Source organism: Streptomyces sp. NPDC002776, from assembly GCF_053592195.1.
This window is the reverse complement of sequence record NZ_JBSFVG010000012.1, coordinates 56,645-244,926: the sequence shown is the minus strand read 5'-3', so window position 1 is coordinate 244,926 and position 188,282 is coordinate 56,645. Positions and strand designations below refer to the sequence as shown.

154 protein-coding genes and 5 pseudogenes (1 of these 159 cut by a window edge) are annotated in these 188,282 nt (G+C 69.8%); 86 read left to right on the top strand and 73 right to left on the bottom strand.

All coding sequences use genetic code 11. The annotated features are described in order from the left end of the window. Window positions 1-96: 96 nt before the first annotated feature. Window positions 97-315, top strand: coding sequence for a hypothetical protein (locus ACWD11_RS24540; RefSeq protein ID WP_451285521.1), 219 nt, complete (start codon window positions 97-99; stop codon window positions 313-315). A 143-nt stretch (window positions 316-458) separates the two neighbouring features. Here ACWD11_RS24540 and ACWD11_RS24535 read toward each other — a convergent pair whose 3' ends face one another. Continuing rightward, window positions 459-722 carry a sigma factor-like helix-turn-helix DNA-binding protein gene (locus ACWD11_RS24535; RefSeq protein WP_451285519.1) on the bottom strand — a complete coding sequence of 88 codons (264 nt, stop codon included), beginning with the start codon at window positions 720-722 and terminating at the stop codon, window positions 459-461. 175 nt (window positions 723-897) lie between these two features. On the opposite strand from ACWD11_RS24535, the gene ACWD11_RS24530 reads away from it, so the two are divergent. Continuing rightward, a complete protein-coding gene (locus ACWD11_RS24530) occupies window positions 898-1,035 on the top strand; it encodes a hypothetical protein (RefSeq protein WP_451285517.1) in 138 nt (45 codons plus the stop codon). A 32-nt stretch (window positions 1,036-1,067) separates the two neighbouring features. Here ACWD11_RS24530 and ACWD11_RS24525 read toward each other — a convergent pair whose 3' ends face one another. The 3 genes from ACWD11_RS24525 to ACWD11_RS24515 form a co-directional block, all read right to left on the bottom strand. Continuing rightward, complete coding sequence (locus tag ACWD11_RS24525) at window positions 1,068-1,814, bottom strand: alpha/beta fold hydrolase (protein ID WP_451285515.1); 747 nt, start codon at window positions 1,812-1,814, stop codon at window positions 1,068-1,070. 255 nt (window positions 1,815-2,069) lie between these two features. Beyond that, window positions 2,070-9,611, bottom strand: coding sequence for an amino acid adenylation domain-containing protein (locus ACWD11_RS24520; protein WP_451285513.1), 7,542 nt, complete (start codon window positions 9,609-9,611; stop codon window positions 2,070-2,072). Then, window positions 9,508-13,794, bottom strand: coding sequence for a beta-ketoacyl synthase N-terminal-like domain-containing protein (locus ACWD11_RS24515; RefSeq protein ID WP_451285511.1), 4,287 nt, complete (start codon window positions 13,792-13,794; stop codon window positions 9,508-9,510). Before ACWD11_RS24515 ends, ACWD11_RS24520 begins: the two co-directional genes overlap by 104 nt. Before the next feature lie 118 nt (window positions 13,795-13,912). Here ACWD11_RS24515 and ACWD11_RS24510 point away from each other — a divergent pair, with 118 nt between their 5' ends. From ACWD11_RS24510 to ACWD11_RS24500, 3 genes are all read left to right on the top strand, one after another. Continuing rightward, window positions 13,913-14,881 (top strand): LysR family transcriptional regulator, encoded by a 969-nt coding sequence (locus tag ACWD11_RS24510; RefSeq protein WP_389417392.1) that lies wholly within the window; start codon window positions 13,913-13,915, stop codon window positions 14,879-14,881. Next, a complete protein-coding gene (locus ACWD11_RS24505; RefSeq protein ID WP_389417393.1) occupies window positions 14,878-15,753 on the top strand; it encodes a serine hydrolase in 876 nt (291 codons plus the stop codon). Before ACWD11_RS24510 ends, ACWD11_RS24505 begins: the two co-directional genes overlap by 4 nt. A gap of 630 nt (window positions 15,754-16,383) precedes the next feature. Continuing rightward, a complete protein-coding gene (locus tag ACWD11_RS24500) occupies window positions 16,384-17,286 on the top strand; it encodes an N-acetylmuramoyl-L-alanine amidase (RefSeq protein ID WP_451285509.1) in 903 nt (300 codons plus the stop codon). Between the two features lie 73 nt (window positions 17,287-17,359). Here ACWD11_RS24500 and ACWD11_RS24495 read toward each other — a convergent pair whose 3' ends face one another. Further along, window positions 17,360-18,235 (bottom strand): SGNH/GDSL hydrolase family protein, encoded by an 876-nt coding sequence (locus ACWD11_RS24495; RefSeq protein WP_451285507.1) that lies wholly within the window; start codon window positions 18,233-18,235, stop codon window positions 17,360-17,362. Between the two features lie 178 nt (window positions 18,236-18,413). On the opposite strand from ACWD11_RS24495, the gene ACWD11_RS24490 reads away from it, so the two are divergent. Beyond that, the gene (locus ACWD11_RS24490; RefSeq protein ID WP_451285505.1) at window positions 18,414-19,676 is read left to right on the top strand and encodes a PucR family transcriptional regulator; all 1,263 of its coding nucleotides are present in this window, start codon (window positions 18,414-18,416) and stop codon (window positions 19,674-19,676) included. A gap of 23 nt (window positions 19,677-19,699) precedes the next feature. On the opposite strand, the gene ACWD11_RS24485 is transcribed toward ACWD11_RS24490, so the two are convergent. Both ACWD11_RS24485 and ACWD11_RS24480 read right to left on the bottom strand, forming a co-directional pair. Beyond that, window positions 19,700-20,377 carry a response regulator gene (locus ACWD11_RS24485; protein WP_451285503.1) on the bottom strand — a complete coding sequence of 226 codons (678 nt, stop codon included), beginning with the start codon at window positions 20,375-20,377 and terminating at the stop codon, window positions 19,700-19,702. After that, on the bottom strand, window positions 20,374-21,603 hold the full coding sequence (locus ACWD11_RS24480) for a sensor histidine kinase (protein ID WP_451285501.1): 1,230 nt from the start codon (window positions 21,601-21,603) through the stop codon (window positions 20,374-20,376). Before ACWD11_RS24480 ends, ACWD11_RS24485 begins: the two co-directional genes overlap by 4 nt. 291 nt (window positions 21,604-21,894) lie before the next feature. Here ACWD11_RS24480 and ACWD11_RS24475 point away from each other — a divergent pair, with 291 nt between their 5' ends. The 4 genes from ACWD11_RS24475 (at window position 21,895) to ACWD11_RS24460 (ending at window position 26,664) form a co-directional block, all read left to right on the top strand. Then, entirely contained in the window at window positions 21,895-24,057 is a 2,163-nt protein-coding gene (locus tag ACWD11_RS24475) for an MMPL family transporter (RefSeq protein WP_451285499.1), read from the top strand. Window positions 24,058-24,206: 149 nt separating this feature from the next. Next, window positions 24,207-24,491: a hypothetical protein gene (locus ACWD11_RS24470; protein ID WP_451285497.1), complete on the top strand. Its 285-nt coding sequence runs from the start codon at window positions 24,207-24,209 to the stop codon at window positions 24,489-24,491. Window positions 24,492-24,520: 29 nt separating this feature from the next. After that, entirely contained in the window at window positions 24,521-25,102 is a 582-nt protein-coding gene (locus ACWD11_RS24465; protein WP_389417402.1) for an RNA polymerase sigma factor, read from the top strand. A 5-nt stretch (window positions 25,103-25,107) separates the two neighbouring features. Beyond that, window positions 25,108-26,664 (top strand): IclR family transcriptional regulator domain-containing protein, encoded by a 1,557-nt coding sequence (locus tag ACWD11_RS24460; protein WP_451285495.1) that lies wholly within the window; start codon window positions 25,108-25,110, stop codon window positions 26,662-26,664. A 178-nt stretch (window positions 26,665-26,842) separates the two neighbouring features. On the opposite strand, the pseudogene ACWD11_RS24455 reads toward ACWD11_RS24460, so the two are convergent. The 5 genes and pseudogenes from ACWD11_RS24455 to ACWD11_RS24435 all read right to left on the bottom strand — a co-directional run. Continuing rightward, a pseudogene (locus ACWD11_RS24455) lies at window positions 26,843-27,091 on the bottom strand (sugar ABC transporter ATP-binding protein); the annotation flags it as partial. Window positions 27,092-27,113: 22 nt separating this feature from the next. Then, window positions 27,114-27,584 (bottom strand): DoxX family membrane protein, encoded by a 471-nt coding sequence (locus ACWD11_RS24450; RefSeq protein WP_389417405.1) that lies wholly within the window; start codon window positions 27,582-27,584, stop codon window positions 27,114-27,116. Window positions 27,585-27,716: 132 nt separating this feature from the next. After that, the gene (locus ACWD11_RS24445) at window positions 27,717-28,373 is read right to left on the bottom strand and encodes a lytic polysaccharide monooxygenase (protein WP_389417406.1); all 657 of its coding nucleotides are present in this window, start codon (window positions 28,371-28,373) and stop codon (window positions 27,717-27,719) included. Window positions 28,374-28,453: 80 nt separating this feature from the next. After that, window positions 28,454-28,903 (bottom strand): DoxX family protein, encoded by a 450-nt coding sequence (locus ACWD11_RS24440; protein WP_389417407.1) that lies wholly within the window; start codon window positions 28,901-28,903, stop codon window positions 28,454-28,456. A gap of 76 nt (window positions 28,904-28,979) precedes the next feature. Next, a complete protein-coding gene (locus ACWD11_RS24435; RefSeq protein ID WP_451285492.1) occupies window positions 28,980-31,307 on the bottom strand; it encodes a family 49 glycosyl hydrolase in 2,328 nt (775 codons plus the stop codon). A 575-nt stretch (window positions 31,308-31,882) separates the two neighbouring features. Between ACWD11_RS24435 and ACWD11_RS24430 the strand changes: the two genes are divergently transcribed. The 6 genes from ACWD11_RS24430 (at window position 31,883) to ACWD11_RS24405 (ending at window position 38,681) form a co-directional block, all read left to right on the top strand. Then, the gene (locus ACWD11_RS24430; protein ID WP_389417409.1) at window positions 31,883-33,064 is read left to right on the top strand and encodes an ROK family transcriptional regulator; all 1,182 of its coding nucleotides are present in this window, start codon (window positions 31,883-31,885) and stop codon (window positions 33,062-33,064) included. 53 nt (window positions 33,065-33,117) lie between these two features. Next, complete coding sequence (locus ACWD11_RS24425; RefSeq protein WP_389417410.1) at window positions 33,118-34,854, top strand: alpha-glucosidase; 1,737 nt, start codon at window positions 33,118-33,120, stop codon at window positions 34,852-34,854. 43 nt (window positions 34,855-34,897) lie between these two features. After that, the gene (locus tag ACWD11_RS24420; protein ID WP_389417411.1) at window positions 34,898-36,211 is read left to right on the top strand and encodes an extracellular solute-binding protein; all 1,314 of its coding nucleotides are present in this window, start codon (window positions 34,898-34,900) and stop codon (window positions 36,209-36,211) included. A 77-nt stretch (window positions 36,212-36,288) separates the two neighbouring features. Next, window positions 36,289-37,182 (top strand): carbohydrate ABC transporter permease, encoded by an 894-nt coding sequence (locus tag ACWD11_RS24415; RefSeq protein ID WP_389417412.1) that lies wholly within the window; start codon window positions 36,289-36,291, stop codon window positions 37,180-37,182. Window positions 37,183-37,184: 2 nt separating this feature from the next. After that, on the top strand, window positions 37,185-38,108 hold the full coding sequence (locus ACWD11_RS24410; protein WP_389417413.1) for a carbohydrate ABC transporter permease: 924 nt from the start codon (window positions 37,185-37,187) through the stop codon (window positions 38,106-38,108). Window positions 38,109-38,267: 159 nt separating this feature from the next. Further along, a complete protein-coding gene (locus tag ACWD11_RS24405) occupies window positions 38,268-38,681 on the top strand; it encodes an ATP-binding protein (RefSeq protein ID WP_451285489.1) in 414 nt (137 codons plus the stop codon). A gap of 17 nt (window positions 38,682-38,698) precedes the next feature. On the opposite strand, the gene ACWD11_RS24400 is transcribed toward ACWD11_RS24405, so the two are convergent. The 3 genes from ACWD11_RS24400 to ACWD11_RS24390 form a co-directional block, all read right to left on the bottom strand. After that, on the bottom strand, window positions 38,699-39,520 hold the full coding sequence (locus ACWD11_RS24400) for a sulfite exporter TauE/SafE family protein (protein WP_451285487.1): 822 nt from the start codon (window positions 39,518-39,520) through the stop codon (window positions 38,699-38,701). Window positions 39,521-39,651: 131 nt separating this feature from the next. After that, window positions 39,652-40,641 (bottom strand): thioredoxin-disulfide reductase, encoded by a 990-nt coding sequence (trxB, locus tag ACWD11_RS24395; RefSeq protein ID WP_389417482.1) that lies wholly within the window; start codon window positions 40,639-40,641, stop codon window positions 39,652-39,654. 59 nt (window positions 40,642-40,700) lie between these two features. Beyond that, window positions 40,701-41,120, bottom strand: coding sequence for an arsenate reductase ArsC (locus tag ACWD11_RS24390; RefSeq protein WP_389417416.1), 420 nt, complete (start codon window positions 41,118-41,120; stop codon window positions 40,701-40,703). A gap of 131 nt (window positions 41,121-41,251) precedes the next feature. On the opposite strand from ACWD11_RS24390, the gene ACWD11_RS24385 reads away from it, so the two are divergent. Genes ACWD11_RS24385 through ACWD11_RS24375 form a run of 3 tightly spaced genes read left to right on the top strand, consistent with a single transcriptional unit; the run spans window position 41,252 to window position 43,452 of the window. Beyond that, window positions 41,252-41,566 (top strand): ArsR/SmtB family transcription factor, encoded by a 315-nt coding sequence (locus ACWD11_RS24385; protein ID WP_451285485.1) that lies wholly within the window; start codon window positions 41,252-41,254, stop codon window positions 41,564-41,566. A 36-nt stretch (window positions 41,567-41,602) separates the two neighbouring features. After that, entirely contained in the window at window positions 41,603-42,394 is a 792-nt protein-coding gene (locus ACWD11_RS24380) for an aquaporin (protein ID WP_451285483.1), read from the top strand. Next, window positions 42,391-43,452, top strand: coding sequence for an ArsO family NAD(P)H-dependent flavin-containing monooxygenase (locus ACWD11_RS24375; protein WP_451285482.1), 1,062 nt, complete (start codon window positions 42,391-42,393; stop codon window positions 43,450-43,452). Before ACWD11_RS24380 ends, ACWD11_RS24375 begins: the two co-directional genes overlap by 4 nt. 36 nt (window positions 43,453-43,488) lie before the next feature. Here ACWD11_RS24375 and ACWD11_RS24370 read toward each other — a convergent pair whose 3' ends face one another. Continuing rightward, window positions 43,489-43,854 (bottom strand): ArsR/SmtB family transcription factor, encoded by a 366-nt coding sequence (locus tag ACWD11_RS24370; RefSeq protein WP_389417420.1) that lies wholly within the window; start codon window positions 43,852-43,854, stop codon window positions 43,489-43,491. A gap of 192 nt (window positions 43,855-44,046) precedes the next feature. On the opposite strand from ACWD11_RS24370, the gene ACWD11_RS24365 reads away from it, so the two are divergent. The 3 genes from ACWD11_RS24365 to ACWD11_RS24355 all read left to right on the top strand — a co-directional run bounded on the left by ACWD11_RS24365 (window position 44,047) and on the right by ACWD11_RS24355 (window position 47,202). Then, on the top strand, window positions 44,047-45,429 hold the full coding sequence (locus tag ACWD11_RS24365; protein ID WP_451285479.1) for an FAD-dependent oxidoreductase: 1,383 nt from the start codon (window positions 44,047-44,049) through the stop codon (window positions 45,427-45,429). 68 nt (window positions 45,430-45,497) lie between these two features. Further along, window positions 45,498-45,941 carry an ArsI/CadI family heavy metal resistance metalloenzyme gene (locus tag ACWD11_RS24360; protein ID WP_451285477.1) on the top strand — a complete coding sequence of 148 codons (444 nt, stop codon included), beginning with the start codon at window positions 45,498-45,500 and terminating at the stop codon, window positions 45,939-45,941. A gap of 7 nt (window positions 45,942-45,948) precedes the next feature. Then, entirely contained in the window at window positions 45,949-47,202 is a 1,254-nt protein-coding gene (locus ACWD11_RS24355; RefSeq protein ID WP_451285476.1) for an MFS transporter, read from the top strand. A gap of 52 nt (window positions 47,203-47,254) precedes the next feature. Here the strand turns inward: ACWD11_RS24355 and ACWD11_RS24350 are convergent, their stop codons facing one another. Both ACWD11_RS24350 and ACWD11_RS24345 read right to left on the bottom strand, forming a co-directional pair. Further along, a complete protein-coding gene (locus ACWD11_RS24350; protein ID WP_451285474.1) occupies window positions 47,255-48,049 on the bottom strand; it encodes an SDR family oxidoreductase in 795 nt (264 codons plus the stop codon). Continuing rightward, on the bottom strand, window positions 48,046-49,053 hold the full coding sequence (locus tag ACWD11_RS24345) for an NADP-dependent oxidoreductase (RefSeq protein ID WP_451285472.1): 1,008 nt from the start codon (window positions 49,051-49,053) through the stop codon (window positions 48,046-48,048). The genes ACWD11_RS24350 and ACWD11_RS24345 overlap by 4 nt, the downstream gene beginning before the upstream one ends. A gap of 193 nt (window positions 49,054-49,246) precedes the next feature. Here ACWD11_RS24345 and ACWD11_RS24340 point away from each other — a divergent pair, with 193 nt between their 5' ends. Next, window positions 49,247-49,585, top strand: coding sequence for a hypothetical protein (locus tag ACWD11_RS24340; RefSeq protein WP_451285470.1), 339 nt, complete (start codon window positions 49,247-49,249; stop codon window positions 49,583-49,585). Window positions 49,586-49,609: 24 nt separating this feature from the next. On the opposite strand, the gene ACWD11_RS24335 is transcribed toward ACWD11_RS24340, so the two are convergent. Beyond that, the gene (locus ACWD11_RS24335; protein ID WP_451285468.1) at window positions 49,610-51,499 is read right to left on the bottom strand and encodes an ATP-binding cassette domain-containing protein; all 1,890 of its coding nucleotides are present in this window, start codon (window positions 51,497-51,499) and stop codon (window positions 49,610-49,612) included. A 447-nt stretch (window positions 51,500-51,946) separates the two neighbouring features. On the opposite strand from ACWD11_RS24335, the gene ACWD11_RS24330 reads away from it, so the two are divergent. The 3 genes from ACWD11_RS24330 to ACWD11_RS24320 all read left to right on the top strand — a co-directional run bounded on the left by ACWD11_RS24330 (window position 51,947) and on the right by ACWD11_RS24320 (window position 58,783). Next, on the top strand, window positions 51,947-52,339 hold the full coding sequence (locus tag ACWD11_RS24330) for a CU044_2847 family protein (RefSeq protein ID WP_451285466.1): 393 nt from the start codon (window positions 51,947-51,949) through the stop codon (window positions 52,337-52,339). A gap of 16 nt (window positions 52,340-52,355) precedes the next feature. After that, the gene (locus ACWD11_RS24325) at window positions 52,356-56,774 is read left to right on the top strand and encodes an nSTAND1 domain-containing NTPase (RefSeq protein WP_451285464.1); all 4,419 of its coding nucleotides are present in this window, start codon (window positions 52,356-52,358) and stop codon (window positions 56,772-56,774) included. Window positions 56,775-57,361: 587 nt separating this feature from the next. After that, complete coding sequence (locus ACWD11_RS24320) at window positions 57,362-58,783, top strand: non-reducing end alpha-L-arabinofuranosidase family hydrolase (RefSeq protein ID WP_389417429.1); 1,422 nt, start codon at window positions 57,362-57,364, stop codon at window positions 58,781-58,783. 70 nt (window positions 58,784-58,853) lie between these two features. Here the strand turns inward: ACWD11_RS24320 and ACWD11_RS24315 are convergent, their stop codons facing one another. Continuing rightward, the gene (locus ACWD11_RS24315; protein WP_451285462.1) at window positions 58,854-59,486 is read right to left on the bottom strand and encodes a TetR/AcrR family transcriptional regulator; all 633 of its coding nucleotides are present in this window, start codon (window positions 59,484-59,486) and stop codon (window positions 58,854-58,856) included. Window positions 59,487-59,620: 134 nt separating this feature from the next. On the opposite strand from ACWD11_RS24315, the gene ACWD11_RS24310 reads away from it, so the two are divergent. From ACWD11_RS24310 to ACWD11_RS24255, 12 genes are all read left to right on the top strand, one after another. Further along, window positions 59,621-60,766 carry a VOC family protein gene (locus ACWD11_RS24310; RefSeq protein ID WP_451285460.1) on the top strand — a complete coding sequence of 382 codons (1,146 nt, stop codon included), beginning with the start codon at window positions 59,621-59,623 and terminating at the stop codon, window positions 60,764-60,766. Window positions 60,767-60,796: 30 nt separating this feature from the next. After that, window positions 60,797-61,735 carry a fumarylacetoacetate hydrolase family protein gene (locus ACWD11_RS24305; RefSeq protein ID WP_451285458.1) on the top strand — a complete coding sequence of 313 codons (939 nt, stop codon included), beginning with the start codon at window positions 60,797-60,799 and terminating at the stop codon, window positions 61,733-61,735. 9 nt (window positions 61,736-61,744) lie between these two features. After that, window positions 61,745-63,322 carry a bifunctional 3-(3-hydroxy-phenyl)propionate/3-hydroxycinnamic acid hydroxylase MhpA gene (gene mhpA, locus ACWD11_RS24300; RefSeq protein ID WP_451285457.1) on the top strand — a complete coding sequence of 526 codons (1,578 nt, stop codon included), beginning with the start codon at window positions 61,745-61,747 and terminating at the stop codon, window positions 63,320-63,322. Continuing rightward, complete coding sequence (locus tag ACWD11_RS24295) at window positions 63,319-63,681, top strand: hypothetical protein (RefSeq protein ID WP_451285536.1); 363 nt, start codon at window positions 63,319-63,321, stop codon at window positions 63,679-63,681. Before mhpA ends, ACWD11_RS24295 begins: the two co-directional genes overlap by 4 nt. Continuing rightward, the gene (locus ACWD11_RS24290) at window positions 63,678-64,043 is read left to right on the top strand and encodes a DUF6415 family natural product biosynthesis protein (RefSeq protein ID WP_451285455.1); all 366 of its coding nucleotides are present in this window, start codon (window positions 63,678-63,680) and stop codon (window positions 64,041-64,043) included. Before ACWD11_RS24295 ends, ACWD11_RS24290 begins: the two co-directional genes overlap by 4 nt. Window positions 64,044-64,111: 68 nt before the next feature. Next, window positions 64,112-65,074 (top strand): PDR/VanB family oxidoreductase, encoded by a 963-nt coding sequence (locus ACWD11_RS24285; RefSeq protein ID WP_451285453.1) that lies wholly within the window; start codon window positions 64,112-64,114, stop codon window positions 65,072-65,074. 138 nt (window positions 65,075-65,212) lie between these two features. After that, entirely contained in the window at window positions 65,213-66,418 is a 1,206-nt protein-coding gene (locus ACWD11_RS24280) for a cytochrome P450 (RefSeq protein WP_451285451.1), read from the top strand. 55 nt (window positions 66,419-66,473) lie between these two features. After that, on the top strand, window positions 66,474-67,559 hold the full coding sequence (locus ACWD11_RS24275) for an S-(hydroxymethyl)mycothiol dehydrogenase (protein ID WP_451285449.1): 1,086 nt from the start codon (window positions 66,474-66,476) through the stop codon (window positions 67,557-67,559). After that, on the top strand, window positions 67,559-68,191 hold the full coding sequence (locus ACWD11_RS24270) for an MBL fold metallo-hydrolase (protein ID WP_451285447.1): 633 nt from the start codon (window positions 67,559-67,561) through the stop codon (window positions 68,189-68,191). Before ACWD11_RS24275 ends, ACWD11_RS24270 begins: the two co-directional genes overlap by 1 nt. A 143-nt stretch (window positions 68,192-68,334) precedes the next feature. Continuing rightward, on the top strand, window positions 68,335-69,204 hold the full coding sequence (locus tag ACWD11_RS24265) for an AraC family transcriptional regulator (RefSeq protein ID WP_389417438.1): 870 nt from the start codon (window positions 68,335-68,337) through the stop codon (window positions 69,202-69,204). Window positions 69,205-69,295: 91 nt separating this feature from the next. Continuing rightward, complete coding sequence (locus ACWD11_RS24260; protein ID WP_451285445.1) at window positions 69,296-69,883, top strand: hypothetical protein; 588 nt, start codon at window positions 69,296-69,298, stop codon at window positions 69,881-69,883. A 739-nt stretch (window positions 69,884-70,622) separates the two neighbouring features. Next, on the top strand, window positions 70,623-71,606 hold the full coding sequence (locus ACWD11_RS24255; protein ID WP_451285443.1) for an ArsR/SmtB family transcription factor: 984 nt from the start codon (window positions 70,623-70,625) through the stop codon (window positions 71,604-71,606). Between the two features lie 78 nt (window positions 71,607-71,684). Here ACWD11_RS24255 and ACWD11_RS24250 read toward each other — a convergent pair whose 3' ends face one another. The 3 genes from ACWD11_RS24250 to ACWD11_RS24240 form a co-directional block, all read right to left on the bottom strand. Continuing rightward, complete coding sequence (locus tag ACWD11_RS24250) at window positions 71,685-72,098, bottom strand: VOC family protein (protein WP_451285441.1); 414 nt, start codon at window positions 72,096-72,098, stop codon at window positions 71,685-71,687. Window positions 72,099-72,146: 48 nt separating this feature from the next. Continuing rightward, window positions 72,147-72,722: an N-acetyltransferase family protein gene (locus ACWD11_RS24245; protein ID WP_451285439.1), complete on the bottom strand. Its 576-nt coding sequence runs from the start codon at window positions 72,720-72,722 to the stop codon at window positions 72,147-72,149. Between the two features lie 340 nt (window positions 72,723-73,062). Continuing rightward, on the bottom strand, window positions 73,063-74,283 hold the full coding sequence (locus tag ACWD11_RS24240) for a metallophosphoesterase (protein WP_451285437.1): 1,221 nt from the start codon (window positions 74,281-74,283) through the stop codon (window positions 73,063-73,065). Between the two features lie 538 nt (window positions 74,284-74,821). Here ACWD11_RS24240 and ACWD11_RS24235 point away from each other — a divergent pair. Continuing rightward, window positions 74,822-75,175, top strand: a complete 354-nt coding sequence (locus ACWD11_RS24235; RefSeq protein ID WP_451285435.1) for an STAS domain-containing protein — start codon at window positions 74,822-74,824, stop codon at window positions 75,173-75,175. Window positions 75,176-75,454: 279 nt separating this feature from the next. After that, window positions 75,455-75,646: a hypothetical protein gene (locus tag ACWD11_RS24230; RefSeq protein WP_451285433.1), complete on the top strand. Its 192-nt coding sequence runs from the start codon at window positions 75,455-75,457 to the stop codon at window positions 75,644-75,646. Between the two features lie 479 nt (window positions 75,647-76,125). On the opposite strand, the pseudogene ACWD11_RS24225 reads toward ACWD11_RS24230, so the two are convergent. Beyond that, window positions 76,126-76,645 (bottom strand): annotated as a pseudogene (locus tag ACWD11_RS24225) (GNAT family N-acetyltransferase). 264 nt (window positions 76,646-76,909) lie between these two features. Beyond that, window positions 76,910-77,080 carry a hydrophobic protein gene (locus tag ACWD11_RS24220; RefSeq protein WP_389417445.1) on the bottom strand — a complete coding sequence of 57 codons (171 nt, stop codon included), beginning with the start codon at window positions 77,078-77,080 and terminating at the stop codon, window positions 76,910-76,912. A 304-nt stretch (window positions 77,081-77,384) separates the two neighbouring features. Between ACWD11_RS24220 and ACWD11_RS24215 the strand changes: the two genes are divergently transcribed. Beyond that, entirely contained in the window at window positions 77,385-78,521 is a 1,137-nt protein-coding gene (locus ACWD11_RS24215; protein WP_451285431.1) for a phospholipase D-like domain-containing protein, read from the top strand. Between the two features lie 154 nt (window positions 78,522-78,675). Then, complete coding sequence (locus ACWD11_RS24210) at window positions 78,676-79,227, top strand: dihydrofolate reductase family protein (RefSeq protein WP_451285429.1); 552 nt, start codon at window positions 78,676-78,678, stop codon at window positions 79,225-79,227. Between the two features lie 7 nt (window positions 79,228-79,234). Here ACWD11_RS24210 and ACWD11_RS24205 read toward each other — a convergent pair whose 3' ends face one another. Then, window positions 79,235-79,861: a LysE family translocator gene (locus ACWD11_RS24205; protein WP_451285427.1), complete on the bottom strand. Its 627-nt coding sequence runs from the start codon at window positions 79,859-79,861 to the stop codon at window positions 79,235-79,237. A 93-nt stretch (window positions 79,862-79,954) separates the two neighbouring features. On the opposite strand from ACWD11_RS24205, the pseudogene ACWD11_RS24200 reads away from it, so the two are divergent. Then, window positions 79,955-80,422, top strand: a pseudogene (locus ACWD11_RS24200) (CGNR zinc finger domain-containing protein). Window positions 80,423-80,433: 11 nt separating this feature from the next. Here ACWD11_RS24200 and ACWD11_RS24195 read toward each other — a convergent pair. Then, window positions 80,434-80,808, bottom strand: a complete 375-nt coding sequence (locus tag ACWD11_RS24195; protein WP_389417486.1) for an ATP-binding protein — start codon at window positions 80,806-80,808, stop codon at window positions 80,434-80,436. A gap of 405 nt (window positions 80,809-81,213) precedes the next feature. Here ACWD11_RS24195 and ACWD11_RS24190 point away from each other — a divergent pair, with 405 nt between their 5' ends. The 4 genes from ACWD11_RS24190 to ACWD11_RS24175 all read left to right on the top strand — a co-directional run bounded on the left by ACWD11_RS24190 (window position 81,214) and on the right by ACWD11_RS24175 (window position 89,763). After that, window positions 81,214-81,516, top strand: a complete 303-nt coding sequence (locus ACWD11_RS24190; RefSeq protein WP_389417449.1) for an STAS domain-containing protein — start codon at window positions 81,214-81,216, stop codon at window positions 81,514-81,516. After that, complete coding sequence (locus ACWD11_RS24185) at window positions 81,513-82,445, top strand: anti-sigma factor RsbA family regulatory protein (RefSeq protein ID WP_389417450.1); 933 nt, start codon at window positions 81,513-81,515, stop codon at window positions 82,443-82,445. The genes ACWD11_RS24190 and ACWD11_RS24185 overlap by 4 nt, the downstream gene beginning before the upstream one ends. A 483-nt stretch (window positions 82,446-82,928) precedes the next feature. Further along, on the top strand, window positions 82,929-87,200 hold the full coding sequence (locus tag ACWD11_RS24180; protein ID WP_451285425.1) for a HAMP domain-containing protein: 4,272 nt from the start codon (window positions 82,929-82,931) through the stop codon (window positions 87,198-87,200). A gap of 181 nt (window positions 87,201-87,381) precedes the next feature. Next, entirely contained in the window at window positions 87,382-89,763 is a 2,382-nt protein-coding gene (locus tag ACWD11_RS24175; protein WP_451285533.1) for a SpoIIE family protein phosphatase, read from the top strand. A gap of 7 nt (window positions 89,764-89,770) precedes the next feature. On the opposite strand, the gene ACWD11_RS24170 is transcribed toward ACWD11_RS24175, so the two are convergent. Both ACWD11_RS24170 and ACWD11_RS24165 read right to left on the bottom strand, forming a co-directional pair. Next, a complete protein-coding gene (locus ACWD11_RS24170) occupies window positions 89,771-90,250 on the bottom strand; it encodes an ATP-binding protein (RefSeq protein WP_451285423.1) in 480 nt (159 codons plus the stop codon). A 292-nt stretch (window positions 90,251-90,542) separates the two neighbouring features. Beyond that, window positions 90,543-91,865: an ROK family protein gene (locus ACWD11_RS24165; RefSeq protein ID WP_451124803.1), complete on the bottom strand. Its 1,323-nt coding sequence runs from the start codon at window positions 91,863-91,865 to the stop codon at window positions 90,543-90,545. 195 nt (window positions 91,866-92,060) lie between these two features. On the opposite strand from ACWD11_RS24165, the gene ACWD11_RS24160 reads away from it, so the two are divergent. From ACWD11_RS24160 to ACWD11_RS24145, 4 genes are read left to right on the top strand one after another with little or no spacing between them, the layout of a single operon-like run. Continuing rightward, entirely contained in the window at window positions 92,061-93,377 is a 1,317-nt protein-coding gene (locus tag ACWD11_RS24160; protein ID WP_389417454.1) for an ABC transporter substrate-binding protein, read from the top strand. A gap of 14 nt (window positions 93,378-93,391) precedes the next feature. After that, window positions 93,392-94,384: a carbohydrate ABC transporter permease gene (locus ACWD11_RS24155; RefSeq protein WP_451285421.1), complete on the top strand. Its 993-nt coding sequence runs from the start codon at window positions 93,392-93,394 to the stop codon at window positions 94,382-94,384. 28 nt (window positions 94,385-94,412) lie between these two features. Next, on the top strand, window positions 94,413-95,252 hold the full coding sequence (locus ACWD11_RS24150) for a carbohydrate ABC transporter permease (RefSeq protein WP_389417488.1): 840 nt from the start codon (window positions 94,413-94,415) through the stop codon (window positions 95,250-95,252). 60 nt (window positions 95,253-95,312) lie between these two features. Then, window positions 95,313-96,668, top strand: coding sequence for a GH1 family beta-glucosidase (locus ACWD11_RS24145; protein WP_451285419.1), 1,356 nt, complete (start codon window positions 95,313-95,315; stop codon window positions 96,666-96,668). 230 nt (window positions 96,669-96,898) lie between these two features. Here ACWD11_RS24145 and ACWD11_RS24140 read toward each other — a convergent pair whose 3' ends face one another. The 4 genes from ACWD11_RS24140 to ACWD11_RS24125 all read right to left on the bottom strand — a co-directional run bounded on the left by ACWD11_RS24140 (window position 96,899) and on the right by ACWD11_RS24125 (window position 100,474). Further along, complete coding sequence (locus ACWD11_RS24140) at window positions 96,899-97,408, bottom strand: DinB family protein (RefSeq protein ID WP_451285417.1); 510 nt, start codon at window positions 97,406-97,408, stop codon at window positions 96,899-96,901. Next, entirely contained in the window at window positions 97,405-97,806 is a 402-nt protein-coding gene (locus ACWD11_RS24135) for a VOC family protein (protein ID WP_389417458.1), read from the bottom strand. Before ACWD11_RS24135 ends, ACWD11_RS24140 begins: the two co-directional genes overlap by 4 nt. 168 nt (window positions 97,807-97,974) lie before the next feature. Then, window positions 97,975-99,240 carry a CHAP domain-containing protein gene (locus ACWD11_RS24130; protein ID WP_451285415.1) on the bottom strand — a complete coding sequence of 422 codons (1,266 nt, stop codon included), beginning with the start codon at window positions 99,238-99,240 and terminating at the stop codon, window positions 97,975-97,977. Window positions 99,241-99,478: 238 nt separating this feature from the next. After that, the gene (locus ACWD11_RS24125; protein WP_389417460.1) at window positions 99,479-100,474 is read right to left on the bottom strand and encodes a LuxR C-terminal-related transcriptional regulator; all 996 of its coding nucleotides are present in this window, start codon (window positions 100,472-100,474) and stop codon (window positions 99,479-99,481) included. Between the two features lie 157 nt (window positions 100,475-100,631). Here ACWD11_RS24125 and ACWD11_RS24120 point away from each other — a divergent pair, with 157 nt between their 5' ends. Both ACWD11_RS24120 and ACWD11_RS24115 read left to right on the top strand, forming a co-directional pair. Next, window positions 100,632-100,940, top strand: coding sequence for a hypothetical protein (locus tag ACWD11_RS24120; RefSeq protein ID WP_451285413.1), 309 nt, complete (start codon window positions 100,632-100,634; stop codon window positions 100,938-100,940). A 216-nt stretch (window positions 100,941-101,156) separates the two neighbouring features. Then, complete coding sequence (locus ACWD11_RS24115) at window positions 101,157-101,354, top strand: hypothetical protein (protein ID WP_451285411.1); 198 nt, start codon at window positions 101,157-101,159, stop codon at window positions 101,352-101,354. Window positions 101,355-101,394: 40 nt separating this feature from the next. Here ACWD11_RS24115 and ACWD11_RS24110 read toward each other — a convergent pair whose 3' ends face one another. Then, on the bottom strand, window positions 101,395-101,970 hold the full coding sequence (locus tag ACWD11_RS24110) for a TetR/AcrR family transcriptional regulator (RefSeq protein WP_451285409.1): 576 nt from the start codon (window positions 101,968-101,970) through the stop codon (window positions 101,395-101,397). Between the two features lie 192 nt (window positions 101,971-102,162). Here ACWD11_RS24110 and ACWD11_RS24105 point away from each other — a divergent pair, with 192 nt between their 5' ends. Next, on the top strand, window positions 102,163-102,429 hold the full coding sequence (locus tag ACWD11_RS24105; protein WP_389420350.1) for a hypothetical protein: 267 nt from the start codon (window positions 102,163-102,165) through the stop codon (window positions 102,427-102,429). Window positions 102,430-102,527: 98 nt separating this feature from the next. Here ACWD11_RS24105 and ACWD11_RS24100 read toward each other — a convergent pair. The 8 genes and pseudogenes from ACWD11_RS24100 to ACWD11_RS24065 form a co-directional block, all read right to left on the bottom strand. Continuing rightward, window positions 102,528-104,248, bottom strand: a pseudogene (locus ACWD11_RS24100) (discoidin domain-containing protein). 232 nt (window positions 104,249-104,480) lie between these two features. Then, complete coding sequence (locus ACWD11_RS24095; RefSeq protein WP_451285407.1) at window positions 104,481-107,057, bottom strand: pullulanase X25 domain-containing protein; 2,577 nt, start codon at window positions 107,055-107,057, stop codon at window positions 104,481-104,483. Between the two features lie 237 nt (window positions 107,058-107,294). After that, on the bottom strand, window positions 107,295-110,654 hold the full coding sequence (gene pulA, locus ACWD11_RS24090) for a pullulanase-type alpha-1,6-glucosidase (protein ID WP_451285405.1): 3,360 nt from the start codon (window positions 110,652-110,654) through the stop codon (window positions 107,295-107,297). Window positions 110,655-110,771: 117 nt separating this feature from the next. Beyond that, window positions 110,772-112,466 (bottom strand): glycoside hydrolase family 13 protein, encoded by a 1,695-nt coding sequence (locus tag ACWD11_RS24085; RefSeq protein ID WP_451285403.1) that lies wholly within the window; start codon window positions 112,464-112,466, stop codon window positions 110,772-110,774. Between the two features lie 83 nt (window positions 112,467-112,549). Beyond that, window positions 112,550-113,443, bottom strand: a complete 894-nt coding sequence (locus ACWD11_RS24080) for a sugar ABC transporter permease (RefSeq protein ID WP_451285401.1) — start codon at window positions 113,441-113,443, stop codon at window positions 112,550-112,552. Further along, window positions 113,440-114,441: a carbohydrate ABC transporter permease gene (locus tag ACWD11_RS24075; protein ID WP_451285399.1), complete on the bottom strand. Its 1,002-nt coding sequence runs from the start codon at window positions 114,439-114,441 to the stop codon at window positions 113,440-113,442. Before ACWD11_RS24075 ends, ACWD11_RS24080 begins: the two co-directional genes overlap by 4 nt. Window positions 114,442-114,527: 86 nt before the next feature. Continuing rightward, window positions 114,528-115,799, bottom strand: a complete 1,272-nt coding sequence (locus tag ACWD11_RS24070; protein ID WP_451285397.1) for an extracellular solute-binding protein — start codon at window positions 115,797-115,799, stop codon at window positions 114,528-114,530. A gap of 326 nt (window positions 115,800-116,125) precedes the next feature. Further along, on the bottom strand, window positions 116,126-117,196 hold the full coding sequence (locus ACWD11_RS24065; RefSeq protein ID WP_451285395.1) for a LacI family DNA-binding transcriptional regulator: 1,071 nt from the start codon (window positions 117,194-117,196) through the stop codon (window positions 116,126-116,128). Between the two features lie 548 nt (window positions 117,197-117,744). On the opposite strand from ACWD11_RS24065, the gene ACWD11_RS24060 reads away from it, so the two are divergent. From ACWD11_RS24060 to ACWD11_RS24035, 6 genes are all read left to right on the top strand, one after another. Beyond that, window positions 117,745-119,940: a discoidin domain-containing protein gene (locus ACWD11_RS24060; protein WP_389420358.1), complete on the top strand. Its 2,196-nt coding sequence runs from the start codon at window positions 117,745-117,747 to the stop codon at window positions 119,938-119,940. A 284-nt stretch (window positions 119,941-120,224) separates the two neighbouring features. Continuing rightward, window positions 120,225-122,393, top strand: coding sequence for a discoidin domain-containing protein (locus ACWD11_RS24055; protein ID WP_451285393.1), 2,169 nt, complete (start codon window positions 120,225-120,227; stop codon window positions 122,391-122,393). Between the two features lie 86 nt (window positions 122,394-122,479). Then, a complete protein-coding gene (locus ACWD11_RS24050) occupies window positions 122,480-123,556 on the top strand; it encodes a DUF1996 domain-containing protein (RefSeq protein WP_451285391.1) in 1,077 nt (358 codons plus the stop codon). A gap of 178 nt (window positions 123,557-123,734) precedes the next feature. Further along, the gene (locus ACWD11_RS24045) at window positions 123,735-126,167 is read left to right on the top strand and encodes a beta-glucosidase (RefSeq protein ID WP_451285389.1); all 2,433 of its coding nucleotides are present in this window, start codon (window positions 123,735-123,737) and stop codon (window positions 126,165-126,167) included. Between the two features lie 61 nt (window positions 126,168-126,228). Next, window positions 126,229-126,495 (top strand): DUF6199 family natural product biosynthesis protein, encoded by a 267-nt coding sequence (locus ACWD11_RS24040; RefSeq protein ID WP_389420362.1) that lies wholly within the window; start codon window positions 126,229-126,231, stop codon window positions 126,493-126,495. A gap of 48 nt (window positions 126,496-126,543) precedes the next feature. Then, the gene (locus ACWD11_RS24035; RefSeq protein WP_451285387.1) at window positions 126,544-126,981 is read left to right on the top strand and encodes a VOC family protein; all 438 of its coding nucleotides are present in this window, start codon (window positions 126,544-126,546) and stop codon (window positions 126,979-126,981) included. A gap of 28 nt (window positions 126,982-127,009) precedes the next feature. Here ACWD11_RS24035 and ACWD11_RS24030 read toward each other — a convergent pair whose 3' ends face one another. Continuing rightward, window positions 127,010-128,230: a PP2C family protein-serine/threonine phosphatase gene (locus ACWD11_RS24030; protein ID WP_451285385.1), complete on the bottom strand. Its 1,221-nt coding sequence runs from the start codon at window positions 128,228-128,230 to the stop codon at window positions 127,010-127,012. Window positions 128,231-128,377: 147 nt separating this feature from the next. Then, on the bottom strand, window positions 128,378-130,027 hold the full coding sequence (ctaD, locus tag ACWD11_RS24025; RefSeq protein WP_451285531.1) for an aa3-type cytochrome oxidase subunit I: 1,650 nt from the start codon (window positions 130,025-130,027) through the stop codon (window positions 128,378-128,380). Between the two features lie 638 nt (window positions 130,028-130,665). Here ctaD and ACWD11_RS24020 point away from each other — a divergent pair. From ACWD11_RS24020 to ACWD11_RS24010, 3 genes are all read left to right on the top strand, one after another. Next, window positions 130,666-130,869 (top strand): cold-shock protein, encoded by a 204-nt coding sequence (locus tag ACWD11_RS24020; protein ID WP_014145516.1) that lies wholly within the window; start codon window positions 130,666-130,668, stop codon window positions 130,867-130,869. Between the two features lie 309 nt (window positions 130,870-131,178). Further along, on the top strand, window positions 131,179-132,675 hold the full coding sequence (locus ACWD11_RS24015) for a DEAD/DEAH box helicase (protein WP_389420365.1): 1,497 nt from the start codon (window positions 131,179-131,181) through the stop codon (window positions 132,673-132,675). Window positions 132,676-132,852: 177 nt separating this feature from the next. Then, on the top strand, window positions 132,853-133,167 hold the full coding sequence (locus ACWD11_RS24010; protein ID WP_451285383.1) for an SCO5918 family protein: 315 nt from the start codon (window positions 132,853-132,855) through the stop codon (window positions 133,165-133,167). 108 nt (window positions 133,168-133,275) lie between these two features. Here the strand turns inward: ACWD11_RS24010 and ACWD11_RS24005 are convergent, their stop codons facing one another. Further along, on the bottom strand, window positions 133,276-133,635 hold the full coding sequence (locus ACWD11_RS24005; protein WP_389420367.1) for a hypothetical protein: 360 nt from the start codon (window positions 133,633-133,635) through the stop codon (window positions 133,276-133,278). A 199-nt stretch (window positions 133,636-133,834) separates the two neighbouring features. Here ACWD11_RS24005 and ACWD11_RS24000 point away from each other — a divergent pair, with 199 nt between their 5' ends. Together ACWD11_RS24000 and ACWD11_RS23995 are read left to right on the top strand one after the other, a co-directional pair. Then, complete coding sequence (locus ACWD11_RS24000) at window positions 133,835-135,520, top strand: ribonuclease J (RefSeq protein ID WP_451285381.1); 1,686 nt, start codon at window positions 133,835-133,837, stop codon at window positions 135,518-135,520. 195 nt (window positions 135,521-135,715) lie between these two features. Beyond that, a complete protein-coding gene (locus ACWD11_RS23995; protein WP_451285380.1) occupies window positions 135,716-136,462 on the top strand; it encodes an SAM-dependent methyltransferase in 747 nt (248 codons plus the stop codon). A gap of 63 nt (window positions 136,463-136,525) precedes the next feature. Here ACWD11_RS23995 and ACWD11_RS23990 read toward each other — a convergent pair whose 3' ends face one another. From ACWD11_RS23990 to ACWD11_RS23970, 5 genes are all read right to left on the bottom strand, one after another. Further along, the gene (locus ACWD11_RS23990) at window positions 136,526-136,684 is read right to left on the bottom strand and encodes a hypothetical protein (RefSeq protein WP_389420369.1); all 159 of its coding nucleotides are present in this window, start codon (window positions 136,682-136,684) and stop codon (window positions 136,526-136,528) included. Between the two features lie 448 nt (window positions 136,685-137,132). Then, window positions 137,133-138,590: a carboxylesterase/lipase family protein gene (locus ACWD11_RS23985; RefSeq protein ID WP_389420370.1), complete on the bottom strand. Its 1,458-nt coding sequence runs from the start codon at window positions 138,588-138,590 to the stop codon at window positions 137,133-137,135. A gap of 21 nt (window positions 138,591-138,611) precedes the next feature. After that, entirely contained in the window at window positions 138,612-139,706 is a 1,095-nt protein-coding gene (gene surE / locus ACWD11_RS23980) for a 5'/3'-nucleotidase SurE (RefSeq protein ID WP_389420371.1), read from the bottom strand. 102 nt (window positions 139,707-139,808) lie between these two features. After that, window positions 139,809-141,596, bottom strand: a complete 1,788-nt coding sequence (locus ACWD11_RS23975; RefSeq protein ID WP_451285377.1) for a glycoside hydrolase family 3 protein — start codon at window positions 141,594-141,596, stop codon at window positions 139,809-139,811. A 54-nt stretch (window positions 141,597-141,650) separates the two neighbouring features. Continuing rightward, window positions 141,651-142,922, bottom strand: coding sequence for an MFS transporter (locus ACWD11_RS23970; RefSeq protein WP_451285375.1), 1,272 nt, complete (start codon window positions 142,920-142,922; stop codon window positions 141,651-141,653). Between the two features lie 284 nt (window positions 142,923-143,206). Here ACWD11_RS23970 and ACWD11_RS23965 point away from each other — a divergent pair, with 284 nt between their 5' ends. Continuing rightward, window positions 143,207-143,914: a TetR/AcrR family transcriptional regulator gene (locus ACWD11_RS23965; protein WP_451285373.1), complete on the top strand. Its 708-nt coding sequence runs from the start codon at window positions 143,207-143,209 to the stop codon at window positions 143,912-143,914. 235 nt (window positions 143,915-144,149) lie between these two features. On the opposite strand, the gene ACWD11_RS23960 is transcribed toward ACWD11_RS23965, so the two are convergent. The 9 genes from ACWD11_RS23960 to ACWD11_RS23920 all read right to left on the bottom strand — a co-directional run bounded on the left by ACWD11_RS23960 (window position 144,150) and on the right by ACWD11_RS23920 (window position 151,730). After that, window positions 144,150-144,416 carry a DUF4235 domain-containing protein gene (locus ACWD11_RS23960; protein ID WP_389420375.1) on the bottom strand — a complete coding sequence of 89 codons (267 nt, stop codon included), beginning with the start codon at window positions 144,414-144,416 and terminating at the stop codon, window positions 144,150-144,152. A 25-nt stretch (window positions 144,417-144,441) separates the two neighbouring features. Next, on the bottom strand, window positions 144,442-144,870 hold the full coding sequence (locus ACWD11_RS23955) for a DUF3618 domain-containing protein (protein ID WP_389420376.1): 429 nt from the start codon (window positions 144,868-144,870) through the stop codon (window positions 144,442-144,444). Continuing rightward, a complete protein-coding gene (locus ACWD11_RS23950; protein WP_389420377.1) occupies window positions 144,867-145,295 on the bottom strand; it encodes a phage holin family protein in 429 nt (142 codons plus the stop codon). Before ACWD11_RS23950 ends, ACWD11_RS23955 begins: the two co-directional genes overlap by 4 nt. Further along, window positions 145,288-145,728, bottom strand: a complete 441-nt coding sequence (locus ACWD11_RS23945) for an ATP-binding protein (RefSeq protein ID WP_451285371.1) — start codon at window positions 145,726-145,728, stop codon at window positions 145,288-145,290. Before ACWD11_RS23945 ends, ACWD11_RS23950 begins: the two co-directional genes overlap by 8 nt. A gap of 112 nt (window positions 145,729-145,840) precedes the next feature. Next, window positions 145,841-147,325, bottom strand: a complete 1,485-nt coding sequence (locus tag ACWD11_RS23940; protein WP_451285369.1) for a glycoside hydrolase family 32 protein — start codon at window positions 147,323-147,325, stop codon at window positions 145,841-145,843. A gap of 40 nt (window positions 147,326-147,365) precedes the next feature. Continuing rightward, window positions 147,366-148,238: a carbohydrate ABC transporter permease gene (locus ACWD11_RS23935; protein ID WP_389420380.1), complete on the bottom strand. Its 873-nt coding sequence runs from the start codon at window positions 148,236-148,238 to the stop codon at window positions 147,366-147,368. Window position 148,239: 1 nt separating this feature from the next. Further along, on the bottom strand, window positions 148,240-149,175 hold the full coding sequence (locus ACWD11_RS23930; protein WP_451285367.1) for a carbohydrate ABC transporter permease: 936 nt from the start codon (window positions 149,173-149,175) through the stop codon (window positions 148,240-148,242). A 74-nt stretch (window positions 149,176-149,249) separates the two neighbouring features. Further along, a complete protein-coding gene (locus ACWD11_RS23925) occupies window positions 149,250-150,554 on the bottom strand; it encodes an ABC transporter substrate-binding protein (RefSeq protein WP_451285365.1) in 1,305 nt (434 codons plus the stop codon). A 141-nt stretch (window positions 150,555-150,695) separates the two neighbouring features. Next, window positions 150,696-151,730 (bottom strand): LacI family DNA-binding transcriptional regulator, encoded by a 1,035-nt coding sequence (locus ACWD11_RS23920; protein WP_451285363.1) that lies wholly within the window; start codon window positions 151,728-151,730, stop codon window positions 150,696-150,698. Between the two features lie 263 nt (window positions 151,731-151,993). Between ACWD11_RS23920 and ACWD11_RS23915 the strand changes: the two genes are divergently transcribed. Beyond that, the gene (locus tag ACWD11_RS23915; protein WP_451285361.1) at window positions 151,994-154,927 is read left to right on the top strand and encodes a GH32 C-terminal domain-containing protein; all 2,934 of its coding nucleotides are present in this window, start codon (window positions 151,994-151,996) and stop codon (window positions 154,925-154,927) included. A 372-nt stretch (window positions 154,928-155,299) separates the two neighbouring features. Then, window positions 155,300-157,981, top strand: a complete 2,682-nt coding sequence (locus tag ACWD11_RS23910) for a GH32 C-terminal domain-containing protein (protein WP_451285359.1) — start codon at window positions 155,300-155,302, stop codon at window positions 157,979-157,981. A gap of 71 nt (window positions 157,982-158,052) precedes the next feature. Here ACWD11_RS23910 and ACWD11_RS23905 read toward each other — a convergent pair whose 3' ends face one another. After that, window positions 158,053-158,367 carry a hypothetical protein gene (locus ACWD11_RS23905; protein WP_451285357.1) on the bottom strand — a complete coding sequence of 105 codons (315 nt, stop codon included), beginning with the start codon at window positions 158,365-158,367 and terminating at the stop codon, window positions 158,053-158,055. 433 nt (window positions 158,368-158,800) lie between these two features. Between ACWD11_RS23905 and ACWD11_RS23900 the strand changes: the two genes are divergently transcribed. Beyond that, window positions 158,801-159,262, top strand: a complete 462-nt coding sequence (locus tag ACWD11_RS23900) for an ATP-binding protein (protein WP_451285355.1) — start codon at window positions 158,801-158,803, stop codon at window positions 159,260-159,262. An 88-nt stretch (window positions 159,263-159,350) separates the two neighbouring features. Here the strand turns inward: ACWD11_RS23900 and ACWD11_RS23895 are convergent, their stop codons facing one another. Together ACWD11_RS23895 and pdxR are read right to left on the bottom strand one after the other, a co-directional pair. Beyond that, entirely contained in the window at window positions 159,351-159,842 is a 492-nt protein-coding gene (locus ACWD11_RS23895; protein ID WP_451285529.1) for a nucleotidyltransferase domain-containing protein, read from the bottom strand. A 71-nt stretch (window positions 159,843-159,913) separates the two neighbouring features. Further along, entirely contained in the window at window positions 159,914-161,356 is a 1,443-nt protein-coding gene (pdxR, locus tag ACWD11_RS23890; protein WP_451285353.1) for a MocR-like pyridoxine biosynthesis transcription factor PdxR, read from the bottom strand. Window positions 161,357-161,453: 97 nt separating this feature from the next. Between pdxR and ACWD11_RS23885 the strand changes: the two genes are divergently transcribed. Both ACWD11_RS23885 and ACWD11_RS23880 read left to right on the top strand, forming a co-directional pair. After that, entirely contained in the window at window positions 161,454-162,047 is a 594-nt protein-coding gene (locus tag ACWD11_RS23885; RefSeq protein ID WP_451285351.1) for a TIGR03086 family metal-binding protein, read from the top strand. Beyond that, on the top strand, window positions 162,041-162,520 hold the full coding sequence (locus tag ACWD11_RS23880) for a hypothetical protein (RefSeq protein ID WP_451285349.1): 480 nt from the start codon (window positions 162,041-162,043) through the stop codon (window positions 162,518-162,520). The genes ACWD11_RS23885 and ACWD11_RS23880 overlap by 7 nt, the downstream gene beginning before the upstream one ends. Before the next feature lie 85 nt (window positions 162,521-162,605). Here ACWD11_RS23880 and ACWD11_RS23875 read toward each other — a convergent pair whose 3' ends face one another. The 3 genes from ACWD11_RS23875 to ACWD11_RS23865 form a co-directional block, all read right to left on the bottom strand. Next, window positions 162,606-163,445 (bottom strand): aldo/keto reductase, encoded by an 840-nt coding sequence (locus ACWD11_RS23875; protein ID WP_451285347.1) that lies wholly within the window; start codon window positions 163,443-163,445, stop codon window positions 162,606-162,608. A 188-nt stretch (window positions 163,446-163,633) separates the two neighbouring features. Beyond that, the gene (thrS, locus tag ACWD11_RS23870) at window positions 163,634-164,860 is read right to left on the bottom strand and encodes a threonine--tRNA ligase (protein WP_451285345.1); all 1,227 of its coding nucleotides are present in this window, start codon (window positions 164,858-164,860) and stop codon (window positions 163,634-163,636) included. 205 nt (window positions 164,861-165,065) lie between these two features. After that, a complete protein-coding gene (locus ACWD11_RS23865) occupies window positions 165,066-165,794 on the bottom strand; it encodes a hypothetical protein (protein WP_451285343.1) in 729 nt (242 codons plus the stop codon). Between the two features lie 77 nt (window positions 165,795-165,871). On the opposite strand from ACWD11_RS23865, the gene ACWD11_RS23860 reads away from it, so the two are divergent. The 6 genes from ACWD11_RS23860 (at window position 165,872) to ACWD11_RS23835 (ending at window position 170,364) form a co-directional block, all read left to right on the top strand. Further along, complete coding sequence (locus tag ACWD11_RS23860; protein WP_389420393.1) at window positions 165,872-166,444, top strand: ArsR/SmtB family transcription factor; 573 nt, start codon at window positions 165,872-165,874, stop codon at window positions 166,442-166,444. A gap of 263 nt (window positions 166,445-166,707) precedes the next feature. Next, window positions 166,708-167,907 carry a hypothetical protein gene (locus tag ACWD11_RS23855; protein ID WP_389420394.1) on the top strand — a complete coding sequence of 400 codons (1,200 nt, stop codon included), beginning with the start codon at window positions 166,708-166,710 and terminating at the stop codon, window positions 167,905-167,907. A 12-nt stretch (window positions 167,908-167,919) separates the two neighbouring features. After that, the gene (locus tag ACWD11_RS23850) at window positions 167,920-168,507 is read left to right on the top strand and encodes a hemerythrin domain-containing protein (RefSeq protein ID WP_389420395.1); all 588 of its coding nucleotides are present in this window, start codon (window positions 167,920-167,922) and stop codon (window positions 168,505-168,507) included. Between the two features lie 82 nt (window positions 168,508-168,589). After that, window positions 168,590-168,841, top strand: a complete 252-nt coding sequence (locus tag ACWD11_RS23845) for a hypothetical protein (protein ID WP_389420396.1) — start codon at window positions 168,590-168,592, stop codon at window positions 168,839-168,841. A 284-nt stretch (window positions 168,842-169,125) separates the two neighbouring features. After that, window positions 169,126-169,542, top strand: coding sequence for a CBS domain-containing protein (locus tag ACWD11_RS23840; protein ID WP_451285340.1), 417 nt, complete (start codon window positions 169,126-169,128; stop codon window positions 169,540-169,542). 312 nt (window positions 169,543-169,854) lie between these two features. Beyond that, a complete protein-coding gene (locus ACWD11_RS23835) occupies window positions 169,855-170,364 on the top strand; it encodes a DUF6098 family protein (protein ID WP_389420398.1) in 510 nt (169 codons plus the stop codon). Here ACWD11_RS23835 and ACWD11_RS23830 read toward each other — a convergent pair. Beyond that, on the bottom strand, window positions 170,317-170,913 hold the full coding sequence (locus ACWD11_RS23830; RefSeq protein WP_451285338.1) for a hypothetical protein: 597 nt from the start codon (window positions 170,911-170,913) through the stop codon (window positions 170,317-170,319). The two genes, ACWD11_RS23835 and ACWD11_RS23830, sit on opposite strands and share 48 nt — an antisense overlap. 135 nt (window positions 170,914-171,048) lie before the next feature. Here ACWD11_RS23830 and ACWD11_RS23825 point away from each other — a divergent pair, with 135 nt between their 5' ends. Both ACWD11_RS23825 and ACWD11_RS23820 read left to right on the top strand, forming a co-directional pair. Beyond that, window positions 171,049-171,513: a hypothetical protein gene (locus tag ACWD11_RS23825; protein ID WP_451285336.1), complete on the top strand. Its 465-nt coding sequence runs from the start codon at window positions 171,049-171,051 to the stop codon at window positions 171,511-171,513. Continuing rightward, complete coding sequence (locus ACWD11_RS23820; RefSeq protein WP_451285335.1) at window positions 171,510-172,697, top strand: zinc-dependent alcohol dehydrogenase; 1,188 nt, start codon at window positions 171,510-171,512, stop codon at window positions 172,695-172,697. The genes ACWD11_RS23825 and ACWD11_RS23820 overlap by 4 nt, the downstream gene beginning before the upstream one ends. A gap of 60 nt (window positions 172,698-172,757) precedes the next feature. On the opposite strand, the gene ACWD11_RS23815 is transcribed toward ACWD11_RS23820, so the two are convergent. Then, a complete protein-coding gene (locus ACWD11_RS23815) occupies window positions 172,758-173,102 on the bottom strand; it encodes an alpha-amylase (protein ID WP_451285333.1) in 345 nt (114 codons plus the stop codon). Window positions 173,103-173,427: 325 nt separating this feature from the next. Beyond that, a pseudogene (locus ACWD11_RS23810) lies at window positions 173,428-173,671 on the bottom strand (hypothetical protein); the annotation flags it as partial. Between the two features lie 295 nt (window positions 173,672-173,966). Here ACWD11_RS23810 and ACWD11_RS23805 point away from each other — a divergent pair. Beyond that, window positions 173,967-176,741 (top strand): glycosyl hydrolase, encoded by a 2,775-nt coding sequence (locus ACWD11_RS23805; RefSeq protein ID WP_451285331.1) that lies wholly within the window; start codon window positions 173,967-173,969, stop codon window positions 176,739-176,741. 90 nt (window positions 176,742-176,831) lie between these two features. On the opposite strand, the gene ACWD11_RS23800 is transcribed toward ACWD11_RS23805, so the two are convergent. Continuing rightward, window positions 176,832-177,857: a LacI family DNA-binding transcriptional regulator gene (locus ACWD11_RS23800; protein ID WP_451285329.1), complete on the bottom strand. Its 1,026-nt coding sequence runs from the start codon at window positions 177,855-177,857 to the stop codon at window positions 176,832-176,834. Window positions 177,858-178,224: 367 nt separating this feature from the next. After that, window positions 178,225-179,562, bottom strand: a complete 1,338-nt coding sequence (locus ACWD11_RS23795; protein ID WP_451285328.1) for a DUF5685 family protein — start codon at window positions 179,560-179,562, stop codon at window positions 178,225-178,227. Between the two features lie 305 nt (window positions 179,563-179,867). On the opposite strand from ACWD11_RS23795, the gene ACWD11_RS23790 reads away from it, so the two are divergent. Beyond that, window positions 179,868-180,578: a helix-turn-helix domain-containing protein gene (locus tag ACWD11_RS23790; protein WP_451285326.1), complete on the top strand. Its 711-nt coding sequence runs from the start codon at window positions 179,868-179,870 to the stop codon at window positions 180,576-180,578. Here the strand turns inward: ACWD11_RS23790 and ACWD11_RS23785 are convergent. After that, a complete protein-coding gene (locus tag ACWD11_RS23785) occupies window positions 180,560-181,135 on the bottom strand; it encodes a dihydrofolate reductase family protein (RefSeq protein ID WP_451285324.1) in 576 nt (191 codons plus the stop codon). The two genes, ACWD11_RS23790 and ACWD11_RS23785, sit on opposite strands and share 19 nt — an antisense overlap. A 36-nt stretch (window positions 181,136-181,171) precedes the next feature. Continuing rightward, window positions 181,172-181,966, bottom strand: coding sequence for a hypothetical protein (locus ACWD11_RS23780; RefSeq protein ID WP_451285322.1), 795 nt, complete (start codon window positions 181,964-181,966; stop codon window positions 181,172-181,174). 985 nt (window positions 181,967-182,951) lie between these two features. On the opposite strand from ACWD11_RS23780, the gene ACWD11_RS23775 reads away from it, so the two are divergent. From ACWD11_RS23775 to ACWD11_RS23765, 3 genes are all read left to right on the top strand, one after another. Beyond that, on the top strand, window positions 182,952-183,290 hold the full coding sequence (locus ACWD11_RS23775; RefSeq protein WP_389420410.1) for a MerR family transcriptional regulator: 339 nt from the start codon (window positions 182,952-182,954) through the stop codon (window positions 183,288-183,290). Between the two features lie 431 nt (window positions 183,291-183,721). Beyond that, entirely contained in the window at window positions 183,722-184,339 is a 618-nt protein-coding gene (locus ACWD11_RS23770; protein ID WP_451285320.1) for an RNA polymerase sigma factor, read from the top strand. After that, window positions 184,332-185,306 (top strand): CU044_5270 family protein, encoded by a 975-nt coding sequence (locus ACWD11_RS23765; protein ID WP_451285318.1) that lies wholly within the window; start codon window positions 184,332-184,334, stop codon window positions 185,304-185,306. Before ACWD11_RS23770 ends, ACWD11_RS23765 begins: the two co-directional genes overlap by 8 nt. Window positions 185,307-185,349: 43 nt before the next feature. Here ACWD11_RS23765 and ACWD11_RS23760 read toward each other — a convergent pair whose 3' ends face one another. Beyond that, entirely contained in the window at window positions 185,350-185,712 is a 363-nt protein-coding gene (locus ACWD11_RS23760) for a MerR family transcriptional regulator (protein WP_451285316.1), read from the bottom strand. Between the two features lie 70 nt (window positions 185,713-185,782). Between ACWD11_RS23760 and ACWD11_RS23755 the strand changes: the two genes are divergently transcribed. Both ACWD11_RS23755 and ACWD11_RS23750 read left to right on the top strand, forming a co-directional pair. Beyond that, complete coding sequence (locus tag ACWD11_RS23755; RefSeq protein WP_451285314.1) at window positions 185,783-186,646, top strand: NAD(P)-dependent oxidoreductase; 864 nt, start codon at window positions 185,783-185,785, stop codon at window positions 186,644-186,646. A gap of 228 nt (window positions 186,647-186,874) precedes the next feature. Beyond that, window positions 186,875-188,282, top strand: partial view of an MFS transporter gene (locus ACWD11_RS23750; RefSeq protein WP_451285312.1) — the 5' portion only. 68 nt of this gene lie beyond the right edge of the window; the window shows 1,408 of its 1,476 coding nt (coding positions 1-1,408); it begins with the start codon at window positions 186,875-186,877; its stop codon lies off the right edge, out of view.

The window sequence follows — 188,282 nt, the reverse complement described above, 5'->3', positions numbered from 1 at the left end:
GGGCTCACAGCCCAAACATCAAGCGGCGTCGGCGGACAGCCCCTGTACCGATTTTCACGCCTGCGGGGCGTCACCGCAGGTGAACGGTCGACTCCCATGACGTTCGGCGCCGACGCGGGCTCCGCCGTCGACTTCCTCTTCGCCATGGGCCCCACCCGCTACAACCTGCGCGAAGTGAACCCCGAGACCGTCTCCCGTATCCGTGCCGAAGTGCATGACGCGCTCGCGGAGTTCGAGACGTCCGACGGGGTCCGCATCCCCGGGTCCGTCTGGATCGTCACGGCTTCCAGGGGGCATGCCCAAGAGCGGGTATGAAGTCGCTGACCCGCACCGGCAAGGGCGCATTGAGCTGGAGGCCGGAGCGTTTCCGGTGACGGTGGATGCCTCCTACGACGACCTGCCCGAAGCCCTGCTCGACCTGGCCCGAAGCCGCTGGTCCTTTTCGGCTGAGCACCGCGTCAGTTCGCCCGGTGACCTCGTGCGACGAGTGCCTTCTTGAGGGCTCGCAGGGCGTAGTAGGAGCGCGACTTGGCGGTGTCCGGCGGGATGTGGAGGTGGGCGGCGACCTGGGCGACGCTGCGTTCGAGGTGGTACAGGAGGCGGATGATCTCCCGATGCTGCTCGGTGAGATCGTCGAGGGCGTCGGTGACCAGGTGGGAGGTGAGCAGACGCTCGACGTCGTCATCGGGGGCGGTCGCGTTGTGCAGGGTGTCGGGGGCCACGGTCTCGGGGGGCGGAGGCCGTCTGGGCCGCCGGGTACGTGAGTCATGCGGGTGTCCGGGCCGTGCGGGAGCTCCGCGGTCCGCCTCGTGGGGTGGCGTCCTCATCCGTGATCGGTGTGTGTTCCGTAGCGGACTCACACTGCGGGGCGGGGCTTGGACAAACCTTGCCGCCACCTTGCCGCAGCCCGCATTCCCCTTGTTGAAGCCCGGCCTGGTGCGGCGGATCGTCGAACTCGCCACCGGGCGCCCGCGTTACGCGCCCAGGGCACCGGACCGGGCACGGCTGCTGGACACGGTCGGCCGCCTCACTTGAGCGCCCCGACCGCGGCATCCCAACGACGCCGCTCAGCCCAGCGAGTCCCAGAACGTGGTCAGCTCCCAGGCGCTGTGCTCGGGATCCTGCAGCATCCACCAGTGCCCGAGATCCGGCAGTCCGACATGGCGCGCGCCGAGGAGTTCGGCGGTCTGCTCGGACAACTCGGCGATCTCGACGTGGTCCTGCTCCGGGATCAGCACCAGGCCCGGGCTCTCCGGTGTGCCGGTCGTCGTCCCCCAGTCGGCGAACACGTTCGGGGTGGCCGACCGGTAGAGCGAGAGGATCGCGTCACACATCGTCCGGTCCAGCCGACCGTTCATGGCCAGGGCGTGCTCCGCGGGCACACCCCAGCCGCGCAACGCCGTCGCCGTGCTCTCGGGGTGGTCCGCCGGAGTGGTCAGCGCATGTTCCATGAACGCCTCGCCCGCTGCCGGCGTCTGCCAGATCCGGGCCAAGTCGTGCCAGACGTACGAGGGGTGGTAGACGCAGGCCACGTCCATCACCCAACTGCGCAGCGGAACCGCCCCGTTTGTGGCGGCCCTGGCGGTCAGCAGCGCACCCCAGTCGTGACCGACGAGGTCGATCGGGCCGTCCAGCTCCTTCAGAGCGTTGGCCAGCCAGTCGGCGTAGCACTCCTTCGTCGGGGTGGCCCCCTCCGGCAGCGGGGCGCCGAAGCCGGGCAGGGACAGCGTGACGCTGTCCCTGCCGAGCAGGGGACGCAGTTCGTCCCACACCTCAGCGGTCTCGGGAACGCCATGAACCAGGACGACGGGCATGGATGGGCTCCACTTCGTTGAACGACACCCGATGCACGCGTCCTGCGCCGCACCGGTGGATACATCACTGACTACGTGCGGAGTGCGAGGTTATGTCGATCCGTTCTATGGGGGTATAGCCGGGCGCGCGGCAGTAACCTCGGCCGCCACCTACCGTACGAAGAGTTGTCCCGCGGGTGTCGACGAACTGCTCGATCCGCTCACCGCAGCCGAGCGGAGCGGACGCTTCGGTGACATGCTGACTCCGTCGCACCGTCACCCCCGCAGCCGACCGACCCCCTCCGCCAGCGGTTCCACCACCTGGCCGAGCAGATGCAGCGGCCCGGCCGTCACTCCGGCCTCCTCCACGGCCCGCCAGTAGGCCAGGGCCGTAGGAGCGTCGACCAGGCCCCGTACCAGGGGTACGTCCACGCCGGAGGCGTGCAGCAGGGACTCCGCTCGGCAGGATGCCAACGTGCCCGCGATCCCGTACGCGGCCGTGGCCTCGGCACCCGCGACCGCCTCGGGAAGCCCCGCCGCCAAGGTGCGCCGGGTGTCACCGACCGTCAACAGCCCCCCGCCGACCACAAGTACATCCGCCCGATCCCGCATCCTCGCCAGGGCGCGGTCCGTGGCGAAGCAGTGCGGGAAACTGTCGTCCACGACGACGGCACCGGGCCGCAGCCGGTCCACGTCGATGAGGTCCCGGTGCCCGCTGACCGCCGCGACGACCAGCCCGGCCCCGTACACGGCGTCGGGCAGGTCCGGGTCGGAGACGTGGACGGCGACCTCATCGGCCAGCCCGCGTTCCCGCAGCGTGCGGGCCAGTGCCCCAAGACGTGGACCGCTGCCGGGCACGTCACACAACATGAGCCGGGCGGGCGGCCGTTCGGCCAGGGTGAGCAGCAACTCCAGCGACGAAGCGCCGATCGAGCCGAGCCCCACCACGGCCACCTCCAGGTCGGACAGGTCGCCGCCGGTCGCGGCCAGCGCCGCGTGCACCGTGCTGACCACGGAGACGACGGTGGTCGCGTGCCCGGTGGTGACGGACGCCGCCGCGGCCCGGTCGGCGCGCAGTACGTCGAAGCCGTAGCCGGTGAGGGAGGGGATCATGCCGGCCAGCGAGACGCACCGGGCGCCGAGCTCTGTAGCCGTTCGCACGGCCCCCACGGTGTGCGCGACCAGCGTGCGATCGCCGGCGAGCTCGTCGGCGAAGAGCGGCAGCGCCACGAAGCCGGACCGGCCCAGCGGCGTGGAGGTCGTCTCCAGCAGCCGCGGCTCGCCGCCCGGGAACAGCAGGCGGCGGATGTCCTCTCGGGTCGAAGGGGTCTCCGGCAGACCCGCCAGCCGGGCCAGATGGGCGGGAGCGGGGAGATAGCCGACGAGCGCGGCGTCCAGGTCCTGGCCTTGGGGGCGCGCGACCCGCCGTACGGGTCGGGGCTCGGAGGCCGGCACCGTACGGACGAGCCGGTCGCGCAGTTCGTCGGCGAACTCGGCGAGCGCGTCCGTATCGAAGGCCGCCGCCGCGCCCCGCACGGTGATCTTCAGCCGGTCCCCGTCGGGCCGCACCGCGAGGAACACGTCCGTCCCGGCCGCGGGCGGAGTGAAGCCGCTGTCCTCCTCCTCGTCCCAGGACACGGCCAGCACCTCCCCGCCCTGCGGGCCGAGCGCGCCGAAGTCCAGGAAGGTGAAGAAGAACTGCGACGTCAGCGGCAGCCCGCTGGTGTCACGCGGTACGACGTCCTCGTGGACGCGGGCGGCGACCGTCTCCTCCACCACCCGGCGCACCCGGGACGCGACATCGTCGCCCCGGGGCGCTGTCACGCCCGGCCCGAAGGGGCGGACGGCGACAGCGGTGGCGAACGGCCCGAAGACACGGTGGATGTCGGGCAGGGGGTGGTCCCGCCCGGACACGGCCACGCCGATGACCAGGTCCTCCTGGCCGGTGCGGGCGGCGAGCGCCGCGTGGTAGGCGGTGAGCAGCGGCGCGTACAAGGTGGCGCCCGTGTCGGCGGCGAGCTTGCGGAGCGCGCCCGTGACGGTGGCGTCCAGGTCGAAGCCGTGGGAGTGGAACCCCGGTGACGGAGGCATGGAGGCCGCCGCCGGAGCGGCGCGCAGGACCGGCTTCGCGTACGGCGCGGACAGTGCCGCCCGCCGTTGCCGCGCTCCCTCCTCCTCCGCCTGCGGACCCCCGGCCCGCTCGGCGAGACGCTGCGCGAACGCGCGGAAGCTGCCGTGCAGTTCGGGCAGCGCGGGTGCCGCACCCCGGCTGAGGGCGTCGTACACCACGGTCAACTCCCCGAGCAGCAGGGCCGCGCTGTAGCCGTCGCCGATCAAATGGTGGGCGTGCACGACGAGTACGTGGTCGTGCGGCGTCAGGGTGAGGACCCGCAGGCGCAGCAACGGCCAGGCCCACGGCTCGAAGCGGCGGCGCCGCTCGTCCGCCACCCGTTCCGCCAGCTCCGCCGTCCCGGACACGGTCGTGAAGTCGACGGGCAGCCGCAGCGACGCGGGCAGTTGCTGCTGAATCGGCGGCCGTACCCCGGCCGGGAAGACCGTGCGCAGCATCGGATGCCGGGCCACCAGGGTGTCCACGGACCGCTGGAACACTTCCCGGTCGAGAGGGCCGGTCAGCCGCACCCGGGCCAGCCAGGAGCCCCCGGTACCGGGGGCGAGCGCCTCGGCGAGCAGAAAGCCGCGCTGACTGGGGGTGACCGGGAAGGCTGCCGGTACGACGAGGTCTGCCGGGAGGGACGGCTCTCCGGGACCGCCGTCGGCGCCAGCCGGTTCCGCCTCGGCCGCCGCCATGTCCTCGGCCGCCGCTTTGTCCATGGCCGCGGCCAGCGCGGCCAGGGTGCGGTTGCGGTACACGGCGGTGGGCCTGGGCAGCGGACCGCCGCCGTGCCGGGCGAGCCGGTCGAACACCTGCAACGCCAGCAGCGAATCGCCGCCCAGCTCGAAGAAGTCGTCGTCCGGTCCGACCCGTTCGACGCCGAGCAGCTCGCACCAGATGCGTGCCAGCCGTTCCTCGGTGTCACCGGTGGGGGACCGGGGCGCCTCCGCCTGCGGCGCCTCGCCCCGGGCGGGCAGCAGGGCCCGCCGGTCGACCTTGCCGGTTCCGGTCAGCGGCAGGGCGTCCAGGAGGGTGATGCGGGCCGGCACCATGTACGGCGGCAGCGTCTGCGCCAGATGACGCCGCAGCGTTACCGCGTCCGCGTCCCCACCACCCTCCGCGTCCCCACCACCCTCCGCGTCCGCCCCGCCCTCCGCGTCCCGGAACACGACGAACGCGGACAGCCGCCCCTCACCGGCCAGTACGACCGCCTGTGCCACGTCCGCACGGGCGCGCAGCGCGGCCTCCACCTCGCCCGGCTCGACCCGGTGGCCCCGTATCTTCACCTGGTCGTCGAGGCGGCCGACGAACCGCAGCACACCGTCGGGCAGCACCTCCACACGGTCACCGCTGCGGTACCAGCGACGCCCGTCCCGTTCGGTGAACGCCGCTCGGGTCAGGGCGGGGTCGCCGAGGTAACCGGCGGACAGTCCGACGCCACCGATCAGGAGCTCACCGGTGCCGCCCGGACCGCGCGGCTCACCGTCGGGTCCGATGACGAGCAGTTCGGTCCCGGACAGGGCACGGCCGATGGGCAGGGCCCTGACCTCCTCGCCCGGGCGCTCGGTGACGATGTGATAGGTGGCGTTGATGGTGGTCTCGGTGGGCCCGTAGAGGTTGACGATCGTCTGCCCGGGGCCGAACAGGTCGTACCAGCGACGCACCCAGTCCGCCCACAGCACCTCACCGCCGACGTGGACCAGGCGCAGCGCGGACAGATCCGGCAGCGGTCGGCCGCGCCGGACCAGTCCCTCCGCGGCGGTCAGCAGCCGTTCCCACAGCGACGGCACCGAACTCCACACGGTGATCCGGGCCCGCGCCACGTGGTGCAGCAGCAGTTCCGGGTCCCGTACGAGGTCGCGGTCGGTGGTCACCACGGTGGCACCGGTGAGCAGCGGCGCGAGCAACTGGCGTACGGAGGCGTCGAAGCAGGGCGAGGAGGTGTTGGCGAGCCGGTCGCCGGGGCCGTACGCGAAAGTGATCGTGGCCCAGTGGAGGTAGTTCTCCATGGCGCGAAAGGTGATGGGCACCGCCTTGGGGCGGCCGGTGGAGCCGGAGGTGAAGATGACGTACGCCGCCGCGTCGGCGTCGGCTGTCTCGCCGGGCCCGTCCGCTTCCTGCCCGTCGTCCGGCCCGGTGACGGGCACGGTCGTCAGCGTGGTGAGCGCCCGCGCCGCGGCCTCGGTGCTCTCGTCGTGCACGACGACGCGCACTCCGCACCGGCCCGTCTGGTCGGCCAGCCGGGCCGCCGGGTGCTCGGCGTCCAGCGGCACCCAACCGGCGCCCGACCGGAGAATGCCGACGACGGCGACCACGGTGGTGGGGCCGGGCGTGGTGAGCATCCCCACCAGGTCACCTGGCCGTACGCCGTTCTCCCGCAGCCGCCGGGCGAGGGCACCGGTGGCCGCGTCGAGCTCCCGGTACGTCAGGGCGCGTCGGCCGTCGTCCACGGCGACCGCGTCGGGTGCGGCCCGGAACTGCTCCAGCAACCGGCCGACCAAGGCCGACCGACTCACGCCCTCCGGTCCGGCGGATGTGCGTGCCAGCGCCTGCGACACCGGCCCGATCGCCGCGCAGCCGCGCAACTCCTCTTCGAAGGCGGTGGCGAGGTGGGCGATCGTCGCCTGCGTGAAGAGGCGTTCGGGGAAGTTCCAGGACAGGCGCAGCGCGGGCCCGTCCTCCCAGCAGAGCAGGTTCAGCCGGGTCGCGGCCGAGCCGGTGCCGGCCGCCGTGGGCCGGACCTGGACCGGGCAGTCCGGGTCCAGGGGAGCAGGGAAGCGGGCGAAGCTGAAGCTGGCGGGGCTCACCGTTCGCGGTCCCGAGGGGTCGCCGGGCAGCAGGCGGGCGAGGTCGAGGCTGCTGACGGTGGCGTGCCGCTCGCTGTCCAGCCAGGCCAGTCGCACGCGTTCGGCGACGTGGCGGAGCGGCTCGTCCGGGTCGGTCTCCAGCAGCAGCGGCAGGGTGTCGGCGAGGGGGCCGACCAGTCGGTCGAGGCCGGGCAGCCGGGCGTCGCGGCCCGCGCGGGCGACGTTCACCGCGATGTCGTGCTGTCCGCTCCAGCGCGCCAGGCAGCGGGCGTAGGCGGCGAGCAGGAGGTGGAAGAGGGAGACGTTCCAGCGGGCGGCCCGTTCGCGCAGGACGGCGACGAGGGCCTCGTCCAGGAAGCGGTGCTCGGTGACGAGCGGGCCGGGGCCCTCATCGGGGTCGGGGCGGCCGTCGTAGGGCAGGGGCATGGGGGAGCGGCCCCTGAGGCGGGCCGTCCAGTACGTGGTGTCCTCGGCGCGGGCGGAGGGCGTGCCGCCGGTGGCGAGGGCGGCGAAGTCCGCGGTGGGCGGCAGCGGGGTGGGGGCGCGGCCCAGGGTGAGGCCGGTGTAGAGCGTCCAGAGTTCCGTGCCGAGGACGTTGAGGCTGTAGCCGTCGGCGGCGACGTGATGCGCGCACAGCACCAGATGGGCCACTTGGGCGTCTTCGGTCAGCAGCAACGCCCGCAGTGGAGGTTCGCCGGTGAGGTCCAGCGGCCGATTGGCCAGCTCCGTCTCCAGCGCTTCGAGGCCGCCTTCGGGGCACGGCCGCGTCTCGAACCACACGGCCGGGTCGGCACCCGTCGTCACCGTCTGGTGCGGTACGGGGGAGGGGTGGGCGTCGTCCTGTCCGAGCCGGATGCGCAGCATGCCGTGCCGCTCGGCGAGCGCGGCGAGGGCGCGGCGCAGCAGGCCGGGGTCGAGGGGGCCGTGGATGGTCTGGCGCACCCAGCCCCGTGCCGGGGTTCCCGGATACAGGACGCTGCTGGTGTGCAGGGCCAGTTGGACGGGGGTGAGGGGGAACGGCGTGCCTTCCGGGACGCCGCTCGTCGGGAGGGTGGTTGCGTTCGTGTCGGAGGCGGCGGTGTCCAGGTGGGCACAGAGTTCCCGCACCGTGCGGTACTCGAAGAACAGCGTCGTCGGCAGCTCCCTGCCCAGCGTGCGTTCCAGTCGCCGGACCAGGTCGACCGCGGTGAGCGAGTCCAGGCCGAGGGAGAGGAAGGGCGTGTCTTCGTCGACCGCCTCGGCCGGCAGGTGCAGGGATTCGGCGAGCAGGGTGCGCACGAGGGCGCGGGTGCCGGATCCGGATACGGCGGAAGCAGGCGCGGGCACCGGGGTTGGTATCCGGTGCCGAGGACGCCGTACCGCTGGCGCGTGACCGCGGATGTCGGCGAGTACGAGCTGCGCGGTGTCGGCGGCGCATGCGGCACGCAGTGCATGCAGCGCTTCGGCCGGTGCGAGGGGTGTGCCCCCGGCGTGCAGAGGCATGCGCTCCGCCGCGGTGGCGGCCAGCCCCGTGCGGGCCACGGCGCCGAGGTTCACAGCCAGCCAGCGGTGCCCGGCGGCACGCTCGGCCGCGGCGAAGGCGTCGAGGTAGGCGTTGGCGGCGGCGTAGTCGCCCAGCGCGCCCGCGGCACCGGGGAGGACGGACGCCACCGAGGAGAAGGCCACGCACAGGGCCGAGCGGTGCCCGTGGCGGTGGAGGGTGCGGGCCAGCAGGCGGGTGCCGATGGTCTTGGCGGCCAGTGAACGGCCGGTGTCGGCTTGGGTGGTGCCCCGCAAGGAGCCTGGAACGGCCACCCCGGCCAAATGGAACACGACGTCCAGCGGCGGGAGTTCGGCGAGAAGCGCGTCGAGCCGTCGTTCGTCGGTGACGTCGGCCTGCCGGTAGCGGGCGTCGGCGCCGAGTTCGCCGAGTTCGGTGAGCAGCGCGGCCGGTGGCCGTGGGGAACGGCCGGTGAGGACGAGAGTGGGGCGGCCCCGCCCGGCGAGGTCCCGGGCGAGCGCGGCACCGAGGCCGCCCGCGCCGCCGGTGATCAGGTAGGTGCCGTCCACGGGCAGCCGGTCCTCGCAGTCCGCCACGGTGTCACCGGGCCGAGGCTCGATCCCCCGCAGCAGCCGCGCACCGCCGCGCCAGGCGGCCACGGCCACCTTCTCGCCCGGTGCCCCCAACTCGGCGACCACGCCGGCGAGTTGCTGCGTGGCCGTGTCCCGGGACGACAGGTCGGCGCAGACCAGCTCCGCGTCCTCGGTCTCCTCCGGGAAGGCGAGCGCGAGCCCGGTGAGCAGGGCCTGACCCGGACGCGGCGTCGCCTCACCGTCCGCGCCGGTGCGGTGGGCGTCCTCGGTGAGGAGCAACAGGCGCTTGGCACCGGCCCGGTCGAAGAGCCGCAGGGTGTTCCGGAAGGCGGCCGCGGTGTCCACGCCCGAGTCGTCGTCCGCCCGCCCCGCGAGGTGGACGACGGTGTGCGCGGACGCCGTACCCGCCTCGGCCACCGGTACCCCGCACTCGGCCAGCCGCGCGGACAGCTCCCGCACCGCATCGCCGTCGGGCCCCGCGACCAGGGTGACCGGCACCGGTCCCGGCGGCTCGGAGAGGGCAGTGGGCGTCCAGGCGACCCGGTGCAGCAGCCGGGCGGCGGCGTCAGGTCCGGGCCAGTAGGACCGCCGCTGGAAGGGGTAGGTGGGCAGCGGCACCCGGCGTCCCGTCGGGGCGAGCGCGGCGTGGTCGACGGCGACACCACGCGTCCACAGCCGGGCGACGGTACGCAGCAGGGCACCCCTGTCCCACCCGTCCCCCTCACGCGCGGCGGGGAGGGCGGAGAGCGTGACCGGCGCCGGGCTGGACCCGTCGGCGGCCAGACGTACGGCGCTCGGCAGATCGGTGCCGGGCCCGACCTCCACGTACGTGTCCGCGGGCGGCGTCGTACAGCGCCCGCGCGGCTGGTTCCATCATCGGTGAGTGGAAAGCGCGCGTGACGCTGAGCCGTTGCACGGAGACGCCCCGCCCGGTCAGCTCGGCGACCGCGTCCTCGACCGCGCGCACGGTCCCGGACAGCACCAGCCGGCCGGGGGCGGTGCGGGCGGCGACGCTCAGCGCGCCGTCCGACGCGGCGACCAGGGCGTGAACGGCGTCGTCCGCCCCGCGTACGGCGGCCATCGCGCCCTGCTCGGTCAGCTCGGCGAGGAGCCGGCCGCGTTCGGCGGCGAAGCGGACGGTGTCGGACAGCGGCAGCAGGCCCGCCGCGCAAGCCGCGGCCAGTTCCCCGACGCTGTGACCGGTGACGGCGTCCGGTACGACGCCCCAGGCGCCCAACTGCCGGGTGAGCGCCACGGCGTAGGCGATCAGGACGGGCTGGGTGATCTCGGTGCGCGCCAGGTCGGCAGGGTCGACGCCGGGGTCGGTGCACCAGTCGGTGAGGGTGCGGCCGGACAGCGGGCCGAGGTGTGCGGAGGCCTCGTCGAGGGTGTCCCGGAACACGCCCGCGGTGGCGTACAGGCCCGCCGCCATGCCAGGACGCTGGGTGCCTTGACCGGGGAAGAGGAAGGCGAGGCGGGGGCGCGCCTGGACGGTGCCGGTGGACGGTTGTCGCGTGGTGTCACTCGCCGAGGCCAGGGCGGTCAGCTGTGCGCGTACGTCACCGTCGCAGACGAGCGCGAGCCGGTGCGGGGCGTCGTCGCGGGCGGTGCCCGCGGTCAGGCACAGGTCGGGCTCGGTGATGTCCGGGCGGGCGGCCAGGTGGTCGGACAGTTCCCGGACCAGGGCGCGCAGGGCGGGTGGGGTGGTCGCGGAGAGCGCGAGGAGGTGGGGCCTGTCCGCCTCCGTCTCAGGGGTACGGCTGAGGGGTGGCGGCGCCTGCTCCAGTACGGCGTGGGCGTTGGTGCCGCCGAAGCCGAAGGCGTTGACCCCTGCCATGAGCGGGCCCCCTGAAGGCGGCGCGGGCCAGGGGACGAGCCTGCCGGGCACCTGGAACCCGGACCCGGCGACCGGCGCGGCGGGCGGGTCGGCGTGCAGTGAGGGCGGTACCTGGCCGTGCTGCAGCGCCAGTACGACCTTCACCAGGCCCGGCAGCGCGGCGGCGTTGAGCAGGTGTCCGATGTTGGTCTTGGCCGAGCCCAGCAGACGCTGGTGCCCGTCGGGCAGAGGGGGGAAGGCGTGGGCGAGCGACATCAGCTCCACCGGGTCGCCGAGGGCCGTGCCGGTGCCGTGTGCCTCGACGTACGTCACGTCGGCCGGGTCGACGGCCGCGGTGGTGTGGGCGGCGGTGATGACCTCGCGCTGGCGGGCGGGGTTGGGTGCCAGCAGGCTCAGCGAGGTGCCGTCGTTGTTGACGGCGGTGCCGCGGACCAGGGCGAGAATCTCGTCGCCCGCCTGCTGTGCGTCCTTCGTCCGCCGTAGAACCAACACCGCGCCGCCCTCGCCGGGCACGAAGCCGTCCGCGGCGGCTCCGAAGGCGCGGCTGCGGCCGGTCGGGGACAGGGCCTGCGCGGCGTGCAGCATGCGGTGCGCGGTCGGCGTGAGGTGCAGGTTGACGCCGCCGACGAGGGCGATGTCGCACTCGCCGTCCGCGAGGCTGCGGCGGGCCAGGTGCAGGGCGACGAGGGCGGACGAACAGGCCGTGTCCACGGCCAGGGCCGGACCGTCCAGGTCGAAGCTCTGCGCGATGCGCGCGGCGAGGAGGTTGGGCAGGTTGCCGGTCAGCGCCGCGGACGGCAGGTCGGTGCCGTGTGCCCGCTCCAGGAGTTCCCGGTAGCTGCTGTCGCCGGTCGTGGCGAACACGCCGATGCGATGAGCGCGGCGGCGCGGACCGGCGTAACCGGCCCGCTCCAGGGCCTCGTGCGCCAGTTCCAGCAGCAGCCGGGCCTGTGGGTCCAGGGCCCGGACCTCTTCGTCGCCGATCCCGAAGCGAGCGGTGTCGAAGTCCGCCGGGTTCTTCAGGAACGCTCCCCACCGGGCTTCGGGCATCTGCTCGCCCTCCCACCGGTGCGGCGGTACCGGGGTGACGAGGTCCCGCCCTTCGGCGAGCAGGTGCCAGTACTCGTCGGGGGTGGTGGCGCCGGGGAAACGGCAGGCGAGACCGACGACGGCGAGGGTGCCGCCCGTACCGGTGTTGCGTACTTTCGGGGATGTCGGCGCGGGGCGCGCCTGCGACTTCGCCTCGGGCTCGTCGAGCAGGTGGTCGACGATGTCGGCCACCGTGTCCGCCCCGGCGCGCAGCGCCGACACCTCCAGGCGGCGGCCGAAGGCGTCCTCCAGCGCGGCCAGTACCTCCATCGCCTTCAGCGAGGTCCCGCCGAGCGCCCGGAAGGACACATGGGTGCCGATCCGCTCGACGGGCAGCCCCAGCACCGCGGCCCACACCTCGCGCACCGTCCGCTCGGCCGCGGCCTGCGCCCGGGGCGCATCGCGCTCGCCGGGGTCGCGGGCCACACCACCGGGCGTGCGGAGCACGACGTGGGGGAAGCGGCCCGCCTCGAACCGCTTCCGCAGCGCATGGCGGCGCAGCTTGCCGCTGGTGGTGCGGGGGAAGCGGCCGGGCGGCAGGGCGACGACCCGCACGTCGTCGTGGAAGAGAGCCTCGCCCACGCGGTCGGCGACCCGTCGCAGCACCTCGTCGGCCGAGCGCGGGGGACGGGCCCAGGCGACGCACACCAGCACCCGCTCATGGCCGGTGACGGGGTCGGTGGACCCCACCACCGCGGCGGTGCCGGGCGGCAGCCCGGGCGTCGTGGCGGCGACCTCCTCCAGGTCGGCGGCATGGTACGTCAGCCCGTTGAGGAAGAGCACGTCCTTGTGCCGGCCGCTGACGAACAGGCGCCCGTCCCGCAGAAAACCCAGGTCTCCCGTGCGCAGCCAGCCCTCGGTGCCGAAGGCGGCGGCGGTGGCGTCGGGCAGCCCCAGGTAGCCGCGGGCGAGTTGGGGTCCGCGCACCTCGATGTGGCCCACGCGCCGCTCACCGAGCACCTGTCCGGCGTCACCGACGATCCGCACGGAGCAGCCGGGCACGGGACGGCCGAGGTCCATGAGTTCGACGGCGCCGTCGGCCGCGTCGGGGGAGGCGTCCACCACCCGGCCGCGGCTGAGCGCGTCCCGCTCCACCGCCAGCGGCACGGCCACCTCGCCCGACGGCGGGAACGTCACGGCCAAGGTCGCCTCGGCGAGCCCGTACACGGGCTGAAGGGCGTGCGCCGCCAGTCCCGCGAGCCGCGTGCGGCGGGCGAAGTCACGCCAGACGGTGGCGGAGATCGGCTCGGCCCCGACCACCACGCGCCGGACGCTGCGCAGGTCGAACCGTGCCATGTCCGCCTCCGTCGTCCGCCGGACGGTCAGCGCGAGCGCGAAGTTGGCGGCCGACAGATGGGTCGCCCGGTGGGCGGTGGCCTTCTCGAACCAGAGTCCCGGCCGCCGGGCGAACGCCGACGGCCCGATCTTGACCTGCCGGGCACGGGCGGCGAGCGGCGCGAGGTGCGTGCCGATCAGCCCCATGTCGTGGAAGTACGGCATCCAGCTCACCACCACGTCGGCGGCGCCCAGTTCGGATACGGCAATGATCTGGCGCAGGTTGGCCGTCACCGCCGCATGGGTGAGTTCGATGCCCTTGGGCTGCCCGGTACTGCCCGAGGAGAACTGCACGAACGCCAGATCACCCGGCGCACCCGGCCGGACGGCGTCCCCGAGCTCCCCGTCCGGCAGCCGGTCCACCCGCAGTACGGCGGCCTCGGCGGGCAGGTGCCGCGCCGCTTCCTCCCCGGCCGCGTCCACGAACAGGTGCGGTCGGCCCAGGTGTTCCCACACGGGCGCCACCCGGCGGGTGTCCGCGGCGAGCGGCACGGGGACCAGACCGGCGCCGACGAGACCCCAGAACATCATTTGGAAGTCCTCGCTGCGCTCGGCGACCAGCGGCACACAGGTGCCGGGCGCGACACCGGCCGCCCGCAGCCCTGCGGCCACCCGCAAGGCGTCGGCCAGCAGTTGGCGGTAGGTCACGGCCAACTCGCCCCCGTCGCCGCGCACATGCAAGGTCACCTGCTCGGGGGCCTGGCGGGCGGCGTCCAGCAGGACGTTCCACAGGGTGTCGTTGCTCATGTCGTCTGCTCACACCAAGTCGAAGCCCTGCGGCAGGGCGGGACGGAGACGGCTCCGCCGTTCATGTTCGAAACCGATATGGATCAAGATCTATCCGCTGTGTATATCATCACGGCTCGTGGATCTGATACGGCACCTGGAGTGCTTCGTGGCTGTGGCCGAGGAGTCGCACTTCGGCCGTGCCGCGTCCCGGCTGGGCATGGCGCAGCCGCCGCTGTCCCAGCGCATCCAGCGCCTCGAACGCGAGCTGGGCGTACGGCTCTTCGACCGCACCAGCCGCCACGTCTCCCTCACCAGGGCGGGCACGCTGCTCCTTCAGGACGCCCGTGACCTGCTCGTCCGAGCGGAAGCGCTCCGTGGGGCGGCTCGCCGTATCAGCCAGGGGGAGAGCGGGCTGCTGCGCGCCGCGCTGCCGTCCGACATCGCCGGCGAGACGGTCGCCGCCGCCCTCGTGGACCTGCACAAACACCACCCTGGCGTACAGCTGCACCTGCACGAACTCACCACCTCCGCTCAACTCGCCGGACTTGCCGCCCAAGAACTCGACGTCGGACTCATCCACCACCCCTGCGATGTCACCGGCCTCGAACTCGGTCCGGTGCTGCGCCGCGAGCTGGGCGTGCTGCTGCCGCGGCACCTGTCCGCCGCCGCGCTCACCGAAGTGCCGCTCGCCGCCCTGCAGGGCCATGTGCTGGCCCTCTTCCCCCACGCCGACGCCCCCGCCCTGTACGACGACGTCCTGACCACCTGTGCCCGCAACGGCTACACCCCGTCCGCCGTCCGGCACGGGCGGGGATCCGGCTTCGTCCGAGGGCTGATCCTCTCGGCCGACGCCGTCGCGTTCGCGCCCCGTGACACCGCCCGGCCCGACGGCGGCGGATCGGACCCGGCAGTCGTCTGGCGCCCCCTGGCCGGGGCACCCCTCGCGGTGCGCTCCTCGGTGGCCTGGCCCCGAGGCCGGGGTGACACGGCGGTCCAGGCGTTCGCCGAGGCAGTCAGCGAGGCCCTGCGGTCGACCGCCGAAGCCGGACCGGACATTCCCGACCGTCCCCTGCACCTGCGCCCGGTAGCGGAGTACCTGTTGTGACGTCCTCTCTCGTACGCCGCATCCACGCCGCCTTCGGCGAAGCGGGTGTCACCGGCAGCCTGCACGCCGTGGACGTCGACTCCGGCGCGCAGGTCGACGCTGGTGCCGATCTGCCGGTCGTCACCGCCAGTGTCCACAAGCTGTGCCTGCTGGTGGCTCTGTACCGGCAGGCCGCCGACGGAGTGGTGGACCTGACCGAGCAGATCGAGTGCCCGGTCGGCGAGCGTACGGCCGGTCCCACCGGCCTGGCCGCCCTGCTCGACCCCGTACGCCTCTCGCTGCGGGACGCGGCCCAGTTGATGATGACCGTCAGCGACAACGCGGCGGCCGACCTGTTGATGGACCGCGTCGGCATCGACGCCGTCAACCGGACCACGGCCCGCCTCGGCCTGGACCGCACCCACGCGAGCCACGACTTCGGGGGCATGCTCGCCCTGCTCCGCGAGGACATCGGCCCGGGCGGGGCCGCCGCCCTGCTCGCACCGCACGCTCTGACCCGGCTGCGCGTCCTGGACCCGGCCGCCACCAACCACAGCACCCCGCGCGACATGACCCGGCTGCTCACCGCCGTATGGACCGACGCGGCCGCCCCGGCGGAGCACTGTGCGGCGATGCGCCGCGTCATGGGCCTTCAGGTATGGCCGCATCGGCTTGCCTCCGGCTTCCCCTTCGACGACGTGCGAGTGGCGGGCAAGACCGGGAGCCTGCCCACGGTGCGCAACGAGGTCGGTGTCGTCGAGTACCCCGACGGCGGCCGGTACGCCGTCGCCGTCTTCACCCGCTCCGCCTCCACGGCCGCCAACCTGCCGGGCGCGGACGCGGTCATCGGCACGGTGGCCCGCATGGCGGTGGACGCCCTGCGCGCCCGCTGAGGGGTCCGGTGCGGGGCGGGCGTGGCCAGTGCCGTACCGGCTGTGGACGGACCGTTCCCTTCCGGCCCATGAGCAACAGGCCCGTACCTGCGCGGCGTCATGACCTTGAGAGGGGGGCCGGGTGCCCCACGGGCAGACAGCACCCCCCTCCCGCCGTGCTGTCTCGGGTGCTGGCCGTGCTCGCAGCCTGGCGGTTGATGGATCACCGCCCCTGGGCCGACGCGGGGTTGGCCTCCCTGCGTACGAGCGGGCGGCACGTACTGCTGGGCATGGCTTGTTGGGCCGTCCCCGCCGGCCTCGGGTTCGGGCTGTGCCTGGGACTGGGGTGGGGGAGGGCGCGGCCTTCGACGTCGCCGGGACCACCGCCCTTGGAATGTTCGCGTTCGGGTGCGTGCCCTTCACGCTGGGCTGGATGGCCGTGACCCGTATCTATCGCGATCGCATCGATTTCTAGGGTGCCGTCCGCTCAGGAACCAGCGTGCCGTCCTGCGTGAACCGTCCCGGCTCGGTCGTCGTTGTACCGGGTGCCCTCACACGCCGAGGCGCGACGCCAACTGCGCTGGCGCAGACCCTGTGTGACGACCCGTCGAAAGGCTTCCGATCATGGCTAGACCCCTTTTCTCTGCCAAGATGCTCGCCGCGCTGAAGGCCGAGGGTCTTACCGTGCACGAGCACGCGGGCTGGAGGACCCACAATCGCGAGGCGGCGACGGGCAAGACGTTCGGCCCGGTGATCGGGGTGCTGATCCACCACACAGGCGGCCACAACGACAAGGAGCTCTGCTTCAGGGGCCGACCTGATCTTCCGGGTCCGCTCTGTCATGCCTGGCTGGGCAAGACCGCCGGGCTGTGGCTGATCGGACACGGCCGGACGAACCACGCCGGTGCCGTCGATCTCGACGTCCTCAATGCGCTACGCGCCGAAGCTCCCCTCCCGCACGACAACCAGGCCAACGCCGACGGCAACGACGTGTTGTACGGGCTGGAGATCGAGAATCGTGGCAAGGGCAACGATCCGTACCCGGACGCCCAGTATCGCCGGGCCGTGCTGTGGGCCGCCGCGATCTGCCGGGCCCATGGCTGGAGTGAGAAGTCGGTGGCGGGACACAAGGAGGTCCAGCCCGGCAAGATCGACCCGAGCTTCGACATGGACGACTTCCGTGCCGACGTGAAGAAGCAGCTGACCCGGAAGCCGGGCGGGGGCGGGGCCGCCACGCCGGGCGACGGCTCTGCGGCCAAGCCGCGAGTCGACCTGTCGCGCCTCATCAAGGCCGCGAAGACCGACCCGGGTGCCGGGCAGGGCCACATCACCTATATGACGGGGACGAATCTCACCGAGGCGGCCCTGGTCCAGCTGGGCTTCCTTGCCAAGGCGTTCGCAGGCGACGGGTCGTTCGGCTCCAGCACGGTCGCCGCGTACGCCAAGTGGCAGCGGAGCCTCGGCTACACCGGCGACGACGCCAATGGCATTCCCGGCAAGGTCTCCCTTGCGGAACTCGGTGACAGGACAGGCCTGTTCGCGGTCACGGCCTGAGCGGTCGAGGAGGGGAGGGAAGGCAGCAACTGCGCCTCCCCTCCCGCGGCCACCGCGGGACCGCCGCGTGTGCTCAGCCCGTGCGAGTGGTGGTGGAGAGGACCGCGGAGGCGAGGGCGTGACCGATGGCCCTGGAGCCGTTCGCGTTGGGGTGGAGCGGGGTGGCCACGTGGGTTGGGATGAGGCCTTCCATGTACCGGTCGGCAGGTGCCGCGCACGTGTCGTGGCCGATGCCGAGGGAGTAGGTGTCCACGTAGGCAGCACCGTTCTGCCGGGCCGTCGTCCGCAGTGCGGCGCTGAGGTGGTCGACGGCGCCCTGGATGTAGGTGGCGTCGACGTCCCAGATGGGCTGGGTGGGGTAGCAGCCGCCGGGACGGATGTAGTTGCCGTAGCCGATGACGAACACCTCGGCGTGCGGGGCGCGTTGCCGGACCTGGTGGAGCGTGGTGGCGAACTTCGGCGCCCAGGCGTCGATGCGTGCCTTCACGGTGTCGACGCCGTCTTCGGTGTTCTTGGCGGCGCAGCTGGTGCCGAGGGGCTTGGGCAGCAGGTTGACGCATCCCAGGGCGGTGGCGACCAGTCCGGTGTCGTTGCCGCCGATGGTGATGCTGACGACGTCCGTCTCGGCGGTCAGGGCGTCGAACTGGGGCTTGGTTCCCGCATGTTGGGAGGTGGTGAAGTGGTCGGCGGTCGCGCCGGAGCAGCTGACGTCGGTGAGTTTGGCACCCATCGCCTTGGCGGCGATGTGCGGGTAGTCGGCCAGGGAACGCAGACACAGCAGGTTCGAGGGGTCGATCGGCGGCACCAGGGGTGCGGCGGCGAACGAGTCGCCCAGGGCCACGTACTCAAGGGTTTCGGTGGTCTCGGCAACGGCCGGTGTGACAAGGGTCGTTGCCAGGGCTGTTGCGGCCACGGTGGCTGCCAGCGCCGTTCGCAGGCTGAGGTTCACGTGCGGCTCCTTCGGCTCACGGGGGGTGCGCGCGGACGCGCCGGGGTGCCAGGGGTCGAGGGCGGACGGCGGGCGCACAGCCCTGTTTACCGGCCGGTAGGTTTGTGGTGCGATACATCATGTCGGTTGCCGCTCCCCGTGCTTCCGGTCAGGAGAACAGCGTTCCGAGGGGTGGTTTGTGTCCGCGTACAACGTCGGCACGATTGGCGACAGCGGTGAGAGCGTGCAGCAGTACCTGCTCAGATCCGTGTACCGGCTGCAGGCAGCGGTCCTGGAGCGGCTGACCACGGAACTGCCCGTCTACCGGAAGCTGCCCGCCGAGCAGCTCAACGGTGATGTCGCGCGCATGATCCGTCGCGGCATCACCGACTTCGCGCGGATCCTGGAAAGCGGCTCGATGCCGGGCCCCGAGCAACTCGCGCTGCTGACCGGCTCGGCCACACGCCGGGCGGAGGAAGGGCTGCCGGCCGAGGCGATCGTCTCCGCCTACTTCCTCGGAGCCCGCCTCTGCTCGGACGACGTCACCGCGGCGGCCCGCCCCGAAGACCTTCCGGCCGTCACCGCCATGCACAGCCTGCTGCTGGAGTACCTCCAGCACGTCACCACCGCCGTCACGGCCGGCTACCTGCACCAGATGTCGACGACCGTCGGCGAACGGCACAGCGCCCGCCAACTGCTGCTGACCGCCCTGCGCGAAGGCCGCGTCGACGAGGGAGCGGCGAGAGAAGCGGGCCTCACCCTTCCCCCCGGCTACCTCGTCCTCGCCCTGGCCATCGGTCCGCATGCCGACGAGCACACACCCGGCGTCGACACGAACGCCGCGGCGCAGCGCAAGCTCCGGCGCCTGCGCACGGAACTCGCCCTCCACAGCCGCGGCACCGCCCTCACCTCACTGACCACCGCCGGCGGCCTCGTACTCCTGCCCAGCGACACCGACCCCTCGGAACTCGGCCCGGCCCACTGGGACGACACCACGCAGCTCCTCACCCGCCTGCGGCGAGCCGCCGGTGCCACCGTGCTCGCCGCGGCTGTCCCGGCCCTGCCCGGCGATGTCGCCCGCGTGTGGCCCATCGCCACCGAACTGGCCCACATCGCCACCGCCTCGGCACGCCCACCGGGCCTGTACCGGCTGGAAGACCTCGCGCTGGAGTACCAGCTCTCCCGGCCCGGCCCCGCCCGTGCCCATGTCGCCCAACTGCTCGAGCCGCTGGACGCTCACGCCGACCTCCTGGTCACGCTGACGGCCTTCCTCCGCCACGACCTGGACCGGCGCGCCACCGCCAGAGCCCTCAACATCCACCCCAACACCGTGCTCTACCGGCTCCGCAAAATCGCCGGACTCACCGGCCTGGACGCCTCGCGCCCCACCGATCTGCCCACCATCCATGCCGCCCTCACCTGCCGTACCGTGCAGGCCCCGCCGGTCCGGAGAAGCGACTGAGGGCACCCCCCGAGCAACCGCGGTCAGTGACCGACGTCGTGGTCACCGGCTTCGATCAGTCCGCTCTCGTAGGCGAAGATCACGATCTGGATGCGGTCCCGCAGACCGAGCTTGGCGAGGACGCTCGACACGTGGGACTTGACGGTCGCGGCACCGATGAAGAGCTGCTCGGCGATCTCCGAGTTGCTCGCGCCGCGGGCGACGGCGATGACGACCTCGCGCTCGCGGTCGGTGAGCCGCGCCACCCGGCCCGACACGGCGGAGTTGACGACCCGGCGCTCGGCGAACTGGTCGATGAGCCGCCGCGTGATGGAGGGCGCCAGGAGAGCCCCGCCCTCGGCCACGGTGCGTACGGCGACGGCGAGTTGCTCCGGGGGAATGTCCTTGAGGACGAAGGCGCTGGCTCCGACGCGCAGCGCCTCGTAGACGTACTCGTCCGGCTCGAACGTGGTCAGGATCAGCACGCGCACCGGCCAGTCGGCCTCTTGCAGGATCCGCGAGGTCGCTTCGAGACCGTCCATCTCGGGCATGCGGATGTCCATGAGGACCACGTCCGGGCGTTCCCGGCGTGCCGCCTCGATCGCCTCCAGCCCGGTCCCCGCCTCGGCCACGACCTCGATGTCGTCGTTGATCCGCAGGATCATGGCGAAGCCGCGGCGGACCAGCGCCTGGTCGTCGGCGACGACGACGCGGATGGTCACGCGGGCCCCCCGAGGACGGGCTGGACGGGCAGATGGGCGGTCAGGCGGAAACCGCCGCCGGGCCGTGGCCCCGCGTCGAGCGTGCCGCCGAGCAGCAGGGCCCGTTCCCGCATGCCGACGATGCCGTGGCCGCCCATGCCCGTGGTGCGGGCGGTGCCGGACACGGACTGCAGGGCGGCGCCCTGGCCGTCGTCCAGGACTTCGATACTGATGCCGGGGCCGCACTGGTCGTGTCCGAGGCGGACTTCGGTGCGGGTGTGCGGTCCGCTGTGCTTGAGCACGTTGGTCAGGGCCTCCTGGACGATGCGGTACACCGACAGCTCCACGCGGGCCGGGAGGGGAGCGCGGATGTCGTCGGTGAGGGAGACGTCGAGCCCGGCCTCACGAACCTGCGCGACGAGCCGGGGCAGATCGGTCAGTCCGGGCTGGGGGCCGAGTCCGTCGCGCTCGGCCTTGGGGCGCAGCACTCCCAGGAGATGCCGCAGCTCGTCCAGTGCCTGGCGTCCGGCTTCCTCGACCGCCGTCATCGCCTCCAGGGCGCCCTGCGGGTCTTCGGCGGCCACCATCCGGGCGGCGCCCGCCTGCACGGTCATCATGCTCACCCGGTGGGCGACCACGTCGTGCAGTTCCCGGGCGATGTGGGTGCGCTCCTCGGCGGCGATGCGCTGTGCCTCGGCGGCCTGCTCCTGACGGAGCTGGGCAGCCCGCTCGGAGCGCAGCCGCAGACGGCGGCCCATGTACCAGGCCCCGAGCATGACCAGGCAGCCGAAGCCGATCTCGCCCGCGGGCAGGGAGAGGAGCAGGCCGTCGAGGGTGACCGCGCCGACCGCAGCCACGACGCCGAGGGGCCCCCACCGCCGGTCCTGGGTGTGCCGTCCCGCGCTGTACAGGGCGACGATCACGATTCCGCCCACGTTGGCGTAACTGCTGCCCAGCGTCGGGGCCCACGCCGCGAGCGCCACGCTCAGTACGGCGAGCGGCTTGTGCCGACGCCAGTAGAGCGCGGCACCGGCTGCCGCGAAGAGCAGGAGGACCGCTGGAGGAAGGTCAACGACCGGGCGGACGACGAGGGAGTCTCCCGGCCCCTCCTCCAGGGAGGTCACCGCCACGAACATGGCGAGGGCGAGGGTGGCGTCCGCGATCCGCGGCCACCGGACAAAGGGGCCACGGAACTTGGACGGTACGCTGCGCACCGGCGTCCCGGCAGGCTGTGCCGTGCGGTTCATCCTCGCTCCATCACCGGGCTGTCGTGCCGCGCCGACCTCGATGGTCACGGCGCCTGAAGCGCCATCGTATTTCCACGCCCACGACGTCGGCACCCGTCGGCAGGCGGATCCGGCTGTCCGCCTCCAGGGGGAGGCGCGCGCCGGACTTCCCCGTCCGGGGCCGGAGCGGCGAACCCCTCCGGCGGCCGGGGACAGCGACGGCTGCGGCGCCCACGATGGGAGCCCTCACGCCGTATGCCGTCGCTGTGCGAAGACGTCGGCGGCAGCCCTTTGACAGGAGTCCACGGAACCATGAACCGATTTACTCGACGCATCGGCAGGGCGAGCGCCCGCCGACCGTGGGCCACCATCGCCGCGTGGGGAGTCGCCCTTTTCCTCCTGCTGCCCTTGGCCGCTACGGCCGGCGGGTCCTTCGTCGATGACCTGGTCGCTCCTGGCAGCCAGAGCGAAGAGGCGATGGAACTGCTCGAAGAGCGCTTCCCGGAAGCGTCCAGAGGCAGCGCCCTGGCCGTGTTCGCCGTACCGGAGGGGCAACGGCTCGATCGTCACCGGTCTGCCGTCGACTCGGCGGTCGCGCGGATGGCCGAGGTGGCGCATGTCGCCGCGGTGACCAGCCCCTTCCCGGCGGGCACGATGTCGCCCGACGGGCGGATCGGTTTCGCGGAGATCACCTTCGACGTGCCCACCATGAAGGTCGCTCCCGCGCAGATCGACGCGCTGAGCACTGCGATCGACCCCCTGGGCAAGGACGGTGTCGTGGCCGAACTGGGCGGCGACGCCGTCTTCATCAACGCCGAGACACCGACGTCGGGTGCGGAGGCGGCCGGCCTGCTGGCCGCACTGGTCATCCTGGTGGTGGCGTTCGGTACGCTCGTGGCCGCGCTGGTGCCCATAGCGCTGGCCCTGGTGGCCGTCGCCGCGGGGCTGGGCAGCATCACCCTGCTGGCCAACGCCATGGACGTCTCCACCGCCGCCCCGACCATCGGCGCCATGATCGGCCTGGGCGTCGGAATCGACTACGCCCTGTTCATCGTGGCCCGCTACCGCGAGAACCACGCAGCCGGCCAGCACAACTCCACCGCCCTGTCCCACGCCATGGGCTCGGCGGGCGCGGCCGTGCTCTTCGCCGGTGGCACCGTCGTCGTGGCGATGGGTGCCCTCGCGCTGACCGGCCTGGGCTTCTTGACCTCGATCGGCCTGAGCGCCTCGCTGGTCGTCCTTTTCGCCGTCGCGACCGCGCTCACCCTGCTGCCCGCCCTGCTGACCTTGCTGGGCGACCGCATCCACAAACGGCGGCTCCTGGGCCGCAACCGCCCGGCGCGCAAGCCGGAGGACAGCGCATGGTGGCGTTTCGCCCACCGGGTGTCCGGCCGGCCATGGCCCTACCTGATCGTCGCCGCCACCGCGCTACTCGCGCTGGCGGCCCCCGCGCTGCGGATGGAGACGGGCTTCCCCGACGCGGGAAACGATGCGACCAGCACCACCCATCGCCGCGCCTACGACCTGCTCACCGAAGGCTTCGGCCCCGGCGTCAACGCCCCGCTCCTGGTCGTCGCCGACCTGCGCAACCCCGGCGCCGACGCCGAGGACATCCCCGCGCTGTCCGAGCGCATCGCCGCCGACCCGGGCATCGCCACCGTCGGTGAGCCCCGGACGTCCGCGGCCGGTGACACGGTGGTGCTGCCCCTGCAGCCCACCACCGCCCCAGCGGACGCCGAGACGTCGGCGACGCTCGACCGCATCCGCGACCTCGTCCCCGACAACGTCGCCGTGTCCGGCATGACCGCCATGACCGACGACCTCACCCGACAACTCGCCGACACCCTGCCGGTGTTCGTCGGCGCGATCCTGCTCAGTTCGTTCCTGCTGCTGATGCTGGTGTTCCGCTCCATCGCGATACCGGTGAAGGCCGCCGTGGTGAACCTGCTGTCCATCGGCGGCGCCTACGGCGTCGTGGTCGCCGTCTTCCAATGGGGGTGGCTCGGAGGCCTGTTCAACCTCGAGGGAACCTTCCCGATCGTGTCACCCCTGCCGACGATCTTCTTCGCGGTGCTGTTCGGACTGTCCATGGACTACGAGGTGTTCCTGCTGTCCAGGGTCCGCGAGGAGTACGAGGTCACAGGGGACAACACCGAGTCGGTGGCGCGCGGCATCGCCGCCACGGGCCGTGTGATCACCTCCGCCGCGCTGATCATGACGGTGGTGTTCCTCAGCTTCGTCGCCAACCCCTCCCCGCTGGTCAAGATGATGGGTCTGGGCCTGGCGACGGCGATCGTGCTCGACGCGACGATCGTACGGATGGTGCTGGTTCCCGCTGTCATGGCGCTGATGGCCAACGCCACGTGGTGGCTGCCCCGCTGGCTGGACCGCATCCTGCCCCGCGTCAGCGTGGAGGAAGCCGACGTGCCGCGGAGCCCTGAGCCGGTCCTCGCCCCCACCCCCGGGCGGGTGTGACGATCCGCCCACGACACCTCGCTCCCATGTTCTAGCGATCCCCCTCACAGGTGAACTGGCGTTGCTGCGGGGGAGATTGAGGGGCCCGAGTGCGTCTGGTGGGTGAGACGCGGACCGCGTACCTGCCCGATGGATGGAGAGCCACCTATATGACGCCGTTCTTGGAGTGGACCGGGTACGTCCCGGCCGCCGTGAGCGCGGTGCACGCGCTGGGCGCACTGGTGCGCGTGTGGCGAAAAAAGTCTGCCGGCCGTGAGGCCGCACAGTCCGACGCCGGGTTAGCGGCGGGGGGCAGCCAGGAGAGCCGGGTGGAGAGTGTTCCGGTCGCGACCGTGGCGGCTCCGTGCGGTGGGGTGGTCGTCGTGCGTGTCGAGCTCACCGTCCGTGTCGGCGGCGGGGAGACGGCGGCCGAGTCGGAGCGCGGAGCGTGGTAGGCGACCCGCTGTCGGGGAAGGCCGTCGCGGTGAGCGCGACGGTCGGCCAGCGCCTGGTGGAGGCGTACCCGGCGTTCGTGCAGACACAGCCTGCCGTGCTGCAACGCTCGTACCGGACACTGTCGTTGGCCACCTGCCAGGACATCGTGCAGGAAGCCGTCCTGGCCGTGGCACGCAAGGCCGCGGCGGGAGAGCTCGCGCCGGAGACGAACGTGACCGCATACCTGCGGACGACGGCCCGCAACCTCGCCGTCGACATGCTGCGCGAGCGACAGCGGACCAACGGAGGGACAGTGCTGCTCGGCAGCACGGAAGCCCTGGACACCGTGGTGCCGCGGCAGCGGGAGGTGGGCGACGAGGATCAGCGGGTGCTGCACGAGTTGGTCATCCCGGCGATCTCCACCATGCCTCCCGGCCTGCGCAAGCGGGTGGTCGATCTGCAGAGCCGCGGCATGAGCGACACGGAGATCGCGGCCGCGCTCGGGATACCGGCGGCCCGCCTGCACAACCTGCGCAACAAGGCAGTCACGCAGCTGAGGCATGCCCTGGCTGGGCACATTCGGGACGGGCAGCGGAAAAAGCGGCAGCACGGAAAGCAGGGGAACAGGTGACGGATGTGGGCAGGGACGACGACCGCGGCGGCGGGGCGGGGCACCCGGAGCAGATGGTCCCGGCCGGCCTCGCGCACATGCTGGCCCAGCTCGCCGGACCCCACGACTTCTGGGACAGGCCCGGCGGGGACTTCGGGCCGTTGACGGACGTCTACGCGCTCAGCGCCGACGCGGCGCAGCGGGTGAACTCCTTCTACCGGCTGGGTTCGAAAGCCCTGCGGCGAGGTGAGCTCGGCCCGGCCGCCGACTGCCTGGGCGTGGCTGCCGAGTGGGGGCACCCCGGGGCCCTGTTCAAGCTGGCGGCCCTGGCCTGCCGTAGCGGCGGTTCGCACGAGGACGTGCGGTTCCTGGTGGCGGAGGCGGCCCGGCACGGACACGGCGACGCCCGCCGCCTGCTGAGCCCAGCAGACCAGCCGTCACCCACCGCTGCCGAGGACATGGCCGTGGTGGAGGACCCGGAGTGCTGCGAGGAGGTCCGCTCGGCACTCGGGACGACCCCCACCGGCGGTGGCACCGGCCAAGAGGCGCAGCGGCTACGGCACGACGGCGTCGCCCCGGCGCGCCCGTATGTGAGCACGGGCCCTACGGGGCCGCCAGCATCCGACTCCACGCCAGGGCTGTGGGCGCCGCCCCGGACGTTATGGACCCCGCCTGTCGCACGCCCGGCCCCCGAACACCAGCCACGCGAATGGGAATCCGCGCTGCGCGTACTGGATGTGCTGCACCTCGTCCACGACTCGCAGGGCTCCGTCACGGTCGCCGAGGCCGCCCGCGCGGCGAGCGTGACCGCGGCGGCGGCCGAGGAGCTGATGGCCTGGCTCAGTGACAACAGCCTGACCGCCCTCCAGCCTGACGGCACCTACACGGCCGGCCCGCTGATGCAGGCGACCGCACGCGGCGAGGACGTGCTCCAGCAGGTCCTGGACCGGCTGCGGGAGGACACCGGAGCCGCGATCTACGTCAGCGCCTACACCGACGGCAACCTCACCGTCACCCATGCCTCCTACACCGCCGACGCCCCGAAGGTCGACGAGTACGTGCCCTTCAAGGAATGCGCCCACGCCAGCGCGGTCGGCAAGAGCATCCTGTCCCAACTGACACCCGAAGCCAGAGAGGACCACCTCTCACGCTGGCGACCGGTCTCGCTGACCGCCAGGACCATCACCGACCCTCAGGCCCTCTACCGCACACTCGACAAGCACGGTCCCGCGGGATCCCATTTCGACGTGATGGAGTACTGCGACACCGACGTATGCGCCGCCATCCCGCTGCCACTTCCCGGTCAGGCCCGCTGCGTGGCGCTGTCGCTTCCTCTTGCCGAGCGCCACCGCCTCACCACCGCCGCCCGCATCCTGAGCCACCGCTCCACCGGTCTTCTCCTCGCCGTCATCACGGCGGCCGTCCCCCTCGACCCGACCCCACCGACACACCGGCCGCCCCAGCCCGCCGCCCGACCCGACGACCCGCCCCGCACCTCCGGCCTGGGCGCCGGCCTCTTCCTGCCACCCCGGCTCCATGACCGGCTCGTCACCCCGGCCCGGTTGTTCATCGGGCGCCCTTGAAGCCCGCCTTGCGCGTCGAAGAGCATCAGCGCCCGCAGGTCGACGAGGAGGGGGATGCGGTCCCCGGTCCGGCAGCCCGCTGCCTGGGGGGCGCGCAGGACGAGTTCGCCGACTCCGTAGTGGTCGGGCAGCGGGGGTGGCGGCGGGGTCGGTGGGGGAGGGCGCCGCGGAGCGTTTCCATGGCGCCGTCGATGGGCGCGTAGAGGGTGCCGTGCACGAGGTTGATGCGCGGTGTGCCCACGAAGGAGGCGACGAAGGCGTTGGCGGGCAGGTCGTACAGCTCGTCCGGGGCGCCGATCTGCTGCAGGACGCCGTCGCGCAGGACGGCGACGCGGTCGCCCAGTGCCATGGCTTCGGCCTGGTCGTGGGTGACGTAGACGGTGGTCGCGCCGGTGTGACGCACCACGGAGAGGATCTCGGTGGGCAGCCGCACGCCCGCAGGCCGGGCTTCAGCGAGTGAGTTCGTCGGACGTGACAGCCAGACAGGCGGCCACCAGGACCAGGTTCTTGAGGACGTACTGGCCTTCGAGCGTGGGCACGCCGTGGTGCCACATCTGCCCGGACAGCAGTGCCAGGGAGCTGAAGGCACCGGCCATGTGCGCGAAGAACACGGCTAAGGCGACCCGCAGCAGCAGGCCGGTGACCAGGGCGAGTCCGATCAGCGTCTCCGCGGTTCCCAGCAGCGGCAGGGACACGTGGGAGGGCAGCAGTCCGCCGGTGAGCTCGCTCATGGCGGCGACCGCGATCTCCTCGGCGGGGCTCGCGGCGGGGAAGAACTTGAGCACCCCGAACCAGCAGTAGACGATGCCGACGCTGATGCGCAGCACGGTGATGCTGCGCGCCCGGTAGTACTCGGCCGCGCGCTGTGCGGTTGTCCGGCGGGCTGAGGAGGTGTGCTCAGGGGCGTGAGAGTCAAGCATGGGGCCTCCGGGAGGCGCCCGGCCCGGCGTCGGCGGCCGGCCGGTGACGGGGGAGTGGGGGAAGACCCCGCGAGGTGCGCGCCTCGCGGGGCCGGCTTGCCGGGGTGCTGGTTCAACCGCGTCCGGCGGATGTCAGGTGAAGTTGACGTCGCTGCACAGGAAGTACTTCTGGTCCATGTGCGACGCCTTCCAGACGGTCACCACGACGTGCCGTCCGCTGTAGCCCGACGTCGAGACGTCGGTGACGTAGTGCGGCTGGTAGGAGTAGCGGCCGGTCCTCTTCACCAGTTCCAGGTCGTTCCACCCGATGAGCTGGTACTCGGGGTTGAAGCCCTGCTTGGTGACGTAGACCTCGAGCCAGTCGGCGCCGTGTCGTGCCTCGTCGTAGATGTCGACGGTGAAGTCGGAGCCGATGGTGGTCGTCTTCCAGGGGCCGGGGCGGTCGAGCGGCCGGTAGTTGGTCTCGCCCTGCCCGCCGGCGCTGCAGATCTGCCCGTCGGGGATGACCTGCTTGTAGTTGTCGCCGGTGTTGTTGGCGTAGACGGCCTTCCACGCGGCGATGGCGTTGGGGTTCTCGTGGTAGGTGCGGTAGCACATGGGGTCCTGTGCCTCGTTCGGCTCGGTGTATCCCCAGCGCTGCAGGCAGCCGTAGTTGCGGGTCTCAGGGGTGATCACCGTGCCGTGTGCGGCGGCCGACGGTGCGAGCGGAAGCAGGCACAGCAGGCTGGTGGTCACCACTGAGGCGCCGAGCGCGGTGCGGCGCGTGGGTGTTGCGGGTGTGCGGTTCATGGTGCTCTTCCTCCGGTTGTTCGGGGGTCGCGAGCGGAGGACTCCCACCCGCGAATTACGTGCACATGACAGCCAGGGGTTCAGGTTCCTTGCGTGTCCGCCACCTCCTTCCTGGGGGCGGGTCGCGTGCTCGCGCGCGGGGCGAGCAGCGCCGTCACCGGCCAGCGGCCGGGGCCGAGGGCGGCGATGAGGAGGAAGGCCCAGCAGAACAGAGCCGCCTGCTCGCCGCCGTTCTCCAGAGGGAACAGGCCGTCGGGCTGGTGGTGGACGAAATAGGCGTAGGCCATGGAGCCCGAGCACAGGGCCGCGGCGGTCCGGGTGAACAGTCCGGCGAGCACCAGGCCCCCGCCGACGAGCTGGATCACCGCCGCCCACCATCCCGGCCACTGGCCCGGCCCGGGCGTCGAGCCTGCGTGGGGTCCGCCCAGGACGTCGAACAACGTCGCGGCCCCGTGGCAGGCGAACAGCAGCCCGGCGACCATGCGGAACAGGCCCAGGACGGTGGCTTCGTGGCGTGCGGGAAGTTCCACGATGATGCTCCTTCCAGGGATACCGGTGTGAGGAGGGCCGTCGGCGGTGCGGGTGCGCCGACGGCCACCGGTCGTGTCAGCCGGCCGGAGTCCACTTCTGGCTGGCCCAGCCGCCGCAGTCCCACAGGTGCAGACGGGCGCCGTCGGCGGTGCTCTGGCCCTGGATGTCCAGGCAGCGTCCGGACTTAAGGTTCTTCAGGCTGCCGTCGGTCTGGAAGGCCCACTTCTGGCTGTCCCAGGTGCCGCAGTCCCACAGGTGCGCCTTGGCGCCGTTGGCGGTGGCTCCGCCCTCGACGTCCAGGCACTTGCCGCCGGACTTCAGTTGCTGACCGTCCAGGGCCCAGGTCATCGACGGCGTGCTGGCGCACGTCCATTGCTGTACGGCGGTGCCGTTGGCCGTGCCGCCGCCGGCCCGGTCGAGGCACTTGGAGGTCGCCCCGTTGACGATCTTGCCGCCGGTGACCGGGTCGGGATCGGGGTTGTTGCCGCCCGGTCCCCAGGCGTTCCAGTTGTCCCAGGTCTCGGCATCGAAGCCGATCCGGCCGAGCTTGTCGGCGGCCCAGTTGGTGCCGGACTTCTGGATGGCGGTGCCGCCGACGGTGTAGTTCTCCAGCTTCAGCCCGCGGCTGTCACGCGTCTCGTTGCCGAGGGTGACCTTCTGTCCGGCGGAGTTGGTGTACCGCTTGAGGAGGCTGACCTGGGAGGAGGCGTCGAGCTGGTTCCAGGCGTCGATCTTGAGGTTCTTGACGTGGATGTTCTCGGCGCTGGACAGGGCGAAGACGCGGATCGCGCAGTTGGTCATCCCTTCGACGGTGATGTTCTCGAAGGTCATGTTCCTCACCCATGAGCCCGGGTCGGCCTTGGTGGTCGAGCCCATGTCCTCCCAGTGGGAGGAGGAGTTGAGGATGCAGGTGTTGTACTTGACGTCCTTCCAGTACATGCGGTTGTGGATGACGTGGGTGTTGCTGACCCGGACGTTGTCGATGGTGCGCGGGGTCCAGCCCCACTGGATGACGGGTCCGTTCTCGTTCTTCCAGACGACGGTGTTATCGATGCTGACGTCGCTGTGGTACATCTTCAGCACGTCGTCGTTGGCGTTGAAGAACGTGTTCTTCATGGTGCTGCCGCGGTAGAGCTCGATGCCGTCGGTCTGCCAGTACCAGGAGCCGACCTGCTTGTAGTTGTCGACCCGCATGCTGAAGGTCTGCTCGTCGCCGTAGACCACGAACGAGTGGTACGGCGGCTCGTTGATGGTCACGCCTTGCAGGTCCAGGTGCTGCTGGCGGCCCTGCGCGGAGGCGAACTGCAGCATCTTCACGCAGCTGGAGTGGCAGTTGGAGGCGCCGGAGAGGTGGTCGTAGTTGTTGTTGGTGTCCGCCTCGTAGACGTACTGCTCACCGGAGAGCACGCCCTGGCCGGTCACCCTGTACAGCCCCTGGCTGTCGTCGGGGAACCGGATGGCGCCCTTCACGTACGCGCCGGGGGCCAGGTAGACCCACTTGACCTGCTTGGGCAGCAGCGCGTGGTACTTGGAGGTCATGTAGTAGGTGCCGGGCCGGAAGTACACGATCTCCTCGCTGATCGTGTTCAGGTTGGTGACCTGGCCCTGCTGCGGGTAGTGGATGCTGCCGGAGGCCGACGTCGGCACCAGCCGGTCCTTCTCGGCCCCGGTCGGGGCCGGCTCGGCGAAGATCATCATGGAGTTGCGGGGCTCGGTGTGGATGGCCCGGTTGCCGCCGCCGCCCTGCGTGGTCAGCTTGCCGGCGTCGTTCGCGGGGCCGGACATGTCGTTGTACGCCGTGTACAGCTGCGGGTCGAACTCCACGGAGAACCGGTAACCGGCCGAGTTGTAGGGCACCTTGACGCGGACGGTGTCGGCGTCCACCAGTTCCTTGGCGAAGTTCAGGCTGCTGGGCTTGATCTTCACCTGGTCGGCGGAGGAGATCGTCTGGCCGGTGCGCAGGGAGACGTCGACCCACGCATCGGCCGTGTACTGGAAGGACGACCAGCTCATGGTGAGGTTCGCGGCCGAGGAGAACTCCGCCCCGTCCTCCTTCGTATAGCCGATCTTGCCCTTGCCGCTGCGCGGGATGCTCATGTAGGCGAAGGAGTCGTACTTCGTCGTCGGGGCCGCTGCGGTGGCGACCTGGACGTCGTAGAACTGCGACCGCCGTACCTTGTCGTTCGCCACCGGGCTGGTGGTGTTGTACTCGTGATTGTCGTGCCACCACGTCTTGAGCTGCGGGCTGTCGGCCGTGGTGACGGCCGCGGCCTCGGCGGCGGATGCCGCCTGGACCGGGAGCGGTCGCGCGCTCGCCGTGCCGACGGGCACGACGGCGCCGGCCAGGGCGAGAGCGAGGCCGGCGGCGAGCGCCGCCAGCCGGCTCAGTCTTGCTGCGGGCATGACGAGTCCTCATTCCGTTGCTGGGGAAAGCAGCGCCCGCGGGCGCTGGACCTGCCCCGCGCCTGCGCCCGTCCGACGGGCAGGGAGCAGGGCTGAAGACAGGTACAAGAAGGTCAGGAGCACCGGCGTCCGGCTGCTTGCGGTACTGCCGGCCGGTTCGGTCACGGGTGACCGGGCCACGCGTCGGCTGGAGCAGCTGCGCGGCTTGTCGCGAGGGGACCTCCCTTCGAGCCGGTGCGGGATGCGTGCGTGCAGCCGTCCATCGCCGTTCTGCGGTCGCGGCATAACGTCGCGTCATTTCTTCGCGGTGTCAATGAAATGAACAAGATCTCGTCCACGGTTCGGCCGAGTGGCACCCTAGGAATGGAGGCGAGCGGGACAAAAGCCCCGCTAATCCCCTCAAGAGGTCGGGGTCACGGTTACGTAACGCGAAGTTTTCTTCCTTGACGCACGAAATAGAGAGGGTCAGACTCCTGTCATCCGCAGTCGGCCGCAGTCATCGCAGTCCGACCAGCGGTTCGGCACCGGACCGACCGACTTCCTTCCAGCCGATCACTGCTTCGGAGGCATGTGTGATGACCCCGTCCAAGATCCGTTTCTCGGAGCTTGTCGGTGAGCAGACCCGCGCGGAGATCTTCGCGACCGTGCTCACCGCGGGGCCCATCTCCCGGACCCAGCTCGCCCAGCGGCTCGGGCTGGTGCCGTCCAGCGTGACGCGTATGCTTCCGCCGCTGCTGGAGCACGACTACCTCCGCGAGCTCGACACCGCCCCCCAGGGGCGGGGCCGACCGCAGAAGATGCTCCAGGTCAACCCGGACAAGCACATCGTGGTCGGCGTCAAGATAGGTCCGGCCCAGGTCTCCGGAGTGGTCACCGACATGGCCGCGGGCGTCCTGGCGCGCGCTGAGCAGCCGATCGCCGACTGCACCCCGGAAACCGCCCTGTCCGCCGTCGCCGACCTGACCCGGCGACTCCTGGCGGAGGCCCCCGAGGCCGCTGACAGGGTGCTGGGACTGGGGGTCGGGGTCAGTGGTCACGTCGACTCCAGTGCCGGAGTCTGCCGTTACTCCGCCCTGCTGGACTGGAACAAGGTCGATGTGGCCGGGCCGCTGCGTGCGGCCACAGGACTTCCCGTCGTGGTGAACAACGACGTCAACACCCTTGTGGTGGCCGAGCGTTGGTTCGGTCAGGGCCGGGACGTCGACTCCTTCGCCGTCGTCACCGTCGGTCCGGGCATCGGCTGCGGACTGCTCCTCGACGGCGCTCTGTTCTCCGGCGCCACCGGACTGGCCGGGGAGCTCGGCCACCTGCCGCTGGACCCGACGGGCCCCATGTGCAGCTGCGGCCGCCGCGGCTGCCTGGAAGCCCTCGCCGGCGACCGCGCCGTCCTGCGCCACCTCCAGGACGCCGGAGTCTCCTGTGCGGGGATCACCGAGGCGATGGAGCTGGCCCGCTCGGGCACCGGCTCGGCGCAGACCGTGGCCCGGTCCGCCTTCACCGAGGCCGGAACCGCCCTCGGCAGGGGACTGGCGGGCATGTGCAATCTGCTGAACCTCCAGAAAATCATCATCGCCGGTGAGGGCGCGGTGGCCCACGACCTCTTCGGAGCCGCCATGTCCCAGGCCCTGCAAGCCCACGCCTTCTCCACGGCCGCCCACGACTGCGACATCCACGTCGACCCCGTGCACCACGACCTCTGGGCCCGGGGCGCCGCCTGCCTCGTGATCCAGGACGCGGTCGGCGCGGCGCTGTCCTGACCCGATTCAGCTCCACGACAACCAGTACCCGAGACACATGACGAGGTTTTGACGTGCCCGAAAACGTGGCCGGTCCCGCCGACTCCTGGTGGAGCAACGCGGTGGTCTACCAGATCTATCCCCGCAGCTTCGCCGACTCCGACGCGGACGGCATCGGGGACCTCCAAGGCGTCATCGAGCGCCTGGACTACCTGTCGCAGCTCGGTGTCGACGTGCTGTGGCTCTCCCCGGTGTACCCCTCGCCGCATGACGACAACGGCTACGACATCAGCGACTACCAGGGCATCGACCCGCTGTTCGGCACGCTCGCCGACTTCGAGCGACTGCTGGCCGGCGTCCATGAGCGCGGCATGAAGCTGGTCATGGACCTGGTCGTCAACCACACCAGTGACGAGCACTCCTGGTTCACCGCCTCCCGTGACGGCGGCCCGGGCGGTGACAAGCGCGACTGGTACATCTGGCGCCCGGCACGCGAGGGCATGGAGCCCGGCACGCCCGGCGCGGAGCCCAACAACTGGGGCTCGTTCTTCTCCGGCCCGGCATGGACGTACGACAAGGCGAGCGGGGAGTACTACCTGCACCTGTTCTCCCGCAAGCAACCCGACCTCAACTGGGACAACCCCGAGGTCCGTCAGGCGGTGTACGCCATGATGCGCTGGTGGCTGGAGCGGGGCGTCGACGGCTTCCGCATGGACGTCATCAACCTCATCTCCAAGGCGGACGGCCTGCCCGACGGGCCGGTGCACGAGGGCAGCCGCCACGGAGACGGCAGCGCCCACTACATCTGCGGCCCCCGCGTCCACGAGTACATCGCCGAGATGCACCGTGAGGTCTTCGACGGCCATCCGCGTCCGCTGCTGACCGTCGGCGAGATGCCCGGCGTGACGGTCGAGGAAGCACGGCTGTTCACCGACCCCGCCCGCCGCGAACTCGACATGGTCTTCCAGTTCGAGCACGTCGGGCTCGATCAGGGTCCCGGCGGCAAGTTCGACGTCCGTGCGCTGAAGCTCACCGACCTCAAGGCCAGCCTGGGCCGCTGGCAGGCCGGGCTCGGGGAGACCGGCTGGAACAGCCTGTACTTCTGCAACCACGACCAGCCCCGGGTGGTCTCCCGGTTCGGTGACGACAGCCCGGCCTACCGCGACCGGTCGGCCAAGCTGCTGGCCACCGTGCTGCACCTGCACCGCGGCACCCCGTTCGTCTACCAGGGCGAAGAGCTCGCGATGGCCAACGCCCCGTTCGCCTCCATCGACGACTTCCGCGACATCGAATCGCTCAACCACCACCGCGACCAGCTCGCTCTCGGCGCCGACGAGACACACATCCTCGAAGGGCTGCGACACCGCAGCCGCGACAACGCCCGCACCCCGATGCAGTGGGACGCCACCGCGCACGGCGGCTTCACCACCGGCACCCCGTGGATCGCCGTCAACCCCGACCACGTCGACATCAACGCCGAGGCACAACTCGCCGATCCCGACTCGGTCTTCCACTACTACCGGCGCCTGATCGCTCTGCGCCACACCGAACCCGCCATCACCCACGGCGACTTCCACCTGCTCCACCCCGAGCACGAGCAGCTCTACGCCTTCACCCGACACGACGCCGCCTCCGGCACCGAGCTGCTGGTGATCGCCAACTTCGGGGCCGGCGACCTCACCGTCGGCCTGCCCCACGGCTGGGAGGACAGCGACACGCTCATCGCCAACCTTCCGGCCGCCTCACCTCTCACGAGCACCTACACCCTGCGCCCGTGGGAAGCCCGCGTCCACCGCCGCCGCACCGCCTGACACGCCCGCCCTTGCCGCAACGACGCACACCAAGGAACCAGCCATGAACAACCCGCGCACCCGCACCGCCCGCGGAAGAACCCTTCTCCTGGCGGCCTCCACCCTCGCCCTGCTGGCCCCGCTGACCGCCTGCGGCGGCTCCGACACCGGCGCGGGCGACGGCAAGACACTGCGGCTGTGGCACTACGAGCAGCAGGACGGCGCCCTGAGCAAGGCCTGGGACGCTGCCATCGCCGAGTTCAAGAGGACCCACCCGGACGTCAAGGTCGTCTTCGAGCGCAAGACGTTCGAGCAGATCCAGCAGAACGCCGGGATGATCCTCAACTCCGACAAGGCGCCCGACGTCATGGAGTACAACAAGGGCAACGCCACCACCGGCCTGCTCGCCAAGCAAGGCCTGCTCAGCGACCTCACCCCTCTCGTGAAGGAACACGGCTGGGACACGGCGATCAGCGAGCGGGCCTCCGTCACCGCCCGCTACGACGCCAAGGGCGAGATGGGCGGCGACAAGTGGTACGGCGTGCCGAACTACGGCGAGTTCGTCCTCACCTACTACAACGACGACCTGTTCAAGAAGCACGGCATAACCAAGCCCACCGACTTCAAGAGCTTCGAGGCCGCGCTGGCCAAGTTCAAGGCCGCCGGCGTCACACCGCTCGCGAACGCCGGCAACGACCACCCCGCCGGCCACTGGCTCTACCTGCTGGCCGTGTCCAAGGCCACGGACGCCTGGGTGGACGACTACCAGCTCTACAAGGGCAAGGTCGATTTCCACGGCCCCGAGATGACGTACGCGGTGAACAAGTACCAGGAGTGGCTGAAGAAGGGCTACTTCGAGAAGAAGGACGTCGGCCTCAAGGGCAGTGACATGACCGAGCAGTTCGTCTCCCAGAAGCGGCCCATCATGGTCGGCGGGAACTGGTGGTTCGGCGGACTCAGCACCGACATCAAGGACTTCTCCTGGTCCACCGCCCCCTACCCGGGCAGCGAGAAGACGCTCGGCTCCGGCGGCAACCACTGGGTCATCCCCACGAAGGCGAAGAACAAGCAGCTCGCCGAGGACTTCATCGCCATCACCATGTCCGACGAGGTCCAGAAGCTGATCGGTGAGGAAGGCAGCGTCCCCCTCACCGCCAAGGCCGACATCATCGGCAACGCCAAGGCGAAGGAGCTGATCACCGCCTTCGACACCTACGAGACGAACAACGGCCTGGCCTTCTACCCGGACTGGCCCGTGACCGGTTACTACGACACGTGGCTGGCAGCCACCCAGAACCTGATGAACGGCGGCAAGCCCGACACGGTCCTCGACGAGCTCGCGGCCCCCTACGACACGTACGTCGCCGGCCGGTCCTAGCACCCCCTGGTGCTGCGTCGTTCAGGGGACGGCGCCCCGGTAGTCCGGGACGCCGTCCCGCCCACCTAGGAGCAACCGTGAAAACCACACGTCACCCGCGGTCCACGGGCTACGCCGTCTTCCTCGCACCGGGCCTGCTGCTCAGTGTGCTCTTCCTCGTCGTCCCGCTGGTGATGACCTTCTACTACAGCTTCACCACCTGGCAGGGCATCGGCACCCCCGCCTTCACCGGCCTCGACAACTACACCCGCCTCTTCCAGGACGCCGACTTCTGGGCCTCGTTCCGCAACATCGCCTTCGTCATCGTCGGCATCGCGATCGTGCCCACCGTACTGGGCCTGTTCCTGGCCGCCCTGCTCTTCGACTACATCGGCAAGAAGCACGGCGACGGAATCGTCAGCGTCTTCCGCTCGGGCCTCTACCTGCCGCAGGTCATCCCCGTCGCCGTCACCGGCCTGATGTGGGGCTGGATCCTCGCCCCCGAAGGCGCCGTCAACAGCATCCTCGACACCATCGGGCTCTCCTCGCTCGCCCAGAACTGGCTCGGCGACCCCGACCTCGCCCTGTGGATCGTCCTCGGCGTCCTGGTCTGGATGCAGCTCGGCTACCCGCTCGTGCTGTTCATGTCCGGCCTGCAGCGCATCGACCCCGAACTCTACGAAGCCGCCGCACTCGACGGGGCGAGCTGGTGGCAGCGCTTCACCCGCATCACCGTCCCCATCCTGCGGCCCGAGGTCTACGTCGTCCTGGTCACCACCACCATCGCCGGCCTGAAGGTCTTCGCCCAGATCTTCGTCCTCACCGGCGGCGGTCCCGGCAACTCCACCCTCGTCCCCGCCTACTTCGCCTACCAGAACTTCTTCGAACGCGCCGACGTCGGCTACGGATCCGCGATCTCCAGCACCATCACCCTGCTCGTGCTGGTCATCGCCGGAACGATGCTCGCCCGCCAGGCCCGCGAGGACGGATGACCATGAAGACCGACACGATTCCTCCCACTGCGCCGGACGCCGGGCAGGCCGCTCTTCTGCGCCCCGCCCGCCGGACAGGACATCGCGGAAAGCCCACGGCCGCCGGACGGGGAGCGGGTTCCTACGCCGTCGTCGCCGCCGTCACCGTCTTCGTCCTCGCCTTCCTCGCCCCCTTCCTGATCATCCTGGTCAATTCCTTCAAGACCAGCGCCGACTACCGCGCCAACGGTTCTCTGTCCTGGCCCGAGCAGTGGAACTGGAGCATCATCGGCGACGTCTGGGAGCGCGTCGACTTCACCCAGAAACTCGTCAACAGCATCCAGATCAGCCTCGGCGTCGTCGTCATCGCCGTCGTCCTGGCCCTCCTCAACGCCTACGCCATCGGGATCGGCCGCATCCGGTGGCGCACCGCCTTCCTGGTGTTCTTCCTCGGCGTCAACGTCCTGCCGCAAGAGGGCCTGGTCTACCCGATCTACTACCTGTTCAAGGAACTGGGCCTCTACGACGGCAAGCTCGGCTACACCATCCTGGTCGGCATCACCTACAGCGCGTTCGGCACCTACCTGCTCTCCTCCGTCTTCAGCACCTTCCCCCGCGAGCTCATCGAGGCCGCCTCGCTCGACGGCGCGGGCCGCCTGACGATCCTGTGGCGCATCGTGCTGCCGATGAGCTGGCCCACCTTGTCGGTGATGTGTGTGTTCTTCTTCGTCTGGAGCTGGAACGAGTTCCTCTACCCACTCGTCCTGCTCATCTCCAACGACCAACAGACCGTTCCGCTCGGCCTGTCCGTCATGCAGGGCCAGTACACCAGTGACCCCACCGCCATGAGCGCCGCCGCCCTCCTCGGCGTCATCCCGATGATCGTCTTCTTCCTCATCTTCCAGCGCTCCCTCACCCGCGGCCTCACCGCAGGCGCCGTGAAGTAGCCCCGCGGGGACATCAGCCACCCCGGATCCGGAAACCCCAACCGCCCCGCACCGGATCCGGGGTACCACCACCCCCTCGAAGCCGTCCGCAGCAGCACAGGAAGGAGCCCAGCCCACCACCCGAAGAACCCGAAAAATGCCCACCTCGATGAGGCCCCCATGAAGACCACCACCAACCAGAGCATGCGCCGGCAGCAAAGCTATGTCCCGCACGCGACCAGCCTCCCGCTGGACCACACCCCCCAAGCAGCACACCGGGCCCGCCGCCACACCTCCACGACCCTGCGCGGATGGGGGCTCTCCCTGGCATTGGTCGACGACGCGGTCCTGGTCGTCTCCGAACTCGTGACGAACGCCTACCTGCACTCCCGCCCCGGGACCGTCGGCCTGCAACTACTGCTTGAAGGACGGCAGTTGCGCATCTCCGTCCACGACGGATCCCCAGCACCCATCGACGTCACCGCCCCCTGTCACACCTCCGGATGCGACCATGGCCGTGGCCTGGGCATCATCCGCACACTGGCCCACACGGTTGGCTGCAGCACTACGCGCACCGGCAAGACGGGGCTCTGATGGTGGTATCCGGCCGCTCAGGTGTGACGGGCGACTTTGACCGCTGAGACGAGCAGGATCACGGCCAGCGCAGGGATGAGCACCAGGTCCGGGAAGACGCCGAGCAGCAGTCCGCCCAGTACGGCTCCGGTGACCGAGCCCGCCGCCATGACCGCTGTGAAGCGGAGGTTGGCGCCGAGGACAGCGAAGCTGCCGTCCCGGCTGTAGCGAGCGAAGGCCACCAGCATGGTCGGCAGGGAGACCAGCAGGGAGGGACTTCCGGCGGTCTTGATGTCCTCGCCGAACAGCAGCACGATCGTCGGGATCAGCAGCTCGCCACCCGCCACGCCCATGATCGCGGCGACGACGCCGATCCCGAACCCGGCCGCGACTCCGGCAGGGATCCGGGCCCCCAGCGGCAGTGCGAGGGCGTCCACGGTGGTGGTGTGAGTGACCACGAGCGCGACGGCCATGAGGACCATCAGGGCGGCCAGCACTCTGTAAAGGGTGGCGGAGCGCATCCGGACGGCCCAGGACGCGCCCGCCCAGGCACCGAGGAGGCTGCCGGCCAGCAGGTTGACCGCGACGGGCCAGCGAGTCGCGATCTCGGCGGCCGGGACCGCGGCCAGCCGCGCAGGCAGCGCGACCAGGACCACGACCAGGCTCATCGCCTTGTTCAGGATGACCGCCGAGAGCGCGGCGAACCCGAACAGACCGATCAGCAGAGGCAGGCGGAACTCCGCGCCGCCCAGCCCGATCATCCCGCCCAGGACCCCGATGGCAGCCCCCGCCCCGAACAGGACAGGTGTCGAGTGCGTCGGCCGAGGGAGGCAAAGGGACTGGGGCTGGTCGGTGGTCATGACCGGCATCCTGCCCAGAGGCCCCTCAGGTTGCCACGATCCGTCGCCACCTTTGGAACAAGGCACCGGGCGCCTGCCGAGGATTCGTCCGGCCCTCCTGAACGCGCTGTCTGCCGGGGCGGGGTCGGTGCTCAGGCGGCGACGTTCTCGAGGTCGCGTTCCCGCGCTGGCTCGGCTGTGGAGGCTTCCGTGTTGTCCGCACGGGCGGCGAGGAAGCGCTCGGCGTCCAGGGCGGCCTGGCAGCCGCCGGCGGCAGCGGTGATCGCCTGGCGGTAGGTGTGATCGACGACGTCGCCCGCGGCGAAGACGCCGGAGAGGTTCGTACGCGTCGACGGCGCGTGGACCTTCACGTACCCTTGCCCGTCCAGGTCCAGCTGCCCCTTGAACAGTTCGGTCCGCGGGTCGTGGCCGATCGCGATGAACAGGCCTGTCACGTCGAGGTCTCGAGTCGTGCCGCTGAAGACATCGCGCAGCACGACGCCGGCGAGCTTGCCGTCCTCCTCCTTGATCTCCGCGATCTCGCTGTCGAAGGTGAAGGAGATCTTGTCGTCGGAGAAGGCGCGATGCTGCATGACCTGTGAGGCCCGCAAGGTGGAGCGGCGGTGCACGACGGTCACGGAGCGGGCGAAGCGGGTGAGGAAGGTGGCCTCCTCCATGGCGGTGTCACCGCCGCCGACCACGACGATGTCGCGATCGCGGAAGAAGAAGCCGTCGCAGGTGGCGCACCAGGACACCCCCCGACCGGACAGCTCGTCCTCCCGGGGCAGGCCGAGCTTGCGGTACCCGGACCCGGTGGCGACGATGACGGCCTTCGCCCGGTGCACGGTGCCGGCGCTGTCGGTCACGGTCTTGATGTCGCCGCCGAGGTCGACCTCGATGATGTCGTCGTCGACCATCTCGGCGCCGAAGCGCACCGCCTGGGCCCGCATGTTCTCCATGAGGACCGGGCCGTCGATGCCGTCGGGGAAGCCGGGGAAGTTCTCCACCTCGGTGGTCGTCGTCAGCGCGCCGCCGACGAAGATGGCGCCCCCGAAGACGAGCGGCCTGAGTTCGGCACGGGCGGTGTAGAGGGCGGCGGTGTATCCGGCGGGGCCGGAGCCGATGACGATGACCTCGCGTATGCCGTCGCTGTCGGTGCTGTGGGTTCCGTCGGCTTTCTCGGCTGCCTCGGCCACTGGGGTCACGCCTCCTGCTTCGCGTCGATCTCGGCGATCAGGGCCTCGATGCGCGTCTTGATCTCGTCCCGGATGGGGCGGACGGCCTCCACACCCTTGCCCGCCGGGTCCTCCAGTGCCCAGTCGAGGTACGTCTTGCCGGGGAAGATCGGGCAGGCGTCCCCGCAGCCCATGGTGATGACGTAGTCGGACGCCTGGACGGCCTCGGTGGTCAGGATCTTCGGCTGGGCCGCGGAGATGTCGACGCCGACCTCCTTCATGGCCTCGACGGCGGCCGGGTTGACCTGGTCACCGGGGACGGAGCCGGCGGAGCGGACCTCGATCCGGTCGCCCGCGAGGTGGGTCAGGAATCCGGCGGCCATCTGGGAGCGCCCGGCATTGTGGACGCAGACGAACAACACGGAGGCGAGCGGGCTGGAGGACATGGGTTCTTCCTTCGTGAGCGGGTCGAGGGGGGATGTCGGCGGCCTGCACGACCTCGTCGGGTGTGGGGATGCGGGGCCCAGGATTCAGCTCGGGCTGGTATCAGCTCGGAGTGATGTGACAGTATCAGTCCATGATGACGTCAGTCGACACTGATCTGATGCGGGTTCTCGCGGACCCGCTCCGCCTCCAGATCGTCACCCTGCTCGCCGAGGAGACACTCTGCAGCACCCACCTGATCGAGGAGACGGGAGCCAAGCAGACCAACCTCTCCAACCATCTCAAGGTGCTGCGCGAGGCCGGGGTCGTGGAGACCGAGCCCTGCGGCCGGTTCACCTACTACCGGCTCAAGCCCGACGTCATCGCCGCCCTCGCGGGTCAGTTCGCCGACCTGGCGGAGACCGCGCGCGCCACCGCCGAGAACAACATCAAGCGGTCCTGCCCCTGATCACCGTCCTTACGGCGACTGCATGAAGGAGTCCTGTTGACCGCCACCGAGGCCGCCGAGCACGACAGAGCCGGGGAGGCCGCCATACCCTCTCCCGCTTCCCGGCATGAGCCCCAGCCCGCGCCGGGTGCCACCCCACCCCGTACCCCACTGCCTTCCAGGGCCGCGGCCGAACTGCTCGGCACCGCTCTCCTGGTCGCCGTCGTGGTCGGCTCCGGCATTCAGGCGACCGAGCTGACGCAGGACGTCGGGCTGCAGTTGCTGGCCAACTCGATCGCCACCGTCTTCGGTCTCGGCATCCTGATCCTGCTGCTCGGCCCGGTGTCGGGCGCGCACTTCAACCCCGTCGTCACGCTGGCCGAGTGGTGGACGGCCCGACGGGGCGGCGACGGTGTCACGGCTCGCGAGGCCGCGGTGTACGTCCCCGCACAGGTCGTCGGCGCGATCGCGGGCGCGATCCTGGCGGACGCGATGTTCGGCAAGCCCTTGGTGGAGTGGTCGACGCACGACCGCTCGGCCGGCCATCTGCTGCTGGGTGAGGTGGTGGCCACCGCCGGTCTGATCCTGCTGATCTTCGGCCTGGCCCGCACGCATCAGCTGCGGTTCGCGCCGGTGGCCGTGGCCTCGTACATCGGCGCCGCGTACTGGTTCACGTCCTCGACCTCCTTCGCCAACCCGGCGGTGACGATCGGCCGTACCTTCAGCGACACCTTCGCGGGCATCGCGCCGGGCTCGCTGCTGGGCTTCATCGGAGCTCAACTCGTGGGCGGGGCCGTCGGTCTGGCGCTGGTGGCGCTCATCTTCGTGCAGGGCCGGTCCGCTGAATGACCTTTGATGCGCAGGTGGTGGTGATCGGCGGCGGCCAGTCCGGCCTCGCCGCCGGATACCACCTGCGCCGCCTCGGCATCGACTTCGTCATCCTCGACGCCCAGGCGGCGTCGGGGGGTGCCTGGCAGCACACATGGGACTCGCTCCACCTCTTCTCGCCTGCCGCCTTCTCCTCTCTTCCGGGACGGCTCATGCCGCCGCAAGTCGGGGAGGAATACCCGCATGCCGAGCATGTGGTGACGTATCTGCGCGACTACGAGAAGCGTTACGAACTCCCGATCGTGCGACCGGTGCGGGCGCTCGGTGTCCACCGGGACGGAGACCTTCTTCGCGTGGAGACCGACTCCGTCACCTGGCGCGCCCGCGCCGTGATCAGCGCGACCGGCACGTGGTGGCGCCCTTTCCTCCCCGCCGTACCAGGGCGTGGCGTGTTCGAGGGGCGCCAGGTGCACACGGTCGAGTACCGCGGTCCGCGTGACTTCGCCGGGCAGCGCGTCGTGGTGGTCGGCGGCGGCAACTCCGGCGCTCAGATCGCCGCCGACCTGGCCTACGACACCGAGCTGACCTGGGCCACCCAGCGACCGCCCCGCTATCTGGCCGACGACATCGACGGCCGTGCCCTGTTCGACGCGGCCACCGCCCGCCGCCGCGCCCTCGACGAGGGGCGCCCGGACACCGGCGGCGTGGCGTCGCTGGGCGACATCGTCGGCGTACCCCCTGTGCGCGAGGCGCGGGATCGAGGGCTGCTCAAGGCGAGCCCGATGTTCGCCAGGCTGGTTCCCGGCGGCGTCGAGTGGGCCGACGGCACCCGAGCCGAGGCCGACGCGATCATCTGGTGCACGGGCTTCCGGCCCGCACTGTCCCACCTGGCCCCACTGCACCTTCGGGGCCGCCGCGGTCACATCGCCACGGAGGGCACCCGCGCGGTGGACGAGCCGCGCCTGCACCTGCTCGGCTACGGCGACTGGACCGGACCTGCCTCCGCGACCCTGATCGGCCTCGGCCGCACTGCCCGCGAGGCCGCGCGTCAGATCGCACACCGTCTTCGCCCTGCGTAGGCGGTCGAACCCGCAGGGCAGGGCGGCTCGGTGCGCTCAGGTGCGCAGGTCGAGCATGGCGGACATCGCGGCGACCACGGGCGGGGCGACCTGGTAGTAGACCCAGGTCCCGCGCCGCTCGCTCGTGAGGAGGCCGGCTTCGCGCAGCTTCTTCAGGTGGTGGGAGACGGTCGGCTGGGAGACGCCGACGTCGGAGATGTCGCAGACGCACGCCTCGCCGCCCGCGGACGAGGCGACCTTGGAGAACAGGCGCAGCCGCACCGGGTCGGACAGTGCCTTGAACATCGCGGCCATCTTCTCCGCGTCTGCCTGCGACAGTTCCCCGGCGGTGATCGGCGGGCAGCACGGCACCGCCGTCCCGGTGTCCAGGACGGGAAGCTCGACAACCTCTGACTTCGACATGCGTCTATGTTGACACTCGTCGATGCGAGTGGCAAGCTCCAGGCAACGACAGACATCGACAGACATCGAAACAGGGAGTCGGCGTAGGTCTGCGACGCCTCCTGCCGGGCCATGACCCACCGCCGGCGCACGTAATCCCCTTACTCCTTCGCCCGCTGATCCCGCCCCACCCACTCAGGGAGATCGACCACCATGAGCGAGCAGCACCTCCCCGTCGTCGTCATCGGAGCCGGTCCCACCGGCCTGGCCGCGGCCGCCCACCTTGTCGAGCGCGGCATCGAGCCCCTGGTCCTGGAAGCCGGACCGGCCGCCGCGGCCGCGGTCCGCGAGTGGCGCCACGTGCGTCTGTTCTCCACCTGGGGCGAGCTCACCGACCCGGCCGCCGAGAAGCTGCTCGCCCCCACGGGCTGGAGCAAGCCGGACGCCAGCGACTACCCGACCGGAGGCGACTGGACCGAGCGCTACCTGCAGCCCCTGGCCGACGTCCTCGGCCGGCGCGTCCGCTACGGCACCCGCGTCACCGGCGTCTCCCGCACCGGACGCGACCGCATCGTCGACGCCGACCGCGAGAGCCAGCCCTTCGTCGTGCACGTCACCACCGCCGACGGCCACGAGGAACGCTTCTTCGCGCGCGCCGTCATCGACGCCTCCGGCACCTGGAACACTCCCAGTCCGGCCGGGGCCAGCGGCCTGCCCGCCCTCGGCGAGAAGGGGGCCGCGGACCGCATCACCTACCGCGTGCCCGACCTCGAGGACCCTGCCGTACGCGCCCGTTACGCAGGCAAGCGCACCGCCGTCATCGGCTCTGGTGCCTCCGCCTTCACCGCGCTCGCCACCCTCGCCGATGTCGCTCAGGAGGAGCCCGGCACCCACGCGGTGTGGGTGCTGCGCCGAGGCATCGGCGGGGACACCTTCGGCGGCGGAGAGAGCGACCAGCTGCCCGCCCGCGGCGCCCTGGGCCTGGCCGCGAAGGCAGCCGTCGACAACGGCTACGCCGACGCCGTCACCGGTTTCCGCACCGAAGCCTTCGACCGCGCGGAGGACGGACGGCTGATCCTGGTGGGGGAGGACGGCCGACGCCTCGACCCCGTCGACGAAGTCATCGTGCTCACCGGCCTGCGCCCCGACCTGTCCTTCCTCTCGGAGATCCGCCTCGGCCTGGACGAGCGCCTCCAGGCACCCGTCGCGCTGGCCCCGCTGATCGATCCCAACCAGCACTCATGCGGCACCGTCTACCCGCACGGCCACGCGGAACTGTCCCACCCCGAGCCCGGCATCTACCTCGTCGGCATGAAGTCCTACGGCCGCGCTCCCACCTTCCTCGCCCTGACCGGCTACGAGCAGGTTCGCTCCGTCACCGCCGCCATCGCAGGCGACCTGGAGTCCGCCGACCGAGTCGAACTCACCCTTCCCGAAACGGGCGTGTGCGGCGGCGCGGGCATCTTCGACGACCCGGCCGCCGAACAGAGCGACGGCGGCGGCTGCTGCGCCCCGGCACCGCAACTCGTACCGCTCGGCATCGGCGCCCCGGTCACAGCCGCGGCCGGCGACACGCCCTCGGCCGGCGGCTGCTGAACCTGAACCCCGGGCGCCCCAGCCCGACTTGGCCGGGGCGCCTCCACTCCCACGGCAGGAGGACCGTCATGTCCCGAGTGCAGCTCGCCCTTCGCGTCCCCGATCTCGAGGCCGCGATCGCGTTCTACAGCAAGCTGTTCGGCACCGAACCCGCCAAAGTACGCGACGGCTACGCGAACTTCGCCATCGCCGAGCCCCCGCTGAAGCTCGTCCTGATCCAGGGCACGATGGGGGAGGACACGCGCATGGATCACCTCGGCGTCGAAGTCGACTCCTCCGAAGCCGTCCACGCGGCGGCCACCCGCCTCGCGGAGCAGGGCCTGGCGACGGACGTGGAGAACGACACCGCCTGCTGCTACGCCCTGCAGGACAAGGTGTGGGTGCACGGGCCCGGCCAGGAACCGTGGGAGGTCTACGTCGTCAAGGCCGACGCCGACACCCTGGCCAAGCAGAAGGACAGCACCTGCTGCGCCACCGCGGCCCAGCCGGCCGCGGCCGGTAGCCGCTGCTGACCGCGCCATGGCCGACGTGCACCCCGGCAAGGCCGCGACCGGTACGGGGGACCGGTCGCGGCCTCGCGCCGCCCTGCCCGCCCTGTGCGCCACCCAGATCACCAGCTGGGGCATCGTCTACTACGCCTTCCCGGTGCTCAATCCGCAGATCAACGCGGCCACCGGCTGGCCGGTCGGGGCGACCACGGGAGCCTTCTCCACCGCCCTGCTCGTCTCCGCGTTCACCGGTATACGGGTCGGCCGGATCATCGACCGCAGCGGCCCACGCGCCGTGATGACCGCGGGTTCGGTCCTCGCCGTCCTCAGCATCCTCATGGTGGCGGCCGCGCCGAACCTGGCCGTCTTCACCGCGGGCTGGCTGCTCGCCGGGATGTCGATGGCAGCCACCTTCTACCAACCCGCCTTCGCCGCCCTGACCCGGTGGTGGGCCCCCGACCCCATCCGCGCACTCACCCTCGTCACACTGGCCGGCGGCCTTGCCTCCACCGTCTTCGCGCCCCTCACCGCGGCGCTCGCCGACCACATGTCCTGGCGGGCGACGTACGCCGTCCTGGCCGTCATCCTCGCCGCTGTGACCATCCCGGCCCACTTGCTCGCACTGAACGCGCCCTGGCCCCCCGCGCCGCAAGCGTCCGCCCACATCACCGGCGGCGCGGACGCGGTGGCCCGCAGCAGGCCGTTCTGGCTGCTGGCGGCCGCACTGACCCTCTCCGCGTTCAGTATTTCCGCCGTTGTCGTCGCCCTGGTCCCGCTCCTGCTCGAACGCGGCTTCACCACCAGCGAGGCCGCCTGGGCCCTGGGCCTCGGAGGCGCCGGCCAGACCCTCGGCCGCACCCTGTACGGGGCCCTGGCGCGCCGTACCCGTCCCACCGCTCGCACGGTCACGCTCATCGGCCTGGGCGGTCTCACCACAGCTGCCCTGGCACTCGTCCCGGGCCCCTACGCCCTGCTGGCCGCGTTGTCGGTCGCGGCCGGCATGGTCCGCGGCAACATCACCCTCCTCCAGGCCACCGCGATCACCGATTGCTGGGGAGCCGCCCACTACGGCCGTCTGTCCGGGCTCCTCGCGGCACCCGCGACCGCGGCTTCCGCCCTCGCTCCGTTCGCCGGGGCCGCCCTGTCCGCACCGCTGGGGGGATATCCCCAACTCTTCGGACTGCTGGCCGGCCTTTCCCTGCTGGCCTCACTCATCGGTCTCGGCACGGCCGTGCGGCGTGAGCGCGACCCCAGCTTGCGCGGTGCGCCCACGCGGGCTCCGTAGGACGACGACCGGGACGCACCCTGGCCTGCGTTCCGAGAAGGCGCCAACTCCCTCAGGCGGCCGCAGGCTTCCCTGGACCGGGGACGCTGCGGAAGCGGAAGGGTTCCGGTTCGCGGTCCGGCTGGATGAACCAGCACTCGCCCGTTCCGTCGCCGGTGACGATCCGCAGCACCGTGTCCGCCACGACCTCCGCCGGAATGACGGGCAGGCCTTGCGCGCTCAACATGTCGCGCAGCCGGTCGATGATCCGCGATTCGGCGAACCCCGGGCAGACCGCGTTGAAGCGCACGTTGTCCGGTGCGAGAGCGGGCCCCAGCGAGCGGGCGAGTCCGACGACCGCGTGCTTGTTCGCCGCGTACAGCGGGTCCAGTGGTACGGCCGTCAGTCCCGCGAGGGAGGCGGTCGCCACGATCGCGCCTCCGCCGCGGGCCCGCAGCGCCGGGAGCACCGCATGGGTGCCGTAGACCACGCCGTCGAGGTTGGCGCCCATCGCCCGGCGGTAGCGCGCGGGGTCGAAGTCGTCGCCGACGCCGCATCCGGTCGCCACGCCCGCGTTGAGCAGCGCGATGTCGACACCGCCGTACCGCTCCTGGGCGAACTCCACGAGCGCACGGTTGGCGTCGAGGTCGGAGACGTCACAGGCGCGGAAGGCCCCGCCGACCAGGTCGGCCACCTCCTGCCCGGCCCCGGCGTCCAGGTCCGCGACGACCACCCGCGCCCCGGCCTTGCCCAGCGCGAGCGCCATGGCACGGCCGAGGCCACTGGCACCGCCGGTGACGATCGCCACCTTGCCCGCGAGCGCGGCGCTGTCCGGCTTCCCCTCCCGGGGGCTGTGGGAGGCGGTCACGCCAGCTCCAGCACGAGCTTGCCGACGTTCTCGCCGCGGAAGAGCATCTGCAGTGTCTGAGGAAAGTCGTCGACGGTGCCCCGGACCACGTGTTCCTTGACCTTGACCCGGCCGTCCGCGATCCAGGCGGAGATGTCCTGCGCGGCCTTGGCGTACTGCTTGGCGTAGTCGAAGACGACGAAACCCTCCATGCGGGCCCGACGCACCAGCAGCGTCAGGTAGTTGGAGGGGCCCTGGACGGGGGTGGCGTTGTTGTACTGGCTGATCGCGCCGCAGACCACGACACGCGCGTGCATCGCCAGCCGGGTCAGGGCGGCATCCAGGATGTCCCCTCCGACGTTGTCGAAGTAGACGTCGATGCCGTCGGGGGCTTCCCGGCGCAGTGCCTTGCGCACATCCTCGGCGCGGTAGTCGATCGCCGCGTCGAAGCCCAGTTCGCCGGTGAGCAGTCGGCACTTCTCCGGTCCTCCGGCGATGCCGACGACCCGACAGCCCTTGGCCTTCGCGATCTGTCCCACCATGGTGCCGACCGCGCCTGCCGCCCCGGAGACCACGACGGTCTCGCCGTCCTTGAGCGCTCCGACGTCGAGGAGCCCGAAGTAGGCGGTCATGCCGGGCATCCCGAGCGCACCGAGGTAGGTGGAGGGCGGCGCGAGGGACGTGTCGATCTTCAGGGCGCCCTTGCCGTCGGAGACCACGTACTCCTGCACGCCGAACGTGCCGACCACGTGATCACCCGGCTGGTAGTCCGGGTGGTTCGAGGCGGTGACCTCGACGACCGACCCGGCGCGCATCACTTCACCGATGCCGACCGGGGGGAGGTAAGAGGGACGGTCGTCCAGCCAGCCGCGCATGGCCGGATCGAGGGATATGACGCGTGTCCGGCCCGCGAACTGGCCCGGACCGGGTTCCTGGACGGGCTCGGAACTGTGCTCCCAGTCCTCGGGTTTCACGTCACCGAGGGGACGGGCTGCCAGGCGGATCTGGCGGTTGGTCGCAGACATCACGGCTCCTGTCGTTCGCGGTCTAGGGTGAGGGTACCGACCGGTAGGTATGCAGGAGATGTGACTTACGTCACTGGTGATCTCCGGGTCCGCCGGGGGTACCTCGGTGAGGTACCCCCGGGTCTCTGATCAGTAGGGTCATAGCCCTCTGAAGGCTCTGATCTTGTTGTCCGCTGTGTTCGTCGTTTTCGTCATGCCAACCACCCTGGTCTGGCTGCTGGGACGGCGAGCGAAGATGCCCAACTGGATGCTGAGCGTGCTCCTGCTGGCCGGGTGGTTGACAGTGCTCGCCGGCTGGTTCCTCTCGCAGCGTGCGCAGCCGAGCCTGTTTCCCGAAACGTCGCCCTGCTACGGCATCCGCGTCACCCCTGTCTCCCAGTACGTCCCGCCCGACTCCTTCTGCCGCCACGCGGACGGAGAATTGCGGACGGTCAACGGGCCGGACTCCAAGTTCGTGTTCTGGACCGCTGCCGGCGCCACCTTGGCGATGCCGATCGCCGCCGTCCTTGCGCGGCGCCGCCAACAAGCCTGAACGCGCGCCCCGGACGCGGACAGGTCAGCGGTCCTGGGACAGTTCCAGCAGCTCGGCGAACGTTCCGCCGCCGTGGACGAGGTCGTCGTAGCTGCCCTGTTCCGTGATGCGGCCGTGTTCCATCACGATGATGTGGTCCGCGATCTTGGTGTTCTCCAGGCGGTGGGTGACCACGATGGTGATGCGGTCGGCGGCGATGGCCTTGATCTGTTCGAAGATGCCGTGTTCCCCGCGCGGGTCCATCTGTGAGGTGGGCTCGTCGAGGATCAGCAGCTCGGGCTTGCGGTACAGGGCCCGGGAACAGGCGACGCGCTGCCACAGGCCGCCGGAGAGTTCCGATCCGCCGAAGACATCGCGGGCCAGCAGCGTGTCCAGGCCCGCGGGCAGGTCGTCGATGGCCTCACGCAGGCCGACGGCGTCGACGGCCTCCCACACCGGTCCGTCGTCGTGGGTGCGGGGCTGGCCGAGGGTGATGTTCTCCCTGACGCGCAGGGGCCACTGCGCGAAGATCTGCGGCACCAGGCCGGTGTTCGCCCATACCGTGGCGGGGGCGACGGTGGCGAGGTCCGTGCCGTTCCACGTCACCCTGCCCTTGTCCGGGAGGTAGATCCCGGTGAGCAGCCGGGTGAGGGTCGACTTGCCGGAACCGTTCGCTCCGACGATCGCGAGGATCTCGCCGCGCCGCAGCGTCAGGGACACGCTGGCCACCGCGGGCTTGTCCTTGCCCGGGTACTGGTAGACGACTTCGTGGAGGGCGATTTCCTCGACCGGGGCGGCCACGGACTCGGGACCCCGCCTGGGTGCGCGCGCCGTGGCATCGTCGAGGAAGGACTGCATGTCACCGAGGTAGAGGCTGGTGTGGAAGACGGCGGCGCCGTTGATGACGACCTGGGACAGGGCGGCCAGCGTGGTCTGTACCGCCACGACAGCGGTGGCGGCGACCGCGAGGTCGATACGTCCGCTCACGGCGAGCCAGGCCAGCGCTCCCCAGACGGTGACGAGGAAGAAGCCGCCGGCCAGCGAGGACAGCAGGGAGATCCGCAAGGTGCGCGGCGCGGCGGCGAGGGTACGGCGGTCGCAGCGGTCGGACAGGGCGCGGTACCAGTAGATCAAGTAGTCCGTCATCGAGTTGGCGCGGACCTCGTCGCCGTACCTCGATGTGGTGGCCCACCAGCGCATCATGCCGCGGACGTTGCGGTCGGCCACATTGGCGTAGTGGGTCTCGTAGTCCACCCGGGCGGTGAGCACGGCACCGACGCCGGCCGGGAGCACGGCGAGCAACAGCAGCGGCAGCATCAGCACGTTCAGCACCGACAGAACGCTGCCGGCGGTGATCATGCGGATCAGTGCCGACATGAAGTACTGGGCGTCGCTGACCATCACCAGCGTGCGGATCGTCCCCATTTCGGCGGCCTCCTGCCGATCCGAGAAGCCGTCCACGGCATACGCGGCGGCCTCGACCCGGCACACCGCCTCGACCAGGGCGCTGTCCGTCTCCGTGGCCAGCCGGGGAGTGATCCGCCGCTCGGCGTACATGGCCACCGAGCCGACGGCCCGGCCGAGCGCGGCCGCCAGGGCCACCACCAGGAGTGCGGGCAGGGCACTACGCAGCCGGTCGGCGACGGCGTCGTCGGAGAGGATCGGCTGCATGGCCTCGGCGGTCGCGGTCAGCAGGACGGCTGCCGAGACGCCGGTCAGCACCTGGCAGCCCAACAGCAGCTGCACTGCCCGCCGGTCGGTCCGCCATGACAGCCGGGCGATCCTGCGCAGCACCTTGGGGATCTGCGCGCACATCCGCCGGAACGACACCTCGGCCAGCGGGTTGACGGAGTACTGCCCGCTGTAGGTGATCTCCGCCGGCGGAGGAAACGGTGGTGCGGTGTCCTGCTGCTTGTGGGTCTCGGCCGAGCTCAACGTGATTCCCCCTTCGTCGCGGCTGGTTCACGAGGCTCAACGACTCCGCCAGGTCTTCGAACGTCTGTGATTCGGACGGACCGTGAAGCTTTGGTTGGGTGAGCTGTCGACTGCCATCGGGACGTCAGCGGAGTCTGCCTCTGGATGTCGGTCGGTGGTTCTGTTATGAGCTGTGTCAGTAGGCAGGCCTGAGACGGGGCCTTCGTGGGAGTGAGGCGACCGCCGGGGTGGCGGCGAGCTGCTTGGCTTCGGTGCTGCTGAGCTCGGCGGCGTGACCGTTCGACGCCGACGTGTGGGTGCGCTTGACCGGCCCGCCGTAGCCCGCGGTCAGTTCTTGCCCTGCGTCGCGGACACGCCGAACCTGGCCGTCTCCTCGCGACAAGCTCCCGGGAACCGCCTCGGCCGCTCTCGCTACGATCTCCAACTCCCGAGCATTGGAGTACAGCCATGAACGAACGCCATGTCCACACGGTGGAAGTGCCTCTGGGCAACGGCGTCGGCGACGCCGGCGACCAAACCGTCCGCGTCCAGATCCGCGAGGTGGACGAGGCGCTCGTCCGCGTGGGGCGGGGCGGCCGCACCGTGGCACGGGCCGAGCGGACGCTCGGGCAGATGCTGGACACCGTACGCCCCGTTGCGGAGAGCTTCGTGGGCCGGTTCTCCGGGATGGCGCAGACCCCGGACGAGATCACCCTGGAGTTCGGGGTGTCCTTGTCCGCCGAGGCGGATGTCGTCATCGCCAGCACCGCGACGGCAGCCAACTTCTCCGTCACCCTGACCTGGAACAGGGGCGACAGGCCGGGCACGGACGCCGATACTGTGGGGCAGCAGCGCAGTTGATACGGGTGGGGGCCCAGTGACACACGGACCGCGAGGCAGGGACGGGGACGACCGGCGGGCGACCCCGGTGCGCACGGCTGGCCGGCCCGACCCCGCGTACGGCCCCGAGGCAGCCCTCGCCGCCGCCGTCATCCGCGTCAAGGGCCGGGACGGGGCCGTCGCCGGTGCGGGCTTCCTGGTCGCCGACGATCTCGTGCTCACCTGCGCCCACGTGGTCTCCGACGCCCTCGACCGGCCCCGGGAGGAGGCGGTCGAGCCCGGGGCCGAGGTCGCCGTCGACCTGCCGCTGGCCAGGGATGCCGGGGGCGCCCACGACGGTGGTGACCGTACGGCCGAAGTGCGGCGCTGGATACCCGTCGCGCCCGACCGGACCGGTGACATGGCCCTCCTGCGGCTGCGGGAGCCGATACCCGGTGCCCGGCCGCTGCCCCTGGCCGATCCCCCGGAGGGCGTGTGGCACCACCACGCCCGGGCCGTGGGGTTCACCGACGACCACCCCGGGGGCATCTGGCACAGCGGTACGTTCCGGGGGCCGACCCGTGAGGGGTGGGTCCAGCTCTCGCGCGGCGACGGCGAGGGCGTGTACGTCAAGCGGGGCTTCAGCGGCAGTCCCGTCTGGAACGACGAACTTGGCGCGGCCGTCGGCCTGATGGTGGCCGCCGAGCCCGGACGCGAGGCCCAGCAGGCGTTCGCCCTGCGGACCCGGACGCTGCTGGACGCGCTGCCCGAACTCGGCCCCCTCGTCACCCCGCCCACCCCGTTCCGCGGTCTCGCCACCTTTCAGGAGGCCGACGCCGACGTCTTCTTCGGGCGGGACGACGACATCGAGAACGTGCTCGATGCGTTGCGAGGCCGCTGGCCAACCGTCACCCTGTGCGGGCCCTCCGGCTGCGGCAAGTCCTCGCTGGCGCTGGCCGGGGTGGTGCCGAGGATGCGAGAGGCGGGGTACGCCGTCCTGGTCGTCAACGCCGGGCACATCTCGTCCCTGCGCCACGCCCTGGCCACCAGGCTGTACGAACTCCACGAGGCGGAGAGAGGGAAAGGGGGGGACGGCCCCGCCCCGGCCCGGAGCGCCGACCATGTGGCGGCCCTGTTGGAGGAGTGGACTCTCCCCGACGTCCTCCACCGCGTCCTCGGGAGCGCCGGCAGCCGAGTCCTCGTGGTCGTGGACCAGGCCGAGGCCCTCCTCGACCGTTCCGAGGCCGATCTGGCGGACGCCGCCGGCCTGCTCTTCCGGGAGGCCCAGCCGGAGGGCGTCCGCGTTCTGCTCACCCTCCGCGCCGACTTCGTGGACGCGGCACTCAACCGTCCCGTCCTGGGACCGGCGTTGAGGGACGGGTTCACCGTCGCGCTCACCCCGATGTCGGAGGAGCAGCTCGCGAAGGTGATCGGCGAGCCGGTCAGACGGATGCCGACCGTGGCGTACGACCCCGGGCTGGAGGAACTCATCCGGAAGGACGCCGGGGGCGCGCCCGGCATCCTGCCCCTGCTCGGGTTCGTCCTCACCCAGCTGTGGGACCGGCAGTCCGGAGGCCGGCTGCGCCTGACGACGTACGAAGAGATCGGCGGAGTGTCCGGCGCCCTGGCGCGCCATGCGGAACAAGCATGGCGGGAGTGCGTACGCCCGGCGGACGAGGCCGACGCGCTGCGGCTGCTCACCGGGCTCGTCCGGGTACTGCCCGGCAGCGAGGCCCCACTGCGCCGCATGATCACCCGCGAGGAGGCGGGTGAGGCACGATGGCGGATCGCCCGCGCTCTGGCCCAGCGGCGGTTGCTGGTGCTGCACGGAAAGGAGGGCGAGCCGCAGACGGCCGAGCTCGCCCACGAAGCCCTCACCAGCGCCTGGCCGACGCTCGCCGGCCAAGTGCGCACCGACAGCGACCTGTTGGCGGCCCGTGCGGAGCTGCGCCATGACCTCGACCGCTGGGAGACGGCGGGGCGCTCCCCGGATCTGTTGCCCGGCCCGATCCATCTGGCTTCACTGACCCGCCGGCTACAGGCCCGGGAAGCTGAACTTTCCGCCGAGGAACGCACGTTCATCGACCTCGCCACAAGACGACAACGTCGCCGCCGGACCCGGATGCGGGTCGCCTGGGGTGCCGCCGCGCTCGTCCTAGCGCTCATCGCCGGGCTCGGCACCTTCCTCGTCCAGCAGTCACGGGTCAGCGCGGAGCGGGAGGCGGAGGGGCGGTCGCGATCGCTGGCGACCCTCTCGGACGAACTGGCGCAGCGGGACCCGGGGGGTGCCGCTCTGGTTGCCATGGCAGCCCACGACCTCTTCCCCACCGAGGAGGCCCGCAACGCGCTGCTGCGCCGCTACGACCACTTTGTGCAGGACCGGTGGGCCCTGACCCCGGGTGAGGCACGGGTGGACCAGGTGGCGGCGAGCACGGACGGCCGGGTGGTCCTCGTGACGACCAGGCTCAGAGGGTCGGGGAACGCCAAGGGGGGCGTGGTGCTCTTTGTCCGGGGTGCGGGCGAGCGCATCGTGCGCGCCCGGCTCCCCTTGGCCGAGGGCGCCTTCTTCCCGATGGTCAGCCGGGACGGCCGCAGGATCGCCTACCTGTCGACGAAGGACGGTGGCACCTTGTTCTGGCACGACGTGGACCGCGCGGGCACGGATGAGGCGGCGGTGCTGGGCCCGGAAGCCAGCGTCCGCGGCGCGGAGTTCGGGTACGAGGGGACAACGTTCCCCGGGTACCTCGGCCTTGCGGACCTCTCCCCGGACGCCCGCGAGGTGGTGACGTCGGCGAACGGGCGCGTGAAGCTTCGAGAGCTGGCGACAGGCCGGGTCCGGCAGTTGCCCGGCCGGACGCCCTCGGTGGACGGGGTGTGGTTCGGGCCGGACGGGAACACACTCGTGGCTCAGCAGCAGGCCGGCACCGGGCAGAGCACGGCACAAGAGCCGTCCCTCGTGGCGATCGACACCAGGACCGGACGGTCGCGGAAACTGGCGGACGGCATCCCTTCGACGTCTCCCCGTCTTGCCCTGTCCGGCAACGGCGCGGTACTGGTCGTCTGCCGGGAGTCGCGGCTGGGGAAGGGTGTCACGTACGAAGCCTTCCGGGTCGCGGACGGACGGGCACTGACGCGGTACCGGCCGGGCGAGTTCAGCAGCTCGTGCAAGCACATCGCGATCGACGCGACCGGGGAACACTTCGCGGTGAGCAAACTGCAGACCGCGTGGGCTCTGGTCGGGACACGCCCCGGAGCCGAAGTGCGGGAGATCGAAGGACCCAGCACTGGGCTGGAGGACGACGACCTGTCCCTCGTAGGCGATCCGGAGAACCCCGTCCTGATCATCTGGGACGAGTTCTCGGTGATCGGGCGGCCCCTGATCACGGACCCGCTCAACGCCGATGGCCCGCCGGCGCTGCTCGGCGGCACGGCATGGGGCGAGGAGAAGGACATGCTGGTCCGGATGGGCGACCAGGCCGACACCCTGGGCATCGTACGCATGGAAGCGGACGGGTCGACGACCCTCCAGAAGACGGTCAAGCGACCACCGAGGGAAGACCCGTCGATGTTCGTCACTATCGCACCCGGCATAGAGGTGAACCAGGCCGCAACGCTGGCAGCCGACCTCATCGGCTGGAACAAGGTCCGCATCTGGGAACTCCCCTCCTTGCGGACCGTCACCGACATCACCGTCCGCATGCCGCCTCCCGACGGCGGCCCCGATGCGCCGAAGGAAGGCGTGGCGCTGCATCTCGGCCCCGGGGACGAGTTGTTGACCGTCTCCGGCTCGACCATCGAGCACTGGAACGCCCGGGACGGCCGACGCCTGTCGAAACCTCTCGACGTCCGGAACCTGGGACTCACTGAGACTGACCCACCGGACTTCACCGCCTCCTTCCACCCGGAGCCGGGACACGTACAGCTCTCGGTGCGCGGTGACCGGTTCCTCCGCGCGTTCTCTCTGCGCACAGGCCGGGAGAACGAAAGACGGCGCATCGAGCTGGGGCCGGAGGCGGACTCCGCCGTTCTCGACCGGACCGGGCGCTTCGCCACCGTGCAGACCAAGGGGTCCATGATGGAACTGTGGTCGGTCGGGCGGACGGGAAAGCCCTCGCAGCGGGTGCTCGGCCCGATGGGGTCACTGAACCCCTGGGAGTACCGGCAGGGCTTCCGGGACGACAGCTCGGTGTACTTCCTGGCCAACGGGAACTCCATACGGTTCCAGGACGCGGCGGACCCCGAGGACCGCGGCGAGTCCTACGTGTTCGCGGAGGAGCAGGAGTTCCTGGCGGTCTCCCGCGACGGCAGGACCCTGCTCCGCACCGTCGACGAGAACACCGTGGGCATCCTCCACCTCGACCCGGCGCTCTGGAAGAAGGAGCTGTGCGACATCCTCGGCCGTGACCTCTCCGAGAACGAACGCCGGGGCCTACCCATCTGGCTGCCGGACCGGATCTGCCCGCCGGGCGGCCGCTGAGACCGACCGGAAAATGGATCTCCGAACGCATGACACCTCACTGGAAGCGAGTTCTCCCTCGCGAAGCTGTGTCGGTCACGACGTGTGACTGATGGTGGCGGCCATCTGCCTGGCGAGATCCTCGAGGGCCATGAAGAGCCCGTCCGCCAACTGCGCTCCTCGGTCACCGCACCAACCCCTGCCGCACATGGAGCAAGACTCTGCACCGCGATGGCCAAAACGCCGAGGGCGAGGTGCCATCTAACTTTCGAACACCATTCGGAAAATCAGTGCACTGGATGCCGGGTAGGCCGGGGCAACTGCGGGCCGACTTCCGCGTGATGAGCACTTGGTGCGCGCTGCCCGTCGCGCAGGTGAGCTGGGCCGTTTGTGGGCTGACTGTCTCGCAATGTTTCGACTGTATCGGCGACTCTTGCGAGAGGTATTGACGCGGTTCACCCGCTCCTCAATTATTCAGTTGCTCGATACCCCGACAATTGTTCGCCATTCCGAACATCTCAGTTCGCCGCGCGTATGTCATGCACCGGACATCACGCCACCGACAGTCCGGACGACCGGAACCGCCTACTCAAGATTGGGAAGTCCCTATGCGCAGAGGAAGTTTCAGCGCCAGGCACCCAGGTGGGGTGCTCGCTGCCGCGGTTGCGGTCCTCGCCGCGCTGGCGGCGATGCTCGTCGCCACCCCGGCGCAGGCGGCCAGCAGCGGCCCCCTACGCGGTGTCGGCTCGAACCGGTGCCTCGACGTGCAGGGCGCCGGCCAGGCCAACGGCACGTCCCTGCAGATCTACGACTGCTGGAACGGGTCCAACCAGCAGTGGACGTCGACGGACAGCAACCAGCTCACCGTGTACGGCACCATGTGCCTGGACGTTCCGGGGCATGCCACCACGCCCGGTACCCGGGTGCAGATCTGGACCTGTTCCGGCGGCGCGAACCAGCAGTGGCGGCTCAATGCCGACGGCACGGTCGTCGGAGTCCAGTCCGGGTTGTGCCTGGAAGCGGCGGGCGCCGGGACGGCCAACGGCACGGCGGTGCAGATCGGGACGTGCAACGGCGGCAGCAACCAGAAGTGGACCGGCCTGACCGGCACGCCGCCGGACGGCACCTGCGCTCTTCCGTCGACCTACCGGTGGACGTCGACGGGTGTGCTGGCGCAGCCCGCGCACGGGTGGGCCGCGGTCAAGGACTTCACCACCGTGACGCACAACGGCAAGCACCTGGTCTACGCGTCCAACTTCTCGGGATCGTCGTACGGCTCGATGATGTTCAGCCCCTTCACCAACTGGTCGGACATGGCATCAGCCGGTCAGACCGGGATGAGCCAGGCCGCGGTGGCGCCCACGCTGTTCTACTTCGCACCGAAGAACATCTGGGTGCTGGCCTACCAATGGGGTGCGTGGCCCTTCATCTACCGCACGTCGAGCGACCCCACCAACCCCAACGGCTGGTCCGCGCCGCAGCCGCTGTTCACCGGGAGCATCTCCGGCTCCGACACCGGCCCGATCGACCAGACCTTGATCGCCGACGGCCAGAACATGTACCTGTTCTTCGCCGGTGACAACGGCAAGATCTACCGCGCGAGCATGCCCATCGGGAACTTCCCGGGCAGCTTCGGCTCGTCGTACACGACGATCATGAGCGACACGAAGGCCAACCTGTTCGAGGGCGTCCAGGTCTACAAGGTGCAGGGCCAGAACCAGTACCTGATGATCGTCGAGGCGATGGGCGCGAACGGACGCTACTTCCGTTCCTTCACGGCCTCCAGCCTGAGCGGCACCTGGACCCCGCAGGCCGCGAGCGAGAGCAACCCCTTCGCGGGCAAGGCCAACAGCGGCGCCACCTGGACCAACGACATCAGCCACGGTGACCTGGTCCGCAACAACCCCGACCAGACCATGACCATCGACCCCTGCAATCTGCAGTTCCTCTACCAGGGCATGTCCCCGACGGCGGGCGGCGACTACAACCGGCTGCCGTGGCGGCCGGGTGTCCTCACCCTGCGGCGCTGACCTTCCCGCTGCTCCGAGGAACCCCGGCCGTGCGGCGGCCGGGGTTCCTTTCGTCTGCGGCGGCGGCCGGTCAGGCGGGCCCGGGAAGGGGGCGCCGGGCGACCTCGTAGGCGTCGTCCGGGGGGACGCCGAGCATGCGCAGGACCATCTCGGCCAGGTTCACCGCGGCCTCGTCGCCGTCCAGGTCGGGGCGGGTGAAGCGCAGTTCCACCAGGGACAGCAGGGTTCCGCCCAGTGCGGACAGGGCGACCGCCGGGTCGGCGATGGTGAAGCGGCCGGAAGCCGTGCCGACGTCGATGTCCCGCCGTGCGCGTCGGGCCAGGCCGTTGTCCGAGTGGATGTGACCGAGGCCGCGGCGGCGCAGGACCTGCATCAGCTCGGGGTGGGAGTCGGCCATGCGGGTGCTGAGCCGGAAGCCCGCCGCGACGAGTTCCGCCGGGTCGTCGATGCCCCTCAGGCGCTCGTCGAAGCTCTGGCCGAACTCCTCCAGGGCGTCCACCACGGCCGCCTCGAACAGCTCGGTCTTCGATGCGAAGTGGTTGTAGAAGGAGCCGAAGCCGACGTCGGCGCGCTCGGCGATGGCCTGGATGCTGGCGCCGGTGTCCCCGGTCTCGGCGAGGATCTGCCGGGCGGCCCGAAGGAGCGCGCCACGGGTCTCGGCGCGGCGCCGCTCGAACCGGTTGGGCGGGGCTGACGTAGACATGCGCACAGTCTAGCCGCGGCGGCGATGCGGACAGCAGTTCTGATGAATCCATCATTTCCTGACGGTAACGCCTTGACGACGCAACTGTCAGAGTTGATGATTTCATCACTACGGCGATGTCGCTCGGAGGCACCATGTCTGAACCCCGCGTCCAGGGGGCCGATGTCAAAACGGCCCACCAGGACCTGCACAGCGAACAAGGAGCCCAGCGCGGCGAGCATTCCGGCCGCTCCCGGAACCCCGTGATCAAGGTGGCGGACCTGGCCTGGCTGGAGTTCGAGAAGCCGGACCTGGAGCGGGCCGAGGTGTTCGCCCGGGACTTCGGCTTCCAGGTCGCCGCCCGCACCGACAGCGACCTGTGGCTGCGCGGCACCTTCGCCGGCTCGCCGTGCATGGTGATCCGACGCGGGCGCACGTCCCGTTTCATCGGCCCGGCGTTCCGCGCGGCGGAGCGTGCCGACCTGGAGCGGCTTGTGCGAGCCACCGGATCCGCTGTCCGGGAGGCGGACGTGCCCGGCGGCGGCAAGGCGGTCGACCTGCTCGATCCGTCCGGTTTCCCGGTCCGGGTGGTGCACTGCGGCGAGCCGCTTCCGGCGCTGCCCGAGCAGCGGCCGCTGCGGCTCAACTTCGGCACGGATCACCGCCGTACGAACGCCCCGCAGCGCCCGCCCCGTGAGCCGTCCCGGATCCAGCGGCTGGGCCATGTCGTCCTGGAGACCCGGGTGTTCGGCCGGGCCCTGAACTGGTATCTGGACACGCTGGGGATGATCGTGTCCGACTTCCTTTTCCTGGACGGGCAGCGCGACCGCGGCCCGACGATGGCGTTCATCCGCTGCGACCTCGGTGGCGTGCCGGCCGACCATCACACGCTGGCGATGCACCTGGGGCCGGGGACCGGCTACGTCCACTCCGCCTACCAGGTCACCGACCTGGACTCGATCGCCGCCGGTGGCGAATACCTCAAGGAGCGCGGCTACCGGCGCAGTTGGGGCATCGGCCGGCACATCCAGGGCAGCCAGCTCTTCGACTACTGGCGTGACCCCGACCGCTTCATGCTGGAGCACTTCGCCGACGGCGACCTGTTCTGCAGCGACGTCGAGCCCGGCTGGGCGCCCATGTCGACCAGCGGCCTGGCCCAGTGGGGTCCGCCGGCCACCCGGGACTTCCTCGGCGCGAGCCCTTCCCCGCGGCGGGTCCGCGACGTCGTCCAGGCCCTGCGCGGCGACAACGAAATGGACCCGGCGCGCCTGCTGGGCCTGCTCAAAGCCACCAAGTCCTGAACCCTCAACCCCCTCACGGAAGGCACTGACATGAGCACCAACGTCCTGCGCACGACCGCCGGATGGTGGGTCGTCCGCGACGACCGGGCCCTCCGCGTCGCCACCGCGGCCGCCACCACCGCCGAGCTGATCGCCGACCGTCAGGCCGTACGAGAGGCGGCACGCTCGGCCGACACGGGCACCCCCGTCGCCGACCTCGTCGCCCTCTCGCCGGTCACCACCCCCTGCCGCGTGGTCGCTCAGATGGTCAACTACCGCAGTCACGCCCGCGATTCGGGCTTCACGGGCGACATCCCGCCCACCTTCTTCCGTAAGGCGTCCGGCTCGGTCAGCGGCCCCGGCGACGCCGTCGTCCGGCCCTCCCACGTGCGGCTCCTCGACTACGAGATCGAACTCGGGCTCGTCATGGGCGCCACCCTGCCGATCGGTACCACGGTCGAGGAGCGGGACCTGCCCTCGTGCGTCGCCGGACTCGTCGTCACCAACGACGTCAGCGCCCGCGACGTCCAGCTGACCAAGACGCAGTTCTACGAGAGCAAGTCCTACCCCACCTTCACACCGACCGGCCCCTACCTCGCCCTGCTGGAGCCGGAGGACTTCGCCCATCTGCTGGACCTGAGGCTGCGGTTGTCGGTCAACGGCGAGCTGCGCCAGGACCGCACCCTCGCCGACATGATCGTCCGCCCGGCCCAGGCCCTGACCCTGCTGGCCCGCTTCCAGACTCTGGACCCCGGCGACCTGCTGCTGACCGGCACCCCTGGCGGCACGGCTCTCAAGGCCCCGCCGAAGCCGGTCGAGAAGATCGGCGCGCTGCTGCCGCCCGCCATGAAATGGAAGGCGTTCTTCAAATCCCAGGCGAAGAACCCGCATTACCTGCACACCGGTGACGTGATCACCGCGACCATCGCGACCCCGGACGGCCGCATCGACCTCGGCGAGCAGAACACCCCTGTCACGGACGCGAAGTAGGGACCCGAGGTGAGCCGCACCCCACCGCACGTGCCCGTGGTCATCGTCGGTGCCGGACCCGTGGGCGTGACCGCCGCCCTCCTCCTCGCCCGGCGCGGAATCCGCACCGTCCTCCTGGAACGCCACCGGGACGTCTACCCGCTCCCGCGCGCCGTCGCCGCCGACGACGAAGTCCGCAGGATCCTCCAAGCGGCGGGCGTGGGGGAGGAGTTCGCCGCGATCGCCCGCCCCGCGAACGGCCTGCGGCTGCTGGACGCCCGGCACCGGGTGATGGCCGAGTTCCGCCGCACCGGGCACGGCCGTCACGGCTACCCGCAGACGAGCATGTTCGACCAGCCCGAGCTGGAGCGACTGCTGCGCGAGGCCCTCGCCCGGAACCCGGAGTGCGAACTGCGCGGCGGCGCGGAGGTCACCTGCGTCACCCCGGACGCTGCCGGCCCCGTCCGCGTCACCTACCGCGACGCCGACGGAGAACACCAGTTGTGGGCCGAGGCGGTCCTGGGCTGTGACGGAGCGAACAGCCTCACCCGCGACGCCATCGGGGCCGTATGGGAGGACCTGCGTTTCGAGGAACGCTGGACCGTCGTCGACGTCCGCACGAACGCCGACGTCCGCTGCTGGGAGGGCGTCGACCAGGTCTGCGACCCGCACCGCCCGGCAACCTTCATGCGCGTCGGAGAGGACCGTTACCGCTGGGAATTCCGCCTGACGGACCGCGACGAGCCGGTCCGCGAGCTGGTCGCCCCCTGGCTGCCACCCTCCTACGACGGAGACTTCGAGATCGTCCGCGAGACCCAGTACACCTTCAAGGCACGCATAGCCGACCGCTGGCGCAGCGGACGCGTCTTCCTCCTCGGTGACGCCGCCCACCTCTCCCCGCCGTTCATCGGACAAGGTCTGTGCTCGGGCCTGCGCGACGCCTACAACCTCACCTGGAAGCTCGCCCACGTCGTGCGCCGGGGCGGCGAGGAGCAGCTGCTGGACACCTACGAGAGCGAACGCAAACCGCACGCCCGTCACGTGATACGCCTCGCGGTCGCCATGGGCTGGACCATGACCGGCGGCCAGGACGGCGCCGCCCCACTGCGCCGCAGACTCCTGGCCGCGGCCTGCCGCATACCCGGCTTGACGGAGCTGGCCGGCCCCGACCTCAGCCCGCCCCTGACCGCCGGACCCCTCGTCCGACGCGGTCTCCGCAGGGGCCTGGCGGGTACCCATTGCCCGCAACCGTGGATCACCGCCGCCGGACGGCGTACCCGCCTCGATGAGCTGCTCGGCGACTCCTTCACCATCCTGACCGCCACCCGACCCTGGCCCGCACTGAACGCCCTCGCCCATGCGCTCGGCATCCGGGCGATCCCCGTGCCCGACCTCGCCGACGACGGCACGCTCACAGCCTGGCTGCGCGGTGGCCGGGCGGAGGCCGTCCTGCTGCGCCCCGACCGCGTCGTCATGGACGTCGTCCCGGCCGGCGACCGCGACTTCACCGACACTGCCACCTGGGCGGCCCTGCTGCACACCACCCGCAGCCCTCTCCCACCCCGACACACCGTCGAGCAAAGCCTGCTGAGGAGCACCACACGATGACCAGGCCGGCCCCCTTCATGACCCCCGACCCGCAGGTCGTCGCGGCCAGCCGCATCATGGACTTCGCCCGCAGCACCGGACAGGACGGCACCGACTACGCCGCCCTGCACCGCTGGTCGGTCACCGACCTGGAAGGCTTCTGGGGCGCGGTGTGGGAGTACTTCGACATGCCTGGGGGAGGGCACCTACCTCGGCGTCCCTCACCCCGCTCTCACGGAGTTGGACGAGGGCACGCTGGCGTCGTATTGGGCGGTGCCGATGAAGCGGCCCGGCCAGCTGTGCGCCGTGTCGGACGGGTGCTGGGGCTGGTGAAGGTGGGTGTCTGCCTGGCCGACGAGGACGGCGAGGACGCGTCGTGAACGCCACCGAGAGTCGTGGAGCCCCGAGCCCGGCACCGGTGGATGCCCTCACGATGCGCGCGAGTGTCGCCGAGGTACTTCCACCCGATGTGACTCCTACCGATCGGTCCGCGCCGGAGATGCTGACCGGCATGCTGCGCGGCCACCTGCAGCTGATCATCCCCGACGTCGAACAGGCCGCCGAGCGGCTACCCAATGACGACATACCGCGCTACTGCGCGCTCGTATCCGTCCGCGAAGCCCGCACCAAACTGAACACCGGCCCCGGAGTGCTGCCGCATGACGCTGTGGCGTATGTGCGCAGACTCGGCCGATCGCTGCTGGCGCTGTGTGACCTCTACGATTCGTCTCTCACTCAATGAGAATGCCCTCGCTCCGCGACACCGGCCACGCGCATCCTTCCTGCATTCCACAGACGGGAGGCGACAACGTGGTCGTACACAACCTGCTGCCCACCCTGTCCTTGCGGGTCCGAGCCAAGGACGTCGTCGCGGACGGCGTGGTGTCCCTCACCCTGGACCACCCCGACGGTGTGCGGCTGCCGGACTGGACACCCGGATCCCACATCGATCTGGTGCTGCCGAACGGGACGACACGGCAGTACTCCCTGTGCGGCGACCGCTGGGACCCGTACACCTACCGCATCGCCGTCCTGCGCGAGGCGGCCGGACGCGGGGGATCGGTCTACGTGCACGACCGGCTGATGCCCGGTGACCGGGTGGGCGTCGGCGGGGCGCACAACCACTTCCCGCTCGTGCCGACCGACCGCTACCTGTTCATCGCGGGCGGCATCGGCATCACGCCCCTGCTGCCGATGATCCAGCAAGCCGAACTGGTCCAAGCCGACTGGCAGTTGCTGTACGGCGGCCGCACGCGCGCCTCGATGGCGTTCCGCGCGGACCTCACCCACGCCCACGGCGAGCGCGTGCACATCAGCCCCCAGGACGAGTACGGCTTGCTCGACCTGGCCGGGTGGCTGAGCGAACCCCTGCCCGGGACCAAGGTCTACTGCTGCGGACCGGCCCCTCTCCTGGCCGCCGTCCAGGAAGCGTGCGCCCACTGGCCCCAACACAGCCTGCGCACGGAACGGTTCACCGCCGCCGACCGGTCCGAGCCCGTACGCCGGACGCCCTTCGAGGTGGAGCTGCGGCGCACCGGCCGTACACTCACCGTCACCCCGGAGGTCTCCGTACTGCACGCCGTGCGCGGGGCCGGCGCCGAGATGCTGTCCTCCTGCGAGCAGGGCACCTGCGGCACCTGTCTCGTCCCGGTACTGGACGGAATCCCCGACCACCGCGACGCGGTCCTGGCCGACCACGAACGCGCGGCAGGCGACTGCATGCTGCCCTGTGTGTCCCGCTCGCACTCTGACCGCCTCGTCCTGGACCTCTGAGCGTCCGGAACCGGCGGCTGACTGAACCGCTCCGGAACCGGCGGTCGACCTGAGCCGCGCGCTGCCGGATTCCCGAGCCCGTTTGGCACGAACATCCAAGCCCCGCACCGCTTTCCACGAAACGAACATGGAGCCGCCATGACCGTTCCCGCATCGCCCCCGGTCAGCGACGCCGACCCGTTCGCCCCCGAGCACCTGGCACACCCCGAACCGCTCCACCGGCACGTGCGCGAAGCCGGTCCCGTCGTCCACCTGTCCCGCTACGACGTCCACGCCCTCGCGCGATACCAGGAAGTGCATGCCGCGCTCGTCGACTGGCAGACCTTCCAGTCCGGCGCCGGTGTCGGCCTGGCCAACTTCCGTCACGAGAAGCCGTGGCGCCCGCCGAGCCTGCTGCTGGAGGCCGACCCACCCCACCATGACGCGCCACGCCGCGTCCTGCGCGAGATCCTCGCCCCGCTCGCTTTGCGTCGGCTGCGTGAATCGTGGCAGGCGTCCGCCGAGGAACTCGTCGATACGGTACTGGCCGACCAGGGACGGGAGTTCGACGCCTTCGAAGCCTTGGCGAAGGCGTTCCCCCTGCGGGTCTTCCCGGACGCCGTCGGTATCCGCCCCGACGGGCGGGAGAATCTCCTGCCCTACGGCAACATGGCCTTCAACGCCTTCGGACCGCGCAACGCCCTCGTGGAAGCCGACGCGCACCGGGTGGGCGAACTGTCGGCCTGGGTGAACGCCCAGTGCACCCGCGAGGCGCTGACCGACGATGGCTTCGGCGCCCGGATCTGGGCGGCCGCCGACCGCGGCGACCTCACCCACGCGCAGGCGCCACTGGTGGTGCGCTCCCTGCTCACCGCCGGCGTCGACACCACCGTGCACGGACTGGCGGCGGCGCTGTACGCCTTCGCCACGCATCCGGAGGAGTGGCAGCGGCTGCGCGCCCGTCCGGAGCTGGCGCGGGTGGCGTTCGACGAGGCGGTGCGCTGGCAGTCGCCGGTGCAGACGTTTTTCCGCACCGCCACCCGCCATGTCGACATCGCCGGTACCCGTATCCCCGAGGGCGGCAAGATCCTGATGTTCCTGGGCGCCGCGAACCGTGACCCGGAGCGCTGGAGTGACCCCGACCGCTTCGACCTCACCCGCGACCCCTCGGGTCACGTCGGCTTCGGCATGGGCATCCACCAGTGTGTCGGCCAGCACGTCGCACGTCTGGAGGCCGAGTCCCTGCTGACCGCCCTCGCCCACCGAGTCGAGCATCTCGAACTCGTCGGGCCACCACGCCGTCACCTCAACAACACCCTGCGCTCCTGGGCCTCACTTCCCGTGCGCATCCTTCCGGCGAACTGACCACCGGTCCAGACGCTCACCCCGGCAGCACCAAACGAAAGAAGGGACCTTCCCCATGCCCCAGCACGTACGCGGTGTCGTCGCCCGCGCCAAGGGCGAACCGGTACGCGTAGAGACGGTCGTCGTACCCGACCCCGGCCCGGGGGAGGCGGTGGTGAAGGTGCAGGCGTGCGGCGTCTGCCACACCGACCTGCACTACCGGGAAGGTGGCATCAACGACGACTTCCCCTTCCTCCTCGGCCACGAGGCGGCCGGTGTCGTCGAGCAGGTCGGACCCGACGTGACCGACGTGGCCCCGGGTGACTTCGTCATCCTCAACTGGCGTGCGGTGTGCGGACGTTGCCGGGCCTGTCGGCGCGGGCGGCCGCAGTACTGCTTCGACACCCACAACGCACGGCAGAAGATGACACTCACCGACGGCACGGAGCTCTCACCGGCCCTCGGTATCGGTGCCTTCGCCGAGAAGACACTCGTCGCCGCCGGGCAGTGCACCAAGGTCGCCCCGGCAGCATCCCCGGCGGCCGCGGGGCTCCTCGGTTGCGGAGTCATGGCGGGCATCGGTGCCGCGATCAACACCGGGGGCGTGGGCAGAGGCGACACCGTGGCGGTCATCGGCTGCGGCGGTGTGGGCGACGCGGCCGTGGTCGGCGCACACCTGGCGGGAGCGGCGAAGATCATCGCGGTCGACATCGACGACCGTAAGCTGACCACTGCCAGCTCCCTGGGCGCCACCCACACGGTCAACTCCCGCACCACCGACCCCGTCCAGGCGATCCGCGAACTGACCGGCGGCTTCGGCGCCGACCTCGTGATCGAGGCCGTCGGCCGCCCGGAAACCTACCGGCAGGCGTTCTACGCCCGCGACTTGGCCGGCACCGTCGTCCTGGTCGGCGTGCCCCCCCCGGAGATGCGACTCGAACTGCCCCTGCTGGACGTCTTCGGCCGCGGCGGGGCGCTGAAGTCCTCCTGGTACGGCGACTGCCTGCCGTCCCGCGACTTCCCCATGCTCATCGACCTCTACCTCCAAGGCCGCCTGGACCTGGACGCCTTCGTCAGCGAGACCATCGCGCTGGACGAGGTGGAGGACGCCTTCGCCCGTATGCACAAGGGCGACGTCCTGCGCTCGGTGGTGATCCTCTGATGACCGGCGTACGCATCGAACGTGTCGTGACCTCGGGCGTCTTCACGCTGGACGGCGGCACCTGGAACGTGGACAACAACGTCTGGATCGTCGGCGACGACCGGCAAGCGGTGGTCATCGACGCCGCCCACGACGCCGTCGCCGTCGCCGAGGCCGTGGGCGACCGGCAGTTGACCGCCATCGTGTGCACCCACGCCCACAACGACCACGTCAACGCGGCCCCGGCGCTGGCCGCGGCCACCGGCGCACCGATCCTGCTGCACCTGGACGACCGGCTGCTGTGGAAGCACACCCACCCGGACCGCGACCCCGACCGCTACCTCTCCGACAACCAGCGCCTTCAGGTGGCCGGCACGCGACTGCGTGTGCTGCACACCCCGGGACACACCCCGGGAGCCATCTGCCTCCATCTTCCGGAGCTCGCCACCGTCTTCACCGGCGACACCCTGTTCGCGGGCGGCCCGGGGGCGACGGGGCGGTCGTACTCGGACTTCCCCTACATCATCCGGTCGATACGCGACCGCCTGCTGGTGCTGCCCGCCACCACGACGGTCCGCACCGGGCACGGCGCGGACACCACGATCGGCGACGAGGCCCCGCACCTCGCGACCTGGATCGCACGAGGCCGGTGACTCCCCGCCCTCGGCTCGGACCATGACGGGTTGTGCCTGTGTCGGGGACTGCGCGCAGCGTCAGGCGCATGATCGGATCGGACCACAGCGATCGGGCAGCGGCGGGGCGTCTGCTGCCAGGGTTGGAGTCGAAAGGAGGCCTCATGATCTCGGCACTCAACCAGCTTGTGGACCTTGTCGAGGAGCATCTCGCCGAGGAGCTCGACGTCGACGGGCTGGCCGGGTCGCTCGGTACCACCGAGTACCACCTGCGTCGGATGTTCTCGTCACTGGCCGGCATGCCGCTGTCGGAGTACGTGCGGCGGCGCCGCATGACCGTTGCCGCCGCCGACGTCGTCCGGGGTGAGGGGGATCTGCTGGGCATCGCCGTCCGGTACGGATACGGATCGAGTGAGGCGTTCGGACGAGCGTTCCGCGCGGTCCACGGCGCCGGCCCCAGTGACGTACGCCGTGATGGAGGCCCCTTGCGCACACAACCGCTGCTCAGGTTCCGCCTGACCGTCGAAGGGAGCACCCCCATGGACACCCGTCTCGTAGACCGCCCCGCATTCCGGCTGGTCGGACACGCAACCCGCGTTCCGCTCATCCATGAGGGCATCAACCCGCACATCCAGGAGCACATCGCCGCGCTGCCGCAGGAGGAGCATCTGCGACTCAAGTCTCTCAGCGACACCGAACCCGCGGGATTGCTGCAGGTCAGCGACGACGTCGATCCCGACGGCAGGGAGGGCACCGAGCTGACCTACCTGCACGGAGTTGCCCTCAGCCGGGACACGCCGGTGCCGGACGGACTCGACGCCATCGAGGTAACAGCGGGCATGTGGGCGGTCTTCCGTATCAGCGGACCGCATCCGCAAGCCCTGCAGACGACGTGGGCCGCGACCGCGACGGAATGGTTCCCCTCCAACCCGTGGCGGCTGCGGCCGGGGCCCTCAATCGTCGCGATCCTCGACCGGGCGGACGATTTCAGCACGGCGACCTGCGAGCTGTGGCTTCCCGTCGAACCAGGGTGAGGCATGCCCACTCGCCCAGCGGGGTTGAGCGCCCTCAATGGGTCGGGTGCCCGGCATGTGAGCTGCCGGGCGAGGCCGATAACGTGCGGTCATGGCGATGACGGGGAAGCGGCGGGTCCTGTACCGGCAGGGCAGCGGATTCTGGCGGATGACGGCGAAGTGGGTCCTGGTCTTCGGCGTCGTGTACCTGCTGGACGGCGGGCTGGTTCGGTCGTGGGGCGACGCTTTGGTCTGGCCGCTGATCGGAATCCTGCTGTGGGTGCCGTTCGGGATCGGTGTCGTCTGGTACCCGCAGAAGGACCAGCGCGTCGAGCTGACGGCACGTGAACTGCGGGTATTGCGGAAGCGGTTGCCGATGGAGAAGGTGAACCTGCTGCACGTGGCGCGGCTGTGGTTGGAGGGCCGGTCAACGGCGGACGACCAACCGGTGGCGGAATGGCCCCGGTTCGACCGGGTGGTGTGGATACCGCTGCTGGACGGCCGAGCCTTCGGCGTGGAGTTCCGCGACCCGGCCGCCTTCGCCAAGGTGTTCGGCGCCTTCGCGGTCGCGGCGTGCGGCGGGCCCGACCTCGTACGCGCGAGGGCCGCAGCGGAGACCTACCCGGATCCGCTGCCGATGCGCCGCCGCCCCACCGACGACACAGGCTCCTGGGCGGACCTCCTGGACATCTTCAACTGATGCCCAGAGACGTCGGGATGGGGTTCAGGAGCGGGTGACCAAGCACGCGGCGCAGGACTCACGCCCCCGATGGGCTCCGGTTCAGACGTTCGGTGACTGGCCGAGGTAATTGTTGTTGAGCCATCCTGCCGAATTTACTTTCACCGAGCTGGGCTTACTGAGGGTCTTCCCGAAGCACACCGACCACGAGTTCGCCCCAACTCCCGATGACGGGCACTCCCAATAGCCCCCGTAAGTCGCGGGGACGGCGGTCCACAGGTTCACCTCTGCCTTCGCACTGAAGAGGGCGGATCGGTTGTTGCGCACGATCACTGCTGCCTGCACGGTGCCTCCGCCTGACGACCTGATGGCACAGACCTGCGCGAGTACAGAGGTGTCGACCGTCTTGCTGCCGGCGCACGCCCACGTGGCGGAGCTGGAGGTAATCGGATTCGTGTTGCCGTAAGCACGCCAGGTGCCGGCATCTGCAGCTGCGGCGGGGCTGGCGGTTGCCAGACTCTGGCCGAGAACGGCAGTGATGGCGACTAACGAACCTACGCCCGTTCGCGTAACTCGCATGCCTCCCATGCTTTTGGGGTAACGGGTGCACAACCTCACGTCGTACGGAGACAACCGCCTCAGAACGGGCAGCGAGGTCGCTGCCGTTGTTCGGAGCCACGACGTAACCGCGCGTGGACTTCGCGCCGGAAAGCATTCGAGCCCGTTCAAATCCATCGCGACGACTGCTACCGTCGGCGCGGTGCTCACTCTGCGTGTAGACGCCGACACCATGGCCAGGACGCGGTTAGCCCCTTCCCCCGCGTCCGAGTCCATGGCGTGGTTAAAACTCACTGCCGCGTCGGGACGGCACCCGGTGTTCGGAGATCCCGGACCACGCGCCCGCGCGTCACTTGCCCATCCGGACGTTGCCCTGCTCGCAGACCTGCTGCCGCGAAACGGCGACACCTACATACCTGACCTGCTCACCCCTCAGCCAGGGACGGGCGCGCAGCGTCGTGACCTGCTCGACGAGCAGATCGCGCAGATCGAGGCCGCAGCGCAGGAAGACCTGGAAACCCAGGTCTTCACCTACACCCGTACCCACTGGAACAGGCCGCTGCTGGCCACGACCCGCCGGATCGCCGAGTCGGGTCGGATGCAGCGTCATCTCGCCAACGGTCTAGCCCGGTTCTGGCGTGATGCCCTCTCCGAGGGCTGGCCCGAACTACGCTCGATCCTCGATCAGGACATCGCCCACCGTGCGACGGCCATCGCCACCCATGGCGTCGGCCGGGCGCTCGGAACACTTCACCCCGACATGGATTGGGCAGGCGACGCGATCACCCTCGCCAAGTCGTGGGACGGCGACATAGATGTCACCGGCCGGGACCTGGTCCTCGCCCCCAGCGTGCTCAACCGGCCCGACGTCATCATCCAGGTCGACACCCCCGGACAGTTCGTCCTCTACTACCCCGCCCAGCGGATCGGAGCCGGCAGGGGGCGCAGGTCCGGAAGGATCGCGCAAGTGGTCGGCAACACCCGAGCGGCCTTGCTGGCGGACCTCGAGACCCCCCGCTCCACCAAGGAACTCGCCGCCCGGCTCGGATACACACCGGGCACCGTCTCCTACCACCTGAGCGCACTGCACCGCGCCCGCCTCGTCACCAAGGTCAGAGACGGGCGCTACGTGGTGTATCAGCGGACCGCACATGCGGCAGGTCTGCTGGAAGAAGCCCGCGGCTGACATGGTGGCCGTCTGTTACCTGGCCACCGTCCACATCACCGCCATCAGCGAATGACTCCGCCTACTTCGAAACACGGCCTACTGGTCGTGCTTGGGCCAGGTCGGGCCCTGATCGGTCCAGATGACACCCTTGTTGCGGCAGAGGCAGAAAGGGTGGCCGATGGGATCGGTGTAGACGCGGAAGCCGTAGCCGTCGGGGCCGACGCAGTCCCGCTGAAGGGTCGCGCCGAGGGCGAGGACGCGGCGCTGTTCGGCCTCGATGTCGTCGACTTCGAAGTCGAGGTGGAACTGCTTGGGGTGCTCGCTGTCGGGCCACTGCGGGGCGCGGTAGTCCTCCACCTGGATGAAGGCCAGTTCGATCTCGCCGAACTGGATACCGGCCCAGTGCTCGTTACTGCTCTCCTTGACCGGGAGCCCCGTCACTTCGGAGTAGAAGGCTGCCAGCTTCATCGTGTCCGGGCAGTCGATGATGAAGTCGGTTAGTCGTAGCATTCCGCGATCTTGGCACAAGATCAAACGAGCCGGAAGGGCGAGCCCAGGTCAGTCTTGCTGGCGGAAGTCCAGCATGTAGAGGACCTTGTCGTAGCGGTGTTCGCCGACGGCGACGAAGCCGGGCAGACGGCCGTATTCGGTGAAGCCCGATGACCGGTAGAGGTGCAGGGCATTGGTGTTGTCGCCCCGGGCGTCCAGGGTGAGGACCTCGATACCCGCCTCCCGGGCGTCAGCGATCAAGGCAGCGGTCAGCGCCCGGCCGACACCATGACCATGGGCAGCAGCGGCCACCGCGATCTTCTCCAGATCGGCGTGTGGCCGATGGGTCGGCCGGGCGTAACGGAGCCAGTACCCCAACCCCACCAGCCGACGGTCGAGATAAGCAACCCGCAGGGCCGCATCCCCGGCTTGCACCGCAGAGACGACGTGGCCGAGAAGTTCCGCCACCTCATCCGGCGAGGGTGGTTCGACCCAGCCCAGCGCCGCACCTCCACTGACCAGGTCCGACAGGATCTGGTGTGCCGAGGGGGCAAAACGAGCCTCCAGATCCGGATCGGAAGTCAGCTCCATGGCGTCAAGGATTACGGGCTCATTGGTCACACCGCTGGTCAAGGCCGAATTCATGTCCGAGAGCCTAGCCAGCCCAATGCCCAGCCGAGACCCCTCTCGCTCCAGCCACGATACTGACCCGCGCTCCCATTCCAAGTCTCATTGGATCAGGTCGGTGCGCGGGTGCCCGGGGGAGGTCGGGCAGACGTAGAGCTGCATGTTGTCGGTGCTGCTGACTTCCACCTTGTCGGCTGCGCGGGGTCCTGGCCGGCCCGATGACTGTCGGCGTAGGCGGCGGCTTGGTCTTCGTACCGTCCTATTCCAAGGAGGCGATGGTCAGCGCTGAACCGGCTGCAATGTCGTCGTGGGCCTCGGCTCAGCAACCTGAAGTTGGTCAACCTGTGCGATCACAGCGTCAGTTGGAGCTGGACCGGTGAGGGGAGCGGAGCACGAGGAGGGTGATCTCGCTGGGGGCGAAGACGCGGAAGGGCGGGCCCCAGAAGCCGGTGCCGCGGCTGGTGTAGAGCAAGGTGCGGGAGCCGTGGTGGCTGAGGCCGGCGAGGGCGGGCTGGTCGAGGCGGACGAGGTGGTGGAAGGGCCAGATCTGGCCGCCGTGGGTGTGGCCGGAGAGTTGGAGGTCGATACCGGCGGCTGCCGCTCGGTCGATGAACTTGGGCTGGTGTGCCAGAAGCAGGACGGGCAGGTCAGGGTCGGCGCCGTCCAGGGCTCCGGCGAGGTGGGCGCGATGGCCGGCCAGGCCGGAGGACTCGGCGGTGACGTCATCCACTCCGGCGACCACAAGGGTGTCGCCTCCGCGTTCCAGCAGCACGTGGCGGTTGCGCAGCGGCTCCCAGCCCAGCTCGTCCATCAGGTCGACCCAGCCCTGGGCCTCGCTGTAGTACTCGTGGTTGCCGGTGACGTAGACACGGGCACGCGTCGCCTGCACGGTGGCAAGCGGGGCGGCCTGGGCACGGCGGCGTTCGGCCGTGCCGTCCGCGATGTCGCCGGTGTGGCAGACCAGGTCGGCCTGCAGGGTGTTCACCTTTTCGCAGACCTGTGCCGACCAGCGGGCGCGGTCGAGGGGGCCGTAGTGGGTGTCGGTGATGAGGACGACGCGGAGGCCGTCCAACCCGGCACCCAGGCGGGGGAGTTGCACGTCGAGTCTGCGTACGCGCGGCACGCGGCGGGCTTCTGCGTAGCCCCAGGCGAGCAGGACGGCGCTGACGCCGAGGACGGCCCAGGTGACGATTCGGGCCCGGTCCTGGCCCTCGCCTACGCCGGCCAAGGTCAGGGCGAGCCGTAGCAGGACGCCGAGTACAACGGACCAGGTGAACAGGACCCAGCTGGTGCCCAACAGAGTGTCACCGACGATCGCAGCCCAGTCCTGCTGGCGCCGACCATGACCGCGCGCCATCGCGAGCGGCATGGTGACGAGCCCGAGGACGAACAGGCCGGTGCCGCCGAGCGTGATGGGCAGCGGCCAGTGCTGGCCGGTGTGCAGGAGCACCCAACACGGCACGGCCCACAGCAGAACAGGGACGATCAGCGGGAGGTAGCGCATCACGCGGTGCAGCCAGCTCTGCCGTGGCGCTCGCGCGTCACGGTCGGCGGGTCGGGTGTCGCTGGTGTCGGTCACGCTTCCCCTCACAAACCAGGCTGCCGTCCTGCGCACTGTATCCGCTCGCCTTTGGCCGGGCCGGAAGAGCAGTCACCGGCGCCCTCTTTCGGCTCGCGCGCGACGGCCAGTACGACGCATGCAGCCTCGGCCTAACCTTGGTCGTGATCGCCCTGCTCGGTGCCGCCCCGCACAGTGAGGTAGTACGAGCCCACGTCGGCAACACCAATCAGTTCACCGCGTAGGGGCCCGATGACCGCGGCACGGTGCTGGCCGTATGCGACAAGATCCATGGGCCTCTGGTGACTGAGCGGCCCCTGCGGCCGGGTGACGGCCTGCTGCCGCCCCTCAACGTGGTGGGCTTCCACCAGGGCACAGGCGGGCAGCGTGCCGGCGGCGGAGCGCCACCCGCACCCTCCCACCTTGCGCTCCGATCGATGACTTGAGCTTCCGCCGACAGTGCCTCCACAGCGGCAGTTGATACCTTGGTACGGCGTACTGTGCATGGGTAGCGATATTGGCAACGGTGAGTGCCCCTTGAGGGCGGACAGGAGGCGGCATGAGCCAGGCACGCTTGACCGTTTCCGAGCACACCACCGCTGGAGTGCACGTCCTCGCGCTGGCCGGAGAGATCGATCACACTACGGCCGACGTTTTCCGCCAGGCGCTCACCGGCGACGACAGATCCGTCCGGTACACGGTCATCGATTTCCGGGACGTCACCTTCATGGACTCGAGCGGTATCAATGTCCTCGTCGTCGCGAACAACGAGGCCCGGGCCTGCGGTGGCTGGCTCCGCTTGGCCCACACTCCCGCCCCCGTGCTCCAGCTGCTGCGCATCGTCGGCCTCGACGACGTCATCCCGCTGTACCCCACTCTCGATCAGGCCCTCGCGCCCGAAACCGCCGCCTGATCCCCGCCCGGTCGATCCCAGGACCGGTGGGCCTGCTGGCTGATCCGGGCGTGCGGGTGGCACTGGGCCCGGTCGCGGGCTTGTGGGAGCGGCTGTTGGGTTGGCGGCAGGACCAGGCCGAGGCGGCGGCGACCCGGTGAGCAATGCGACCCCACGGGGCTGTCTTCTCTCGGTGGTGCCCGGGAGGTCCGGGTATCGGCCTGACGGTCGGCGCACTGGCGGCCTCCGGCCCGCTAGGCATCGGTCTCGGCCTCGCTGCGGCCGATATGGACATCGCCGGTGCGGGCCGTCAGCGGGGCGTCCGGTTCCGAGATCGCCGGGGTAGCAGTAGTCAGCTCCTTCACCCTCGGTGTCGGAGGGGGCGCCAAGGCCGTGTCGAAGGGGAGCGCGGTCGCCGGCCGAGCCGCCACGGGCGTGGATGCCGGGTACGCGCTCCTCGGATACGGGACCAACGAACTGATCACGAGCTAAGGAGTCAGCACTATGACCTTCGCGGCGGGCGGGGCGAGCAGTGGCAGCGCGGTGCTCAGCGTCATCCTGGGCATCGTGTTCATCGCGGCGGTACTGCTGGTGGTGAGGGCGCAGAACCGCAAACGTTGACGCGACCGTTCTGAAGTGTGACCGGCGGTCCTCTCTCCGACACGCTCAAGTCGTGTGCTGTAGGAGGAGCAGCTCTTGTACTCCGGATCCTTCTGATCGTTGCCATCCTGGCGATCCAGCAACTGATGCAAGGCAGTCCGTCTCTTCTATCGAACTGGCCCACACTCATCGACGATCACGGTCGGCTCTGGTAGGAAGACATCCCGGTCGACGGGGCCATAAGCGATCAGGTCGTACAGCGATCGCCCCTCGCCGAAGTCGGCGTCCAGCGAGAGCGCAGCATCAACCGGTGGCATCGACACCGAGCCCACTCGCCGTCCAATACGAGTCGGCCGCCCTGGTCGCAGTGATCAGTGAGTGGCTGCGGCCCCTGACACGGCACGCTCCATGCACACCAGTTGCTCCCGTTCCTCCCAAGATTCGGCGACGGTGAAGCCGAGTCGCTCGTACAGGGCGATGGCAGCCGTCCGCCACTTCCACACCGACAGCCGTACCGTGCTGACGCCGCTCCCCGCGGCATGCGCGAGCGCCGCGCTGACCAGGCCGGCCGCGACGCCCCGACTACGGAAGGCCGGGTCCGTCCAGAGCCTCTTGATCTCCGAACGCCCGCTGTGGGGGGGCGGTCACCACCACACAGCCAACGACTTCGTCGCCGCTCAGGGCCATCAGTACGACATCGTCGGCGAACGCGGCCCGCGGGTCCGAGATTTCTGACCGGTAGCGGTCCGGCAACCCGTGCGCATCAACAACGGCCTCGCCCTTCTCGGCCTCCGTTTGCAGATGGTAGGCCGCCAACAGCTTGGCCAACCGGTCAACGGAGGGCCCCTGACCTGGCCAGCGGACGATGACAACCTCGCATTGATCATTCACTTCGCCAGCATCACACGACCGTGCCTGTGATCGCTCAACTGCCCAGGCCAAACCGTCCAGTTCGAGGGCGCGATACGGGAGCTGGCTGATCGGTACTCGGGCAGCTCCAGGTTGCCCCTATAGGGAGCAGTATTTCATTTGCTGCATTTCGTAGCGACGCTGCGCAACGCGTCATGAGAGGAAGCAGTAATGCGAGTGCATACGCAGGCGGGCTGGGCCGAAGAAAATCTCTTTGGCCCAGCCCGCCTGCGTATTTCTTGCTGGCTACCAGCGGTACCAGCGACCCCGACGGCCGCTACTGGCATGGGGCCGCATAACAAACCCCAGCAACCACACCACGAGAACGACGACCGCTATCAGCCACAGGGCCTTGAGAGCGAAGCCGGCGCCGAAAAGAACGAGTGCGAGAAGTAGAACAAGAAGCAGGGGAACCATGATTATCGACCTCCGCAGAAGCATGTGCCCTGCCTTCGAGAAGGCATACCTGCGAGTTTTTGGGTTTGATCCTTCTGCGGTGCGGTATAAGGTGCGCCGCTGCAGTTCTCGAGTACGGCCGACCCCGGGCACTGTCCCGAGTTCACCCTCCCTGTGTACAGTCGGCTCGCCTCGGCGGTGCCGGACGCGCGGGGCGGCCTTTCTCGACCGGCCAGGAGGAGCCGTGACCAGCACACCGACCGAGTCAGAAGGGTCCCGAGTGACAGCCGCGTCGTCCTCGTCCCCGGCGGAACACATACAACGGATGAGGCGCCGTCTGGAGCGACTGATCGGCATCGCCGCCACGGAAGGCAACGCCCTCCTGCCGCTGCGTAACGGAGACGAGATCTTCGCGGCGATGCTCAAGAGCATCCGCAGCGCCCAACACACCGTGGACATGATGACGTTCGTGTACTGGCGTGGCGAGATAGCCCGCCAGTTCGCCGAGGCGCTGGCTGACCGGGCTCGCAACGGGGTGCGTGTGCGGCTACTGCTGGACGGCTTCGGCAGTCGGCTTATTGAGCGGAATTTGCTGGATATGATGGGCCGGGCCGGGGTCGAAGTGGCGTGGTTCCGTAAGCCCTTGTACCTCACCCCGCTCAAGCAGAATCACCGCTGCCATCGCAAGGTGGTGGTCGTGGACGAGGAGACGGCGTTCACCGGCGGAGTGGGTATCGCCGAGGAATGGTGCGGAGACGCTCGCAACGAGCATGAATGGCGCGACACTCATGTTCAGGTTCGCGGACCCGCGGTGGACGGTATCGCCGCCGCCTTCGCGCAGAACTGGGCCGAATGCCATGACACCCTCTTCGATGAACGCGACCGCTTCAGCGACCACACGCCGGAAGGCGATGCCGTGGTCCAGGTCGTCCGCGGCTCGGCGAGCCTCGGCTGGCAGGACATGCAGACCCTGCTACGAGTCATGATCGAATGCGCGCAGCACCAATTCCGGTTGGCCACCGCCTACTTCGCCCCTGACGCCTACTTCATCGAATTGCTGTGCGCGGCCGCCCGGCGCGGCGTCGAGGTGGAGATCCTGCTGCCCGGCCCCCACACCGACAAGCGCGTCTGTCAGCTGGCCGGCCAGCACTTCTACGAAGACCTGCTCGACTGCGGGGTGCGCATCTTCGAGTACCAGCCGACGATGATGCACGCCAAGGTCATCACCGTCGACCAGGTAGCCGCCTTGATCGGCTCCACCAATTTCAACCGCCGGTCTCTCGATCACGACGAAGAAGTCATGCTCGCCGTCCTCGACGAAGACTTCGCCGCCACCCTCAACCGGCACTTCGACGAAGACTTGCAGGTCAGTGAACGGATCGAGAAGGTTCGCTGGAAACGCCGCTCCGTCACCCGGCGACTGGGGGAGGCGGCCGTCTTTCCCATCCGCCGCTTTCTGTAATCCACGGGCCAATCCACAAGCCAATCCACGGGTCGAAGCCTGCGGGACAGCAAGGGCACACAAACTACGCTCACACCATCCGCATAACCCGTATCCAGGATTCGGGCCAAAGCCCGTCTAAACTTCCGAGACCGACTGACGGAAGGCCGGCGTTATGCGGAGACTGCTCTACGGCATGAACCTGTCCCTGGACGGCTATGTCGCCGCGCCCGGCTGGAGCGAGCCGAGCGACGAACTGTTCCATTGGTGGCTCGACGAGGAGCGGGCGATCAGCCTGTTGCTGTACGGGCGCAAGCTGTGGGAGACCATGAGCTCCTACTGGCCGACCGGCGACCAGCAGCCGGGCGCTACGCCAGCGCAGATCGACTTCGCGCGGAACTGGCGGGAGACGCCGAAGGTGGTGTTCTCCTCGACGGTCGACAAGGTCGACTGGAACGCTCGCCTGGTCACCGGTGACGCGGTCGCGGAGATCACTCGGCTCAAGGCCGGGGACGGTGGCCCGATGAGGGTCGGTGGCGCAGCGCTCGCCGGGGCGGCGATGCGGGCCGGGCTGATCGACGAGTACACGATCGTGACCCATCCCGTCCTGGTGGGTAGCGGCAAACCGTTCTTCACCGCGCTGGACGGCCGGACGAACCTGAACCTGGTGGAGACCCGGACGTTTCCCGGCGGTGTGGTCCTGAACAGGTACGAGACGAAGCGCTGAACGCGGATCAATATGCCAGGAGAATCTCGACAGTGATCGCCGCTGCCAGCACCACATAAACGGCGCACGCAGCATAATTCAGCACGGCCGTCGCCCTTGTGGAGCCGGTGAGTCGTCCATGAAACGATCCCGACAAAACTCCGATGCCCCCGTAAAGAATTATCTCCATCAGGACATTGATCGCACCGAGCATGGCCATCTGTAGTTCAGGATTCTCTGCACTCCCTATGAACTGCGGGAGGACCGCGAGGTAAAAAAGAATTATTTTCGGATTCGTCAGGCTGACCAACACGCCTCGCAGATACCACCTGCCTGTCGCGATATCACCGTGTCCGTTGATCGCCCGCCGCGCATTTCGCATGGTCACGTACGCCAGCCACAGCAAATACGCGGCACCCAATATTCTCACCGCATCAAGCACCGATGGGTGAGATCGGGCGACTTCGCCCATCCCGGCAACGACGGCGGCGGCATAGACGCTCATACCTGCACCTATGCCGAGGATGGCTTTCAGTGCGGACAGGCGACCCCCCTCAAGGCCCACTGCGAGCATGTAAGCCATATCGGGCCCGGGCGGAGCGAGAAAGAGCAGGATCACCGCAATGTAGCCTGGCAGCACCGCTAAATCCAGCATTGTCAACTACCTCCGGCTTGGCGAGTCACCCCAGTTGGTGGCCGGAAACCTGCTGCTGACCTTGGAGGATTCACGGGAGTCCCGGTGGCTCCTGTGTGTGGCCCTGAGTTTCGCCTCGGTAAAGTGCTGACGGCCAACTTCACGGGAACCCTGTCAGAGCGTCGCGGTGAAACAGTGGAACGCATCCCTGTGCCCACTCGGCTCACGGACTAGTTGGCAGTCAATGGACTCGCGGCCGACTCCTGCACCAAGCTCCAGCTCGACCGGGCCCGAGAGCTAAGGGAATCAATTCACGCGGCTGCCACGATCCTGACCCCCGAGGGTGACCGGAAAAGGCGGCTGGGATCCTCTTCCGTGGAAGATGCGCTCAGCGTGATCGCCGCCGACGCGATCAGTCTTCTCGCGGGAGAGCGCGAGGGAGAGATCTCCCTGTGCGCCTCGCTCACGTGCCGAGCCGCTTTCCTGGGCACGAGCCGAGGCGGCACACGGAAGTGGTGCGACATGAAAACGTGCGGAAATCGCGAGAAGAAGACACGCTTCCTCGTCGAACAAGCTCAATAGCTCACGCCAGGTCAGCGGGCGTCCTCGGTCGGGCGCGGAGGGTGAAAGCAGGCCGTGACGGACTTGCCGTCGGGGCAGGGGCGGGCTTCCCAGTCGTCGGCCAAGGCGTCGACCAGGAACATGCCCCGCCCGCCGAGGCGGTCACCGCTGGGGGCGCGTGGGGTGGGCAGGGCGGCGTTGTCGTCGTGCACGGTGACGTGCAGGCACTGGCCGTCCCAGGTCAGGACGAGCCGAGCGGAGGAGCGTGCGTGGATGTGTGCGTTGGTGACCAGTTCCGACACGGTCAGCAGCACATCGTCCACGGTCTGGGGAGCGCTGTGCGCCCAGTCGAGCGTCTCCAGATGCTTGCGGGCCCAGTCGCGCGCCGCCTTCGGGCCGGTGTGCATGGGCAGCGAGCGTGCCCAGCCCACCGCTCGCAACGACGATTCATCCACTGTGACCCCTCCTTGCAACGAACCCGGCTTTGCCCTGACGCGGGTACCCGCTGTATGCGTGCTGACGCGAGGAGCCACACTTTGGCTGGGCGTTTCGGGTCAGTGGCCGCACGATGAGGGTGGGGAAGTCGTCGACAAGATCGAGAGGGATGTCCTCGGCCCCGGCCGCCGGTGCGTAGGCGCGGGCACCGGGCACGCACCCGCCGGAGCAACTGGGATGCCGCTATAGGCTAAGGGTCCGGAAGAAGCTTTTTGCTGCCCGTACTGTTGGGAGAGGCAGTCGGCAGGTGGCTGCTGGATGGGTGGAGGAGACCGAGCGGGGATGCCCCACACGGTCCGGCAATGCCAGGGAGGATCATGTTGGAGGTGAGCCCGTTGCCCGGTCGTACCGGGATACGTGCCCGTGGTGAGATCAGCGCGCTCACCCGCCCGGCCTGGGAGCGGGCCCTGTCCGACCTGGCCCGGCAGCATGCGGGTGTCTCCTACGTGGAGCTGTCCGACGTGGCCTTCGTCGACGTGGCCGGCGTGACGGCGCTGGCGGTCACCGCCATGAACCTGCCCGACGGACGGGTGGTCGTCGAACATCCCCCGCCCCAGCTGCCCGCGGTGCTGGCCATGTTCTGGCCGGGCTTGAACCGGATCGAGGTGGCGCCGCGATGAGCGCCGTACATGCCGACGACCTGTTCGTGCACCCTGCCCTGTTCTACCGCAGCGAGCAGGAGTACACGCAGCAGACGCTGTCGTTCCTGAGGGAAGGGCTGGCCAACGGCGAGCCGATGGCCGTCGCGGTGCCCGGCCCCAACCTGGAGCTGATCAAGAACGGGCTGGGCGCGGACGCCCAGGACATCCTGTTCCTGGACATGACCGAGGCCGGCCGCAACCCCGGGCGGATCATCCCCAAGGTGCTGCGCGGATTCGCTGACGCGCACCCCAAGGGGCGGGTGCGGATCATCGGGGAACCGATCTGGGCCGGGCGCAGCGCGGTGGAGTACCCGGCGTGCGCGCAGCATGAGGCGCTGATCAACGCCGCGTTCGAGGGCCGCGCGGTGACGATCCTGTGCCCCTACGACGAGACACGGCTGGACCCGGAGGTGATCGCCGATGCGCGGATCACCCACCCCACCCTCATCAGCGGCGACGGCCGTGAGGAGATCAGCGACGTCTACGACTGGAAAGCGGTCGTCTCCCACTACAACCAGGAGCTGACGCCCGCGCCGGACGCCGCCGTCTTCTCCTACGGGGCTGAGGAGCTCCCAGCGGTCCGCAAGTTCGGCGTCGCTAAGGTGGCCCGGCTGGGTCTGGCCGGCGAGCGGCTGATGGATGCGGAGCTGGTGATCGCGGAGCTGACGACCAACAGCGTGGTGCACGGCGGCGGCCGGGGAACCCTCGCGGTCTGGGCCGAGCAGGGGCAGGTCGTGATGGAGGTCCGCGACGCGGGACGGCTGACCGACCCCTTGGCCGGGCGCCGCCCGGCGCAGCACGGCAAGCCCGGTGGGCGAGGACTGCTCCTGGTGCACTACGTCGCCGACCTGGTGCGCCTGCACACCACCAGTGAGGGCACGACCGTCCGCGTCTACGTCAGCGCGTGACCACGGTGTGGGCGCCCACCTGCCCGGGTGGCCGCCCACCCCTCCATGTTTCCGGTCGGCGTGGCGCCAGGGAGCGATGTTGCAAGCTCATGCTGGCGGCGCGCAGCAGCCCCCCAGGCGTAGTTGCAGGACGGCCGAAGAAGGGACCGCCGCCCACCGCGCGCCAAGTGGCTTTCGTCACCGTTTGCGACCATGCGCCGCCGTCACCGCGGCGGCGGGCGCACACCTGCGACTGCGAATCGAGCTGAGTACCCCTTCCGGGCCCGGGTATGCACACTCCCACCTGTCCGTATCCCTGATTTCCTTGGTTGCTCCGACGCTTTGTTCCGCGCCGGTAATCTGGGTTAGCCTGCGGCGTGTTTTTCTCGTTGCGTACTTCCGTGAGCTGCGGAACTGCACGCACGACGGCCGGGCCGCCGATCGGTTCGGGGGGTTCCGAGTTCTCGGTGTCGAGGGCTCCTGGGGAGCGGAACGAGGGTACGCATGACCAGCAACAGCGCCGGGGTCGTAGAGGTCTCCAAGGGTGATCAGGAGCTCCGGCGGCTCCTGGCGGGCCTGACGGCCGTGCGGGACGGGGACTTCGGCACCCGTCTGCCGGTCGACGCCGACGGCCTCATGGGCGACATCGCCCAGGTCTTCAACGGCATGGTGGACCAGCTGTCCGTGTTCACGTCCGAGGTCACCCGGGTGGCCCGCGAGGTGGGTACCGAGGGGACGCTGGGCGGCCAGGCGGAGGTGCCCGGCGTCTCGGGGACCTGGGCCGACCTGACGGACTCGGTCAACGCCATGGCGGGCAATCTGACCACCCAGGTCCGCGACATCGCGCAGGTGGCCACGGCCGTGGCCAAGGGTGACCTCTCCCAGAAGATCGACGTGCCCGCCCGCGGCGAGATCCTGCAGCTGAAGGAGACCGTCAACACGATGGTCGACCAGCTGTCCGCGTTCGCCGACGAGGTCACCCGCGTCGCGCGCGAGGTCGGCAGCGAGGGGCGCCTGGGCGGCCAGGCCCAGGTGCCGGGTGTGGCCGGTGTCTGGCGCGACCTCACCGACTCCGTCAACCACATGGCGGGCAATCTCACGAGCCAGGTCCGCTCCATCGCCCAGGTCACCACGGCGGTGGCCCAGGGCGACCTCTCCCAGAAGATCACCGTCGATGCGCGCGGTGAGATTCTTGAACTGAAGAGCACCATCAACACGATGGTCGATCAGCTGTCCGCGTTCGCGGATGAGGTCACGCGGGTGGCCCGCGAGGTCGGCACCGAGGGACGCCTGGGCGGCCAGGCGGATGTCAAGGGCGTCAAGGGCACTTGGCGCGACCTCACCGACTCCGTGAACTTCATGGCGGGCAACCTCACCGGCCAGGTCCGCAACATCGCGCTGGTGGCGACCGCGGTGGCCAAGGGAGACCTCTCCCAGAAGATCACCGTGGACGCGCGCGGTGAGATTCTTGAACTGAAGAGCACCATCAACACGATGGTCGATCAGCTGTCCGCGTTCGCGGATGAGGTCACGCGGGTGGCCCGTGAGGTCGGCACCGAGGGGCGCCTGGGCGGCCAGGCACAGGTGCGCGGCGTGTCGGGCACCTGGAAGGACCTCACCGACAACGTCAACGTCATGGCCTCCAACCTGACCGGCCAGGTCCGCTCCATCGCCCAGGTCGCCACCGCCGTGGCGCGCGGTGACCTGTCGCAGCGCATCACGGTCGAGGCCAAGGGCGAGGTCGCGGCTCTGGCGGACGTCATCAACACCATGGTCGACACCCTGTCGGCCTTCGCCGACGAGGTCACCCGGGTGGCCCGTGAGGTCGGCACCGAGGGACGCCTGGGCGGACAGGCGCATGTGCCGAACGTCGCGGGCACCTGGAAGGACCTCACCGACAACGTCAACTCGATGGCCAACAACCTCACCGGCCAGGTGCGCAACATCGCGCTCGTGACGACCGCGGTGGCCAAGGGTGACCTGTCGAAGAAGATCGACGTCGATGCACGCGGCGAGATCCTCGAACTCAAGACGACCATCAACACGATGGTCGACCAGCTGTCCGCCTTCGCCGACGAGGTCACCCGGGTGGCCCGCGAGGTCGGCACCGAGGGACGCCTCGGCGGGCAGGCCGAGGTGGAGGGTGTCTCGGGCACCTGGAAGCGCCTGACGGAGAACGTCAACGAGCTGGCCGGGAACCTGACCCGGCAGGTGCGCGCGATCGCCGAGGTCACCAGCGCCGTGGCGGAGGGCGACCTGACGCGCTCGATCAACGTCGAGGCCTCCGGCGAGGTCGCCGAGCTCAAGGACAACATCAACTCGATGGTGGAGTCCCTGCGCGAGACGACCCGCGCCAACCAGGAGCAGGACTGGCTCAAGACGAACCTCGCCCGGATCTCGGGCCTGATGCAGGGCCACCGCGACCTGCCCGTGGTCGCCGAACTGATCATGGACGAGCTGGTCCCCCTGGTGGCGGCCCAGTACGGGGCCTTCTACCTGGCCGAGGAAGGCGACGGCGGCCCTCGGCTGCGGCTCGTCGGCTCCTACGGGTACCCGGAGGACGACGCCCGGCCCACGCGCATCGCCTTCGGCCGTACCCTGGTCGGCCAGGCCGCCCGCAGCCGGCGCACCATCACGGTGGAAGATCTGCCGGCGGACTACGTGACCATCTCCTCGGGGCTCGGCGGGGTGGTGCCCACCGCGCTGGTGCTGCTGCCCATTGTGGTCGAGGACCAGGTCCTCGGCGTCATCGAGCTGGCATCGGTCACCTCCTTCACACAGATCCAGCACGACTTCCTCGCACAGCTGATGGAGACCATCGGCGTCAACGTCAACACCATCGTGGCCAACGCCCGTACCGACGAGCTGCTGGCCGAGTCGCAGCGCCTGACGGCCGAACTCCAGGACCGGTCGGCGGAGCTGCAGGTGCAGCAGGAGGAACTGCAGCGCTCCAATGCCGACCTGGAGGAGAAGGCCTCGCTGCTGGCGGCGCAGAACCGGGACATCGAGGCGAAGAACCTGCAGATCGAGCAGGCGCGGCAGGAGCTGGAGACCCGTGCCCAGCAGCTGTCGCTGGCCTCGAAGTACAAGTCGGAGTTCCTGGCGAACATGAGCCACGAGCTGCGCACCCCGCTCAACAGCCTGCTCATCCTCGCCCAGTTGCTGGCCCAGAACCCGGCCCGCAACCTCACCCCGAAGCAGGTCGAGTACGCGCAGATCATCCACTCCGCCGGCTCGGACCTGCTCCAGCTGATCAGCGACATCCTCGACCTGTCGAAGGTCGAGGCCGGGAAGATGGACGTCACGCCCGAGCGCGTGGCGCTGCCGCAGCTCATCGAGTACGTCGAGGCCACGTTCCGGCCCATGACGACGCAGAAGAGCCTGGACTTCACGGTGACGACCGCGCCCGGCGCGCCCGCGGACCTGTTCACGGACGACTCGAGGCTGCGCCAGGTGCTGCGCAACCTGCTGTCGAACGCAGTGAAGTTCACCGAGCGGGGCGGTGTGCAGTTGAGCATCGAACCGGCGGCGGACGACGAGGTGCCCCACGGAGTGGTCCGGGGCGGCGCTGTGGTGGCCTTCCGTGTCACGGACACCGGCATCGGCATCCCGGAGCAGCACCTGGAGACGATCTTCGGCGCCTTCCAGCAGGCGGACGGCACGACGAGCCGCAAGTACGGCGGCACCGGTCTGGGCCTGTCCATCACCCGGGAGATCGCCCATCTGCTCGGCGGCGCCGTCACGGTGCACAGCACGCCCGGCCAGGGCAGCACCTTCACGCTGTTCCTGCCGGTGGCCCGTCCCGACTTCCAGGAACTGGTCGACCACGGCGGAACCCCGGAGCGGGTCCCGGACGAGTCCCTCCCCGAGGGCTTGTCACGCCCGGTACAGGTGCCCCGGCTCGGGCCCGGACCGCGGCCCCGGCGCCTGCTCGTCGTGGAGGACAGACCGCGCGGCCTGCTGACCCTCGTCGCGGAGAGCGTGGTCGCGGACCTCGCGCACGGCCGTGAGGACGGCGGGCAGCGGCCCGCGGTCGAGATCATCACCGCTGTCGGGGCGCAGGAGGCGGCGGGCGCCCTGGCGGCTGACCCGTGCCACTGCGTCGTCCTGGAACTGGGCACGCCGGACGGTGAGGCCGCCCGGTTCCTCGAGGCCCTGGAGGGTGACCCGGCGCTGGCGAGTGTTCCTGTGCTGGTGCACAGCGGTCATCGCACCGACCCGGTCCGGGAAGAGACGCTGCGGACCTACTCGGCGGGCACGGCGCTTGAGTTCCTGTCCAGTCTCGACGAACTGCGTGAGCGGATCGTCCTGCACCTGTCCGCCGAGGAGCCCGGGGACGTACTGACCCTGGTCCGGTCCGAGGACGCGCGGCCGGTGACACCGCATCCCGTCGACGACGAGCCGGCGGACCGTACCGTCCTGGTCGTCGACGACGACGCGCGCAACCTCTTCGCGCTCAGCGGGATCCTGGAGTTGCACGGCTTCCGGGTGCTGCATGCCGAGAACGGCCGCCAGTGCATCGAGACGCTGGTGAACAACCCGGACGTCGCGCTCGTGCTCATGGACGTGATGATGCCGGAGATGGACGGTTACACCGCCACGGCAGAGATCCGCAAAATGCCGCAGTACGCGGAGCTGCCGATCATCGCCGTCACGGCCAAGGCGATGCCCGGCGACCGGGAGAAGAGCATCGCCTCGGGCGCCAGCGACTACGTCACCAAGCCCGTCGACACAGGCGACCTCATCGCCTGTGTCCGGCGCTGGCTGCCCGCATGAGCACGTCGGCGGTCCGCCCGCACCCCGGCGGGTCGGACGCCCCGCAGCGCCTGCCGTTCCGCGCCCCAGGGCGCTTCAGCCGAGGAGCCTTCACACCGTGAGCAAGTCCGAGCATCCGGTCGAACCGGATCAGGGCGGTGCGCCGGAGCTCGAATCCGGAACTCCCGGCGCGTCCTCCTCGCTGTCGGTGCCTGTCGCCGGCGCGGCGCCCGCTGATGTCGCGAGCGGTCCGCCCGCCACACCGGTGGGCAGGCTGGCGGCCACCGTGGAACGGCTCAGCCGGGAGGTGCGGGCCGCCCAGGCGGAAGCCGAGGGACGCGCCCTGATCGAACTGGCCAAGGGCATCCTGGTCGAACGGCTGACGTGCGGGCCCGCCCAGGCCGCCCGGCAGCTCGCCGAGCTCGCCGAGCAGGCTCAGGTCACCCCTCTCGAACTCGCCGTCGACATCATCAACCAGGCGGCCCGGGACCGGATGTCCGAGGTGACGGACGCGTTCCTCGCCGCCACCAGGGCCACGGAGGAGACCAAGGCCGAGTCCGCCGCCGTACGCCTGCGCGCGGCGGAGAGCGGTGCACTGGCCGCGGACGACACCCAGGCAGTCGCGGAAGCCCTGCTGGAGCAGGCGCTGCGCCCGCTCGGTGCGGTGGCCGTGGCCGTGTGGTCCGCGGGGTCCGACGGTTCGCTCACGCTGGCGGGCAGCGCCGGGTTCTCCCCGGCCGAGGCCGCTCGCTGGCGGTACGTCCCGCCGGACGTGGCGACGGTGGCGCGGCGCGGGCTCACCGAGCGCTCGGGGCAGTGGTTCACGTCCCTCTCGGAGACCGGACTTCCCAGCATCGGCCTGCACCACCATCCGCACGGGGGCCGGGCCGCCCTGCCCGCCGGTACCGGGGGCCGTATCCACGGCGTGCTGGAGATCGCCTGGCCCTCACCCCTGGGGCCGCAGCCGCCGCAGATCGTCCGCCAGGTGGAGGCCCTGGCGGAGCTGTGCGGTCACACCCTGGAGACCTACACGCTGCTGCACGGCCCCGCCCAGGAACCGCGCGTCATGCCGGACGCCGCGGAGCTGATGGACCTGGCCGACGGACTGCACGATCCCGCGCTGGTCCTGGTGCCTCACCTGGACGACGCCGGGAACCTGGTGGACTTCCGTATCCAGCACGTCAACAACCGCTTCCTGGACCCGGCAGGCCGGGCTCGTGCGGTGGTGAGCGGCGCGCTGCTGCTGGAGGCGTACCCGATGGCCGCGGGGGACAGCGAGCTGTTCCACCGCATCGAGCACGTGTACGCCACCGGTGAGCCCTTCCGGGCCCGCCGGATGAACCTCACCGCCCTGGTCGACCAGGTCCCCCTCTCGGCGGTCGCGGACATCAGCATCAGCCGGCACGGCACCACCGTCCTGCTCATCTGGCGCATCGAGGACGAGACGGCGCGCCTGGCGAGCCTGCTCCAGCACGCCCAGCGCCTCGGCCGCATCGGCGGCTTCGAGGAGAACGTGCTGACCGGTGAGATCACCTGGAACGGACAGCTGTTCGATCTCTATGGGCGCCCGCAGTCGAGCACCCCGGTGCCCCTGGAGCATCTGCCGGCCCACGCGCATCCGGACGACGGCATCGCCATCCGCCAATTCCTGCGCACGCTGCTGCACCACCGGCGGCCGGCCGCCGCGGCCTTCCGGCTCCAGCGACCGGACGGGGTGACCCGCCACATCCGCATCGTCGCCGAGCCGGTGCTCGACACCGACGACCGGCTGCTCCTCGTACGCGGCGCCTGCCAGGACATCTCCGCCCAGCACTGGACCGAGGTGGCGCTCGCCGCCACCCGCGACCAGCTGGCGCACACCGAGCAGCAGGCCACCGAGCGCAACCGGCTCACCCTGCAGCTGCAGCACGCCATCATGCCGCCCGAGCAGACACCGCTGGAGGTCCCCGGCCTCCAGGTGGCCGTCCGCTACCGGCCCGCGGAAACCGAGCAGCTGGTGGGTGGCGACTGGTACGACACCGTCGAGCTGCCCTCCGGGCAGGTGCTGCTGTGCGTGGGCGACGTGGCGGGGCACGGCATAGAGGCCGCGACCAGCATGGTCGTCCTGCGCAACGCCCTGCGTGGCCTTGCGGTGACCGGCGCCGGGCCGGGCCAGCTGCTGTCGTGGCTCAACATCGTGGCGCACCACCTGACGGGCGCCGTCACCGCGACGGCGGTGTGCGGGCTGTACGACCCGGCCCTGCGGACGCTCCGCTGGGCGAGGGCGGGCCACCTGCCGCCCGTGCTCGTCCAGGGCAGTGACGCGGCCGCTCTACCCCTGGTCAAGGGGATGCTGCTCGGCGCGCTGCCCGAGGTCGGGTACGAGGAGAGCGAGATCCAACTGGCCGAGGGGGACACCCTGCTGATGTACACGGACGGTCTGATCGAACGCCGCGACCGGTCCGTGGAGGAGTCCCTGGTCCACCTGCTGACCACCGCCCGCACGGCGCCCAGCTCACTCGACCAGCAGCTGGACCGCCTGCTGACCTACAGCAACTCGGACACCGACGACGACACGTGCATCGTGGGCATCCGGCTCGGGTGAAGGAACGTCACGGATTCGTGCTGCCGGCGATGTGCCCGCCGGGGTCGTCGGCCAGCGCGATCAGCGCCGTGACGCGCTTGCCGACGGGTTCACGATGGACCTCGTAACCCTGGCTGACCGCGAGGGTGATCTCCAGGCCGTGCCGGCCGACTCGCCGCGGGTCGGTGGCGGCGACGTCCGGCAGCACCGGGTCGCTGTCCCACACCGAAATCCGTACCGCGCCGCCGACGATCCGCAGATCGAGCATGACCGGTCCTGGCGCGTACTTCACCGCGTTGGTGACCAGTTCGCTGACCACCAGCTGCGTCATGCCCAGTGCCCGCTCGGACACCGGCACCCCGTGCACGGCCTCCACGTCGCTGAGAAAGCTCGTGGCCAGGTGCCGCGCGGCGCCGATACAGGAGGAATCGCCGTCATAGGCGGCCGACGCCCACAGCGGACCCCGGTCCCCCGTCTTCTGTCCCTCGTCCCCCACGGTCTGTCCCATGAGCCCCGTCCCCGTCTCACATGATCGTCACGCAAACTTCACGCTGCACTCAGGCAGCATCGCACGGCCACCTGTCGGCTGCCCCGGCACAGGGGTCTTCAGCCTTCAGGTAGCACCCGTAATTCAGGGTCCTCGAAATCAGGCTGGTGAGCCAAATCCGGAGGGGCGGCCGTAGAGGGCGCAGCTGATGCACTGCATCAGGGCTGACGAAGGGGTACGGGGGGTACGAAGGCGAAGTGGTCGGGCAGGCTCTTTCAACTTCGCGCAGTCCAAGACCACTTGCTTCGGTCGTTCACTGAGCCGCCCGTTCCCGCAGGCTGTTCTGCCACATGGGGCTCTGCTCCTCCGGGGCCGCCTCGGGGCGGCGGCCGCCGCGGGCGAAGAAGTCCGCGAGGGGCAGGATCGCGGCTCCTACGGTGACGGCGTCCGGTCCGAGGGTGCCCAGATCGATCTCGACGCGCCCGGCCGGGTACTTCAGCGAGTACGACGCGGCGTACGTCCGCACCGTGTCGAGGAAGCGCCGGCCGAGCTGGAGGCCGGCCCAGCCGCCGACGAGGACACGTTCGGGCTGGAACAGGTTGATCAGGTCGGAGAAGCCGGCGCCGAGGTACTCCGCCGTCTCCTCCAGGACGGCCAGCGCGGTCGCGTCGGTCGGCGCGGTCGTCCCGTCGGCGTCGGGGGTGGGGTACGCGGCGGCGAGCATGGCGGTCAGCGCGGTCTCTTCGTCGACGCCGGCCGGGGGCCGCCCGCCTGCCTCGGCCCACCGTTCCAGGAGCGCTTCGGAGCCGGCGTACGCCTCCAGACAGCCCTTGGCGCCGCAGCGGCACTGCCGCCCCCGTACCCGTACGGTCAGATGCCCCCACTCCACGGCCCGGCCGGACCGCATGTCGTCGGTGACGACGCAGGCGCCGACACCGGAACCGAAGAGCACCACCACGGCGTTCTGCGCGCCCCGTCCGGCACCGAACCACATCTCCGCCTGGCCGAGCGTCTTGGCACCGTTGTCGATGTAGTACGGCACGCTCTCCGGCAGCAGCCGGGACTCGCGCAGCAACCGCTCCAGCGGGACGGCGTCCCAGCCGATGGTCTGGCCGTGCACCACGGCGCCGTCCTGCGCGCTCCTGGCGACGATGCCGGGGACGCCGATGCCGACGCCCAGCAACCGCTCCGCGGGGATACCGGCCTGGCTCAGCACTTCGGTGATGCCGTCGCGGAGGTGACCGACCACGACACCGACGTCGTAGCGGTCGACGCGCCGCGGCCCCTCGGTCGCGAGCGGCTTCTCCACCCGGGCCAGTTCGGTCAGTGCCAGGTCGAAGAGCTCGATCCGCACCCGCGTCTCGCCGACGTCCACGCCGATCATGTAGCCGCTGTGCGCGCTGATACGCAGGAGCGTGCGGGGGCGGCCGCCGGCCGAGTCGACGCTGCCGGCCTCCTCGACCAGGCCCTCGGCGACCAGCTCGGACACCACGTTGCTCACCGACCCCGAACTCAGCCCGGTGACCGGGCCGAGCGAGAAGCGGCTCAAGGGCCCGTCGAAATACAACCGTTGCAACACCGCGGTGCGGTTCGCCCGCCGCAGGTCACGCACCGTACGGCCGCTGCGCATTGTCACCCTGCCCCCTCGTCTTGGATGTCCTGCACGCAACTTACATGGGGCGGAGCCCTTGACGCGACCTTCACTTGAGGTTTAACTCACACCGTGAATTAAGCGGTGGGGTGCTTCAGGCCTCGAACGCGGGACGCCAGTCGTGTCGCACCCTCCCCGCAGGCGAAGTCCATCCACCTCCCCGGAAGGGCCCTTGGAGTCATGCGCAGAATCAGAGCCGCAGCCGTCGGCGTCGTCACCCTCTCCCTCGTTCTCACCGCGGCTGCCTGCGGCGGGGGCTCGTCCGGCTCGGAGGGGTCCAACGACAAGCCCAAGACCCTCACGTACTGGGCCTCCAACCAGGGCGCCAACCTGGAGGTGGACAAGAAGGTCCTCCAGCCCGAACTCGACAAGTTCGAGAAGGAGACCGGCATCAAGGTGAAGCTGGAGGTGGTGCCCTGGTCGGACCTGCTCAACCGCATCCTCACCGCCACCACCTCCGGCCAGGGACCCGACGTCCTGAACATAGGCAACACCTGGAGCGCCTCCCTCCAGGCCACCGGCGCCCTGCTGCCCTGGGACGCGAAGAACTTCGAGGCGATCGGCGGCAAGGACCGCTTCGTCGACTCCGCGCTCGGTTCCACCGGCGTCCAGGGCCAGGACCCCGCCGCCGTACCGCTGTACTCCATGGCCTACGCGCTCTACTACAACAAGAAGCTCTTCGCCGAGGCCGGCATCGAGAAGCCCCCGGCCACGTGGGACGAGCTGGTCGAGGCCGGCAAGAAGCTCACCGCCAAGGGCAGTAACGGCCTCGGCGCCGAGGGCTCCAACCTCTCCAACAACATCCACCAGGTGTTCGTCCTCGGCAAGCAGCACGGCGCGGACTTCTTCACCCCTGACGGCAAGCCGGACTTCACCTCCGACGGCGCCGTCGCGGCGGTCAAGCAGTACGTCGACCTGATGGCCAAGGACAAGATCATCGCGCCCGGCAACGCCGAGTACGCGCAGAACCAGTCCCTCAGCGACTTCGCCAAGGACAAGACCGGCATGGTGCTGTGGCAGACCGCCTCGGCCACCTTCAAGACCCAGGGCATGAAGGACGACGAGTGGGGCGTGGCGCCCGCTCCCGTCCAGTCCGGCACCCCCGGTGAGGGCGCCAACACCAACTCCATGGTCGCCGGCATCAACCTCGCCGTCTTCAAGAACACCAAGAACATCGACGGCGCCAAGAAGTTCGTCAACTTCATGACCAGCGAGGAGGAGCAGGTCATCCTCAACAAGGCGTACGGCTCCATCCCGCCGGTCAAGGCCGCCCAGGAGGACCCGGCCTTCAACACCCCCTCGCTCGCCGTCCTGCGCGAGACCCTGGCCACCAGCGCCACCGCGCTGCCGCAGGTGCCGGAGGAGTCGCAGTTCGAGACCGTCGTGGGCACCGCCGTCAAGGAGCTGTTCGCCGACGCCGCCGCGGGCCGGGCCATCACCACCGAATCGGTACGGGCCAAGCTTGAGAAGGCCCAGCAGCAGATGCCCAAGAACTGAGTACGGACACCCAGATGACTCTCACCGCTGCCCCTGGCACAGGCGAGCGGAAGGCACGCAAGAGCCCCCCCGAAGCGGCGCGCACGCGCCGCTTCGGGCGGCTGCGCCGCATCGGCCTGCCGTACCTCCTGCTGCTCCCCGCCCTCCTGCTCGAACTCCTGGTTCATCTGGTGCCGATGGTCATCGGCATCACCGTCAGTTTCAGGGAGCTCACCCAGTTCTACATCCGTGACTGGACCACAGCTCCCTGGACCGGATTCGACAACTACTCCCTCGCGGTCGACTTCAACGCCCCCATCGGCGAGGCACTGCTGAAGTCCTTCGTCACGACCTGTCTGTTCACCGTGCTCTCGGTCGGCCTGTGCTGGCTCCTCGGGGTGGCCGCCGCCATCTTCATGCAGGAGAGCTTCCGCGGCCGTGGCTTCCTGCGCACGCTCTTCCTCGTGCCGTACGCGCTGCCGGTCTACGCGGCCGTCATCACCTGGGCGTTCATGTTCCAGCGGGACAACGGCCTGGTGAACCACGTGATCCACGACCAGCTCGGGCTCACCGACAGCGCGCCGTTCTGGCTCATCGGCGACAACAGCTTCATCGCCCTGCTCGTCGTCTCGGTCTGGAAGGGCTGGCCGTTCGCCTTCCTCATCGTCATGGCCGGGCTGCAGAACATCCCCCGCGAGATGTACGAGGCCGCCGCGCTCGACGGCGCCGGCATCTGGCAGCAGATCCGCCGCATCACCCTGCCGTCCCTGCGCCCGGTCAACCAGGTGCTCGTGCTGGTGCTGTTCCTGTGGACGTTCAACGACTTCAACACCCCCTTCGTCCTCTTCGGCGAGGCGGCACCGGAGGCCGCGGACCTCATCTCGCTGCACATCTACCAGTCCTCGTTCCAGACCTGGAACTTCGGCACCGGCTCCGCCATGTCGGTCCTGCTGCTGCTGTTCCTGCTCCTGGTGACGGGCGCCTACCTCGCGCTCACCTCCCGCGGAAGGAAGGCCACCGATGCCTAGCCGGTCCGGGCTTCAGGCCCGCTCTCCGATGGCCGCGCCGCAGTCCTTCCTGTGGAGCCGGCGGATCTTCCTGACGCTCCTCGCGGGCTTCGTGCTGCTGCCCGTCTACGTGATGATCTCCAGCTCGCTGAAGCCGCTGGAGGACGTGTCGGGGAAGTTCCAGTGGATGCCCTCGAGTCTCACCGTCCGCCCGTACTTCGACATCTGGGAGACGGTGCCGCTGGCCGACTACTTCATGAACTCGCTGATCGTGGCCGGGGCGGCGACCGTCTGCTCCGTCACCATCGCGGTGTTCGCGGCCTACGCGGTCAGCCGCTACACCTTCCGCGGCAAGCGCGTCTTCACGGTCACGGTGCTGTCCACCCAGATGTTCCCCGGCATCCTCTTCCTGCTGCCGCTGTTCCTCATCTACGTCAACATCGGCAACGCCACCGGCATCGCCCTGTTCGGCTCCCGCGGCGGCCTGATCCTCACCTATCTGACCTTCTCGCTGCCGTTCTCGATCTGGATGCTGATCGGGTACTTCGACTCGGTCCCCAAGGACCTCGACGAGGCGGCCAAGGTCGACGGCTGCGGGCCGCTCGGCGCCCTGTTCCGGGTCGTGGTGCCGGCCGCGATCCCCGGCATCGTCGCCGTCGCCGTCTACGCGTTCATGACCGCCTGGGGCGAGGTCCTCTTCGCCTCCGTCATGACCAACGACACCACCCGCACCCTCGCGGTCGGGCTCCAGGGCTACTCCACCCAGAACGACGTGTACTGGAACCAGATCATGGCCGCGTCGCTCGTCGTCAGCCTGCCCGTCGTCGCCGGGTTCCTGCTCCTGCAGCGCTACCTCGTCACCGGCCTGACCGCCGGCGCCGTCAAGTAGCGGCGCGCGGCGCTTCTTTCTGATCTCGCTTCCTCCGACCACCCCAGAGAGGCACCCTCTGTGTCCGATTCGATAGACCTCGCCGCCTTCCCCGACGACTTCACGTGGGGTACGGCCACATCCGCCTACCAGATCGAGGGCGCCGTCGCCGAGGACGGCCGGGCACCGTCGATCTGGGACACCTTCTCCCACACCCCGGGAAAGATCGACAACGACGACCACGGCGACGAGGCCTGCGACCACTACCACCGGTGGCCCGAGGACATCGCCCTCATGAAGGAGCTGGGCACCGACACCTACCGGATGTCCATCGCCTGGCCACGCGTGGTCCCCGGCGGCGACGGCCCGGTCAACGCGGCCGGCCTCGACTTCTACGACCGTCTCGTCGACGCCCTCCTCGCGGCGGGCATCACCCCCAGCATCACCCTCTACCACTGGGACCTGCCCCAGGTCCTCCAGGACCGCGGCGGCTGGACCGTCCGCGACACCGCCGAACACCTCGCCGCCTACACCTCCGCCGTCGCCGGGCGCCTCGGCGACCGCGTCACCCAGTGGGCAACCCTCAACGAGCCGCTCTGCTCGGCCTGGATCGGCCACCTGGAAGGCCGGATGGCACCCGGCCTCACCGACCTCACCGCCGCCGTACAGGCCTCGTACCACCTGCTGCTCGGCCACGGCCTCGCCACCCAGGCCATCCGCGCGGCGGCCCCCGGCGCCCAGGTCGGACTCGTGACCAACCACTCCACCGTCGAGGCCGCCTCCAGCCGCCCGGAGGACATCGCCGCCGCCGCCCGCATGGACGGCCACACCAACCGGTGGTGGCTCGACCCGGTCTACGGCCGCGGCTTCCCCGCCGACATGCGCGAGCTGTACGGCGTCGAACTCCCCGAGCGCCCAGGCGACTTGGAGGCGATGGCCGTCCCGCTCGACTGGCACGGCCTGAACTACTACTTCCCCGTCACGGTCGCCGACGACCCGGCCGGCCCCGTCCCGTACGCCCGTGAGGTGCGCCTGCCCGACGTGCCGCGCACCGGGATGGACTGGCAGATCGACGCGGGCGGTCTGGAGGCGTTCCTGATGAGGCTGACCGATGACTACGGCGTCGGGCGGCTGTACGTCACCGAGAACGGCTCCGCCTTCCCCGACACCGTCGGCCCCGACGGCATCGTCGACGACCCCGACCGCGCCCGCTACCTGGAGCAGCATGTCGCCGCCTGCGCCCGCGCCGTGCGCAAGGGAGCCCCGCTGGCCGGCTACTACGCATGGTCCCTGCTCGACAACTTCGAGTGGGCCTACGGCTACGACAAGCGGTTCGGGCTCGTCCACGTCGACTACACGACCCAGGCACGCACCATCAAGTCGAGCGGTCGCCGGTACGCGGACATCATCGGCGCCCACCGGCAGAGCCAAGGCTGACCGTCGGCCCGGAGCAGGAGCTTCGCGGAAGGTGCGGGTGGCGGTGACCCGTGGCCTGCCGCCGCCCGCCGCGGGCGAACCAGCGTGGCATATCGTGAAGTGTGATGATCCGGCCGCCGCGCCCGCTGCTCGCGGGCGCGGCGGTGTGGTGTACGGGATGCGGGCTTCTCCAGCCATCGCGGCGGACGTGATGAGCGAGCGCGGGAGATTGCGACGCCGGAGCGCGGCTTTCAGGTCAGGACCAGCCAGCGGCGGCCGTCGATCAGCTCTCGGGCTGCGTCGAGGTGGCCCGCGTGGCACGCGGTCTCGGTGATGACATGGAGCATGACGTCACGCAAGTTGTGCAGATGCGGTTCCCCGAAGAGGTGGTGGGGCCACCAGGCCAGCGTGGTATCTGCTGAGCAAGCGGCGATAGAAGCGTTTGCGAGGTCCATCTCCCGGCAGTACCGCTCGATGACCCCGGTGGCCGGCACATCGGGTGCCACCTGCCAAGCGTCGTCGGTCTCGTCCAGAGCGCGAATGACGTCCTTGTCCCCGAGGACGACCGCGCGGAACCAGAACCGCTCAACATCCAGCGCGAGGTGCTGGACGAGCCCCAGACAGCTCCAACCCGACGGCAGTATCGGCCGCCGCAGCGCCTGGTCGTCGAGACCGTCCACGATGCCGAGGACATGGCGCCGTTGTCCGTCCAGGGAGCTGAGAAGTGCGTTGATCTCCGCGTCGGTTGACGTCGTGCTCATTGAGCGATCTCCCAGATGTGGCCGCCCGGGTCCTGGAAGCTGGCGGTCCGTATTCCCCAGGGCCGGTCCATCGGACCGTTCAGCAGCGTCACGCCGAGTGCCACCAGTTCCTTGCACTTCGCATCCACATCGTCCACCGGGAGGGTGAGCTGGGCGCGGGATCCCTTCTCCGGGGCCGCCACGCTCGCGGGAGCGATGAGATCGTGTGCCGCGGCCGACTTCAGCAGGTTGATGATGGTGTTGCCGAAGCCGAACACGGCCGAGTTGTCGTCCTCGTAGTGCACCGGCAGGCCGAAGACCTCTCGGTAGAACTGCTTCGTGGCCTGCAAGTCCTCAACGAACAGGGTGATCGCGCTGATGCGGGAGGGCCACGAGGGATCGCTTGCCTTTTCGGTCATGGCTCAAAGGATCTACGAGCGACCCCACCGTGCATAGAGGGCGACCGTGGGCTTGCAGTGAACAACATGGCCTGCTGGAAACGCGGTTGACTGCAAGCCCGTTACCCCACCCCGGCTCGCGCAAGGCCCGCACGGCAGCTGACCCCCACCTTGCCGGTCCCTGCGTGCTCAGCCGACGGGAGAGACGAAGCCCGCGATGTCGCCCGCGTTCAGGGGGTTGTTGTTCGTCTTCCAGTTGTACGTGGTCCTCTTCACCATGTCGCTCTCATTGCCGCCGACGGTGGTGACGAGGTCGCCGTCGACCGCCACGACGAGGTTGACGTGATCGGCGTCACCGCCACCGTGGTAGCCGTAGACCACGGCGTCACCGACCCTCGGGGTGCTGTGCAGGGTGCCGTTGTTCAGGCCGTAGGTGTAGAGACTGCCCGACTCCGGAGTGACACCGCTGGTCTTGACCCCGACGTTGGCCCACACGTAACGAACGAACTCGGCGCACCAGGCGTTGTTGTGCTGGAAGTTGAAGTCGTAGAAGTTCTTGCCCACTTGGGCGTTGGCGACCTTGGCGATCTTCTCGCCGGTGGTGGCGGAGGGCGCCGGCGGCACATAGGCGCAGTTGTTCGCGTAGGCCGACAGGAGGCTCTGAGTCCAACCGGAGGCGTCCACCGGGTCGTTGGGGTGGTACGCGATGTCGGAGCCGTCTCCGTCGGTCGGGTCGGCGTCCTGGTACCAGTACATGCCACCGCTGGTGCGGCCGTAGTACAGGCCCCCGCCGGGGGAGGTGAGCGAGTCGACCCCGGTCCAGCCGGCGCTCTTGAGTGTGGCGCGGGTCCAGTCGTTCACACCGTCGATCTTGTAGCTGTAGAGCTGGCCGCCGGATGTCGAGGCGATGATGCGGTCGTCGCCGGCCGCCGCGAGCGTCTTGAGGACGAACCCGGTGTCGATCACCACGTGCTGGCCTATGTGTGCCGTTCCCGAAGGCTTGGCCTGGGACACGACGTACTGGTGGAGTTGACCGTCGACCGTGCCGTAGAGGTGGCCGGCGCCGTCGTACACCATCTTGTCGAAGGTCCAGCCGCCGTCCCAGATCTTCACGACGCCTGCCAGGGTCAGTGAGGTGTTGTTCGTCTGGACGTCGACGCGGTAGAGGTCGCCGGTGGTCGAAGTGACCAGGATGGTGTTGAAGTTGAGGGTCGCCATGGCCTTGGGGGTGAAGCCGAGGTCCGGGCCGATGAGCGTCTTGAGGCGGTCGCCGGTGTTCGGTGCGATCTGGGTGTACGTCAGCCGGCCGTCCGACAGGGTGCCGTAGATCGACACGTCGCCGGTACACGAGGCGGCGGCCTGCGCGGTCTCGCCGGTGACCGTGACCAGTGCGAGGGACATGGCACCGACGGCGAGGGCGGCGGAGGCACGACGGACGGTGTTGCTCAGCTTCATGTTCTCTCCTGCGGCATGGAAGACGAGCGGGCGCGCGGCACATCCCTGGCTCGGACAGCTGCCCTGCAGGTGCAGCTGTGAGAGCTGGAACGGGGTGTGGCGCCCGGTGGCAGAAGCCACTTTCGCCGCAGGTCACGGCCGGGGGAAGAGTGTTCTGGTGGACGCAAGAGTCCCTGGCCGGTTGCGTCCTGAGGAGTATGGGTATGCGGGCCGGGGCGAATCCGAGGCCCGGGATGGGTCAGAGGCGGGCCGGAAGCCAGCCTTGCTGAACGGCGCGTACGCCGGCCTCGAACCGGCTGCGTGCGCCGAGGCGCTCCATCAGTTCGGAGGCGATCCGCCGGGCCGTACGAGGCGAGACCCCGAGCCGCTTGGCGATCGTCTCGTCGGTGTGGCCCTCGGCCAGCAGGCGAAGGGCGGTCGCCTGCTGGCCGGTGAGCCCGTCCCGATCGACGGGAACGACCTCGCCGAGCGGCCGGGCGGTCTCCCAGGTCGTCTCGAAGAGTGCGCACAGCGCGGTGAGCATGCCCTGCCCGGTCAGCAGGACCGCACCCGTGCCGGTGTCGTCGCTGTTGACCGACATCATGGCGATCCGCCGGTCCATGAGGATCATCCGCGTGGGCAGGGACGGCACCGTGCGGACCTGGCCGCCCAGACCCGCCAGCCAGTCGGCGTGCTCGACGGTGGGCCGGTTGGTGCGGACGCTGTCGAGGTACACCGTGCGCATCCGCACTCCACGACCGAGCAGATCCTGATTGAGCGGCCGTGACGCGGCCATGTTCTCCGAGGTCTGCGGCCCGCCGGGGGCGAAGGTCAGGAACTCCTCGGCCACCTCGCGGGTGAGGACGGCCAGCCGGTCACGGATCTGGTCGAGGCCGACCAGCTGTTCTACTTCGGGATGGCTGGTGGCCGGGCGAAGCTCGGCGTACTCGGAGATGAGCTGGGCGGCAGCCGCCCGTGACGTTTCGAGGCGCTCCTGGTGGGCCGCCAGCAGCGCCTGCTGCCGGGCCATCAGGATCTCCATCCCGATGTCGGGCGAAACAGCGCGGAGTCGGCCCGCGTCCCCGGCGGCCGGACGCACCAGGGCCAGCTCGCTCAGCGTGTCCAGGGCGTCCCGCACGCTCTCCTCGGACAGCTCCACGCTTTCGGCGAGGACGGCGACACCGGCTGCCGGGTGTCTGAGCATCGCGCGATACACCGTCTCGGCGACGGCATCGAGTCCAAGTGCGGTCATCATGTGGCCCCCAGGTCCCTGCATAGAACATCCCATACCCGTCGGGAATCCTCGCAGAGGGCGGTTGATCGTCACAGCCGAAGGACGGAATGGGCCACGACCGCAACCGTCCAGGCCGATATCCGCCCCGAAAGCGTCTTGCGTTGAGACTCTGGAGCGCATGTACCTGGTCCACGCACATCTGGATCTACCCGACGGTGTGGAACTCCCGCAGAACGTCAGGGAATTGGTGCGACGCGCGATCGTCCCCGGCGATCGCGTCGAGCACGTCGCCGTGCACGCGTGCCCCCCGCGCGGACTCACACTCGGCGTCTATCTGCTGGCAGGCGTCCTGGAGGAGGCGGAGGCGCGGGCCGTACAGGTCTGCGACCGGCTGCTGCGCGAGATGCCGGAGCTGGCCGGGGCGCGGCTGACCGGCGCGGGAGTGCCGGTGCAGCCGCTCGCCTTCCTGCCGGGGCCGGCGGACTGAGAGGAGGCTGCGGACTGAGACGGGGCCGGCGGACCGAGACGGGGATGGACGCGGCCTGCGTGGACGCATCAGTCCAATGCCTCTTCCGTCCATTCGCGGAGTCTTTCCGAGGGGCTGAGCTGCGGCAATTCTGAGGTGACCGGCCAGGCCGAGCGTCACCGCGGGACGCGAAGGCTGCCGACACCGCACCTCACCTCCGGATGAACGGACACCCTCATGCTTCGTACTCGCCTCGCCAGGACTGCCGCGGTCACCTCTCTGGCCGCTGCGGCGTTTCTCGCCGCCCCGGCTGTCGCGTTCCAGTCCGAGGCGGAGACGGTTCCGGCCTCCTCCGTGCTCGCCGACGCCGGCTGGCAGAGCGCCCCCGCGGACGCCGGCTGGCAGACCGCCCCGGCGGACGCGGGCTGGCAGTAGGCGGCTCGGCCGCATCTCGTGCGCCACAGCCACGGGCGTCTCAGCGAGGTTCGAGGTCGCTGTGGTGCCGGGCGGCCAAGGCGGTGATTCCCGCGGCGGCGGCAGCGGCGAGGTCGGTGACCAAAGCGTCGTCGACGGGCAGATTGAGGATGTACAGGGCGGACGCCAAGGAGCCCAGAAGCAGCAGGTGTGCCATCGCGGGGTCGACCGGCCCGACCAATTCACCGCGATTCACGGCCCGTTCGATGATGTCGGCGAAGACGGCCTGCTCGGCAACCAGAAAGGTTTCCTGGAACCGCCTGTCCAGTTCGGGGTTGGCGGCGATCTCGCTGATCAGCGCCGGTGCCAGATGCCGGGCGGCCGGGGTGGCCATGCGCCGGTGAAATGCGCGGACCAACGCGAGCAGATCCCCGTACAAGGAGCCGGTCCCGGTCAACGCGGGCAGCTCCCGCTCGTCCGTGGTCGCGACGAACGCCATCTCGGCCTTGGAGGCGTAGCGGCGGTGGATCGCGGCCTTGCCCACCCCGGCGCGCGCCGCGACCTGGTCGACGGTCAGGGCCGGGTAGCCGATTTCGTCGATCAGCTCGCGCGTCGCCTGCAGGATCCTGTGATCCACGCGACTGTCTCGGGGGCGTCCGCCCCGTTGCCCTCTCACTGTCATGCCTGGTTCAGATGATCAAGTGGGCCGGCTGGATCATCACCTTGTGCGGCGCCGCGCACACGCTCGGCGCGCTGACCGTGGAGAAGGCCGCACAGCACGCCGGGACATGGTTCAGCGGGGGGACTGCGGAACGAGGACCTCGCCGACATGAGCCCGGCAGGCAGCGCGTACTGGCTCAGCCTGGACAGCTTTGGCATACCGCTCATCCTGATCGGCCTGACGGTCGACCGCCGCGGCATCACCCCGCCGGCCTTCATCGCCTGGACGCTGGGGAGTTGGACCGTCGTCGACGCCGTGGTCCTGCCGTTCACGCCCTGGCCGCTCTTCATGCTCGCGTGCGCCCTGTTGCTGATCGGAGCCCGCCGCGCCCGCCGCGCCGACCCCGTACCCGAGGCCGGGCTCCCACGAAGCTGATCACCGTCGGCGGACGCCAAGTGGCCGGGATCGCTGGATCCCGGCCACCCGGTCACCGGCCTTTCGGCGTCAGCCCGGTGACAGCCCTGCAGAGCGTGTCACTGGTAGACCCGTACGTAGTCCACCAGCATCTTCGCCGGGAACGAGGTGGAGGCGTCGGGCGGGCCGGGCCAGTCGCCGCCGACGGCGAGGTTGAGGATCAGGTAGAAGGGGTGGTCGAAGACCCAAGGGCCGCGGGTCTGTTCGATCTGTGCCTTGTCGAGCGTGAGGACGGTCCGGCCGTCGGTAGACGATGCCCTTGCTGTCCCAGTGGGCCGCCCACACGTGGAAGTCATCCGAGTAGTCGGCGTCCCCCGGCAGCTTGTAGGGAGCGCCGATCCCGCCGCCGCCGTTGTACGCCGGCGCATGGACGGTCGAGTACGAGGTCTTCACGTCCTTTCCGAGGACCTCCATGATGTCGATCTCGCCGTTGTACGGCCACGGACGGCCGTCGAGGAAGTCGGCGCCCATCATCCAGAAGGCGGGCCACAGACCATTGCCCTTGGGCACCTTGATCCGCGCCTCGACCCGGCCGTAGGTGAACTCGAACTTGTTGCCGGTGTTGATCCGGGCGGAGGTGTACTGGCAGGTGCCGCTCCCGGTGAGCGGATCGGTCGGGCACGAGGTGCCGGGGGTGGCCTGCTTGCGTGCCTCGAGGACGAGGTGACCCGCGCCGTCCATGCTCACGTTGTCGTGGTTGGTGTAGTACTCCAGCTCGTTGTTGGGGCCGGTGCCGGGGCCCGCGGACCACTTGGCCGGGTCGGGCTTGGTGCCCGCCGGGGAGTTGAACTCGTCCTGCCAGACGATCCGGGGCGGGTCGGCGGGGTCACGCGGCAGCGGGGGCGGGGTGATCGGGGCGCCGCCGGTGCCGTACACCTGGAACTCCCACAGTGAGTAGCCGTACGCAGTAGCCCGCTGGGTGCCGTACATGCGGACGTACCGGCCGGTGCCGGAGACGGTCAGGGTCTGCTTGAAGCCGGTGCCGGACGTGGTCGAGTAGATCGGGGTCCAGTTCGTGTTGTCGGGTGAGACCTGGATCTGGAACGACCTGGCGTACGCCGGGTCCCACTGGAGCACCACCTTGCTGATCTGCGCCGTCGCGCCCAGGTCTACGGAGATCCAGCCGGGGTCGGTCCAGCCGTTGGTGGGGCTGGTCGCCCAGCGGGTGGCGGGGTCGCGGTCGAAGGCGCGGGCCGGGTTGCACTCCCAGCAGTGGCCGTCGTGCTGCGAGCTGGAGGCCGCGCCGGTCTTGCCGTAGGACAGGAGCTTCTCGGTGGGATCGGGATCCGGGTTGCCGCCGGTGTCCTTGGTGCCGAATACCTGGAACTCCCAGAGGGAGAAGCCGTACTAAGGTGGCTCGCTGGGTGCCGTACATGCGGACGTGCCGGCCGGTTCCCGAGACGGTCAGCCGCTGATTCCCGCCGGTGCCGGTGGCGGTCTCGTGGACGGTGGACCAGGTGCGGCCGTCGGCGGACACCTGGATCTGGAACGCCTTGGCGTAGGCCGCCTCCCAGTTCAGGGCGACTTCGCTGATCTTGGCTGCGGAGCCCAGGTCGACCTGGATCCACTGAGGGTCGGCGAAGGCGCTGGACCAGCGCGTGCCCGGATCGCCGTCCACGGCGTTGGCGCCGACGAACGGGTTCTCCGTGGACGAGACCGTCACCGGTCTGCCCTGGGAGAGCAGAGGGTCGGCGGCGTGAGCGGGCGAGGGGCCCGGTATGCCGGCGAAGGACAACAGGATGACCGCGAGGGCTATGAGCAGGCCCAGGCGGCGGCGCATCAGACTCACGGCGGCTCCTCGAAGCGATGAGGTGGGGCGAGAAAGCCAGGGAGCGCTCTCTGGAGGGGGAGCCTGCTGCGGTAGGGGAGACGTGTCAAGGGTTTACGTTCACCTTGAGAAAACACGTAATCTCGGCCTGAGGGACCATCAACTCGCCTTTGACTCGGCTGCCGGACCCAGCGCGCCGGACTGTGTGCCGCCACATAGGTGGCGGCACACAGTCCGGCGTCGGTCAGGACTTCTTGAAGACGGTGACGGCGAGGCCGTCGGCCGTGGTGCTGGTGGAGTCGACGGCGCCGTTGGTGCCGAGGACCTTCCGCCATGTTCCGGTGGGCAGGGACACGTTGTAGGCGTTGTTCGTCGGGTTGTAGACCACGACGGTGTCGTGGCTGCCGGGCGCGCCGGCGTTGGAGCTGATCGCCGAGGTGACGACGGATCCGTCGGTGGTGGTGGACATCTGGGCCTTCACCGCGTCCCAGGTGCCCAGGCGCAGGGCGGGGCTGTTCTTGCGGAGCGCGATGGCGTCCTTGTAGTAGCGGAAGGTGGCGGCGTTGAGGGCCTTCTCGCCCCACTGGAGGGCGTTGACGTTGTCGCCTGCCTCGTAGGAGTTCTTCGCGGTCTCGTAGTCGCCGTTGACGACCTTGGAGTGCAGGAACTCGTCACCTTCGTAGAAGAAGGGGATGCCCTGGGAGGTGAGGACCATGCCGGCGGCGAAGCGGTTCATCTGTCCGGCGCGGCCGGCCGGGCCGCCGGTCACGCCGGAGTAGGTGATCTTGTCCCAGAGGTTGAGGTCGTCGTGGGCGGAGACGTAGTTGATGGTCTGCTCGGGGTCGTAGGCGAAGGCCGGGTCCCAGGGGTCGGACAGGGCGTTGGTGCTCTTGGTGGCCAGCGGGGAGCCGCGCATGCCGAGGGCGATGGCGGAGGTGTTGGGGGAGGAACCTCCCATGTAGCCGAGGACGCGGTCGCGTGTGCCGCCCTTGATGGCGTCGCGGTAGGCGCCGTTGAAGACTCCGACGTGGCCGCCGGCCAGCGTGGGGGTCGTGCCGTAGCGGACCTTGACGGCTTCCTGGGGGTCGCTGACTCCGCCGCTCCAGGGCTCGCCGTGGATCTGCAGGGCACGGTCGGGGAACGTGTCGTTGAGGTGTTTGGCCCAGGCGTCGACGTTCTTGGCGTGGTGGATGCCCAGCAGGTCGAAGCGGAAGCCGTCGATGTTGTAGTTCTTGACCCAGTACTCCAGTGAGTCGCGGATCATGCGGCTGACCATCGGGTTGCCGTCGTCGATGGAGTTGCCGGTTGCCGACAGGTCGGTCTGCGTGTAGTACTTGCCGGTGATGTTCTGGAAGACGTCCTTGTTGGCGGTGTGGTTGTAGACGACGTCCATCAGGACGCGTATGCCGTTCTTATGGAACTCGTTGACCATGTTCTTGAACTCGCGCATCCGGTCCTCGGGCGCGGTGAACTGGGAGAACTGCTCCTCGGGGACGTTGTAGTTGAGCGGGTCGTAGCCCCAGTTGGGCACGGTGCTGTTGAAGTCGAAGGCCGGCAGCAACTGGACGTGGGTCACGCCCAGTTCCTTGAGGTGGTCGATGCCGGTCCTGACGCCGTTGTGCGTGGTGCCGGTCTGGGTGAGGCCGAGGAACTTGCCGCGCTTGGCGCTGTCGACTCCGGAGCTGGGGTCGATCGTGAAGTTGCGGACGCTCAGCTCGTAGACGACGGCGTCCTCGCGCTTGGTGATGGCGGGTCTGGGGGCCCAGCCGCCGGTGGGCTGGACGGCGTCGGCGTCCATCACGATGCCCTCGGTGGTGCCGGGCTTGACCATACGGGCGTACGGGTCGCGGACCGGGTTGTTGCCGACGCGGAACTGGTAGGGCTGGTTCTTGAGGTCGCCGGGGACGATGGCCTGGTAGACGTCCGTGTAGCCGCTGACGTCCGCGGGCCGCAGGGCGTGCGTCTGCCCGCCGACGGTAACGCTCACCTGGGAGTTGTCGGGTGACCAGATCCGGAAGGTCGTCCGGGCGGGCGTGTAGAGGGCGCCGAGGGTGCCGTCGGGGGCGGGGCCAGGGGGCTCCTGCGTGCGCACACTCAGGACGTGGGTGGTGCTGTCGTACGCGAAGTCGGTGGTGGCGCCGTTGGTGGGGACGGTGAAGCTGATGTCGGCGCCCGTGGGGCTGCCGCCCTGGCCGTAACTCTCGGTCCATGACTGGCCGATGGCGGCCTTGACCTTCCAGGTGCCGGCCGGGATGGCGGTGGTGGACCAGGTGTAGGTGCCGTCGCCGTCGATGTCCTTGAGCCAGGAGGTCAGGCAGTTGGGGGCCCAGTCGGTCGCGCAGCCGAGTTCGGACTGGAAGGAGCCGGCGGCGGTGACGATCTTGTGGTTGATGTCGTCGGCGATCCAGTGGGTGACCGGGTCGTAGACGAAGGTGACGTTCTTGCCGCCGGTGGGGATCTGGAGAGGGATGTCGGCGCCGTGGTACTTGGCGTGGGCGCCGTAGTTGTCGGTCCAGCTGTTGTTGAGGGCCGCCTTGTAGGCGTGGGAGCCGCCCGGCACGGTGATGGTCTTCGACCAGGCTCCGGAGCCGTCGGTGCGGGCGCTGAGCTGGGCCTGGGCGCAGTTGGGAGCCCAGTCACCGGCACAGCCGATCTCGCTGTTGAACGTGCCGGGGACGGAGACGGCGGTGGCGGGTGTCTCGGCCTGGGCGGCCGTGGACAGGGCGGGCACGAGCGCCAGTCCCATGGCGGTCGCGGCGAGGACCGCCGACGCGGCTCGTGCTCTGTGGCGCCGGGGGCGGCGCGTGGTGGTGCCGTGCAAGGGGTGCCTCCTCGGGGTGGGCATCACCCGCACCCGGGGATGCCGCCGGGTGCGGGTGATGGAGGGAAGGCGGCGCTGGCGTCCTGACCAGCGGCGCGGCTCTGCGGCGGGAGTCCGCCCGCCGTCACGGATCGGCATGTCGCCGGTTCACCCCGGCGACTGCTAATTCGTGTGTAACTCCACTTAGTAACCTGATAGTTGTGAGGCGTCAATGGATCCGGCAGGACCCGCGGGACGCTACTTCTCGAGGAAGACGGCGACGGTGTGGGCGGGGACGGTGAACGTGCCCGTCGCCCGGTCGAAGGCCGCCGTCTTGACGACGGGGTCGCTGCCGCCGCTCTGGACGGGGTGCAGCACCTGCCGGGTCCCGGCGAGGCTCTTGACCGTCTGGGTCTGAGCGGTGGGTGTGGCGTTGTAGACGACGGTGACGGACCGGTAGGTGTCCAGGCCGCGGCCGTCGAGGTGCTGGGTGATGACGCCGGGCTTCTCCGCCTTCGTCCCCGACAGCGGGAAGGTGAGGCGCTTGCCGACGGCGTCGGCCGTGCCGAGGGAGAACAGCGGCGTGGACCGCTTGATCTTCAGGTACTGCTGGAACTGGGCCGTGGTGTCACTGATCTCGGTGCAGCCGGGGCGCAGCGCTGGGTCGGCCAGCAGCGGCCCCGCGAGCGGCCACTGAGCACTGTTGGACTCGGCGAGCGGCAGGCCGCGACCGAAGCCGTTGCCGTCCTGGCAGTTCCACTGGATGGCGTTGAACCAGTCGCCGCTGTCGTAGGAGTTGTGGTCCAGGGACTTGGAGCGGAGCAGGTCGGTGCCGCCCTGGGCCATGGACGGGCTCTGGGAGAGGGTGCTCGTGGCGAGCGCGAGGGCCTGGAGGCGCGCTCGGGCGGCCGGAGTGGTGGTGGGGGCCAGCTTGTACGCCAGGGCGTCGAACAGGGCGAGGTTGTCGTGGGCTTCGACGTAGTTGACGGCTTCAGCGGGTGCGGCGGTGTAGCCGGCCGGGTGGCCGTTGTAGTCGATCTCGGCGCCGGTGCGGCGGGTGCCGTCGCTGGTGGTGAAGGCGTAGTCGGCGAGGTTGCCGGTCAGGCCGATCTTGACGAGGTCCATGTCGTGGAGCAGGCGGGCCTTCTGCTGCTCGGGGGTGCCGTTGAGGGAGGCCCCGTTGGGGGCGGTGAACAGGCCGCTGGCGAAGCCCTGCCGGCGGGGGTCGGCGTCGGAGATGCCGCCGCCGCGGGCGCCGTCACGGAGCCGGTCGTTGAAGGTGCCGATGCCGGTGCCGGCCATGTTCTGCTGGGTGGCCTGGACGAAGCGGGCGTCGCCCGCGACGATTCCGTAGTCCCAGCCCTCGCCGTACAGCAGGCTGGCCTTGCCGTTGATGCCGTCGCGGCCGGGAGTGAGCTTGGCCAGGGACGACTTGACGTCGAGCATGGTCTGCTTGGGGTCGAGTCCCATGAGGTCGAAGCGGAATCCGTCGATGCGGTAGTGCTTGGCCCAGGTGGTGACGGAGTCCACCACGAGCTTGTTCATCATCGCGTTCTCGGGCGCGGTGTCGGCGCAGCAGCTGTCGCGGGTGACGGTGCCAGTGTCGTCCAGGCGCTGGTAGTAGCCGGGGACGATCTTGTCGAGGACGGAGGCGGGGTCCTGTCCGGCGGCGGCGGTGTGGTTGTAGACGACGTCCATGACGACGCTGAGGCCGGCGTCGTGGAGGGCCTTCACCATCCGGCGGAACTGGACGATGCGGTCGGTTCCGTCGGGCGAGGTGGCGTAGGCGCCCTCGGGGACGGTGAAGTGGTAGGGGTTGTAGCCCCAGTTGTAGGCGTCGCGGGCCTGGGTGGAGGCGACGCACGCCTGCTGCTCGGGCGAGTCCGGGGCCATGGCGTCCATGTCGCAGGCCGGGGTGGCCTGGTCGGCGCGGAGTTCGGGGGTGCCGGCGAAGTCGAAGGCGGGCAGGAGCTGGACGGTGGTGACGCCGGCGGCCTTGAGGTCCTTCAGGTGCTTCATGCCGCGCGAGCCGGGCTCGGTGAAGGCGAGGTAGGTGCCGCGCTTGTCGGCGGGCACGCTCGGGTCGGCGGAGGAGAAGTCACGGATGTGGACTTCCTGGATCTGCTGCTTCTCCAGGGGCAGCGCCTTCGGGGAGCGCGTGGCGTCCCAGTCCTCGGGGGCGGTGGCGTGGTCGTCGAGGTCGACGATCTGGCTGCGCTGGGAGTTCGCCGACAAGGACAGCGAGTACGGGTCGGTGACAGCGTTGGTGACGGTCTTCTGCGCCGCGGGTGACCACACCTTGACCTGGTAGCGGTAGTACAGGCCCTTCCAGCTCCGCTCGCCGCGCACCGACCACACGCCGGTGGCGCGGTCGAGCGTCAGCGGCAGGACCCGGGACCTGGTGGAGTCGGGGGAGTCGTACAGTTCGACGCTGACGGACTGGGCGGTCGGCGCCCACAGGGAGAGGGTCGGGCGGTTGTCGCGGAAGACGGGGCCGAGGGCGGCCTTGCCGGCTTCGGCCGCGTACAGGGCGTCGAGGACGCCGGCGGTCTGCAGGCCCGTGGCATCGACAAGCCGGCCGTCGGGGCTGATGGCCGCGACGGCGCTCTGGCCCTTGACGAGGTCGCGTGCCTTGGCGGCCCAGGCGGCGGGGACGCGCAGCGCGCCGAGTTTCGCCAGGTGCGGGTACCTGGCCTGCACGGACTTCGGCAGACCCTCCGGGTCGTACCGCAGGGGGATCGTGGTGCCGCCGGTGATGCCGGTCCCCGCGGCCGCCAGGCCGCCGTCGGGGGCGGTCGCCAGCTGGTACGTGGTGCCGGCGGGGCTGTCCGAGGCGTCCCAGGCGATGAGGTCCGGGGCCAGCCAGTAGCCGGAGCGGGGCGCCAGGCTCGGCTTCGGTCTGCCCGGGTAGACGCTCAGCGTCCTGGAGGCGGTGCTGTAGGCGAAGGTGGTCTCCGCCCTGTCGGCGGCCACGGTGAACGTGGTTCTGTCACTCGTGGGCCGGGCGGGCAGGCCGAGGCCGGACTGGGCGGTGTAGGTGCCGGCGGGCAGCTCGGTGGTGGTGAAGGTGGCGATGCCGTCGCCGTCGGGGTCGGTGAGCCAGGACGCCAGGCAGTCGGTGGCCTCGTCCGTCGCACAGCCGAGTTCACTCTGGAAGCCGCCGAGCGCGGTGACCAGAGTGGTGCTGAGGGTGTCGGTGATCCAGTGGGTGACCGGGTCGTAGACGAAGGTGACCTCGGCGCCCCCGGCGGGCACGGTCAGCGGGATGTTCGCGCCGCCGGGCGTGGCGTTCAGGCCGTAGTTGACGGCCCAGCTCCGGTCCAGGGCTGCCTTGTAGTTGTACGTGCCGGCGGCCAGGCGTGCGGTCAGCGTCCAGGTGCCGTCGGGGCGGAGGTGCATCTGGGCCTGGTCGCAGTCGGGGGCCCAGTCTCCGGCACAGCCCAGCTGGGTGTCGAAGTCGGAGGCGACTGCGACGCTGTCCGGCTGCGGGGGCGGGGTGTCGGTCTCGGCGGCGAGGGCCGGTATCACGGCGGTGCCGGCGACGAGGCTGAGGGCCAGGGCCGCCGACCTTCTGGTCAGCCGGCCTCGGCCGGGCGCGGAGGTGGAACGTGACGTCATGGAACACCTCGTTGTGTCGGGGGGTGGGGTGTGCGGGTACGCCTGCCGACGGCACCGCGGTCAGGCGGGAGCGGGGCCGTCGGCAGGAGAAAACGGGGGCGGGAGAAACGGGGCGGGTCAGGCGGTGGTCCACCAGGCGGTGGTGTCCGCGGGCAGCACGGTGTGGGTGTCACCGGCCGTGACACGGTCACTGGCCATGAGGAGCCGGCCGGGGGTGGAGAGGGTGACGGGCGCGCCGGTGACGTTGACGGTGCAGAGGAACACCACGCCCTCCTCGCTCGTACGCTCGAAGCTGAGGACTCCCTCGGCGCTCGGGAGCCAGCGCAGGTTGTCGCCGCCGCCGAGCGCCGGGTGGCTGCGCCGCAGGGCGAGCGCGCTGCGGTACATCTCCAGGGTGGAGTCAGGGTCACCGGTCTGCGCCTGGACGCTGAGGGCCGCCCACGCCTTGGGCTGGGGAAGCCAACTCGGGCCGTCTTCGGCGCTGTTGAAGCCGTACGGGGCGCGGGTGCCGGACCAGGGGATCGGGACGCGGCAGCCGTCGCGGAAGCCGTCCTGGCCGGCCCCACGGAAATAGGCGGGGTCCTGGCGGACCTCGTCGGGCAGGTCGGTGACGTCGGGCAGGCCCAGCTCCTCGCCCTGGTAGATGTAGGCCGACCCGGGAAGGGCGAGCATGAGGAGGGTCGCCGCCCGTGCGCGGCGCAGGCCGAGTTCGCGGTCACCGGCTTCGCGGATCTGGGTGCCCAGGCCGGGCGGGTTGGCGAAGCGGGTGGCGTGCCGGGTGACGTCATGGTTGGACAGGACCCAGGTGGCCGGTGCGCCGACCGGCCGCATCGCGCGCAGGGTGCCCTCGATGACGTCACGCAGCGCCTGCGCCTGCCAGGCGGTGGCCAGGTACTGGAAGTTGAACGCCTGATGCAGTTCGTCGGGGCGGACGTAGTTCGCGGTCCGCTCCAGGGTGGGGGTCCATGCCTCGGCGACGCCGATCCGCTGGCCTTCGTACTCCGCGAAGACGGTGTGCCAGTCGCGGTAGATCTCGTGGACGCCGTCCTGGTCGAAGCAGGGACCGGCGTCGTTGCCCAGGAGCCGCGTCCGCTCGTGGTCGCCGAGATCGGGCAGCCCGTCGGCCTTGACCAGGCCGTGCGCGACATCGATGCGGAAGCCGTCCACCCCGAGGTCGAGCCAGAACCGCAGGATGGAGCGGAACTCGTCGCGGACCGCCGGGTGTTCCCAGTTGAAGTCGGGCTGTTGGGGCGCGAACAGATGCAGGTACCACTGGCCCGGGGTGCCGTCGGGATTCTTCGAGCGCGTCCAGGCCGGTCCGCCGAAGACGGACTCCCAGTCGCTGGGCGGCAGTTCGCCGTGCTCGCCCTTGCCGTCGCGGAAGTGGAACCGTTCGCGGATGCGGGAGCCGGGGCCTTCACGCAGGGCCTGCTGGAACCAAGCGTGCTGGTCGGAGCAGTGATTGGGCACCAGGTCGACGAGGATCCTGAGGCCCAGGCGGTGTGCTTCGCCGATGAGGACGACGGCGTCGTCCAGCGTGCCGAACATCGGGTCGACCACGCGGTAGTCGGCGACGTCGTAGCCGGCGTCGGCCTGCGGCGAGGAGTAGAACGGCGACAGCCACACGGCGTCCACGCCGAGGTCGCGCAGGTAGGGCAGGCGGCTGGTGATGCCGGGCAGGTCGCCCATGCCGTCTCCGTCGGCGTCGGCGAAGCTGCGGGGGTAGACCTGGTAGATCACCGCCTCCCGCCACCAGTCAGTGGCGGGACGCGACGAGGCGGGCGGGTGGGCGGCAGCGAGCAACTGGGTCATGAAGACGAGTCCTCACGTCAGGGCGCGGCGGAGGGGCGCGCCGGCGTGAACAGAGTGGATCGAAGGGCGCCGTGTGCCTGGGCTCAGCCCTTGGTGCCGCCGGCCGTCAGGCCGGCCACGAGGTGCTTCTGCGCGACGTAGAACACCACGCCGGCGGGTACGGCGATGAGTACCGAGGTGGCGGCCAGGTAGTTCCACTGGGAGTTGAACTGGCTGACGTAGGTCTGCAGGCCGACCGCGAGGGTGTATCTCTCCTCGGTGAGCATGAACTTGGAGGCGAAGGCGACCTCGCCCCAGGCGGTGATGAAGGTGTAGAAGGCGGCGACCGAGAGACCGGGCCGGGCCAGCGGGAGGATCAGGCGCCAGAAGGTGCCGAAGGGGGAGAGCCCGTCGATGCGGCCGGCCTCGTCGATCTCGACGGGGATGGTGTCGAAGTAGCCCTTCAGGAGCCAGGCGCAGTACGGCACCGCGGTCGAGCAGTAGATGAGGACCAGACCGCCGTAGGTGTCCAGGAGGCCGAGGCTGCCCATGATCCGGTACAGGGGGACCATGAGGACGGCGACCGGGAACATCTGGGTGAGCAGGAACGTGTACATCAGCGAGCCGCGGCCGAGGAACTTCATCCGGGAGACGGCGTAGGCGGCGCTGGCCGCGATGAGCACACCGATGAGCATGGTGCAGAAGGCGACGATGAGGCTGTTGAGCATCCAGGTGCCGAAGCCGGTGTTCTGGATGACATGGGTGTAGTTGTCCAGCGTCGCGTTGCCCAGGATGCGGGCGGGGTGCTGGTAGTCGTTCTTGTCCGGGCCGAGGGAGATGTAGAGGATCCACAGGACCGGGAAGACGGCGATGAAGGAGCCCGCCGCCAGCAGAGCGTGCAGGGAGACGGAGGCCGGGCGTCGGCGGCTGCTGCGCAGGCGGCGGGGGTCGGTCGCGGCCTTCAGGCGTCCTGCCGGCGGGGTGGTCGTGGTGGTCATGCGAGGACCCCCTCGTTGTGGCGCTTGAGCCAGCGGCGGTAGACGCTCGTGAACACCACGAGGAGCGACAGACACAGGATGCCGACGGTCGCGGAGCGGGCGTAGTCCTGGGGCTGCTGGCCGAAGAAGAGCCGGTAGGCGTAGGTCACGAGGATCTGGACGCTGTCGCTGTTGCCGCCGAAGAGCAGGAAGATCACGTTGAACTGGTTGAAGGTCCAGATCACGCCGAGCAGGATGACGGTGCTGCTGACGGGGCGCAGACCGGGCAGGGTGACGTTGACGAAGCGCTGCCAGGGGGTGGCGCCGTCCATCTCGGCGGCCTCGTAGAGCTCGCGGGGGATGGACTGCAGCCCGCCGAGCATGGAGACCATCATGAACGGCACTCCGCACCAGATGTTCACCGCGATCGCGGCGACCTTCTGCGCGAACGGGTCGCTCAGCCATGACGGTCCGTCCAGGCCGATGCCGAGCAGGAGTTGGTTGGCGACGCCGTCGTCGGCGAGGATCAGCCGCCACGCGAAGACCGTGACGAAGGTCGGCACGGCCCAGGGCAGGATCAGCAGCATCCGGTAGAAGCCGCGGGCCTTGATCTCCCGGTTGATGGCCACGGCGAAGCCGAGCCCGATGCCGTAGGTGAGGACCACGCAGGCGATGGTCCACACGACGGTCCAGGTGAAGTGCGGCCAGAACTGGTTGTTGGGGCCGGTGAGGATCTCGGTGTAGTTCTTCAGCCCGACCCAGGAGAAGGAGTCCGGGATCTCGTTGACGCCGATGGTGCGTCCGACGTTCTGGCTGGTGGCGTCCGTGAACGTCAGGTAGATCCCCTGGATCAGGGGGTAGGCGACGACAGCGCCCAGGACCAGGACGACGGGCACGCACATGGCCCAGGCGTACCAGTACTGGTGGTAGGAGTTCTTGATGCGTCGCATCGGACCGCGGCCGGAGCCCTGGTCGCGGTGGCTCTGGCGGGCAGGCTTGCCCTCGACGACGGTGGTCATCTCGGCACCTCAGGGGACATGGAGGAAAAGGAGCGTCAGCGGATCGGGCCGCCCCCTGGTGTGGCAGAAGGCGGCCCTCGGCGGCCTTACGGGGTGCTGAACTCCGGCAGGAGCTTCTTCGCTTCGGCGGCTGCCTTGTCCAGGCCGGCCTTGGTGCTCTCCTGCTTCGAGACGATCTTGATCAGCTGAGTCTCGAACGGTGTGTAGAGCGAGGAGTACTCGGCCAGCGGCTGGCGCGGCTTCCCGGCGCCCAGCAGCTTCGCGTAGCCGGCGATGCCGGGGTTGGCGGTCACCTCCGCGCTGTAGGCGTCGTCCCTGGTCGGCAGGGTGCCGTTGGCGAGTGCGACCTTCTGCTGAGCGTCCGCGGAGGTCATGAAGGCGATGAACTTCTGCGACGCCTCCTGGTGGGCGGCGTCCGAGCCGGCGTAGGCGACCAGGTTGTGCCCGCCCAGCGGCGCGCCCTGACCGGCGCCGCCCGCGGGCAGGGCAGCGATGCCGAGGTTGTCGCGGTCCTTGAACGCGGAGCCCTTGAAGACGTTCGCGTTCTCCCAGGGGCCCTGGATGATCGAGGCGACCTTGCCGCTGTTGAACGCGTCCATGATGTTGGCGTACGCGTTGCTGGTGGTGTCGAGCTTGCGCAGGCCCGGGGCGGCGAGAACGGAGTTGAGGGTGTCGATGCCCTTGACGGCGGCCGGTGAGTTCAGGGTGATCTGCTTCTTCTCGGCGTCGACCATGTCGGTGCCCTCGCCGTACAGGAACGGCATGGCGTAGTAGGCCTGCGGGTTGAAGGCGAAGCCGTCGACGCCGGTCTCCTTCTCCACCTTCGCCATGTCCGCCTTGAGCTCGCCCCAGGTGGCGGGGGCCTCGGTGATGCCCGCCTTCTCGAACAGCGCCTTGTTGTACATCAGGGCCAGGGTGTCGGTGACCTGCGGGACGCCGTAGAGCTTGCCGTCGTACTTCGCCTGCTCGATCAGGTTCGGCTTGAACTTCGCGCTCTCTTCGGCCGCGGGCGTGCCGTCGAGCGGGGCGAGGAAGCCCGCCTGGGCGAAGCCGGGCGTCCAGCCGACGTCGGCGCGCAGCACGTCCGGGGCGCCCTTGCTGCCCGCCGCGGTCTGGAACTTGGTCTGGGCGTCACCGAAGGGCACGTTGACGTACTTGACCTTGATGCCGGGGTTGGCCTTCTCGAAGTCCTTGACCAGCGCCTTGAAGGTGCCGGCTTCGTTGGTGGCGTCCGAGGTGTCCCACCAGGTGATCGTCACCGGGCCGGAGCTGTCGGAGTCGGAGCTGCCGCTGGAGCAGGCAGTCGCGGAGATGGTGAGAGCCGCTACGACGACGGCTGCCGCAAGACCACGGCGCATGGGGAACTCCTCGGGGAAAGGTCTGACCGGAACGGCGGCCCGGACGCTGCCGCCGGAGCGGGACGGAACCGGCGGCAGCTGGCGATCAAGCGCCTCCCGCACATATCGGCGTGCAGGGAGGCCAGGCCGCGGGCTCTTTGGTGTCGCAGACGTTAGCAGGTTATTAACAGGAGTTAGCTAACGGTTTTGTAACGCGAAAGCCCGTTGCCTACCCGCCGCTCACGGCCCGGTGTGAACGAGCGAAAGTGCCGTTGACCTGGGGAAACCGGGGAAAGCGACGAGCCCCGTCACGCCGGAGCGGACGGGGTGGGGAGGGGAGGGGGCGGTCAGGTGCGAGAGGCGGCGTGAGCCGTGGAGTCCCTCACGATCAAGTGGGTGCCCAGCATCTGGTGGGGATGCTGGTCCTCTCCTCTGATCGTCGAGCACAGCAGATCTGCCGCGGTGCGGCCCTTGGTCGTGATCGCCTGCCGCACGGTGGTCAGGCGAGGCCTCATCCAGGAGGCGTCCGGAAGGTCGTCGTAGCCCGTGACGGAGACATCCCGGGGGACGTCCAACCCCAGGTCGTGGAGGGCGTCCACCGCTCCGAAGGCGAGGATGTCCGACATCGTGACGATCGCGGTGGCAGGCCGGGCGGCCATGAACTCCTTGGTGGCCCGGAAGCCGTCCATACGCGTGGCGGGAACCTCGACGACCTCGATGTCCGCCGGGCTCAACCCGGCCTCCTCCAGAGCACGGGTCACCCCGGCCATGCGGCGCGCGAGCGGGCCCCGGTAACCGCGCTCGGCCCGCTCGGGGCCCGGATCGATCGACAGGAGCGTGATCCGGCGGTGGCCGAGGTCCAGGACATGCCGCACCGCTGCGTAGGCGCCGCCCTCGTCGTCGACGTCCACGCTGGAAACGCCGTCGTGAGGGCTGCTGTCGACGAGTACGAAGGGGATACCGCGCCGCCGCAGCTCGGCGACCTCGCCCCGGTCGTGCTCCAGGCCGCACACGATGAAGCCGTCGACCGCCGCGTAGGGAATCGCCTTGAGCATGCTGTCCCGCAGCGGCGGGGTGAGCAGCAGCGTGTATCCCTGTTCGTCGCAGACCTGTCCCACGCCGGTGAGGAACCGGGAGTAGTACGGGTTCTCCATGATCCGGGCGAGGTTCTGGGGCAGCAGCACGCCCAGCGACTGGGTCTGGCCGGCCTTGAGCATGCGGGCCAGGGTGTTCGGGGCGTAGCCGAGCTCCTTGGCCGCCGCCAGGATGCGGTCCCGGGTCGCGGTCGAGAGCTTCTCGGGGCTGTTGAACGCGAAGGACACCGCCGACCGCGACACGCCTGCGGCCTTCGCGACGTCGTTGGCGGTAGGTCGCGCCTTCCCGTCGCTCGCCGTGGCCCCGGGCCTTGTGGCCGGCATGTCAGTCCCCCGTGTCGGTAAACGATTACTAACGGTATAGCGTACGGCCGCCCTCCGGCGCCACCGGCGCCGGGAGCAATGCCGCCGCGAGCTGCGGAGAGCGCTCACGCGTCGCGCCGCCCGGAGCGGCCATTAACTCATTAATAAATTGAGTTAGCAAACGTCTCGCGACGCACCCATGACATCCCGTCACCACCGCTCGGGCGCGGCGGCGGGGAGAGTAGGTCGACGCCGAGCCGCCGCGGCCGACGGGCCACGCCCTGTGTCGCGCCCTCGCGCCGTCGCCGAGCAACTCCGGCGGGATCGTACCCACCCTTGATGGCTGAAGGGCCACGCATGCCCGTGCCCTGGATCGCCATCCCCGGGCCTGGGAGGCGGTCGCAGCCGCCGCCTGGGGAGATGGCCCGAAGCGCCGGGCGTTGGCCAACTGCCACTTAATGAAAGACGAAAGATAAGTGATGACAGATCCCTTGACCGCCCCCTCTTGTTACGGGCAAGGTTCCCGAGAGCGCTCTCCCATGTCGTTCTCGTTTCCAAGGAGCCCCCGCATGCCCGTAGTTGGCATACCGTCAGTGGCGCCTCCGCCACCCCGCAGATCCACTCGCAGAGGGGTCGTCGGCGCGGTGGTCACCGCTCTCGCCGCCGCCCTTCTCACCTTCGTACCGGCCCAGGAGGCCGAGGCCGCGCCGGTGTTGCTGTCGCAGGGCAAGCCGGTCACCGCCTCCAGCCAGGAGCACTACGGCACTCCGGCCGCCGACGCCGTCGACGGCAACGGCAGCACCCGCTGGTCCAGTGCCCACTCCGACCCGCAGTGGATTCGCGTCGACCTCGGCGAGACCACCAAGGTGAGCCAGGTCGTCCTGGACTGGGAGGCGGCATACGGCAAGGGCTACCGCATCGAGCTCTCCACCAACGGCTCCGACTGGTCCACGGCCTACCAGACCGCCACCGGCGACGGCGGCACGGACACCATCGCCGTGACGGGCGAGGCCCGTTACGTACGGATGTACGGCACCACCCGCGCCACCGGATACGGATACTCGCTCTGGGAGTTCAAGGTGTACGGCGAGACCGGCACCGGCGGCCCGCAGCTGCCCGGCGGGGGTGACCTCGGATCGAACGTGCATGTCTTCGACCCGTCGACGCCGGGTATCCAGGCCAAGCTGGACGCGGTCTTCAAGGAGCAGGAGTCGGCGCAGTTCGGCTCCGGCCGGCACGCCTTCTTCTTCAAGCCGGGCACGTACAACAACCTCAACGCGCAGATCGGCTTCTACACCCAGATCGCGGGCCTCGGCCTGAAGCCCGGCGACACGACCATCAACGGTGACGTGACGGTCGACGCGGGCTGGTTCAACGGCAACGCCACGCAGAACTTCTGGCGTGCGGCCGAGAACCTGGCACTGAACCCGGTGAGCGGGACCAACCGGTGGGCGGTCTCCCAGGCGGCGTCGTTCCGTCGTATGCACGTCAAGGGCGGTCTCAACCTCGCCCCGAACGGCTACGGTTGGGCCAGCGGCGGTTACATCGCCGACTCCAAGGTCGACGGCCAGGTCGGCAACTACTCGCAGCAGCAGTGGTACACCCGGGACAGCGCCATCGGTGGCTGGTCCAACTCCGTGTGGAACCAGGTCTTCTCGGGCGTCGAGGGTGCGCCGGCGAACAGCTTCCCCGAGCCCCGCTACACGACCCTGAACACCACTCCCATCTCCCGCGAGAAGCCGTTCCTCTACCTGGACGGCAACGAGTACAAGGTCTTCGCGCCCGCCAAGCGGACCAACGCGCGCGGCACCACCTGGGCGAGCGGCACCCCGCAGGGCGAGTCGATCCCGCTGAGCAAGTTCTACGTCGTCAAGCCCGGCGCCACCGCCGCCACCATCAACCAGGCGCTCGCGCAGGGCCTGCACCTGCTGTTCACCCCGGGCATCTACCACGTGGACCAGACCATCAACGTCAACCGGGCGAACACCGTCGTCCTGGGTCTCGGCCTGGCCACGATCATCCCCGACAACGGCGTGACGGCGATGAAGGTCGCCGACGTCGACGGCGTCCGCCTGGCCGGCTTCCTCATCGACGCCGGCGTGGTCAACTCCCCGACGCTGCTGGAGGTCGGCCCGCAGGGTGCCTCCGCCGACCACGCCGCCAACCCCACCACCGTCCAGGACGTCTACATCCGGATCGGCGGCGCGCACGCCGGCAAGGCCACCACCAGCATGGTCGTCAACAGTGACGACACGATCATCGACCACACCTGGGTGTGGCGCGCCGACCACGGCGAGGGCGTCGGCTGGGAGACCAACCGCGCCGACTACGGCGTCCGCGTCAACGGCGACGACGTCCTGGCCACTGGCCTGTTCGTCGAGCACTTCAACAAGTACGACGTCGAGTGGTACGGCGAGCGCGGCCGGACGATCTTCTACCAGAACGAGAAGGCCTACGACGCGCCCAACCAGGCCGCCATCCAGAACGGCTCCACCCAGGGATACGCCGCCTACCGGGTCGACGATTCCGTGAACACCCACGAGGCGTGGGGTCTCGGCAGCTACTGCAACTACAACGTGGACCCGAGCATCCGTCAGCACCACGGCTTCAAGACGCCGGTCAAGCCCGGGATCAAGTTCCACAGCCTGTTGGTGGTGTCCCTCGGCGGGATGGGCCATTACAACCACGTCATCAACGACACCGGAGCGTCCACGGTCCCCGCGGGAACCTCGACCGTGCCGTCCACCCTCGTGTCCTTCCCCTGACACACCGTCCGCTGACACACCGTTTGCCGACCGCCGGATGACCCGGTAAGGCCGGCACCAACTCCCCTCCGGCCCGGGTGACATCCCCGCGCCCCGGTCCGGAGGGGCCCCGCGGCCCGGTGCCCGAACCGGGCCCGCACCCGCCGGACTACCCCCCCCGCACCACCCCATGCGACGTGCCGTTCCGAACCGGGCGGCACGCCGCGGTCACGCGCCGAACGGGGACCGGGGACCCCCCTGGAGAGCGCTCCCCACCCGGCACCCCCAACCTGCCAGGAGCAGACGTGTCCAGATCCAGCTCACCCCCCGCCCCCACCCGTCGCCGTGCCGGTCTCTCCGTGCTGGCTCTGGGCGCGCTGGTGGCGTCCTCGCTCGGCCTCGCGGCCCCGCCGGCCCAGGCGGCCGACACCCTGCTGTCCCAGGGCAAGACCGCCACCGCATCGTCGCAGGAGGGCGCCGGATACGCCGCGTCGGCGGCCGTCGACGGCAACCTCACCGGCACCCGCTGGTCCAGTCAGTGGACCGACCCGCAGTGGCTCCAGGTCGATCTCGGCCGGCGCGCGAACCTCAGCCGTGCCGTCCTGACGTGGGAGGCCGCGTACGGCAAGAGCTACCAGATCCAGGCGTCCGACAACGGCACGGACTGGCGGACCCTGAGGACCGTGACCGGTAGCGACGGCGGCACGGACGACCTCGCCCTGACGGGGTCCGGCCGCTACGTCCGCATGCTGGGCACCGAGCGTTCCGGCGGCTACGGCTACTCCCTCTGGGAGTTCCAGGTCTACGGGAACACCGACGACCCGCCGCCCCCCACCGGCGCGGTCCGGGTGTCGGGCTCGCAGGGGAACTGGCAACTGACCGTAGGCGGGCAGCCGTACACGGTGAAGGGGCTGACCTGGGGTCCGGCCATCGCTGATGCTCCCAAGTACATGCCCGACGTGAAGTCGATGGGCGTCAACACGATCCGCACCTGGGGTACCGACGCCGGTACCAAGCCGCTGCTGGACTCGGCGGCGGCCAACGGCATCCGCGTGATCAACGGCTTCTGGCTCCAGCCGGGCGGCGGCCCGGGCAGCGGCGGCTGCGTCAACTACGTGACGGATACGACGTACAAGAACGACATGCTGACCGAGTTCGCGAAGTGGGTGGAGACCTACAAGTCGCATCCGGCCACGCTGATGTGGAACGTCGGCAACGAATCGGTGCTCGGTCTGCAGAACTGCTACAGCGGTACCGAACTGGAGACGCAGCGCAACGCCTACACCTCTTTCGTCAACGACGTCGCCAAGAAGATCCACTCCATCGACCCCGACCACCCGGTCACCTCGACCGACGCCTGGACCGGCGCCTGGCCGTACTACAAGCGCAACGCGCCCGACCTCGACCTCTACTCGATGAACTCCTACGGCGACATCTGCGGCGTCCAGGAGGACTGGAACGAGGGCGGCTACACCAAGCCGTACATCATCACCGAGGGCGGACCGGCGGGGGAGTGGGAGGTCCCGGACGACGCCAACGGCGTCCCCGACGAGCCGACCGACGTGCAGAAGGCGGAGGGTTACACCAAGGCCTGGGACTGCGTCACCGGGCACCGGGGCGTCGCGCTGGGCGCCACCCTCTTCCACTACGGCATCGAGCACGACTTCGGCGGCATCTGGTTCAACCTCGTGCCCGACGGACTGAAGCGGCTGTCCTACTACGCGGTCAAGCGGGCCTACACCGGGTCGACCAGCGGTGACAACACGCCCCCGGTCATCACGAACATGGCCGTGAACCCCGCCTCGTCCGCCCCGGCGGGCGGCGAGTTCACCGTTCGCGCCGATGTCCGCGACCCCGACGGGGACCCGATCACGTACAAGGTCTTCCTCAGCGGCAACTACGCCAACGGCGACAAGCGCCTGGTCGAGGCCAAGTGGCGCTCCACCGGCGCCGGGACCTTCGCGGTGACGGCCCCCGAGAAGCTCGGCGTGTGGAAGGTGTACATCCAGGCCCAGGACGGCCGCGGCAACGCCGGCATCGAGACGAAGTCCGTCAAGGTCGTCGCCCCGCCGGTCACCGGCACGAACGTGGCGCTGAACAAGCCCACCACCGCCTCATCCTTCCAGGCCTCCTACGGCGACTGCCCCTGCGAGCCCACCAAGGCGACGGACGGCAGGACGGACACCCGCTGGGCCAGCGACTGGAGCGACCCGCAGTGGATCCGCGTCGACCTCGGCGCCCCCACCGCCATTCGCAAGCTCCAGCTGGTCTGGGACCCGGCCTACGCCAAGTCCTACGACGTCCAGGTGTCCGACGACGGAAACACCTGGCGCACCGTGCACACCACGACGACCGGCAACGGTGACATCGACACCATCGACGTCGCGGCGACCGCACGGCACGTACGACTGCACCTGACGGCGCGTGGCACCGGCTGGGGCTACTCGCTGCACGAGTTCGGCGTCTACAGCTGACGCAGCACGCCAGGCCCCCGGCAGGGGGCGGCGCTCAGCCCCCTGCCGGGTCCCCACCCTCCCCACTCAAGGGCTGGAGGCCCTCCATGAGATGGCGTTCAAAACGACTCCCCACACTCCTTGTCGGCGGCTCTCTCCTCGCCGTGGTCCTCGGCCTGGGCACGGTCGCCACCGCGGCCGATCCGGGCAGTAGCACCTCGGCCGGCACTCACACCGGCCACACGATGGCGGTGTCGAACCAGGCGTCCGCCGACGACCCCGACGGCGACGGCTACATACCGGCCGTGCCCCAGGTCACCGGAGTGACCCCGTCCACGGCCACCCCGCCGCCGCGCTACCACAAGGAGTTCCAGGCCAACTGCTCCGTCACGCACACCGCGCCGGACGACCCGATCGTGTACCCGGGCCAGCCCGGCAAGTCCCACGACCACACCTTCATGGGCAACCGGACGACGAACGCCGGCAGCACGACGGCCAGCCTCTACGGCGGCAACACCACCTGCCTGGCTCCGGCCGACGCCTCCGCGTACTGGATGCCGTCGCTGTACAAGGGGGACACCAAGATCCTCCCCGTCGGCCCGCAGGTCATCTACTACAAGTCCGGAATCACCGACTACACCAGCGTGCGACCCTTCCCCAAGGGACTGCGGTACGTCGTGGGCGACCCCATGCAGAGCGCCCAGCAGTTCCGCAGCCACAAGGGCTTCGTCGAGGGCTGGGAGTGCGGTGACAGCTTCTTCAACGTCGACTTCCCGACCAGCTGCCCGAGCAGGCCCGACGTGCAGCTCAACATCCGCTTCCAGGCGCCCAGTTGCTGGGACGGCAAGTACCTCGACACCCCCGACCACAAGAGCCACATGGCCTACCCGGTCGTCAAGCCCGGCACCAACGACAACATGTGCCCGGCCTCCCACCCGGTCGCCGTGCCGATGATCGAGTTCAAGATGGCCTTCCCGGTCAACGGCGACATGAGCCAGGTCCGCCTGGCCAGCGGGCGCGGTTACTCCTTCCACTACGACTTCTTCAACGCGTGGGAGGAGCGCACCCTCAAGGCGCTGGTCGACGGCTGCATCGTGGGCGGCTTCCAGTGCGACGCGCGCGGCTACGACCTGTACCACCCGGAGCGGCGCGCGGTTCTGAACGCGGACTACCGACTGCCCTGACCGGGCCGGTCGTCCGGGGCCCGACCACCCGCTCGGTGCGGGTGCCGTCGGGCCCCTACCGCTGCCCGGGCGCCTCCTTCGGGGCGCGGGCAGAGGGCCTTGACGGGACGACGAGCTCAGCCAATGGTTGGGAGAGCGCTCTCCCAGTCGAGTGGGGGGCAGGGACGTGGGGGCGGGAATGGACGACGAGACACGCGACCGGCTCATCCACCGGCTGAGCCTCGAACAGAAGGTGCGCCTGCTCACCGGCGCGACGACGTGGCGCACCGCCGGTGAAGCCGGGATCGGGCTGCGGGAGATGGTGACTTCGGACGGGCCCGCCGGGGTGCGCGGCGAGGCCTGGGACGAGCGGCGCACCTCGGTTTTGCTGCCCTCCGCCTCCGCCCTGGGGGCCATGTGGGACGAGGATCTGGTGGAGCGGCTCGGCGGCCTGCTCGCCACCGAGGCCGCCCGCAAGGGCGTCGACGTGATCCTGGCCCCTACGCTCAACCTGCACCGCAGCCCGCTGGGCGGCCGTCACTTCGAGTGCTTCTCCGAGGACCCGGAACTGACGGGCCGCACCGGGGCCGCGCTGATCCGAGGCATCCAGGCCCTCGGAGTGGCGGCCACCGCCAAGCACTACGTCGGCAACGACTCCGAGACCGACCGGCTGACCGTCGACGTCCGCGCGTCCGAACGCACGCTGCGCGAGGTGTACCTCGCGCCCTTCGAGGCGGCCGTCGAGGCCGGGGTGTGGGTGGTCATGGCGGGCTACAACGCCGTCGGCGGCACGACCATGACGGCCAGCCCGCTCCTGGCCGAACCCCTCAAGGGGGAATGGGGGTTCGACGGGATCGCCGTCTCCGACTGGGCGGCCGTGCGGACGACGGAGGAGACCGGCCGTGCCGCCCTCGACCTGGCCATGCCGGGCCCGGACAGCCCCTGGGGCGCCGCGCTGGTACGGGCGGTGAAGGACGGCCTGGTCCCCGAGGAGGCGGTCGACGACAAGGTCTGCCGACTGCTCCGGCTCGCCGATCGCGTGGGCGCGCTGGAACCGCAGCACCGACGCCGGCCCGCGGCGATGGCGTCGCGCGACACCCGGGCGCTGCTGCGCCGCGCCGTCAGTGCCGGTTCGGTCCTGCTGCACAACGACGCCGTCCTGCCGCTCGCCCCCACCAGCCTCTCCACCGTCGCGGTCCTCGGCGTGCACGCCGCGTCCCCGCGCGTCCAAGGAGGCGGCAGCGCAGGCGTCTTCTGCTCCGACGTCGTCACCCCGCTGGCCGGCATCCGGGCCCGGCTGCGAGGCAGGGCTCGGGTCGTGTACGAGCCCGGCCCGGCCCTGGGCTGTCCACCCGCGCCCCTCGACACCGACCGGTGCACCGATCCCGAGTCCGGTGCCCCCGGCGTACGCCTGCGCGTACTGGACGCGACGGGGCAGGAGCTGTACGCGCAACGCAGGCTCTCGGGACGCCAGTTGGAACCGGACCTGCCCCCCGGCGCGCACACCGTGGAGATCGCCGCGATCCTGCATCCCCGGGACGCGGGGGAGTGGACCTTCGGCGTCGGGGGCTTCGGCCGCATGACGCTCACCGTCGACGACCACACGCTGCTGGACGGGGAGTTCCCCGGCGACACGGACGACCCGGCCGTCGTCCACGTCAACCCGCCCCTGCAGACGGCGCGCACGGTACTGACCGCCAAGCGGCCCGTGCGGGTGGTGGCTCGGCGCGAACTGGTGCCCGGACGCGGGCGCGCCACCGTCGTCGCCGCGGCGCCACCGGAACCGGACGCGGCGACCGCGCTCGCGGACGCGGTGCGGGCGGCGCGGGACGCCGATGCCGCGATCGTGGTCGTCGGCACCACCGAGCACAGCGAGACCGAGGGCTACGACCGCGCCGGACTGTCGCTCGGAGGGCATCAGGACGACCTGGTCCGCGCCGTGACCGCCGCGAACCCGCGCACGGTCGTGATCGTCAACAGCGGCGGTCCGGTCGAGCTGCCCTGGCGCCGGGAAGCGGGCGCCGTACTGCTCGCGTGGTTCCCGGGACAGGAGGCCGGAGCGGGCCTGGCCGACGTCCTGTTCGGCCTCGCCGAACCCGGCGGCCGGCTCCCCACCACCTGGGCGGCGTCCCTGGCGGACGTCCCCGTCACCCGCACTCGGCCGGTCGACGGCCGCCTCGACTACGACGAGGGCCTGCACATCGGCCACCGGGCGTGGCTGCGAGCCGGACGCGAGCCCGCCTACTGGTTCGGCCACGGACTCGGCTACACGACATGGCAGTACACGGCCGTGGAGGCACCCGCCGACGTCGCCGCGGGCGAGCCGTTCACCGTCCGGGTGACGGTGCGCAACACCGGCACCCGCGCCGGGCGCGAGGTCGTACAGGTCTATCTGTCCCGGCCGGAGTCGGCGGTGGAGCGTCCGGTGCGCTGGTTCGCCGGGTACGCGGCCGTTGAGGCGGAAGCGGGCCGGACGGCGACTGCCGAGGTGATGGTGGGCCCGCGTGCCGTGCGGCACTGGTCGGAGGCGGACCACGACTGGGGCGTGGAGCCCGGCTCCTACCGGCTCCTGGTGGGCAGGTCGGCGGGGGACCTGAGGTGGGAGGGGAAGGTCACGGTCGGCGGCGCTTGAGGCAGAGCGTCGACCGAGTAACTCCCGTTACTTGGTGCGAGACCAGGGCAACCGACCCTTCATGAGCCTCGATGCGGTAGTGCAGGCCGCCCCGAACGACGATGGCGGCAGTTGGGTATTCGTCCTGGTCCTGTGCTTCTTCCTGGTCATGGGGCTGATCCAAGTCGTGCGCCCTCAGTTGCTGTGGAAGGCCAACAGCCGTCTCCAGCGAGGCTGGGTGAAAAATCCCGAGGCGACCGAGCCCACGAGCAAGGGCTACGCAATGAACCGGGTGGTCGGCGTGATCTTCCTGGGGTTTGTCATATGGATGCTGATACAGCAGTTCTGATCCCTCACCGGAAGCGCCTGATCGGCCCGGCTCGATAGCATGCGGCGCATGGCCATCAAACTGGAGAACGTCGGCATCGCCGTCCGCGACCTCGAAGCGACGATCGCCTTCTTCACCGACCTCGGCCTCACGGTGGTCGGCCGTGACACGGTCAGTGGCGAGTGGACCGACACCGCCGTCGGCCTGGACGGCAACCACGCCAAGATCGCGATGCTCCAGACACCGGATGGCCAAGGGCGCCTTGAGCTCTTCGAGTACATCCACCCCGAAGCGATCGAGTCGGAGCCCGCTCGTCCCAACGAGATCGGCATGCATCGCGTCGCCTTCTCGGTCGACGACATCGACAAGGCCCTTGAGACAGCCGCCAAGCACGGATGCCGTCCGCTGCGCGGGGTGGCGACCTACGAGGGCATCTACAAGCTCACCTACCTCCGCGGTCCCAGCGGCATCCTGGTGATGCTCGCCCAGGAGCTGAAGAAGAACTGAGCCCTCTCGCATCCAAGAGGGGCGCAGATCAGGGGGTGAGGTGGTCCTGGTCGCGGTCGCCCCATTCGGCGATCACGACCGTGGCGTCGTCGTCCAGGTGGCCGTCGTGGTGGGCGAGGACGGCGTGGGTGAGGCGGCGCAGAGTCTCGTGGACAGTGAATTGGTCGGCGTGGTGGCGTACGACGTAGTCGAGGAAGCGGTCCAGGCCGAATTGCCGGCCCTTGGCGTCACGGGCTTCGACGATGCCGTCGGTGTAGAGGATGAGGCGGTCGCCGGTCTGCAGCTGTTCGTGGCAGACGGTCACCGGTAGTCCCAGGTCGGTGCCCATGGGGCCGGCCGGGCGGCAGCGCAGCTCGTGGGGCCAGCGTCCGGAGCGCAGCAGGATCGGCAGGTGGTGGCCGCGGTTGACCCAGGTGAGCCGTCCGGAGTTCAGATCGAGGTCGGCGATGATGCCGGTGACGTAGCGGCTGGTGCCGAACTGTGCGAGCAGGGTGTCCTCCACCGCCCGGGAGGTCTCGACGAGGTCGGCGCCCTGTCGGCGTGCGTTGCGGCAGGTGGCGACCGCCATGTTGGCGGTCAGGCCCGCGGTGGCGTCGTGCCCCATGGCATCGAACACCGACAGGTGCAACACCCGGTCGGCGACGGCGTAGTCGAAGGCGTCGCCGCCGACGTCGTAGGCCGGTTCCGAGGCGGCGGCGACGGTGGTGGCGTGGCCGGCGAAGGCTGAGGGCGGGGTGAGATGCCACTGCATCTCGGCGGCCACGCTCATGGGCTCGGTCCGGATCAGTCGGGCGTAGGAGTCGCTGAAGGCCCGCTTGCTCAGCAGCAGCAGGGCGACCATCGACGCCAGCTCGCGCAGCGCGTCACGGGTGGCGTCGTCGTCCCGGTCGGTGTCGGCGCGCACCATGCCCAGGCGTTCCACGCCGTCGGTGACCGGCACCCACCACCGGTGGCTCTCCCGCCCGCCCGACGCATCCGGCTCGACGACGAGATCCACCCGTTGGAACGCCAGCCCCGCCACGGTGGTGTCGACGGCCAGCTCAAGGCCACCCGCACCGGCGTCCAGGCCCTGCCCGGTGACCTGGCGCAGCACTTTGCCTTGCAAGTCGACCACGAAGAACGCCACGTCGTGCAAGCCGATGGTTTCGGCGTGGTCGGCCACCAGAGCCGGCAGGTCCTCCAGTGCCGCCTCATGGCTGACCATCATCAGATCGGTCAGCGCCCTGCCCACCCGCGCCCGTTCGGTCACAGGACGTGTCTCCTTCCGGCTGGCGTTCCCCAGCGACCCACTGCGAAGACTTCGAGACTTACCGACTACCCGCAACCGGCCGCTCGGAGCTTTCGGCGGCCGGTCGGATCCCTACCGGTCCGGGGCGGACCGGGGGAGGGCTGGGAATCAGGTCGGCTCGCCCTTGTGGTCACTGGCATCGACGGCGTCACGCCTGCCGGCGTTCACCTGCTCCTCGACTTCGGCGAGTTCCGGGTGGTGGTTGTCGAAGGCGGGGGATTCGGAGCGGATACGCGGCAGGGCGTTGAAGTTGTGGCGGGGCGGCGGGCACGAGGTGGCCCACTCCAGGGATCGGCCGTAGCCCCAGGGGTCGTCGACCTCGATCTTCTCGCCGTACTTGGCGGTCTTCCAGACGTTGTAGAGGAAGGGCAGGGTCGACAGACCCAGGAGGAAGGAGCCGATGGAGGAGACGGTGTTCAGGGCGGTGAAGCCGTCGGCGGCCAGGTAATCGGCGTAGCGGCGGGGCATGCCCTCGGCGCCGAGCCAGTGCTGGACCAGGAAGGTGGTGTGGAAGCCGATGAAGAGCGTCCAGAAGTGGATCTTCTCCAGCCTGAAGTCCAGCATCGTGCCGGTCATCTTCGGCCACCAGAAGCTGAATCCGCCGAACATCGCGAACACGATCGTCCCGAACAGGACGTAGTGGAAGTGGGCCACCACGAAGTAGCTGTCGGTGACGTGGAAGTCCAGCGGCGGTGAGGCGAGCAGAACACCGGTCAGCCCGCCGAACAGGAACGTCACCAGGAAGCCGCACGCCCACAGCATCGGTGGCTCGAACGAGATCGAGCCCCGCCACATCGTGCCGATCCAGTTGAAGAACTTCACCCCGGTCGGCACGGCGATCAGGAAGCTCATGAAGGAGAAGAACGGCAGTAGCACGGCACCGGTGGCGAACATGTGGTGGGCCCACACGGTCACGGACAGACCGGTGATGGCGATCGTGGCGCCGACCAGCCCCGTGTACCCGAAGATCGGTTTCCGGGAGAAGACCGGAAGGATCTCGGTGATCACGCCGAAGAACGGCAGGGCGAGGATGTAGACCTCGGGGTGGCCGAAGAACCAGAACAGGTGCTGCCACAAGAGCGCCCCGCCGTTCTGCGGGTCGAAGATGTGGGACCCGAACTTGCGGTCCGCCTCCAGCGCGAGAAGCGCCGCCGCCAGGACCGGGAAGGCGAGCAGGACCAGCACCGACGTGAGCAGGACGTTCCACGTGAAGATCGGCATCCGGAACATCGTCATGCCGGGGGCGCGCATGCAGATGATCGTGGTGATGAAGTTGACCGCGCCGAGAATCGTGCCGAACCCGGCCAGCGCCAGCCCCATGATCCACAGGTCGCCCCCGATCTGAGCGGTGCGCTCACCGCCGCTGAGCGGGGTGTAGGCGGTCCAGCCGAAGTCGGCGGCGCCCTCGGGGGTCAGGAAGCTGCCGAGCACGATCAGGCCGCCGAAGGCGAACAGCCAGTACGAGAACATGTTCAGCCGGGGGAAGGCGACGTCCGGGGAGCCGATCTGCAGCGGCATGATCGCGTTGGCGAAGCCGGCGAACGTCGGGGTGGCGAACAGCAGCAGCATGATCGTGCCGTGCATCGTGAACGCCTGGTTGTACTGCTCGTTGGACAGGAACTGCAGCCCGGGCCGGGCCAGCTCCGCCCTGATCGCCATCGCCAGCGCCCCGCCGATCAGGAAGAACGCGAACGAGGTGATCAGATAGAGGTGACCGATCTTCTTGTGATCGGTGGTGGTCAGCCAGGAGACGATCATCCGGCCCCGGCTGCGCCGTCCCTTGACCGGCACCAACGTGACCGGTGCAGCTTCAGCAGCCATCGAGTCCCTTATCCGTTGAAGTGCGGTATCCAGTTGTCAGAATTCCGTAAACGCACAGGCATCGCGGGCTGACGCGCTGTGAGACGCGGAGCGCATACTGTGTAACCCCCTGGCGCGCGTCCACACGGGTCTTCCTCGCCGGATCTACGAGCCGACGGTCCTCGGGCCGTTGTACGTCCGTGGCAGCCGCTCCGGCAGCCGCCGCGAAGCGGCCCGCACCGGGGGAGTGGCGTGTGACCAGGCCGGGAAAGGTCGTACGGCGTTCTGCCCGTCGAAACGCTGCGCCCCGGCTGGATCAATATCTGTGCCCGCGGACTGAGATTTCGCGGGAACGTGCGGACAGATTCTCTGCCGCAATAAGGCGACCCGGATTTTTCACCGCACACAGGCCGCCGCGACGTGCTAATGTCGATCTCAGTTGCAGTTGTGGTTCCCGACTTCAAGTGCCTCCGGGCGGCTCCCGTGCCGCTGGAAGCGCTTTTGTATTTCCGGTCTTTTCCGGCGGGGTGATCAACGCGGCGACACGGGGTTCGCGCAGTGCGGACCCCGATGCACTGCCCCAAAGGAGAAATAACATGGCTGCTGGTACCGTGAAGTGGTTCAACGCGGAAAAGGGCTTCGGCTTCATCGAGCAGGACGGTGGCGGCGCTGACGTGTTCGCCCACTACTCGAACATCGCCGCCCAGGGCTTCCGCGAGCTGCTCGAGGGCCAGAAGGTTACCTTCGACATCGCGCAGGGCCAGAAGGGCCCGACGGCCGAGAACATCGTTCTCGCCTGACGTCACGCGCACTTTGTAGCTGGGGCCCGCATCCCTCGGGGTGCGGGCCCCAGCTGCTCGCGTTTTCCGCAGTGGCTTCCCCTGTGGGCAACGATCAGTAAACCCGCCTTCATAGCTTCATGGCTTCATCGCGGTGAACGACCGAACATTGCGTTCACTTCGCGTCACTCATTCCAGCGACTGGGCCCGCGCGACTTTTTCGCCGTCCAGAATTCGCTTTCCGGTTCCACCGGCTCATTCTTGCAATTCTCTGTGCTGCTCATCGCTGCGGGAATTCCTTGATATGTGCCGCATCGAGGAAGGTCCCGCATGAACCGCACACGCACGAACGACCGGTACGCCCGCACCCGTAACGGCAGCGCCGACTCCACAAGGGGTGGCAGCCGATTCGGCTCGTCGGCCACGAGCCGCTCCAGCGGGCCGAGCCGGTCCGGTGGTTACAGCCGTCGGCCCGCCGCCCTTCAGGGGGAGTTCGCGCTGCCCAAGACGATCACTCCCCCGCTTCCCGCCGTGGAGGGCTTCGCCGATCTCGACATGCCGCGGGTCCTGCTGTCCGCGCTGAGTTCGCAAGGCGTGACCGTGCCGTTCCCGATCCAGGCCGCGACCCTGCCGAACTCGCTGGCCGGCCGCGACGTCCTCGGCCGCGGCCGCACCGGCTCCGGCAAGACCCTCGCCTTCGGGCTGGCGCTGCTGGCCCGTACGGCCGGGCAGCGCGCCGAGCCGGAGCAGCCGCTCGGGCTGATCCTCGTACCCACGCGTGAGCTGGCCCAGCAGGTCACCGACGCGCTCACCCCGTACGCCCGCTCCGTGAAGCTGCGGCTGGCCACAGTGGTGGGCGGCATGTCGATCGGCAGGCAGGTGAGCGCTCTGCGAGGTGGCGCCGAGGTCGTCGTCGCCACGCCGGGACGCCTCAAGGACCTCATCGACCGCGGCGCCTGCCGGCTGAACCAGGTGGCCATCACCGTCCTCGACGAGGCCGACCAGATGGCCGACATGGGCTTCATGCCGCAGGTCACCGCCCTGCTCGACCAGGTCCGCCCCGAAGGCCAGCGCATGCTGTTCTCCGCCACCCTGGACCGCAACGTCGACCTCCTCGTCCGCCGCTACCTGACGGACCCGGTAGTCCACTCCGTCGACCCGTCGGCCGGGGCGGTCACGACGATGGAGCACCACGTGCTCCACGTTCATGGCGCCGACAAGCACACGGCGACCACCCAGATCGCCGCTCGCGACGGTCGCGTGATCATGTTCCTCGACACCAAGCACGCCGTCGACGGCCTCACCGAGCACCTCCTGAACAGCGGGGTACGGGCCGCCGCCCTGCACGGCGGCAAGTCCCAGCCGCAGCGCACCCGCACGCTGGCGCAGTTCAAGACCGGGCACGTCAACGTGCTGGTGGCGACCAATGTCGCGGCGCGCGGCATCCACGTCGACAACCTCGACCTCGTCGTGAACGTCGACCCGCCGACCGACCACAAGGACTACCTCCACCGCGGCGGCCGTACCGCCCGTGCCGGTGAGTCCGGCAGCGTCGTCACCCTGGTCACACCGAGCCAGCGCCGCGGCATGACCCGCCTCATGGCGTCGGCCGGCATCGTCCCGCAGACCACCCAGGTCCGCACCGGCGAAGAGGCCCTGCACCGCATCACCGGGGCCCAGGCGCCCTCCGGCATCCCCGTCGTCATCACCGCACCGGTGGTCGAGCGCCCCAAGAAGCGCGGCGCCACCTCGCGCGGGCGGCGCCGTCCTGCCTCGGCGACGCGCCGTGCGCCCCTGGGGCAGTCCACCGCTGGTGCGGCGGCATAGCACCTTCGTCTCCGGACACAGCGACCGGGTCGGCTGCGTGACATCGCCGACGTCATCAGGCCCTTCGCTTCACCGTCGACCACCAAGGGACGACCGCGCTCCGAGCGTCCTCGCCTTCTGCCAGTAGAAGGCTTCAGTGCAGGTCGGCCCCGTTTCTCCCTCTCCATGTGAGGCATCATGCGCTGTGTCATCGCCCGCTTCCCGTTCGACCTGACCAAGGGCGGAGTGCTGGAATCGATGAAGGGCATCAAGCCCGAACCGGTCACCGGTGAGTCCGTGATCGTCGGACGACGCCACTACCCGGTCAAGCAGATCGGCCAGGTCATCACCCGCCAGGACCCCCGCGACTTCAGTTCCGCGGAAGTCCTGAGGGCCATGGCCCGCCTCGGCTTCACGTGTCGCGGCCTCGCCGAGCCCGCACCCGCGCCCGCACGCGTCGAAAGCCCGTTGCAGCGGGCTTCCGCCCTACTCGGCAGCCCCCTGTCCGTCTGACGGACGCGAAGGCCGCGCTGCCGACACCACGGCAGCAGGGAGGGCCCCACCGGCGCGCGCCGGTGGGGCCCTCCCTGCGTGTCGTGCCGCTCCGGGTGGGGCGGTGGGTCAGTGGTCGGAGTAGCTGAAGTCGCCCACGGTCCAGGCACCGACGTCCTCGATCGCGACGCGGTACATTCCGCCGGTCTCCGGGATCCCCACCGTGCCCTGCAGGATCCGGGCGACATGGAAGTGCAGATGCGTGGGCGGCCCGTCCTGCTTCGGGGGTGTTTCGAAGACGGCGGAGAACTCGCCCAGGTGGGCGGAATCCGTCAGAACCTCCGACACTCTCTGTCTCCACACGGTTTCGGGAGCGAGGCGACCGGTGATGACAGCGCCACCGGTGACCACGGTCAGAGACATCTGAGTGCTCTGCCCGGACTCCACACGGGCGGCGATGTCAACGATCAGCTCGTCAGGCTTCGGCATGGGGTCAGATTGTACGCACCGGCTGCTCCCTGCGGTTCATGCGGTAGGTCTACCGGGCGATATCGCCTTGATCACTCCCTTGTCCCGGCCGTCGGCTCGTCCGATGCTCCCGAGACATCAGGTGGGGCGACCCGCCGGTCGGGAAGAGAGATCACAGCCAATGGATCAACCCGTCCCACACTCCGGGTACCGTCAAGGTATGAGCCATCCACATCCAGAGCTGAAAGCCGCACCGCCTCTTCCCGAAGGAGGGCTGCGGGTCATCGCCCTAGGCGGCCTGGGTGAGATCGGCCGCAACATGACCGTCTTCGAGTACGCCGGCAAGCTGCTCATCGTCGACTGCGGCGTGCTGTTCCCCGAGGAGACCCAGCCCGGCGTGGATGTGATCCTGCCGGACTTCACCTCGATCAGGGACCGGCTGGACGACATCGTGGCGGTGGTACTCACCCACGGGCACGAGGACCACATCGGCGGTGTGCCCTACCTTCTGCGCGAGCGGAGGGACATTCCCGTCGTCGGCTCCAAGCTGACGCTGGCGTTCCTGGAGGCCAAGCTCAAGGAACACGGCATCCGGCCGCGCCCGGTACGGGTGCGAGAGGGCGACCGGCGCAGCTTCGGGCCCTTCGACTGCGAGTTCGTGGCGGTCAACCACTCCATCCCGGACAGCCTCGCCGTCGCGATCCGCACCGGCGCCGGGATGGTGCTGCACACCGGCGACTTCAAGATGGACCAGTTCCCCCTCGACGAGCGCATCACCGATCTGCGCGCCTTCGCACGCCTCGGTGAAGAGGGCGTGGACCTGTTCCTCACCGACTCCACCAACGCCGAAGTGCCCGGCTTCACCACCTCCGAGCGTGAGCTGAACCCGGCGATCGAGCAGGTGATGCGCACCGCGCCGCGCCGGGTCATCGTCTCCAGCTTCGCCAGCCATGTGCACCGCATCCAGCAGGTCCTGGACGCCGCCCACCAGCACGGCCGCAAGGTCGCCTTCGTGGGCCGCTCCATGGTCCGCAACATGGGCATCGCCCGTGACCTGGGTTATCTGAAGGTTCCGTCCGGTCTGGTCGTGAGCACCAAGGAGCTGGAGAAGCTCCCGGACCACAAGATCACGCTGGTGTGCACCGGCTCCCAGGGCGAGCCGATGGCCGCGCTGTCACGGATGGCCAACCGCGACCACGTCATCCGCATCGGCAAGGGCGACACCGTCCTGCTCGCCAGCTCCCTCATCCCCGGCAACGAGAACGCCATCTACCGGGTGATCAACGGACTCACCCGGTGGGGCGCCCACGTGGTCCACAAGGGCAACGCCAAGGTGCACGTCTCCGGGCACGCCAGCGCCGGCGAACTGGTCTACTGCTACAACATCGTCAAACCCCGCAACGTCATGCCCGTGCACGGCGAATGGCGCCACCTGCGGGCCAACGGCGACCTCGCGATCCGTACCGGCGTCGATCCCGACCGGGTCGTCATCGCCGAGGACGGCGTCGTCGTGGACCTGGTCGACGGCCGCGCGTCCATCACCGGCAAGGTCCCCGCCGGCAACGTCTACGTGGACGGCATGGAAGTCGGCGGCGCCACCGAAGCCTCCCTCAAGGACCGCCTGACCCTCGCCTCCGAAGGCGTGGTCACGGTGGTGGCGATCGTCGACGCGGACACCGGCGCCCTCGCCGAGGCCCCGGACTTCCTGGCCCGCGGCTTCGTCCACGACGACGCCACCTTCGAGCCGGTCATTCCCGTCATCGAGAAGACCCTGGCCACCGCGGCCGAGGAAGGCGTCGGGGACGCACACCAGCTCGAACAGCTGGTCTCCCGCGCCGTGGCGAACTGGGCGTTCCGCACCCACCGCCGCAAGCCGCTCATCATCCCCGTCATCATCGACGCCTGAGCGTCAGCCCGGCAGGCGTGCGAGGTCAATCGCCTGCCGGGCCGGCCCGTACGCACCAAACCGGTTGCACGGACCTTCCAAGATCGAAACGTCCAAGAGGGGTGCATTTGATGAGGGTTCAAGCAGGGACAGCCCGACTGGCGACGGCTGCCCTTCAGGAACGGCAGGACCTCATCGACCTAAGGAATCCCTCCTGTGGATCTTCCACGCATTTGGACCATTCGCGAAAGCAGCCACCGCGTCCACAACCCGATAACCGCTGACAAGCTCGCTGTACTGGGCCAGTCGCTCCATCTGGCACCTGGCACGCGAGCGCTCGACCTCGCCAGCGGAACGGGCGAAATGCTGTGCACCTGGGCGCGTGACCACGGCGTCACGGGAACGGGGGTGGACATCAGCACAGTGTTCACCGAGAAGGCCCGCGCCCGTGCCGCTGAACTCGGAGTCGCCGACTGTCTCGACTTCGTTCACGGCGATGCCGCAGGCTACGTCGCGGACGAGCCGGTCGATCTCGCCTCGTGCGTCGGCGCCACCTGGATCGGCGGCGGCGTGGCCGGCACCGTCGAACTGCTGGGCCGCAGCCTCCGCCCAGGCGGCCTCATGCTGATCGGAGAGCCGTACTGGCGTCGGACACCGCCGACCCAGGACGTCATCGAGGGCTGCCACGCCGGCAGCGGAGCCGACTTTCGGATGCTGCCGGAGTTGATCGGGCACTTCGGCGACCTCGGGTACGACGTCGTGGAGATGGTGCTGGCCGATCAGGACAGCTGGGACCGGTATCAGGCGGCGCAGTGGTTCAACCTTCGCCGCTGGCTCGACCAGAACCCCGATGACGAGCTGGCCGCCGATGTACGGGCCGAACTCGCCACCGGGCCCGCCCGCTACGTGCAGTACACCCGCGAGTACCTCGGCTGGGGCGTCTTTGCGCTGATGAGGCGCTGACACTCCGGGCAGCGCGGGTCTGGGCAGCCTGATGCCCGGACCCGCGCGTCGCTGACTGGTCGCTCAGCATCCGACGAGGGTGCGCGGGGTGCCGTACCTGCTGTCGAGCAGGTCGGTCAGGTCCTGCGGGTCCAGGCCGCTGGACAGACACATGTAGCTGTCTCGCGAGTCGAAATGGGCCAGCTGGTCGGTGGCGACCGCTTGCGTGAGTGCGATGGCCACCAGAAGCGCTGGTATTGCTGGCGCTGAGCACGGGGCGAGGCGGCTGTGCCCGGGTGTGCGATGCACCGGGGAGCCGGTCACCACAGCAAAGAGCCACCGCTGCGCGTGGATTGCGGACGCGCTCGAGTTTGGAGCGGAGCTGTCGTTGCAGGCCCTGCCAGCGTGTGGGATCGATGAAGCGCGGCTGGTGGAACAGTGCCCCACGTCGGGCGTAGCCGATGGATTATCCATGGTCGTACAGGTGGTCGACCGGCAGGGTGGGAACTCGCAGGACGTCGGTGCAGTCGGTGCAGTCGGTGCAGTCGGTGCAGTCGGTGCAGTCGGTGCAGTCGGTGCAGTCGGTGCAGTCGGTGCAGTCGGTGCGCGTGGTGAGGTCTGCCAGGAGGGAGGACCTTGACCGCGACCAGACGGTCGACTTGCCGACTGGCCACCGCCCCTCGGGCCTGCCTCAGGCGGACAGCCAGACCTCCCGCACCGGGCGCAGCGGGTCGCGTGCGACGCGCGGCTCGCCGTCCCAGAGCATCACCTCCCGTCCTTCACTGGTGTACTGCGGCCAGGCCGATCCGGGGTCCAGGTCGCGTACGAAGGCAGTCCAGGCGGCGTGCACCGCGTCGGCGAGATGCTGCGGCGGGTCCTCGCCGAGGGCGTCGGTGACGCCTTCCGCGCCGAGCAGGTCGAAGGCGAACGGCAGGTCGACGCAGTGGTACGCCGCACCCGCGAAGCCCGGAGCGGTGCCGGACCACTCGAACTGGTAGAGCCAGGTCGGCTGGGATCGCCGGGCCCGCGCGTCGGCGATGTCCAGGGTGGGCGCGCGGAAGGTGGTGTCCGTGACCGCCTGGCCCATCAGGGTCGCCGGCTCGTCCGCGTACTGCTCGTACGTCTCGAGGAAGACCCGGGTGCGTTTCTCGTCGAGGCCGAGGGAGGCGAGCAGGCCGCGCACGTCGGCGTCGGTGGCTCCCGGCCGCGGCATGCCGTTGAACTCGTGCGCCGTGAAGCCCGCCATCAGTGGGATGTCCGCGCCCGTGTCGCCCGCGGTGAGCGCGTCCGGCACCGCGTGCGGGATCAACTCGCCGTCGGCGAAGGGCGCGAGGACGAGCATCGGCAGCTGCCCCCGGTCGGGCCCGGGCGAGGCCAGCGCGTCCTGGTGGGCGAGCAGGTCGCCGTCCGCCACGTCTTTCAGCGCGGCGGCAGTCGCCGGGACGCCGGTACGGGCCGTGAACAGCCGGGTGACGGCCTCGGCCACACCCCGGCCCTGCGGCTGCATCACGGCACCAGACACCGAGATGGCGGCTCGGAACAGGCCGCGCGCTGCGGGCGTGGCCAGCAGCGTCTGCACCGCCCCGCCGCCCGCGGACTGGCCGGCGACGGTCACCTTGGCCGGGTCGCCGCCGAAGCAGGGGATGGTGTCGCGCACCCACTCAAGGGCCGCGATCCAGTCGCGTACCCCCCGGTTGTCAGGCGCGTCCGGCAGGTGGAGGAAGCCCTCGATGCCGAGCCGGTAGCCGAGGGAGACCAGGACCACGCCGTCCCGGTTGAAGGCCCCGCCGCCGTACCACGGACTCGCGGCGGATCCGGCGACGAAGCCGCCGCCGTGGATCCACACCAGTACCGGCAACCCGGCGCCTGGGGACGGGTCCGGGGTAAAGACGTTGAGGTTGAGCGTGCCCTCGCCCGGGATGGTCGGCTCGGGGATCGTGGTGACCTCGGCGAACGGCCGACGCTGCGCGGTCGGCCCGTACGCGGTCGCGTCGAGCACGTCCGTCCACGGCTCGGGCGGTACGGGTGCGGCGAACCGGAGTTCGCCGACCGGCGGCTGCGCGTACGGGATGCCGAGGAACCGTACGCCGGTGGCGTGGCGCTCCCCGCGCACGGGGCCGCGTGGCGTACGGACGGTGAGATGCGGCATGATGGGTCTCCTGGGATGCGGTCAGGCGCGGGGCGCGTCGTGAGTGACGTAATGCTTCAGCCGGGCGAGCTCGCTCGTGGCGCCGGCCCTGACCCCGTACGTACGGTCGGCCGTGACTGGTGCCACGGCGATGTGGCCCCGGCCGAGCATGGCGGTGGAGTCCGCATCCTTCACGGTCTCGGTGCACGGATCGCCGGGGCGGTTGGGGCACACGCCGAAGGTGATGTCGTAGCTGTCACCGCCGCCGTCCTGCTGTTTGGCCTGGTAGGCGTGCCACACGACCTGGCCGTGGCCGATGCTGGTCCAGACCGGGGGCTTGGCCCGCTGTCCGGCACTCACGTCCGGGTAGTCCACCTTGAGCGCGAACCGGTCGGTGAACAGGTCGCGTTGGCGCAGCCCGCCGAGGAAGGCGGCGGCGAACCGGGCGTGGGCACGGTAGTTGGCGAGCGGGAAGCGCATCTGGGAGGCGTCCCCGGAAGAGGAGAAGGCCACGGCGGGCAGGCCTTGGTCGATGGCGGCGATGGCGGCGCCGACCGTGCCCGAGTCGTTGACTTGGGCGCTGACATTGGGCCCGGAGTTGATGCCGGTCACCACCAGGTCGGGACCGTCCGACCAGCCGGCCTTCGCGGAGAGGCCCCCGCGGAGCGCGAACTTGACGGTGTCGGCCGGGGTGGCGCTGGGGCTGTCGGTGCCGCACCGGTCGTCGGACAGACAGATGCCGTAGACGGGGGAGCCGGAGGGGGTGCCGGCGCAGTCGTTCTCGTAACCGGCGGGCAGGTGGATGCGCCGGGCGAGCGTGAGCGTGCCGCCGTTGGTGACCGCGGTGCCCTTGCCGGACTGCACCTGCCACGGCGCCATGACGACGACGTCGGCGCCCGCGTCGCACAGCGCCTTGCGGATCTCGTACAGGCCGAGTCCGTCGGAGTTCGACGCCTTGGCGGCCTGCATGGAGTCGTCGTTGGACAGCAGCACGCGCAGCCCGGCGAGCGGGTGGCGGTCGCCGCCTGGCCCCGGGCCGACGGTGTCGGCGGTGTCGGCGGCGGCGGTCACACCGAGGCAGGCGAGGGCGATCCCGGCCGCCGTGGCGGCGAGAACTCTACGAGGGGTGGTGGGCATGGCTGAGGGGTGTCCCTTCGGTCGTGCGATGGCACTTCGGGGCCGGGGGCGGCGCGGGTCAGGTGTCGCCGCCCCCGACGGCTCGGGCGGGGGTGCGGTGGCTCAGATGGCCAGGCCCGCCCCGTACGGGAAGAGCGGGTCGGCCGTGTCGTGCGGTACGTCGGGGCGGGAGGCCTCGACGACGGCCATTGAGCGGGGCATCTCGAAGGGCAGCCGCCCCTCGGCGGTGGCGCGGCCGAAGGCGACGTCCAGCAGTGCCTCGTCGCTCGCGCCGTAGTCGGCGATGAGCGCGGCGGCGCGTTCGGCGATCTCCGGGACGACGGCGGGCCGTTCGAGGTTGAGGAGGACGACGGTCGGTACGGCGTCGAGCAGCCGCAGGATCGGCTTCAGCTCCTCGTCGGTGAAGTCGAGGCGCCCCGAATGGAACAGCGACTCGAACCGGTTGTCCCGGTGTTCGTACGGGGTGTGGAGGCGCAGCACCGCGAGGTCGGCGTCGGCCGGGTCGGTCACCACGTCGCCGTACTCTTTCGCGACGCGGGCGTCGACGCCCTCGACGTACAGCTTCGGGCGCCGGTCCGGTGCGCCACCGGCCGGCAGGGTGCTGTCGCGGTTGCGCAGGACGGTGAGGGAGCGGCGCTGCGCGGACTCGCCCGCGGCGCGGAACTCGCTGTTGCCGACGACCTCCTCCGCCAGGTCCGGGTCGACGTACGGGCGGTCGAAAAGCCCGAGGACGAACTTCTCGCGCAGCAGGCGGCGTACGGAGGCGTCGACGCGCTCCTCGGCGACGCGGCCGGAGCGGACCAGTTCAACCACGGTCTCGGGGCAGGCCTCGCCGCCGAACTGGTCGGCGCCCGCGTCGAGGGCCTTCGCCGCGCGCTCGGCGACGGTGAGGTGCTCGACGCCCCAGGCGCGGGCCTGGTGCAGCTCCCCGAAGATCGACGCGTCGGTCAACAGGCCCCAGTCGGTGCAGACGATCCCGTCGAAGCCCAGCCGCTCGCGCAGCAGCCCGGTGATGACGCCCTTGTTGAAGCCGAAGCCGACCTCCTCCCAGTCGGTGCCGATGGGCTGCCCGTAGTACGGCATCATCTGCGAGGCCCCGGCGGCGATGGCGGCCTTGAAGGGCTCCAGGTGGTAGTCGCGCATGCCGCCCGGGTAGACCTGCTCCTTGCCGTGCGGGAAGTGCGGGTCCTCGCCGTCCTTCTGCGGGCCGCCGCCAGGGAAGTGCTTCACCATGGTGGCCACGCTGTGCGGGCCGAGCGTCTCGCCCCGGAAGCCGCGGATGTACGCCTGGACGAGCTCGCTCGTCAGGGTGGCGTCGGCGCCGAACGTGCCGGACTGGCGTGACCAGCGAGGCTCGGTGGCGAGGTCGATCTGCGGGTGCAGGGCGACGCGCAGGCCGACGGCGAGGTATTCGCGGCGGGCGATGTCGGCGAAGCGGTGGACGAGTTCGGGGTCGCGGGTGGCGGCGAGGCCGGTGGGCTCGGGCCAGGCGGAGAACGCGCCGGCCTGGATCGACGCGCCGATGTTGGCGGTGAAGGAGTGGCGGGGGTCGGTGGAGACGGTCACCGGGATGCCGAGGCGGGTGCCGGCGGCGATCTCCTGGACGGCGTTGTGCCATTCGGCCAGCTGCCGGGGCCCGGCAGTGCCGATCAGGTTGACGTGGCTCATCAGCTTCGACCGCAGCAGGCCGGTGGTGTCGGACGGGATCAGGGCGTCGTCGCCCGCCTCGACCGGGCGGCCGTCGGGGTGCATCGGCAGCATGGTGTGGAAGAGCAGGCCGGCCTTCTCCTCCAGCGTCATCCGGGCGAGGAGGTCGGCGACGCGCGCGTCCACGGGGAGGGAAGGGTCCTGGTAGGGGTGGCCGTCGTTGCGGGGCGGTGCGGGAGGCATGGGTTCTCCGGGGGCAGGACTGGGGCAGGAGCGGGGGATCAGGGAACGGCGCGGTCAGCGGACGCCGCGGATCGGGACGACGGACAGGGCGCCGAGGACGGTGATCACGGCGCCAGTGATGAAGAGGGCTGTGTAGCCACCGAGCGAGGCGACGACGAGCGACGCCATGAAGGGCGCGATGATCTGCGGACCGGCGTTGGCGATGTTCAGGACGCCCATGTCGCGGGCGGCGTCGTCCGCACTCGGCAGCACCAGCGTGACCAAGGCCGTGTCCACGGCCATGAAGCAGCCGAACGACAGCCCGGTGATCACGCAGAAGGCGAGCATGCCGGTCCAGGTGGGGCTGACCACCGGCACGATCATGCCGAGCGCGGTGAAGACGCAGGAGACCGCGATGAACGGCTTCCGCCGGCCGATCCGGTCGGACAGCACACCGCCGACCACCGTCGACAGCAGCGTGCAGACCGCGCTGACCGGCGAGATGATCGCCACCGCGGCGGCGGGCGAAAGCCCCTCGGGCAGGTCGATGTGGTCCTGGAGGATGTACAGCTGGTACAGGAAGACGGCGAAGTAGCCGAGCATCATCAGGAACCGGCCGATGAACGCCCAGCGGAAGTCACCCGCCTTCAGGGCGGAGCCGAACGCGGCGAACTGCCGACCCAGCGGCACCGTCTCCACCTCGGGGAGCTTCTGCTCCTGTACGAGGGCGGTGAAGAGCACCCCCGCGCCGGCGATGACCGCACCGAGGACGAGGTAGCCCATGCTCACGTCGTGCGGGATGAACGCGACGGCGATGGTGACGCCGATGATCGTGCCGATCGGGATGCCCATGCCGACCATGGCGGAGGCGAGCCCCCGGCGCTCCATGGGCACCCGGTCGGGGACGACGGCGGTGATGGCGGCCTGGTAGACGTTCATCATCGCCTGCACCAGGCACCAGCCGATGGTGACCAGCAGGATCGTCCTCATCGAGCCCAGCAGGGCGAGCGCCCCCAGTGCGGCGAGGCCGCCGCCGAGGATCCAGGGATTGCGCCGCCGGGAGCGGTCCGACAGCAATCCGGCCAGCGGGTTGAACAGGGTCGCGAAGACGGCGGCGACCCCGGAGACCAGGCCCAGGTTGGCGATCTTCTCGGCCGGATCCAGCAGCTCGATCTGCACGGGCAGCAGCACCTGTCCGACGCCCATGTAGACCATGAACATCGCGGTGTTGCCGACGCCGAGCAGGAGCAGCAATTTGGCCAGGGGGCGCCCGGCATGCGTCGCTGCGGACGCTGGTACGGACGGCGGTACGGGGACGGGTACGGGGTCGGTCTCGGGTCTGGACATGTCCGGCTCCTCGGGGTGCGGCGGCTCTCGCGGACGGAAGAGGGGAAGGGGGACGGGGACGCCGAAACAGGCAACGGGGAACGAGGAACGGGGCATTCGTGGGGAGGCGCAGACGAGGGGGACGGCCGTGATCGCCGGAATGCTCCGTACCGGGCGTGGGGGGTGGCCCCGCGGTTCGGGCGAGCACAGGCAATCACGAATACCGAGTAGGTAGTAGGTTTCGTGAATGTGACGTGGGTCACAGCAATCTCGGCCTGGCTCGCCGACTGGTTAAGGTGCTGCCCATGGATCACAAGGACGAGCGGACGGCGCGCACGAAGACCCCGGGGAGCGGCAGAACCGCAGCTCGCGGCGGCTACGCCGTGGGGGACGAGCGGCGCCTGCGCATCCTGGACGCCGCGGTGGAGCACTTCGCCCAGTGGGGCTTCCACGCCTCGTCGCTCGCCCGCATCGCCAAGGACGTCGGAATCACCCAAGGCGGCTTGCTGCATCACTTCCGCAGCAAGGAGGACCTGCTTGTCTCCGTGCTGGAGCGCAGTGAGGAGCACGACATCGAACGGTTCTTCTCAACCGAGTTCGACTCCGCCGCCGACTGCTTCCTGCGCCTGCTCGAACTCGTCGACTACAACAGCCGCCGCCCCGGCCGGACCCGGATGTTCAACGTCCTTGTCGGCGAGTCGTCGGACCCCGGTCACCCCGCTCACGCCTTCTTCACCCGGCGCTACCGCACGGTCCTGCGCGACCTGTCCGACACCCTGCGTCGCGGTGTCGACTCGGGGGAACTCAAGCCTGACACGGAGCACCTGGCGGAGGCTCAGGAAATCATGGCAGTCATGGACGGGCTCCAGCTCCAGTGGGCGCTGGAGCCGGAGCGGCTGGACATGACCGAGCGGATGCGCCGGTATCTGGACCGCGTGTATTGCTCGATCTCGACCACGGGGGCCGCTCTGCCACCGGGACCCGCGGACGACGCCGACGAACCGGGCCGCTGAGCCGGGAAGCAGTCAGGGGTGACGCTCGCTTGACGCTCGTACCCACCTGATCACGGCCGGCATGGCGTCAGAAGGTCTCTGACCTGCCTGATCTCGGATCATGCTGCCGGTGCGCATGGTTCCGATGACGGCAGGCGTCGTAGGCCTCCTGCTCACCGTGGCAGGCGATGTGGCCGCTTCGGCAGGATGATGCGCTACGACGCCCGCCGACAGGACGTGGTCACGAGGGCAGGGCTCAGCCGGGCCAGGTGCCGGTCAGGCGGCGGGTTGCGGCGGCGCCGCCGCGGTCGACGGCTGCTTTGACCCCGGCGAAGATCGCACCCTGCAGGACGGCCGCGGCCAGGATCTCGCCCCACTGGCGTTCCTCGTCGGTGGCATCGGGTGCGTCCTCGTCGTGGCCGAACATCTTCCACGCCTGCTTGAACAGTGCGCCTGCCAGCATGCCGGTGACCGCGCCGAGGGCCAGGCCGACCGGCTTATAGGCGATCTTCGATGCCTTCATCTCGGATCTCTCCTCGTTCTATGGTCTAGCTTTTGTTGCGGCGCAGCAGGACGCAGGCGATGAGGACGGCCGCGCCGGCCGCGATGAGGGCGCCCCGGTTGTCGCGGAGGGGTTCGGGGGCCTTTTCCTGCCACAGGTGCTGGGCCTGCTCCGCCTTCGCCCTGGCCTGGTCGGCGGCCGTGGCGGCCTTCTCCTTGACCGGGTCGGGCAGCTTGTCCTGCACCAGCTGTGCGGCCTCGCCGGCCTTGGCTTTCGCCTGCTCGCTCAGCACGGCCGCCGTCGCCGTCGCCTGCTCCTTGACCGCGGCGGCCTTCTCACTCGCGCGGGCCTTGACGTCCGTCTTGTCGGCGAGCGCCTCGACCGTCTCGCCCAGTTCCTGGCGGGTCTGCTCGACCTGCTCGCGCAGTTCTTCCGGGCTCTGGGCGGTGGGTTCGTCGTGGGGCGGCTGGGTCATCGCTTGGCACTCTCCTTGATCTTGGCCACATCGGCCTTGACGCTGTCGAGGGTCGCTTCGGGGGCCGGTGGTGCGGCACGGGAGACTTCCTTCTTGCCACCCAGTGCCAGCACCGCCGTGACGAGGCCGAGCACGGCGGTGGCGATCAGGGCTGCGGCCCACACCGGCAGTACCGTCGCCAGGGCGGCGATCGCGGTGGCGACCAGCGCCTGCGCGGTGAGGAAGCCGACCAGGCCGGCTCCGCCGAACAGGGCGCCGCCCTTGCCGTAGTGCTTGCCCTTCTCTTTCATCTCCGTCTGCGCCAGCCGCATCTCGGTCCGCACCAGCTCGGTGAGCTGCTGCGACGCGCGCTGCACCAGCTGTCCCACCGGCTCCTCACCCATCGCGGTGTGGCTGCCGGTGGCAGGACGGCTTGTCTCAGCCATCGTCATCCCCTTTCGTCCCTCGTGCCCGCCGAGTCCCACGCATACGGCGGCGGACACGCGTCCTGGGGGACTGACACAGACCGTTCACAAGATCAACATGCGGAGGTGGCGGACAGGTGCCGCAGGTGAGCGCTCCGTTAGTCGGTCGCCGGGGCGTCCAGCTCCACGCGGGCCGCGCGCACCGGCCGCGCGGCGTCTCATCGATCCGCAGGTCATGAGTGACCGCGGCGACGATGGCCAGGCCGCGGCCGTGCTCGTGAGGCTCGGCAGGCGGGATGGCCGCCTTGGGCTGCCCGTGATCGGTGACCGACATCTCCAGCGTCGGGCCTGTGCGGCCGATCGCCGGCGTCATCGTGCCGCGGCCGTGGAGCGCCGCGTTGGTCAGGAGCTCGCTGATCACCAGTTCCGCCGTGCTCCGGTCGTCGGCGTCCATGGCGAAGGCGACCCCGGGGTCCGTCCTGGCGGTCCGCCCTGGCGGCCGCCCCGGCTTCGGGGCCGGGGCCGCCGCCTCACGGGCGTCCGCCAGGGCTCAAGGGCAACGCGCCCTACCTGAGCGCGGGCCGGGCACTCGCTTCCGCCTCGCGTCGCATGGTGTACGGGCGCAGGTTCCACGCGGCGACGGTGTAACCGAGGCGGCCCTCTCCCGCGGCGTGGCCCTCTGCCGAGGCATGGGCTTCGATCCGCCAGGGGCTGCCTCCGGTGGGATAGAACCGCAAGGTCAGCGTCCGGCCCGACGGGAGGTACAGCTCGGCGACGGAACGGTCCACCACCAGACGCAGCTCGATGGCCGCACCCGAGGCGGTCTTCGCCTCGGGGCAGGGCATGCGGTACGTGCCCCCGTGGGCGCGCGGATCGAGCGAGGCATGGTCACGGTCCACGACGAGGTCGCCGGTGGCGGGGTCGATCCTGATGTCGAGGAACTCACTGCCCTCCGCGGAGGTCACCAGCCGCAGCCCACCGCCCGGCGCGTGGAGTTCCAGACGGGCGGTCAGGTCGAAGCTCGCATCCACCGTGCCCAGTACGGCAGTTGCGGAGGTCTCCCCGGAAGCCGTAAGGGCACGTCCGTCGCGCAGCGACAGGAGTTCCGCGGCCGGCTGCTGTCGTACGGAGCCGTCCTCGCCGAGGGTGACCTCGCGCGGCAGGGTCAGCATCCCGGCCCAGCCGGCCGCGCTCACCCACTGAGGGTCGCGGGCCTCCCATGACCAGCCCCACAGCAGCCACCGGCCGTCGGGGGCGGGCAGCAGGGCCGGTGCGTAGAGGTCGGGGCCGTGGTCGAACAGCACGGGGGCGTCGGCGAGGAAGCGGCCCTCCTGCTCGCGTCCGGCGTAGACCACCGTCCTTCGGGGGCCGAGTTCGGGGTCCCAGGCGCTGACGATCAGTGCGCCGCGTCCGTCCGGCGCGTGCAGGTACTGGGGGCACTCCCAGCCCAGCCCCGTATCGGCGCCCGGCGCCACCGGCTGGGGTGCCTGGTCCAGGAACGGGCCGCGGTACTGCCACTGTTCGAGGTCTGCGGACTCGTAGAGGAGGGCTGCCGCGCGGCCGTCCGTCAGGGCGGAGCCGACCAGCATCCGCCAGCGGTCGCCCTCGTGCCAGACATAGGGGTCGCGGTACATGCTGACGCCCGGGGGCAGTTCGGGTATCAGCAGGCTGCCGCGCGGGGTCCAGGTGCGGCCGTCGTCGATGGACGCGGCGGTGGTGACGGGTTGCGCCCAGCGGTCGGTGCGGAAGGCGGAGTAGAAGGCGACCATGCGGTCGCCGTCGGACACGGCGTTGCCGGAGTAGCAGCCGTCGGCGTCCTCGCCGCCCGGCGTGGGGGACAGGGCGACCGGGAGTTCCTCCCAGGTCAGCAGGTCGGTGCTGCGGAAGTGGCCCCAGTGCATGTGCGCGTGCTCGGGTCCGTACGGGTTGTACTGGAAGAACACGTGGTAATAGCCGTCGTGGAAGGCCAGCCCGTTGGGGTCGTTGAGCCAGTTGCGGGGCGGGCGCAGGTGTGCGACGGGCAGGTGGGGGTCTGCGGGCAGGACGGACACGCGGAGGTCCTCTCCAAAGGGGGGTGTCGAAAAGGCGCTGTCAGCCCTTGACACCGGTGGAGGCGATGCTGTTGACGAAGGAGCGCTGGAAGGCCACGAACAGGGCCAGGATCGGCACGGTGATCATGGAGGAGTAGGCCATGATCTGGCCCCAGCCGACGTTGAGTTGGAAGAAGTAGGAGATGCCCACCATCACCGGTCGCAGGTTTTCGCTCTGGACGACCATGAGCGGCCACAGGTAGGAGTTCCAGGCGGGCAGGAAGGTGAGGATGGCGACGGTGGCGACGGCCGGTCCGGACAGCGGCATGATGATCCGCCGGTAGACGGTGAACCAGCCGGCGCCGTCCATGACCGCGGCCTCGTCGATCTCCTTGGGGATGCTCTGGAAGTACTGGTGGAAGAAGAAGATCGAGAAGGCGTTGGCCACGAACGGCACGATCTGTACCTGGTAGGTGTCCATCCAGCCGGTGGTCCACTCGAGGTGGAAGCCGTTGACGCGCAGCAGCGGCAGTTGGTTGACCCACCACACCAGCGGCAGGGCGAAGGTCTCGAACGGCACGATGAGGGTGGCGATGACCGCGGTCATGACGACCTTGCGGCCCGGCCACACCATGCGTGACAGGGCGAAGGCGGCCATGCTGTTGATGAGGACGCCGAGGATCACGGTGACCGACGAGATGATCACCGAGTTCAGCAGGAACTGTGCCGCGGGTACGCGGTCGAAGACGCCTGTGTAGTTGTCCAGGGACAGGGCGCCGGTCGGCAGGAAGGCGCGCAGGGAGCCGAGGTCGTCGAAGATCTGGTCGTCCGTCTTGAACGAGGAGACCAGCATGAAGACGAGGGGCAGCGCGAAGACCAGGGCGAGGACGACGCGGCCGGCGTGACCGCCGAGGTGCTTGAGGAAGGAGGTCATGTCAGTCCTTCTCCCGGGTCAGGAAGCGCTGGACGAGGGACACGCTCAGGACGAGCACGAAGAAGACCAGGGAGATGGCCGCCGCGTAGGCGGTCTGCTGCTGGTCGTAGCCGGAGTGCACCGCCTGGTAGACGACCGTCGTGGTGGAGTCCAGGGGCCCGCCTTGGGTCATCACCCTGATCTGGGTGAACAGGCTGAACGCCGCGATGGTGATGGTGACGAGCACGAAGGTGCGGGTGGCGCGCAGTCCGGGCCAGGTGACGTGGCGGAAGCGGTGCCAGCGGGTGGCCCCGTCGAGGTCGGCGGCTTCGTACAGTTCGGCGGGGATGGTCTGCAGTCCGGCCAGCCAGATGATCATGTGGAAGCCGACGCCCTGCCACACCGACATCAGGATGATGGCGGGCATGGCGGTGTGGGGGTCGCCCAGCCAGTCCGGGCCCTCGATGTGCCCGAAGGTGAGCGTGGAGATCACGTGGTTGACGAGGCCGTCCTCGCGGTAGAGGAAGGTCCACAGCAGGGAGACCACGACCATCGAGGTCACGACGGGCAGGAAGTAGACGGTGCGGAAGAAGTTGACGCCGCGTACCTTCGCGTTGACCAGCAGCGCCAGGGCGAGGGCGAGGCCGGCTTGCAGCGGGACGACGACGGCGGCGAAGTAGGCCGTGTTGCGCAGGGACTTGTAGAAGACCGGGTCCTCGAAGAGCAGCCGGAAGTTGCGCAGGCCCACGAAGCGGGCCGGGGTGGGGGAGATGAGTCGGGCGTCGGTGAATGCCAGGGCGAAGGCGAGGACGACCGGTACGACGAGGAAGACGATCAGCAGCACGATGGCCGGGGTGGCCATGCCGACGGCGGTGAGGCTCTCACGGCGGCGGGTGCGGGTCGGTCGTGTTCTTCTTACCGGACGCAGCCGGCCGAGGGCTGCGGTCTTGGTGGTCACGGTAGCTCCAGGAGGGCCGGTTCGGTTCGGGCACGTGGGCGAGCGCGCTCAGGGCCCGAACCGGACCGGGTGGGTCAGCCGGCGTAGTAGTTGTTCGTCTTGAGGTTGTTGTCGATGTCCTTCGCGGCCTGGCCGAGCGCTTCCTCGGGGTCGGCGCCGGCCAGGATGTCCTTGGCCGCCTTCTCGAACTCGGTGGAGATGTAGGGGTAGGCCGGGGTCACCGGACGTACCACCGGGAACCTGCGGGCGAACTCGACGAGGTCGTTGAACTTGCCGCCGGGCTGGTAGCCGTCGATCTGCCGGGCCGCGGCCTCGGTGGCGGGGAGCGTGCCGGTGGCCTTGGCGTAGTCGACGAAGTACTTCGTCTGGCGGGAGAACTTCAGCCATGCCTGGGCGCCGTCCTTGTTGGAGCAGCTGGAGCTCATCGCCCACTGCCAGGACGCGCCACCGATCTTGGGACCGTTGCCGAAGTCGACCGGCGGGATGATCGCCAGGTCGTCGCCGAGCTTGTCGGCGTTCTTGGCCGCGTTCCAGCTGCCGTCCCACTGAATGGCGCTCTTGCCGGCCAGGAAGTCCTTGTTGGGATCGGCGCCGGACTTCTTGGCGATGTAGCCCTTGGAGACCAGCGAGTGGAACCACGTGGCCCACTCGACGGATGCGGGGCCGTCGAGGGTGCCGGAGGCGGTCTTGTATCCGTCGCGGTTGATCAGGTCGCCGCCGAAGCTCTGCAGCTGCGGGGAGTAGGCGTAGGACCACCACTCACCGCTGCCGCCGGTGCCCATCTCCAGTGGGTAGTCGAACTTCCCGCTCTTCTTCAGCTTGGCCAGGGCCGCGTCGAATTCGGTCTTCGTCCAGGGCTTGCCGAGGGTCGGGATGCGGATGCCGTGCTCGGTGAGCACCGACTTGCGGGCGAAGTGGGTCAGGGCGACGTCGTAGAAGCCGAAGGCGTAGAGCTTGTCCTGGTAGCGGCCCACCGTGCTGGCGAGCTGGTCGTCGAGGGGGACCTCGCTGCCCGAGACGTCGATGGGGGAGAGGTAGCCGCCCCAGGCCCAGTTCGCGACGTTGGGGCCGTCGACATCGAGCAGGCAGGGCAGCTTGCGGGCCGAGGCCGCGGCCACGACGGAGCTGTTGTAGTCGTTCTGCGGGAACGCCTGGAGCTTGACCTTGTACGTGGTCTGGGAGGCGTTGAAATCCTTGATGATCTTCTTGACGACGTCGAGTTCGGCCGAGTTGCCGGCGTTGTGCGTCCACAGGGTCAGGGTGTCGCCGCTGGCTCCGGACGTGGCGCCGCCGTCTCCGGAGGCGCATCCGGCGACCAGCGCGGTCGCCGCCGCTGCGGCTACACTCGCACCAGCGAGGCGCCTTGTTTTCCACACCACGGGGTTTCCTCCATCTCACTGAGGCGGGTCTTGCCGGACCCGCCGGTGCGACCGGTTGCGTCGGTCGCTGTCTTTCGGTGACCGTCCTGCCGTCCGGGTCTTCGCCCGGCGGCAGGACGACCGTCTTTTGGGGGCCGCCCGTCAGTCCACAGCGGGGGCGCCGATGGAATCGCGCTCCTGCAACGGCATGGCCACCTGGTGGACGGCTGCCTCCAGCGGCCCCTGACGCAGGATCAGCTCCACGGCCAGGCGGCCGAGCTGGTAGTGCGGCAGCTTCACGGTGGTGAGCGCCGGGCGCAGAGCCGCCGCGATGTCCTGGTCGTCGAAGGAGACCACCGACACGTCACCGGGCACGGACAGTCCCGCCTCGCCCAGCGCCTGATAGGCCCCGAAGGACACCCGATCGGTCAGGCACACCAGCGCCCGCGGGCGGTGGCCCGCCCTCAGCAGCGCGGTGACCTCCCGGTAGCCGTCCTGCGTGTTCCAGTCGCACTCGATGACACCGTCCAGGCGGGCCCCGCCCGCCCGCAGGACCTCTTCCAGTCCGCGCATGCGCTCGTTGCCGGCGATGTTTCCCTCGGGGGTGGCGGGCACGGCCAGGTGGCCGCCGATCGCCCAGATGCCGCGGGTGTGACCGGCCGCGAGCAGGGCGCGCGCCGCGTCCCGGCCGGCCTCCAGCTCGTCGGGCACCACCGAAGGCGCGTCGAAGCCGGGTGCCAGGCAGTTCAGCAGCACCATCCGCTGCCCGTGGAGTTCCTTGGGCGGGGTGATGTAGCGGGTGAACATGGTCGCGTAGATGACCGCGTCGACCTGGCGGTCGAGCAGCGCGTGCACCAGGGACGACTCGGCGGCGCGGTCGCCGCCGGCCTCCGTGATGAACAGCAGGTGGTCGCGTGCGCGGGCGGCCTCGAGCGCGCCGCGGATCACGTCACCCGCGAACGGGGTCGTGGTGATCATGTCGGACACGAACCCGATGGTCTGGGTCGACTTCGTGCGCAGGCTGCGCGCCGTGACGTTGGGGCGGTAGCCCAGTTCCTTGGCGACCTGGAGCACGCGTGCCCGGGATGCCTCCGAGATGCGCATGTCGGTGCGGCCGGAGAGCGCGAACGACGCGGTGGTCGGCGAGACGCCCGCCATACGGGCTACGTCGGCCATCGTTACGCGGCGTTCAGACATCAGCGGCTCCCGCTCCATCGTTAAATCGTATTAGCAAGGCTGTGACGAGAGTGAATCGCTGGTGGCTCGATGTCAACACTCGGGACATCTCGAACCGGCAACGGCGAGGCTTTGCACCTTTCATCCGATTCTTGATGACGCGCAGGTAAATCGCCGTGCATTAGCTCTTGCTTTAGCGGCGACGGCGGGCGAACGATGCCGAGCCACGTAGTTAAACCGATTTGGCACGGCGATGCCCTGCCGCACTGTTCCAGGAGTCAGCCATGAGGAGAAGAACGGCCCTCAGCGTCGTGTCCGCCGCCGTGGGCGGCGCGCTCGTCCCGTTCTCGTTCGCTTCCGCTCCCGCCGCCGCACGCACCCGGGCCCGGCCCGCATCTCCCACCGCCCGCTGGGACTTCGACGAGCGCACCGGAGCCGTCACACTCGAGGCCGTCTCCGGCGCCACCGACCCGGTCGGCTACGTCTTCAACGACGCCCGTCACAAGCCCGACAGTGACCCCGTGCGGCGCCGTGGGGTTCGCGGCCGGGCCCTGTACTTCGACGGCTACTCGACCCTCGTCACCGCCGACGGCCCCGGCGACCTCGACGCCTCGACCGGCATCACCCTCGACGTGTGGATCGCGCCCTACGCCTACGAGCACGGCATCGACGGCAAGCCCCAGGCGCTGGTCAACCAGCACAACCCCGACACCGGACGCGGATTCCTGCTCGGCCTGCGCCGCTTCGGACAGATCGTCTTCCAGCTCGGCTTCGAAGACAGCCTGATCGAGGTCAAGGGCGCCCCGGACCAGCCCGCGGCCAAGAACCGCTGGACGCATGTGGCGGCCACCTACGACCCCGCCGCCCAGCAGCTGCGCCTGTACCGCGACGGCCGGCCGATCGGCACCGCCGACACCCCGGGCAAGGCCCCCGTCCTCGCCCCGGACGAACCGCTGCTGATCGGCCGCCACAACCGCTCCACGCTGCTCAACGGCGAATTCCACGCCAACATGTACATGGGCCTGATGGACAGCCTCGTCATCCGCCCCGGCGCCCTGGACGAACCGACCGCCCGGCAGGAGCACACCGACCAGCTCGCCGCCCTCCCCGGCGGACGCATACCCAGGCCGGACCTCAGCCCGCACCGCAGCCGCTTCGACGGGGACCGGCACCGCCCCCAGTTCCACATGCTGCCGCCCTGGCACTGGATGAACGAGCCGCACGCGCCCGTCTACTTCAAGGGCAAATACCACATCTTCTACCAGCACAACCCGCTCGGCCCGTTCTGGGGCCAGATCCACTGGGGGCATGCGGTCAGCACCGACATGGTGCACTGGCGCGACCTTCCCCCCGCCCTCGCTCCCGCCGCCGGCTCGGTCGGGCCGGACGGCTGCTGGTCGGGCTCGGCCTTCGTCGACGGCGACCGCGGACCGGTCCTGTTCTTCACCGGCGGCGACGACCGGCTGCCCTACCGCCAGCGGACCGGGCTCGCCGTGTCGACCTACCCGACCGACAAGGACACCGACCTGCCCACCTGGACCATGAAGTCCGAGCCGGTCACCGAGGCGCCGGCCGGTCTGCCCGCCGGTCCCGGCACCGCGTGGGCGGAGAACTTCCGCGACCCGTTCGTCTGGGAGGAGGACGGCGTCTGGTACCAGCTCGTCGGCAGCGGCATCGTCGATTACGACGGCACGCGGGTGGCCCGCAAGCACGGGGGCACCGCCCTCGTCTACACCGCCCGCCGGCCCGAGGGCCCCTGGACCTACCGCGGCCCCCTGCACTCCAACGACCTCGCCACCCGGCCGGAGCCCGGCGAGGTGTGGGAGCTGCCCGTCCTGCTTCCCCTGCCCGGACCCGGCGGCAGGCGCACCGGCAAGCACATCCTGCTGATCTGTCCCTGGTGGGAGGGGTTCAACCCGAACGCCGTCAAGCACACCTACTACTGGATCGGCACCTTCGACAAGCGGGCGTGCCGTTTCCTGCCCGACCACGACGAACCCCGTGAGTTCGACTTCGGCGAACACTTCACCGGCCCGTCCGGCTTCGTCACCCCCGACGGCCGTTCCGTCGTCTTCAGCATCACCCAGGACCGGCGCAGCGAACAGCAGCACGCCCAGTCCGGCTGGGCCCACAACGCCGGAATGCCCGTCAGCCTCTCGCTGCGCCGCGACGGCCGCCTCGGCGTCGAGCCGATCGCCGAGGCCGCCGGACTGCGCGGCAAGCAACTCGCCCGCATCCGCCGGACCTCCCTCAAGGAGGCGAACCGCCGACTCGCCGGAGTCCGCGGCGACCTCCTCGACCTCCACGCCGTCATCGAACCGCGCGGCGCGCGATCGATCAGCCTGGCAGTGCGGGCCTGCCCAGACGGCACCGAGGAGACCCTGCTGACCTACGACACCGCCAAGCGCCGCTTCTCCATCGACCGCGACCGCTCCAGCCTCGATCCGGACGTACGCAAGGGCGTCCACGGCGGCACAGTCGAGCTGGACGACGGCCGCCTGCACCTGCGCGTCCTGCTCGACCGTTCGATGCTGGAGGCGTACGTCAACGGAGCCAACAGCATCACCAGCCGTGTCTACCCCACCAGGGAAGACGCCACCGGCCTGCGCCTGACCGCGGAAGAGGGCTCCCCGAGCGTGCTGGTGCTGGACGTCTGGCGGATGAACGGCGCCTACGACACCCCCGTCGCGCCGGCCGTCTACGATCCGCCCCGCCCCACGGACGTCGACGCCCTGCCCAACCACGACTTCGCCACCGGCGACCTCACCGGATGGACCGTCGTCGAGGGCACCACCTTCAGCGACGCCAACGTCACCACCCGCACCGACTGGGGCTGGGGCGGCCCCTTCTACCAGGCCGACACCCAGGACGACGCAGCCGGCCACCACCTGTGGGGCTTCAACCCGGACGCGGGGGGCGACGACGCCACCGGGGTGCTGCGCTCCGCCACGGTCGTCCTCGGCGGAGACGGCGTGGTCGACCTCCTCGTCTCCGGCGGCAACGACCCTGACCGGCTCTACGCCGCCGTGGTCCGCGCCGACGACGGCAAGATCCTGGCCAAGGCGACCGGCCGCGGCGGCGAGCAGTACCGCCGCGTCGTGTTCGACCTCGCCGCCCACCTCGGTGAGCGGATCTACGTCGAGGTCGTCGACCGGGCGACGGGCGGCTGGGGCCACATCAACGTGGACGACGTGAACGTCCCCGTCCGCCGCAAGTAAGCCTCGGCCGCTACGGCGGCCAACTGCCCTTAGGCGCCCGGTCGACCAGGCTGGCTCCCCACCAGACGGTCCGGCACTCGCTGCCCCTCACCTGACCGCGACCGCCGCCCTTCACGGCGACCGCTCTCCCCAGCCCTGCACCACACCCCACAACCGGAGGTACGCATGCGCCCACGCTCACCGGTGAGAGCCACGACCAGGCCCTCACCCATCCTCCTGAGGCTGCTCCTGGCATTCGCGATGTGTCTCGGACTGGCCTCGCCCCTGATGGCATCACCCGCCGGAGCAAGCGGGACCGCCCTGTCGAACCCCGATTTCGAGTCCGGCAATCTGAGCGATTGGACGACGACCGGGACGGCGTTCACGGGAGCGGTGACCGACAAGCCGGGTTGGGGTTGGGGTTGTTGCTTCAATCAGCAGGGCACCTACCACCTGTGGGGCTTCGCCGCGGGCGGGGATGCTGCCACGGGAACGGCGACGTCTGAGCCGTTCACCTTGACCGGCACGGGCATGGTCAGCGCCCTGGTCTCCGGCGGCCGTAACGACAGCGACCTCTATGTCGCGCTCACCACCCTCGACGGGACGGTGCTGAAGAAGGCCACCGGAACGGACGACGAGACCTACCACCGCGTCACCTGGGACGCACGCGCACACCTCGGCGAACAGCTGCGCGTCATGGTCGTCGACAAGGCCACCGGCGGCTGGGGCCACATCAACCTCGACGACGTCCGCGTCGGAACCGACAAGGCGCCCGATCCCTCACCGACGGGGCTCGCCGCCCACTGGGACTTCTCCGAGGGCAAGGGCACCACGACCAGGGAGAAGACCAGCGAGGCCGCCGACCCCATCAGCTACGTTTTCAACGACGCCCAGTACAAGCAGGACAGCGATCCGCTGTGGCGCCCTCGGCGCGAAGGCGACGGCGTACTGTCCGGCGCGCTGCTCTTCGACGGCTACTCCACCTGGGTCACCCGCGCCGCGCAGACGCAACTGCCCACGGACGGCCTGAGCGTCGAGGCGTGGGTCGCGCCGCGCGCGTTCGAGTGGGGTGACGACGGCAAGCCCTCGGCGGTCGTCAACCAGCAGGACAAGGGGGCCAAGCGGGGCTTCTCCCTCGGCGTCGGCCGGCACGGCAGGTGGCAGTTCGGCGTCGGAACCGGCGACGCGTGGTACGAGGTGACCGTCCCCAAGCCGGCCGCGCTGGCGGCGGGCAAGTGGGCCCACCTGTCGGCCGTGTTCGCGCCGGGTGACGGCGCGATCCGGCTTTTCCTCAACGGCGAGCAGGTCGCCCAGACCGCCGTCCCCACCAGCGCACGGCTGGCCAAGGCCGACGTGCCCCTGATCATCGGCCGGCACAACCAACCCGCCATCATCAACGGCACGTTCGCGGTGAACATGTTCAACGGACTGATCGACGAGGTGAAGATCCACACCGGAGCGCTCACCCCCGCATCGGTGGCCGCCGGACACGCCAAGGACGTACAGACCTTCGCCGGAGGCGTCACACCCACGGCCCGCATGACGATGGACCGCTCGCGCTACGACGGCGACCGCTACCGTCCGGGCTACCACTTCACCGCACCCAACCACTGGATGAACGAGCCCCACGCCCCCATCCAGTACAAGGGCAAGTACCACCTCTTCTACCAGCACAACTCCCACGGCCCCTACTGGCACAACATCGCCTGGGGACACGCGGTGAGCGAGGACCTGGTCAACTGGCGCGACCTGCCCGTCGCACTCGCGCCGACCGAGGACAGCGTGGCCCCTGACGGAGTCTGGTCGGGCGACGCGGCCTACGACGAGAACGGCGTACCCGTCCTGCTGTTCACCGCCGGCAACGACTCCCAGCGCCCCAACCAGGCGACCGGACTGGCCCGCCCCGTCGACCCCGGCGACAGCGACCTGGTCGAGTGGAAGATGCACCCCACCCTCGTCACCAGCCAGAGGGCCGACCTCGATGTCGGCGCCGGGCGCAAGGTCCGCTTCGGAGACTTCCGCGACCCGTTCGTGTGGCAGGAGGGGGACACCTGGTTCCAGCTGATGGGCTCCGGCGTGCAGAGCACCGACGGCAAGGACATCGGCGGCACGGCCCTGCTGTACACCTCCAAGAACCTCACCGACTGGACGTACTCCGGGCCGCTGATGGTCGGTGACGTGGCGGCCCACCCCAAGACCGGCCAGGTCTGGGAACTCCCCACGTTCCTGCCCATCGGCAAGGACACCCAGGGCCGCGAACGCCGGGCTCTGCTCATCAACCCGGCCTTCCCGGCCGGCCCGGGTGAGTACAGCAGCAAGTACGTCTACTACTGGGTCGGCACCTGGGACGCGCAGGCCCGCCGCTGGACGCCGGACACCACGGAGCCGAAACTGATGGACTACGGCGACCACTTCACCGGCCCCAGCGGAATGGTCGACGACAAGGAACGCTCACTGGTCTTCAGCATCGCACAGGACCGCCGCACCGAGCGCGCCCACTACGACGCAGGCTGGGCCCACAACGCCGGTCTGCCCATCGAGCTGTCCATGCGGCCCGACGGCGACCTCGGATTCCGTCCCGTCGAAGAGGTCTCACGCCTCCACGACGGCGAACCCCTCCTCAACATCACCACACCCACATCCATCGCCGCCGCGAACGACCGCCTGGCGACCATCAAGGGCGACATGCTCCACATCAAGCTGACCCTCGAACGCGGCACCGCCGGCACCTTCGGCCTCGATGTCCTGCGCAGCCCGGGAGACGAAGAACGCACCCGCCTCTTCTACGACGCAGCCGCCGCCCAACTGGGAGTCGACCGCACCAAATCCGGCAGCAACTCCAGCGCCGAACCCAACCTCGGCATCCACAAGGGCCCGTTGACACTCTCCAACGGCACCCTCAGCCTGGACGTCTTCGTCGACCGCTCGGTGATCGAGGCCTACGCCAACTCCCACAAGTCGATCACCACCCGCGCCTACCCGTTCCGCCAGGACTCCCTCGGCCTGCGCCTCTTCGGAGACGGCAGCACCGTCAAGTCCATGACCGTCTGGAAGATGAACAGCATGACCAGCTGACCCAGCAACACCCACAGCGGAGATCGCGTTCATGGACGCCCCTGCGGCAGAAGAGCAGGGGCGTCCGTTTGTTATACGTCGTCGTACGCGATGGGCGGACCCAGGCGGATGATCGTCGAGCAGTCCAACTGCTGGCGGTAGTGCTCGCCGTCCTGGTCGTACCAGTAGCGGCAGTCCTTCAGCGCCTCGTCGACCGGGCCGGTGACTTTGATGCGGGCGATGTAGTAGTGGTCGGCTCCGGACTTCGCCTTCACTTTGACGTGCCCGAACTCGGCGCGCGTGATACGCACATCCTCATCGGAGACGTTCCAGGTCAGAGGAAGCGCCGCCCAGTACTCGTCGCCGATCTGCGCATGCTCGTAGCCGATGTCCCCCGCGGATTGCATACCGCCGTTGAGCGCGGTCCCCCTGCCCGGACTGCCGGGCGGGCCGTCCACAAGCCACACCAACAGAGTGGCTGCGCAAACGGCGGCCATGACGGCGAAGTGTTGTCTATGAGGAGTAGAAGACCCCAGGATTGTTACAGACGGGTCCATTTTCCCCAGCTCAGGTGCTTGAACAGTCTCTTACGTCCAGCAGCCCTTGGCCGCTGGTGAGCCGCGTTGCCGAACTTGCGGCTCTGCTCCTTCGCTAGCGGTGGCACCGCCCGCCCGGGCGGCGGTGATCAGCTTCCGGGAGCGCGGCAGGCCACCGCCGGACGGGGACGCGCGGGACGCCGGAAATCGGCCAGGTACGACTCGGGTGTGGGATGTGGTTTTGGGGGTAGGCGAGGTTTCTTAGCCGTATTGCTCAGGACGAGGGTGGCGGTGTGGCCCAGTGATGCCCGAAAACGAAGATCTGCCACTGGCCGACCGCCCAATCCTTGCGACGGTGACCTTCGCCGGCCATGAGCCGGTGGCCGAGGCGCGCGACGCTGCCCGCGCCTTCCTGAGCGATGTGCAAGCCGTGCACGGCATCCCGGTGTCGGATCGTGCGATGGGCATGGTGCAGCTGGTCGTCAGCGAACTGGTGACCAACGCGCAGAAGTACGCGCCGGGCCCCTGCCTGCTGGATCTGGAGGTCATCGACGGGGCTGTGGAGGTCAGCGTGTGGGACACCGATCCGACGCTTCCGGTGGCCCAGAGTCCTGATCCGGGCCGGGTCGGGCAGCATGGCCTGGAGATCGTGATCGGCGTGTGCCACAGCTTCGAGATGCGCCGGGAGCCGGTCGGCAAGCGCATCACGGCCGGCATCGTGCTGGCCGACGATCCCGGCGGGGATCCGGCGGGCCGTCTGATGTGACGGATGACCCGTGCGGAGTTGATTGGCGCCGGACTGGGGGAGCGTAACGGGAGGGCGCTTGGTGGCCGCGGCGATTTTGCACCGCAGCTCAGAAATGGGTGGCGATCCCGAAAGCTCGGCGGAGTTGCGCCATGTCCTGCCGATCGCGGTCCGTGGGCTCGTAGCCCTGATGAAAGTAGACCTGCTGCTCGGCGGACAGGCAGGGGACAGCCGTCCCCTCCACAGTGCCCGTCACGAAACACGCAGAGGAATAGATGAAGGGACGCTCCGGTTCGGTTGACGCCTGTACCGCCGAGCGGTCTTCTCCGAAGACGAGAGGATGGAGGTCGATCTCTCGGCCAGCCGGAGCCGTGACGACGAAGCGCACGGGCCTCCAGTCCAGGCTCTCCACGAAACCCGCCTCTGAGAGAGCTGCCACTACAGCGGCTTCCTGGTCTTGCCGATGCATCAGGTCCAAGTCGCGGTGTTCTCGGGTCTGTTCGCCGAGCAGAGCGTCGATGCCCCATCCACCACCGATCCAGACATCTACCTCTGCCCGTCGCAGCAGAGTCAGGACAGACAACACGTCCTCAGCCGTCATCACGCGAAGCAGGCTAGAAGCGATGACCTCGGACAGCGAATGAATATCTTCAACAACCCATCACAGCAGTCTTACGTGGGGCCGAGTACACGGTGCAGTCCCGTCTCGATGTCCGCGGCGCTGATCGAGCCGTAGCCGAAGACGAGCCCCGGGCGCGCGGAGCGGTTTGCCGCGACCTCCGCCAGGGTGTGGACCGCCACGCCGGATGCCCGGGCCTGACGGGCCAGGTCCGTCAGGGCGCCGGGGTCGGCGAGGTGCCCTCGGGTGTAGGTGGTGACGTGCAGACCCGCCGTGGACGGCACCAGCTCGGTCAGGTCCGCGAAGTGGTCGGTCAGCGTGTGGGTGACGGCCTGGTGCCGGGTCGCGTACGTGTGCTGCATCCGGCGGATGTGCCGGGCGAGCAGCCCGTCATCGACGAAGCGGGCGAGCGCCGCCTGGATGGGGACCGAAGTGTGCCAGTCGGCGGCGTACTTGGCGGTGCGCAGCGCTGTACGCAGCGGCGCGGACGCCACCAGGAAGCCGACGCGCAGCGAGGGCATCATCACCTTGGAGAACGACCCTACATAGATCACGTGTCCGTCCCGGTCCAGGCTCTGCAAGGTCTCGACCGGCCGCCCGCCGAACCGGAATTCGCTGTCGTAGTCGTCCTCGATCACTGCCGCGCCGTGCCGCCGCGCCCACTGCAGCAGCGCGGTTCTGCGCCGCAGCGACATAGGCATGCCGAGCGGGAACTGGTGGGCGGGAGTGACGTACACGGCGCGGGTGTCCGGCGGGATGGCTTCGACCCGCAGGCCCTCGGAGTCCACCGGTATGCCCGTGACCTCGGCGCCCTGTGCCAGGAAGGGCAGCCGGGCCGGTGGGTAGCCGGGCTCTTCTACGGCCACCCGGTCGCCCGGTTCGAGCAGCACCCGCCCGATGAGATCCAGGGCTTGCTGCGTGCCGGTGGTCACCAGCACGTCGTCCGGGCCGGTCCGAACGCCACGGGAGAGCCCGACGTGCCGGGCGAGCGCGGCCCGCAGCCCCGCGTGGCCGGCCGGATCGCCGTATCCGACCGCCCCGGCCCCCGAAAGGCGCAGTTCCCGCGCGATCAGGGGACGCCACACCTCGTACGGGAAGAGGCGGGCATCCGGCAGACCGACCCGGAAGTCGTGGGTCGCCGCGGTCGGTCCGGTCGTCTCCGGCGTTGTCCATGGGGTCAAGTCCGCCCACAGGGCGCGGGGGCGCAGTCCCGAGGCGGCAGTTTCGTTGGCGGTCGCGGCGCCTTGCGTCGGCAGGCCCGTCGTACGCACAAAGGTCCCGGAGCCGACCTGGCTGCCCGCGTAACCCTCGGCGACGAGTCGCTCGTATGCGACGCCGACCGTGTTGCGGGCCACCGCGAGGCGGCGGGCCAACTCCCGGGTCGGGGGCAGGGGATCGCCGGGCCTGAGCAGTCCGTCGTGGATCGCGGCACGCAGTTGGCGGTAGATCTGGCCGGACAGATCGCGTTGCCCGTCCAGCCTGACGTGCACATCCATCGCGACCTGTTCTTGGTTGGCAACCCGGGAATTGGCTCAATCACTTGGCAGCATATTGGCTCTGGAGCTGAGCCATTGCGAAATCTAGGCTCCGGCCATGGACATACGACTACTGGATCGCCAGGCGCTGTTGCTCACCGGGGAGTTGGTCTCCCAGGTGAAGGCCGATCACTTGAGGTTGGCGACTCCGTGCGCGGACTGGACCCTTTGCGGCCTTGTTCGTCATCTGGTCAGTCAGAACGAGGGGTTCGCCGCCTCGGCCCGGGGCGCGGGTGAGACGTGGGCCGTATGGTGCGACGGCGACCTCGGCGATGACCCGGCCGGAGCGTATGAGGCGTCGATGGACGAGGTCAGCGCAGCGTTCGCCGAAGACGACGCACTGGAGCGGCCGTTCGCGCTGCCGGAGATCGGCGAGGGTTTCACTGTTCCCGGACGGACAGCGATCGGCTTCCACCTGCTCGACTGCGTAGTTCATGCCTGGGACGTCGCGGTGACGATCGGCGCCCCGTGGGAGCCCTCCGCCGAACTCACCACCGCCGCACTGCGCGTCGCCGCCTTGGTCCCGGACGAAGGCCGCGGGGCCGGTGCAGCGTTCCGCCGACGGATCGCCGTCGCCGACGACGCCTCGCAGGGTGATCGGTTGCTCGCCCTGGTCGGCCGCGACCCGTCGTGGACGCCGGTGCCGTGCTGAGCAGCCGCTGGATCCAGGGTCCCGCCGGGGACTGTCTTGCCAACCACTCCGCAGCGCATACGGCAGGCAGCGACAGTCCCGGTCGCCGGAGCGGCCCGCTGATCGTCAGCGTCACCGACTTCACCAGCGACGCGTACCGGGACCTGCCCGGCATCATGCGTCGCGGCTTCGCGCTGCGGCGGCGCTGGCCGCATCTCGACGGAGCCGTCGGCATGTGGTTATGGGCCGCGCCCTTGACCCGGCGCTGCGGATCGGTCTCGGTGTGGACCGGACGGCGGGCCATAGCGGAGTTCGTTCGGCTGCCGGAGCATGTCGCGATCATGGACGCATACCGGGAGCGCGGGACGATCCGGTCGGTGATCTGGGAGTACGAGAGCTCCGACGTGCCGCGGATACGGCGGGACGCGGAGGCATGGCTGATGTCCGCCGACCGGTGCCGTGCCGCACGGGAGGTGCCACGGCAGGCCGGCTGACATCGGCCGCACCGATTCCATCAGCTCCGTGAGCCCGCTCTCCGCGATCAACCCACCCCTCTACGGAGGAAGACTCCCACGAGCCTTACGCCACTGCGGCCAGACGGTCGAGGCGCTCGCGGTGCACCTGGGTCATCTCGAGACGCTCCGCAGCAAGATTCTCCTCCAGGTGCTCGATCCGAGCGGTGCCAGGGATCGGAAGGATCACGGGGGAGTGGCCGAGGAGCCAGGCGAGCGCGACCTGCGTAGGGGTGCCGTCGAGTTCGGCGGCCACGGAGGCGACCTCGGCCTGCGCTCCTGAATTGCCCCAGGCGACGGGCCGCCACGGCAGGAACGCGATGCCTTCCGCTTCGCAGGCCGCGAGCACGGGCTCGTGCTCGCGGTCGAGCAGGTTGTACCGGTTCTGCACGCTCGCGATGTCGACGATGGCCCGTGCCTGGTCGAGTTCGTCGACCGTGACCTCGGAGAGCCCGATCCGGCCGATCTTGCCCTCAGCCTGCAAGTCCCGCAGCGTGCCGACCTGGTCGGCGAGCGGCGTGTCGGGGTCGATGCGGTGCAGCTGAAGAAGCTCGATCCGCTCGACCCGCAGTCGGCGGAGTGCCTGCTCGACCTGTTCCCGCAGCACGGCGGGCCGCCCGTCGAGCTTCCACTCACCTGAGGAGCCTGGAAAAGCAACGCCGACCTTGGTGGTGATCAGCAACCCGTCCGGGTAGGGGTGGAGGGCCTCGGCCAGGAGCTCCTCATTGGCTCCTCTTCCGTACATGTACGCGGTGTCGATCAGCGTGACACCCAGTTCGACGGCCCGCCGCGCGACCGCGAGAGAGGCCTCGCGCTCCGGGCCCGGGGAGGTCGGCAAGTGCATGGCCCCGAACCCCAGCCGCCGTACTTTCAGATCCCCGCCGATACAAAACGCTGTCGATGTCACGTGTTGACTTCCCCCTCGCTCAAGGGCCAACGCTAACAGTGCAGTTGAGTCCCAGCAGCAGATATCCGCGTGGTCTTTCACACCTGGGAGGCGTCCGGTTCGAAACAGGTCGTGGCCAGGACACACGGCCCCGGCAGGCAGATCCACTTCCAGGGGCAACTCCGTCCCCGGATCGACGCGAAAACAGGTCAGTCGGCCCACAGGTTGGTGCTGTGGGCCGCGGTGAGAGCCCTGATGTGGGTGAGTACGTCACCCATCGGCTGCGGGTCGAGTCGGCGTCCGTCACGCAAGCGCAGTGCGACGTGATCGTCAGCGGCCTCTTTGGCGCCGATGACGGCTTGGTAGGGAACCAGGCGGGCCTCTCGGATACGGGCGCCCAGGCTGCCGCGGTCCGGTTCTGCGATTTGGGCACGCAGTCCGAGACGAGTGCAGCGCTCAGCGAGGGACGCGGCGTTCGGCAGTTCGGTGTCGGAGAGCGGAAGGATGACCAGCTGAGTAGGAGCGAGCCAGGCGGGGAAGGCACCCCCGTGCTGTTCGATGAGATGGGCGACGGCGCGTTCCACGCTGCCGATGATGCTGCGATGCACCATGACCGGACGGTGTTTCGCGCCGTCCGCGCCGATGTAGTGCAGGCCGAACTGTTCGGGCTGGTGAAAGTCGACCTGGACGGTGGACAGGGTGGACTCCCGGCCGGCGCCGTCGGTGACCTGGACGTCGATCTTGGGGCCGTAGAACGCGGCTTCTCCCTCTGCTGCCTCGTAGGGCAGGCCGGAGCGGTCGAGGACGTCGGTCAGCAGGACAGTGGACCGCTGCCACTTCTCGGGTGCGGCAACATATTTGCCACCGGGGCCCGGGAGGGAGAGCCGGTATCGGGTCGGGGTGATGCCGAGCGCCGCGTACGCCTCGCCGATCATCTCCAGCGCGGCCTGTGCCTCCTCGGCGACCTGGTCCAGGGTGCAGAAGATGTGTGCGTCATTGAGCTGGATGGCCCGTACCCGAGTCAGCCCGCCGAGCACGCCCGAGAGTTCGGAGCGGTACATGCCGCCCAGTTCGGCCATGCGCAGCGGCAGTTCGCGGTAGCTGTGGGCGCGGGAGCGGTAGATCACGGCGTGATGAGGGCACAGGCTCGGCCGTAGGACGACCTGCTCCCCACCGAGGTTCATCGGCGGGAACATGTCGTCGCTGTAGTGCGCCCAGTGCCCCGAGATCTCGTACAACTCCCGCTTGCCGAGCACCGGCGAGTACACATGCTGGTAGCCCGCCCGCCGCTCGGCGCCACGGATGTACTCCTCCAGGGTGTGCCGCACGGCCGCGCCGTCGGGCAGCCAGTACGGCAGGCCCGCGCCGATCAGCGGATCGGTGTCGAACAGGCCCAGTGCACGGCCCAGTTTGCGGTGGTCGTGTACGACGGTCATTGCGGTCTCCTTGCTGGTTGCGGAGCAAGTGACCGGGCCTACGGCGAAGCCCCGGGGCACTCGCCCCGGGGCTTCGCATCAGGTCATCTGTCAGCGCGCCGGGACACTCTCCGGCGTCGTCGTCATGGCAGCGCGCTTCAGGGCGCAGCTGCCGGGCAGACCAAGGACCTGGAAGGCATCGTGGACACCTACGTAACCGAACCGTCTACACATACGGCCGAATGCCCACCGTGACATCCATGTCGAAGGCATTCGCCCCCGCCGCGGACGGCAGGCCCAGCGCCCGGTCGATCGCGCGGCTCAAGGGGCCGCAGCCACTGGTGCCCGGGGCGGCGAACTCCACGTCCTGGGCGCCGAAGGCGACGACCAAGGGGTCCTTGGATATCACCCGGGTGGGATCAGTGTCCTTGAGTACCAGGTGGACCGCGTCCTCATCGCTGCCCACCGAGCAGCCCGACGTCGGTAGGGCATGCGGCCCGCGCGCCGGGCCTATGGCGAACTTGATGTCGAACTCGCCGCGCCGGGTGTCGTCGGACAGGAAGTCCGAATAGCCGCCGTACTGCGGAGTCAGGGCCAACGAGGTGCGCCCCACCCGGACTGGCGCGGCGGTCATGGTTCCGAAGACCTGACGGAATTCACCGTCCAACCGGCCTTCCGCAAAGGTGATCTTCATAGGTTCGGTGAGCGGCTCGTCGACGGCGCCCATGCGCAGATGTCCCGTGGCGTGCATGACCTCGCAGCGCCAGGTCCCGGGGTCCGCACCCGCGGGCAGCTCATCGACGGTCGGGCAGGCGGAGAAGTCGAACTCTGGTGCCGCCGCCCCTTCAGCTCCGTGCGTGGGTGCGGCGCCCAGGGTCAGGCCGGCAAGAAGTGCCGCAGCAGCACCTGTGAAGTGACGGACTGTGCGTTTCCAGCTCACTCGGTTCGGCGTCATACGCCACAGCCTTGCAGAGATTTCTCTGCAGAGGAAGGTCTGCAGAGAAAACGCTGCGATCGGGTAGACTGTCCGTCATGACGGAGGAGCCAGCAGCGCAGGCCGCAGAACGGCGTACGGTCGACAGTCCCGAGGTCCTCAAGGCGCTCGCGCACCCGCTGCGCCTGCGCATCCTGCGTCACCTCGGCGCGACGGGCCCTGCCACCTCGACCACGCTGGCCGCCGCCCTCGGCGAGAACACCGGGACGCTCAGCTACCACCTGCGCATGCTGGAGCGTAGCGGCCTCATCGAAGACATCCCCGAGCGCTCCACCGGGCGGGAGCGCTGGTGGCGTGGGGTACGCGGCCTCGACATCCGCAGACCGCCGCAGAATGAGCTGACGGAGGCCGAGCGTGCAATGTCGGTCGAGCTGGACCGTATGAGGATGGAGGAGGACGTCGAGCTCGCCCGGCAGTTCACTGCCGGACAGGCGGAGTCCGACGGCTGGATGCGCGGTTCACGCAGCCTCATCCACCTCACCAAGGGTGAGCTGGACGCGTTCCACGACGACTACCTCGCCCTGCTCGCGCGCTACGCCCGCGGCCCCGAGGACGCCCCCGACGACGCACGGCCCGTACTCCTGCGCTGGTTCGGCCTGCCCGCTGACTGACCGGCAGCCGACCGACGAACCGCCTGAACGACCGCATTGGCTTCCCCGTCGACCGGTCCGGTGCGGCGTGGACAAACGTTCGCCGAACAGCACGGCATCCGCCCGCTCGGTTGACCCACGAGGGGGAACCCGGCGGTTCGCGGGTGTGAGCGGTGGCTGGAAAGCGCCCCTCGTGAACAGACTGAGAACCATGTCTGTGCTCGACGCCTGAAACGGGGTACCCCAGCGGCGCGAGTCCCCCTCGTCATCAGGAGGCACCCCCCATGACGTTCAATCCCCTGGAACAGCGGGGCATCCCGCTGGACCGCCAGCTCCGGAGCTGGCGCGAGCTGAACGTGGACCCGATCGACCCGGACCACTGTGACCCCTACACCCGCTGCCGGATCATCGCGATGAACGGGATCGAGGTGGAGGCGATCCTCTTCAGCCACCAGCTCGCCCGCAACACCGTCGATCCCGAGGTAAAGCGTCAGCTGGCGCGCGTGCGCTACATCGAGGCGCAGCAGCAGAAGGTCGTGAACTGGCTGCTCCCGGGCGTCTCCTCAGTGCTGGAGACGACCATCGCCTACGAGCAGGTCGCGGTGGACCTGACGGCGTGGGTGGCCCGGATGGAGCCGGACCCGTATCTGAAGCAGGCGTACCAGTTCGGCGTCCTGGAGGACTTCGACCACCTGTACCGGTACGCGAACCTGTACGAGATGATCGAGCACCGCAAGGCCGAGTCGATCGTCGACAACCTGACCGAGATCATGCCCGGCCGGCCCACCCGCTTCCACCACCGCGACCCGGTCGACAACGTCCGCGACCCGTACGCCAAGGACGAGACGAACCCGCTGTCGAAGCTGCACGCGCTGACGATCATGTCGGCCGAGCAGCAGACCATGAACTTCTACATGAACACCGGTCCCACCTACATGGAGCCGATCGCCCGTCAGCTCTACCAGGAGATCGGCCTGATCGAGGAGGAGCACGTCACCCACTACGAGTCCCTGGTGGACCCGGGTGAGACGTGGTGGGAGCAGCTCGTCAACCACGAGTACAACGAGTGCTACCTGTACTACTCCTTCATGGAGCAGGAGACCGACCCCAAGGTCAAGGCGATCTGGGAGCTGCACCTGAACATGGAGCTGGAGCACCTGCACGCCGCCTGCGACCTGATGCGCCGCCACGACGGCCGCGACCCCGCCTCCGTGCTCGCCCCCGAGCTGCCCAACGTACTGACGTTCGAGCCGAACAAGGCCTACGTGCGTGAGCTGCTCGACACGCAGATGGACCTGACCACGCTCGGCGCCGGTTACGTCCGTGAGGCGCACGAGCGGTTCGAGAAGATGCAGGAGCAGATCCACGGCGGCGAGGCACCGCCGAGCGACCGGGTCATGACCGAGCACGACGAGATGTTCGGCCGCGAGTACCGCGTCCAGACCGAGGGCGAGCACCCCGACCCCGCGCAGCGCGAGAAGTAGGGAAGGGCTGACATGACCGAGCTGCACACCCCGCACGCCGGGGACGACCAAGCCAAGGACGACGACGTGGTGGCGCTGCTGATGCGCCAGCACGGTGACATCCGCAATCTCTTCGACGAGGTCGAGGCGGCCACGGGTGAGGAGCGCCGCGACGCCTTCCGCCGCCTGGTGCGCCTGCTGGCCGTGCACGAGACCGCCGAGGAAGAGGTCGTCCACCCCTTCGCCCGGAAGAACCTTCCCGGCGGCGAGCAGGTGGTGAAGGACCGTCTCGCCGAGGAGAGGGCGGCCAAGGAGACGCTGGCCGCCCTCGACGAGCTGGACACGAACGATCCGAAGTTCATGCCCCAGCTGCTGAAGCTGCGCAAGGACGTCCAGGAACACGCCCGGGCGGAGGAACGCTACGAGTTCACCCACATCCGCCGCAGCACCGACGCCGGCAGTCTCGCCGTGATGGCCAAGGCCCTCAAGGCCGCCGAGGCGATGGCACCCACCCGGCCCCACCCGGGTGTCGAGTCGGGGGCGAAGAACATGGCCCTGGGCCCCGTCGCGGCCCTCATGGACCGCACCAAGGACGCCGTGCGCCAGGCCATGGGCAAGTAGGTCCCAAGCAGCCGTGACCGGGGCCGGGCTCATGACCCGGCCCCGGTCCGGCAGTCCGCGGACGGCACCGAGGAGAGCACGCATGAGGATCGACGAGTCACTGGTCAGGGAGCTTCTGAACGCTCCGTCGGACGACGCCGTTCTGGTGCTCCTGGAGGGCCGTGCTCAGGTGGTCGAACAGGCTGCCCTCGGCAGCGAGCAGTACCACGGGGCGGCCGTGCTGATCTCCCGCGGGGAGCTGGTGGAGCGGATGGGCACACCGTCACCCGCCCAGGAGGACGTCACACGTCTGTCGGCCTCTTTGCAGGATGCCGTGGACAAACTGGGCGCCTGACGCCACCCCGTGCCAGCACGGTACGCGGGCCCCTTTGCAGCTGTCACGAGATCTCATCCGGCTCAGGACGGTCAGGACGCGCAGCGGGCAGAGGCAGCCCCGCGTCTGCCTTTGTCCCGCACCAGTAGGTGACCGCACGCCGCGCGCCGCCGAAGCGGTGAGGCAAGCCACGGCAAACGTTATAGCGAGTTGCAATGGGGAACCCAAGCCCTCAACCACCGAAGGCGACCGTCCGCCGACGCGGAAGTCGGGGACGGCTGACACCCCTAGGGAGTGAAAATCTGATGACCAAGGCGCGGGACATCATGACGGGTGAGGCCGAGTGCATCGGGGCCGAGGAGACGGTGCTGGACGCGGCCCGCAAGATGAAGGATCTCGGCGTCGGTGCCCTGCCGATCTGCGGCACGGACAACAAGCTCAAAGGCGTCCTGACCGACCGGGACATCGTCGTGAAGGTCCTCGGCGCGGGCAAGGACCCGGCGACCTGCCAGGCCGGTGAGCTGGCCCAGGGCGAGGCCGTGACCATCGGCGCCGACGACGACGTGGAGGAGATCCTGCGCACCATGACGGAACACAAGGTGCGCCGGCTGCCGGTGATCGACGGGCACGACCTGGTCGGCATGGTCGCCCAGGCCGACGTGGCCCGCTCCCTGCCCGACCCCAAGGTCGGTGACCTGCTTCAGGCCCTGTCCACCGACTGAGCCGAACGCGGTTGCCCGGGCCCCCTGGCCGCTGGTGTGGATGGCACCGGATTGGCGGCCGGGGCCCGGGGGCACCCGGGTCGATGTATGACGCATGTGAGAGACGGTGACGAGGGAGGCTCCCGATGCTCTTGGCGCACTCCGTCGTGCTGACGAACCTCGACGAGCAGGACGAGACACTGCACGCCCCACCCACGGAGCGCCTCGGCGTACCGCAGGCGTCGCCGACGCGTGGTGCATGCCGACCGGCCCCCGGGGCCCTTCCCCACGACGACTCTCACCTGATTGCCCCGGCAACGGTCCACCAGCACCATGACCAAAACCACTGACCTGCCGACGTTCCGCAGCCTCGATGAGCTCACCCGGCTCATCACCCGCCGCCGCGGCCTCTATGTGCGCTGGTCCCACGGCCCGGCGACCGACCTGCCGAACCCGAGCAGCACGGACGAACTGACCGGGATCAAACTCCCAGGGCTGTCCGCCAACCCGCTCGACCTCGAGGACTGGTGGGGCAAGCGGCCCGTACGGATCTGGGTCGCCCGCCGACTCTACGACTACTGCCACCTGCCGCACCTCAAGGACGCCCGCACCCGGCCCTGGGTCCTGCACGGCTGTGAGACGGGACGCGGACCTGACAACGAACCGCTGGTGACGGACATCGAGCCCCTCGGCTGGATCGCCGACGAGGCGATCACGGACGCGTGCCGCATCATCACCGAGCAACCTGGGCGCTGGGGCACACTCGGCCGAGTCGAACCTGCCGAGGAACCCCCGTCATCCCTGCAGCCGTCGGCACCGGCGAGGCGGCACGACCGCCAGTAGCCGCCCGGGCGGCGCTATGGCCTGGGGGCCTGGTGGCGAGGCAGGGGGCCCACATCCGTCTGCCGACCGGTGCGCATCGCCGCGTGGCGCTGCCCCGGGCCGGGACCTGAGCGAGCAGGCCAAGGCATCGGCGACGACACCGGTCGCGAAGGCATACACCGTCTTGTGCAGCAGGTCGACGACGAGTTCGCCGCGCGGCCAGGTCTGAGGCGGGGCGCCGACCCCGGTGGCGTTCTCCAGGATCTGGTCGCTGGTGAGCCGGACGACGGCGAACTTCCCCGAGGACCAGGGACCGCGCAGCCCCACCTGGGACATCACCGACCGCAGCACGCCGAAGAGGACACCCTGCCCCACGTGCATCGCCAGGTTCACCGGCACGGGCTGGCGGCCGGGATGCTCCGGCATGCCCGTCAGGCGTTGCAGGGTCCGGGCGGGGACGTGGGAGTCACGGCGACCCGTCAGCCGCTGCTCCGCCTTCTCGCCAAGCGTCATCACCAGCACACCGGCCGTGCCGGCCACCAATCCCTGCCATAGCGCGCGCTTCATCATGCTGCGCCGAGTACCCGAGGCTGCGCGATCCCACGTGCCCGCCGGCACCTCGCCACCGTCCCCCGTTTCGTTCGTGGGGCCACGGAAACCCGGCGCGGGACGGGGGCCGCCGGAGACCGAAGCGGAGGGTATTCGATGAAGAAGCTGTGGTGGGCGGTTCCGGTCGCGGCCGCCGGGGCGGCGGCCGTACGGCGGTCCCGGCCCTCGCACCGGACCGACGAGCGGGCGCACGATCGCTGGCTCACCGTGACCATCAACCGAACGCCCGCCGACGTGGGATCCGAAGGAAAGCCGCCGGCACCCCTGGACGAGCTGGCGGAGCGGATCGACGTACAGATACGGCCGGCACCCGGGGACCGCGGCACGGAACTGGCCGCACGGTTCAAGGAGCCCGTCCCCGCCATGTCGACCTCCGCGCCCGCGCGGCTGGCCGGACAGGACCCGCGGCAGGAATTGCGGCGCGCATTGCGTGACGCCAAGGCCCTGCTGGAGGCGGGTGAGGTGCTGCGGCCGGACACGCCGCCGACGACCCGCCCCACGCCGGGCGGCAAGCTGGTCGAGGTGTTCACCCGTCGTTCCGGTGGGGAGGGAGTGCTGTGAAGGCGCTGTGCTGGGAAGGCGTGAACAAGCTGTCCGTCGAGCAGGTCCCCGATCCGGAGCTGCGCAACGACCAGGACGTCATCGTGCGGCTGATCGCGGGCACCACCTGCGGCTCCGACCTGCACCTCATCGGCGGCTACATCCCCGCGATGCGCGCCGGTGACGTGATCGGACACGAATTCATCGGCGAGGTAGTGGAGACCGGACCCGCCGTACGCAAGCACAAGGTCGGCGACCGGGTCGTGGTCTGCTCCTTCGTCGGCTGCGGGCGCTGCTGGTACTGCGCCAACGATCTGTGGTCCCTGTGCGACAACACCAACACCAACCCCGGTATCGGCCAGGCCCTCTTCGGCTACGAGACCGCCGGCATCTTCGGCTATTCGCACGCCATGGGCGGACTGCGCGGCAGCCACGCCGAGTACGTCCGCGTCCCGTTCGCCGACTACGGCGCCTTCAAGGTCCCCGAGGGCATCGACGACACCAGCGCCCTCTTCGTCTCCGACTCCGTACCCACCGGATGGATGAGCGCGGACCTGGCCGGGGTGAAACCCGGCGACGTCGTCGCCGTCTGGGGCTGCGGAGCGGTGGGGCAGATGGCCGCCCGGGCGGCCATCCTCAAGGGCGCCGAACGGGTCATCTCCATCGACCGCATCCCTGAGCGGCTGGCCATGACCGAACGGTACGTCGGTGCGGAGACCATCGACTACACCACCACCGACGTCGCCGTGGAACTGCGCGAACGCACCGGCGGGCGCGGCCCCGACGTGTGCATCGAGGCCGTCGGCATGGAGGCCCACAGCGACGGCCCGATGCACCTGTACGACCAGGCCAAGCAGCAACTCCGCCTGCAGACCGACCGGCCGACCGCCGTACGCCAGGCCATCCACGCCTGCCGCAAGGGCGGCACCGTCTTCATCCTGGGCGTCTTCGCGGGCGCCGTCGACAAGTTCCCGCTCGGCGCCGTGATCAACAAGGGGCTCACCGTGCGCGGGGCGCAGATGCACGGCCAGCGCTACATTCCCATGCTGCTCGACCGGCTCGCCGCGGGTGAGATCGATACGGCGCACCTGGCGACCCACACCCTCTCGCTCGAGCAGGCGCCTATGGCGTACGACATGTTCAAGCACAAGTCGGACGGCTGCGTACGCGTCGTCATCCGCCCCGACCACCAAGACGCCGCCTGATCTTTGGGAGGGCCGCTCACCGGGCCACCGGAGCCTGGCCCGAAATCTCCGAGGCCAGGCTCAGGTGCCGTCGGCGGTGACGAGGGCGGGGTCGCACGTCCGCAGCGCCGTGACGTAATTGCCGCTCGGCCCGTAGCCGGAGAAGGTCGCCCAGCCGCCGGGCTCGATGACGCGGCAGGGGGCCCACTGGCCGTTCGTGTACTCGACCGTGACGGAGACGGTGTCGCCGCAGCCGTTATGGACGTCGGTGTAGCGCCAGCTCTGGAAGTGCTCCACGCACTCCGGAGCCGGCGATCCAGTGGCCGCCGCAGCGGACGGAGCGGCGGTGAGGTGCATCAAGAGGCCCGCCGCGGTCATGGTGGCGAGAGCGACGGGACGCGATATGCGTGTCGTGTGATGTGCCATGTTCCGAAGTCTCAGGACGCACGGATACTCATGCAAGTTTCTGCAAGGCTTTTCAGCCATGATCTCATCGCGCACATCAAAAGGCAGGCCAGCTACCTTTTTGAGGATTGAAATATGTTGCACTCCTCGCACATGCCGCACTGAAGGCAGGTCTGTTCGGGCGGGCTGTCCACGGCGAGGGATGCGTGGGGGAGTGTGCTGTCCTCCCGGCCGCCGCCTGGCGACGTCGTCCTTGTCAGCGGCCGGTCGTGGTGCGGGGGTGGCAAAGGGGTCGGCGGAGATCCATCTCGACTGCGCCCACTGCGAGTTCGGCGTTGGGCGACTCGGGGTGCCAGAAGGCCAGCGGGTCGGACACCATCTGAGCGCGCAGGTGCGTCAGTGTTGTGCGGGTGATGCGCTCCAGGTCGTCGCCGGCCGGGTGTTCGCCCGGGCGCACGCCGACGGAGCAGCGCCGACCATGTCCAGCGAGGTCGCGTACAGCTCGTTCATCCGGTCGACCAGCGTCGCGAGCGTGAACCGCTTACGAGCTTGCCCGAACAGCCTTGCAGGGTCGGCACTTTGGTGGTCGCGTATACGCCCGCCAACTCGGGATGACCGTCCAGCGGCTCCTCTGTCCGCCTAAATGCTGAGAGCGCTCTCAATCCGCAGGGGAAGCGTGCCCGTCCCGTAGGTGATCCGTCAAGACTCGAACGCAGAGCGGCTGCGACCCGCCGCCAACAGTCTTCCAACTGCCTTCTGTGTCGCATCTATTGACGTCGAGGTTTCAACAGTCTTACGTTTCCGGCCAACTGAGAGCGCTCTCGAAATGTTCTGGACACCCCCGTGAGACCCCCTATCCGTCGTGACGACACGAGGTGCCCCTCCATGCCATCCCCCCGCAACAGACCAGCCGCAGTGCTGGTCCTGGCCGCTGCCCTGGCCGCCACCGGACTCGGTCCGGCGGCTACCCCGGCCGCCGCCGCCACGATCCCCGTCGGCGCCGGCAGCTACTCCGACACCCGCCCCGCCGGTACGGTCGGCCCCACGACCAACACCGGCACGCCGGTCACCCCCAAGGTGACGTCCGCCGCCCAGGGCAAGCCCGTGCCCACCAACGACTGGTGGTCCTCACTGGCCTTCCAGCGCTACGGCGACAACCCCCACTCGACCCCGATGTACGGCCACCCCCTCACCTACCAGGCCGTCTCCGGAGGCCTGCAGATCGGCTACCCGACCACTCCCGCGATCGTCGGCGAGGGCCGCCAGTACGAGTACGCCCACAAGGCCGATCTGACCCTCGGCCTCACCGGGCTCAACTCGCCCGACACCAAGGCCGATGCGTGGAGCGACTGGACCGTCACGCCCTACTGGTCCGACGGCACCCGCACCCTGCGCACCACCATCGGCCACGGCATGCCCTTCGTCTACGCCAAGGGCACCGGCGGCAACGCCCAGATCACCACGGCCTCCGCGCCCACCGTCTTCGCCGACCAGGGCAACGTCCTCGGCATCACGGTCGCCGGCCACCACTACGCCCTGTTCGCGCCCACCGGCAGCGACTGGAACGTCTCCGGCTCCGCCGTCACCGCGGGCCTGGGCGGCAAGGACTACTTCTCCGTCGCCGTCCTGCCCTCCACCGACGCGCTCGCCACCTTCCGCAAGTACGCCTTCAGTTTCGTCACCGGTTCCACCGTCGCCTGGAACTACAGCGGCGGCACCGTACGCGCGACGTACACCCTCACCACCGAGGCCAAGGAAGGCACCGAACGCGGCACGCTGCAGGCCCTCTACCGGCACCAGTGGCTCAACACCACGGACGCGCTCACCCCGTACACCTACGTCTCCCCGCGCGGCACCATGAAGGTGCGCGAGTCCGCCTCGTTCACCACCTCGCAGAAGGCCTCCCCGGTCCTGCCCGGCCTGCCCAAGACGAGCGGCGTGGATGCCACCCGGCTGCGCGGCTACCTCAACCACGTCGCGAACGCCTCCGACCCGTTCTCGGGCGCCGTCGACACGTACTGGACCGGCAAGGCACTCGGCAAGCTCGCCCAACTGGTGCCGCTGGCCGACCAGATCGGCGAGACCGCGATCCGCGACAGGCTCCTCGGTCTCATCAAGGGCCGTATGCAGGCGTGGTTCACCGCGGGCGGCGCCAACGAGTTCTCCTACGACCAGGCCTGGAAGACGCTCACCGGCTACCCCGCCTCCTACGGCAGCGACAGCGAGCTCAACGACCACCACTTCCACTACAGCTACTACGTCTACGCGGCCGCGATCGTCGCCCAGTACGATCCGGCCTGGGCCGCCGACTCCGCCTGGGGCGGCATGGTGAAGACCCTGATCCGCGACACCGCCAACCCCAGCCGCACCGACAGCGCCTACCCGTTCCTGCGCGGCTTCGACGTCTACGCCGGCCACAGCTGGGCCTCCGGCCACCAGGGCTTCGCCGCCGGGAACAACCAGGAGTCCTCGTCCGAGTCGATCAACCTCAGCGCGGCCCTCGTGCTGTGGGGCTCCGCCACCGGTGACCCGGCGCTGCGCGACCTCGGCAGCTACCTGCTCACCACCGAGGCGGAGGCCATCGCCCAGTACTGGTTCGACGCCGACGAACAGGTCTTCCCCTCCTCCTTCGGCCACGACACCGCCGGCATGGTGTGGGGCAGCGGCGCGGCCTACGCCACCTGGTGGACGGCCAACCCCGAGGAGATCCACGGCATCAACGTCCTGCCGGTGACCGGCGGTTCCCTGCACCTCGGTGGCGAAAAGGCGGCCATCCGGCGCAACCTGGCGGAGATGGAACGCGAGAACGGCGGCCCGGCCGTCGAATGGCGGGACATCCTCTGGGAGTTCCAGTCGTTCGCCGACCCGGCGGCGGCGAAAGCCAAGTGGGACGCGGGCCATGCCTCCTACACCCCGGAGGAGGGCGAGTCCAAGGCGCACACCTACCACTGGATCCAGACCCTGCACACGCTCGGCGCCCCCGACCCCGCCGTGACCGGTGACCTGCCCACCTCGGCCGTGTTCGCCAACGGCACGAACCGCACCTACGTCGCCCACAACCACGGCTCCAGCGCGCGCACGGTGACCTTCTCGGACGGCAAGACCCTGTCCGTGCCCGCCCGTTCGACCGCGACCGGCACCGGAACCGGCGGCAACCCCGACCCCGACCCCGATCCGCCGACCGGCAACACCTTCCAGCTGCGCTCCGGCGGCACGCTCACCACGGCCACCGGCGGCACGGCAGGCAGCGACACCATCGCGTCCGCCGGGGGCACCAACCACGACGGCACTCCGTACCAGCCGCTCGTCTACGAGGCCCGCGGCGTCAACGGCACCCTCACCGCGGGCGCGAGCACCGCATTCCGATTCCAGGTCGACGCGGGCACCACGGTGGGCCTCGGCCAGCAGGTGAGGATCAGCTACGACCTCACCGGCAACGGCTCCTTCGACCGCATGGAGACGTACAACTACTTCGCCACCGACCCGGTGGCCGGATGGGAGCAGTACGCCCAGACGCGCGGCCTGAAGTCGGCCACCGGAAGCCTCGGCAACCTGGCGAACGGCACGGTCCGCGTGGAGGTGTGGAGCGCCATTGGCAACGGCCCGGCCAAGCTCCAGACCGGCACGGACAACTCCGTGCTGGTGATCCCCTTCAGCTGACCCGCTGCACCCCTCACAGAGAGCGCGGTGGGCACCGGCAACCGAGCCGGTGCCCACCGCGCCCGTACGCGTAGGGGGACGCGCCCGGCGTCAGGCCGACGCCCGCCGCACCAGCGACGTCGGCGTGATGACGCAGGAAGGCGCGGGACTCCCGGCCTCGTCGAGCATCCGCATCAACAGCTTCACCATCAGCCGGCCCATGCCCTCGATGTCCTGGTGGACGGTAGTGAGCGCCGGCTCGGACAGCTCCACCACCGACGCCATGTCGTCGAACCCCACCACGGCCACGTCATCGGGGACCCGCACCCCCCGCTTCCGCAGCGTGCGCAGCGCCCCCAACGCCATCAGGTCGCTGGAGACGAACACCCCATCGACATCAGGGCGCCGCTCCAGCAACTCGGCCATGGCGAGGGCGCCGCCCTTCTCCGTGAAGTCGCCCTGGCACATCAGCGCCGGGTCGGCGTCGACGAGGACGTCGTGATAGCCGGCGACCCGGTCCAGGGCCGCCGTCAGGTCGGGCGGGCCGGCGATGTGCGCGATGTTGCGCCGCCCCAGGGAGACGAGGTGCTGGACCGCCTGACGGGCCCCGCCGCGGTTGTCGCAGTCGACGTATGGCACCGCAAGACTTCGGTCCACGACCGACCGGCCGCCGAACACGGTGGGAATGCGGGACTTGTCGATCAGCGCAGGCAACTCGTCGTCGTTGTGCACGGAGAAGGCGAGCGCCCCGTCGACATGGCCGCCGCCGAGATAGCGGGCGATCCGGTCATGATCACCACGACCCTCCACCCACAGCAGGACAAGCTGCGTGTCGTGCGCCGTGAGCTCGCGGCTGATGCCGCGCACCTGCTGCTCGAAGAACGGGTCGGAGAAGATCCGGAATTCCGGCTCCGCGATGATCACGGCCACCGCGCCGTTGCGCCGCGTGACGAGGGTGCGGGCCGCGTGATTCGGTACGTAGCCGAGTTCTTCGACCGCCTGGCGCACCTTGTCGACCAGTGGGGCGCGCACCCCCGCACCCCCGTTGACCACACGGGACGCGGTAGCCCGGGAGACGCCCGCGCGGGCTGCGACGGCTTCCAGAGTGGGGCGGGACCCCATGATCGGCTCGGGCAAGGCGGGCACTCCCTCGTCTGGGGCACGTTCGGTCTGCGGCGAAGCGGGGCGGTCAGGATATCGACAGCCGACGGACGCGTGAGAGCGCTCACAAGCGGGGTGGGTGAGGGTGGGTGGAGGGCGAGCACGTCGCGGGGCAGCGGTTCGGCACTCCCACACCCGTTTTCGCATATCGGGTGAAACGCGACGGTCGGTGCGTGAACGCGGGTGTGCCCACGATGGAGCCGGTCCGGGTGAGGCGGTTCGCAGTCGCGTAGGACGTGACGGCACCATGCGGTCGCGGCCACCGGCCGGGCGTCCTGCGCCGGTGACCGCCGGGGCGCAGGCTTGAAGCGCCACGACGGTCACGCCGATCCCGGGTCAGCTTTCAGCAGCAGCAGTCGCAGCAGCTCTCGCCACCGCAGCAGCCGTCTCCCGAATCGCCACCGGAACCACCGGATCCCCGGCCGCCCCCACCCGACCCGCCGGAGGACCCGCCCGAGTTGCCGCCGCCCCGTCCACCGGACCAGCCGTCACCGCCGGAGTCGTCCCGACGAGAGGTCCCCTTGCCTTCGAACTGCCAGGCATCCGCGGCCTCCTCTGCGGCATCCTCCAGATCGCAGGTGCAGCAGCTGTGGCACAAGCCGCAATCGCGGCACAACTCGCGCCACTGATCGCACCGCCGACACTGCCCGTCCGCAGGCCGGCCCGACGCCATCCCGGCGCCTTCCGGCCCCGCGCCGGTGAGCGCCCCGACGCCGCAGGCGGCGCCCGTGTCAGCCTCCGCGGGCGGCTGGGTCGCGGTACGGCGGCCCAGCCAGGGAAGCACACGCGGGCCCCGTGCCTCGTGGTGGTGCCGGTGGTGACGATGCCGCGAGTCGAAGACGCGCTCGACGGCACGTTCCAGCTCGCCACCCAGCAGCGCCCGCGCCAGCCGCCCGTCGATGAACTCGGCGTCGGACAAGGCGAGTCGGATCCCGTGGACGGCGTCGTCGCAGAGCCGACGCACCTCCGTGCGGTCCGCGCCGGTCACGGCGATCGGGTTCCATGCCCCGGCCGACTCGTCCGCGGCCAGGTCCTCCACCGCGTCGAGCAGATGCGCCAACCGACCGAACAGGCGGCCGGCCTCCGCGAGCGGCTCAATGTTGCCGGGGCGGCCGGCGAGTACCGCGGTGTGCACGAAGGCGGCGGCAGTTGCCGTCTCCGTCGGTTCCGTGACCGTCAGGAGCGAGTCGCCCGAGCCGGTCAGCCGCTCTATCTCCGACTGCCGTTCGACCGCGGCGATGAGGACCGCCGTGTCGAAGCCGAGCCGTTCGCCGCCCACGGCACCCGCACGGTCCCAGCCCTGGGCGATCCGGCGCGCCGCCAGCGTCACGGGGCGGCGGCCCAACAGACCGTCGCCGTCGGCCACATGGTCACGTACTTTCGCCGCGGCCAGCACCAGCGACACCGTCGCCGCCAGCCGGGCGCCCTCACCCTGCGCCACGTCCGCCGACCGCATCCCGCGCAGCGGACACGGGCCGACGCCTCGCCGCCAGTCGCCGGTGCGCTCCGACTGCGCCTCGGTCAGCACCGAGACGATCAGTCCGTCGTAGTTGGTGGCCACCCGTGCGAACTGCCCGTACTCGCCGCGCAGCGCCAGGCACAGCCCGCACAGATGCGCCATCCACTCAGTACGCATGCCCTCGCCCAGGCGATGACGGCATGGCCTGATGATTCCGAACATTGAAGCTCCCCCGTAGTCACTGCTGTCAGTCGCAGCCGGACGGGCAGAGCCGCCCATGAGCACGACCACGCGCACCGCAGGACCGCCCACCACCCGATGGGCGCCATGCTAGAGCCTGTCCTACAGGCGTTTGTCCTGTCATGTCGCCGCGGTCGGTTGGACGGAGGAGGCTCAAGGCGGTCTTCTGCCTGTAGCCGGGTCGGTCGGCGCTGTGCCGCCTGTCAGCCCTTGAGGGCCCTTGCCAGGGAGCGTCGCAATCTGTTCGGTGGGCCCTCGGATCCGGCGACGCGGCGTATCCTGCGCCCGTGAAACTGCGCTTCGAGATACGCCAATCCGACTCGCCGTGGGTCGACACCGTGTGGACCTGCACGAGCGAGCAGGTCACGGCGATGACGTCGGTGGCGGGGGTGCGCTGGGGCTTGGTGTTCTGGGAGCAGGAAGGCCAGGCGTACGCGGCCATCACCGGTCCCGAGACTCGGACCGGCACGGCATCGGTGCCCCAGGGCGCGAAGTTCACGGGCATCGAGTTCGCCGTGGGCACCTCGCTGCGGGCCGTGCCCATGGCAACGCTGGTCGACGGCGGCCTAGAGCTCCCCGACACCACGCGCCGGGCGTTCCGCCTGGACGGCGCGCGCTGGGAGACGCCCGGCCCCGACGACGCCGAGGCCCTGGTCGAGCGTCTCGTCCGGGCGGGGATCGTGGTCCGCGACCCGCTCATCGCCGAGGTGCTGCGAGGCCACCACCCTGCTGTCTCGGAGCGCACGGTCGAACGCCGGTTCCGTGCCGCGACCGGGCTGACGCGCGGCGCCGTCCGGCAGATCGAACGCGCCCGCACCGCGGCCGAGTTGCTGGCGGCCGGCAGCGCGGCCGCCGATGTCGTCACCAAGTTGGACTACTTCGACGAGCCGCACCTGGCCCGGGCGCTGCGCTCCTACGTAGGGCGCACCACCAAGCAGCTGCGTGAGGGCGCCGGTGGCGCGATCGCCCTCGATACGGATCAGCGCTTGACGTCGTAGACCAGCTTCAAGATCCCGTTCGAGTAGCTCTGCGACTCCCGCAGCGTCAGCATCTGCTTGGCGCGGTCGGCTCGGCCGAACACGCTCTTCCCGGCGCCGAGCAGCACGGGGAAGACGAGCAGGTTGTACTGGTCGATCAGGCCCGCGTCCGACAGCCGCCGGGCCAGCTCGGCGCTGCCGTGGATGAAGATCGCGCCGCCCTCGCTCTTCTTGAGTGCGGCGATGTCCTCGGTCGAGCGCAGGATCGTCGTCGGTCCCCACCCGTCGACGAGGGCGTCGTCGGACAGCGTGGACGACACCACGAACTTGGGCAGCTCCTTGTAGGCGGCGTGGTCCTCCGAGTCGGGCCAGACCTGCGCGAACGCCTCGTAGCTGCGGCGCCCGAACATCAGCGCCGTCGTGTCGGCGAGTTCCTCGCCCTTCAGCGACCAGGCTTCGGGGACGAACTCCAGGTCGTTGACGACCCAGCCGCCGCTGCGGTGGCCCTCCTCCGTCCCGCCGGGCGAGTCCACGACGCCGTCGAGCGACATGAAGCCGGTGTAGACCAGGTCACGCATGGTGCTGTCTCCTCAAGATCGGGCGAGCTGATGGGTTCAAGCTAGTGCGCGGCCGTGTCGGCTGTCTTGGACGGAAACGACAGCGAGGTCGGATCGCGGACCGGAGAGCTGCCGCGGACCCACCTGGGCGATGCGGCCGGCTACTGCATCAGCTCGGTGTGGGGATGGTGCAGCGCCGCCGGACAGATGGAGAGCTGCTGCTTGTAACCGCTGCCGATCCGGACCGCGTGTGAGCAGCGGGTCCATCTCGGTGCCGCAGGCCTGACAGAGCCGGGGGACCGGGTCGGTGTAGCCCCACTGGGGCCAGCCGCCGACCTTCCAGCCGGGGGAGACGGACAGGTGGCTGTCGTAGAAAGACTCTGGGTGGGAGGTGTAGGCGTCGTCGACCCCGGATCCGGCCGCCTGCCACCTGCTCCAGTCGCCCAGTTGCTCGCGCAGCTCCGTGCTCAACTCCATGGGGTTGGGGTATTCGGTCACCTGCTCCGGCGCGAGCACGCATGGCTCGGGCACGTAGACGTCGAGTTCTACTACGGGCGGTTCCGGCGGTGAGGTGAGGATGTCGGTGACATCGGCCGTGGACCGCCAGGAGAGTGCGGTCCTGGGCATGTAGCTCTCCGGAGGGTGGTCGAAGGGACACCACAGCACCTGGAGCACATCGGCGCCGGATTGGCCGGGCGGGCGCAGCAGGGGGATGTCCCGCACGTACAACTGGGCCACGGGCAGCATGGGGACCGGGCCGTCGGGCCACTGGATGTCCTCGTCGATCTGCTCCAGGAGCGCCTGCTCCTCCGGCGCGTGCTGGGCGGCGCGCGGATCGCCGTCCGTGGTCATCGCCACCCTCGCCTGGTGTCGCCGTCGCAGCCGTACCTCCGCCAGCAGGTCGGACGCTTCGGTGTGCGGGACGTCGCAATGCGGCCACGGCTCGTCGGTGGGCCACAGCAATGGCCCACCGATCGAACTGTCCTGCGGTGAGGGTGCGCCCGGCCGGGGGTGCAACCGGATCGCCGTGCGTGCCAGAGGGGCCAGTTGAGGAAAGACCGCGCGCACGTCGACCGGCCGCGGCGGGGTGGTACGGGTGGCGTTCCTGGCGGTGATGTTGCCAGGAGCCTCTGACAACGAGGGTTTGGTCCCCCATCTGACAACAGGCGCCGCCCTCGTCACTGTTCGAGGTGGATTACCTCCCTGTCGAACGCGCAGAAATCTATCGTGGCGGGAGTAGACATTGGCCTGCCGTCTGGTTATGGTTTCTCTCGTAACCCAGAGAGACAGCAAGGCCTGGCAGAGATGAACTGCCGGCAGCAGTACCCGCAGTTGCAGTACGCAGGACGGTGCGGTGGTGGAGTTCCGAAGCCAGGGCTGTGCAGGACGGTGACGGGACTGACGACCGGACCGGGTGGCCCGCAGTGATCAGGGGCCGCCGTGAGCAGTACCCCGCAGTGAAGTCAGTGAGCAGTACCTCGGTGAAGGCGTTGGCTGCGGACGCGCGCACCGGGAGCAGTTCGCATCACCAGCAGTACGCAGTACCCCGTATGTGCAAGTGATTGACCCGAGGAAGAACGGAGGAGCAAGACACCATCAGGATCGCCCGGGCGGAACTGCTGAGCCCGGGTACCGCAGGACATCGATAGTGAGGTGGTCTCCGGTCAAGCAACCGCGATCCCCGCGTCCCCGACAGCAGTTCGGTCGGGTCGGCGGAAGAAGAAGGCCGGCGCAGTACCAAGGCCGGCGGATGGTGTAGCAGTTCCTTCGGGGTCCGGGTGCCGGTATCGGCACCCGGACCCCTCGACGCGTTCCATAAAAAGAGCAAAGAGGTGCAATGACAGCAGACGCCACCCTCGACCGTCTTGATGACGACGACTATCCCGCCTACACCATGGGCCGGGCAGCCGACCTGCTCGGCACCACCCAGAGCTTCCTCCGTGCCATCGGCGAGCACCGCCTCATCACCCCGCTGCGCTCCGCCGGCGGCCACCGCCGCTACTCCCGCTACCAACTGCGCCTCGCCGCCCGCGCCCGCGAACTCGTCGACCAGGGCACGCCCATCGAGGCCGCCTGCCGCATCGTGATTCTCGAAGACCAGCTCGAGGAAGCCCAGCGCATCAACGCCGAATACCGCCGCGCCGCTCACTCTACGAATCCGAGGGCCGCTGTCTGAGAGCTGGGACCTCCCGCGCCTCCGCGTCTGCCGGGGTGTTGAACATGGCCGATCGGACAGCGGATCTGCCAGTACGGACGAGACCGCCCCGCCCCGGCGACGCTCCCTCAGTGGCTTGACGTGACGATCGCGGCGGGGTGCCCGTAGCAGCCTCCGTGGCCGCGCGCCGTTCAGCTGCCTGCCGTACCACCGCCAGTGCCACGCGCACTGCCCCCGGGATGCCCGTCCCGGGAAGTGCCCCTGGGGCACCACGCGTTCGCGGTCCACCCCCAGAGCTGCCCGCTTCAGCCGCAGTGCCTGCCCGACAGGGGCGCCGTAGCGGGGCCAGCGGTCAGGGGCCAAGGGGCCTGAGGGAACTGGATCGGGGCGAGGGGCGAAAGAGAGGTGAAAGCCCAAGCCTTCGAAGCATTCCCAAGATGAGAGGAGCCCCGATGACCGTCGAACCAGGCGTCCGCACGGGGGCGGAGAGCGATGCCTTGGTCATTGCGCGGTCCCGGGATGAGCCCGAGGCATTCGCCGTGCTCTTCGACCGGCACGCGGATGCGGTACACCGTTACCTGGCCCGTCGGCTCGGCAACGAGCCGGCCGACGACCTCATGGCGGACACCTTCACCACTGCGTTCCAGCAGCGGCACCGGTACGACCCCGCGCGCGCCACGGGCGACGACGCCCGGCCCTGGCTGTTCGGCATAGCGACCAACCTGGTCGGCCGGCACCGGCGCGCCGAGGCCCGCCGGTTCAAGACCCTGGCCCGCGTCTCGGCTCCCGCCGACCACGAGGAGCCGCTGGCCGACCGGGCCGCGGCCCGGGTAGGGGCACAGGCCGTACGCCGTGAACTGGCGGCGGCCCTGGCCGCGCTGCCCGCGCGGCACCGGGACGTACTGCTGCTGGTGGCGTGGGGCGGTCTCGGCTACGAGGAGGTGGCCCAGGCCCTCGGTGTGCCCATCGGCACGGTCAGATCACGGCTGCACCGGGCTCGCAGCAAACTGCGCGAAGCGTTGGGCGGATCCGATCCCACCATCTTGCGAGAGGCATCCGGCGATGAGTGACGAACTTGAACTCCTGCGGGACTGGAACGCGGACGCGGCCCCGCTCACCGAAGAGGCCCGGGCGCAGGCCCGCCACCGACTGCTCAACACGATGACGCGCACGCAGCGGCACCCTGACACCGCACCCGGCCGCCGCCATGTGCTGCGCCTCGCGGCAGCCGCGGTGGTCACCGTGGCGGTTACGGGCACGGCGGTACTGATCGCCCCGGACGGCGCCGACGAGGGCGGCCGCACCGATCACCCGGGCTCGAACGCCCCGCGGATGCGCAACGCCGGCGCCGTGACGGTGCTCAACGGGGCAGCAGCGCTGGCGAGCAGGCATGAGAAGCCTGTGGCGCCGCGCGATGACCAGTTCATCTACTCGAAGCGCGTCATCCAGGAGACGGAGCAGCAGACCGGTGCGGTCAAGTCGTATGTGGACGTGAACTGGGACTCGGTGGACGGTTCCCAGCGATCCTTGACCATGGAGCTCGGCCGGGTGATCTGGGAGGAGCCCATGGGGAAGAACGAGGGCGTGTGGCCGCCTCGGGAATGGAGCGCGCTGAAGAAGCTGCCCACTGACCCCGAGCAGCTCATCCAGGGCATCATCGCCGTCGGCACGTCCGACAAGCCGATCGACGAATTCACCGCCTGGGACTGGTACGACGCCTACTTCATGCTCGGCGAGCTGTTGAAGTGGCCGGTGCTGCCCGAGGGCCTGCGTCCGGCCGCGTACGCGGCGCTGGCCCTGGTGCCAGGGGTCAAGGCCACCCCGCGGATGAAGGACTCCGCCGGGCGCCGCGGGGTGGGGATCTCCTACCCTGACGGCCCGTCCGAGAAGGGCAAGTACCTCATCTTCGACCCGGAGTCCTATGAGTTCCTGGGCTTCCGCGCCGAGCGGACCTCGCGTTCGGGGAAGAAGACGTACGTCCAGCTGTCGCACGTGGTGGACTGGGCGATCGTCGACCGCTTGAGGCAGCGCCCTTAGCTCTGCCTCAAGCCAGCAGAGATACCGAACTGCAAGTGGCGTGCTAACTGGCCATCCGCTGCTCCGTGATCGCCAGGTACTCGCGCAATGTCTGACGGGACTGGACGAGCGTGTCGATCTGCTCGTCCAGTCCGGTGATGCGTGCCCGCAGCAGGTGCAGGGTCTCCGGGCAGGGCTTCAGATCGGGGGCCGCGCCGGTGACGCACGGCTGGAGGTACCCGATTTCCTGGGTCGACAGCCCGGCGTCGAGCAGTTTCCTGATCTGGGTCACGGTCAGCACGGCGTCCTCGCCGTACTCGCGGTAGCCGTTGTCGGCGCGGTCGGGCACCAGCAGGCCCTGCGCCTCGTAGTACCGCAGTTGGTGCGAGTTCACTCCGGTCCGCCGGCTCAGCTCCCCGATCAGCATGCGCGTTCCCCCTTGACCTTCATACCGGTGTGAAGGTTGACGATTGTGCCACCGATCAGCGAAGGAGCACATGATGCGCACTGGCACACCCGTCACGGTTCTGGGTCTCGGGCTGATGGGCGGCGCCCTCGCCGGGGCGTTCTTGCGCGCGGGGCACCCGACGACCGTGTGGAACCGCACGGCGGCCAAGGCCGACGACCTCGTGGCTCGGGGCGCGGTGCTCGCCGAGTCCCCGGCGGCCGCGATTGCGTCCGCCCCGCTCGTGGTGGTCTGCGTGTCGGACTACGACGCCGTGGCGGACGTCCTCGATGGACCGCTCGACGGTCGGGTCGTGGTGAACCTGACCTCGGGCACGCCCTCGCGCGCCAGAGCACTCGCCCAGGAGGTGGCGCGCCGCGGCGGCGGTTATCTCGACGGCGGGATCATGGCCGTCCCGGAGGCCGTCGGCACGGCCGACGCCGTGCTCGCCTACAGCGGGCCGCGACCGCTGTACGACGCTCACGAGTCAACCCTGGGCAGTCTGGGTACGGGCCTCCACCTCGGCGACGACCCCGGACTGTCGGCCACGCACGAGATGGCCACGCTCGTCCTCATGTGGGGCATGCTCGACGGATTCCTCAACGCCGCCGCGATACTCGGCACGACCGGTGTGTCCGCCACGGCGTATCTCCCCATCGCGCAGACGGCGATCGACACGGTGGCCGGCTGGCTGCCGGGTTACGCGCGGCAGGCCGACAGCGGCGTCTACCCGGCCGACGACGGCACCATCGACACCCACCTGACGGCGATGGCGCAGGTGGTCCAGGAGAGCGAGTCGCTCGGCGTCAACGCCGAACTGCCGAGGCTCGTCAAAGCGCTGGCCGAGCGAGCGGCGGCCGCCGGTCACGGCGCCAGCGGATACGTGGCGCTGGTGGAGCAGTTCCGCAAGCCGTGAGTCGTGCGGTGGTGGCCGGGTCACTCACCTTCACGAGTAACCCACCACGCCTCCCGGAGTGACGTGAGTCACACCGCGAAAGCCTAGTGCACACTAAGTGTTGGGATTCATCATCGAGCGCACGGCTGAAACGTTTCTGTCGTGTTGCGGCCACATGGCCTTTCCCTCGACGGCGCTGCCCTCACCACCCCCACCTGCGCCCGGCTGATCCCTGAAAGGAGCGGACTCGTGACACCGACGTCAGCGAGCCCCTCGCTCGATGCAGCACCCGCCCCGCATGGCCAGAAGTGGACCCCGCGACTGGTGGGCGTCCTGATCGCCCTCATCTGGCCCACGCAGTTGCTGGTGACGGTGGGCATCCTCGGCTCCAACGCCACCGCCGACGTGGCACAGAGCTTCCACACGACGCAGGTGGCCTGGTTCTCCCTCATCGTGACGCTGGTCTCCGCCCTGCTGAGCCCGTTCGTCATCAAGCTGGGCGACCTGTACGGCAAGAAGCGGATCATGCTCGGCATGATCGCCCTCGGCGTCGTGGGAGACGTCATCGCCGCAACCGCGGGCAGCTTCGAGATGGTGCTGGTCGGCCGCGGCCTGGCCGCTTGCTACGGCCCCTTCCCGGCACTCGCCTTTCCCGCGGTGCGCGACATCTTCCCCGGTCGGTTGGTCAAGTCCGCCAGCGGCATCCTGGGCAGCAGCCTCGGCCTGGTCGCCCTCGGCTCGCCCTTCCTGGCCGGCTGGCTGATCGACGACTGGGGCTACAAGGGCGCCATGTGGTTCCTGGCCGGGGCCACCGCCGTCTCCTTCGTCCTCGTGGCGACGCTCGTGCCCGAGACCCCCAAGCACGCCTTCGAATCCGGCTTCGACTGGCTCGGTGGCATCGTCCTCGGCAGCGGCCTGGCCATCCTTGTCTACGCCGTCGGACAGGGGCAGTCCTGGGGCTGGGACAGCGCCAAGACCCTGGCCTGGCTCGCGGCCGGAGTTGCCGCCCTGGCCGGCTTCCTCCTCGTGGAACGGGCGAGCAGCCACCCCATCCTCGACCTGGGGGTCCTGCGCCGCCGCTCGGTCGCGGCGACCGTCGTCTCCGGCGCCCTCGCCCAGGCGGCCGCCTACACCGCCCCCGTCGTTGCCATCCTGCTGGCGCTCTATCCGCACATCCCCGGCGTCTCGGCCGGCTTCGGCTGGACCGCCCAGCACAGCGCCACGGTCGGCGTCACCTGGAATCTGCTGCTGTTCGTCACCGGCCTGGTCGCGAGCCGCTTCCTGCGCGGGGTGGACACCCGCCTGATCTGGTGGGCGGGAGTCGCGATCATGGGCCTCGGCTACCTGCTGGCGGGCCTCTACCACGACGGCGCGGTCCAGCTGACGTGGACGATGTGCGTGGCCAGCCTGGGCAGCGGCCTGGTCGTCGCCGCCGCGCCGGTACTGGTCGTCGGTGCGGTCTCCCCGGACGAGCAGGGCCTGGGCAGCGGCATGCTCACCATGCTCACCCACGTCTTCGGCGCGATGTTCGGCGCCGCGATGTTCGCCGCCCTCGCCTCCGACAGCACGGTCCTCGAGGGCACCGCCTTCTACGGCGACAGCGGCTACACCTCGGCCTTCTGGGTCGGCGCCCTGTTCAGTGCGCTGGCCCTCGCCA

Coding starts and splice junctions, on each gene's coding strand:
- ACWD11_RS24540 (WP_451285521.1), top strand. CDS start 97: ATGACGTTCGGCGCCGACGCGGGCTCCGCCGTCGACTTCCTCTTCGCC.
- ACWD11_RS24525 (WP_451285515.1), bottom strand. CDS start 1,814: ATGCCCGTCGTCCTGGTTCATGGCGTTCCCGAGACCGCTGAGGTGTGG.
- ACWD11_RS24515 (WP_451285511.1), bottom strand. CDS start 13,794: ATGAGCAACGACACCCTGTGGAACGTCCTGCTGGACGCCGCCCGCCAG.
- ACWD11_RS24500 (WP_451285509.1), top strand. CDS start 16,384: ATGCTCGCCGCGCTGAAGGCCGAGGGTCTTACCGTGCACGAGCACGCG.
- ACWD11_RS24480 (WP_451285501.1), bottom strand. CDS start 21,603: ATGAACCGCACGGCACAGCCTGCCGGGACGCCGGTGCGCAGCGTACCG.
- ACWD11_RS24475 (WP_451285499.1), top strand. CDS start 21,895: ATGAACCGATTTACTCGACGCATCGGCAGGGCGAGCGCCCGCCGACCG.
- ACWD11_RS24470 (WP_451285497.1), top strand. CDS start 24,207: ATGACGCCGTTCTTGGAGTGGACCGGGTACGTCCCGGCCGCCGTGAGC.
- ACWD11_RS24450 (WP_389417405.1), bottom strand. CDS start 27,584: ATGCTTGACTCTCACGCCCCTGAGCACACCTCCTCAGCCCGCCGGACA.
- ACWD11_RS24445 (WP_389417406.1), bottom strand. CDS start 28,373: ATGAACCGCACACCCGCAACACCCACGCGCCGCACCGCGCTCGGCGCC.
- ACWD11_RS24435 (WP_451285492.1), bottom strand. CDS start 31,307: ATGCCCGCAGCAAGACTGAGCCGGCTGGCGGCGCTCGCCGCCGGCCTC.
- ACWD11_RS24430 (WP_389417409.1), top strand. CDS start 31,883: ATGACCCCGTCCAAGATCCGTTTCTCGGAGCTTGTCGGTGAGCAGACC.
- ACWD11_RS24420 (WP_389417411.1), top strand. CDS start 34,898: ATGAACAACCCGCGCACCCGCACCGCCCGCGGAAGAACCCTTCTCCTG.
- ACWD11_RS24410 (WP_389417413.1), top strand. CDS start 37,185: ATGAAGACCGACACGATTCCTCCCACTGCGCCGGACGCCGGGCAGGCC.
- ACWD11_RS24405 (WP_451285489.1), top strand. CDS start 38,268: ATGAAGACCACCACCAACCAGAGCATGCGCCGGCAGCAAAGCTATGTC.
- ACWD11_RS24400 (WP_451285487.1), bottom strand. CDS start 39,520: ATGACCACCGACCAGCCCCAGTCCCTTTGCCTCCCTCGGCCGACGCAC.
- ACWD11_RS24390 (WP_389417416.1), bottom strand. CDS start 41,120: ATGTCCTCCAGCCCGCTCGCCTCCGTGTTGTTCGTCTGCGTCCACAAT.
- ACWD11_RS24385 (WP_451285485.1), top strand. CDS start 41,252: ATGATGACGTCAGTCGACACTGATCTGATGCGGGTTCTCGCGGACCCG.
- ACWD11_RS24375 (WP_451285482.1), top strand. CDS start 42,391: ATGACCTTTGATGCGCAGGTGGTGGTGATCGGCGGCGGCCAGTCCGGC.
- ACWD11_RS24370 (WP_389417420.1), bottom strand. CDS start 43,854: ATGTCGAAGTCAGAGGTTGTCGAGCTTCCCGTCCTGGACACCGGGACG.
- ACWD11_RS24365 (WP_451285479.1), top strand. CDS start 44,047: ATGAGCGAGCAGCACCTCCCCGTCGTCGTCATCGGAGCCGGTCCCACC.
- ACWD11_RS24360 (WP_451285477.1), top strand. CDS start 45,498: ATGTCCCGAGTGCAGCTCGCCCTTCGCGTCCCCGATCTCGAGGCCGCG.
- ACWD11_RS24355 (WP_451285476.1), top strand. CDS start 45,949: ATGGCCGACGTGCACCCCGGCAAGGCCGCGACCGGTACGGGGGACCGG.
- ACWD11_RS24345 (WP_451285472.1), bottom strand. CDS start 49,053: ATGTCTGCGACCAACCGCCAGATCCGCCTGGCAGCCCGTCCCCTCGGT.
- ACWD11_RS24340 (WP_451285470.1), top strand. CDS start 49,247: ATGCCAACCACCCTGGTCTGGCTGCTGGGACGGCGAGCGAAGATGCCC.
- ACWD11_RS24330 (WP_451285466.1), top strand. CDS start 51,947: ATGAACGAACGCCATGTCCACACGGTGGAAGTGCCTCTGGGCAACGGC.
- ACWD11_RS24320 (WP_389417429.1), top strand. CDS start 57,362: ATGCGCAGAGGAAGTTTCAGCGCCAGGCACCCAGGTGGGGTGCTCGCT.
- ACWD11_RS24315 (WP_451285462.1), bottom strand. CDS start 59,486: ATGTCTACGTCAGCCCCGCCCAACCGGTTCGAGCGGCGCCGCGCCGAG.
- ACWD11_RS24310 (WP_451285460.1), top strand. CDS start 59,621: ATGTCTGAACCCCGCGTCCAGGGGGCCGATGTCAAAACGGCCCACCAG.
- ACWD11_RS24305 (WP_451285458.1), top strand. CDS start 60,797: ATGAGCACCAACGTCCTGCGCACGACCGCCGGATGGTGGGTCGTCCGC.
- ACWD11_RS24295 (WP_451285536.1), top strand. CDS start 63,319: ATGACCAGGCCGGCCCCCTTCATGACCCCCGACCCGCAGGTCGTCGCG.
- ACWD11_RS24280 (WP_451285451.1), top strand. CDS start 65,213: ATGACCGTTCCCGCATCGCCCCCGGTCAGCGACGCCGACCCGTTCGCC.
- ACWD11_RS24275 (WP_451285449.1), top strand. CDS start 66,474: ATGCCCCAGCACGTACGCGGTGTCGTCGCCCGCGCCAAGGGCGAACCG.
- ACWD11_RS24270 (WP_451285447.1), top strand. CDS start 67,559: ATGACCGGCGTACGCATCGAACGTGTCGTGACCTCGGGCGTCTTCACG.
- ACWD11_RS24265 (WP_389417438.1), top strand. CDS start 68,335: ATGATCTCGGCACTCAACCAGCTTGTGGACCTTGTCGAGGAGCATCTC.
- ACWD11_RS24260 (WP_451285445.1), top strand. CDS start 69,296: ATGGCGATGACGGGGAAGCGGCGGGTCCTGTACCGGCAGGGCAGCGGA.
- ACWD11_RS24250 (WP_451285441.1), bottom strand. CDS start 72,098: ATGCTACGACTAACCGACTTCATCATCGACTGCCCGGACACGATGAAG.
- ACWD11_RS24245 (WP_451285439.1), bottom strand. CDS start 72,722: ATGAATTCGGCCTTGACCAGCGGTGTGACCAATGAGCCCGTAATCCTT.
- ACWD11_RS24235 (WP_451285435.1), top strand. CDS start 74,822: ATGAGCCAGGCACGCTTGACCGTTTCCGAGCACACCACCGCTGGAGTG.
- ACWD11_RS24220 (WP_389417445.1), bottom strand. CDS start 77,080: ATGGTTCCCCTGCTTCTTGTTCTACTTCTCGCACTCGTTCTTTTCGGC.
- ACWD11_RS24215 (WP_451285431.1), top strand. CDS start 77,385: ATGAGGCGCCGTCTGGAGCGACTGATCGGCATCGCCGCCACGGAAGGC.
- ACWD11_RS24210 (WP_451285429.1), top strand. CDS start 78,676: ATGCGGAGACTGCTCTACGGCATGAACCTGTCCCTGGACGGCTATGTC.
- ACWD11_RS24205 (WP_451285427.1), bottom strand. CDS start 79,861: ATGCTGGATTTAGCGGTGCTGCCAGGCTACATTGCGGTGATCCTGCTC.
- ACWD11_RS24195 (WP_389417486.1), bottom strand. CDS start 80,808: ATGCACACCGGCCCGAAGGCGGCGCGCGACTGGGCCCGCAAGCATCTG.
- ACWD11_RS24190 (WP_389417449.1), top strand. CDS start 81,214: ATGTTGGAGGTGAGCCCGTTGCCCGGTCGTACCGGGATACGTGCCCGT.
- ACWD11_RS24185 (WP_389417450.1), top strand. CDS start 81,513: ATGAGCGCCGTACATGCCGACGACCTGTTCGTGCACCCTGCCCTGTTC.
- ACWD11_RS24180 (WP_451285425.1), top strand. CDS start 82,929: ATGACCAGCAACAGCGCCGGGGTCGTAGAGGTCTCCAAGGGTGATCAG.
- ACWD11_RS24170 (WP_451285423.1), bottom strand. CDS start 90,250: ATGGGACAGACCGTGGGGGACGAGGGACAGAAGACGGGGGACCGGGGT.
- ACWD11_RS24160 (WP_389417454.1), top strand. CDS start 92,061: ATGCGCAGAATCAGAGCCGCAGCCGTCGGCGTCGTCACCCTCTCCCTC.
- ACWD11_RS24155 (WP_451285421.1), top strand. CDS start 93,392: ATGACTCTCACCGCTGCCCCTGGCACAGGCGAGCGGAAGGCACGCAAG.
- ACWD11_RS24150 (WP_389417488.1), top strand. CDS start 94,413: ATGGCCGCGCCGCAGTCCTTCCTGTGGAGCCGGCGGATCTTCCTGACG.
- ACWD11_RS24140 (WP_451285417.1), bottom strand. CDS start 97,408: ATGAGCACGACGTCAACCGACGCGGAGATCAACGCACTTCTCAGCTCC.
- ACWD11_RS24135 (WP_389417458.1), bottom strand. CDS start 97,806: ATGACCGAAAAGGCAAGCGATCCCTCGTGGCCCTCCCGCATCAGCGCG.
- ACWD11_RS24130 (WP_451285415.1), bottom strand. CDS start 99,240: ATGAAGCTGAGCAACACCGTCCGTCGTGCCTCCGCCGCCCTCGCCGTC.
- ACWD11_RS24125 (WP_389417460.1), bottom strand. CDS start 100,474: ATGATGACCGCACTTGGACTCGATGCCGTCGCCGAGACGGTGTATCGC.
- ACWD11_RS24120 (WP_451285413.1), top strand. CDS start 100,632: ATGTACCTGGTCCACGCACATCTGGATCTACCCGACGGTGTGGAACTC.
- ACWD11_RS24115 (WP_451285411.1), top strand. CDS start 101,157: ATGCTTCGTACTCGCCTCGCCAGGACTGCCGCGGTCACCTCTCTGGCC.
- ACWD11_RS24105 (WP_389420350.1), top strand. CDS start 102,163: ATGAGCCCGGCAGGCAGCGCGTACTGGCTCAGCCTGGACAGCTTTGGC.
- pulA (WP_451285405.1), bottom strand. CDS start 110,654: ATGACGTCACGTTCCACCTCCGCGCCCGGCCGAGGCCGGCTGACCAGA.
- ACWD11_RS24085 (WP_451285403.1), bottom strand. CDS start 112,466: ATGACCCAGTTGCTCGCTGCCGCCCACCCGCCCGCCTCGTCGCGTCCC.
- ACWD11_RS24080 (WP_451285401.1), bottom strand. CDS start 113,443: ATGACCACCACGACCACCCCGCCGGCAGGACGCCTGAAGGCCGCGACC.
- ACWD11_RS24075 (WP_451285399.1), bottom strand. CDS start 114,441: ATGACCACCGTCGTCGAGGGCAAGCCTGCCCGCCAGAGCCACCGCGAC.
- ACWD11_RS24070 (WP_451285397.1), bottom strand. CDS start 115,799: ATGCGCCGTGGTCTTGCGGCAGCCGTCGTCGTAGCGGCTCTCACCATC.
- ACWD11_RS24065 (WP_451285395.1), bottom strand. CDS start 117,196: ATGCCGGCCACAAGGCCCGGGGCCACGGCGAGCGACGGGAAGGCGCGA.
- ACWD11_RS24060 (WP_389420358.1), top strand. CDS start 117,745: ATGCCCGTAGTTGGCATACCGTCAGTGGCGCCTCCGCCACCCCGCAGA.
- ACWD11_RS24050 (WP_451285391.1), top strand. CDS start 122,480: ATGAGATGGCGTTCAAAACGACTCCCCACACTCCTTGTCGGCGGCTCT.
- ACWD11_RS24045 (WP_451285389.1), top strand. CDS start 123,735: ATGGACGACGAGACACGCGACCGGCTCATCCACCGGCTGAGCCTCGAA.
- ACWD11_RS24040 (WP_389420362.1), top strand. CDS start 126,229: ATGAGCCTCGATGCGGTAGTGCAGGCCGCCCCGAACGACGATGGCGGC.
- ACWD11_RS24035 (WP_451285387.1), top strand. CDS start 126,544: ATGGCCATCAAACTGGAGAACGTCGGCATCGCCGTCCGCGACCTCGAA.
- ctaD (WP_451285531.1), bottom strand. CDS start 130,027: ATGATCGTCTCCTGGCTGACCACCACCGATCACAAGAAGATCGGTCAC.
- ACWD11_RS24020 (WP_014145516.1), top strand. CDS start 130,666: ATGGCTGCTGGTACCGTGAAGTGGTTCAACGCGGAAAAGGGCTTCGGC.
- ACWD11_RS24015 (WP_389420365.1), top strand. CDS start 131,179: ATGAACCGCACACGCACGAACGACCGGTACGCCCGCACCCGTAACGGC.
- ACWD11_RS24010 (WP_451285383.1), top strand. CDS start 132,853: ATGCGCTGTGTCATCGCCCGCTTCCCGTTCGACCTGACCAAGGGCGGA.
- ACWD11_RS24005 (WP_389420367.1), bottom strand. CDS start 133,635: ATGCCGAAGCCTGACGAGCTGATCGTTGACATCGCCGCCCGTGTGGAG.
- ACWD11_RS24000 (WP_451285381.1), top strand. CDS start 133,835: ATGAGCCATCCACATCCAGAGCTGAAAGCCGCACCGCCTCTTCCCGAA.
- ACWD11_RS23985 (WP_389420370.1), bottom strand. CDS start 138,590: ATGCCGCATCTCACCGTCCGTACGCCACGCGGCCCCGTGCGCGGGGAG.
- surE (WP_389420371.1), bottom strand. CDS start 139,706: ATGCCCACCACCCCTCGTAGAGTTCTCGCCGCCACGGCGGCCGGGATC.
- ACWD11_RS23975 (WP_451285377.1), bottom strand. CDS start 141,596: ATGCCTCCCGCACCGCCCCGCAACGACGGCCACCCCTACCAGGACCCT.
- ACWD11_RS23970 (WP_451285375.1), bottom strand. CDS start 142,922: ATGTCCAGACCCGAGACCGACCCCGTACCCGTCCCCGTACCGCCGTCC.
- ACWD11_RS23965 (WP_451285373.1), top strand. CDS start 143,207: ATGGATCACAAGGACGAGCGGACGGCGCGCACGAAGACCCCGGGGAGC.
- ACWD11_RS23960 (WP_389420375.1), bottom strand. CDS start 144,416: ATGAAGGCATCGAAGATCGCCTATAAGCCGGTCGGCCTGGCCCTCGGC.
- ACWD11_RS23955 (WP_389420376.1), bottom strand. CDS start 144,870: ATGACCCAGCCGCCCCACGACGAACCCACCGCCCAGAGCCCGGAAGAA.
- ACWD11_RS23950 (WP_389420377.1), bottom strand. CDS start 145,295: ATGGCTGAGACAAGCCGTCCTGCCACCGGCAGCCACACCGCGATGGGT.
- ACWD11_RS23945 (WP_451285371.1), bottom strand. CDS start 145,728: ATGGACGCCGACGACCGGAGCACGGCGGAACTGGTGATCAGCGAGCTC.
- ACWD11_RS23935 (WP_389420380.1), bottom strand. CDS start 148,238: ATGACCTCCTTCCTCAAGCACCTCGGCGGTCACGCCGGCCGCGTCGTC.
- ACWD11_RS23920 (WP_451285363.1), bottom strand. CDS start 151,730: ATGTCTGAACGCCGCGTAACGATGGCCGACGTAGCCCGTATGGCGGGC.
- ACWD11_RS23915 (WP_451285361.1), top strand. CDS start 151,994: ATGAGGAGAAGAACGGCCCTCAGCGTCGTGTCCGCCGCCGTGGGCGGC.
- ACWD11_RS23905 (WP_451285357.1), bottom strand. CDS start 158,367: ATGCAATCCGCGGGGGACATCGGCTACGAGCATGCGCAGATCGGCGAC.
- ACWD11_RS23900 (WP_451285355.1), top strand. CDS start 158,801: ATGCCCGAAAACGAAGATCTGCCACTGGCCGACCGCCCAATCCTTGCG.
- ACWD11_RS23895 (WP_451285529.1), bottom strand. CDS start 159,842: ATGACGGCTGAGGACGTGTTGTCTGTCCTGACTCTGCTGCGACGGGCA.
- pdxR (WP_451285353.1), bottom strand. CDS start 161,356: ATGGATGTGCACGTCAGGCTGGACGGGCAACGCGATCTGTCCGGCCAG.
- ACWD11_RS23885 (WP_451285351.1), top strand. CDS start 161,454: ATGGACATACGACTACTGGATCGCCAGGCGCTGTTGCTCACCGGGGAG.
- thrS (WP_451285345.1), bottom strand. CDS start 164,860: ATGACCGTCGTACACGACCACCGCAAACTGGGCCGTGCACTGGGCCTG.
- ACWD11_RS23865 (WP_451285343.1), bottom strand. CDS start 165,794: ATGACGCCGAACCGAGTGAGCTGGAAACGCACAGTCCGTCACTTCACA.
- ACWD11_RS23860 (WP_389420393.1), top strand. CDS start 165,872: ATGACGGAGGAGCCAGCAGCGCAGGCCGCAGAACGGCGTACGGTCGAC.
- ACWD11_RS23855 (WP_389420394.1), top strand. CDS start 166,708: ATGACGTTCAATCCCCTGGAACAGCGGGGCATCCCGCTGGACCGCCAG.
- ACWD11_RS23850 (WP_389420395.1), top strand. CDS start 167,920: ATGACCGAGCTGCACACCCCGCACGCCGGGGACGACCAAGCCAAGGAC.
- ACWD11_RS23845 (WP_389420396.1), top strand. CDS start 168,590: ATGAGGATCGACGAGTCACTGGTCAGGGAGCTTCTGAACGCTCCGTCG.
- ACWD11_RS23840 (WP_451285340.1), top strand. CDS start 169,126: ATGACCAAGGCGCGGGACATCATGACGGGTGAGGCCGAGTGCATCGGG.
- ACWD11_RS23835 (WP_389420398.1), top strand. CDS start 169,855: ATGACCAAAACCACTGACCTGCCGACGTTCCGCAGCCTCGATGAGCTC.
- ACWD11_RS23830 (WP_451285338.1), bottom strand. CDS start 170,913: ATGATGAAGCGCGCGCTATGGCAGGGATTGGTGGCCGGCACGGCCGGT.
- ACWD11_RS23825 (WP_451285336.1), top strand. CDS start 171,049: ATGAAGAAGCTGTGGTGGGCGGTTCCGGTCGCGGCCGCCGGGGCGGCG.
- ACWD11_RS23815 (WP_451285333.1), bottom strand. CDS start 173,102: ATGGCACATCACACGACACGCATATCGCGTCCCGTCGCTCTCGCCACC.
- ACWD11_RS23805 (WP_451285331.1), top strand. CDS start 173,967: ATGCCATCCCCCCGCAACAGACCAGCCGCAGTGCTGGTCCTGGCCGCT.
- ACWD11_RS23795 (WP_451285328.1), bottom strand. CDS start 179,562: ATGTTCGGAATCATCAGGCCATGCCGTCATCGCCTGGGCGAGGGCATG.
- ACWD11_RS23785 (WP_451285324.1), bottom strand. CDS start 181,135: ATGCGTGACCTGGTCTACACCGGCTTCATGTCGCTCGACGGCGTCGTG.
- ACWD11_RS23780 (WP_451285322.1), bottom strand. CDS start 181,966: ATGACCACGGACGGCGATCCGCGCGCCGCCCAGCACGCGCCGGAGGAG.
- ACWD11_RS23775 (WP_389420410.1), top strand. CDS start 182,952: ATGACAGCAGACGCCACCCTCGACCGTCTTGATGACGACGACTATCCC.
- ACWD11_RS23770 (WP_451285320.1), top strand. CDS start 183,722: ATGACCGTCGAACCAGGCGTCCGCACGGGGGCGGAGAGCGATGCCTTG.
- ACWD11_RS23765 (WP_451285318.1), top strand. CDS start 184,332: ATGAGTGACGAACTTGAACTCCTGCGGGACTGGAACGCGGACGCGGCC.
- ACWD11_RS23760 (WP_451285316.1), bottom strand. CDS start 185,712: ATGCTGATCGGGGAGCTGAGCCGGCGGACCGGAGTGAACTCGCACCAA.
- ACWD11_RS23755 (WP_451285314.1), top strand. CDS start 185,783: ATGATGCGCACTGGCACACCCGTCACGGTTCTGGGTCTCGGGCTGATG.